The sequence below is a fragment of the Paenibacillus wynnii genome, assembly GCF_030812855.1.
Lineage (GTDB): Bacteria > Bacillota > Bacilli > Paenibacillales > Paenibacillaceae > Paenibacillus_AQ > Paenibacillus_AQ wynnii_A.
The window spans coordinates 1-222,089 of sequence record NZ_JAUSTK010000006.1 but is presented as its reverse complement, the minus strand read 5'-3'; the positions used below and the strand labels follow the sequence as shown (position 1 = coordinate 222,089).

Genomic DNA, 222,089 nt, shown 5'->3' with positions numbered 1-222,089 from the left:
CCGTCCCAAAGAGGTATATCCTCAAAATTAGCGGGTGAAATTCCCTCTAATTGCCCAAACGGGGTAGCGGGTGCAGAAATAGAGGGAGAAAACGCCTCTATTGGGCGGAATGGATTTCTGTCTTTCTGGTCACCTGTCAAGAACTGATATTAGTGTTGAGCCTTTATTATACATAGCAATTCAGAAATATTTCAACATATTGTTAACGGATTCATCTAACAACATCTTTTGTACTATTTGATTCGAGAGGAAAAAAACGATGATTGAGATTATGGCTACAAAATTGGCGGTAAGGATCAAGCTTATTGTTCCTGAACATCCTGCCTCGGAATCAGTACTGAAATTCGCATTAAGTCTGCTAATAAATGCAATCTCCATTATATTTTTTAGTTTGGTCATATCTTTGTTAACTGCGAAGACTCAAGAGACAGTAACCGTTCTGATTGCTTTCGCCATTTTGAGACAACTTACAGGCGGGTTTCACTTAAAGTCGGGTTTTTGGTGTGTAGTAGGGACTACATCCATAATATCAGTCATGTCCTTGCTGCAAACCAGTGCCCTTTGGATCCAAATCCTGAATATCACAGGAATTTTGTTAGTACTATTCTATGCACCTTCAGGAATCCAAAAACAATCCCGCATACCTTCGAAATATTATCCTTATTTGAAAATCGCAGCCGCTTTAATTGTAGCCTCTAACCTGCTAATTCAATCACCGATGTTGGCTCTATCTTTCTTCTTCCAAAGTGCAACGCTGATTAAGTTAAGGAGGTGAGATTTCATGTTCAAAAAAAGTATATATGCATTGGCTAGTGGTCTTTCATTGCTTGCGGTTATCATCGTCTCTACACCCAGCTTTCTGTTTGTTTATCAAGGTGAAACCCCGCGGGAGCTGCTTAAATAATTCCTTCCGACAGGGAGTTCAGGATACCACAGCTACTGCGAATTGAAAAAGGAGCCTTTCGGCTCCTTTTTTAGCTGTCTGGATATACTATTTTACAGTACATTAATAACTACAACGATATTACCGCGTGTAGCGCGGGAGTATGGGCATGCTCCATGAGCGGCTTCAGCGAGGGAAACGGCTGTTGCGTGATCTACTCCTTTTACAAGTACATCAAGCTTAACTGCAATCCCGAAGCCACCATCCTCCACTTTGCCAAAGCTTACCGTAGCAGTCACTTCACTACCCTCTATTTTCACTTTACCCATACGGGCAACCATATTCAGCGCACTATCGAAACAAGCGGAGTAACCGGCTGCGAACAATTGCTCAGGATTCGTACCTTCTCCGCCAGCACCGCCCATTTCGCGGGGGGTACTGATATCTAAACGCAGTTGAGGGCTGTCTGATTCGATAAAACCGTTTCGTCCTCCAATTGCTTTAACCGTAGTTTCGTACATTTTTTGTTGTATTACCATCATTAGTAATCTCTCCCGTTCCATCTAATGTATTGTACACAATATAATTTAACACAAAATTAATAATAGTCAATTTATTTTTTGCTATTAACATGAAGTTAATATCGTTTTATGATAAAATGAGGGCAAGAAGGCAGGTGAATAAGACATGGAAAAAAAGACAACAACTCCTGAACTGCTGCTTGAAAATCAACTTTGTTTTACGATATATGCCTGTTCACGCGAGATTACTAAACTGTATCAGCCTTATTTGGACAAGATCGGTGTGACCTATTCGCAGTATCTTGTAATGCTCGTCTTATGGGAGAAACAGCAATGCACTGTGAAGGAAATTGGAGAGGCGCTTTTCCTGGATTCAGGAACTTTAACTCCGTTGCTCAAGCGGTTGCAGGCTGCCGGTCTAATTATACGTGAGCGTTCCCTACAGGATGAGCGTAAGGTACTCATCTCTTTGACTGAACAAGGCTGGGCTTTACAGGCGGAAGCAGCATGTATTCCTAGCAAGATGATGGAGGGAACAATTATGTCCGGCAAGGAGTTCGAAGATCTGCTGGGACAGTTCAAAAGCTTGCTCAGTCGGGTCCATGAAGTGAATGTAAGCACACCTCGGAGATAGCCCAAAGTGATTTGTCAAGGTGATTGATCTCGTTACGGCATGAAACCGAGCGAAAATATGTGTATATATGATGATTATTTTTAAGGAAAGCGTTTTAAAAACATGTTACACTATTCTGGGTTTCATTATTAGACATATAAGAAAGTATAGTTGGAATTCATACTTTGCTTCATATGTCGCTCGGAGAAACAAAGCCGTCCCTGAAGGGACGGTCAACCGTTTCTACTAGTTCCGGGAAGTGTATATTGTACCGGCCTGGACCATACCCCGCGGCAATCAAAACGGAAAGCGGAGCTGCAGGCAGCCTGCAGGACACCGCAACACTTTAGGAGGCTTCCGGAATGAATATCCACGAGTATCAGGGAAAAGAAGTGTTGAAGAAGTACGGAGTCACAGTGCCTAATGGAAAAGTGGCTTATACAGTGGAGGAAGCAGTTCAAGCAGCTGAATCCCTGAAAAGTCCGGTAGTTGTGGTAAAAGCCCAGATCCATGCCGGTGGACGCGGTAAAGCTGGTGGGGTAAAAGTAGCCAAAAGTATCGACGAGGTACGGAGTTATGCAACTGAAATCCTAGGCAAAACATTGGTTACCCACCAGACAGGACCAGAAGGAAAAGTAGTCAAGCGGCTGCTTATTGAGGAAGGCTGTCAAATCGTTAAGGAGTATTACATCGGATTGGTTGTAGACCGCGGTTCCGGCCGGGTCGTTATGATGGCTTCCGAAGAAGGCGGAACAGAAATTGAGGAAGTTGCGGAAACGCATCCGGAGAAGATTTTCAAGGAAATTATTGATCCGGCTGTGGGTCTGCAGACATTCCAGGCTCGTAAGCTCGCCTACAGTATTGCTATTCCCAATGAGCTTGTCGGTAAAACGGTCAAGTTTATGCAAGCGTTATATTCAGCTTTCGTGGATAAAGATTGCTCAATCGCGGAGATCAATCCACTGGTTGTTACGGCTGATGGAGAGATTATTGCCTTGGATGCCAAGCTTAATTTTGACTCGAATGCATTGTTCCGTCATAAGGACATCTTGGAGCTTCGCGATTTCGATGAAGAGGACGAGAAGGAAATTGAAGCTTCGAAATATGATTTAAGCTACATAGCGCTAGACGGCAATATCGGCTGTATGGTGAATGGGGCAGGTCTGGCGATGGCTACAATGGATATTATTAAATATTACGGCGGAGAACCTGCTAACTTCCTGGATGTAGGGGGCGGAGCCACTACAGAAAAGGTTACAGAGGCTTTCAAGATCATTTTGTCGGATTCGAAGGTTAACGGAATTTTTGTTAATATATTTGGCGGTATTATGCGTTGTGACGTCATTGCTAATGGTGTAGTGGAAGCTGCCGGCCAACTTGGCTTAACGAAACCGCTTGTTGTGCGTCTCGAAGGAACAAATGTAGAACTTGGCAAGCAGATTCTGGCTGGATCGGGGCTGAATATCGTACCTGCAGATTCAATGGCAGATGGAGCCCGTAAGATCGTTGCTCTTGTACAGTGATAAAGGAAGTTTAATCTCGTTGATCGTATTGACCATTAAAGTAGGGATGTGACACGCATGAGCATTCTTGTAGATAAAAATACGAAAGTTATCACGCAAGGCATAACGGGTTCAACCGGGTTATTCCACACAAAGGGAGCATTGGATTACGGCACACAAATGGTCGGCGGAGTTACACCGGGTAAAGGCGGAACCTTTGTTAACATCCAATTGGAAAAGGGTGGAGAGGTAAGCCTTCCGGTCTTTGACACCGTAGTTGCAGCCAAAGCGGCAACAGGAGCGACTGCCAGTGTAATCTATGTACCTCCAGCATTTGCAGCCGATTCTATTATGGAAGCGGTCGATGCTGAGCTAGACCTGGTCATTTGTATTACAGAGGGCATTCCTGTGTTGGATATGGTCAAAGTTTCCCGTTATATGGAAGGAAAATCAACAGTACTGATTGGCCCGAACTGTCCAGGGGTTATAACTCCAGGGGAGTGTAAGATTGGTATTATGCCAGGTTATATTCATATGCCGGGTTATGTTGGAGTCATTTCACGCAGCGGTACACTGACTTACGAAGCTGTTCACCAGTTAACTACTCGTGGAATCGGGCAATCTTCTGCTGTGGGTATCGGTGGCGACCCTGTTAAGGGCTCGGAGTTTATAGACATACTGAAGATGTTTAATGAAGATCCGGGTACCAAAGCAGTTATCATGATCGGCGAAATTGGCGGAACTGCCGAAGAGGAAGCTGCGGTTTGGATACGTGATAACATGGTGAAACCCGTTGTTGGCTTCATAGGTGGCGCAACCGCACCTCCAGGCAAACGGATGGGTCATGCAGGAGCTATTATATCCGGCGGTAAAGGAACAGCGAGTGAAAAGATCGCTGTCTTGGAATCCTGTGGAATCAAAGTAGCACCAACACCTGCGGAAATGGGCTCCACGCTGGTAAGTGTGCTTGAAGAACGCGGTATTTTGGATGCTTGTACAACCCACTAAGGATAATGAGTGTTAGCCGCCTTCTTTAATATCTTTTGGATAAAATCTCCACAATATCTTGCGATTCAGTTATAATCATATCAAAGGTAAGCAACCTTTTGTTCCCACAAGGGAATGAAAGGTTGCTTTTTTTGCGTTTTTACGCACAAATGGCAATCTGAATTAAGGGTTATCGTGGTTCATAGGGGTTTATAGGTCTTCAGTTATACACAATAAGGAAGGGAACTCCTTCCATGACAGGGAGAGATTGCGGATGCTCGATCGTGATTTGTTATTCGGATTAAATGAAGTGGAAGGTATCGGCTGGAAAACCATTTATAAAATTAGTAAAGCAGGTAACTTGTCTAACAAGCTCTTCAAAGCTTCCAGTGAAGAATGGGAGAATTTCGGATTAAAAGAGAATATGTCGATAAAACTCGCCGCGAGCTTTACCGAAGCATGGATTTCTACACGTTACTCTTTAATGAAAGAAAGTGGTGTGGGGCTGCTTACGATTTTGGATGAGGAGTATCCTGAACTTCTTAAGGAAACGGCTCAGCCCCCTTGGGTCATCTATTACCGGGGGAGACTTGAGTTAATATCCCGTCCTTCGGTCGCCATGGTTGGAACCCGCATCCCTACGTCATATGGCCGTAAGGTTGGTTCGTTTTTGGCAGAAGAACTTAGTGAAGCCGGGTTAACCGTTGTGAGTGGACTTGCCCGAGGCATCGACAGCGTATGTCATGAAGCATCGCTACTGAAACGGGGAGGAACCATTGCTGTAATTGCTACAGGAATGGATAAGGTGTATCCTCCGGAAAATCGAGACTTGCTGCGGCAAATTGCGCAGGATGGTCTGGTTTTATCCGAATACCCTATTGGAACCAAAAGTCACCCGGGTTTGTTCCCACAACGTAATCGCATTATAGCGGGTATTAGCCTTGGTACTGTGGTGGTTGAAGCAGACACCCGCAGCGGATCGTTAATTACATCGGACGCAGCTTTAGAGGCTGGAAGGGATGTATTTGCTGTACCCGGACCTATCACCTCTCCCAAAAGCAGGGGAGCACTTGAACTCATTAAACAAGGGGCGAAACTAGTAACCAGTACGGCGGATATCCTTGAGGAATATACTCATTATTTGTCGAAGCCAGACCCCTCCCAGAAAGAAAACGCCTCCATAGTGTCTGATTCAAAAGACTCGATAATTGAAAAAAAATTGACAAGAGAGGAGTTCCAACTATACCATATACTGCATCAGGGCCCATTTACCCTTGATGAGCTGCTTGCACGGAGTCGGTGGGATTTTGGACATTTGCATTCAGTTCTGTTATCTTTAATCATAAAAAAAGCGGTATCACAATTACCAGGCGCTATTTATAAGGTAATTTAATATAGAAGCTTACGTAGTACACGAGGAGGACGAATTTGTGGCTGATGTATTAGTCATTGTCGAATCGCCAGCTAAGGCGAAAACAATCGGCAAATATTTGGGCAGTAAATATATCGTAAAGGCATCCATGGGTCATATTAGGGATCTACCTAAAAGCCAGATCGGTGTAGAAGTTGAGAATGATTTCAATCCAAAATATATAACTATACGCGGAAAAGGTTCCATTCTGAAAGAGTTAAAAGACGCCAGGAAGAAAGTAAAAAAAGTGTATCTCGCAGCTGACCCGGATCGTGAGGGAGAAGCGATTGCTTGGCACTTGGCGCATGCGCTGGATTTGGATCAAACTGAGGAGTGCAGAGTTGTTTTTAACGAAATAACGAAGCAAGCTGTGAAAGATGCATTCAAGACACCGCGTAAAATTAATATGGATCTGGTTAATGCTCAGCAGGCGCGGCGGATTCTAGATCGGCTGGTTGGATATAAGATTAGTCCACTATTATGGAAGAAAGTCAAAAAGGGACTGTCGGCTGGGCGAGTGCAATCAGTTGCTGTTAAAATTATTATGGACCGTGAGAATGAAATATCTGATTTCGAGCCTACTGAATATTGGAGTATTACAGCCAAACTCGGTATAAGGGATTCTGTCTTTGAGGCTAAATTCCACAAATTTAAAGGTGAGAAAAAAGAGCTTCATCAAGAAAGTGATGTTCTAGAAGTTCTGGAAGCTATTAAGGATTCTGCTTTTACAGTAAAAGAAGTCAAGGAAAAAGAAAGACAACGCCATCCTTCAGCACCGTTTACAACAAGTTCCCTTCAGCAAGAGGCAGCAAGAAAGCTTGGCTTCCGCGCAGCCAAGACAATGTCAGTTGCCCAACAATTATATGAAGGTGTTGAGTTAGGGAAAGAGGGTACCGTGGGTTTAATCACCTATATGCGTACTGACTCGACTCGGGTATCCACCACTGCACAAGATGAGGCTAAAGAGCTGATTACTGGAAAATACGGTGAAAAGTTTTTGCCGGAAACGCCACGACAATATTCTAAAAAAGCCGCAAATGCTCAAGATGCCCATGAAGCCATCCGACCAACCTCAGTACTTCGTGAGCCTGAGCTGGTGAAAGAATTTATGAGCCGGGATCAGTTCCGCTTGTATAAGCTGGTATGGGAACGTTTTGTATCGAGCCAGATGGCTTCAGCAGTTCTAGATACACTTTCTGTAGATATTACAGCAGGTACTGCTATTTTCCGGGCCGTGGGTTCCAAGGTTTCATTTGCAGGCTTCATGAAGATTTACGTTGAAGGTAATGATGATGGCACTACGGATGAAGAAAAGTACCTGCCTCCTTTGGCAGCCGGGGACGATCTGGTCAAGCAGAACATCGAGCCGAAGCAGCATTTTACCCAGCCGCCTCCGCGATATACGGAAGCAAGATTGGTAAAAACGTTGGAAGAGCTGGGTATTGGCCGTCCGAGTACGTATGCACCAACACTTGAAACGATCCAAAAACGCGGTTACGTTGCTATTGAAGAGAAGAAGTTCATGCCTACCGAACTCGGGGAACTTGTAATTGAGCAAATGGAGCAATTCTTCCCGGAGATTCTAAACGTTGAGTTTACGGCTAATATGGAAGATGATCTTGACCATGTGGGTGAAGGCGCAGAGGATTGGGTCAAAGTGTTGGCCGAATTCTACGAGTCTTTTGAAAAACGCCTTGTGTTTGCAGAAGAAGAAATGAAAGAAATTGAGATTGAAGATGAAGTTTCTGATGAGTTTTGTGAGAAATGCGGAAAATCGATGGTTTATAAGCTGGGCCGCTTTGGTAAATTTTTGGCTTGCTCGGGCTTTCCGGATTGCCGTAATACGAAGCCTATCGTGAAAGATATTGGAGTAACCTGTCCAAAATGTAATGAAGGTAAGGTTGTTGAACGGCGGAGTAAAAAAGGGCGAGTATTCTATGGCTGCGATCAATATCCCGGCTGTGATTTCGTGTCATGGGATAGACCGTCCCTTAAGCCTTGTCCGGAATGTGGATCATGGATGATAGAGAAACGCAATAAGCAGGGAACTAAGCTGCAATGTACGTCATGTGACCATACTGAGGCAGTGGAAGACAACGAAGAATTAGCAGAATAAGAGTCTTTACAGGAGGTAAGGGAAGTTGACGGAAACAGCAAAGGTAACAGTAATAGGTGCGGGTCTGGCCGGTAGTGAAGCTGCTTGGCAGATTGCCTCGCGCGGGGTACCGGTAAGACTTTACGAAATGCGGCCTGTCGTTAAGACACCGGCGCATCATACAGATCAATTTGCAGAGCTCGTATGCAGCAATTCACTGCGCGCCAACGGATTAGGGAATGCAGTGGGTGTTCTGAAGGAAGAAATGCGCCGTTTGGATTCTCTGGTGCTTGGTGCTGCTGACCGTCATGCAGTACCTGCCGGTGGTGCACTTGCCGTTGACCGGGATGGGTTTTCCGGTGAAATCACAGCAACCTTGCATAACCATCCTTTGGTAGAGGTTATAAATGAAGAACTTACGCATATACCGGAGGAAGGGATTGTTGTTATTGCAACTGGCCCGCTGACTTCTCCGGCATTGTCTGCTGAAATTAAGGGTTTGTTTGGGGAAGAGTATTTTTACTTCTACGATGCAGCAGCTCCTATTGTTGAGAAGGATTCCATTGATATGAGCAAGGTATATCTGGCCTCCCGCTACGATAAAGGTGAGGCGGCATACCTAAACTGTCCGATGACGGAAGAGGAATTCGATGTTTTCTATGATGCACTCATTACGGCAGAGGTAGCTGCACTTAAAGATTTTGAGAAGGAAATATACTTTGAGGGCTGTATGCCCATTGAAATTATGATGAAGCGTGGCAAGCAAACCGCCCTGTTCGGGCCGATGAAGCCGGTTGGATTGTTAAATCCGAATACAGGGAAACTACCGTATGCAGTGGTTCAGTTACGTCAGGATAATGCCGCAGGAACGCTTTATAATCTTGTTGGCTTCCAGACTCACCTGAAGTGGGGAGAGCAAAAGCGAGTGTTCTCTCTTATCCCTGGGCTTGAGAATGCGGAATATGTCCGTTATGGCGTTATGCATCGCAATACCTTTATCAATTCTCCGAAGCTGCTTCATCCAACCTATCAAATGAAAGGTAAGGAACGACTGTTCTTTGCCGGACAAATGACTGGGGTGGAGGGATATGTAGAATCTGCCGCTTCAGGATTAATTGCCGGAATCAATGCAGCACGGGCAGCACTGGGTCAAGAGGGTCTTGTATTTCCATCGGAATGTGTATTGGGAAGCATGCCGGCCTATATCACCACCGCTGATCCGGAGCATTTCCAACCCATGAATGCGAATTTTGGATTATTACCGAAACCTGAGAAGAAAATACGTAGTAAAAAAGAAAAAAATGAGCTTCTTGCTCACCGCGCATTGGAAGCATTATCAGCTTTTGCTTCTCAGACGGGTCTCCCGTATACTGAGCCTGTAACCGAGGAGCAAGGTCTATCTTAAGGAGGTTCTAGAGATATGGTTCCCAGTTTTCATGCAACGACAATATGCGCAGTACGGCATGGCGGCCAGGCTGCTATCGCCGGTGATGGTCAGGTAACCTTCGGAGAAAGTGTCATTATGAAGACGACTGCCAAAAAAGTGCGGAGATTATACCGAGGACAAGTGATCGCAGGATTTGCGGGATCGGTCGCTGATGCAATCACATTGTTTGAGAAGTTTGAAGGTAAGCTGGAGGAGCATCATGGAAATCTGCAGCGTGCGGCAGTAGAACTTGCCAAGGATTGGCGGCAGGATCGCATACTTCGTAAGCTGGAAGCACTGATGATCGTTATGGATAAAGAAGGGATGCTCCTTATATCCGGTAATGGTGAAATTATTGAACCTGACGATGATGTTTTAGCTATTGGCTCTGGAGGTAATTTTGCATTGGCTTCCGGACGTGCCCTCAAGCGCCATGCTCCAACTCTCAGTGCGGCTGAAATTGCCAGAGAGGCTCTTCAAATAGCTTCTGAAATATGCGTATACACCAATTCCAATATTATTGTGGAACAATTGTAGGCCTCAGTGCCATAGAGAGATGGAGGAAGTATAGATGATAAATCAATCGCTTACACCCCGCCAAATCGTAGCTGAGCTGGATAAGTATATAGTGGGTCAGAAGCAAGCTAAGAAATCCGTGGCGGTTGCACTTCGCAATCGTTACCGCCGTAGTCTTCTAGCTGAGGAGTTGCGTGATGAGGTTGTACCGAAGAACATTCTAATGATTGGTCCTACAGGTGTCGGGAAAACAGAGATCGCCAGAAGACTTGCAAAGCTGGTCAATGCTCCATTCATTAAAGTGGAAGCAACCAAATTTACTGAAGTGGGCTATGTTGGACGCGATGTAGAATCAATGGTTCGTGATCTGGTAGAAACTTCAATTCGTATGGTGAAGTTCGAACGCACAGAAAAGGTTAAGGATCGTGCCGAGGAATTAGCTAACGAAAGAATTGTGAACATCCTAGTCCCTTCCACTTCCAAGAATAAAGGGCAACGGAATCCTTTTGAAATGATATTCGGTGGTAATAGTGGTGGACAGGACGATTCCAAAGAAGAAGTGGAACAGGACGGAAGCCTAAGTGAACGCCGTCGTGGAGTTCGCTTCAAGCTGCTGGCCGGCCAACTGGAAGATGACATCATTGAGGTGGATGTTGAGGATACTGCACCGTCAATGCTGGACATGTTTGCGGGTCAAGGAAATGACCAGATGGGTATGAACATGCAGGAGATGTTCGGAAGCCTCCTCCCAAAACGGACTAAGAAGCGTAAGCTCCCAATACGGGAAGCTCGCAAAGTACTGACTCAGGATGAGGCTTCTAAGCTCATTGATATGGACGATGTTATTCAGGAATCAGTTACCCGGGCGGAGCAAACGGGGATTATCTTTATTGATGAGATTGACAAGGTTGCAAGCCAAGGTAAAGGAGCGGGTCCCGATGTATCCCGGGAGGGTGTGCAGCGCGATATTCTACCGATTGTCGAAGGGTCGACAGTAATGACGAAATATGGCCCTGTAAAGACGGATTATGTGCTTTTCATGGCTGCCGGTGCCTTTCATATTGCTAAACCCTCCGACCTCATACCGGAGCTCCAGGGGCGCTTTCCGATCCGTGTAGAACTGAGTAGTCTTACGCTGGAGGATTTCGTTTCGATTTTAACTGAGCCGGAGAATGCACTTACGAAGCAGTATGTAAACTTATTGGCTACAGAGAATATTGAGATCCAATTTCAAAAAGAGGCCATATACGAAATTGCCAAGATAGCTGCTACTGTTAATCAGAACATGGAGAACATTGGTGCACGTCGACTTCACACCATTTTGGAGAAGTTGCTTGAGGATCTTTCATTCGAAGCTCCTGAGTTGACTCTTGACACAATGGTTATAACCCCCGAATACGTGCGTGATAAATTGGCAAGTATTGCTCTTGATCGAGATTTAAGTCAATATATTCTTTAATTTACAAATTTCGAATGGCTATTTCCTCAATTCGCCAAAAAGCTATAAAATTCATGTCAAGATATTGGAATTTAAATCCAAGATTTTCATAACTGAGCATGTATCTTCCAGTTAAATGCTAGTATATAGAAAAAATAAGAAATAAGCCCTCTCTTTCTTGAAAAGATAGGGCTTATTTCTTATTGTAATAATATATATTTTCCACGAAAATTAAGGTATGTAAATATGACTGTTTCCCGATCTACGACAGTATTCGACTTAAATTGGGCAGATAGCTACTAATTGTAGCCTTTTTTGTCGAAAAAGAAGGATTACAGGTAGTGTTGTGGAATTCTTTTCAATATGGTAGTTTTGGAAGGGGGATATTAATGGGATTGCTGAATAATGTCAGTTTTCAAAGAATGCAGGGAGGCATGGAAGCTGCCAACAAACGACAAAGTGTTCTTTCCAATAATGTCGCTAATGTGGATACACCGAATTTTAAACGGTCTGATGTCTCGTTCGAGAGCTTTCTGCAGCAGCAAGATAAAGGGCTGAAACCCCAACTCAGCGCGAAAGTTTCTGATTCGCGTCATTTTGCATTCGGAAATCAATTAGTTGTTCCAGCCTCGGTGGTCACTACCGATGAAGTTTCTTCGATGAATAACAATGATAATAATGTTGATATCGATCGGGAGATGGCACTCAGTGCAGAAAATCAGCTTAGGTATAACTCTTATATCCAACAAATTAATAGTCAGATATCAATGATGCGAACAGTTGTTGAGGGGAGATAACCTAGTATGAATTTTGGTAGCAGTTTTGGGATTAGCGCCTCGGCATTAACTGCACAGCGGTTGCGTATGGACGTAATTTCTTCCAACATCGCTAACGCTGAGACGACAAGGGCCTCGATGGTTGATGGGAAAGCGGTTCCTTACCGCCGGAAATTGGTTGTCCTTGAAGCAGCAGAAAGTAATAAGTTTTCAGATATTTTAAACAATAAAATGAACGGCGGCCCTAAAGGCGTTAAGGTACAGGCAATTACAGAGGATGCATCACCGCTTAAGCCTGTGTATAATCCGAGTCATCCCGATGCGGATGAGAATGGTTATGTATATATGCCTAACGTTGACGTAACGAAAGAAATGGTTGATATGCTATCCGCTTCCCGTTCCTATGAGGCAAATGTTACGATGCTTAATGCAAGTAAAGCCATGGTTAGCAAAGCTCTAGAGATTGGACGGTAATCATAGATACGTAAAGGAGGGAACATATTGATACAGAATTTAGCAATAGGTGCCCAAGCTGTTCAGCAGCTTGCTATGAAAACTCCAACGGCACAGTCTTCATCCATTCCAACTGATTCATCACAAAGCTTTAGTTCATACCTTGAAGATGCTCTGAACCAGGTAGCTAATCAGGAGCAGCAAGCTAAAGTTATGAATAATAAATTTGTACTTGGTGAAGTAAATGTAGATGAAGCACTAATCTCTTCCCAGCAGGCATTGCTAAGTTTGCAGTTGACTACACAAGTCCGGAACAAAGTGATTGAAGCCTATCAGGAAATTATGAGAACTCAGATATAGATATCCTAGCTTAGTTTCGGATGGGGTGACACTGTGAATGAAAGATTTGCCCAGTACAGAGACAAGGGTGTTCAGTACTGGAATAGATTCAGCAGTAGACAAAAGATATTATTCTTTTCGACACTGTTTATCATTATTATCGTCATCGTTGTTATAACGATGCAGCTTTCAAAAACCGAGTATGAGGTAGCCTTTCAGGATTTGGATAGTACGGATTCGGCTGCAGTTATGACTTATTTAGACACGTCGGGTATTTCATACCAATTAAGCTCGGATGGGAAGAGCATTTCTGTACCTAGTACGGAGGCTGCTCGGATTAAAGTAGACATAGGTTCTCAGGGGATAGTTCAGGGAGGATCAATCGGGTATAAAGTATTTGATGAAAACTCTTCAATGATCGGAACGACAGACAATGAGTTTGATGTAAAGTATAATAATGCTCTTAACGGTGAAGTTGAACAGTTAATGAGAAGAATGCAAGGGATTAAAGATGCAAAGGTATTAATTAATTTGCCGAAAGAGACGGTATTTGCTTCGCAGGCAGATCAAGAGAAGGCCTCTGCTTCGGTAGTACTATCATTCAATCCAGGGTTCAGACCGAGTCAAGATAATATTGACGGCTATTTCAACCTTGTTAAGACAGCTGTACCGAATCTTCCGATTGAGAATATTACGATAGCTAACAATGAAGTTGAACTTAAGCCTACATCATTGGGTGGTCAAGCAGGGGTGTCGAGTCAGATTGAAGAGAACTTCACCATGCAAAAGAAATTCGAAGAAGAAGTCAAAAAGAATGTAAAACAATTTCTTAGTACCCTAACAGGTCCTAACAAAGTGGACGTGCTTGTATTTTCTAAGCTGAACTTTGATAAAGAGAGCCGCAAGGAAGATTTGGTATCGCCAGTGGATGCTGAAAATATGAAGGGAATAGAAATCAGTTCTCAAATTATCAGTAATTCATTTTCAGGACAAGGAAATACGAGTGGTGGTGTAGCGGGTACTGGTTCAGAGGATGTGGCAGGTTATCCTTCGGGTACCGATACTGGTACATCCTCTTCTGAGGAATCATCAGAGACCAGGAACTATGAAGTTAACCATATTACCAAGGATATTATAGCTAGCCCATACACTGTTAAAGATTTAACCATAAATGTTGCAGTTGAACCACCTACCGGTCAAACAACTTTGGATCAAACGACAAAAGACGCTATACAGAACATTTTAGTGAATATAGTGCGTGCTTCATTGGCTGATTCTGGTATTGATTATACAGACGCAGACTTGAGTAAAAAAGTTTCGGTGCACTCTCAACAGTTTGGTAGTAACGCTGCCGCAGCTGCTGCGAGCAAACTGGCAAACTGGATGATTTGGGCTATTGGCGCGGGAGCACTAGTTATTGGAGCAGGAGCAGGTTATCTCTTCTATCGTAGTCGCAGAAAGCAAGCGGAAGTGGAAGAAGAAGATGTACCGTTACAGGTTCCTACCGAGTTTCCATCCATCAATATGGATAGCATAACGAACGAAAGTCAAGTACGTAAACAGCTGGAAAGTCTGGCCAAGAAGAAGCCGGATGAATTCGTAAATCTTCTACGTACATGGCTTGCTGACGAACAGAGGTGAAGGAATGGCAAAAGCTAGCCAGCAGGGATTAAGCGGTCGACAAAAAGCCGCAATCCTGCTTATCACACTAGGACCTGAAGTATCTGCTCAAATATTCAAACATTTACGGGATGAAGAAATCGAACAGCTGACTCTTGAAATAGCCAATGTCCGCAAAGTAGACAGTGGTGAAAAAGAATCAATTATGTCGGAGTTTCACCAGATATGTCTTGCCCAGGAATATATATCACAAGGCGGTATTAACTACGCCAAAGAAATCCTGGAGAAGGCGCTCGGTCAGACAAAAGCGATGGAAGTCATTAATCGTCTGACAGCTACTTTGCAGGTTAGACCTTTTGACTTTGCGCGCAAAGCTGATCCGAATCAAATTCTCAACTTTATTCAGAACGAGAATGTTCAGACGATCGCACTGGTACTTTCGTATCTCCAGTTTGAACAGGCTGCAGCGATCCTCTCCTCTCTTCCTCAAGAGAAACAAGCCGAGGTGGCGAGACGGATTGCTATTATGGACAGCACTTCTCCGGAGGTCATCTCACAGATTGAGCGCGTTCTGGAACAGAAGCTGTCAGCAACGGTTACACAGGATTATACGAATGCTGGCGGTATCGAATCTATCGTACAAATTCTGAATGGAGTAGACCGGGGAACGGAGCGTACAATTCTGGATTCACTGGAAATACAGGATCCGGAACTTGCCGAAGAAATCAAAAAGCGGATGTTCGTATTCGAGGATATTGTCAATGTGGACAACCGTTCGATCCAAAGAATTATCAGAGATATCGAAAATGCGGATTTGCAGCTGGCATTGAAGGTCGCAAGCGAAGATGTGCGGGATGTTATTTTCCGAAATATGTCCAAGCGTATGGCTGAAACATTCAGGGAAGAAATGGAGTACATGGGACCCGTTCGGTTGCGTGATGTAGAAGAAGCACAGACCCGAATTGTAGGAACTATCCGCAGGTTGGAAGAGTCCGGTGAAATCATCATCGCACGTGGTGGAGGAGATGACATTATTGTCTAAGCTGATCAAACACTCCCAATACGTCCCTGTAGATGTTCTGAAAAGACTGGAACAAGCCCGGCATCACGCGGGCCTTTCCCATGAGCTTGGTTCAGAAGAACCTGCTGAGGAGATACACTATCATGACCCTTCACGGGAGGAAGCTGAACTTGCCCGCAAGCAGATGCTTCGAGATGCTCAAGAGTTTGCTGAGGGGCAAGTGAGAAATGCCTCGGAACAAGCTGAATTCATCAAGGAGTCAGCGCGGTTGGAAGTTGATCAATGGTGGCTTCAGCGTCGGGAACAGGATGAACATCTCATTGAGGTAGTGAAGTCTGAGGCTTATCAGCAAGGTTATCAGGAGGGTGTATCTCAGGCCGAGGAAGAAATGAAGCGGAAAGTTGCCGAGATGATGGAAGAAGCTAGGAATGTGCTAGCGGATGCTTACAGGGCAAGAGACGTCATCATTCAGGAAGCTGAACCCTTTTTGGTAGAACTTAGCTGCGGTATTGCCGAAAAAATTGTGGAGAAACAGCTTACGATAGAGCCCGAGTTCACAATGGATATAATAAAAAAGAATTTAGCGCGCAAACGTGAGCAGGGGTTGATATCCCTTTGTGTATCACCATCCCAGTTCATATTTGTAAACGCAGCCCGGGAAGAGCTATCGCTCGCCATTGATTCACAGGCTGAACTGCAAATTTTGCCTGATTCGACGGTTAAGGATCACGGTTGTGTAATCCGTTCTTCATTTGGCAGTATTGATGCACGAATCGACACCCAGCTAGCGGAGATCAAGAAAGAGCTTTTAAGAATCGCTCTGGATACCGAGGAAGGCAAAAATGGTGAAGAAAATGCTTGATAGTAAGCGTTATAAAGAACAGTTGCTTAATTTTGATCCCGTCAGAGTTAACGGTAAAGTCACTCAGGTTATCGGTCTCATGGTAGAATCCGAAGGTCCGGATGCTAGCATAGGCGATGTATGTTACATCTATCCCTCAAAAGGGACTAAACCACTTAAGGCTGAAGTTGTAGGATTTCGGGATAATAAAGTACTTCTGATGCCGTTGGGTGAACTGCAAGCTATTGGTCCCGGCTGTGATGTGGTGGGAACTGGCAAGCCGTTGAGTGTGCAAGTAGGTTCTGAGCTTCTTGGCAAGGTATTGGATGGTTTGGGACAACCTTTAGATGGTTCACTGATTCCGGCTCGTATGCCGCATAGCTCCACCTTCAACATCCCGTCTAATCCATTGAACCGACCAAGAGTGCAGGAGCCAATTAGTATAGGGGTTAGAGCAATAGATGGGCTGTTGACTATTGGCAAAGGACAGCGGGTTGGCATATTTGCAGGTTCAGGTGTAGGTAAAAGCACACTTATGGGTATGATCGCCCGAAATACATCGGCAGATGTCAACGTCATTGCATTAATAGGTGAGCGGGGCAGGGAAGTTTTGGATTTCATAGAACGTGATTTAGGGCCTGAGGGTCTACAGCGTTCTGTAGTAATCGTAGCTACCTCTGACCAGCCGGCACTCATAAGAATTAAAGGAGCATTAATCGCCACAACGATTGCTGAGTACTTCCGGGATCGTGGACTAAATGTCATGCTGATGATGGATTCTGTTACCCGGTACGCGATGGCACAACGTGAAGTGGGTCTTGCAGTCGGCGAGCCGCCAGCTATGCGAGGGTATACACCTTCTGTGTTTGCGAGCCTTCCTAAGCTCCTTGAAAGGGCTGGTACAGGCCCTCTAGGTTCAATAACTGCCTTTTATACCGTTCTGGTTGACGGAGATGATATGAACGAACCCATTGCGGATGCCGTTCGGGGGATTCTGGACGGTCATATTGTTCTAAACCGAAGTATTGCCAACAAAGGTCACTTTCCTGCAATTGATGTGCTTTCCAGTATTAGTCGGGTTATGAAAGATATAGCGACTGAAGAACAAATAGATGCTGCAGAGAATGTAAAAAGACTCATGGCGGTCTATAAGGATTCGGAAGATTTAATTAATATCGGGGCCTATCAGAGAGGCTCTAACGCGCAAATTGACGAGTCCATACAGTATATCGACAGCATTTGGAATTTCACCAAACAAAAGGTGAATGAAAAAGTGACGTTAGCCGAAGTTCAAGATTCCTTAATTTCTCAATTCTCAAGGAGCTGAATCTGAATTATGAAATTTCATTATCCTTTTCAAAAAGTTGTGGATTTGAAGGGCAATGAAAAGACACAGGCGGAGTGGATACTTTCAACCGCGCTTGGGGAACTGCAAGCCCAGGAAAAAAGTCTTAATGAATTGATGGTTCAGCGAAGTGAAGTCATTCGTTCTTTGCAAAGTTCAGTAGAACAAAAAACATCTATGATTAAAATTCGCGAATTACAGGACTATGTGGACTATCTGGATAAATGTATTGTCCGCAAGCATTCAGAGATCTTTAATGCACATCAGGAGGTCCAACATAAGCAAGATCAGCTAAGTACGAAGGTATTGGATGAAAAGGTGTGGCTGAAGGCTAAGGACAAGGCTCAGGTGCTGTTTCAGCACAGCATGAATTTACGGGAACAAAACGAATTGGATGAGATAGCTACGGTCCGGTTCGCGATGAAATCCCTCTAAACCCGGAGGTTTCCGCTAGTGGCGAAGAATGAAATGGAACTTGATAATGAAGAATCAGCTGGTAAATTTGAGCGGTTTCTATTTTTGATGATACCTATTATTTTTACACTTGTATTATTGGGAGTATTGCTGACTCTTTTTAATATGGATATCCGCAATAATGTGCTAACCCTTGCGAACAAAATACCGATAGTAGAAAAGTGGGTTCCCGATCCTGTAACAGATCCTGCTTTGGATGAGAAGCAGCAGGCTGAGGAACAGGCCGCCAGCTCAGAAACAACAATTAAAGAACTTAAAGCCAAGCTGGCTGAGCAGAGTGAAACCCTGAAGAAAGTTACTGAGGAAAAAGTGGCTCAGGAGACGCAGGTGCAGGCGCTTCAATCACAGATTAAAGGTATTGAGGAGTCAGCAGCCGCTACTAAGGAAGATACTGTTAGCGAAGAGGACGCCTACCAAAAGCAGGTTACCGACTTAGCCAAACTGTACGCAGGAATGAAGGCTTCCAAAGCTGCGCCGATTATGGAGAACTTAACGACAGAAGAAATGGTGCAGATCTTCAGCGTCATGAACAATGCGAGTAAAACTGCTATTCTGGAAAAAATGACCCCTGAAACGGCTGCTGAGGTGTCTGTAAAGTTAAAGGAAAATACAACTTCAACTGATTTGTCGATTGCGGCCCTTCAATCAAGATTGAAGAAAGAGTCCGGTACAACAGCATCCACATCAGGAAGCAGCACAAACCTTGATAAGGAAAAGCTTAACCAAACATTTACAACAATGCCGGCTGCTGAAGCAGCTAAGTTGTTGAGTGAGATGTACAAAATCAGTCCAGATAAAGTGGTTACGATTTTGAGCAGTGTTGGTGATAGTGTCAGATCCTCTATTTTGGGGGAAATGACCAAAAATGATAGTACACAAACAGCTACTATTGTAAACCGGTTAATGGGCGCTAAATAAGACTTGAAGGGAGGTGAAAAAATATGAGCTTAGTATTTCAAATGGTTTCTGCAGGGAATGGAACAACTGCTACTTCAACGGCAGGGTCGTCTACCACAGTAGCAAGTACAGATGGAACAGGATCATTGCTGCCTTTTGCACAAGCACTTATTCAAAAGATGACGGGCGTTCAGGATAGTAATAATGCTCCGGTTGCTGCAGGTGGGGATCCGCTCGCTTTATTGCAAGGTTTGCTGAAACAAATTCAGCCTTTTGGCGATGCAAAAGAAGAGGTTACTTCTCAAAATGGTGATTTGCTTAGTGAGTTGGCGCAGGATATAGAGAAACTTGATGATTCAATAGCCAACGATCCTTCATTACTGGCTTCACTGCAAGGCTGGCTTCTGCAAGTATCTGCACTTCTGACGAACAATGTTCCTCAGGATGACCAAACTGAGACTGCGACAGTATTGTCACCTTTAGCGCAAAATCCCGAGACCCTTCGCTTTGCTGTTCAGGATGATCTTAACCGATTAGTCTCTATTATTAAGGATGCTGCGGCTGGTGGTAATGAGGAATTAACAACCAAAGGGTTAACAGTCCTCAATAATTTTACTGAAATCATGAGTCAATCCTCTGTGAATACAGACAAGGCTAAAATGGCAGTGAGTCAGAATCAACAATCTTCAGATCAACTGTTGGTAAAGAGTGAAACACCTGTTGCTTCGATTCAAGGCGTTAATGCCGAGTCAGGAAGTAATGATACGGATCTCTCAGACGTATTTAAGACTAAGGTTATCGTAACTGCAGATGGTAAAAAGTCACTAACTGATGAGGAAGTAGCAACGGAATTCAATGTTCCTACCGAAAGCAATGAGATTGTTACTGCAGGACAGTTGTCTATACGAAACGGAATGACTGCACCGCTGAAGGCGGAGGCACCTCAGGTACCTGTTCATCAATTTGCTAAAGAAATGACAGGATTGATCACCAGTAAACTGGAGATTGTGAATAAAGGTGGAATTGCAGAAGCTACGATCTCACTGTTCCCTGAAAACCTTGGACAAGTAGATGTCAAAATCACCATGCAGAACGGTCATCTTATAGCCCAATTTGTAACCGAACATGTCGGTGCCAAAGAATTGTTGGAGCAGCAGATGGTTCAATTACGAACAGCGTTACAGTCTCAGGGGCTGCAGGTTGAGAAGTTGGAGGTAACGCAGAATAATACACCTCTTCAATCACAAATGCAGCAGGAAGGTCGACAGTCCGGCTCAGGGGGGCAATCCGATAAACGTTCGAACAATCGTAATGATGCTTCGACAGATGCCGTAACCGCAGCAGAATTAAGTGGAGAGTGGAAGGATTTACTCGAATCGGAAGATCCGAATCAAACCGCATCATTTTCTGCCAAGGCCTAATTAGTAAGACAGAGAGGAGAATAATATGGCTTCTTCAAATTTAATATCCACCCCTAATACTTGGCCCAACTATGCGACGGGCAATAGCGCAAACCCTGGAAGTGCAACAGGCAGCTCTGTTATGGGTAAAGATCAGTTCCTTAAAATTCTAATTACACAGCTTCAAAATCAGGATCCAATGCAGCCGATGGAAGATAAAGAGTTTATTGCACAGATGGCTCAATTCTCGTCTGTTGAGCAGCTGATGAATATTTCTACACAGCTAACATCCCTTAATCAGTCCCTAGGTTCTGCTTCCAATCTGATTGGCAAAAGTATTACTTGGACAGATAGTACGACACTTTTACCTGTATCTGGAATTGTAGATTCAATTGTCGTAAAAAGCGGTGTTAATTATGCGGTGGTTGGAGACAAAAAGATTGCACTTACAGATGTTACAGAAGTAAAAATTGTAGCTCCAGAAGTAAACGTTGACTCTAGTGGTACTAATTCAGGAGGCGGCGAGGAGAGCGGGGAGACGACATGAGTGAACGGCTGACGATCGGCCAAATGTATCCCAATGCAGTCCATCCATCAACCCTACAACGTCCCACAGCTCCCAAGAGCACAGGAGGACCGGAGGCTTCGTTCGAGAACGTGCTGCAGCGTAATATGCTTAAATTCAGCAATCATGCGGCTAAACGATTAGAACAAAGAGGAATAACGCTTGGAAGTCGTCAATTAGATCAGATATCATCTGCCGTTGATAAGGCAGCGGCCAAGGGCAGCAAGGAATCACTAATTCTGATGAAAGACATGGCATTAATCGTTAGCGTGGCCAACCGTACTGTTGTTACTGCAATGGACGGAAGCTCTATGAAAGATAATGTATTTACTCAAATTGATAGTGCAGTAATTATTTCATGAACTGGCTGGTCCTAACGGAAAGCCGGAGCGACCGCCGACCGACTGACGCGGTCCTTACTTCACAAGGAACAATTGAAGAAGTGACACAACTATATAATCCGGGAGATGATATTAAATGTTAAGATCTATGTACTCAGGAGTTTCAGGCATGCGCGGTTTTCAAACTAAATTGGATGTTATCGGGAATAATATCGCAAACGTTAATACAATCGGCTTCAAATCGGGCCGTGTAATGTTTAAAGATATCATGAGTCAGACGGTGTCCGGAGTTACTGCACCAACTGATGGTGCTCAAGGTGGTGTAAATGCCAAACAAATCGGTCTGGGTGTGAGCATTGGTTCTGTTGATACTTTACACTTGGCAGGTAGCGCAATGACCACTAATAACCCAACGGATCTGCGTCTTGATGGAGACGGTTTTTTCTTGGTTAAGCTTTCTGATGCACAAGAAACGCCTTTTCTTACCCGTGCAGGTGATTTTCATGTAGATTCGAGCCGCAACTTAGTTACCTCTGATGGCTTGCACGTATTAGACTCAGGTGGAGGCATTATTCAGTTAGATGAAGCCGTAACCGGTTTTTCGATCTCCAATGACGGTACGATTGTTCAAACCATGAGTGACGGTACTACACAGCCTGGTGTTCAGATTGGAGTTGGTAAAGTTTCCAACCCTCAAGGTCTGGAGAAAATTGGTGGAAATCTGTATCGTATGACTTTGAATGCTAACGCGGATGGTACATTGGAACCGACAACTGCCAATAATACCGAAACAGGAACAGGTGCAATTGTTGCCGGTCAACTAGAGATGTCCAATGTAGACTTAACTAATGAATTTACCGAGATGATTGTCGCACAACGTGGTTTTCAAGCGAACTCCCGTATTATCACTACTTCTGATGAAGTCCTGCAGGAAGTTGTTAACCTGAAACGTTAATAGTAGATCATTACTACTTTAATAAACGCTTTATAAAAGAAACTTACTTATCGCCAATTTTGGAAGTGTTATCGCTCAGACGGGGGGAGGGCTCCTTCCCCTATTTTTGGTTAGGAGGCCTGCTATGATCTCGGTAACACGTATAAATGGAACCCCAATGTGGCTGAATGCCCTTTTGGTGGAAATGGTGGAAGAAAGCCCGGATACATATATTACATTGATTACGGGCAAAAGATTGATCGTTCTTGAAAAAGTCGATGAGGTTATTGAAAAAATCCGTCAGTATAACAAGGATATTGGCTCGAACTTAGCTACCATTAAAGTGCAATCATTGGAGGACCTTTCATGAAAAAGATGCTGCCATGGCTCATAACCATTTTGCTGGCAATTACATTAATTGTATTAGCCGCATTTCTGTTAATGGGCAAGTTTTTTCCGAGTGACAAAAATGAAGTCAACGCGGCTGTAGAGAATGTAGAAGCCAAGCATTTAAGCGCCGATGAAATTGTCGAGCTGACCGCGGAAATAACTGACATCAAAACTAATCTTGCAGACCCCGATTATATCGTTTTAATAAATTTCGCGTTTCAATTGGATTCTACTAAATCTAAGGAAGAATTCGAAAAGATTAAAGATATTAAGATCAAACCTATCATCATCAAGACGCTTGCCGATACCAAACCAGAGCAATTAAACGGGGCGGAAGGTAAAGATCAGCTTAGCAGTAAACTAGTCAATTTGATCAACAAGACCTTGACTGAAGGCAAGCTGACACAGATTGACATTACCAACTTTATTTTGACTTCTTTGTAGTTTCAAGCCGGTTATTCTTGATAGGGGGGTGATTGAAATGGTTGATGTACTGTCACAAAACGAGATTGATGCTCTACTAGCTGCACTCTCATCCGGTGAAATGGATGCCGATGAATTAAAAAAAGAAGATACTCAGAAAAAAATCCGTCTTTATGACTTTAAACGGGCAGTGCGCTTTTCTAAGGACCATATCCGAAGTCTAACACGGATACATGATAACTTTGCCCGCTATCTAACGACGTACTTTTCAGCCCAATTACGCACCTTTGTGCAGATTAATGTCGTTCAGGTAGAGCAGCTCCCTTATGACGAGTTTATCCGCTCCATTCCTAAAATGACAATTTTAAATATCTTTGAAGCTGAACCTTTGGAAGGCAGAATGGTCATGGAGGTTCATCCTAATATTGCCTTCGCAATGCTCGATAGGCTTCTTGGCGGGTTCGGTACGGCACCAACCAAGATTGTTGCACTAACCGAGATTGAAACGACAATTATGGAACGGATTTTCAGCAGGTGTTTTGAGAGTCTACGGGAAGCATGGAAGACGGTGCTGGATATAGAACCCCGTATGGAAGCACTGGAAACTAATCCGCAATTTATGCAAATCGTTTCGCCAAATGAGACGATTGCTCTGATCTCACTCAGCACCAAAATCGGAGATACCACCGGTATGATTAATCTTTGCATTCCTCACGTTGTATTAGAGCCGATTATGTCTAGGCTATCTGTACATCAGTGGTTTGTGACCGAGAAGAAGGCGCGTGATGCAGATGAGCTTGAGATTATTAAGACAAGAGTTCACCGGGCACAGCTTCCTATTGTTGCCGAACTCGGAGAGTCCAATTTGTCTATATCTGAATTTCTTGGGCTAAATGTGGGTGATGTGATCTCACTTAACAAAACAGTAGATTCTGGATTGTCGATTAAGGTAGGAAATAAGCTGAAGTTTATCGGAAGTCCTGGAGTGATAAGAGAAAGGGTTGCCGTGCAAATAGACGAGATTGTCAGTGAAGGAGTTGAAGAATTTGACGAGTAAGGACTATTTATCCCAAGAGGAAATAGACGCTCTTTTAAGACAATCAGCAGAAGGATCGATCGCCCCTTCGATTAAAACTGTAAATGACTTCTTAACGGCGTTTGAACAAGATGCCCTTGGCGAAATTGGTAATATTACATTTGGCAGCGCAGCGACTGCACTCTCTACACTATTGGGGAAAAAGGTTGATATCACAACACCACAGGTTTCTATCATTACACGCGGTGAATTCGAGGAAGCTTTCCCAAGACCCCACGTTGCTGTACATGTGCAGTATGTGGACGGTTTTCAAGGTATAAATTCACTTGTTATTAAAATCAGAGATGCCCAAGTCATTGCAGATCTAATGTTAGGTGGTGAAGGGGATCCTAAGGATGAAGAACTGAATGAAATTCATGTCAGTGCGGTTCAAGAGGCAATGAACCAGATGATGGGATCTTCAGCGACCTCTATGTCAACCATATTCAATCGCTTTGTTAATATATCTCCACCGGGGATTGATATCCTTAATATGTCGAGTGGGGAAGGTGTTGGTAGCCTACCTGATGATGAGACGCTAATACGTATATCTTTCCGTCTCAAAATTGGGGATCTGATAGATTCTACGATTATGCAGCTTCTACCAGTTCCCTTCGCAAAAGATATGGTGACGATGCTGCTTGGTGATGTCAGTGTTGCAGATCAGGAAGCAGCAGTATCATCTACATCGGCTCCTTCTAAACCTGCTCCAGCGCCAGAAGTTGCACCGCCACCGGCACCTGTTGCGGAGCAACCGCCAATGCAGCAGCCGGGACAACCTCCACAGTATGCGCCACAACCGGGGATGCCGCCTTATCCAGGAATGCCAGAAGGAGGCTATTATTATCCTCCGGCAGGAATGCCGGCTTATGGAATGCCAGGGATGCCGCCATACGGAATGCCGCCTCAGGGAATGCCATATGGGCAGGGTCCGCCGCCAAATTCTGCACCAAATCGCAACATAAATGTTCAGCCTGTACAATTTGCGAATCTTAATGGTGGGACCTTTGCTAACTTTGACGAAAATAATTTGAATTTATTGATGGACATACCACTGAGAGTAACCGTAGAATTAGGAAGGACCCAGAAACAGATTAAAGATATTTTAGAAATGTCTCAAGGTTCGATTATCGAGCTGGACAAGCTGGCTGGTGAACCGGTAGATATTTTGGTCAATAACAAATTAATCGCCAAGGGTGAAGTCGTGGTTATCGACGAAAACTTTGGAGTGCGCGTTACAGATATTGTAAGCCAATGGGACCGAATTCAAAAACTACAATGATTATAACTTAGGGAGGATTTTGTAAAAATGGCTAATCGAATTCTAATCGTGGACGACGCAGCATTTATGAGAATGATGATCCGTGATATTTTGTCAAAAAACGGATTTGAAGTAGTAGGTGAAGCTCAGGATGGTTCTCAAGCAATAGAGAAATTTAAGGAGTTACGTCCGGACTTGATTACGATGGATATAACAATGCCTGAAATGGATGGAATTGCTGCCCTGAAAGAAATTAAAAAAGTGGATGCGAACGCAAAAGTTATTATGTGTTCAGCCATGGGCCAGCAGGCTATGGTTATCGATGCGATTCAAGCGGGGGCTAAAGACTTCATCGTGAAGCCTTTCCAAGCAGATCGTGTAATTGAAGCTATCAACAAAACTTTGGGTGTATAGGAAACAAATATGTCAGGCAATTCCGGGTCGATAGGACAAAGTAGCAACCTGCTGAATTTGCTTAATGTTATTCTTGTCCTCGCGGTAATTATTATTCTTATTGTGTTGTTAATTCGATTTTTGGGACGACGCAATCAATCATTGACAAGCGTCCGTTCCATGCGTACCTTAGGTGCAATGGGACTGGGTCCTAATAAGTCGATGCAGGTCATTGAAATCGGCAACAGCCTTTACTTGATTGGGGTAGGTGAAAGTATATCCCTTTTGGATAAAATCACCGACCCGGTTGAGGTTGCATTGATCATATCCTCATTTGAGGACTCTTCCTCAAACCAGAAGAATTTTCTCGTGCCGCTGATCTCCAAGATAACAAATAAGCTGCGCGGGGAAGTACCCTCTGAGGAAATCGACCTTAGTGATACTTCTTCTTTTTACGAGGTGCTACAATCCAAGCTTCGTTCTGCACCTGAACGCAAAGAGAAAATAGAAGAGCTGCTCTCGAAAGATTTCACTAAGGATGAGTCGAGGAAACTATGAAAAAAAAGTTCATCATTGCATTTCTACTAGTAGGGTTCATCAGCATCATTGCCTTAGGGCCAATCCATGCTGATCCCATTCCGAACATTGACATTAAGATTGGTGATAGTGACGGTTCAAGTGGGACTAGCTCGATATCTATATTACTTCTTGTTACGGTGCTGAGTATTGCTCCGGCATTTCTTATGCTTATGACCAGCTTTACGCGTATAGTTATCGTACTTGGTTTTGTAAGAAATGCTTTGGGTACTCAGCAAATGCCGCCTAACCAGGTTCTAGTGGGACTTGCTCTATTCCTTACCTTCTTTATAATGTCACCAACACTAGCTACAATTAATGAATCAGCATTACAACCTTATATAAAAGGTGAGATTACACAGTCTGTGGCTTTTGATAAGGCTGCTGATCCCTTAAAAGAATTTATGTATAAACAGACCGATTCCAAAGATTTATTGCTGTTCATGAAGTATAACGGTTACACAGGTAGCACTAAACCAGCTACATATTCCGATATACCTCTAACGGTTATGGTACCTGCGTTCGCTATCGGAGAAATGAAGAAAGCCTTTACCATGGGCTTTATGATCTTTATTCCTTTTTTAATTATTGATATTGTGGTTGCCAGTACGTTAATGGCGATGGGGATGATGATGTTACCTCCGGTAATGATCTCACTACCCTTTAAAATTTTGCTCTTTGTACTAGTAGACGGCTGGTACTTAGTCATCAAATCGCTACTAATAAGCTTTAACACCTGACTTAAGAGGAGGCTAGTGATATGAATACGGAGTTTATTATCGGTCTGGCAGGCCAAGCCGTATATATCGTGCTTCAAGTCAGTGCACCTATGCTAATCCTTGGTCTAGTGGTAGGGCTTATCGTTAGTATTTTTCAAGCTACGACACAGATTCAGGAACAAACGTTAGCGTTTGTTCCCAAAATCGTAGCGGTGTTGCTGGCACTATTAATATTTGGTCCATGGATATTAACGAAACTGATCGATTTTACCAGCCAGATTCTAGGCAATCTTGATCAGTATATTGGTAGATAAAAGCTATGGAGACTATTCTGCAAAGCTTTCCCGTCTTTCTGTTGTTTTTTTGTCGAATTACATCCTTTTTTGTAGTAGTACCTGTTTTTTCTTCCAAAGGTGTACCAACTTCATTTAAAATAGGGCTTTCTTTTTTTGTGGCTCTGGTCGTTTTTAGTGCCAATGGAAGTGGAGTTCATGTACCCCAAGATTTAAGTTATATTTTACTAATTATCAGAGAAGTTTTGATAGGGCTGCTGCTTGGTTTTATAGGATATTTAATGTTCATGACGATTCAAACGGCTGGGTCATTTATAGATATCCAAATTGGATTCGGTATTGCGAATGTCATTGATCCTATGACTGGTGCATCCTCACCTATACTCGGTAACTTCAAATATATGATTGCCCTCCTGATGTTTCTAGGTATGAACGGGCATCATTTTTTATTGGATGCCATTGTATACAGTTATAACTGGGTTCCTATCGATAATAATTTGTTGATTAGTATGATAAACGGCAGTCTTTCGGACTTTCTGATTCGGTCTTTTGCTCAATCTTTTGTATTGGCGTTTCAAATGGCGGCTCCTTTAGTAACCGCTTTGTTTCTAACGGATGTCGGTCTTGCCTTTTTGGCGAGGACAGCACCGCAATACAATGTATTTGTTATCGGTGTCCCATTGAAGATTTTTATCGGTCTTGGTCTGCTATTTTTACTAATGCCAAGTCTTGCTGTCCTTTTTCAAAACCTTTTTGACATAATGTTCGAATCGATGCGTAATTTACTGGGCGTGATGGGGAATAATCCTCAATCACCGTAAGGGGAGAATATCATGCCGCAGCCCCAACTTTACAAACTGAATCTTCAGCTTTTTGCAGGAGAAAAGACAGAAAAGGCCACCCCCAAAAAACGGCAGGATGCCCGTAAAAAGGGTCAAGTCCCTAAAAGCGCCGAGCTTTCGGGAGCGGTGGTTCTACTGTCGGCTGTACTAAGTCTGAGCATGTTCGGAGGATTTATTAAAGAGCGAGTAGTTTCGCTTTACACAGATGTTTTTCTTAACAGGTTGAACATGGAAGTTACACCAGACAATGTTACTCTTCTACTTAATGAGTACGGTGTGCAAATACTGATATTACTTGCTCCATTGCTAGGGATTACTTTCATTGTTGCTATAGTGGTGAACTTGGCTCAGGTGGGCTTTATGGCTACAGGGGAAGGGATTACTCCTAAGTTTAGTAAGATTAATCCTATTAAAGGCTTTAAGAATATTGTTTCAATGCGCTCATTTGTAGAGTTTCTAAAATCAATTTTTAAGCTTGTTATCATTTCTTATTTAGTGTACAGCACCATTTGGGCTCAAAAGAGTGACTTTGCTTCATTGTCTCATATTGGCTTGGATGGAATTTTTAAATTTGCTGCAGCTATGACAGTTAAATTAGGTATCAAAATCGGAGCGGCGCTGATGGTCATGGCTGCGCTCGATTATATGTATCAGCGTTACGAACACGAAAAAAGTCTGAAAATGTCCAAACAGGATATCAAGGATGAGTATAAAAAATCAGAAGGCGACCCTCTAATTAAAGGTAAAATTCGGGAGCGTCAACGTAGAATGGCTATGCAGCGGATGATGCAAGAGGTCCCCAATGCAGATGTTATTATCACAAACCCAACTCACTTCGCGGTTGCATTGAAATATGACGGATCTAAGATGGAAGCTCCGCAGATCGTGGCTAAAGGTCAGGATTTTGTTGCCTTACGTATTCGAGAGCTAGCTAAAGAACATGGCATTATGACTATGGAAAATAAACCTCTTGCACGAGCGCTGTTTCAAAGAGCAGAAATCGGGGATATTGTTCCAGCGGATCTGTTCCAGGCAGTGGCGGAAGTGCTGGCGTATGTATATAAACTTAAAGGCAAGTCCAGATAATACGGGGGAGGTAAAAACCATTGAAGGCTAAAGATCTAACCGTTCTAATAGGTATTATCGGCATCGTGCTTATGATGATTCTTCCAATCCCGGCTTGGCTTCTGGATGTACTTCTTGTTATCAATATATCTATAGCGCTGACTATTATATTAGTTGCGATGAATACAAAGGAAGCCTTGGAATTCTCTATTTTCCCATCACTTCTACTCATAACCACTTTGTTTCGATTAGCCCTAAATATTTCAACAACCAAGCTGATCCTTACTTACGGTGAAGCTGGTTCGGTTGTCGCTACGTTCGGCAGTTGGATTGCCGGAGGTCAAATCGCAGTAGGTTTCATTGTCTTTCTAATTCTGGTAGTTGTGCAATTTATCGTAATTACCAAAGGTTCAGAGCGTGTTGCTGAGGTAGGAGCACGGTTTACACTCGATGCAATGCCAGGTAAGCAGATGAGTATCGACGCTGATCTTAACGCCGGTATGATTAACGAGCAGCAAGCACGTGACCGTCGCCGCAACGTAGAACGTGAAGCGGACTTTTATGGTGCCATGGACGGTGCGAGTAAGTTTGTAAAGGGAGACGCAATTGCAAGTATTATCATTCTCTTAATTAATTTAATCGGCGGATTTATTATCGGAATGACCATTCAAGGCAAATCTTTCGGAGATTCACTGTCCACTTATTCCTTATTGACAATAGGGGACGGACTGGTCAGCCAAATACCAGCCCTGCTCATTTCAACCGCAGCTGGTTTGATAGTAACCCGGGCTTCTTCAGCAGGAAATCTTGCTGAGGATCTAACAGCGCAGCTGTTATCTTATCCTAAGTTGTTATATATCGTATCAGCAACCGTAGCATTTCTTGGATTTTTCACTCCGATACATATCATCACTACATTACCTTTAGCAGCAATTCTAGCTTTTTCCGCATATAGGATGGGACAAAACTTAAACCTCAAACAAATTGCCGCAGAGCAATTGGTGGAGGAGAAACAAATCGAAGAGGTGCGCAGCCCAGAAAGTGTTATCAACTTGCTGTCTGTTGATCCCATCGAATTCGAATTTGGGTATGGGCTTATCCCCTTGGCAGATACGGGGCAAGGCGGTGATTTGTTGGATCGTATCATCATGATTCGACGGCAATGTGCACTGGAAATGGGTCTTGTTGTGCCTGTTATTCGTATTCGCGACAATATTCAACTAAAACCGAATGAATATGTCATAAAAATTAAAGGAAATACTGTCGGCGGTGGTGAATTATTACTTAATCACTATCTTGCCATGAGTCCCGGATATGATGATGAATCTATTAACGGGATAGAAACTGTGGAGCCCTCATTTGGATTACCTGCACTATGGATTGATGAATCGGTAAAAGAACGGGCAGAATTGTCAGGTTATACAGTAGTTGATCCGCCATCAGTCGTAGCAACGCATCTAACAGAACTCATCAAACGGCATGGACATGAACTTCTCGGCCGGCAGGAAACCAAGATGCTTGTAGACAATCTTCGCGAGAATTATCCGGTGCTTGTGGATGAATTAATTCCGTCTCTGCTGGTAATCGGAGATGTTCAGAAAGTATTGGCCAAGCTGCTGCGTGAAAAAATTTCAATTCGGGATCTTGTTACGATTTTTGAAACCCTAGCTGATTATGGAACCTATTCTAAAGATCCTGATATTCTTACAGAATATGTACGTCAATCGTTGTCCAGACAAATTACCCAACAGTTCTCGCAAGCTGGAGAAACCATGAAGGTAATTACTGTAGGACCGACATTAGAGAAGAAAATTGCCGAAAGCGTTCAACAAACCGAGCAAGGAAGCTACTTGGCACTTGATCCTGTGTCGACACAGACTTTATATCAACGGTTCACGGAACAAGTCAATCGTCTTTTACAGTCAGGACATCAACCTATCGTATTGACTTCACCGACCATTCGCATGTACTTGAGACAGGTACTTGAGCGGACTATGCAGGATATCCCGGTATTGTCCTATAGTGAACTTGAACCGAATATTGAAATTCAAAGTGTTGGAGTGGTGAATTTATGAGAGTGAAGCGCTACGTAGTCGATACGATGCCGGACGCGATGCATTCCATCCGCAGTGATCTTGGAAGTGATGCAGTCATTTTAAGTACTAAGGAAATCAAAATCGGTGGTTTCTTAGGCTTTTTCAAAAAAAAGAAAATTGAGGTTGTTGCGGCAGTCGAAAAAGAGCAAAAACGAACAGTTACTGAAAAGTCCACTCCCTCTCTTAATGTACCGCGGAGTGCAGTTCCTCAAGCTTATATGAAGGCATCGGGGGCACCGCAGGCTTCTCCAACTTCCGGGATACAGAAAGCAGAGACTCGCACATATGCGGAGCTTGCAGCAGCTTTAACTGATGCAGTCGGAATTCAGGGTGGTAATGTCGCTGTTCTCCAAGAATCTATTGAACAAGACAAGAACAGCAACGATGCAGACATGGATCCTATTGTACTGAAGAAGGAAATGGATACTTCAACTTCTGCACTATATGAATCTATGGGCGTTAGGCAGACAGCCGCTGTTTCCTCAGTTCTAGATAATGAAGTGCTCGTTGAAATCAGAGAAATGAAGCAATGGATGGAACGATTTGCGAGACAAACGACTGCTTCCAAGGACATGCCAGACCCTCTTAATGATCTAAGAGAACGCCTAATTGAACAAGAAGTGGATATCGATTTGATTGAACTATGGGTTAATACCACCTTTGATCAATGGACTAATGACGGTCGTAATTGGACCTCATCTGAGTTTCAAGAGTCCTTGAAAGAGCAGGTAACCCAATTTCTATCCAAACGGATCGGTAAAGGCATTGCACGGGACACACGTATTTTATATATAGCGGGTCCGACCGGAGTTGGAAAGACCACAACTATCGCTAAGCTCGCGGCAGAGCAGTTGTTTCGACAAGGACGTAAAGTGGGGCTTATCACTTCGGATACCTATAGGATCTCAGCCGTTGAGCAACTTAGAACATACGCTGCAATTCTAAATGTTCCGCTTGAGGTTGTGCAGTCTCCTGGTGATATGCAGAGAGCGTTATCAAGACTGGAAAGCTGCGATCTAATTTTAATGGATACAGCCGGCCGTAATTATCGCAATGAGATGTTGGTCGCGGAATTGCAGAGTCTGCTGGCTAAGGAATTGAAGAGTGAGACTTACTTAGTTTTGAGTCTCACATCTAAGAGCCGTGATATGAAGATTATTACGGAGCACTTCAATAAGTATCAGCTGGATAAGGTTATTTTCACCAAGCTAGATGAAACAGAAAGTTATGGTCCTTTGTTCAATCTACTGAAGGATTTCCCGCTTGGATTGTCCTATTTGTCCAATGGACAAAATGTTCCTGATGATTTACTGATGGCCTCCGAAGAGAAACTCTATGGAATGCTGTTAGGAACAGGGGGCAGATGATGGACCAGGCTCAATCTTTAAGACAGCTTGTTTCAAGTCAGGATTCCAAACGGAGTAATGATGGAGAAGTCTCCGCCCGCATTATTACAGTATGCAGTGGCAAAGGCGGGGTCGGTAAATCGAATTTCACATTAAATTTTGCACTCTCTCTAAAGGCAATGGGCAAAAGGGTCTTGTTATTTGATGCCGATATTGGAATGGCCAACATTGATGTGTTGATGGGCGTGACAGCTAAGTACAATTTGTACCATTTGTTAAAGCGTGAAGCGGAAATAGAACAGATTATTCAATTGGGCCCGGGTTCACTCCCCTTTATCGCCGGAGGCTCGGGGATGGATGAATTATTTTCACTTTCCGAAGCCGATTTGAATTATTTCACCACTCAGATTGAACAAATCGCCGATCAAATGGATTTTATACTGTTTGATACAGGGGCTGGTCTTTCTAAAGAAACCATGAAATTTATTACTTCTGCTGATGATTGTCTGGTTGTAACTACACCGGAACCAACAGCGATTACAGATGCTTATGCTCTAATGAAGGTTGTGCATAAATCACATCCTGAGGTTTCCTTTAAACTGATTGTTAATCAGGCAGGAGACGAGAAGGAGGCCATATCGACAAGTGATAGAATCCGATTGGCTGCTGACCGCTTTTTGCAATTGGATCTTCCTTTTCTAGGATACATCAGCGCAGATACCCATGTGGTGCAAGCCGTAAAGAAGCAAATTCCTTTCTCAATGGCTTTTCCGAATAGTTCTGCATCTAAGGACATTCAGAGACTTGCCTATAGTTATTTGGCCGGTAGCCCAGAGGAAACTTCGAAACTTCAAGGTATAAAAGGTTTTATTAGCAAGTGGTTGAAACGTACGAAATAATTGTTCTTCATTTAAGAACAGAGGTGGAAATGATATGGAACCATATAAAGTTTTGGTTGTGGATGATTCAGCATTTATGCGAAAAATCATTTCCGATTTAATTGAAAACGACGCTAACTTCCAAGTGACGGCAACGGCTTCCAACGGCCGCGAGGCTATTGACAAGATTAAAGAGATCTCTCCCGATCTTGTTACCATGGACGTAGAGATGCCGGAAATGAATGGCTTGGAAGCGCTGAAAATAATCATGGTATCTAATCCGCTTCCGGTTATTATGCTGTCGGGCATTAATGAAGAGGGAATGAAGGAGACCATTTTGGCACTAGAATGGGGGGCTTTTGACTTTATTCGTAAGCCCTCCATCTCCAATTCGCAAGATATCATAGGAGTTGGAGAATCATTAAGGGAACAAATGAAAGAGGCGATGCTCGCCCGCAAGCAGAGAGAAGCGAGAATATCTGCTAATACAGCGACTAAATTTGAACCTTTAAGCGCAGTTTCGTTATCTGTTCCTGATTTGCCTAAGGTGCAGCCAGAGAAAGTCGTTATCAAGCAGAATGAGGCTGATGTGAAGTCTAAGCCTAACTTAGCCGGACAAAAGCTTCCACCTGCTCGAACTTCTTCTTTGGATACTAAAGCTGAAGGCAAGTTATCATCATATAGTGCTCCTTTGGATAAGGGAATTCCGAAAAACAACATGAAACCCGCAGCCCTACCTCCGAAGCCGGCCATTGAGAAATTAAGGGATCGGACTAAAGTGGAGAAGAAGCCTTCATCAACTCTCCCACAAGAGATTTCAGTAAGTAAAGCTGTCCCTGATACCCCTAAGGTTGGTGGAGACAGGAAAATAGTTGGTAAGGATGTCCTTAATAAGCTGGTTGCTGTGGGGTGTTCAACAGGTGGTCCACGCGCATTAAAGGCTTTGCTTGAGAATATCCCGGCCAACTTTCCAGCGCCTATTGTAATTGTGCAGCATATGCCGCCTAATTTTACAAAGTCGCTTGCCCAACGCTTAAATACGTTCAGCCCCCTCGAAGTGACTGAGGCTGAACACGGGATGATTTTGCGGCAAGGATCAGTGTATATTGCTCCAGGCGGGTATCATATGAAGATTTCTTCATCCGTCGGTGGGCAGTACATGGTATCACTGAACAAAGAGGAATCACGCAATGGGCATCGTCCTTCAGTGGATACGCTCTTTGAATCTTTACTCCCTTTGACTTCTCTTGAACGTCATGCGGTACTTATGACGGGTATGGGCAGTGATGGTGCCAAGATGATGAAATCTCTGTATGACTCAGGTGTAACATCTACCTTTGCTGAAAGCGAAGAGACCTGTGTTGTGTATGGAATGCCGCGTTCCGCGGTGGAATTGCAGTGTGTTAGACATATCTTGCCTTTGCAAGAGATTGCTCCAAGGCTGGTGCAAATTGTTAAGTAACGGAAAAGCGAACTCACGAGGAGGTGTCTCACAATGGACATGAACCAATATTTATCCATGTTTATTGATGAGTCAAATGATCATCTGCAGTCTTTGAACGAAAAAATGATGGAACTAGAAGCAAATCCTGAAGATCTCAGTATCGTACAGGTCATTTTTCGCTCTGCACATACCTTAAAAGGTATGGCGGCAACTATGGGCTACGAAGATTTAGCTTCACTTACTCACCAGATGGAAAATGTTCTTGATCTTGTCCGTAATAGTAAGCTGCGTATGCAGGATTTTATTTTTGATACCTTATTCAAAAGCTTGGATGCACTAGAGTCCATGGTTGAGAATATAACAGGAGGCGGTGACGGCAAGGCAGATGTGTCTACAATTGTCGCTTCTCTGCAAGCCATCGTGCGTGGTGATATCCCCTCAGCAGGTGGTACTTCTACAAATGATTCAATCTCCGCAGCTTCTGTAAAAGCTACCAATACACCTATTTTACTTGATGAGTTTCAATTCTCCGTCTTAGAGCAGTCTATTCAAGAAGGACACAAGGTAATGTACGTTGAAGTGACCATTCGCAAGGATTGTCAGCTTAAAGCTGTCAGAGCTTATATGGTGTTTGATCTGCTTGAACGTTCTGGTGAAGTTGTAAAATCATTTCCTTCGGTTCAAGACATTGAGCAGGAGAAATTTGATCAGAGTTTCTCTCTTTACTACATAACCCAAAAGGAAGCAGAAGAAATTCAATCGATGGTTCTAAACCTATCAGAAATTGAAAAAGTCAATGCAGTTGCGTTGGATAAGGAATCCCTTGAGCAATTGGGTCAAGAAACTGTTGCGGCTACCCTTGAAGCTCCTGCTCATGAAGCACCACCAGTATCCCCAACGCCTGTGCCTCCACTACAGTCGAAAGATGAAGCTGCAAAACCAGCCTCTAGAAGCGGGACAAACAGTGCTCCATCCAGAACCATTCGTGTAGATATTGAACGTTTGGATGTCTTGATGAACTTGTTCAGTGAACTTTTAATAGACCGTGTACGTCTTGAACAGCTAGCATCAGAAGTCCATAATCAAGATTTAACGGAGACGGTTGAGCATATGAGCCGAGTTAGTGCGGATCTGCAGAATATTGTTATGAAGTTACGGATGGTTCCTGTAGATACCGTATTTAACCGGTTCCCACGTATGGTTAGAGATCTTGCGAAGTCCCTCGATAAAAAGGTTGAACTTATTGTAACGGGTGCGGAAACAGAGCTTGACCGGACGGTTATAGATGAAATTGGTGATCCGCTAGTCCATTTACTTCGTAATGCGGTAGATCATGGAGTAGAGTCCATTGCCGATCGTATTGCTGCAGGAAAGCCGGAGACTGGAACCATTAATCTTCGTGCCTTCCACAGTGGTAACCATGTCTTTATTGAGATCGAGGAAGATGGAGCAGGTATTTCCCGTGATAAAGTCTTAAAGTCGGCTCTCAAAAAAGGTGTTGTTACATCAGAGCAGGCAGTTAACATGACGGATTCCGAAGTCTACCAGCTGTTATTCGCCCCTGGCTTTAGTACCGCTGCTGTGATCTCCGATATTTCGGGACGTGGTGTTGGTCTAGATGTCGTCAAATCAAAGATCTCCTCATTAGGCGGTCATGTGACCATTTACTCAACCCTGGGTAAAGGAACGAATTTCTCGGTACAGCTGCCGCTGACACTTTCAATTATCGCTGCGATGCTGATCCGCTTAGGCTCCGAAAAATTTGCCATTCCTCTTTCCTCAATTGTAGAGACAGGAATTGTGAAGCAATCCCAAATTCGTACGATACATGGCAACAAAATGCTGGAATTCCGGAATACACATATTCCGCTAGTCTCACTAAGTCGTATTTTCTCCATACCTGATTATGATGAAAGCACTGAAGAAGAAACCGAAATTGTGGTTGTTCGTAAGGGAGATCGTCTTGTGGCACTTGCGGTTCAAGATTTCATCGGACAGAACGAAATTGTGATTAAGAATCTGGGTAAATATTTGCCAGAGGTTCAGGGAATATCCGGTGCCACCATTTTGGGTGACGGACAAGTTGCGCTCATTATCGATCCCAACGCTTTTTTTATTAAATAACTTAGGATAGAACAGGGAGGTTCATTCCATGGCTGAAGATATTAAAGTTATAGTGTTCAAATTAGGTACTGAGGAATATGGCATTGAAGTAGAAAAGGTACAAACCATTGAGCGTATGATGCCGATTACACGTGTTCCTAAAACTTACTCTTTTATAAAAGGTGTTATTAATTTACGAGGTGTTGTTATTCCTGTTATCGATCTGCGTGGTCGTTTCGGTATTGAAGAGGCAGAGCACACGGATCAGACCCGTATTATTATTGTATCGGTTAATGATATTGAAGTAGGATTCATAGTTGATTCGGCCAATGATGTTATTGATTTGAACAAGGATTCAATCGATACTCCTCCAGATGTGATCGGCGGAATAAAAGCTAAATATTTGGATGGAGTGGCCAAAATCGGCGAAGATCGTTTGCTAATTATGTTAAACCTGTCTGAGGTGCTTAATAAGAGTGAAATTGTTCAGTTGGAAAGCATAGAGGAATAGTCTATGGAACTTTTCAAACATTTTAAAGATTTTAAAATGGACGTTCTAAAGGAAGTTGGTAATATTGGAGCCGGGAACGCTGCTACAGCGTTATCCCAGCTCTTGAATAAGCCCATAGATATGGCTGTTCCCAAAGTGCAGCTTTTGAGTTTTGAAGAAATCACCGAAAAAGTCGGCGGTGCGGAGAAGCTGGTATACGCAGTATTCTTACGGGTCGAAGGTGAAGCCCCAGGTAATTTATTTTTCATTCTGTCTCCGGAAGCCGCTACTAGCTTATTAAGTCGTATTGCAGGCATTGAAATTTCTGGGGGCGATGAATTAAGTGAAATGGAGCTTTCTGCCCTGAACGAAATCGGGAATATTTTAGCAGGCTCTTATTTATCTTCTTTGGCTGATTTTACTTCACTTTCTATGTATCCTACGGTTCCGGCGCTGGCAATGGATATGGCAGGGGCGATTTTGGGTTATGGACTGTTGCAGTTCGGTCAAATGGGAGATAACGCCCTACTGATTGATACAACTTTCCTTGAGGGGAATAATGAAATTGAAGGTCAATTCTTCCTCATTCCAGACCCGGAGTCATTCCCGAAAATCTTTAAATCATTGGGAGTTCCCTTCGAAGATGATTGAAGAACAAAGTATCATCAAGGTTGGTATGGCAGATCTCAATGTAGGTAGTCAAGACAGTTTGATCCGGACAACCGGCCTTGGCTCTTGTGTTGGTTTGACCCTCTATGATCCTGGGAAGAAGCTCGGCGGTATGGCTCATGTCATGCTGCCTTCCTCCGATATTGCCAGGGATGGCCAATTAAATATAGCGAAATTTGCAGATACGGCTGTGCCGGAGCTTCTATCACGATTAATAGAATTGGGAGCGATCAGAAGCAGGATTGTTGCTAAAATGGCTGGTGGATCCCAGATGTTTGCTTTCGCAGGAGGTAATGATACCATGAGAATTGGCCCTCGTAATGTAGAAGCCTGCAAGCTTGCGCTCGAAACGCTCAATATTCCGCTTATTGCAGAGGATACGGGCGGAAGTTATGGTCGTACAATAGAAATTGCCTGCAATACCGGAGTTTTGTTTATCCGAAGTGTGCAAAAAGGCTCTAAGGAAATATAATGATGATCGGAAACATTCTATTAAATGTGTTGTTTGGGTTAATAGGTTTTGTATTAACCTTCCTTGTTACTTTGGGGAATAATTTGCTGATGACTAGTTTAATACGCGGGTTTTTTGGATTTATCCTCTGGTTTATGCTTGCATTTGTCCTGAGATGGGTATTGGGTTTTATCTTTAAAGAATCATTGGATCCAAATGACTCGCAGTCTTCTTTGGAAGAGAATAGCGAAGCTTTAGGAAGCACACTGGATATTAGTACTCCAGATGAGGATGAAGAACTCAAGAACTTGTTGAAGCCACAGCCGGGCCAGGGAAGCGGTAGTGAGCTTGGATTTAAACCGCTGCAGCCCCCAAAACTGGTATCATTAAAAGATCCTGAAGAATTGGCCAAGGCCGTTCGTCACCTGAAAGAAGAATAAAGCGTGTGCTGTGGCGAAACTGATATTGCCTGAATGAAGGTGGGGTTTCGTCACACAAGTCCGCTGAATATACTTTGGGAGGTGAAAGCTATTGAACGAGCGTAGAGCTTCTCAATTGGAAACTGACGGGTTATGGGTAGAGTGGAAAGAACACGGTAATCCAGAAGCCAAAAAAAAGCTGATTGAGAGTTATCTTCATATTGTAGATTATGTATCGAGCCGCCTTGCGGTTGGGTTACCGAAAAATGTGTCTAAAGATGATTTAGCCAGCAATGGTGTCATGGGTCTGATAGATGCAATAGAGAAGTTTGATTATAAAAGGGGTCTTCAATTTCAGACCTATGCCTCCTGGCGTGTGAGGGGAGCTATCCTGGATTCCTTGCGCCAAAGTGATTGGGTTCCCCGTTCGGTAAGAGAAAAAGCTAAGAGGATTGAAGATGCTTATCAGCAGCTTGAGCAGAAATATTTAAGATCCGTTAGTGACGAAGAAATGAGCAAATACTTGAATATCAGCGAACAAGAATTTCAAACAATGCTGCAAGATGTTGCAGTAATGTCTCTGTGTTCATTGGAAGATCCAATTCGTGAAGAAGAATCAGAGACTCGAATGTCTTTATTGGTAGATGATAAAGCAAAAAATCCCGATATTAAGGTTAATGAGTTTTATTTACGAGAGACGCTCACCAAAGGAATTGAGAAATTAACGGTGAAAGAACGGACCGTAGTGTCCCTTTTATATTATGAAGATTTGTCATTAAGCGAGATTGCCGAGGTTATGTCATTATCACCCTCACGCATTTCTCAGCTTCATTCCAAAGCTATTTTACGTCTAAAAGGTACGCTTGAGAAAAATCGTGATCTTTTGATGCAAAACGATTGACAAAGATGCTAGCGAAGGGGGGACCAAAAATGATTGGCCAATATGCGTTGAATCACTATTTGAACATTACATTTTCAGATGATAAAGGGATTGCGTATCTTCAGTTTTCCAAAAAGGACGAGAATTTTTCATGTACTGTTGAAGATATTGAAGCATTTTTGAATAGCCATAACATTCGCTACGGCATACAACGTAACATTATTGAACGTCTTGCCAGCCATCCAGAGGAGTATTTTTTCAATAAAGTATCTATTGCCGTCGGTGATACGTCTATTCAGGGAACCGATGGAGAAGTGGTTATGGCTGTTTCTCTGGAAGAGGAAGTAGACCGGAAACCCCTGGAGAAAGCGGATGGCAAGGTCGATTATAAGGACTTAATCAGGCTGAGTAATGTTCGCAAAGGTCAATTAATAGCAAAAAATATTCCTCCTCAGCCAGGAACGCCAGGGAAAACGGTGACGGGTGAGGAAATACCGAGCAGAGTGGGTAAAGAAGCCCATTTTAAAATCGGTAAAAATGTACTGGTAGATAATAATCAAACCTCTTTATACGCGGCTATAGATGGACTTATCACGATAACGGAAAAGGGAAAGATTAATGTATTCCCTATTTATGAGATTAACGGGGATGTTGATTACAGCGTTGGCAATATTGATTTTGTAGGTACAGTTGTTGTTCGGGGTAACGTTCTCACCGGATTTACAGTGAAATCGGATGGAGATATTCGGGTTGTTGGTGGCGTAGAAGGGGCAGAGTTGATTGCCGGAGGATCCATTGAGATTACAGGCGGCATTATCGGGTACAACAAAGGTCACGTAAGTGCTAAGGGTAATGTAAAAGTTTCCTTTATTCAGGAAGGAAATGTTATGGCCGGTGATGATGTAATTGTGTCCCAAAGCATTATGCATTCCAACATTCGTGCTGGCCGTGATGTATTATGTAACGGTACGAAGGGATTGATAGTCGGCGGTATCATACAGGCCGGGGATAAAGTCGTAGCACGAACCATTGGCAATACGATGTCGACAACAACTGCTATTGAAGTTGGTGTTCTTCCTGAAATGAGGAATGAAATCAATGATCTTCGGCATCAATTGCGACTATTACTTGAGAATACAGATAAAACAGCCAAAGCTCTCTATCTATTAAATCAACTAGCTAATAACGGTCAACTTTCTCCTGATAAAATGGCACTGCGAGTAAAGCTTAATGCTACTAAACAGTCCCATGCACGAGAAGAAACAGCCATTAAAACCCGCATACTTGAAATTGAAAGAATGCTTGAAGATACAGGGAAAGCCAAGGTAGAAGTAATCAAGACTATTTATGGCGGCTCAAAAATAGTGATAGGCAGATATACTAGATTTATTAAAGATCCAACGGAAAGAGTTATCTTTACTTATAACGATGGAGATATAAGTATAATACCGTATATATAATTAGGTGGGCAGCTGCAGCAGCCGGCCACTAACTGCGAGAAGGGGATTGCCTTGAGTCTAAAGCCGGTGGAGTTGCAAATCGCTGTACCCCGTGCAACCGAGGCGGGAAAGCTTCAGAATGATCTTCAGCATCGTCCATCGCTGAATCAGCAGCAGTTGGCCGGACAAAATGTGAAGAGCAGTCATGAACTGACTCAACGAAGCAGCGGAGTGGACGAGACTGCTGAAACCTCTGTTCGGGATGATGGTCAGCATGATCACGGTTCCGGTGGGAATTCTTCACCGGGTAAAAAGGATGAATCTACTAAGTATCGTGATGCAGAACACCCTTACAAAGGTCATAGTATTGACCTGACTCTTTAATAAATTACGTAAGTCAAAGGAGACTGGACACTTGCAACCATGGGTGTATATTGTGCTGTTGGGCGTAGTTGCCATCGCTTACGCACTGAAGTTGCCAGCTCGCTCCCGAGAAGGAACTGCAGAGAAGCGGAGTCTGAAAGAGACAGAAGCAGCACTTGAACTGTATGTGGCGGATATCGAGCGTGAGAATGAAGAGATGATTATGTTGGTAAGCGGTATTAAGCAGCAGTCTCTGGAGAATCAGTCAGCTCTTCAGGAGCAACTTAACGAGTTAAGGGCTCAGTTAACTGAGCAGCAGCAAAAATCCGCGCATATAGAAGCACGAGTGGCGGCTGGTGAGACGGGAATGCTTCAGCTGGCTTTTTCACAAAAGAAGGACAATGCAGAGAATAAGCTCGAAACCAAAGAAGAGAATCTTCCTACCTCTCAGAATGCTAAGCCTGAAGTCCAGCCTGAGCCGATTAATTCCATTAAGACGCGGTATCCCAAATTATTTGAACTTGATGAGCAGGGGAAGTCAATTGATGCTATCGCCAAATTGTCCGGTCTTCAGCGGGGAGAGGTCCAACTTATTCTTCAACTGGCCAAACAGGAGGAATCGACGTGATCAAAAATCGTTCCTTTATGCTTGGTCTAGGTTTTGGACTCTTGTCAGGCGCAATCTTGCTTCAGCTTATGATTACAGCAGGTACAGCACAACCTACCAAGGAGCAGGTTATTAAGGAAGCTGCAAAACTTAATTTAAAAGTGATTGCGGAATCCGATAATCTTCTTACACAGGAAGAGTGGGCGGCGCTTGAGGAACAAGTTGTTGAACCTGGCGAAGATACTGAGAAGGCTAATGAAACGAGAAAATCTGACAAACCTGTCGGGAATTCCCCCTCTCCTTCTCCAGTAGTGGAACCACAGGCTGCAAACAGCCCTGATGATGCCGTTGCTCCTTCAGTACCTTCAAGCCCGAAACAGTCAGAAGTGATCCAGCCTGATACGAGTACTATACCTGTATCTACTATAGCTCCTGTCGAATCTAATTCATTCGGCAAGAGTGCTATTTCTGTGCGTATTCCTAATGGCATCAACTTAAGTGAAGTCGCGGACCTTTTGTCGAAGACCGGGGTAATACAAGATAAAAAAGAATTTTTACGTGCAGCCGACAAACGTGGGGCCACTAAAGTTATACAATATGGCAATTATACTTTTGATAAGAAAGAAAGCCTTGATACTATCATTGATAAGCTAATAACGGTAAAGTAGGGGCTCTTTCTCAAAATCAGTGCTAGACTTTTCGTTTGCTTCACTGTACCGGGGACGATTTCGATCTAACTTCGCCTGATGCTCACCGGGTTTGGGGAATTACGCCTTACAGTAGCCGATTCGGGGATGCGGACCAGTCCTTCGGCGAATTAGAGGGGGAAATGCCCGCTAATACCGACCGAAACGACTTTATTTTGAGATGAAAGGGAAAATATCCCTCTAATCCTTAGCCATGCTGCCCCAAAGAGGTATATCCTCAAAATTAGCGGGCGAAATCCCTTCTAAATTACCCAAACGGGGTGCCGGGCACAGAAATAGAGGGGGAAAATCCCTCTATTAGGATATAACGGCTTTCTGTCCTTCCCGTCACCTGTCAAGCACTGATTTTGGTGTTGAGCCAAAGTAGGAACACATTTATTTAATTTTTCCGTGTTTTACTTGATGATGGAAACAATTCGTTGCATCCATTCTTTTATTGTGATATAGTAATTGACGGTGTTAAAACACACGCCGGTTGATTTCGACAAGAGGTGCTTTCTTCTGAAGAAAGTCTTGCTGAAAGATGACGCGCGGCGGAGGAGACACACAAAAAACCATATTAGGAGGTGTGTGAAGATGGCAGTAATATCTATGAAACAGCTTCTAGAAGCTGGGGTACACTTCGGTCACCAGACTCGTCGTTGGAACCCAAAAATGGATCGTTATATCTTCACTGAAAGAAACGGAATTTACATCATTGACCTGCAAAAAACGGTCAAGAAGGTAGAAGAGGCTTACAACTTTGTAAAAAGCGTCGCTGCAGACAACGGCACAATCCTATTCGTAGGAACAAAGAAACAAGCACAAGATTCCGTAAAAGAAGAAGCTGAACGTTCGGGTATGTTCTTCATTAACCAACGTTGGCTGGGTGGTACCCTGACTAACTTCCAAACGATTCAAAAGCGTATTGATCGCCTGAAGAAATTGGAAGCTTGGGAAGAAGACGGTACCTTCGCAGTATTGCCTAAGAAAGAAGTCATCCTTCTCCGCAAAGAGAAAGATCGTCTTGAAAAATTCCTGGGCGGTATCAAAAACATGAGAGGTTTGCCAAGCGCGTTGTTCATCATTGATCCGCGTAAAGAGCGTATTGCTGTTGCAGAAGCTCGCAAATTGGGTATTCCTATCGTAGCTATCGTTGATACTAACTGTGATCCAGACGAAATCGATTATGTTATTCCAGGTAACGATGACGCTATCCGCGCTGTTAAATTGTTGACTGGTAAAATGGCTGATGCTGTTGTAGAAGCTCACCAAGGCGAAGAAACAACTACAGCTTAATAACTATCGATCTATAACATGAACTTAAATGAAAAGGGTGGTTGGCAGGTGGATAACCTCTCACTGCCCTTTTTTTAGGATATAAGATGTAACTACATTTCATTTGGAGGTAATAACAATGGCAGTAGATGCAAAAGCAGTAAAAGAACTTCGTGAAAGAACAGGCGCAGGTATGCTTGATTGTAAAAAGGCGCTTGAAGAAGCTAATAACGATATTACTAGAGCCGCTGAATTGCTTCGTGAAAAAGGTCTTTCCGCAGCTGCAAGCAAAGCAGGACGCATTGCAACCGAAGGTACTGTAGAATCTTACATTCATGCTGGAGGCCGCATTGGGGTTCTCGTAGAAATCAACTGTGAAACTGACTTTGTTGGTAAAACAGATCAATTCAAAGAATTTGCACGTGATATCGCTATGCAAATCGCTGCAGCTAATCCGCTTTATGTTCGTCGCGAAGAAGTGCCAACAGATGCTTTAGAAAAAGAAAAAGAAATTTTGAAGGCCCAAGCTCTTAACGAAGGCAAGCCTGAAAAAATTGTTGAAAAAATGGTTGAAGGCCGTATCAGCAAATACTACGAAGAATATTGCTTGCTTGAGCAAACCTTTGTTAAAAACCCAGACAAAACGATCTCCCAGCTGTTGAATGAAAAAATCAGCACGATCGGAGAAAACATCTCCATTCGTCGTTTTGTTCGTTACGAGCTTGGTGAAGGTCTGGAAAAGAAAGTCGACAACTTCGTTGAAGAAGTAATGGCACAAGTAAACCAATAAGATATCCTTGTAACTGTAAGGGATAACTAATGAATATGATTAAGAGAAGAACGGGACACGTACACGTAGTGTTCCGTCTTTTATAAACACAGGGTATAAGAACCGCCGTTTTCCTAGTACGTTATCTTGAAAGGTGCTAGGGAAATGGTTAACCTGGAGCCATAAAGCTCCATTGCAAAGTGAGGGTAAACATTTGGAACAGCCTGTATTTAAGAGAGTAGTCCTTAAGGTAAGTGGAGAGTCTTTGGCGGGACAAAATGGATACGGTATTGATGCCGAGACGATTATTTCCATCGCGGAGCAAGTCAAGGAAGTTGTGGAATTGGGTGTTCAGGTATCAATCGTTTGTGGCGGAGGCAACATCTGGCGTGGAATTGCAGGCAGTGCTAGTGGTATTGATCGTGCTACTGCAGACTATATGGGAATGTTGGCAACCGTTATGAACTCGTTGGCCCTGCAGGATGCATTGGAACAAATCGATGTGCCTACCCGGGTGCAATCCTCTATCTCCATGCAGCAAATTGCTGAGCCTTACATTCGTCGTCGGGCCATCAGACATTTGGAGAAAGGCCGTGTAGTTATTTTTGCGGCAGGTACGGGTAATCCGTTCTTTTCGACAGATACAACAGCGGCGCTCAGAGCGGCTGAGATTGAAGCGGAAGTCATCCTTATGGCTAAGAATAAAGTGGATGGTGTATACTCAGCTGATCCTTTCAAAGATAGTTCTGCCGAGAAGTTTGAACAGCTAACCTATATGGATATGCTAAACAAGAATCTGGGCGTTATGGATTCCACCGCATCCTCTCTCTGCATGGATAATAATATACCGCTCATCGTGTTTGCCATTACTGAACAAGGTAATATCAAACGCGTTGTCCTTGGTGAGAAGATCGGAACGATTATTAAAGGGAGTGTAGATTAATGCCACAATCGGTCAAGAAAAATACCGAAGAGCGCATGGAGAAAGCGATTTTATCGCTAAAGCGTGATTTGGCTTCTTTGCGGGCTGGACGCGCCACACCGTCACTTCTCGATCGCATTCAGGTTGAATATTACGGTTCTCCTACCCCAATTAATCAGCTAGCCAATATTAATACCCCGGATTCACGGACATTGTTGATCCAACCTTGGGATAAAACATCGGTTTCTGACATCGAACGTGCGATTATGAAGTCTGATCTTGGGCTAACCCCAGCTAATGATGGAACTACAATTCGTCTATCCATTCCTCCGCTTACGGAAGAGCGTCGTACCGAGCTTGTGAAATTCACGAAAAAATTCGGTGAAGAGGCGAAGGTAGCTATCCGAAATATTCGCCGTGATGCTAACGACGATATTAAGAAGATGGAGAAAAACGGTATTTCGGAAGATGAATCACGTGGACATCAAGAAGAAATTCAAAAGACAACGGATAAATTTATTGCCGAGGTCGACAAAGTGCTCTTAGCCAAAGAAAAAGAAATTATGGAAGTATAAAGAATTTAAGAGACTAAAAGCCCCTCCGTTTATTGGTGGGGTTTGTCTCTTTCTGATAAGAGCTTGGAGGAAACGGAAATGATCAAACGGGTTCAAGCTTGGCTGAACCGGGAAGACCGGCAGACGCCGGTCGAGATTTCACCGGATAATATTCCCCGGCATGTTGCGATCATTATGGACGGCAACGGCCGCTGGGCCAAACGTCGGGGATTACCGCGCATTGTCGGTCATCAGAACGGGATGAAGGCGGTAAAACGCGCTACGATCGCCGCGGATGAGCTAGGTATTCAGTACTTAACGATGTATGCATTCTCGACTGAGAATTGGAAACGTCCCAAAGAAGAAGTTGATTTTCTCATGCGTTTACCTGAGGAATTTTTGGCTCTTGAACTTGATGACTTGATTGCCAAGAACGTACAGGTAAAAGTGATGGGCGATGCGGAGGCTCTGCCTTCTTTTACCCGCAAAGCCATGGAGGAAGCGGTATCTAGGACGGAGCACAATACGGGTCTTATCTTAAATTTTGCTCTAAATTACGGTGCACGCAAAGAGCTTGAAGACTGCATGCGTGCTATGGGTGAGGATATTCAAGCAGGTCTGCTGTCCCCGGAACACATTACAGCTGATTTAATTGATAGCCGACTTTTATCGGGAGGCCTTCCAGACCCTGATCTGCTTATTCGGACAAGTGGAGAGATGCGGCTCAGCAATTTCATGCTTTGGCAGCTTGCCTATAGTGAGCTCTGGTTTACGGATGTGCTTTGGCCGGAATTCAACAAAGAGCATTTGCTGGAGGCTGTTGCTGAATACCAGCGCCGTTCACGCCGTTATGGTGGACTGAAGTAGCCTGATAGGAGATGGAATCCTTTGAAGCAACGATTAATAACCGGTATTGTGGCCGGAGTTTTGTTTTTAGGTTTATGCTTGCTCGGAGGCTGGTGGTATCAGCTTTTGCTGATTGGGATGGCATTAATCGGGTACTATGAGTTTGTGAAAATGACGGGTACGCTTTCTTTTAGCAAAACTGCTATTATAGGATATTTAGGCATCCTGTATTTCATGACTCCATGGAACTTGCTTGACCTAACCCCACCGGTTTCTTTGGAACGGGTAATATGGCTGTTGCTTTTCCTTTTTCTATTGATCACAGTGTTTACCAAGAATAAAATGGATATTCGCAGTATCTCGTTACTTTTCCTCGGTATTTTATACATCGGAATGGGTTTTTCTTATATGGCTTTGTCCCGTGCTTCCAATGATGGGTATGGTCTTATGTGGACGTTCTTATTATTGTCCTGTATTTGGGGCAGTGATGCCGGAGCTTATTTTGTAGGCAGGAAATTGGGGAAGAACAAGCTGTGGCCTGCTATCAGCCCTAACAAAACGGTTGAGGGAGCTGTTGGCGGAGTTCTTATATCTATGGTTATTTCCGTTATTTTTGCCATTATCGTTCCTGATCTGCTGACGGTTGGCCGGGCATTATTAATCGGTCTCTCGTGTGCCTGTGTGGGCCAGCTTGGAGATCTTGTTCAATCAGCCTATAAACGGATATACGGCATCAAAGACTCGGGATCACTCCTGCCCGGGCATGGCGGTATTCTGGATCGCTGTGACAGCTGGATTATCGTATTTCCGTTCGTACATATTATTATGCTCATGCCATACTATTAACGGAGGAAGTAGGTGCACCTGTGAAAAAGATCAGTGTTCTCGGCTCTACGGGTTCGATTGGCACACAGACACTGGATGTCGTGGCCATGCACCCCGATGCTTTTGAAGTTGACGGTTTGGCGGCGGGAAGCAACGTCAGATTACTGCTTGAGCAGGTCAAACGATTCAAACCCCGCCGTGTCTCAGTGGCTACACCTCATTTGGCTGACGAGATCAGATCCAGCCTGCCTGCTGGCATAGAGCTTTTCAGCGGGAACGAAGGTCTGGTAGAGGTTGCTGCGGGCGGTGACGCTAACACGGTTGTAACGGCAGTCATGGGTAGTATTGGGCTCCAATCTACACTGGCGGCTATTGAAGCTGGCAAGCATATTGGACTAGCTAATAAGGAGACACTTGTTACGGCTGGACATTTGGTAACGGAGCTTGCTGCCCGTAAGGGAGTTTCCCTACTGCCTATCGATAGCGAGCATTCAGCCATTTTTCAATGCTTGAATGGGGAAAATCGTGAGGATGTTGCAGGTATAACGCTTACGGCCTCCGGAGGGTCTTTTCGGGATTACAGCCGGGAGCAGTTGAAGAATGTAACGTTGGAGGATGCACTACGTCATCCTAATTGGACTATGGGGTCCAAAATTACGATCGATTCAGCTACAATGGTGAACAAAGGTCTTGAAGTGATTGAAGCCCACTGGCTGTTCGGTCTGTCTTATGATCAAATCAATGTACTTCTTCATCCCGAGAGTATTATCCATTCCTATGTTGAGTTTCGAGACAGCAGTATTATAGCTCAGTTGGGCAGCCCGGATATGAGAGTTCCCATCCAGTATGCACTGACCTACCCCGAACGTTGGAATTCACCGGCGCAGCGCCTATCACTGGCATCTGTAGGGAGCCTCACGTTCCGGGAGATGGATTATGTGCGGTTTCCGGCCCTAAGACTGGCAATTGAATGTGGCAGGGCTGGAGGGACAGCAACAACGGCATTCAATGCTGCTAACGAAATTGCTGTCAGCCGATTCCTTCGCTCTGAAATCTCTTTTCTACGGATTGAAGAAATCATAGCGGAAATACTCGATCGCCACATTAATGAGAGTAGTCCTGATCTGGAGCAGATACATCATTGTGATCGAACGGTCCGTGCACTTTCTGCCAAAATATAATAATTACGGTTAAAATTTCTGTTTTGCCCTAATAAATAGGTTTCGACTGTTGATTCTCTTGTGCCTGATCGGAGAATAATGATAAATTAAGAGGACATACTTCGGTCTTACACCTAAAGGGGGATGTTACACTTTGGAAATGGTTCAAGTTGTTTTTTTGACGGTGCTCATGTTTTTTGTCCTAGTGACTGTCCATGAATGGGGGCATTACTATTTTGCCAAACGCGCCGGAATATTGGTAAGAGAATTTGCTATCGGTTTCGGCCCGAAACTGTTTTCTTATAAACGCAATGAAACTCAGTTTACATTGCGACTGCTGCCTTTTGGCGGTTACGCTCGGATGGCCGGTGAAGATCCTGAAATTATCGAGATTGGAGCAGGACAGACCATAGCGGTAAGACTTGGTCAAGATAATAAAGTGAAGAACATCTATCTGGATGCTCTGGATACCCGCAGAAATGTTATTCGTGGAGAGGCGCAATATACAGACCTGGAGAATAACTTGCAAATCAGGCTTGATGTGGATGGAGATGTCACTACTTATGAGGTTCATCCTCAAGCGATGCTTATCCGGGGAGGGCAGCAAACACAGATTGCCCCCAAGGATCGTCAATTCGGCAGCAAAACGGTAGCTCAACGCTCGATTGCCATTTTTGCCGGACCCGTCATGAACTTCCTGCTTGCCTTTGTTTTGTTCGCGGTTCACTTGCAAATGGTTGGGGTTCCAGTGGAAGTTAGGATTGGTGATGTTTCTCCTAACATGCCTGCCCAGGAAGCCGGATTGCAAAAGGGAGATATTGTAGAATCTATAAATGGTGAGAAGATAGGTGCCGATTACCAAAAGATGATTACGATGACTTCTGAATCTAAAGGTGAAGCCATGAAGTGGTCCATTGTAAGAGATAATCAGACGATTGATTTCACTCTGACACCACGCAGCATGGAAGGACAGGAAGGCGGAAAGGTGGGAATTACACCTCAAATGCCAAGCCGTTCAGCAACAATAGGTGAGACCATAACTGGAGCGGGAACTGCTATGGTCAGCACGACTAAAGCTATTTTTATAGGCTTTAAGCAGCTGATTAACCAGTTCAATATGGATGATATCGGGGGGCCTGTACGAACCTTTGAAATGACCGGGCAGATTGCTAAGCAAGGTATTGAATATCTTACGTATTGGGCCGCAATTCTCAGCCTATATCTGGGTATCTTTAACCTGCTGCCGATTCCTGCACTTGATGGAAGCCGTTTGGTATTCCTCGGTGTTGAGGCACTGCGCGGTAAACCAGTAGATCCAGGTCGTGAAGGCATGGTGCATTTTGTAGGTTTCGCGATGCTGTTCCTGCTTATGATAGTTGTAACTTATAACGATATATTACGCCTTATTAGCGGTTAATTTTGCTTTTATTCACGGGAGGAATTCCATTACATGTCTAACAACAACAACAACAAACAGTTCGTTACAGAGATTACGCCTCAGGGCGAAGATTTCTCGCGTTGGTATATTGATGTCATCAAAAAAGCCGATCTGATGGATTATTCCCCGGTTCGGGGTTGTATTGTCTTCAAACCGGACGGCTTTGAAATCTGGGAGCATATCCAAGAGGAAATGAACCGTCGATTCAAAGCGACAGGACACAGAAACGCTTATTTCCCTTTGTTTATCCCGGAAAGCTTTTTCCAAAAGGAAAAGGATCATATTGAGGGCTTTAATCCGGAGCTGCCTTGGGTAACTGAAGCGGGTGGGGATAAGCTCGAGGAGCGTCTAGCGATTCGTCCGACTTCTGAAACTATGATCGGTCATATGTACTCCAAGTGGATTCAATCGTATCGCGATTTGCCTGTGCTTATTAATCAATGGGCTAACGTTGTCCGTTGGGAGAAGCGTACACTGCCTTTTATCCGTACCAGTGAATTCCTGTGGCAAGAAGGTCATACCGCACATGAGAATGAAACCGAAGCCCGTGAAGAAACGATGCAAATGTTGGAGACTTACCGTGATTTTGTAGAAGGGTATTTGGCAATTCCGGTAATTACCGGTCAGAAAACACCTTCCGAGAGATTCGCGGGAGCTGTAGATACCTACTCTATTGAAGCGATGATGAAGGACGGTAAAGCTGTTCAAGCTGGAACTTCCCATTATCTAGGGACTAAATTTGCAGTGGCTTTTGATATACAATATCTAAGTCGGGATAACGTACTTGAGTATGTACACACCACTTCTTGGGGGACGAGCACGCGCTTAATCGGTTCCCTGATCATGGTACATGGTGATGACCGCGGACTGGCCTTGCCGCCGAAGGTAGCACCAACTCAAGTGATTATGATTCCAATTGGCCCTCCTAAGACTCGCGAAGCGGTTATTGGCCGGACAGATGAACTGTTCAGCGAGTTGAAGAAAGCTGGTATCCGTGTGAAAGTGGATGATCGTGCGGATGTAACTCCAGGCTGGAAGTTCAATGAATATGAAATGCGTGGTGTACCGATTCGTCTTGAGCTTGGGCCTCGTGATATGGAGAACGGTGTCTGCGTTCTTGTGTCCCGTATTTCTGGCGAGAAGAAAATCGTGCAACAGGATAACCTTGTGGAAGAAGTACAAGCTATGCTGGAGCAGGTTCACAACGAAATGTTCGAACGTGCCCTTAAATTCCGTGAGGATCATTTCTATTCGGTAGATACTCTGGATGAGATGAAGGCTTCAATGGAAGAAAAGCGCGGCTTCGCTCTTGCAGGCTGGTGCGGATCTGAGGAATGCGAATCCAAGGTTAAGGAAGAGACTGGCGCAACAAGCCGGAATATCCCATTTAACCCGGCCGAAACCAAGGATATCTGTATTTGCTGCGGCAAGCCAGCACAGCATACCGTTGTTTTTGCTAAAGCTTATTAAGAGAGATTAGATCATTATTATTTGAACCTTATTTGTAAACTAAATGTAGCTTCTGGCAAAAAGGAGTCGGCGGGCCGAAAGAACCCAATGCTTTTTGACACCGGAAGCTTTTAGTTTTTAGATGAATAGTCTTTTGTATCGTAAGTCTAGTATTATACTAAGTTATAGATTCGGATAGGCCTTGCTATGTGAAGGATTAAAGGTGGGGGGAAGGCATGGAGCATAACGAGGAGAGAAGAAGAAGATTTGAGCTGCTGATGAAGCAGGGTGAGGTTCCGCCGGGGCTTATTGATCCTTATTTCTTGGATGGATATATAGACCGTGTAGAGATTAGCCGGGAGAACCGGGATTGGCATATTGCCATTGTAAAAGAAACTCTGGTTCCCGCCCAAGCCTACCGTACGTTTTGCCTGAGAATGCGGGAAAAGATGCAGCATATTGCTAAAATAAGCTTTTTGTTCACATATGATGAGAAAATAAGCAGAGCAGATATTATTCAGGAATATTGGGGTTTGTTTGTGGAGTGGGTACAGCGGGAAATCCCTTCGGTTAATGGTTGGCTGACACGCTCCACCCAAGAGCTGGAGGGCCATACACTGCTGTTAATCATGAGTGATTCTACTTCCCTGGAGCTTGCCCGCAAAAAAGGGATCGACAGCGCAATTATAAAATTTTATGAGAAGTTTTTCGGGATTGTTCTAAAGGTAAAGGTGCAAATTGCGGAAAAGGACAGCCACGTTGGAGTGGTTGAAGAGTTCCAGCAAGAGTTCCAGCAAAAGCTTCAGCAGGAGGAACGCGAGTTCATAGAGCAAATGATGACTTCTATAGAGTCGGAAGATTCTGCAGAAGAGAATGACGGCAATGAAGTTGTGAAACTGCAGGTGGGTTATGACATTAAAGAACCTCCGGTTCCTATTGTTGAGATTCAAGATGAAGAGAAGAAAATTACCATTCAAGGTACGATATTTGCCCTGGATCGCAAGGAGCTGCGAAATGGCAGCACGTTATTTACGTTTAGCTTGACGGATTTCACGGATTCCCTGCAAATGAAGATGTTTGCCAAGAATAAAGAAGATTTGAAAATAATGAGTCAGCTCGCCAACGGAAAATGGGTAAGAGCTCGCGGCCGGGTTGAAATGGACCGTTTTATGCAGATTCCTGAACTGATGATGATTCCTTCAGATCTGACAGAGGTACAAGCTCCCCCAACCCGTAAGGATAATGCCCCTAAGAAGCGGGTCGAGTTCCACCTTCATACTACGATGAGTTCAATGGATGCTGTTGCCTCCATCGATGCCTATATCAAAACGGCTGCCAAATGGGGCCATCCTGCCATCGCTGTTACGGATCATGGTGGAGTTCAATGTTATCCTGATGCGAATCATTCTGCTCACAAGAACAAGATCAAAATGTTGTATGGGGTTGAAGCCAACGTTGTGAATGACTCTGTGAACATCGTAGAGAATGCACAACCGCTTGATCTTAAGACCGCCACTTATGTTGTGTTCGATATCGAGACCACGGGTCTTTCTATTACCCGTAACAATATTACGGAGCTTGCAGCCATCAAAATGCGGGAAGGTCAGGAAATTGACCGATATTCCACCTTCGTCAATCCGCATGAGAAGATTCCGTATCATATTCAACAGCTTACGAATATTACGGACGAAATGGTCAGAGACGCTCCGGATTTGGAGCCTGTGCTGCATAAATTTGTGGAATTTATCGGTGAAGAGAGCATTCTAGTCGCTCACAACGCCCGTTTCGATATGGGATTCATACAGGCTTCGCTTATTAAGCTGGGATTGCCGCAACTAACTAATCCTTCCTTAGATACCTTGGAGTTAGCGCGGTTGCTGCATCCTTCTATGAAAAACCACAGATTGAACACCCTAGCTGACAAATATAAGGTTCTGCTGGAAAGCCATCACCGGGCGATTGATGACACGATTGCGCTTGGCGGGATTTTAACCGGATTGCTGGCCGATGCTGAGAAGCTGAAGGGCATGACCAGGCTTGAACGCTTGAACGACTACGTGGGGAACGATTTGTCAAATACACGGCCTTTTCATTGCGGGATTTATGCTCTTAATGCCATCGGCAAAAAAAATCTATACAAGCTAATTTCGCTTTCACATACCGAATACTTCAAACGTGTCCCCTGTATTCCTAAGTCAAAGCTGGTTGAGCTGAGGGATGGACTTTTAGTGATTTCGGGTTGTGAGCGTGGAGAGTTTTTCGAAGCCGTTCTTAATAAAACAACAGAGGAAGCCATGGAGGTTGCCCAGTTTTATGATATTTTGGAGATTCAGCCGATAACCATGTACATGCATTTGGTGGACAAGGGTTTTGTGGCAAGTCCTGAGGAAATAAGAGGTGCACTACGTAAAGTTTGTGAAATCGGCGAGCAGCTGAACAAACCTGTTATTGCTACGGGTAACGTGCATTATCTGGAGCCCCGCGACAAGCTGTTCCGTGATATCACCATCAACGGTATTACCGGATTTAGTCCGCTAAAAGACCAACGTAAACCGGATGCCCATTTCCGTACAACGGAGGAGATGTTGGCTGAGTTTGAATTCTTGGGTGCAGAAAAAGCCATGGAGGTTGTGGTAACCAACACTGTAGAGCTGGCCGAACGTTTTGAAGAGCTCGAACTATTTCCTGAAAAGCTGTTTACACCGATAATTGAAGGTGCAGATGAGGAGATCCGTGAGACCTGCTACAATACTGCCAAGTCGATCTACGGTGAGGAACTGCCTGAGGTTGTCATTGCCCGGTTAGAGAAAGAATTGGCGCCTATTATTAAATTTGGATTCTCTGCCAACTATCTGATTTCCGAACGACTGGTTAAAAAATCGAACCAGGACGGCTACCTTGTCGGGTCCCGGGGTTCTGTAGGATCCTCTGTGGTAGCGACCTTCCTCGGCATATCCGAAGTTAACCCGCTTCCGGCCCATTACATTTGCGCTAATCCTGAATGCAGGCACAGCGAATGGTTTCTGGACGGCAGTGTTCCAAGCGGCTTCGATTTACCGGACAAGACTTGTCCGGATTGCGGCGGTAAGTTACGAGGGGAAGGACAAGATATTCCTTTTGAGACCTTCCTTGGTTTTAAAGGAGATAAGGTTCCCGATATCGATCTAAACTTCTCCGGCGAATATCAACCGAATGCCCATAACTTTACGAAGACGATGTTTGGTCCAGATAACGTATTCCGTGCAGGTACCATCGGTACAGTTGCCGAGAAAACCGCTTTTGGTTTTACCAAGAAATATGAAGAGCTTCACCAGAAACGGTGGCGCGGTGCTGAGATCGGCCGTCTGGCGGCAGGTTGTACAGGGGTTAAGCGCAGCACGGGACAGCATCCCGGGGGTATTGTTGTTCTGCCGGATTATATGGAGATAGAGGATATCACACCTGTTCAGTATCCTGCGGATGATGTCAATTCCGAGTGGAAGACGACACATTTTGACTATCACGCCTTTGATGCCAATCTGTTGAAGCTAGATATACTCGGGCATGATGACCCTACCATGATGCGTATGCTTCAGGATTTGACGGGAGTCGATCCTACGACGATCCCGATGAACGACCCCAAAGTCATGAGTATGTTCAACTCTACCGAATCACTGGGTGTGAGACCTGAACAAATACGCACGCCTGTTGCTACCTACGGAGTACCGGAGATGGGAACACGTTTCGTACGTCAGATGCTTGTGGAAGCACAGCCGGCTACCTTTGCTGACTTACTGCAAATATCGGGATTGTCTCATGGTACGGGAGTTTGGCTCGGGAATGCCCAGGAACTTATTAAGAATAATACCTGTAATATCAAAACCGTTATCGGCTGCCGTGACGATATCATGCTATTCTTAATATACAAGGCTGGCATGGATGCAGGTTTGGCCTTTAAAATTACCGAGAGTGTGCGTAAAGGTAAAGGTTTGTCTGCCGAATGGATCGAAGAAATGAAGAAATGCAAGGTTCCGCAATGGTATATTGATTCTTGCCTTAAAATCCAGTACATGTTCCCAAAAGCCCATGCTGCGGCCTATGTCATTTCTGCCGTGCGTACCGCTTATTTTAAGCTGTATCATCCTATCGAATACTATGCGACTTATTTTTCGGTAAGAGCAGCGGACTTTGATATCGAGCTCTGCTGTCAGGGTTATGATGCCATTGCCCGGCAGATCGTGGACATTGAACAGAAGGGCTTTCAAGCCCTGCCCAAAGAAAAAGCTATGCTTCCTATTTTGGAAATGGCTCTTGAAATGACCGCACGCGGCTTTGCTTTTAAAAACATTGATCTATACCGCTCGGATGCTACACGGTTTACGGTTGACGGTGACAGTCTCATCCCGCCATTCTCTGCGTTACAGGGGATTGGGGATAATGCAGCTTACAATATCGCGGCCGCAAAAGATGCTGGAGAATTCCTTTCTATTGAAGATTTTCAGCAAAAATCGAAGGCAAGTAAGACCGTAATAGAACTGCTTACCAACATGGGGTGCTTCCGTGGTTTACCGGAAAGTAATCAATTATCACTGTTCTAGAAATAGGCAGTCAAGGGGTAGCACTTGTCAGTGCCCACTCACTATGGTATAATTTTTTTGGTAATAATGAGATAAGTCCGTTGTGTAAAGAGTGGGGAAACCCACTCTTTATCTTTGGTATATAGCAAAAGACAAGTTCGTGGAGGTTATTATCTTTTGAGCACACCCAAATCCCAAATTAAACAAACGGTAGAGCAAATGCTCGGGCCCTATCTCGACGACAATGGTTTCGAACTGGTGGACGTTGAATACGTGAAGGAAGGCTCCAATTGGTTTCTGCGCATATTCGTAGATAAAGAAGGCGGCATCGATATTGATGACTGCGGATCGATCAGCGAATATTTTAGCCAAAAGCTAGATGAGAATGATCCTTTCCCTGAGGCTTATTTCCTTGAGGTATCTTCGCCGGGGGCTGAACGACCGCTCAAAAAAGCTGCGGATGTTGCAAAAGCGGTAGGCAAGGACGTGTATGTGACAGTTTATGAACCGATTCAAGGACTCAAGGAATTCGAGGGTCGTTTGCTTTCGTTCGACAACGAGGAATTGCTCATCTCCGCGGGCAAAAAACAACATGTTGTACCGTATGCCAAAGTCGCCAGTGCGAGATTGGCCATTATTTTTTAACGTCTTGAAAGGGGGACCGGAATTTCATGAGTATGGAGTTTATTGAAGCTATGAATGAACTGGAAAGGGAGAAAGGCATAAGCAAGGATGTGCTGTTTGAAGCCATCGAAGCTGCGCTGATCTCCAGCTATAAACGTAATTTTAATGCGGCTCAGAATGTGCGTGTTGACATGAATCGCAATACAGGTGTTATCAAGGTTTTCGCCCGCAAGTTAATTGTGGATGAGGTTCTTGATACACGTACTGAGATTTCATTGCCGGCTGCCAGAGAGATCAATCCTCACTTTCAGCTTGAAGACATTGCTGAGCTTGAGGTAACGCCGCGTGATTTTGGGCGCATTGCCGCTCAGACAGCCAAACAGGTTGTGACACAGCGTATTCGTGAAGCAGAGCGTGGACTTATCTATAACGCCTTTATAGACAAGGAAGACGATATCGTTACGGGTCTTGTGCAACGTCAAGATATGCGTAATGTGTATGTTGATCTTGGCAAAATCGAGGCGGTTCTGCCATTGAACGAATTAATGCCTGGTGAAAAGTTCAAGCAAAGCGAGCGTATCAAGGCTTATATCACTAAAGTTGAGAATACGACCAAGGGGCCTCAAATTATGTTGTCCCGCAGTCATCCAGGATTATTGAAGCGTCTTTTCGAGCTTGAAGTTCCGGAGATTTTTGACGGAGTGGTTGAGATTCGTTCCGTAGCTCGTGAAGCTGGCTTCCGTTCCAAAATCGCAGTGTTCTCCCGTAACCCGGAAGTGGATCCGGTCGGTTCCTGCGTAGGACCGAGGGGGACTCGTGTTCAGACTATCGTGAATGAGCTTCGCGGTGAGAAAATCGATATCGTCCGTTATTCGGATTTGGTACAGGAATATGTGGCGAATGCCCTTAGTCCTTCCAAAGTACTCGAGGTTCAAATCTTTGAACCGGAAAAAATGGCGCGAGTCATTGTTCCTGATTATCAATTATCGCTGGCCATTGGTATTAAAGGTCAAAATGCACGTCTTGCCGCAAAGCTGACGGGCTGGAAAATTGATATTAAGAGTGAAACTCAAGCGGAGCAGGAATACGGCAGACCTAGAACATCAAACGATGAAATGCATCAGGATTCCGTCTCCATCGATTAATGAACAAGTTGGCGGGAGGTGCAGGTATGAAACAAAGAAAGGTGCCGTTGCGCAAATGTGTTGCTAGCCAGGAGATGATGCCTAAGAAAGAGCTGATTCGAGTCGTTAGGACGCCGGAGGGCGAAGTGCTGATTGATCTGACCGGCAAAAAGTCGGGACGAGGCGCTTATATTTGCGGCAAGCTGGAATACTTCAAGCTGGCACAAAAAACAAAAGCGCTTGACCGCGCGCTTAAATGTCAGGTCAGTCCGGAAATTTATGCTCAGTTAACCCGGGATTTCACATCCGTGGAAGAGCAGTTTTTGGCAACAAAGGATAGTGAGGATAATGAGTAAAGCACTTTCTTATTTGGGGCTTGCCATGCGTGCAGGAAAGCTTGTAACCGGTGACGAGGCTGTGCTGAAATCGGTGCGGTCTTCGGAGGCGAAGCTAGTTATTCTTGCAGGTGACGCTTCAGATAACACACAAAAGAAGTTCCGTGATAAATGCGGGACCTACGATATTCCACTAGTAATCGCATTTCATCGAGATGAACTCGGTGCAAGTATTGGTAAGGATCAGCGAGTTGTGCTGGCCATTACGGATAAAGGATTCGCGGAAATGATCTCCAAGCAACTCGGAGATACTGTCGGAGGTGGATTTATTGAGTAAAGAGGACAATAAGGATAAACTTCGTGTTTATGAGTACGCAAAGTCACTGAACATGAGCAGTAAAGAAATCATTACGATTCTGAAGCGTTTGGATGTCCCGGTGAACAATCATATGAGTGTCATGGAGAATGGTTCCGTGAACAAAGTAGAGCAGTTCTTCAAGGATGTTAAATCAAATGCAGCAGCTAAGAGGGATAGCGGTCCAAGCAGTCGTCCGGTAAATACCAGTGCGTCAGCAGCCGACTCCACAAAAGCTCAGAATGTTAACCAAAATCAACCGGAAAAGCAGGTAGGTATGAACAGTAACCAAAACAACAACCCATCGACGACGTCTCCTAGGCCCCAAAGCGGACAAGATTCCCGCAGCACACAAACAGCAGGTTCCACCCAGAACGCACGCCCGCAACAAAGCGGTGCACCGCGTCCAAGTAACACTGGTGGAAGCCGTCCGCAAGGTAGCAACAGCAGCACAGCTGGAAGCCGTCCGCAAGGTAGCAACAGCAGCAGTAACCGTCCGCAAAGCGGAACGGGTGGAAGCCGCCCTCAAGGCAGCACTGGAACACGTCCACAAAGCAGTACAGGCGGCAACCGTCCACAAGGCGGTACCAGCAGTACTGGTGGAAACCGTCCGCAAGGCAGCGCACCACGTACAGATAACCGTCCGCAAGGCGGAGCACCACGTACAGGATCACCAAGCACTCCTCGTCCGCAAGGTTCACAAGGAGGAGCACCACGTACTGGTGACCGTCCACAAGGAGCGGGTCAAGGCGGCGGAGATTTCTCGCGCGGCGCAGGTACTGGGGACAGAGGTCCTAAGAAGAATGCAACAGGTGGCAGACCGAATCCGAACCAAGGTGGTCAAAGACGTTTTGACGATGGTAAAGGCGGTAACTACCGTGGACGCGGTGGCAAAAATGGCCGTGGTAAGAATCAGCAAATGGAACGTCGCGAGAAGATTGATAACACTCCGAAGAAAATCATTGTTCGCGGTAGCATGACTGTTGGTGAAACAGCTAAGCTTCTGCACAAGGATGCTTCCGAAGTTATCAAGAAGTTAATTTCCATGGGTGTTATGGCTACCATTAATCAGGAGCTTGATATCGATACTATTCTACTATTGGCCGGCGAGTTCGGTGTAGAAGTAGAAGTGAAGATTCCTGTAGATGAAGATAGCTTCGAGACGGTAGAAGAGAATGATATGGATGAGGAATTGCAAACGCGTCCTCCGGTAGTAACTATTATGGGTCACGTTGACCATGGTAAAACAACATTGCTGGATGCGATTCGCTCTACCAATGTAACCGGCGGCGAAGCGGGCGGAATTACACAGCATATCGGTGCCTACCAAGTCGAAATTAACCATAAAAAAATCACGTTCCTCGATACACCGGGTCACGAAGCGTTTACCGCTATGCGTGCTCGTGGAGCGCAGGTTACGGATATGACAATTATCGTAGTAGCTGCTGATGATGGCGTTATGCCACAGACAGTAGAAGCTATTAGCCATGCCAAAGCAGCGGGACTGCCAATAATTGTAGCTGTCAACAAAATTGATAAGCCGGGCGCAGATCCTGACAAAGTTAAGCAAGAGCTTACTAAATATGAGCTGGTTCCTGAAGAGTGGGGCGGCGACACTATTTTCGTAAACTTATCTGCTAAGCAGCGTGTAGGTTTGGAAGATTTGCTCGAAATGATATTGCTCGTAGCCGAAGTTAATGAATACAAAGCGAACCCTGACAAACGGGCACGCGGTACAGTTATTGAAGCAGAGCTTGATAAGAATCGTGGACCTGTAGCGCGTATCCTTGTGCAGCACGGAACACTTAGAGTCGGAGATGCCTTTGTTGCAGGTAACTGCTTCGGACGTGTTCGGGCGATGGTGAATGATAAAGGCCGCAAGATTAAGGAAGCAGGACCTTCTACTCCAGTAGAAATTACTGGTTTGACTGAAGTGCCGCAAGCTGGAGATCCGTTTATGGCTTTCGAAGACGAGCGTAAAGCTCGTGCGATCGCTGACAGACGTTCAACCACTCAACGCCAATCTGAGCTGAACATCAACACCCGTGTAACCCTGGATGACCTGTTCAAGCATATTAAGGACGGCGAAATCAAGGATCTGAACGTTATCATTAAAGGGGACGTACAAGGTTCCGTTGAAGCGCTGAAGGGCTCCTTGGCCAAGATCGAAGTAGAAGGCGTACGCGTGAAAATTCTTCACAGCGGAGCGGGTGCTATTACCGAATCCGATATCGCGCTAGCAGCGGCCTCCAATGCGATTGTAATCGGCTTTAACGTTCGTCCGGATGCTCAGACTAAAGCAGCGGCTGACCAAGAGAAGGTCGATGTTCGTCTACACCGCATTATCTACAATGTTATTGAAGAAATTGAGCATGCTATGAAAGGGATGCTTGATCCTATCTTTAAAGAAAATGTTATCGGACACGCCGAAGTGCGTAATGTCTTTACAATCAGCAAGGTGGGTACCATCGCTGGCTGTATGGTTACTTCCGGTAAAATTGCCCGTAATGCCGAAATGCGCTTGATCCGCAGCGGAATCGTTGTATTCGAAGGTAAGATTGATACCTTGAAACGTTTCAAAGATGATGCAAAAGAAGTGGCGCAGGGTTATGAATGTGGTATTACTTTGGAACGCTATAATGATGTCAAAGAAGGCGACATTATCGAAGCGTTCATTATGGAAACTGTTGAGCGCTAAGCAAAGAGGTGAACAAAAATGTCTAAAATCAGAGCTGGTCGGGTAGGCGAACAAATCAAGAAAGAACTTAGTTTGCTTATTCAAAAAGAACTAAAGGACCCACGCATAGGTTTCGTAACTGTAACTGGCGTAGACGTTACCAACGATCTATCGCAGGCTAAAGTATACCTAAGTGTGTTGGGGGACGATGAACAAAAAGCTAACTCACTCAAGGCTATAGAGAAGGCCCATGGCTTTCTCCGCTCTGAGCTGGGTAAAGCGATCCGACTCCGGCATACACCGGAACTGATCTTCAAGACTGATGAGTCTGTTGCTTACGGCAGCCATATTGAGAAGCTGCTTGGACAAATCGGGAAGAACGAAGAAAGCTAGGCAACATAAAGGAGACGGCGAATGCAGAGCTATGAACAAAGTCTCCAGCAGACCCGTAAGTTTCTGCTGGAACACGACGATTATCTTGTAGTGTCGCATGTTCAGCCGGACGGAGATGCAGTCAGCTCCACCCTTGCGGTGGGCTGGCTTCTCTCATGTCTGGGCAAGAAATACACTATGATCAATGAAGGCCCGATCCCAACACGAATGGAATACCTATGGCATTCAAGTGACATTGTTAATATGTCCGCTGCCGAATCCTTAGGCCTATACAGTAATGTCATCTGTGTCGATTGTGCCGATTTTCAACGTGTAGGAATGACACAAAGATATTTTGCCGAAGATGCCCTTATCGTTAATATAGATCATCACCCAACAAACAATGGGTATGGTTTTGTAAACTTAATCAAACCGGATGCCGCTGCAACCGCGGAAATTCTGTTTGATCTGTTGAAGACGTTTGAGGTGGATTGGAATATTGATATTGCTACCGCAATCTATACCGGACTCCTCACAGATACAGGGGGGTTCCGGTATTCCAATACTTCTTCAAAGGTGATGTCTGCAGTCTCTGAGTTGTTGGCGCTAGGAGTTAACGGCCCGGAACTAGCTGAAACATTACTGGAGGAAATGACACTTCCACAGGTTAAAGTATTGAACCGAGCTCTGAATACATTGCAGTTATCTCTAGAAGGAGATATAGCCTGGGTTCACGTTACCCCACAGGATATGATGGATTGCGGTGCTGCTAATGAGGACTTGGAGGGGATCGTTAATTATCCCCGCAATATTCGTGGTGTGGAGGTTGGTATTCTTTTCAAGGTCATTCATGATCATGCTGTTAAGGTCAGTCTACGTTCAGCTGGAAAAGTGGATGTTGCTGCATTGGCCCAAATCTTCGGTGGAGGTGGTCATACCCGTGCTGCAGGCGCTCGTATAGAGGCAGCTTTAGAGCAGGTTATACCGCAAGTGCTGAAGGAGGTAAGACGGTATTTATGAGTGAATTAGAAGGTGTTTTGGCTGTCTTTAAGCCCGCAGGCTTTACTTCGCACGATGTGGTTGCAAAGGCACGCCGTATTCTCGGGATGAAACGGATCGGGCATACAGGAACGCTTGATCCACAGGTTACCGGCGTTTTACCGCTTTGCCTGGGACGGGCTACTCGTGTCGTTGAATATATCCAGGAACTCCCTAAGGAATATGTGGCTACCCTCCGCTTAGGAATGTCTAGCGATACGGAGGATCTAACGGGAACCATTACGGAATCTGTGGATGAGGTCCATGTAACTGAGGAAGAGATCCTTGCAGTTCTTCAACAATTTACCGGAGTAATCTCCCAGACGCCTCCTATGTATTCCGCTGTTAAGGTCGACGGTAAGCGTCTTTATGAGCTGGCCCGTGAAGGTAAAACCGTGGAGCGTAAGAGCCGCGAAGTGGAAATTTATGAAATAGAAATGCTCGGTATGGTCTGGAACGATACATATCCGGATATTACCTTTCGAGCGCTCTGTTCTAAAGGGACTTATATTCGTACACTTTGTGTTGATATAGGACGGGCATTAGGACTTCCTGGTGTAATGGTGAAGCTTACAAGAACAATGTCAGCAGGAATAAGAGCCGATCATTGTTTAACCTTAGAAGAAATTGCTGAGCACAGGGCAGCGGGAACGCTTCAAGACCATCTTATTCCGGCGGATCAATCGATTGCTCATATGCCTATGCATACGGTGATTGAAGAGAAGAAGAAGGCTGCCCTTCAGGGACAACGCCTCTCCACCCGCTTTGTATCTCCTGAAGTTAAGAATGCCGGACATTTTCGCCTGTATGATCTGCAAGGACTGTTCCTTGGGATTTATGAGCTCGACGAAAGCGGATCTATTGCACCGGTAAAAGTGTTTGCACAAATGTAAGACTGATTTTACAAAGTGAATTGCAGGTGAGAAACAGCGTGAGAACCGTAACGTTAACCTATCCTATATCGCCGGAGAGCGCTGCTGAGTGGGCTCAGCCCCAAGTGGCTGCTCTTGGCCAGTTTGACGGTTTGCACCGTGGACATGCCAGCGTGATTAAATCTGCTGTAGCTCTGGCACGCCAAAAGGGTGTTATTGCTGCAGTGATAACTTTTCATCCCCATCCTAAAGATGTTATGGGCAGGGGTGACTATGAGGGATATTTGACACCTCCATTAGACAAGCAGGAGCTTCTGGTTGAGATGGGTGTTGATATCCTTTATATTATTGAGTTTAATGAGCAGCTTTCCAGAGTGAGCCCCCAAAATTTTGTGTCAGGCATGTTGTTGCCTCTTCAACTTGTAACCGCAGTAATCGGTTTTGATTTTCGCTTCGGTTACAAAGGAGAGGGAGATGCTGATATGCTGCGCGAACTGGGACAAGGAATCATGGATGTTGAAACCGTCCCCCCGTTCCTGCTTAACGGACAGAAGGTGAGTAGCTCTGGAATTCGCAGAAGCCTGCAAAGCGGAGAATTGGAACTGGCTAACTACTGGTTTGGCCGTTGCTATCATCTGCGCGGAACAGTGGTGCATGGTGAGAAACGGGGACGTACCATTGGTTTCCCTACGGCGAATCTACAATTAGAGGACCGTTTTGTCATTCCTGCAAAAGGGGTTTATGCAGTGCGAGCATTCTATAATAATCAGGTTCTGCCTGGGGTTATGAATGTGGGTGTTAAGCCAACTTTTCATGAAGGTGAGACTAAGCCGAGCTTTGAGGTGCATTTATTCGATTTTAACGGGGATTTGTATGACCTGCAGTTGACAGTGGAATTGGTCTCATATATTCGGCCGGAGCGTAAATTCGACTCCATTCAGGCCTTAATACAGCAGATCGGCGCTGATGCTGAGACTGCCAAAAGGATCTTGTTAGATATACAATAAACTGCTCTGGACAGGAAGTTTACTTTTATCTTGTAAGGTGCTATACTGATTAACGTTGCTGGAACGGCAACAAACAGAACCTTAGCTTGGTTATTCGATCTCACCGACGGTGACGAGGCTATTGGCGATTATAATGAAGGAGGTGAACAGGATGGCATTGACTCAAGAACGTAAACACCAATTGATTGACGAGCACAAAACTCACGAATCCGATACTGGATCCCCTGAGGTGCAAGTTGCTATCCTTACGGAGAACATCGTTAATTTGACTGACCACTTGCGCACACACAAGAAGGATCATCATTCCCGCCGTGGATTGCTGAAGATGGTTGGACAACGTCGTAAATTGCTGGCGTATTTGAAGAATAAAGACATCAGACGCTACAGCGCTCTGATCGAAAGACTCGGATTGCGTCGTTAATAATCGATATGATTACCCTTAAAGCAGCCTGGTTGTTTACCGTATGTCCTTCTCGGAGCGACAACGGGGATAACCGGGTTGCTTTTTGAAAATTAGGGTATTATATTTCTTATGGGCCCTACAACTAACTTGGCATGTTTATATTATTCGCATAAAACGGCTACTACTTCAAATGAGGCCAGGCCGTTTTTGCTTGTATTGTATAATGAATCGGGTGTTAATTAAACAAGATGTGAACCTGCTTTATTAGAGAGCGGGTCTACTTACATTCAAGGAGGGAATTTATGGAACAACGTGTTGAAATGCAGCTGGGCGGAAGACGCCTTGTACTGGAAACAGGCCGCTTAGCTAAGCAGGCAAACGCAGCAGTTATGGTGCGTTATGGAGATACCTCAGTATTGTGTACGGTTACTGCTTCCAAAGAACCTAAGGATTTGGATTTCTTCCCGCTTACAGTTAACTATGAGGAAAGACTATATGCTGTAGGTAAAATCCCCGGCGGATTTATCAAACGGGAAGGTAGACCAAGTGAAAAGGCTATTCTATCGAGCCGTTTGACTGACCGTCCTATTCGTCCTCTGTTCCCGGAAGGCTTCCGTAATGATGTTCAGGTAATGAACATGGTTATGAGCGTAGACCAAGACTGCACACCGGAAATTGCAGCTATGATCGGTACTTCGGCTTCACTTAGTATTTCTGATGTTCCTTTTGACGGACCCATTGGCGGCGTGGCTGTGGGCCGGGTTAATGGCGAATTCGTGATCAACCCTGATATTGCTCAACAAGCGGTAAGCGACATGTATCTGGTAGTTGCCGGAACCAAAGAAGCTATCATGATGGTTGAAGCGGAAGCGAACGAATTAACAGAAGATGTCATGTTAGAAGCCATTATGTTTGGACATGATGAAATTCGCAAAATTGTAGCTATGATTGAAGAGCTGGTTAAACTTGCAGGTAAAGAAAAAATGGCTGTGAAGTTACATGCGGTAAACGCTGAAGTGAACGCTGATGTTCGCGCTATGGCAGAAAGCCGTCTTGTAGAAGCTGTCAAAATTGCTGAGAAGCATGCCCGTCAAGAAGCTATTGATGTCGTAAACAATGATACCGTTGCGTATTTCGTTGAGAAATACATAGAATCACCGGAACTTCTGAAGGATGTTAAGGAAGTTCTTCACGATATCGTAAAAGAAGAAGTAAGACGTCTTATTACGCATGACAAGGTGCGTCCGGATGGTCGTAAGCTTGATGAAATTCGTCCGATTGAATGTGATACAAGCCTTCTGCCGCGTACTCACGGCTCCGGTCTATTCACACGCGGTCAAACACAAGTGCTTAGCGTATGTACATTGGGTGCTCTTGGTGATGTGCAAATTCTAGATGGCATTGATCTTGCCGAGACGAAACGATTCATGCACCATTATAACTTCCCTCCGTTCAGCGTAGGGGAAGCCCGTCCGCTTCGTCCTCCGGGTCGTCGTGAAATCGGTCATGGAGCATTGGGTGAACGTGCTTTGTCCAAGGTTATTCCTAGTGAAACTGAATTCCCGTATACCATACGTCTCGTTTCCGAGGCTATTGAGTCTAACGGGTCTACTTCCCAAGCAAGTATCTGTGCCAGCATCTTGGCTATGATGGATGCCGGTGTGCCTATTAAAGCACCTGTTGCCGGTGTGGCTATGGGTCTCATCAAGGATGGGGAGCATGTATCCATCTTAACTGATATTCAAGGTATGGAAGATCACCTGGGTGATATGGACTTTAAGGTAGCAGGTACAGCAGAGGGTGTAACTGCCATTCAAATGGACATCAAAATTGCCGGTATCGACCGTCAAATCCTGCAGGATGCATTGCAGCAGGCAAAAGAGGGACGTATGTTCATCTTGGGCAAAATGCTGGAGTCCATCTCTGAGCCAAGACCTACTTTGTCCAAATATGCTCCGAAGATTATTATTATTAATATTAATCCCGACAAGATCCGTGATGTTATCGGTGCTGGCGGTAAGATTATCAATAAAATTATTGAAGAAACCGGCGTAAAAATTGATATCGAGCAGGATGGCCGTGTCTTCATTGGCTCCTCCAACGAAGAAATGATCCAAAAAGCCCGTAATATTATTGAAGGCATTGTACGTGAAGTACAAGTCGGCGAAATCTACGTAGGTACTGTAAGACGCATTGAGAAATTCGGTGCTTTTGTCGAACTGATCCCGGGTAAAGACGGATTGGTGCATATTTCTCAGCTCTCTACAGAGCGCGTAGCAAAAGTTGAGGACGTAGTTGCTATTGGCGATACGATTACTGTAAAAGTAACCGAAATCGACCCACAGGGCCGCGTCAACCTGTCCCGCAAAGCTGTGCTGACCTCCGAAAGCGGAGCTAAAGCGTAAAACTCCTACTGAAGTGAACAGCCTAGGGTTTTAGTTATCAAAAGAGACAGAAGCGATTACGCTCTGGCTCTTTTTTAAATACTAAGGAACTATAAGTCTCGTATGGATAAAGTATGCTGGTCGGGTTTGGCTTTATGCATGCATAATTCATCCGTTTGTATCATAGGTTGGGACAAAGCGTCCCCTCAACCAAAAAGGGACGGTATACCGTTTCTGTTGGGGAGGAAGCTGCGATGAAGTTGGAAAAAGCGGCGGTTGTGCTAGCCTGTATAGCTATAGTAATCGGGATTGGAAGCAGTAGCGGGCCAGTTAAGACTATGCTGGAGGAAATATTACCACAGTATGGAAATGTCGCTGTATTGAACATTAATTCAGAAACTCCAAACGAAAATATGCGCAGGGTTATTGAGGCCAAGGCAGTAGAGCTCAAAGCACCGCCGGTAAACGCTATCGTTGATAGGGTTTGGAAGGCGATCCCAGGCTACAACGGGTTGGAAGTAGATGTCGATGCTACATACCAGAAATCACTTTTAGTGTCATCAAATGCGGCAATCAAGTACGTATACAGGCAGATCAAATCTGAAGTTTCTCTAGATGATTTGGGAGCCCAGCCGATATATCGGGGAAATCCGGGCAAGCCCATGGTATCCTTAATGATTAATGTAGCGTGGGGAAATGAATATATTTTGCCTATGCTTGATATTTTGGATCAGGAACAGGTAAAAGTGACTTTTTTTCTGGATGGCAGCTGGTTAAGTCATAATCAGGAGCTTGCCGCAGAGATGCTTAAACGAGGGCATGAACTGGAGAACCACGCGTATACCCACCCGCAAATGAGTAATCTAAGCAGAGCCAGAGCAATTCTTGAAATCGATAAAACGCGAAAGTTATTGGAGAATCTGGGCGTAACTAATAAATGGTTTGCTCCGCCTTCGGGTGATTATGATCAGGAAACGGTCGAAATTGCGAGGGGCCTCGGACTAAAAACGGTGCTATGGACACTGGATACGGTAGATTGGCGCAATCCGACTCCTGAATCTGTGGTAGCCAAAATTACGACAAAAGTCGAACCTGGATTTCTTATATTGATGCACCCCACCTCATCCTCATCCCAAGCGCTTAGGGGCATGATTCAGGGGATTAAGGCAAAGGGATTGAGACTAGGAACGGTTAGCCAGACGCTGTCAGCGGAACGTATAATACCCTCTGAGGTTGAGTGAGGGGTCTAATTCTGTTATAACTGTAGGAAGAAACAGGGCTATGCCAGGAGGATTTTGAAGTGGAAAAAATAGTGCTATCCAACGGGTTGCGAGTAGTAATGGAGAAAATCCCAACTGGACGTTCCGTCTCCTTCGGAATTTGGGTCAGAACAGGGTCGAGAAACGAACGACTTGAGAATAATGGGATCTCCCATTTTGTAGAACATATGCTATTTAAGGGAACGGATCGCTTCAGTGCAAAGGATATTGCGGAGCAGTTTGATGCGATTGGCGGAAATGTTAATGCATTCACCTCTAAGGAATACACTTGCTATTATGCTAAAGTTCTGGATGAGCATTTGCCAATTGCCATTGATATGCTTTCGGATATGTTTTTCCGTTCACAGATGGATGCTGAAGAGCTTAAGAAGGAAAAGAATGTTATTCTCGAAGAAATTGCGATGTGCGAGGATACGCCTGATGATTTGGTGCATGATTTGATGTGTGCTGCTGCTTACGGAGATCATCCTTTGGCCTATACCATTTTAGGTTTGAAGGAACGGCTCATGGACATGACGCCAGACGATCTTCGTGCCTATATGAAGGAACAGTATACCATTGAGAATACAGTAATTAGTGTGGCGGGTAATATCAATGACGGACTTATCGAGCTGCTGGAGAAGCATTTTGGTTCTTTTGACAATCATGGTTCATCGGCTGCATTGACGCCTCCGGATTTTCGTGGTGATCTGAGATTTCACCGTAAAAAAACAGAACAAAATCATATTTGTCTTTCTCTTCCAGGGGTTCGTACGGGAGATCCTTTACAATATGCGATGGTCTTAATTAACAATGCTGTCGGTGGTGGAATGAGCTCGCGGATGTTCCAAGAAATACGTGAAAAGCGCGGGTTGGCCTATTCGGTCTTCTCTTATCACAGCTCCCAAGCGGATAGCGGCCTGTTTACGGTGTATGCGGGTACTGCTCCTAAGCAGACGAAGGATGTCATGGAACTAACCAAAGAGATGATGCAAGAGCTTGCTGAGAAGGGTTTAAGCGAGGATGAATTGAGAAAAGGGAAAGAACAGCTTAAAGGCAGCCTTATTCTCAGTTTGGAGAGCACAAGCAGCCGCATGAACCGGATCGGTAAAAATGAGCTGATGCTGGGTAGACATCATTCACTTGATGATATGATTTCCAAAATTGGGGAAGTCAGCATGGAGGATATAAATATGGTATTGAACCAAATGTTTGCTGAACCTTTGGCCATTGCGATGGTTGGATCATCAGATAAAGTTATGAATAAAGTTAGGAGAGATGATCTTGTCTTATTACGTACAAATTAATAAACTTCCGGGAAATGAAGAGGTATTTCTACCCCGTAAAATGTCTGGGCAGGCATCGGGGTATGACTTATTCGCAGCAGTAGATGGGGAGGTTACACTTGCTCCTGGTCAACGTGCACTAATTGCGACAGGTATAGCCTTAGCCATGCCGGATGGATTAGAAGCACAGATACGCCCACGCAGCGGATTGGCATTAAAACACGGTATAACTTGTCTGAATACACCGGGAACCATCGATGCCGACTACCGGGGAGAAATAAAGGTATTATTGATTAATCTGGGCCAGGAGCCCTTTGTTATTAGCCGCAATGAGCGGATTGCACAGATGGTATTTCAGGCTGTTCCCGCTGTAACATTGGTAGAGGTGGAGCAGCTTTCAGATACGGAGCGTGGCGCCGGAGGTTTCGGACATACCGGAAAATAATTCTCTTTGATATTAAGCTTGCGTAACGTGCCAAATTAGGCATGATTCGCAGGCTTTTTTTCTATTTTAACTGTGCTCACGATCCTTTTTCACCCATTCGCAGCCCATAGCATAAGATGCTTTATAGTCGAGAGTGTAATTGAAAGGAGCGTCATCCCTTATGCTTACTGGCGTCAGGATCGTCTTCCTGGGCGGGGACGCAAGACAGTTTGAAGTCATTCGAAAGTGTGTGGAATTGGATGCCACAGTAAGCGCTGCCGGGTTTGATAATTGGCTAACCCCCTTTGAAGGGGTTAACTTGGAACCGATGAATGCACAGTTATTGAGCAATGCTGATTTGTTAGTGCTTCCTACGGTAGGCTGCGATGATGAAGGAAATATTAAGTCCATGTTCTCCACTCAGCAGCTTCAATTACTGGATGAACATGCAGCGGCCTTGCCGGCCAACTGTACGATTTATACCGGTATGGCAAAAGAATACTTACGTCAGCTATGTTCCAAGTATAAGCTGAAGCTGGTGGAATTATTGGATCGTGATGATGTTGCTATTTACAATTCTATCCCGACGGCAGAAGGTGCACTGGTATTGGCTATTCAGAATACCGACTTTACCATTCATGGGTCCACTTCAATGGTGCTCGGGATGGGGAGAACGGGATTCACAATGGCTAGAAGCCTCCAGGGACTGGGTTCGAACGTTAAGGTTGGAGTTCGGCGCCAAGAGCACTATGCCCGAGCGGAGGAAATGGGTTGGAAGCCTTTTTTGACTGAAAACTTGCTTTCGCATGTGTCGGATACTGATTTAATATTCAATACGATTCCTAGCATGATCATAACCGCTCAGGTTCTCTCACGCATACCCCGACAATGTGTCATTATCGATCTTGCCTCTGCACCAGGTGGGTGTGATTTTCGTTATGCGGAAAAAAGAGGAATTAAGGCGATACTAGCACCGGGTCTTCCCGGAATAGTTGCTCCCAAGAGTGCTGGAATCATTATGGCAAATGCGCTGGTACAGTCGATTTCAGACGAGAGTTTTAATCAGGGGGGATGAATATGAACTGGCACGGAATAACAGTTGGATACGCAATTACAGGCTCCCACTGTACATTTGCAGAGGTAATGCCGCAGATTCGGCGCTTCATCGATGGGGGTGCGAACGTTGTCCCTATTGTCTCAGGATCCGTATTAGCAACGAATACCAGGTTCGGTACATCGGAAAATTGGCTAAAACAGTTGAAAGATATAACAGGGAATGATATCATTTCTACAATTGTTGAAGCAGAACCGTTAGGTCCTTCCAAGCTGCTAGATGTGCTTACGATAGCACCCTGTACTGGAAATAGCCTGAGCAAGCTGGCTAATGCAATGACGGACAGTCCGGTACTCATGGCGGCAAAGTCGCAAATGCGTAACGGTCGGCCGCTTGTATTAGCAATATCAACAAACGATGGCTTGGGTCTGAATGCTGCGAATATTGCAAAGTTGCTGGTGGCTAAGAATATTTATTTTGTACCGTTCGGTCAGGATAATCCGCAAGGGAAGCCAAATTCTTTGGTGGCCCGGATGGAACTGATTCCGGAGGCCTGCTATGCTGCACTTCAGGGAAGCCAGCTGCAACCGATGATCGTCGAACGATTTCATTCAGCATAATATTCGCCACAGTAGATCCAGCTGTAACTAATAGAAGGGGAGATGCACCAAATGAGCAATGTAAAGTTTAATGTAGCCGTTGTCGGAGCAACAGGAGCGGTAGGAGAACAAATTATAGGTCTCTTGGAAAAGCGGAATTTCCCAATTTCCAAGCTGAAGTTATTGTCTTCCCCGCGGTCGGCAGGCACAGTTATAAACTTTAAGGGCCAAGATATAGTAGTGGAAGTAGCTACCCCCGAAAGTTTTGAAGGTATTGATATTGCTTTGTTCAGCGCAGGTGGAGATGTCAGTAAGGATCTCGCACCTCATGCAGTCCGCCATGGAGCTGTTTGTATTGATAATACGAATGCGTTTCGCATGGACCCAGGTACACCATTAGTTGTACCGGAGGTTAACCCCGAGCAAATCAATAACCATAAAGGTATTATTGCTAATCCTAACTGTTCTACAATCCAAATGGTAGCAGCATTGAAGCCTCTGCAGGACAAATATGGCATCTCTCGAATTATTGTGTCCACCTATCAAGCGGTATCAGGTGCGGGTGCCCGAGCCATTGAAGAACTTATGCGTCAGAGCAAGGAAGTTCTGGATGGTGGAGAAACCAACCCGGATATTCTGCCGGTAGGTTCACTTCCCGTGAAACATCAAATTGCCTTCAATGCCATTCCGCAAATTGATAAATTTAATGAGAATGGCTATACCCTTGAAGAAATGAAAATGGTCAATGAAACGAAGAAGATTATGGGTGATGATTCTATTGAGGTGACAGCTACTTGTGTTCGTATTCCGGTAGTCTACGGTCACTCTGAATCGATCTACGTTGAATTGAAGTCTGATTATGAGCTTAACGAGGTACGTGAGCTTCTGTCTGAAGCACCCGGAATTACGTTACATGATGATCCGTCTTCTCAATCGTATCCTCTCGCAACCTATGCTGCTGGCAAACCCGATGTGTTCGTCGGACGGCTTCGCCGGGATCTAGGGGCCAAACGCGGTCTTAATATGTGGGTGGTCTCCGATAATTTGATGAAAGGCGCGGCTTGGAATGCTGTGCAGATTGCCGAGATCATCGCTTCGCAAAGATCATAATCTCACCAGCCACCGTCCTCTTTTTTTTTCGAGGGCGGTTCAATTATTTGACTTCATAATAGTATTGAAATACGCAGGTTCTAGCTCACTTTACGGGTTAACTCCTGCGTGTTTGTTGATGTGTTCGCATAGTAATGGAGGAATTATAAATGGGTATTTTAGTGCAAAAGTTCGGTGGAACCTCACTTTCCACCCCGCAAGCCAGAGAACATGTTATGGGACATGTTAAGCGTGAATTGGCTAATGGATACAATCTGGTTATTGTTGTTTCTGCAATGGGGCGGAAAGGGGAGCCTTATGCCACCGATACTTTGCTCGATTGGGCTGTACAGAACGGCAATGCGCTGCCGGATCGGGAGAAAGATCTGCTGCTATGCTGCGGTGAAATTATCTCAGCCACAACACTCTGCAGCTTGCTACAGATGGAGAATATCCCTTCTACAGTGCTTACAGGCGCGCAGGCTGGCTTTTTAACGGACAGCAGCTATGGCAATGCAAGAATTCTTGATGTGCGTCCTGAGCGTATTTTACGTGAGCTGAGAGAGCATAAGGTTGTTATAGTAACAGGGTTTCAGGGTCAAACTGAGGCGGGCGACTTTACAACCCTCGGTCGGGGAGGAAGCGACACCTCTGCGACAGCATTAGGTGCGGCACTCCGCGCAGATATGGTCGATATTTATACGGATGTGGATGGTATATTAACAGCAGATCCCCGTATTGTAGAAGATGCGAAGCCTTTGACTTATATGACTTATACCGAAATTTGCAATATGGCTTATCAGGGTGCGAAGGTAATCCATCCCCGTGCGGTTGAGATAGCGATGCAGGCACAAATTCCGGTGCGTGTACGATCGACGTTCTCAGAAGGGGAAGGAACGCTCGTTACCCTTCAGGAAGGGTTTAATGATATGCAGAACGGCGGTATAGTAGACCGTTTTGTTACGGGTATAGCCTATGTAAGCAACATTACACAAATCGCCGTAGATTGTCCCGATGGAAATGTGGGTGGCGTTCAACTGCAAATTTTCAAAAGTATGGCGGATAATGGCATCAGTGTTGATTTTATTAATGTAACTCCGACAGGAGCAGTGTACACGGTATTCGATAACACCTCGGAAAAAGCGATCTCTGCACTGCAAGAGCTTGGTCTACGTCCAAAGAGCTTATCGGGTTGTGCAAAGGTATCTGTAATTGGCGGTGGAATTAACGGGGTTCCGGGGATCATGGCTCATGTCGTAGAGGCATTAAGCTCTCAGAACATCCAGATCTTGCAGTCTGCAGATTCCAACACCACGATTTGGGTACTCGTAAAAAAAGAGGATATGGTGCAATCTCTGCGCTCGCTGCATTCCAAGTTTGAACTTCACCGTTAGGAGGAGGAATTCAAGTGGATTTCGGAAGATTAATTACGGCCATGGTCACCCCTTTTGACAAGGCAGGAGAAATCAACTGGGAAGAAGCTTCTCGGCTTGTAGATTATTTAGTTGAGGAACAGAAAACAGAGGGTCTGGTCGTCTGTGGTACGACTGGGGAATCTCCCACTCTGACTGATGATGAAAAACTCAAATTATTCGCTTTTGTAAAAGAAAAAGCACGGGGGCGCTGTAAAATTATCGCAGGAACGGGCAGTAACAGCACAAGGCACTCTATTCATCTCACGAAAGAAGCAGAGAAGCTGGGAGTGGACGGAGCGTTACTGGTTGTTCCTTATTACAACAAACCGAATCAGGAAGGTCTGTACCAGCATTTTGCGGGTATAGCGGCGGAGACCCGTCTTCCGCTCATTCTTTACAATGTTCCGGGCCGGACCAGTGTCTGCATGAGTGCCGCTACAACGATAAGGTTGGCACAAATTCCGAATATCGTTGCAACAAAGGAATGTGTGTCTGTAGATCAAGTTACCCTTATTGCTGCCGGCAGTCCTCAGGATTTTCGTGTTTACTCAGGTGATGATGCTGCTGCTTTGCCTACACTGGCTGTGGGAGGCCACGGGATCATCAGTGTAGCGAGCCATATTGTCGGAGCTCAAATGGCGGAAATGATCAGTGCCTTTATTTCCGGTGATGTTCGGCGGGCCGGAGAAATACACCGCAAGCTTTTCCCTATATTCAAAGGGTTGTTCGAATGTCCGCAGCCGCTGCCCAACCCCTCGGCTGTTAAATACGCCTTAGAGATGCGCGGCTTGAAGGTTGGTTCAGTAAGACTTCCCTTAATTTCACCAACCGAAGATGAGGCGGCATTTATAGAAGCACTTTTGAAATCATAGGATTGAGTGGTATACCTACAAAAAAACCGGTATCTCTTTATGGAGAAATCGGTTTTTTGTGTGTGAATGTTTACCTTTTTCAGAGTTATATTTTACATAAGTAAGAGTCCCTTAATAAAAGGAATAACTCCAATAAAATGATTAAATAACGATCAGCTTTTGGGGGAATAATAATGATATGGAGTGGACGACTTGTCTTTTGACAAAAAAATCATGTATAATATGGATAAGTGACTGGGTGCGGTTAAAATTAAATATGCGATAATCTTCCGTCAATGTGTTACATTGTGAGACAGGATAGGTCCCTGGATAAGTCTGCCTACTATATGCTATAGTTTCGCGCGAGGGGCGCGGCGGTGAAATTTGACGGCGTTTATGGCTTGAGAAGATATTACTGCCCGAAATCGGGAGCTTTAGAATTTCCCAGTATGCAGACTTTAGGAATTTCCTGTTGCTTCCGGAAGTTTTTAGCAGTTTGAAGAATGTGTTCAGCGCCGCTGAGATACGAAGTTCAATGTTTTAAATAATAGTATGACGTCCAACATCATAGGAGGGTTAGATTCATTTGTCCAAAAAAACCAACAACGATAAACTGACGATATTCGCTTTGGGCGGAGTCGGCGAAATCGGGAAGAACATGTATGTTATTCAATATGGAGCGGATATTGTAGTCGTGGATTCGGGACTCAAGTTCCCTGAAGAGGATATGCTCGGTATTGATATCGTTATTCCTGACATTTCGTATTTGACGGAAAATCGCGATAAGGTAAGAGGCATCGTGCTTACACATGGTCATGAAGACCATATTGGCGGTCTGCCTTACGTCTTGAAGAATCTGAATGTTCCGGTCTATGGAACAAGATTAACTTTAGGACTTGTGGAAAACAAGCTGAAGGAAGCGAATTTGCTTGGAGATACCAAACGGATTTTGATTCATGAGGATTCCGAAATTCAACTGGGGACTTCTCTAAAAGCAACTTTCTTCAGAACGAATCACAGTATTCCTGACTCTGTCGGAGTATGTATCGAAACACCTGAAGGCAATGTGGTTCATACGGGTGACTTCAAATTTGACCATACCCCAGTTAATGGCCAATTTGCAAACCTGCATCGCATGGCTGAAATCGGCACAAAAGGCGTACTCGCACTTTTGTCTGACAGCACGAATGCTGAGAAGCCGGGCTTCACACCTTCAGAAAAAAATGTGGGTATTGTCCTCGAGGATATCTTCCGCAAGGCTGAACAACGTGTCGTTGTAGCGACCTTCGCATCTAACGTACACCGTATTCAGCAAGTGGTAAATGCCGCTGAATCAACAGGTCGCAAGATTACAGTTATCGGCCGCAGCATGGTTAATGTTGTCTCCATCGCTTCCGAGCTGGGCTATTTGAACGTACCGGATGGTATGCTGATTGAGCCGGAGGAAATGAACAGAATGGCGGCAAACCGTGTAGTCGTTCTATGCACAGGTAGCCAAGGCGAGCCAATGTCCGCATTGACACGTATGGCACGATCCAGCCATCGCAAAGTTGACATTATGCCGGGCGACACTGTCATTATTGCAGCAACTCCAGTACCGGGTAACGAGAAATATGTAGGCCGTACGATTGATGAATTGTTCCGTTTGGGTGCCAACGTTATCTATAGTGGGTCCAATTCCGGCGTTCACGTCTCCGGTCATGGTAGCCAGGAAGAATTGAAACTGATGCTTAACCTGATGAAACCTAAATATTTCATTCCAATTCACGGTGAATACCGGATGCAACGCAAGCATGCATTATTGGCGGAATCCGTTGGTGTTGAACCAAGCAACATTTTCATTACTGAGCTTGGCGAAGTAGTTGAAATTTCAAATGGTGTAGCACGTAGAGCGGGTAAGGTAACGGCTGGTAATGTACTGATTGACGGCTTAGGCGTCGGTGATGTAGGTAACATCGTACTGCGTGACCGTAAACTTTTGTCCCAGGATGGTATTCTCGTTGTCGTGGTAACCTTAAGCAAGCAGAACGGAGCCATCGTTTCAGGGCCAGACATTATTTCTCGTGGATTTGTATATGTACGTGAGTCTGAAGGACTTCTAGACGAAGCTAACCGTATTGTCTCCGGTACACTTCAACGTCTTATGAGCGAGAAAGTGAACGAATGGGCATCCCTTAAAACAAGTGTAAAAGATTCACTGGGCCGTTTCTTGTATGAGCAAACTCGCCGCAGACCGATGATTTTGCCGATTATTATGGAAGTATAAGGAGAACTTCTCCTTAAATATATGGATTATACAAATAAGTCCCTTCTCCCGGAAATATTGGACGGTTTCCGCGGTGAAGGGGCTTTTTGTGTTGAGCTCTGGAAACATATTCTGCGTACCTTGAATAATGCTGCGCCCTCTGATGTCATACTAAGGAAAGTCAGCAAGCTGCAGCAGTATGGCTGTAAGCGGAAGGGAGAGCTTTTAACAATGAACAATAATGTGGGATCCCAATCTAATGAGCAAATGGGTGGAGAAACTATACCTGTTCCGGTGAGAACGGAGAACATCCCGAATGGGGAAATTGCAACATTAGGTGCAGTCAAAGAGCTTGGACAAAACGTAGTTCCCAATGGGGAACCGGATATTTTTTGCATGACTATAATAGGACAAATAGAAGGGCATCTTGTACTCCCTCCTCATAACAAAACAACGAAATATGAACATATTATTCCTCAGTTGGTGGCTGCAGAGCAGAGTAAAAACATCAAAGGACTGCTAATCATTTTGAATACGGTGGGAGGAGATGTGGAAGCGGGTCTCGCAATAGCCGAGATGATCGCATCCCTTTCGAAACCGACTGTAACGGTAGTTATCGGAGGAGGCCATAGTATAGGAGTGCCAATAGCTGTATCCTCCAATTATTCTATTATTGCTGAGAGTGCTACGATGACTATTCACCCCATCCGTATGAACGGTCTTGTGATTGGTGTTCCTCAGACCTTTGAATATATGGAGAAAATGCAGGATCGTGTAGTGAATTTTGTTACGAGTCATTCAAGGATCACTGAGGAAGCATTCAAGCATCTCATGTTCAAGACAGGTGAACTAAATCGTGATATCGGGACTGCCGTCGGAGGATATGATGCAGTTAAGTACGGACTAATGGATGAGGTGGGTGGGATTGGAGCTGCACTCTCACATTTGAACAGCATGATAGGAAATACAAATCCAACCCAGTCTATCAATGGAGGGTTAACTCAATGACACTTTATACGGTAATGCCAATGGAACAGGTCTGGGAAGGAGCGTGGAACGGTTCACCTCAGCTGATGGAACTGCAACAGGGAGAAATGCTAATGCAGGTAGAACCTCTTGAGCACGGGCGCGCTCGTATTGTCCGGCTTATACACTGCCCCTTAAATTGTTATTTGAATCCTGCACTATCCCCGGGAGCCATAATCCCTTATATATCAAGTTATTAATGGATGTTATGGGTCGGGAATTAGAGAGTACACAATAACGCATTTTGCGACAAAAGAGAACATAGGTACGCCACCCCATTATATGGTATAATGTTGTTCTTGGGGGTGGCTTTTGTGGCAAAAAGAAAAAAGAAAAAGAAAAAAGTGCTGCTTGGCAGCGTTTTAAAATATGAAATATACGGGATATTATTAATCACCATTTCTGTCATAGCGTTGTCCGGGGAAGCGGCGGTGGGTCGTTCTCTTTCAAGTCTGGCCGGATACCTACTTGGTCGATTTTATTTCATTCTGCCTCTTATAGGTATTTTTTACGGTCTAATGGTCATGATTCACCGCAAGTGGCCTTCCTCTTGGAATAGCCGCCAATCGGGCGTGGTTCTTCTTGTGCTGTCTATGTGTCTTATGAGCAGCATCTCTTCAATGGAGCAGAAGCTGGGTCCGTTATCCATGCTCCATCCGAATAATGTCTTATCACAAATACATAATGATCTTAATGGGGCGCTGTCACCAACCTCTAACGGCAGCGAAGTTTTTATGCTAGGCAAAGATATTAGCGGGGGTTATCTCGGAGCTCTTGAGTATGCAGCCCTCCTCTGGCTGTTCGGGAATCTGGGTGCAAAGCTCTTGATGATTGTAATGCTGGCAATCAGCTTTATGCTGATTACGAACCTTTCTTACGTTGAACTATTTGGACTGTTTCGTCAACGTGCGGTTAAGCTTATAGAAGGCATCCGACTTCGAACAGCCAATCGACCACAGGCCGTTCCTGTAACCAGCACACGCGCGGGTAAAGGCAAGAAAGAGCCAGTTATTCAGAATGATGATCTGGATGACGATGAGGATTACAATGAAAGTGGACAACCTTTGCCGAATCGCAAACAACCTCTTTTCTTTAAAAGGTTGGCACAGTGGACATCCGCTCCGCTTAATAGAAGGAATCACACGGATAATCTAGAGGATGACGAATCTGATCAGGAGGTATCGGGTCAGTCTGGCCCTATTATCACAGGATTATCTAATGGGGCAGCTCCAACTCACGGTGCTTATGGATTGAACAACGAAAATGAGCTTAATGACGATGATCTGGAACCGGTAACTCCAATCATCCGGGATTTCTTCGAGCATATTCGTTCGGAAGGGCTAAGTCAGGAGGACCGCGAGGAATGGAGTGAGTTCTCACCGACTGCACGAAGTGGATCGGTGGTTCATGAACCGGAAATCTCCTTAGAGGATTTAGCTGCTCTTAATAACTTAGAGGATCCATTAGGCAGCTCTGCAGTTGAAGAGGAGTTGGTTATTTCTCCACCGCTGCCACCGCCACCTAAACCTTATAAGCTTCCGCCTTTCCGTCTCTTGACCAAGCCGAGTAGTGCGGGTAAAGCCGGTGATCAGAATGATTATATGCAAACCGCTCGTAAGCTGGAAGCAACTCTTGAGAGCTTCGGTGTAAGGGCCAAAGTACTTGAAGTAGTTAGGGGACCTGCTGTTACCCGGTATGAGATTCAGCCGGATATCGGTGTGAAAGTAAGTCGCATCGTAAATCTCACGGATGATATCGCCCTCGCTCTGGCTGCCAAAGACATTCGTATGGAGGCCCCGATTCCCGGCAAGTCAGCCATTGGTATTGAGGTGCCTAATCCTGAGGTCTCCATTGTAACTATGCGCGAGGTTATGGAGACTCAGACCTTTCAGGATGCTGAATCAAAGCTGACAATCGCTTTCGGGCGGGATATTTCTGGGCAGACGATCATTGGTAATCTGGCAAGAATGCCCCATCTCTTGGTAGCAGGTGCTACGGGATCAGGGAAATCCGTATGTATTAACGGTATTATTACCAGTATTTTATATAAGGCTAAGCCTAACGAAGTGAAATTTCTGATGGTGGATCCAAAGATGGTGGAGCTTAACGTGTATAACGGAATTCCTCATTTGCTAGCACCCGTGGTCACGGATCCCAAGCGGGCCAGTCTAGCTCTTAAGAAGATCGTTGTAGAAATGGAGAAGAGATACGAGCTGTTCTCCAAATCAGGGACGCGGAATGTTGAAGGTTATAACACACTTATGAAGGATAATCCGGATGCGGTGCTACCCTACATCGTTGTCATAGTGGATGAGCTTGCGGACTTAATGATGGTTGCCGCTAACGATGTGGAAGATGCAATTTGCCGGCTTGCGCAAATGGCCCGCGCTGCGGGGATCCATTTGATTATTGCGACACAACGCCCTTCTGTAGATGTTATTACCGGGGTCATTAAGGCTAATATTCCTTCGCGAATAGCATTCGGTGTATCTTCTTCGGTGGATTCGCGAACCATTCTTGATATGGGTGGGGCAGAAAAGCTGCTTGGACGGGGGGATATGCTCTTCCTACCCATGGGCTCTTCAAAGCCGATCCGTGTGCAAGGCGCTTTTCTTAGTGACCAAGAGGTTGAAACCATCGTTCAGTATGTAAGTGGACAAGCTGAGGCTAATTACGATGATTCAATTGTTCCAGAGGTTGATGATTCCAACGCGGTGGATCAGGAGCCTCAGGACGAGCTTTATGAGCAAGCCGTACAAATAGTACTGGAGGCGAAGCAGGCTTCTGTATCACTGCTGCAGCGTCGCATGCGTGTAGGTTATACCCGTGCAGCCCGATTGATTGATTCGATGGAGGCCAGAGGCGTCATCGGCTCCTACGAAGGCAGTAAGCCGCGAGAGGTGCTCATTTCGTTGGAACAGTATCAGCATAATCGGATCAGTTCTTAACAGATTGATAATGTGAGAAGGCATTCCCAAGCCATTATTTATTGGCTTGGGGATGCTTTTTTCTTTTTTGACGAACTCTTCTTTCTAGATAGGTAGTGTATAGGATGTGCTGACAGTCGTCATAATAACTTTAGCCATTCATGCAGAACCTACAAAAGAAAGGTAGAGCGAATCCTATGAAGAAACAAAAGATGTGGCTACTTGCCGTATTGACCCTTGCATTGACTGCTGGACCGATTACTGTGCAATGGTATGGGGGACAGGACGAAGTTAAGAATAAGAAACAAACCGTGCCGGGGTCAATTACTTCACAACAAATCGCTTTTGAAGAGGCACTTCCAGCTTTTAGTACGACTCTGGTTAAATACGGAGCCAAAGGTCAAGATGTTTATGAACTTCAGGGAAGGCTGAAGCATTTAGGGTATTATGATGGGAAAATAGACAGTCAATATGGCCCTAAAACACTGAAATCCGTGAAGTGGTTTCAATGGAAGTTTGGTATGAAGGCAGATGGAGTTGTAGGAGCTAAAACGAAGCTGAAGCTATATAATGCCACTAAGAACTGGAGACCAACTGAGCCCAAAACGGCTGCGGGAGGTGGAGAGAAGAAGGCTAATACAGGAAATACAGGTAATCCAGCTAGTACAGCCAAATTATCCTCAGGTAATGCAATGGGACTATCTGAAAATGACCTGAAAATTATGGCGAATGCCGTGTATGGTGAGGCTAGAGGGGAGCCATTTGAAGGACAAGTTGCAGTTGCTGCTGTAATCCTGAATCGGGTAAAATCACCTAACTTTCCTAAGACGCCTTCAGGGGTTATTTTTCAGCCTGGAGCTTTCACAGCTGTTGCTGACGGCCAAATATACCTGGAACCCAACGAACAGGCGCGAAAAGCGGTTCAACAGGCCTTAAGCGGCTGGGACCCGTCAGGAGGATGCATCTATTACTTTAATCCTGTAACGGCTACATCCAAATGGATTTGGAGCCGCCCGCAGGTCAAAACCATTGGTGAGCATATTTTCTGTATGTAGAATATCACCTTCAACGGAGCAATCGGAACTGGACTTCCGGTTGCTTCCTTACTTTGGAATGGTTTAGAATGGATATTACTTCATAAAATGATCTATAGCACCTATTCACGCCGTAAAGGAGTTTTGGACTTGAATAATAATGGTTTTCAGCATGGTAACGCTGCAGGCATGCGCATTCACGTATTGCCAACTAAAGCGTTCAAAACCTTCGCCATCTCACTTTATGCCGGTGTTCCGCTTGAAGAGGAGACAGTAACCTCAACCGCGCTAATTCCCTTCGTACTTCGTAGAGGGACTGCCTCTTATCCGGAGACGACGCAGTTTCGCGAAAGGCTGGAGGAGCTTTACGGAGCCGGATTTGGTTTTGATGTCTACAAACGCGGTGACCACCAAATCGTTCAGTTCCGTATGGATACGATTAATGATTCTTTTGTGCAAAGCAAGGAAAGTCTGCTAGGTGAATCGTTTGCTTTTCTGGGAGAAGTATTAACCCGCCCTGCTCTGGAGAATGGACTTTTCCGCTCGTCCTATGTAGCTACAGAACGTGAAACAGTCCGTAAGAAACTGGAGTCTATTGTAAACGATAAGATCCGGTATGCTGCTGAACGATGTATCGAAGAGATGTGTAAGAATGAGCCTTATAGACTCCATCCCCTGGGGCAGAGAGTCGATTTGGATACATTGACACCTGAGAAGCTGTATCAATCCTACAATTCATGGTTGGATGGTGCCATTCTGGATCTGTATGTAGTCGGGGACACTACACCAGAGGAAGTGGAGAAGCTGGTGAAACGCCACTTCGGCCGTAATACAACAGAAACCAAGGACTACGCTTCACGCTTCGTTCCGGTAACAGTAACGGAGGTTCGAACCGTTGAAGAAAAACTTGATGTTAGCCAAGGTAAGCTGAATATGGGTTTGCGTACCTCTATCACATACAAAGATGATACGTATGCCACTGCGTTGATGCATAACGGAATTTTGGGTGGCTACCCTCATTCCAAGCTGTTTGTGAATGTCCGAGAGAAGGAGAGCCTTGCCTATTATGCATCCTCCCGCTATGACGGTCATAAAGGGATCGGAACGATACAATCCGGTATTGAAATGCAAAATTACGGTAAAGCGGTCGACATTATCACCAAACAGCTAGAAGAGATGAAGGCTGGCCGTATTAGTGATTTAGAACTCAGTCAGACCAAAGCGATGATTCGTAATCTGCTCTCTGAAATTCAGGATTCCGCATTTGAAATGATTTCGTTTGATTTCAACCGCCAGCTTTCCGGTAAAGATCGGTCTACTCAGGAGCTAATGGATCAGGTTGAAGGAACCGGAGCAGAGGATGTGAAGGCAGCCGCTGACACTTTTCAGCTGGACACGATTTATTTCCTGACAGGGCAGAAGGAGGAATAGCGGTGGAACAGATTTATTACGAAAGACTACAAGAAACCATTTATCACGAAGTGATGGAGAACGGACTGCGGGTATATGTATTGCCAAAGCAGGGTTTCCGTAAAACATATGCGACTTTTGCAACGAAATACGGTTCTGTAGACAATCATTTTCATGTTGCCGGAGGGGAAGAGACAAAGGTCCCTGACGGAATTGCCCATTTTCTTGAGCATAAAATGTTTGAAGAGCCGGAAGGCGATATTTTCGCCACCTTCGCCTCAAATGGTGCATCTGCGAACGCTTTTACGAGCTTTGACCAGACCGTCTATTTATTCTCTGCTACGGAGAATATTGAGACCAATCTGGAAACGCTGGTTGATTTTGTGCAGCGCCCCTATTTCACCGATGAGAACGTCGATAAGGAAAAGGGTATTATCGGCCAAGAAATCAACATGTATGCGGATAATCCAGATTGGCGTGTCTATTTCGGCCTAATTGAAGCGATGTATTCCAAGCACCCGGTTCACATTGATATCGCCGGAACGATTGAATCCATCGGCACAATTACAAAGGAAACACTGTATTCCTGCTACAATGCGTTTTATCATCCGAGTAATATGCTTCTCTTTGTGGTCGGAGGGGTCGAACCGGAGAAAGTCATTTCACTTATCCGCAGCAACCAAAGCGCGAAGTCTTACGGAATTCAAGGTGATATCGAACGTATTTTTGAAGAAGAACCACAAGCAGTGGATCAAAAAGTCCGTGAGTGCAAGCTGGCCGTATCCATGCCTAAATGCTTGTTCGGCTTCAAGGAAAAGGTGGAGGGGCTATCAGGCGAGGCAGCTATTCGTCGTGACCTTACAACCAAATTGATGCTCGATCTGTTATTTGGCAGCAGTACCACGCTGTATCAGAAGCTTTATGACGAAGGGCTGATTTCAGATAGCTTTGGACATGAATTCAACAGTTCCCCTGAATATGCATTTTCTGCAATAGGCGGGGACACCAAAGATCCTGATCTGCTCCTGAAGCGTATCCGGGAAGAGGTAGATGCTATTCTTAAGTCCGGCTTTGCGGAGAGTGACTTTGAACGGGCTCGCAAAAAGAAAATTGGCGGCTACTTACGGATGCTGAATTCACCGGAAAGTATTGCTCATGAATTTACACGCTATCAGTTCCGCGGCGGCAATTTATTCGAGGTTCTCCCTGTATATGAATCCCTCACACTTGATGAGGTTAATGAACGTCTGCGTAGTCATGTGGATTGGGAACAGCTGGCGGTATCCTTGGTGGTGAGTCCTTAATGGCTGGTGTGGGAGAGAACAGCAAACCATTAGGGGAAATGACTGTGCTTGTTACCGGCGGTGGTGGCGGTATCGGAGGGGCTATTGCAGAGCGTTTTGCTTCAGTGGGGATGAATGTGATCATTCACTACATGACATCACATGAGGCAGCAAATGACGTAGCCAGGCGTTGTATGGCGCTGGGGTCTAAGGTTATGACTGTAATGGCTGATATTAGAGACCGCAGCCAGCTGCTGCGTATGGCCGAGAGGCTTGAGAGCAGCGGCATGATGCCGGATATTCTTGTTAACAATGCAGGGAAAGCTCATTACGGCATGTTAGCAGATTTAAGTGAAGAGGAATGGGATGATATTATGGCTGTGAATCTGAAGGGCAGCTTCCTTTGCAGCCAAATTTTCATGCCTTATATGGTTTCTCAACGCTATGGTCGAATTGTTAATGTTTCTTCAGTGTGGGGGATTTCAGGAGCGTCCTGTGAGGTGGCTTATTCCGCTAGCAAAGGTGGCGTTAACGCCTTCACCAAAGCGCTGGCCAAAGAATTAGCTCCTTCAGGTGTAACGGTTAATGCTGTTGCACCTGGAGCGGTAAATACGTCAATGCTGTCCACGTTGCAAGAGGATGAACTGCGCATGCTAGAGGATGAAATTCCCGCAGGGCGGTTGGCGTCCCCTGAAGAAATATCATCTCTGGTTTATTTTCTGTCATTGCCTGAGTCTGGATATATTACCGGTCAGATTATCAGTCCGAATGGTGGCTGGATTACCTGATCGTATGGAGAAATACTCCAGCATAACGACCTTTGACCCGGGACATATTATAACTGTTGCTTTTAAATCTCAGTAAATATGAAGGAGGATTTAAGATGTCAACAGGATCCAATGGGCCAACTGTTATCAAAAATTTCGACACTTGGAAAAAGTTTCTGGGTGAACGTGTCGTACAGGCGGAGAAAATTGGAATGAGCGATGAGACGATCTCAAAGCTGGCTTTTGAAATCGGGGAATTCCTCGATAAAAAAGTCGATCCACAAAATTCTTCGAACCGGGCGATCAAAGAGCTGTGGGATGTCGGTAATGCAGCAGAGAAGCATACGATTGCTACTCTGATGGTAAAGCTGGCGAAAAACAACGCATAGCGGTGGAAAAAGCTCCCTTCCTGGGAGCTTTTCTGCAATTATACAGTATGACCTTGCCTTTCAAATTTTTTTTATATATCATTAACATGACCCATGCAATAAAGTGCTTTGTCGATTTATCGTTTTTGTTGACAGGTGACAAATGCAGGGAAAAGGAATCTATGAGGTGTACAAGTGGAATATAAACAATGGTATATGGAATATAAGATACATAAAAACAGACCAGGTCTGTTGGGGGATATTGCTTCCATGCTGGGTATGTTAGAGGTCAATATTTTGACTATTAACGGTGTAGAGGGTAAAACCCGAGGTATGCTGCTGGAAACCAATGATGACCAGAAAATTATGCTTATGGGCGAAATGCTCAAGAAAGTTGATAATATTACAGTAACGGCTCTGCGGACACCTCGGTTAGTAGACAAGCTGGCTGTGCGTCACGGCCGTTATATCGACAGGGATTCGGATGACCGCAAGACTTTCAGGTTTACCAGGGATGAATTAGGTCTTCTGGTAGATTTTTTGGGTGAGGTGTTTAAGAAGGAAGGGAATCAGGTTATCGGATTAAGGGGCATGCCTCGTGTCGGAAAGACGGAATCTATTATTGCCGGCAGTGTGTGTGCCATGAAACGTTGGACTTTTGTTTCCTCTACGCTGCTTCGTCAAACGGTTCGCAGCCAGCTTGCGGAGGATGAACTAAACCCAAACAATGTGTTTATTATTGACGGTATTGTAAGCACAATACGCTCAAATGAGAAACACTATAACCTGTTGCAGACGATTATGGCTATGCCAAGCACGAAGGTTATTGAGCATCCTGATATTTTTGTGCGGGAATCAGAGTACACTTATGATGATTTTGATATCATTATTGAGCTGCGAAACACTCCCAATGAAGAGATTCTGTATGAATCGTTTACAACGAGCTACAGTGATGATCTATAAAACAAACTAACGAGGAGGTGATGGTATGTCGGAACTGGGCCGGCATTTGAAGGAGGCACGTCTGCAAAAAGGGATGAGTCTTGACGATGTCCAGGAAGTAACGAAGATACGCAAAAAATATTTGGAAGCCATCGAAACAGGGGATTATAAAGTTCTCCCGGGGGATTTTTATGTTAGGGCATTTATCAAAACCTATGCGGAAGCTGTAGGTGTGAACCCTGACGAATTAATGCAGGAGCACGGTAATGTTGCTGTGACACCTAAAGAGCCTACAATGGAAAGTGTAATCCAAAAACGTAGCCGCAGGCCTGAAACGGAACGGAATGCCAAGTGGCTGCCCACTTTGCTTATGTGGACTTTTCCAGTCCTCATTATTGTTGTCATTTATATGTACGCTATTAAGTCTGGTTCCGATGGAAATCAGACCGTGGATCCTACTAAGGTAACAGATGCGACGCAGGATCCCAAAACAGCTCAGACATCCTCTCCAGCGCCCGGTGGAGGGGTAGCGCAACCGACTGCCTCTCCAACAACCGGGAATGATGGGGATTCCGTACAGACTACACCAGAACCGTCACCAAGCCTATCGCCTTCACCTGAATCGATTACTGTGGGTGCAGGCCGTAAATCAGGTAAAACCACCATCTTTGATGTATCCGCTTCGGCAGGAAGTCCTGTCGAAGTAATCATCAGTGCAACTGGGGTAAGTTGGCTTGAGGTGTATAAAGGCGGAAACTCAACGGGAGAGAAGCTTTCATATGGTAATACGGCCGCAGGAGACAATATGGTCTTTACACTAGGTAGTGAAGGGATTTATATTAAATCTGGCAACTCGCGAGCTACCGTAATTACCGTTAACGGACAGACAGTAACAGACGGAAAATCCACTTCTCGAATTCTTTTTGAATTGGCTGATGGTACAGCTGGTACAACAGATGGAACCGGTGCAACCGAGGGAACTCAAGGATCTGAGGGTTCTGAGCCCACTGCTACGGAAGAAAGCATCACTAGTGAGTAAAACCTGGAATAGGCTTTCACTTTATGGATAACCTAAGAATGACTTACAGTTCTTACAGCCAAAGTGAGGTGTATTCCCATGACCGTCAGTTGGATCGTAACAGGCCTAGGTGTTATCGTCAGTTTGCTAGGTTATTATTTAACTCCAAGTGCTTGGGGCTATGGAATTCTAGGCTTCGGACTAGCACATATCGTGCTTGGGCTCTTAGATATGTTCAGGAACCCTGCCCGCAGCAGATAAGCAGCTTCAGCAAAAGCGTCTCCTGGAAGGCTCAGGAGGCGTGTTTTTGTGCTCTTTTTCCCTTTGAAACTGAAATCACTCTTAAAAAAATGAGGAAAATAAGCTTGGATTTCTTGCATTATTAGACTTGCGGGCTGGTTTCTCATATAATAGGAAAAGAATAAATGTTGGTAAAGGACGTGGAGTAATGAGTTCGGAAAGTTCATTCGACATCGTATCCAAAATGGATATGCAGGAGTTAACCAATGCGGTTCATCAAACCGAGAGGGAATTAGAGAACCGGTTTGATTTTAAAGGAAGTAAAAGTAGTCTAAAGCTGGAAAAAGACGCGCTTATTATTGCTTCTGAGGATGAATATAAGTTAAATGCAGTGATTGATATTCTGCAAACTAAGATGGTTAAGAGAGGGATTACCCTCAAAAATTTGGATTATGGCAAAATAGAACCAGCTTCAGTAGGTGTACGCCAGCGTTTAGGCCTGAAACAAGGGGTCGATCAGGAGAATGCTAAGAAAATCAATATTCTCATTCGTGATTCCAAGTTGAAAGTGAAAAGCCAAATCCAAGGCGATCAAATACGCGTAACCGGTAAAAGCAGGGATGATCTACAACAAATCATCCAACTTTTGCGAAATGCCGATTTACCGCTGGATCTACAGTTTAACAATTTAAAGTAAAGCAAGAATTCGTGCCCCGCAGTGCTTAGACGCACAACCACTTGCGGGGTGCTTTCTGTTCTGAATAATTTTGTCAGGGAGGAACTTCTGTGAATTTGCCTAACCGTATCACTCTTGCCCGTATTTGTCTTATACCGATCATGATGTTTTTCCTTCTGGGGAATTTCGACTTTTACCCTGAGCCTATTCATTGGGGTTCTTTCCAACTTTCCGTTAATCATTTATTTGCGGCGGTTATCTTTCTCCTAGCAGCCAGTACAGATGGGATAGATGGCTATATTGCACGTAAATACAATATGGTGACTAACCTTGGCAAACTGCTAGATCCTCTTGCAGATAAGCTTCTAGTGTCGGCTGTATTGATTTCATTGGTTGAAATGGGAAGATGTGATTCCTGGATTGCAGTTGTTATCATTAGCCGTGAGTTTGCCGTAACCGGACTTCGCCAAGTTGCCTTGCTTGAAGGAAAGGTTGTTGCCGCCAGTAAATGGGGCAAGATTAAAACCATTATTCAGATTGTAGCCATCTCACTGTTGCTGCTGAATAATTTCCCATTCCAGTTTATTCAGATTCCTGTGGATGATATTGCTATATGGGCCGCAGCTCTAATCACTATTTATTCAGGTGTGGATTACTTCGTGAAGAACAAGGATCTACTACAGCTTCATAAGGCATAGGGAGGCGAGAACCAGCTATGAAAGCGGAAATTATAGCCGTCGGTACAGAACTATTACTCGGACAAATAGTTAACAGCAACGCCCAGTTTTTGTCGGTAGAACTTGCCGCGCTAGGAATTGATGTGTATTTTCAGACTGTGGTTGGTGATAATCTCAATCGTCTGAAGCAGGCTATTGAGATCGCCCAGAGCCGTGCCGATGTAATTTTGTTCACAGGTGGCATAGGTCCAACCGAAGACGATCTTACAAAAGATGGATTGGCTGCTGCCCTAGGCCGCAACTTACATATTGACACCCTTGCAATGGAGCATGTTCAACGTTTTTTTGATGAACGCAACATCTTTATGACGGAGAATAACCGCAAACAAGCACTCATGGTAGAGGGTACTACGCCGCTTCCGAATGAGGTGGGTCTTGCTGTCGGACTTGCTCACGCACATGAAGGTAAATTTTATATCGTTCTCCCAGGACCTCCCCGGGAAATGAAGCCAATGTTCACGGATAAGGCCAAGCCATGGCTTCTGCAGCACGCTTTGACGCATGAGATGCCTATCTACTCCAGAATGCTTAAATTTGCCGGTATTGGTGAATCTCTTCTCGAGGATAAGTTAATTGACTTGATCCGAAATCAAACCGATCCGACCATTGCACCTTATGCTAAGGAAGGGGAAGTAACCGTTCGTATTTCTACTAAGGCCCCTTCCGAGCAGGAAGCTTCCGAGAAGCTTAGTGTATTAGAGGAGCAGATACGAGGAATTCTTCCTGAGCATATGTATGCGAACATAGACATCCCGCTGGAGAAGCTCCTTGTTGACCGGATGATTAATACCGGTCTGACTTTGAGCGCTGCTGAGAGCTGTACGGGCGGGTTGTTAATGGAGAGTATTACCAGTATTCCCGGAAGTTCAGGCATGTTCCTGGGAGGCATAGTATGTTACTCCAATGAAATGAAGATGAAACTGCTGAATGTACCGGAAGCATTATTGGAGGGTAAAGACGCCCCAGGTGCTGTGAGCCGTGAAGTGGCTGAAGTTTTGGCGGATCAGGTCAGATTAATTGCGGATAGTGATTTTGGGTTATCGGTAACAGGAGTTGCCGGACCGGGCTCGTCTGAACGTAAACCCGTCGGGCTTGTGTATATTGGAATAGCTGAACGTGGCCACCAGACTGAAGTCTTTGAGCTTAATCTTAAGGGAACAAGAGACAACATCAGGCTTAGGACTGTGAAGGCTCTGCTGTATCGCCTCTGGCGAAGACTCGAATAACGTTAACGCAGGAAAAGTAGAGAATAGATATTATAGAGGATCAGACTTGAAATAAATCCCACTAGGGGTATATAATCAGGACACACGGAAGAACCGTGGCATTGAGTATTCTTTGCCACGGTTCTTCCGTTTTTTTTTGGGTAACAGAAAGTATACCCTGAACAAGTTTTCTTTAATTAAGTTAAATGTATGGTGGCTTACAATAAAAGGGATACAGAAGGGAGAGAACAAAAAAAACGAATGTATGTTCGAAAAAAGTCTTGGCAAGACCTCAAAAACACGTTATTATAATACTATTAACAGTGAAGGAAGTGGTCTGATTGTCAGATCGTCGTGCAGCGCTGGAGATGGCGCTTCGTCAAATAGAGAAACAATATGGTAAAGGTTCTATCATGAAACTGGGAGAATCCGCTCATATGCAAGTGGAGGTTGTACCTAGTGGATCTATCGCATTAGATATAGCATTAGGTATTGGCGGACTCCCAAAAGGTCGTATTATTGAAGTGTATGGACCGGAATCTTCCGGTAAAACAACGGTTGCTCTTCATGCGATTGCAGAAGTGCAAAAGGCTGGCGGACAAGCTGCATTTATTGATGCCGAGCACGCATTGGATCCTAAATATGCAAATGCCCTAGGCGTAAATATTGATGAGCTTCTGCTTTCACAGCCTGATACCGGTGAGCAAGCGCTTGAAATTGCAGAAGCACTCGTTCGTAGTGGTGCTGTAGACATTATTGTTATCGACTCTGTGGCAGCATTGGTTCCGAAAGCGGAAATTGAAGGTGATATGGGAGATTCCCACGTGGGTCTGCAGGCACGTTTGATGTCACAGGCTTTGCGGAAATTGTCTGGTGCGATTAACAAATCCAATACAATTGCTATCTTCATTAACCAGCTTCGTGAGAAGATTGGTGTGATGTTCGGTAACCCTGAGACTACTCCGGGTGGACGGGCACTGAAATTCTACTCCTCAGTACGCTTGGATGTGCGTCGTGTAGAGAGTATTAAGATGGGTAACGATGTGGTGGGTAACCGCACCAAGATAAAAGTTGTTAAGAACAAGGTAGCTCCTCCGTTTAAGCAGGCAGATGTAGATATCATGTACGGTGAAGGGATTTCCAAAGAAGGAAGTCTTGTTGATATTGGTACAGAGATGGATATTGTGAACAAGAGTGGTGCATGGTATTCCTATGAGGGTGAGCGTCTGGGTCAAGGCCGTGAGAACGCGAAGCTGTTTCTGAAGGAACATAAGGATATTGCCCTTGAAATTGAGAACAAAATTCGTGCAGCAAGTAATCTAACCACCCTAGTAGCTCCACCAAGTGAAAAAGAAGTGGAAGCGGAGCAGCTAGAAGAAAAAGCATTACTTGAAATCGAATAATTTCGAACTATTGGGCGCCCTGTGAACGACTGTAACAGGGCGTCTTTTAATAGTGTAAACATAGCTGTACTTGACATCAGATGACGGGGTGAATAACATACATGGTTATACAACTTGATCCTGAATTTGAAGAAAAGCAGGATAAAGAGGAACATATTCTCTCGGGCTTTCCGGACAATGAACTTCTTGAGATTACAAGGGTAGAACGGCAGAAGAAATCAGATCACCGTTATATCATTCATTTTGGAGCCTATAACATGACTGTTCATGAAGATGTCATGATTAAATATCGTATGATAACAGACAGCCACTTTATGAAGTCTGATCTGGAAGAAATTGTTCTGGCAGATGAGCGCCAGCGAGCTTATGTTGAAGGGCTTCGCTATCTGGGTCACAAACCCAGAACTGCTCTAGAAATGACCCGCCGTTTACGGCAGAAGGAAATCGGAGAGACTATTATAGCAGAAACTTTGCAGCGACTGCAGCGTGAACAATATATCGATGATCCCCTATACGCCAAGCAGTGGGCTGAACAGCGGATTACCAATCAGCGTAAAGGGAAGATGTGGATACGTCAGGAGTTGCGGGAGAAGGGGATTGATAAATCCCTCATCGCAGAAGCGCTGGATGATATCACCCCAGAACAAGAGCAGCAGAGTGCACTTCTATCGGCTCGCAAGAAGTGGAATTTGATTCGTGGGGAAGTTCCGGATAAGAGGCGGAAGACTGGGGCTTATTTAATGAGACGCGGATTTTCGGGTGAAATGGTGCGTCAGGTGCTGCAGATTTTGGTGCAGGAAGAGAATTTTCAAGGCGAAGATGATGAAATATACTACCCTGAGTAAGTCTCTTGACTTTCCTGTCTATATCGACTCTCTTGACAAGGTCTTTTTATAAATAATAAAATATAACATGAATCGGCATAAAGTTTGAATCCTTTTACCTTCCCAAAAAGGTTCCTACTCCGGTTCACGTATCAACTCATATGAAATGTAATCGCCAGATAAGGCGGGCAGTGTGCATGTACATCATGTGCAGGAAAACAATTGGTGAGATTACCGGTTTTTTGTATGGTGATGAACGGTAGTTTGACAACTGCACAATTCCCAAGGTAACCCTTGGAGGAACTAGACAATCAACGAGGAGGTGAACAGATGCCAACTTTGGTCTGGATCATTATCGTTCTCGTTGTAGCGACATTATTCTTTGGGTTCGGTTATTTTATTCGGAAGTCCCTTGCAGAAGCTAAAATTTCCAGCGCTGAAAAAGAAGCCGTAGTCATCGTGGAGAACGCGAAGAAAGAGGCGGAAGCGCAGAAGAAGGAAACGGTATTGGAGGCTAAGGACGAAGTCCATAGAATCCGTAGCGAAGCTGAGAAAGAAACGCGTGAACGTCGTAATGAAATACAACGGCAAGAAAGACGTTTGCTGCAAAAGGAAGAATCGCTGGATAAAAAGATGGAATCGCTTGAGCGAAAAGAAGAACAAGTGTCTAACAAAGAGAAACGAATTGATGAAACCCAACAGCAAATTGACGTCATTTACAAAAATCAAGTGACTGAATTGGAACGCATCTCTAATTTAAGTATTGAAGATGCAAGAAGTATTATTTTAAGTAACGTGGAGCAGGAAGTTCGCCATGAAACTGCACAGATGATTAAGGAAATCGAGCAGCAGGCGAAGGAAGAAGCGGACAAAAAAGCCCGTGAAATCATAACTCTCGCTATTCAACGCTGCGCGGCAGATCATGTAGCAGAAACAACGGTATCTGTTGTAACGTTGCCGAATGAAGAAATGAAGGGACGGATTATCGGTCGTGAAGGCCGCAACATCCGGGCACTGGAGACTCTCACAGGTATTGACCTTATTATTGATGATACGCCTGAAGCGGTTATTTTGTCGGGATTTGATCCTATCCGTCGTGAAGTTGCCCGTACAGCACTGGAGAAACTGGTAGCTGATGGACGAATTCACCCAGCACGCATTGAAGAAATGGTCGAGAAATCCCGTAAGGAAGTAGACGAAAGAATTCGGGAATACGGTGAGCAAGCTACCTTCGAGGTAGGTGTTCACGGGTTGCATCCGGATTTAATCAAAATTCTGGGTCGTCTGAAATTCCGTACGAGCTACGGTCAAAATGTGTTGAAGCACTCCATGGAGGTTGCTTATTTGACTGGACTTATGGCCGGTGAGCTTGGGGAAGACATCGTGCTTGCAAAACGTGCCGGATTACTGCATGATATCGGCAAAGCGCTGGATCATGAAGTAGAAGGTTCACACGTAGAGATTGGTGCCGAACTGGCAAGGAAATACAAGGAGCATCCGGTTGTTCTTAACAGTATCGCTTCTCACCATGGTGACTGCGAAGCTACCTCGGTTATTGCTATGCTGGTTGGAGCAGCTGACGCATTGTCGGCAGCAAGACCTGGCGCTCGCCGAGAAACACTGGAAACCTATATCAAGCGTTTGGAAAAGCTGGAGGAAATCTCCGAATCATTCGAAGGTGTCGAGAAATCGTATGCTATTCAAGCGGGCCGCGAGGTACGCGTGATGGTTCAACCTGAGAAGATCGATGATGCTGAAGCTTTCCGTCTGGCTCGTGACATTACTAAGATGATTGAGAATGAACTGGATTATCCAGGTCATATCAAAGTTACCGTTATTCGCGAGACACGGGCGGTTGAATACGCTAAATAGGCAATAATGAAAAGTGGCGCCTTAATAGGGGCCACTTTTCATTATGTATTGCTTATTATTACCTATTACCTTTAAGGAGGAGAACAATATTAAAGTTTTGTTTATTGGTGATATTTGTGGCAACACCGGAAGAAAAGCATTGCGTGAAATGCTTCCTTCCCTAAAAAGTAAATATCAGCCGCATATCATTATTGTCAACGGAGAGAATTCAGCAGGTGGAAGAGGGATTACTGCCTCCATTGCGAATGAATTTTTTAATTGGGGCGTGCACGGAATAACGATGGGAAACCACACATGGGATAATAGAGACATCTTCGAATTTATCGATGACGAGCCGCGTATCATTCGCCCGGCCAATTTTCCTCCGGATACTCCGGGACGGGGTTATACAGTTGTCAAAGCTAACGGCAAAGAATTGGCGATAGTTAATTTACAGGGACGTACCTTTTTACCGGCGATTGACTGCCCTTTCCGGGTGGGAGACGACATTATGGAAGAACTGCTGGCTAAGCATAAATGTATTCTTGTAGATTTTCATGCGGAGGCAACTTCTGAGAAAATTGCTATGGGTTATTTCATGGATGGACGTGCTTCGATCGTGGTCGGCACACATACTCATGTGCAAAGTAATGACGATGTGATTCTCCCCGGGGGAACCGCTTATCTAACCGATGCAGGAATGGTTGGTTCAAGAGAAGGCGTATTGGGTATGGAGAAGGATGCAGTTCTATATAAATTCACAACCCAGCTTCCCGCAAGATTTGTCGTGGATGAAGGAAAGTGGCAGCTAAACGGTTTATTTGTAGAGTTAGATGAGTCAAACGGGTCCGCAAAGCGCATGGAGAAGATTCGTTTGCGTGAAGATGAATGGATTATGGACTAAAAAGGCTGAATAAAAAGTGGACAAATCGGGAAAAACGGACAAACCTGGGTAAAATGTGATATTTATTATATCGAAAAAAAGTATCTTTTGAATTAATTTCTGCAGAATGCTTCGTAAAAAGAAGGAATTATTTCTTCTCTCTCGAATAACATCTACAGTAGTGGAAGAACACCATCATTTTTCCCAGGGGAGGTACTTACAATGGATGTATTAAAAGTATCAGCTAAATCCAATCCGAATTCCGTCGCCGGTGCATTAGCAGGTGTTCTTCGTGAACGTGGTACGGCCGAGCTTCAAGCGATTGGAGCGGGAGCACTGAACCAAGCAGTTAAAGCTGTCGCAATTGCCCGGGGGTTTGTCGCACCAAGCGGCGTTGATTTGATCTGCATCCCAGCCTTTACCGATATTGTCATTGATGGAGAAGACCGTACGGCTATAAAACTGATTGTCGAGCCCAGATAATATAATTTTAGAGATTAAACTGTCTTGCTAGAGCAGGACAGTTTTTTTGAAATATAAGTAAGAATAAGTGAAGTCTTATCCTTTTTTATATTTCTGAAGAGAAACGGGGGTCGTCCTACGGGACGGCGCAGCCGTTTCTTTTTGCATGCAGAGAAAGGGAGGCCAAGCTAATGAGAGTCGGAGAACGGAAAATAGTCGATTTTCACTGTGATGCCCTGAGCAAAATGCAGGAAATGCCGGATATTGTCTTCAAGGATGATCATCGCTTGGATGTTACTGCCAAACGTATGGCTGAAGGGGATGTGGCGCTTCAATGTTTCGCCATTTATCTGTCTTCGAAAAGAGGTCGACCGCGCTTTGGGGATGTGCTTGGACAAATTGACCACTATAGAAGTAGTATAACGGGTTTAGGAGGCCTTCAGTGGCTTCGCTGGAAAGAAGATACGACAAACATAGGTAAAGACGCCTTGAGGTGGGGAATGCTCTCCTTGGAGGGTGTAGATGGTCTGGAGGGCAATCTGTTTTATGCGCAACTTTGCTTCGAGCTAGGGGTGCGTTTTATGGGAGTGACCTGGAACTATGCGAATTGGGCAGCGGACGGTGTTCTGGAGCAGAGGAATGGGGGATTTACCGAAAAAGGTCGAAAATTAGTGGAATGGTGCAATGGAAGCGGAATGCTGATGGACGTGTCGCATTTGTCCCCGGCAGGGTTCTGGGAACTGGCGGAGCTAAGCAATCGCCCTTTTATTGCATCGCATTCTAATGCTGCTGCGATTTGCAACCATCCACGAAATTTAACGGATGAGCAGATTTCTGCACTGATTGCTATGGATGGAAGAATAGGGTTGACCTTTGTTCCTTGGTTTGTTCGCGAGGGAGGAGAGGCTACCTCAGAGGAATTATTCAGACATATTGAGCATATATGTAGTCTCGGCGGTGAGAAGCAGATTATGTTTGGCTCGGACTTTGATGGGATTGATGCTTGGGTAAAGGGTTTGGAGCACTCCGGAAAATATTCAGATTTTGCAGAGCTGCTGCTTCGCCATTTTCCTGAGGATTCTGTGAAGAGTTGGCTCTTTGACAATGCAATGACATATTTAGGGTGTCATTTACCCTCTAAACCGATTCAATCGTGACAATTCGGTTCCGAAATTGCAAAGTGTCACAAAAAAGAGCCTTTAATTGATGAGGCTCCTTTTTAATTTCAAGGAATAAGTTGTATAATGTACAGTGGCTTGTACAGATACTAGAGAAAATACAAGGAGTGACTTTACAATGAGCAAGACTGTACCCGTAGGTGTGTCGGCCCGACATATTCACCTAACGCAGGAGCATGTGGAAGTGTTGTTTGGAGCAGGTTACCAACTAACTGAGTTCAAACCGCTTTCCCAACCAGGACAATTTGCAGCAAATGAGCAAGTAGCAGTAATTGGTACCAAAGGTAAATTCGACAAGGTTAGAATTCTTGGGCCTGCCCGCCCAGCATCGCAACTGGAAGTATCTCGTACAGATGCATTCAGTCTTGGTGTGAAAGCTCCCGTTCGCGAATCCGGCAGCATAGAAGGAACTCCAGGCATTACGCTTAAGGGTCCCGCAGGTGAGGTTGAATTGGACAAAGGAGTTATTGTTGCAGCCCGCCATATTCACTTTCATACATCTGAAGCTGAAGCTTGGGGAATTTCTGACAAGCAAATGCTGAAAGTACGTCTTGGAGGCGAACGCGGCCTCGTATTGGAGAACGTCCTAGCACGTGTATCCGACAGTTTTGCATTGGATATGCATATTGACACCGATGAAGCTAATGCTGCAGGTGCCAACAATGGCGATAGTGCTGAAATTCTAGACTAATTACTTAACTCCATAAATGATGTTTATCGAGAAAATGGGCAATGCAAAGTGTAAAAGTCGCTTTGTGTTGCTCCATTTTTTACAAGAAGGATCAAAATTTATTCTTAAACCTTCTAGAAGTATTATCAGTCCCGTCAAGGTCAATAATACTTAGATAAAGAAGATCTCGTGCGTATTTTCCTATAATAATCTACAAATAACTAACAATGGAACATATTTCCTCACATTTTTATTCACATATACGCAAAATGGACTCCTTTTATTGTTAATTTGGACTTTCGGGTGTAACTAAGCCTTCAATTATAGTATGATAAGAGTAGGTAGAGAATAAGGACCTTTTCGTTTAGAGAACCATATTCAAATCAATCCGCTCATATTAATGGTTAAAAAAAGAAAAGGGGAATAAATACATTGGAAATTAACTTAAATTTTACGCCAAAAGGTAAAGTAGCTATTGAGAATTTTTCGAACGAGGAATTAATTGAAATCTTCACCAGATACTCCAACACATTAACTAAGAAGTATAGTGTTGATGTCACTGTGCCTACGGATGCGAACCAAGGTATTGTGGCTGACGGCGCATTGAAAGTCATATTAAGTAATGTTAAATGTGATGTGGATATCTTTTTTAGAGAGCTTGGCCGCGATGTTAAAGTTCCTTTGAAGAAGAGACTTGCCGGTGGAAACTTGGACAACGTATTTAAAATTGTTACTGTGCAAGAATAAGTCCCCTTCCAGGGGCAGCGATTAACCTAGAGAGATACAGGATGGGAAGGACTGATACAGTTCCTTCTTTTTTGTCGTTCCCAGAATTAGACATGCGGTGCGGATATTAATACATGAGGGAGGGAGAATAGGACAAGGAGGTGGAAATTATTCGGAAGCAGATTTTTTTAACAGTAGTCCTTCTAATAGGGGGATTGCAGCAGCCGGGTTATTGCAGTGCAGTGAGCACGGACAAGTCTGATCTTAGAAACAGCCTCTTTGCTCTCTTATACCCCTATGTGAATGCTGCGATTACTGAATACTATGGCCGGCCCAAGCAGTATATGAATGAGAAAATTACGAAGGTTCGTCACGTAGGGGGAGATCGAACCAGATATCACTACTTGGTAGTGGTGAAGCTGGAAACATTCGATCATGCTCATAATCCTCCTTATGGTCAAGATTTGTTAACCTTTGAGGTCAAACTAGGAACAGCGGATTTGGTTGCATATAATCATAAAGGTAATGCGTGGGAAGAGAAAATCGAAAATTTTAAAAAGACGGTCCTTCAGGATATAGAACAAACATTTGCGTTGGACTTCACGCCCTACCGTAAATATGAATATGGTTCATTGTTTCACGAAGTGCAGAATAATGCGGAATTGCAACCTCTTTTAGACATCAGCGACAGCATAATGAACACTAGTCTCAGAGTCAAAGGTACAAATGTAAATGTAATCGCCCCCTTTGTTTTGCTTAGAAACAACGAGGGGTATATTGTATATAAAAAGAGTGACGGTATGAACGTAGTGATCCGTGTAGTCAAAAAAGCCGGGGTATGGTCGGTAACAGGTGAGGTCTCAAAACAAGGTGTGCAAATGAAGCCAGAGCTGCTATGGTATATGCAGGCCTTATAGTAGGATGAATGGAGGGATAAAAGTGAAATACGAGAGTAACACTCCTGAAGAATATTTGAGTCAATTACCGCAAGAAAGAAGAGAAGTACTGGAGAAATTAAGAAAGACTATTCAGGATAACCTTCCCGTCGGTTTTGAGGAAAGCATAGAATACGGAATGATTTGTTATGTCGTTCCTCATCGAATTTATCCGTCAGGATATCATGTGGATCCCAAAGTTCCTCTCCCCTTTTTAAGTATAGCCTCCCAAAAGAACTTTATAGCGCTTTACCATATGGGGATGTATGCGAATCCTGAGGTTTTGGCATGGTTTCAGGAAGAATACCCTAAGCATGTGACAACTAAGCTTGATATGGGAAAGAGTTGTGTCCGGTTCAAGAATATGAATAACATTCCATATGAACTAATAGCAGAATTGTGCAGGAAGATAACACCGGATGATTACATACAGACTTATGAGCTGCAATTGAAAAAGATATGAGGGTGGATTTGGAAGGCTTGGCTTCCCCATGCTACAATAGCACTCAAAAGGAGTGATTTATTAATGGCTATAGAAATCAACGTTCAAGAGACACCCAATCCGAACTCCATCAAGATCAGTACAAATCAGACTATATTTGAGGGTCCTAGAAGTACATCTTTGAAGAAGGGCGATGCAACAGAGCATCCCTTAGCCAGCGCACTTTTGGGTATAGAAGGTATTGATAATATTTTTGGGATTAAAGATTTCGTGACGGTCAGTAAAATAGAGGATGCGGAGTGGGATACGATACTACCCCAAGTGGAAGCAGCTTTTCAATCCGTTTATGCCTGAGAAAATGAATTCATGAACGTCGCCTTATGCATCAAAAGCCGCCTGTATACAGTCCTCGACTGCGTACGGCGGCTTTTTTAAAAATATCAGAAAGTATAAGTTTTCAGTATACTTTGCTTATATTTCTACGAGAAACGGATACCTGAAAGCGATACGGAGTATCGCAGCTTCGGAAGCATAGGCTCCCATTAAGGACGGCAAAGCCGTTTCTTCTTGTATGATTAGGCTTCTAAAGCCAAGGGATTCGAGTGCAAATGTAATCTTAACTCTTCCTGAAGTGATTGACTTATGGATGTCAAGGGAAGTCGAAGCATATCCGATGCAATTGTGCCGCTTTCGCTGAGGAACCATTTAATAGGTGCAGGGTTAGATTCCTTGAACAAGAGGCGGATTAGCGGAACAAGATTATCGAACGCTTGCTTAGCCAAATCCAATTGGCCTGATCTGAAATACTCATAAATTTGGATGAACTCAGCAGGTTGAACATTAGCGGAAGCGAGCATACCTCCTGCGGCACCGTGACCAAGCATATCGAGAAAATGGATATCATCCCCGCACAATACGGGTTTTGATCCATATCGGGAAAGCTCAGTTACTAGTTTAGGGCTACCGGAGCAGTCTTTTAAACCTACAACGTTATTCATTTCTAGAATGGTACGGGCCGTTTCCACTGTTAAGCCAACACCGGTTCGACCTGGGATATCATAAGCCATCACGGGGATGCCCACCTCGGCAGCCTTGCGGAAGTGAGCAATAATGCCTTCTTGAGAAGGGCGGCTATAATAAGGAACTACTACTAGTACGGCATCAGCCCCCAAATTTGCAGCAAGTTCGGTTCTTGCAACGGTAGATCTTGTATCATTCGTTCCCGTTCCAACGACTAAGGGAATCGTGGTTGATTTTAAAAGCTCACGAGAAGCATTTACCAGAAGCTGAAGCTCATTTATGTCTACAGTTGGTGATTCTCCAGTTGTTCCGTTTACGACCAAACCTTGAATGCTGTTGTTAAGAATGTCTTTGACATATCGCTGATACGAATCCAAGTCAACTTCACCGGCAGCATTAAACGGGGTTACTACAGGGACGTACACTCCACAAATCTGTTTTTCTGTAAGCATAATATCGGCCTCCAACGTATTTAATTCCTTTAATGCTACTTTAGCATGGATTATTGCATCGGTGTTATCTATAATAAATGATATGTGTCATCATTATTATTGATGTTGGGGTGAGAATATGGATTTAACCTACTTACGAACTTTCCGCGAGGTTGCGAAACGGCAGAGCTTTACACGTGCAGCCGAAGAGCTTGGGTATGCTCAGTCCAGTGTTACTATGCAGATCCAAAAAATAGAGAAGGAATACGGTGTAACGTTAATTGAAAGGCATGGACGCCAACTGCGCCTTACACCACCTGGTGAAGAGCTTCTGAAGCTGTTTGTGGAAATACTCGATTTATATGACCGTTCCAAAGAGACGATCGCGCAACAAATAGGGGGTACTTTAACCATAGGTACGATTGATTCTTTGGCCGCTTTTTACTTGCCGTCTTTTTTACAGCAGCTTAGAACACGTTTTCCAGGGCTGAATATACATTTGCAGACGGACAAGGAAGCCAATCTGGTATCCAAAATAAAAGAGGGAGAAGTAGATATCGGATTATTGCTGGACCGTAACACTGCTGATTCCTTCCTGCACCGGAGGATCATTCGAGAGGAACCGTTAGTCTTAATCGCTCCTCCTAACCACGCGCTGACCAGGCTGGACATGGTGACTGTGCAGGATCTTAATAACTATGAGTTCATTGTTTCCGAGGAAAGCTGCATTTATCGAAGTTTATTTGAGAATTTGTTAAAAGAGAATGGAATTATCTTCCGAATAGGTTTTGAGCTTTCGAATTTGGAAGCCATCAAACGATGTGTAATGAATGGCCTTGGAATCGCACTTCTCCCAAAAATTGTTGCACAGGAAGAGATTGCAAGGGGGTATCTCGTAGAGCTTCCTTTTGTTCATCCCGAAATTCACTTTGATTTACAGCTTCTGCTCCATCCGAAGAAGTGGATCTCCCAACCCTTGCAGCATTTCATTCAAATGCTGATGTCTGAAGCTAAAGCAGAAGCAGAAGCTGCAAGCAGCTAAAGAGCAGATGTTAAGCTTGCGGAGTTCCACCGTCTGATTGATGAAGTTGCTTTCTCATTACACCGGGCGTACATCCGTATGTCTTACGGAAGACCCGTATGAAATAATTGGTCTCCATCCCCAGATGAAGAGCAATGTCCTGAACGGGGATTTCTGCGTCCTCCATGATCATTTGCACCGCACGCTGCAGGCGCAGATTCTGTAGATATTGATGAGGAGTGACACCGTATTCCTGCATGAACAGGCGCTGGAAATGCTGGACGGAATAACCGACTACTCCCGCAAGATTGGAGATTAGCAGCGGCTCGGTAAAATGCTCGTTAATGAGGCCTATAGCTTTTTGCAGGGCATCGTTACGAACGGTCTCGAACTCCTGACGGCCTACAACCCCATAGAGGGATTCAGATGGGCGCAGCATTAAAAGCAGCCTGTACAGCGTCACTGAGAGCTCCTGCATGGATTGCTCATCTTGACGATTGACAGTTTGCGTGTTCACTGTCTGCCAGATCCGGCCGATTTCCTCCCAACATTCATCAAAGCGGTCGGGACGGAAAGGGGTAGAAGTTTGTCTTCCGATGTCTTCCAAAAAGTGGTGAGCCTGTCTTCCATGGTAACCAATAAAAGCCACATGCCAGGGTTCATGGGAGAGTGGGTGGTATTCATGACCCCGGTCCTGTGGATAAGCAAAGGCCATTCCCGGTTCCAACGTTATTTCGGTACCGCTCTCCAAATCACGGAACATACCCATTCCACTACGAATCAGAAAAATCTGGTTCACGGGAAAGCCGGTTGGACGTACATGATGATATTGGATATGTCTCCCCACGGAATAAGGGAATAAAGGAAAGCGATCAAGGTTACGTGGCATTTCTATTAAGGAGAAGGGAAGAATACTTCATCACCTCATATTCATTTTGTACTATTCAGTCGCTAATATCATCCTACTTCATGACATGAAAAATCTTATATTATAAATAGTATAAATGATGATTCATGAAATGGACAGGGAGCTCTCTGAATATTCATCAGAGAATAATCCCATTCTCACATGGTCACGAAAATGAGAGGATGAATGAGACGTATGAGTATGAAATTCCCACCGATCAGTAGCAAGGCTCCAGTCATGCTGCATGGTGCTGATTATAACCCCGAGCAATGGCTCCGATACCCTGAAGTACTTCAGGAGGATCTGCGGCTGATGAAGCTTGCAGGCTGCAATGTGATGTCAGTCGGTATTTTTTCATGGGTATCGCTTGAGCCGGAAGAGGGTGTCTTTACCTTTGGTTGGCTAGATCAATTACTGGATTCTTTTGCATTGAACGGTATTTACGCCTTTTTGGCCACTCCTAGCGGAGCGCGTCCAGCCTGGATGTCAGAGAAATATCCTGAGGTGCTAAGAGTCGAACGCAACCGTGTCCGTAATCTGCACGGGGTTCGTCATAATCACTGCTATACATCTCCCGTATACCGGGAAAAAACAGCAACTTTGAATGGGAAGCTGGCTGAGCGTTACGCGCATCATCCTGCTGTCATCGGCTGGCATATCTCGAATGAGTTCGGGGGCGAATGCCACTGTGACCTATGTCAGGCTGAATTCCGTGGTTGGCTGAAGAATAAGTATAAAGACAGCCTAGACGAGTTAAACCATGCTTGGTGGGCCACGTTCTGGAGTCACACCTACACCTCATGGGAGCAGGTTGAATCACCGGCCCCTCACGGGGAGAATCAGGTACACGGCTTGAATCTCGATTGGCGGAGATTTGTCAGTGAACGAACCATTAATTTTTGTCAACATGAGATCGATTCCGTTCGCAGTTTCAATCTTGAACTGCCCGTGACTACCAACATGCACAACATAGACGGTGTTGATTACCGCAAGCTGGCTGAGATTCTGGATGTAATCTCTTGGGATGCCTACCCGGCCTGGGGGTATACCGACGATGGAGATAATGCCCGGTTAGCGGCATGGACTGCCATGCATCATGATTTGTTCCGCACCCTGAAGCAGAAACCATTCCTGCTCATGGAGAGTACTCCATCACTTACGAACTGGCAATCGGTCAGCAAACTGAAGCGGCCAGGAATGCATATGCTGTCCTCCCTTCAAGCGGTAGCGCACGGATCAGACTCGGTACAGTACTTCCAGTGGCGTAAAAGCCGCGGTTCCAGTGAGAAGTTCCACGGCGCTGTCGTTGATCACAGCGGACACGAGGAGACCAGAGTGTTTAAAGATGTAGCAGAGGTAGGGAAGACTCTGGCGGGGCTGGCAGATGTCGTAGGAACTTCTACACCGGTACAAACAGCCATAATCTATGATTGGGATAATCGCTGGGCGATCAAGGATGCCCAAGGGATTCGTAATTCCGGATTGCATTATGAGGAGACGGTATTGCAGCATTATCGTGCATTATGGGAGCAAGGGATTGCAGTGGATATGATCGGAATTGAGGATGATCTATCAGCCTACAAGCTGGTGATTGCTCCGATGCTTTATCTTATCAGTGAAGAGAATGGTAAACGTATCGAGAAATATGTCGAGAATGGCGGAACCTTCCTGGCAACTTACTGGTCAGGCGTTGTCGGTGAGACGGATCTTTGTCATTTGGGTGGGTTTCCGGGTCCGCTACGGAGAACACTTGGCATTTGGGCTGAGGAGACAGAGGGCTTACACAGCCGTGATTTGAACGGACTTGTGATGAAGGACGGCAATGCGCTTACATTAACTGGAGATTATGATGCTCATGAGATCGCGGAGCTGATTCATCTTGAAGGTGCGGAGGCTCTTGCACATTACCGTAGTGATTTCTATGCGGGGCAGCCAGCGCTAACCATGAACCGCTTGGGTGAGGGACGGGCGTACCATCTAGCCACCCGGGTGAAGGATACTGCTTTCTATGTGGAGTTATACTCCGCAGTTACGAGAAAGGCTGGTATTAGCCGGACACTGGATACCAATCTTCCAACGGGCGTAACCGTACAGCTACGTACGGACGGAGAGCATGATTATCTGTTCGTGCAGAACTTCAGCGATATGGAGCAGGCTGTGGAGCTGGACGGCAGGGAATACAGCGATCTGAGAACTGGTACTGAGGCTCCGCATGTATTGAATCTGCCAGTCAATGGTCTGGTGATGTTGAAGCGCAAACATTAGGAGCATATTTATCAAGGGCAGGACCTGTAGATCAGGTTCTGTCCTTTTTTGTGTTTTATTAGCTCAGTTTAAATTTAGAAGAAATTTTTCCAACTAATTTAGGGATCGAACTACTTAGCTAGTTATTTAGTTATATTTCTCTCTAAACTTTCTTCCCCACGGTTGAACACCTGATAATTTTCGTATGCCTGTTCTCGGACGAAGTTTTAACATTCACCGTTTTTACTACACAATCCCAAAGAGAAAATATAAGTAGAATCTATATAGATTCTACTTGAGTCAGTTTCATAAATATTTTTACAAGATATAAACCATATAAACATCTGTGCATGTGGGTGGTTAGTCTGAAAATCTGCTGATTTCCGAACATTATCCGTTGTTGACTACAATTTTGATGTGGAATTATGCGGCTTTTCGCATTATGAAATTGACTCCTTTATACAGGATCTCAGGTGCAAACGGTGCTTCAGAAGCGGAATTGTTGTACTATGTGCAGGATTTCGAGTATAAAAGGTGCCTAGGGAGCGGAAATGTTGTATTTTGTGTAGGATTTCGAGCGCAAAGGGTGCTTCAGAGGCGAAATTGTTGTACTATGTGCAGGACTTCGAGTATAAAAGGTGCCTAGGGAGCGGAATTGTTGTACTATGTGCAGGAATTCGAGTATAAAAGGTGCCTAGGGAGCGGAAATGTTGTATTTTGTGCAGGAATTCGAGCACAAAGGGTGCTTCAGAAGCGGAAATGTTGTATTTTGTGCAGGATTTCGAGTATAAAAGGTGCCTAGGGAGCGGAAATGTTGTATTTTGTGCAGGATTTCGAGCGCAAAGGGTGCTTCAGAAGCGGAATTGTTGTACTATGTGCAGGATTTCGAGCACAAAGGGTGCCTAGGGAAATTGACTTACTTATGAAAAAAAGGTGCCCGATGGGCACCTTTTAATAACAACAAAGCCGGATTATCTAGCCAACCATCCGCCGTCTACGTTCAAAATATGACCGTTTAGGTAATCGGAAGCAGCAGATGCCAAGAAGACAGCTGGTCCTTTAAGATCTTCAGGTGTTCCCCAACGTGCTGCAGGGATACGATCCAAAATTGAATCGGAACGCTTTTGATCCGCGCGGATAGGTGCAGTGTTTTCTGTAGCCATGTAACCCGGTGCGATCGCGTTGATGTTCAGACCGGAACCTGCCCATTCGTTAGCGAAAGCTTTGGTCAGACCTGCTACAGCATGCTTACTAGCTGTGTAGCCCGGTACGTTGATGCCGCCTTGGTAGGAGAGCATAGAGCAGATGTTGATGATTTTACCATTTCCTCTTTCCAACATGTGTCTACCCGCAATTTGTGACAGCAAGAAAACGGTATTCTGATTCAGGTTGATTACATCGAACCAGTCTTTTTCGCTGTGGTCTTTAGCTGGTGTACGACGGATCATTCCTGCGCAGTTCACGAGGATGTCAACGTGGCCAGTAAATTCAAGAGCTTTGTCAAACATACCTTGAAGGGTAGTGTGGTTACTCAGGTCGCACTCCAGGCTAAGAGCCTTAACGCCAAAGGCTTCAGCTGCTGCTACTGTTTCTTCACTTGAGTTAAGGGAAGCAGAGATAACATCTGCGCCCGCTTCTGCGAAAGCAAGTGCGATGCCTTGTCCAAGACCTTGGGCTGCGCCTGTTACAATTGCTGTTTTTCCTGCTAGGCTAAATAATGACATAATATTTTTTTCGCTCCTTTAATTGCTTGAATGTGTAAGTGGATTGTGCCCACATTCGATGGTAACGCCTGCGCTACGGAACAGTTCCGCTGTTTCCAGGGCGAGCCCTTTGTCTGTCAGAAGTACATCCACTTCTTGTAAAGAAGCGAAGGTACGCAGCGCGGTATTGCCGAATTTATGATGATCGACAACGGCGTAAACCTTATGGGCTGTAGATACAAGTGCTTGTTTATACTCTATGAAATCCCCCGTGTAAATGGAGAGTCCTTGTTCTATATTTACCGCCGTAGCCGACAAAAATGCTTTTTGTATGTTTAAGCTTTTTACATAAGTAACAGCTTCCTGACCGGCAAGCATGTTACGAACACGGTAGCCCCCGGGTACTACGAGACGAATGTTATCTTTAAGAACAAGTTCGCTGATGATGTATACATCATTGGTAATGACAGTCAGGGACATATTATCCAGACGCCGCGCTATTTCGAGCGTCGTACTTCCGCCGTCCAGAGCTATGATATCGTCTTGATTAATATGACGAAGCGCGCTTAGTGCAATCTCCGTTTTTTCTTCGGAATACTTATCCAGTGGCGCCTTGGAGGGCAGAATACCGAATTGATCGCTTTGTGCTAACACAGCTCCACCATGAACACGAACGAGTAAACCTTGTTCCTCCAGTTTGCTTAAATCTTCGCGGATCGTTTTTCCGGTCACCTGGAGCTTATCGCTAAGCTCATTAACAGTTACATCCTTCTGGTTCAGCATAACTTCCATGATCATTTCGTGTCTTCGTATCGGGTTCATAACCGTCCTCATCTTTCCGTAAGAGAAATTTCCCTCTATTGTAATTCTTTTATGGAGACGGCGTCCATATCATCATAACGTTTGTTGTCGCCAGCCATACTCCAAATGAATGTATAGTTGTGTGTACCAACACCGCTGTGGATGGACCAGCTTGGAGAAATTACAGCTTGTTCGTTATGCATTACGATGTGACGGGTTTCCGTTGGCTCACCCATAAGATGGAAAACCGCTTGATCTTCAGGAAGATCGAAATAGAAATACGCTTCCATGCGGCGTGGATGTGTATGGGAAGGCATTGTATTCCACATGCTGCCAGGCTTAAGCTGCGTCATACCCATAACGAGTTGTGCACTTTGAACTCCGTTGGTATGGATGAAGCGGTGAATGGTGCGCTCGTTGGCATTTTCCATGCCGCCCATTGCTCCGGATTCAGATTCAGCCAAGTTAGTTTTTGTAGTAGGGTAAGAATGGTGTGCAGGAGCGGAATTCAGGTAGAATTTAGCTGGCTTTGCAGCATCTACGCTCTTGAATATTACATCCTTAGAGCCTTGACCCACGTACAAACATTCTTTGGTGTCTACTTCATATTCTGTTCCGTCAACGAATACTGTACCTTTACCGCCTACATTAATAATTCCGAGTTCGCGGCGTTCCAGGAAATAAGTAACACCCAGTTCTTTAAGGTCAGTTGTCAGAACAACATCCTTAGTTACAGGGTTAGCGCCGCCGACAATCATGCGGTCTTCGTGAGTTAGAACAAGCTTGAGCTCATCTGGAGCAAAAATTACAGGGATGTGAAATTCCTTGCGCAAACGCTCAGTATCAAATTGTTTAACTTCATTTGGATGGGAGGCGAAACGTCTTTCCATGGGTTATTCAATCTCCTTCTCAGTGAGAAATGGTTTGTATAAGTACAATTTACTCCATATAGGTTCATATTACAAGTAGTAATCTTTTTTAGTAGGTTTGTTTTAGTTCATTTGGCGATTTACACAATTGCTATGTGAACGGGAAAGGTGCAGAATTAAGCTGTTATTTATTAACCAGATGAACATAATCACATCCAGTATCAAACGCATTGTATAAACGTAGTAACAAATCGCAATGTAACCATTGTACGAATGAAAGGGTGGTCTTACGGTGATTGATCTGAATAGTTCTAAAGGTCCTTATAAGGAAAGGCAAATTGAAATTATTTACAAAGTAGCCCTTGAAGCGGAACGCAGGCCTTTACTGGATAGCGGATTATGGTTCCATGATGATGTTCGAAATAACTTTTATTATGCTTCGTATCTGTTCGCTGCCGCAGCTAACGCATCCCTTCAGCTTCCCTTTGATCGAGATGAGGCAAAACACAAAGCGGAACATGTGCTGATGGAGACGCTTATGCTGCAGAACCGGAAACCGGGCACCGTATTATACGGACATTGGCCGCTGGGATTGAATCCGATTCCAAGAGATGCTGCGCCGCATGAGCTTCCAGTGGAGATTATGGGCAGTCTTATCGCCTACTTTAGCAGGGAGTACGGAGGATTGATGAGTGCCCGGCTGCGGATAGCGTTCAATACAGCATTAGGACATATTTACCGAAGTAAGTTCTATCTCAAGCCGGTAGTGACGTTTGGTCATCATGAAGCCAAACATACAGCTGCAAAACTTATTTTCGGAAAAATGTTCGAGGACGATGAGTTAGTGGAGGATGGCCGTCAGAGCCTGAAGGATACCTTGTTACATATCCAGTCCAAAGGAATGCCTGAGTACGGCTGCCTTCCTTGGTTTTGGAACTGGGTACAGGCCTTTACTTGTGCTTTGGAACTGGGTGCCGGTGAAGATAAAGATTTGCACACCATGCTTAGGGAAATGCTGAATTATTTGTGGAGTGAGCGGGCTCAATTTTATCTGCAGGGGGCTTGGGTTGGAGCCCGTTCCCGGGGATGGCCGCATGATGTACCAGGTGATGCGAATGTATTGCATGATTATGTGCAGTTTGGTGATTTCGAGCTGCCTGAAAGTATGCCGCGTACTGAATATGCCGGATTTTTGTTCTATGAAGCGCCGGAGCAGATTCGTACAGCTGCACTTGACCGTAGCCTGCCCGTAGAAATAACCAAAATTACTGAAAAAGTTACAGTAGGTGATCCATATCGTCAGCCACCGTTGCACTCCTATGCTTATATTACTGAAGAATATGCAGCAGGAGGTTTGTGGGAGCGAGTAGAGGAGTTCGATAATGAACAGCTTCGCTGGGCTTATTCGTTGCCCCTTCGTGGACGTGAGGATGCCAACCAGTTGTATTTTTTCCATCCCGGACCAGGGTATAAGGAAGGCGATCCCCGTCACCAGAGCCGATACGCCGAAGTGCTGTACCATCAAAACGTAATCATGACCTTATACCCCGTCCCGGCGGGAGTAGCAAATGCGATAATAGGTGTTCTACCCAAAGGGCATTGGCTGCAGCAGTCCTCTGCTTTATTCGGATTAGTGGATCAAGTATATTTTGCTATCTTCTTGTCGCATTCGTATTCTTTAAAACAACAGGCGAGATACCTTGAGGTAACTGTTGAAGGCACGCCGGGTGGAGTCACTGTAGAGGCTGTAAGTGTAGGAAAAGCGGTCGAACTTGGTATAAGCGGACTTGATGAATTTGCAGCTGCAATGGATTCGAAGGCGCCTTTCTTCAGCGTTAGTGATTCTGACTGTTTACAAGTGGATTATAACAGCACTGCGGGCGACAGCTTGCAACTTCTAACCGAAGGAATCCAAACCGCAAAAGCAATTATTAACGGTTCCCCGGTATCATTTGAAGGATATAGAGTATAAATCGAAAGAGCTGACCGGAATCCGGTTGGCTTTTTTTTGCTGCATGACCTTGAAAATGTAGTTTCGTTTTCTTGCTTTTCCATTCGAAAATTGCTCCAATACCGCCTAACAAAGGGTATACTGTGTTTGGAGGTGACCCTAGTGACGGAGGAACAGTGGCAGGCTATTCTACAGAATGATGCTGGCTTTGATGATCATTTTTTCTACGCAGTGAGAACGACAGGGATTTATTGCAGGCCGTCCTGTAAGTCCAAAGCGCCAAATAAAGAAAATGTGCGCATCTACCTAACAATGGAACAAGCCTCATCTGCCGGATTTCGCCCCTGCAAAAGATGCAAGCCTACCGGAGAGCGGTTGCCAGATAGCGAGTGGGTATCCGTAATTACACAGTACATCGACAACAACTACGCGGAACCTATTCATCTGGATGTTTTGGCGGAAGAATGCCATGGCAGCCCCTATCATCTACAACGCACTTTTAAAAAGGTTCTGGGCATTACCCCGGTAGAATACGTTCAGCAGGTGAGAATACAGAAGGCGATAGAGCAGTTGATTCATTCAGATCGAGCCATTGCGAACATTGCCATGAGTGTCGGGATGTCCAATGTGCCTTATTTTATAACGTTATTCAAGAAAAAGACGGGGCATACCCCTACAGAGTACCGTCTTACCTATAAACATAATTCGGAGGTGCTCCATAGTGGAAAAGTTAACGAATGAAGTCATTTATTGGACCTTTTTGAAGCATGAGGATTGGAATATATATATCGCTGCAACCTCTAAAGGTCTTTGTTATATAGGCTCACAGGACAAACCCTTTGAGGAATTGGCGGCTTGGGTAACTGCACGTTTTCCCGGAGGTAAACTCGAAGAAGAGGATGGGAAATTGCAATTGTATGCTGGAGAATTGGCTGAATTTTTGCAAGGCGTACGCAAAAGCTTTACCTTTCCTATGGACTTCCGTGGCACCCCGTTTCAGTTGGCGGTATGGCATGCGTTATGTGAAATTCCTTATGGACAAACCTGGTCTTATTCAGACGTAGCGGCGCATATCCAAAAGCCATCATCTGTGCGTGCTGTGGGAACGGCGATCGGGGCGAATCCTATTTTAATCACAGTACCCTGCCACCGGGTTATCGGGAAAAATGGCGCACTCACCGGCTATCGGGGAGGCCTGGATATGAAGCTGCAGCTGCTTGATCTGGAACGGACAAGTTCGTTGGTTATTGCTCCGTAAAGTCATGCTATAATAGAATGAAGCATTCGTACTTTAGTATTCTCTTAATCTTGTAATGACTTATTGGAGGAATAGCGTGGCAAAGGCAAAGGTAGCAAAACGTCCGACCCGGGATGAATTTGTTCTGGAGGAGATAGGTAATCAATTGACAGAGGCAAAGCAGGAAGATTCCGAGATTTTATTGACCGTGTGGGGAAAAGAAGAGCAGGTGCGTGGACGTATAGTGGAAATGGATCCGCGAACCGGAAGGGTGCATGTCAGCCTGAATGAAGAGATCAATAAGGTTCCTTTCATGGATATCATGCGAGTGGATTATCCCAGAGACTAATAGGAACGACTGAAAACCCCATTTCAATATGAAGTGGGGTTTATATTTTTTTTAATACAGAAATCTCCACAAATAAAAGGTGGCATAAGACTCCCAATCGGTCCAAGTCGCAGACAGCTGCAGAATTTCTTCTTTGGTAGGTTTGCGGTCCGATCCTAGCAGATATTTAATGGAATTATGTAGTCCCACATCATCTATAGGAAAAGCCGAAGTCAACCTCAGACAGCGCATCAACACATAATTGGCCGTCCAAGGACCAATTCCGCGGATGGTTACCAACATTTTCTCTGCTTTTTTAAAATCACCTGTCTCCAGCAGCAGCTCCTTCGTTAGCCTTCCTTCCGTAATTAACTGGGCAACTGCAATTAGATACTCACATTTCTTAACAGTCATTCTTACAGGGGCTAAGTCCTGCACCGTCATACACGCGATATCTTCAGCTCTTGGGAATATCCAGTAATCCTCGCCTTCACATACTACATGACGACCAAAGTTTTCTACGAGCTCTCTTTTTAAAGTATAGGCAAAAGTTAGATTGATTTGTTGACCGAGAATCCCCCAGCAGAGCGCCTCGAATAAATTAGGAATGCCGATACATCGCAAGCCGTAAAAAGATTCAACAGCTCTGTGCAGCAGACTGTCATCCTTCGCCATCTCATAAAAGGGAACGAGGTCTCTATCTAAATCGAACCAGTCTCTTACATAATCGACTACGGCTTCTTTAGTGGAGGTTAGAGTGGGGGTGGTATCTCCCAGAAAGCGGAGGGTAATCCTACCGGGGGCATCGCCACTTAATTCAAAGACGGGAGTTTCCTCTCCAACCGTGATAGCTTTATAGATTTTTTGATCTTGCAGACGATACAGGCACTCATTAGGGGCATTATAGAAATAGTTCAAATTCTCTGCAAAGCTGAATTCTTTCGGAACAGCCAATGTAATTACATGTCCATGGTCTTCCCAATCGGATTGAGTCCGTATAAAATAATTCATAACCAGCCTCCAAGATTAGACTCTGAATACACTCTTAGTTGTATCACAAACCGACGTTTTGTGTTGTCGTTATCTTGCTGTTTCATTCTAGCTGCTAGATTGTAGGGATGAATTCGAGGCGAGCGTGTGCGGTGCGCAAGCTGTGGGAGTTGTGCCAAGCTGTCCATTCTGTGCATGCGGACTCCAGCGCTGCTATTGCGATGCAAACACCCTAAATGAGAGACATACGGACTGAGAATCCACTATTTGAGGTTTTAGTGCCTGATTTAGTCAATAATTTGCTCAATAGCGTCTTCTGTGTCCATATAAATCGTTTGTATATTAAAATAACTATGGATCCACATTTACAGCCAGAAAGGTTGATGTATCATGCAAGTTAGTAAAACGAATGCCATGCGAATTCTTGATACGAAGAAAATCTGCTATGAAGTTCTTTCTTATGACAATGAGGATGGAAAAATCCATGGTACAGCTGTAGCTGAGAAGATTGGAAGAGCTCCGGAGTCAGTTTTTAAGACATTGGTCTCCCATAGTGGATCGAACCTATATGTATTTGTAATTCCGGTTGCTGAAGAGCTCGATCTCAAAAAGGCGGCCAGAGCCGCCGGTGAAAAGAAGATCGAAATGCTGCCTGTAAAGGATCTGCTCAAATGGACAGGTTATATCCGTGGCGGCTGTTCGCCGGTGGGCATGAAGAAGCTGTATCCAACCTTTATTGACAGCAGTGCAGAGCCCTTGGACAAGATGGCAGTCAGCGCTGGAAGGATCGGCTTGCAGATGGAGGTAGCGCCGCTGCTACTGGCAGATACGGTTACCGCCAAATTTATAGAGTTGATTAAATAAACGACGACTCAATTTCCCGCTACAGTGATGACGACTTTTCCTAAGGCGTGCCCTTCCTCAAGATACCGCATCGCCTCAGGGACTTTACTTAACGGGAATTTTCTATCAATCACAGGGACGATTGTACCGGCTTCGAGAAGTTCTTTTATAAAAGTTAAATCCTTTTGGTTTGGTTTCGCCATCACATTATGCATTTTCTTGCTTCCGGTCATTGAAATCCATGGTCCTAGGAGCATAGCTTGAAAGATTTGAGCCATCGTACCACCGGTCATGATATAAATCCCCTTGGGGCTTAATGCACGCTTATACTCTAAAATCGAATGATATCCATTAGCGGCAATAATCAAGTCATACCGTTGCCCATTCTTGGTGAAATCCTCTTGCGTGTAATCAATGACATGGTCTGCACCAATCGCACGCACCATGTCCATTTTCCCCGTGCTGCATACGGCAGTAACTTCAGCCCCGAACGATTTGGCAATCTGGACGGCAAAGGTGCCCACACCACCGGACGCGCCATTAATCAGAACTTTTTGCCCTGCCTGTATCAGTCCTTTAACTCGGATACCCTGAAGGGCGGTGACTGCCGCCATCGGTACTGCGGCTGCTTGCTCGAATGTAATATGGGCCGGCTTCAACACCAATACATGTTCAGGAACAGATACATACTCTGCAAAACCACCCCAACCACATCCGGAAATATCCCCGAATACCTCATCGCCTGGCTGAAATTCCTTTACGTTTCTGCCAACCGCTTCAACCCGTCCCGCTATGTCAGAACCGAGTATGGTATGTTTAGGTTTTAGAAGTCCAGACATTAGACGGGTCAAGAAGGGATCCGCTCGGAGGAGATGCAAGTCAGCTGCATTGGCCGACACCGCATGAATTTTTATCAAGACTTCATTATCCTTGGGGGCAGGTTTTTCAACCTCTTTCAGTTGGAGAACATCCGGCGGTCCGTATGTTGTGTATACAACTGCTTTCATTTGAGCGGCCTCCTAATGGGTTACTTTTGTTTATCGTCCACCCTGATGACAACCTTTCCTCGGGCGCGTCCTTCCTCAAGATATCGGATTGCTTCAGGGACTTCACTTAACGAGTAATATTTATCAATAATAGGTACGACCTTGCCGGCTTCAAAAAGGTCTTTCAACAAATCCAGATCTTCTTTTTTGTTTGGTCTCCACATCACGATGCCCATTTTTTGAGTGCCCATCATTGAAATCAAGGGTCCCAGTATTAAAGCTTGAACTACTACAGCTGTGGAACCTCCAACGAAGACACAAATTCCATGCACCAATTGATCGCAGTAAGTCCAATTTACCAGCATTGTCTACGCCAGTTACTTCAGCCCCAAAGTGCTTGGCAAGCTGCACCGCAAATGTCCCCACACCACCACCCGCACCATTGATCAAAACCTTTTGTCCTGGCTGAATGGGTCTTTTACCGCAAAGATTCTGCAAGGCAACGATTGCCGAAGTAGGTATGGCTGCCGCTTCTTCGAATGTCATACTGGCAGGTTTTAACCTCAATGCCTGTTCGGGAATGCATACATACTCAGCAAAGGCGCCACAATTATGCGGAAAGGATAAATCCCCCCAGATTTCATCTCCTGACTGAAACTGCATTACCTTACTGCCAACCGCTTCAACCCGCCCGGCTATGTCTGTTCCGAGTATCTTGTGCTTAGGTCTTAGCAGACCCCCGAACCGGGACATCGGCGTGCCTCTCAGAGTTTCCAGGTCAGCCGCATTTAATGATGTAGCATAAACTTTTACCAATGCTTCATTTTCTTTTGGGGTAGGTGTATTTACCTCTTTGAACTGGAGAATATCGGGTGAACCATATTTGTGACTGACTATAGCTTTCATTTTCATCAGCGCATCCTTTCTTGTTATAGAGAGTGGCTAATAATGAATAGGTGGATTTGAGGGGAAAGGTACTCGATTAGAAAGGTATGCGCGTGGTCAATTGATTTGGTATCTATAACGTGGTAGTTAAATCAGCAAAGAGGCGAGTCAGAATAGTTCAACTATAGCACGGAAATGAACGGTTATCACAAACCATTTTTGGTGATTTATTAAGGATGTAGAGTAGAGGGTGTATTTTCCGGTGCGTGATTCTGGTCAGGTACAGCGCTGTGATGGCTCAACCGTCGGTAACCCATTGGAGGCAGACCCGTCCAACGTTTGAATTGCTTGCTGAAATGGGAGACGTCACGATACCCGAGGCGATGAGCAATCGTATCTACAGACAGAGTGTTGTCCATTAACAGCAGCTTAGCGTGGCGGATGATCAGGCCGGATAAATATTGCCTCGGCGATATCCCATAAATTTGACGAAAAGCCCGATTGCAGTGGGTAGGGCTGTAGCCTAGACGAGCGGCAATACTCTCAATACTACCGCCCCGTTCGCCTGTAAGTGCGGCGTTTGAAACGGATTCCTGAAGCAATCTTTCGATAGCATTCGCAAGAGCAACGGTATTTTCAGTGGCTTCGGTATTTGTTCCTCGGACCGTCTGCGGCATTTCTGCCAGCACCCAGCCGCTGAGCGCAGTAAAAAGCTGCAGGGAAGCATGTAGTGTAACTAGGCGGTTTCTATGTGAATCATCCGATTCGGATAAAATAGTAGAACTGATAATCACGTCCAGCGCTGAACGAATTCCCCGAAGCTCAGGGGTATTCCCGCTCAGGCTGACAGAATCAACCGTCAACAAAGCACGGCGTAAGGTTAGATCATCAATATCGAAATGCAAGCAGTAGTAGGTCATCTCATGTCCTGTACCCGAGCCGAAGCTGGCATGGGGAGCACCGGGGCGAATAAACAGAATATCACCACTTTGCTGTAAATAGGACTGACCATTTACAGACATTTGTTGCTGGCCCTGTAGTACAACATTGATCTCGAACATGGGGTGTGTATGCACAGGATATTGCCATTCTGCATTTACTTTTCGCCAGTGAGCGGCAAAGATATGAAAAGCTGCCTGGATGTCTGGTGACATCTGGCCGTCGATGGAATTATGTATGCCAGGTTCGGTCGGGTTCATCGCAATCCTCTTTTACACTAGAATAGGACTCCATTATATCATAGCTCTTTAGTTACGTTTGATTTGCCCAAATAATAGACTGCTTTAACCCTGTTGCACCTTCTGCAAAGCCGATAACATGGAGACATAGCCCGGCAATGCCGGGAACCATGCTGGAGGGAGTGCATTTACAATATGTCTCACAATCAATTTTTCAATGCGCATCATTCGCCGATTGGCGCTTTTGCAAGTTTTACCTTAGGATTTCCCGGTGCAGGTGGTGGATTTGATCTCGAGTTGGGCAAATCACCTAAACAGAATATATTCATAGGTCTGGAACGCAAGGATGGAGAGGGATTTGATACACTGCCGTTCCATGAGCAAGGCGGGGATGATGAGAGCAAACGCTACGACATCGAGAACCCTGATCCAAATCCTAATAAACCGCATATTCTGCATCCTTTTTCCAAGGAGCAAATCACAAGAAATTTTCAGCTTGCTACAGATACATGGAGTGCAGGCGATCTAACCTTCCGCATTCTGTCACCGGTTCGTCCGGTACCAGATCCTGAGCTTGCCACCGAAGAAGAACTGAAGAATGTACTACTTCCGGCGGTTCTTGTAGAGATTGAAGTGGACAACTTGTCTTCAACTACTGCACGGCGTGCTTTTTTTGGATTTCAGGGAACAGATGCTTATAGCGCAATGAGAAGCTTAGACACATCTCCTAAACTTACAGGTGTGGGTCAAGGAAGATTCTTGGCTATTGCTGCTGAACAGGGGACTGTGGAATCTGCTTTGCACTTCACGATGGAGGATATCCTAACTGCTGAGCTTAAGGAGAATTGGACCTTTGGACTCGGTCAGGTTGGGGCTTTGATTATGGATGTGCCAGCGGGTGAGCGGAAGACGTATCGTTTTGCAGTGTGCTTCCACCGTTCCGGCTTTGTTACCTCCGGTATGGATGCTTCCTATTATTACAATCGGTATTTCAGCAATGTGGAGTCTGTAGCGGAGTATGCATTGTCCCAATTCGATACTTTGGTACAGGAAGCAGAGAAGGCGAACCAAATGTTCGTGGGCAAAGGTCTCTCTGAGGATCAGTCCTTCATGCTGGCTCATGCTATTCGCAGCTATTATGGCTCAACACAACTTTTGGATTATAAGGGTAAGCCGTTCTGGATCGTCAATGAAGGCGAATACCGGATGATGAATACCTTCGATCTTACGGTCGATCAGCTGTTCTATGAATTACGGATGAACCCTTGGGCAGTTCGTAATGAGCTGGATATGTTTGTGGAAAGATTCAGCTATGAGGATACGGTTCGCTTCCCGGGAGATAAGACTGAATATCCGGGCGGCATCAGCTTTACGCATGACATGGGTGTGGCTAACGCGGTGTCCCGTCCAGGTTATTCTTCTTATGAGCTCTACGGTATTGATGGTTGTTTTTCTCACATGACGCATGAACAACTGGTCAATTGGTTGTTGACCGCAGCAACTTATGTTGAGCATACCGGAGACAGCACTTGGATGAAGAGCAACCTGAGTGTAATGGAGCGTTGTCTCGAAAGTATGGTGAACCGGGATCATCCCGATCCGGCTCAAAGAAACGGTGTAATGGGACTTGATAGCTCCCGGACCATGGGTGGAGCAGAAATTACAACCTATGACAGTCTGGATGTCTCTCTGGGTCAAGCGCGGAACAATATCTATTTGGCGGGCAAATGCTGGGCAGCTTATCTGGCCATGGAAAAAATCTTCAACGACAACGGCCGTGCTGACTTGGCAGCAACCGCAGGTGTTCAGGCGGATCGCTGTGCAGCAACGATTGTGGCTAACGTTACAGAGGATGGTTATATTCCAGCTGTAATCGGCGAAGGCAACGACTCCAAAATCATTCCAGCCATCGAAGGTTTGGTATTCCCGTACTTTACGGGCTGCAAGGAAGCACTTGATCGCAATGGTCGGTTCGCCGCTTATATCAGTGCACTCGACAAACATCTGCACGCGGTTCTTCGAAAAGGAGTCTGCCTGTTCGATGACGGAGGTTGGAAAATCTCCTCCACCAGCAACAACAGCTGGTTAAGTAAGGTGTATCTATGTCAGTTCATTGCCAGAGAGATTTTGGGATTGGAATGGGGAGCGGAAGGGCAAGCAGCTGATCATGCACATGCGGTTTGGCTGACACATCCCGAGCTCTCGATATGGAGCTGGAGCGACCAAATTATCTCTGGGGAAATTACGGGAAGTAAGTATTATCCGCGGGGTGTTACGGCGATTTTGTGGTTGGAAGAGAATAAGGAGTAGTGATGCGGGTCGATCAAGATTAAATCTTGAATCGATCCTTTTTTTTGGATCTGACAATTTATATATTGGCGATGCGTCATTAAGCTATACGAACGGGAAGGATAGTTTAATCATTCGCCGAATACCTTAGACAGGGCAAATTTACGAAGTTAGGAAAAATTGGAAACTTCGCTGTTTCTTTTCCTCAAACTATCTAATTATGATTTTAAAAGGAGATTTATAATGAAGCATCTTTGGTGGAAAATTTCATTTTATTTCGTCTTGTTCGTGGTGGTCTTATTCATGGCAATCAATGACTATTCACCAGTCTTGATAGTAGGAACTGCTGTGATGGCTACCCTGATTTTTTTTATAATCCAATTCATTTATCCGTTAGCTTTGGAAAAGCGTGTGGATCGCGTGGAATCCTTTTTACGCAGCCAGAAAAACACGCCTGGACTCTATATTAATTATGTTTTTGCTAACAGACTTGAGGATGAAGCAAGAACGATTATGGAGCAGCTTATGAGAAAATATAAGCAGGCAGCAGCACAGGCATCGTACAAGGCGGCATACGGCGTTTATCGCAAAGATATGACTGCAGTTCAAGAAGCCGTACCGTACATTCGCTATTCTGATTACCGAGCATATTACGAAACGATTCTACTGTCGGAGGACGGGGAGAGTGCTCAGGCGCGAAAACATCTTGAATCCATCAAGAAGCCTTGGATGAGATCAGCACTGCTCGCGGAAATTGAACTCAAAGCTGGCTGCATCGAAACTGCGGTCAAGCACGCCAGGGAAGCCCTTAATTCTTCGAGAGGCGTCCAGCATTATGTGTTACATAAGGAATACGAAAGGATATTACCACAGGCTGTTGAACTCGTATCGTAAATTCGGAATGTGAAGGTAGCGTTAGGCTTGAATTTAGCGTAGTCCTGGTTCAAAAGGATATTCATATTTTTTTAGAGAGGTTTTAATTTGAAAAAAACATTCACAATCCTTTTATTGACTACAGTAGTTGCTCTTGTTTTAACAGTCATATCCACTCCATTTATTAACAATCATATTGCAAATTCCATAAAAAAAGATCTAGTAAAAGTATCGCTGCCAGACAAAACCGAATGGATAGATGATATATCATCAGCTGGAAAATTAATTGGGAATGGAAACGGAATGCAATTTTTTGGCGCTATTCTAATTAAATCGGAACTAACTTTGGAAGAATTAAATAATTATTATTCAAAATATCGCGAGAATGAATGGAGTTACATTGTTGAACAGCAAGTGAGTGATACAATTGATTTTCTTAATGGTCACTTGAAATTCAAAGCATTGAAAGCAGATGAAGAACTAATTAACTATTATATTGTTTATACTTGGGGCAGCAGTGACTATCCATTAAGTGAGCTTGACATACGAGGACATTGACACTCTGCACAAGCAAGATCACGTGCTACGCCGCCCCACTAAGTAGAACTGTACCATAGATGACAGATCCTCATTCCGCTAACGGGGAACGATAGCGCAAAGAGCAGACTGCTAATGCAATATGCTTTTTATATTGAAGTAACGGGTAGATTAACATAATGATTTCGCGAATACTTTACATATGGAGTTATTTACAAAGTTCGTAAATATGACGTTAGACGAAATCTCACAAGACACAATCCAAGGAGTATTCTCAAAGATGGACACTAAAGAGTTCAGATCTTTAATCAAGACAGAATTGAAACCCGTACTCAATGAGCTTGGTTTTATTGGAACAAATCATCATTTTATTAAGCGGACGAATGATCATTATATTTTTACTTTGGTTATCCAAGCTAATAAATATGGTGGTTCTTGTATTATGGAGTTGGGTGTTCATTTGGATTTTCTTCTTGATGAGAAGAATTCTAATATAACAGTTTATGATTGCGAATTCAGACAAAGAATTCAACCCAAAAAGTCGTTCATCAGTAAATTGTTTAAGAACAATGCAGAAATATGGCATGAATATGGAGAAGATGAAGAACAAGCTAAGCAATCAATTGCTTCAATGAAATCTCTTTTTGTAAGCCAAGGCATGGATTACTTCAATCAATTTAAAAACTTTCCCAATCCACTATTAACAATTGATATAGAAGAAATAAAAAAACGAAGTAAACGGTTGGAACAATTAGGGGCACCATTGGATCTTAGATTGGTTCTATTAATTTCTAAAACTCATTTGTACTTAGGTAATAAGAAAGATGCTAAAAAGTATGCTGATTGGGGATTAAAGAATATTGGAAGAGCGACATTACTAATAAAGGAATTTGAGGGTGTACTTCAAGAAGTGTGAGACTTCATCTAACACCATATTCACGCTTCGAGCCATTCGGCTCTCGGTCCGGCAGAAGTTAGAAGAGGATTCAGGGATGAAATTTGCAGTAGCAGGAAGCGGAATCAGCCGGACACACCCGCACCACCCAACCGCATCGCGGCCGGTCACTTCGTGACCTTAAGGTGGTGGGGCGTCGTGAATACAAGAACGTTATGTGAAATACTGGCAAATAATTAATGGAGGGAAATTCAGTGATGAATAATAATGAAATAACTATTCCTGTTCAGACTACTTCAGAAATGTTGAAAAATACTATCTTTAATTTAGTTGAAGGAATAACTGGCATCGCTACTTCAGAAAAAAACGAATTGATTCTTTCCGCAGGACATTTAGTCCAAAGATTACGTTCTACTAGTTTATTGAACGCTTTACGAGAAGAGTGGAATTTGTTTAGAGAACGTGGAAAAATTGCTGATGATTATCAATATACGGAACAACATATAAATTGTTTACAAGAAACATTAGAATTTTTAGATAAAGATATACCAGATGAAATCAGATTTTCAATGTTGAAGAAATTACTATTAGTAGCCGCTCAGGAAATATTAACAGACAGGAATAGTCACTTACCTATTCAAATGATTAAAATGTGTAAAACTATGAGTTCTGGAGAATCTCTTGTATTGCTTACTACATATAGCATTGCTAAAAGCGGTGGTTTAAATAATGAAAGATTTGGAGCAATAAAGTGGTTAGAGTATGTTGCTGATCATTCAGGACTAGTTTTTCCTGAATTAGTAGAAACATATGAACAAGAATTAGTAAAGAAACACTTACTAACTGATCGTGTACATCCAGATAATAGCGGAGTGAACTTAGGGGAAAATTTTAGACTTACTGGATTTGGGCATATGTTATGTTCCTATATTGAGAAATATGATGAAGAGAATAAACAATTTGGAAGTATTTCATAGGCGGCCCAAGCTTAACATAACATAATATTCGCGCTGCGGGCCATTCGGCCCTTGATCTTCATAGGCAGATACAACCATTCCCCTAAGATTAGATATCTAAGGGGAATGGTTGTCGTGAATACAGGAGCGTTATGTGAAAGCAGCATAAATAAAAGATTGAAAGAGTGATATGAATGACTGGATGCAGATATTTATTAATTTCTTCTAATGGAGATAAGATTATAAAGATCTCTCAACCCAAAGATCACAAATATAAGTCTGTACCTCAATTAGCAAATCAGAATGTACTTGAGGTCATTTTATTTTACAAAAATAAAGACAGGAAGCCATATCAATTGCTTACGTTCGAATTTGACCGATTCCGATTAGATTCCAATGGTGATTATGAAGAAAAAGAAGTAGATAGGAAAAGAGCATTTCATAATTTCTTTGCTTTTGTAATGCCTAGTTTACTCGAAGAAGTAGAAGATAAACCAATATCTATACCTGTCGCTCCAATAGTTCCAACCGATAGTGAAAAAAGATTATTATACAATTACATAAATGAGATGATACCTAACTTAGCAACTGATGCCCCGTATGTAGTTGAGAGTAAAATTAAAGCATCGAGAGAGAAATATGAAGAGATTAAAAACATGGCAAAGAAATCAAAGAACCGACTTAAGTAGTTCGAAGAAGATGCTGACATCACATAACATTATATTCACGTATCGGGCATACGCCTTTGGTCGGCAGAGGGATTTCGGGGAAGCAGAAACAGCCCGACACACCCAGCATTCGCTGGGCGTCGTGAATACGGGAACATTATGTGAAAGTCTTGCAAAAATCTATAAAAAAGCGAGAGATCAAACACATGAAAACAACCTTGGGAATTACATGGGAAGATCTCGATAATTACATTGATTTTAGTGAATCAAGGATATTTTTTAACTCATCATTTGATCACATGGAGTCCTTTAATGTTTGGGGAATTACAATATTAAAAGCCGCAGAATGCTATAAATTAATCAAGGAGCCAAGTAATCTAGTAGAAGAACAGGATATATTTGTTGCCGGTTTATCCGAAGTACGACTGAGTAAGGTACACTCAGGAAGTTTAGAAGTGGCCCTTTATGATCAAAGCGGGCATGGATTTATTAGAGATGTTAATAACAACATAGTAAGTATAAGTAGTAAATGGGGATCTAAAGAAATGAGAACAACCAAATCCCTTACGTTAAATAGCGTGATAGATTGGCCATTTGGATTTGGTGATCTAAAGCTTAATCTAATGGGGGATATACAAATCACAATAGAAACCGATTATATCGTTTCCGTTAACGATTATATAATGGATACTTCAAGATTTGGGTACAAGAAGAATAGCTAGAATTATTTATTGTTGTTCAAGATGGCAAGTCCTTCACATAACAGAGTTTTCACACTGCGGGCCATACGGCCCTAGGATCGCAGAAGATAATTAGCCAGGAAGCGGATTCAGGAGATCAACCTTGCGAGTTAAGTCTGTCGGACCAGACACTTTCGCCCTAAGCCTCTCGGGTTCACCGAATACACCAACGTTATAAGAAATCCCCATAATGACATATACATACTACATTATCAAGCATAAATCTTTTTAAATGAAGGTGGTATCAAAAGTGGGAGAAGAGTTGAAGATGGAGCTTGCTTTTAAGGTCAAAGATATTTTCAATCCTGATGATAAGCTTGCAAGATGGGTATTGAAACTCGCAATAGCTAGAAATGATATGTTACATGTTCATAAACAACTATTAGAGGCATTCGATGCAAATTCGGATAATAATATTGGCGAAAGCGTATATTTATTCAGAATAGCAGTCTCTCATTTAAGAGAAATAATAAAATTGACAACGTTTGGTTACGAGAATCAAAATATTAATAGTTTTATTCGAAAAATGGATTTAGAGACTCAAAAACACTATGAGATGCTTATATTTACAAAGAACGATTTATTTTTGAATGAAGTATTAATCCCTATAAGAAATAACCTCTTTCATTATTATGATAAGGATAAAGATAAGGAATTCAATGAAAAACTTAATCAAATGGATGATATAGAAGGGAAAATCAAAATTACTGGGAATTTCATTAAAGATGTAGATTATGTTTTTGCAGATGAAGTTTCTTTCAACATTAGTCTTGGGAATATATCTTATGAAGATTTTGTAGTTAGGGTTAAAGAAATAAGCAGTTACATGGTTTCATTTATATCTGCAGCAGATACAATTACAGGGAAGTACTTAGATACAAAGCGAGAACATATTAGAATAATTTAAAAATTTATGAAAATATGTGATCAGAAGAGTTATTTATGTATTTCCAGGAAGTAGGGCGACATTTTATTATAACAATGTGTTTACGCATCGGGGCATACGCCCCTCGCTCCCGGAATATAGGTCGGAGATGTAGATGCCAGTCACATCCATTCCACAAACCGCATTGCGGCCACCCTTAGAGGGGGCTTGAGTTAATGAACGTCGTGAACACGGAAATGTTATGTGAAACCGTCACAAATGTTAAATTTATAAAACAGGAGGTATATCAATGCTAGGTCTAATTTTATTACAAGAAAAGCCATAGTTGAAGATCAATAAAGTAATTGGAGAGCAAAAAAGATTCTATATAAAGGTGAATTCTGGAAAGCAACTTTATAATCCCTCCCCAAATGTTAAAAAGCTTAAATGAGGTCTAATCGTCTTTAGCTTAATACTTTTCTTCGTGCTTGTACTTAAATTCAGGATCAACACCCCTTAAGGGCGCACAACTATATTGATAAATTCGTCCGTTCTCTTTACGGTAGAAGTATCTAGCATTTACTTCATCTTGGAAAATTACTGTCGTACTAACAAGTGGTAGTTTTCCGAATTCTGTGTACACTTTTAAAATTTCTTTTTGACTATAACCCTTATCGGCCAAATATTTACCAATTTCTTTATTTGAATTATTCTTGTATGAGTGGATAGTCAACAAACCTATTCCTAAAATTATAAAAACTACAATTAAAACCTTCTTATTAATCATTTAAGTACCGCTCCTATCTACGTAATCCCGGTTATCTCTGTCTTCAAATATTCAATGATATTTTTACAAATAAAACGGAAAAAAACCAGTCAAAAGTGCCGTGTGACTGGTTGTATGATCGTGTTGCGGTTATTTAATTTTATCAATTTTAAATATAAATTTCCATGAAGCAGAATTGCCAGAGTATCTACCCCGATTTTCAACAACCTGCACCGTCATAGATTTATTTTGGGATGATTTAAGTGAGGAGACCTTTAGAGTTGTGGTTGCTTCACCATCATCAGGAATACTATCCTGCTCTTGTGCTTCAGCGTGCAATTTTATTGTACCAGTTGAACTCACGTTTAATGTAATGGATTCTCCATCTGCAAGTTCTGTGCCGTTTACAAATCCCCCCCACCACCATTCGTTACCTACATGATTATTCTCCACTAAATCTGCACTCACAAAGGTAACTTTTACTTTCTCAGTTTTTCCAGCAGCTAATAAAGGTTGGGTATTGAAGATGAATACAAAAATCAATAATGCACCTAATTTAAAATAGTTCGATTTCATTAAAATGCCTCACTATTAATCGATTTTTTACCAATTATAGCAGCAAGGGCGATGTAGTTCTATAGTCTCGCTAATTGTCTATATATATATTGTCAAGATGCGTAAAGTTGCGAAATACGAATTGTAATGTCTGTACCTATTGCCTCGGTTACATTGTTGCTTACATTGAAAGCAGTGGACTTCCTTCAATGACATGGGGGGTACTCGGAAGCATGTAAGAAAAACGGTCGCCTAACTAGTCTCGCGACTTGTTAGACGGCCGTTTTATGTTTCGGAGACTCATATCCCCCAATATGTCAAATGAAAAATGAAAGAAGAAATAGGTCTCTAATCGAAAAAAAAGGAATGCGTCGATGAAAAAAGCGGCGTCTTGGAAAAAATCCTGGATGGAATCCGAATTGTCTATAAGTAGATTCTTGCGCTGGCATTCCGTTCATTCCATCAACCATTTCATTGGTTGGAATAGCAAGGGTGACATAGTCCTTATCGACGTGAGCAATAAACCCGTCAAATGATTGACCGTCAGTCGTTGTAATACCAACATATTTATTCATGCAACTCCAACTGATCTGTTGATATTGGTTTGCGTCCATAAATAACCTCCTAAGGTATCAAGTAAATGTACTCGACATCAGTCTATGGACTTTAACCTATAACGTTCACGGCGTTTGCCTATAAGGAAAGATCTTTGGATGAATTTTACACTAACTTGGTTACGAATATTAGCCACAAGGAGCTGGCGAAAGAATCAAAAGGAAAATGATGCTTAATAGCAATTAAACAAGGCTTTTGCCTAACACATCTATATTTTGAGATTAATAAGATACTTATGTTCAACCAACTCAGAGGAGGTATGGTTAGAAATGAGTAAACAATTATCAACATATAGTTACAAATCAAGTTATCCCTGTAGGTAACAGTCATGTTCACGAGATTGATCTTACGCATACCGATTTCTTAAATCATTTTCATAATCTGAAAAAAATAAGAACAGGACCCGCAATCTCTGTTGGTAACGGCAAACACGTACACTTCGTACAAGGTGTAACCACGCTAAATGACGGTCATAAACATCAATTCAATTTTGCTACATTAATTCAACAGCCTCTAGTATAATGATGTGTCCCGAATTATGAGCGTTAAGAAGGTCAGAAAAATTTTCCTGCCTTCTTTTATTTTCTTATGGACCCTATCTCCCTAATCCCCGAATCCACAAACTCCGGCACTGTCTTTCCCGTATTTGCCGAAAGCAAGGTATTGATAATGCTTTCGCCCCAGTGATCTTCGTTCTGTGAAATGACGGACGTCAGTTGGCCGTTTCGAAGGGCTTCTTTTACGGTGGGTGTCATTCCCAGGGTCAGCGCATACCGTTTCAATCCCTTGGCTTTCCAGATTAGGGTGGAGGTTGAGCCGGAAACGAAATCTAAGCCGATAAAAGCGTTAAAGTGGGGATGAGCATCAATCATTTCTTCCAGTTCCGTTGTGGCCCGTGTCTCACTGCCCTCGTTGAAGCGAACCTCAAGTACATCAATGGTAGTCTCGGTGTTCAAATAATGAAGGAGGCCTTCCAGCCTTTGGCTGAGTCCGTACATTTGGGACATACCGGCTTCCACAAGGATCATACCTCTACCTTTTAAAAGACGGCTTACTGCTTTGCCCATGGTTACACCCGTCTCGTAGTTGTCCGCTCCAATGAAGCTAAGTCGATTGCTGCCGGGAGCGTCGGATTCAAAACAGACCACAGGGATGCCGCTGGCAACCGCTTTATTAATCACGGGAATAAGCGCTTTAGCATCTACGGGATCGATAGCGATTCCATTCAGCTTTTGCTTAATCATGGTTTCCATGATCCGAATCTGCTGTTCCAGATTGGCTTCGTCAGGAGCTTGCACCATTAGTCTAATATTATGGTCTTTCGCTGCTTCCTCTGCATTCTGTGTAATAACCTCGTAGGTGGGGTTCACCATAGGATATATAATGCCGTAAGTACGAGGGGGTTCATTTTGCTGATCGGACGCCTTCTGCACGTTGCTATCCTGCGCCGCTATGTTCTGATCCCCAGCTGAAGGCGCTGATTGGCAGCCTGAGAGGAGCATTCCAACAGTCAACAGTAAGCAGAATAAACGGTTACGCTTTTTGACGTTCATGATTCTTCCTCCCGTGCCGTTCCTGATCTATGAGGCCTTTCTCGTCGGCAGTCCCTTGTTTGCGATATTCCATCGGAGTCATGCCGGTCACTTTTTTGAACTGATTCGAGAAGTAATGCTGATCGTTGTATCCTACCTCGAAGGCAATCTCGAATGTTTTATGGCGAGTGGTTTTTAGTAGTTCCATCGCTTTGCGGATTCGGGTCCCCGTGAGATATTCGGTCATGGTCTGGCCTGTTACCTGGCTAAATACCTTGCTCATATGGCTTGGACTCACGCCGATTTGTCTGGAGATATCTTGCAGGGACAGCTGATCATCGTTGTAGCATTCGGAGATATATTGCTTGACCTTGCCAATCAGATCGCCATATTTGTCAGAGCCTTCGGAGCGCCATTTCCACAGTTTGTCGAGCAGGAATGTCAAATAATTCAGGCAACCCTCAAAGTCAGCAATGTTCTTAATAGACTGCTGAAGCTCCTCAATTAGTTCAGTGGGGTCCTGTGACGTTTGAAAGCTTTGTTTGGCGGTATGAATCATCTCAAGCGACAGGTCATTCAGCAGATAATAACCGTACATGGAGCTTTTCCAATTCATCTGAACCAGACCCGCAGCAAATTCGCTTATAAAAGTCGGAGCCTCCGATGGGGTGCCTATTTTTAAAAACTCAATAAATCGGTTACGGTCAAGCAGTACACTGTCCACAACTGCGTCAAATGAAGCACTACTCAAGGATGTCTGGTTTAAGCTCGAAATCCGTTGTCCATTCTTGTCTTCTTCGGCTTCAAGATATGAGGTATGTATACCCTGAAGGCGTTCATGGACATTACCGATACCGACCGGGATGTCAAACTGGAAATTCTGTTCAATGCTTTCATGAATGGTGTTGACCGATTGGACCACTTTTTCCCGGAGTGTTTCAGCTTGGTTTCCTTTATGTATCCATACGGTCTCTGTACGGCTTCGTTTGAAGATAAAGCTGTCCGCTGACTGCGCCAACTGGTCGTTTAAGAAGGAGTCTATTTTTGTTATCGGAAGGCTATCCTCTCCCACTTGGGCTGCATTAGGGAACCGAAGGTCAAAGACAACTACCGAATAATAATTGGCAGACAGATTAAGATTCATATAACTTGCGGCTTCTATCGCTTGGGCTGTACTGATTAACCCCCCGCATAGATCGGAGAGAAGCTTCTCTCCTGTATAAGAGAATTTCTTCTTAGCCCGCTGCTCTTGGTCAATTCGTTCACTGACTCCTTGCAAAAGCTGGATCAGATCGGCTGAACTGACAGGCTTTAAGCAGTAATCTTCAACACCGAGGCGAAGCGCAGATTGGGCGTAATGAAATTCGTCATGGCCGCTTAAAATAATAATTTTGATATCCGGCATTTGCTGCCTGACAATGGAGCTGAGTTCCAGCCCGTTCATAAAAGGCATTTTGATATCTGTAATTAGAATATCCGGCATCCACTGCTCAATAAGAGGAAGGGCCACCTCACCGTCTGAAGCGTCTCCGCAATAGGTAAAGCCTTCTTTTTCCCAGTCCACACAAGCACGAATATTTTCACGGATTAGAATTTCATCATCTACGAGCATGACTTTCTTCATGGGTTAACCCCCTTACTTTTTAGGTATCCGGATTGAAATTTGCGTACCTTCTCCGTCTGTGCTCTCCAGATGAACACCGAAGCCTTCTCCAAAATAGAGGCGAAGCCGCTGATGAACATTCTGCAGACCAAAGCCGCCTTCCATACTGTCTTCCTTAGCACCTGCATCAATTTCGATGGGTGTGTTCAAATGCTGACGAAGGAATTCAAGCTGCTGCGGCTTTATTCCAATTCCGTTATCCGTCACCGTTAGGACGATTACAGTGTAGTCTTCTATATGGCCTTCTATGGTAATCAGACCTTTTCCCCGCTTGTTTTTAATCCCGTGATAGATCGCATTCTCAATCAACGGCTGGAGGGTCATTTTTAAAATAGGGTAGACCTGAAGCTCCGGCGGCACTCTCATTTCATAGTCAAGGATATCCCGGTATCGCATCTGTTGGATGACCAGGTAACTTTCCGCATGCTCCAGTTCAGTTTTGATGGAAATCCAATCCCGGCCTTTGTTCAAGCTGATCCGGAAAAAACGGGATAATGCCTTTACCATATTGACTACGCTGTCACTTTTCCCGGCTTCACTCATCCAAATGATGGAATCGAGGGTGTTATATAAAAAATGAGGGTTGATTTGCGCCTGTAGAGTACGCAGTTCCGCTTTTTGTACCTGTTCCTGCTCTCGGATACTCTTTTCAAGCAACATCTTAATCTTCTCTAGCATGATGTTAAAGCTCTTGCCGAGATCTGCAATTTCATCCTGTCCCGTAGGCTTCACCTTTGCTTCCAGATATCCGCTTGCCGCTAAACGCATCTTGTTCTGCAGCAACTGCATGGGCCGAGTGATTCGCTGCGTAAGGAAGAAGTAGAGGGTAAGAGCAAATATGGCGCTAAGTATAACACTGACGATAATCAACTGCCGGATTCGATTGGCTTCAGCCACAATTTCCTGCAGAGGGGCCATCCCGATGATTTTCCAACCCGTAGACTGAGAGGTCGTATATACTACAAACTTGGGTTTGCTATCTGTAGGTAGAACAAAGCTGTCACGATTCGATTTCTGCCACTGCGGCAAATTCGTCTGATGGACGAGTTCACTGTCTTTAGGGCTAATCTTAGGTACAAAAATGGGCAAATCCTTCTGATCTAAAATATAAAAGAAACCCGTCTTGCCAATCGTAACCTTGTCGCAGAATTGTTCTATGAAGGAATCGTCCAGATCAATAATTATGAATCCAATGACTTCGTGCGTAATTCGCTGTTTCACCGCAGCCATAATTGAAATGACGTTTCGATCCGGATAAGTGAATCCGTCCAGGCGGTCATAATCAGAAGCCCCTGAAGGCGGGATTTTCAGCACAAGATCCGGGTTATTGGTTAAGTCTTGAAAATGCGGGTTTCGCAGCGGATTGCGGCTTTGCTGGAAGACACCCTTGCGTTCACTGATGCCTTTCCCGTAGAGATTAATCAATGTGATGTTGAGGACATTCTCGTATTTGTACGTTTCCCGGTAGAGCTCGAAGGTTTGCAGTATTTCTTTGGCTTCATTATAGGTCTCCGATTGAGAGAAGAGAAAATGGATAACTTCAGGGTTCTTGCTTAACTCCAGCAGCCGCTCCGTATCATCGAACAAAAAGTCAATGTTACGAACGAGCAAATCTGCCGCCAGCATACTGGACGCTTTGCTATGGTCCGAAATGGAGTGATACGACTTCTGGTAAGATACTAGACCTACTGCGATGAGCGGAATAGAGGTCAGAATTATAAACATGGTTAGAAGCTTCGCCCGCAGGCTGGAGGAGATCCAGCGAGTCAATCTCATAGTATCGGTCCCCTCATTGGTTAATCAGGTATTACTTATCCATCATAACTCAAAATAGTGGAAAAGAGAGGCATAAAAGAAAGCGCAATCATAAAGTACACCTTTTGAATAAAAAATTACACAATTATAAGTTCAATCCTTCCCTTGCACAAAAAAACGAAAATTATACCAAAATAGGGCCGTATAAACGGATTTTGTAAGCGGTTTATAATGAGGCCAACACCAAATGAATGGTGATCTTGAAGGGGGAGAAACAATACATGAAAAAAATAGGCAAAATAGGCGCAGCCCTTACACTATCGTTGATGATGATTATGATCTCAGCCTGTGGGAACGGCAATGGCAACAATGGGAATGCAGCAGCCGGAAATAACAAAGCTGAAGCTACGGCAGCAGCAGAGACCGATACAACTGGCAACGATAAAGAAGCGGGCAAACCTCTAGTATTGGGATTCTCCCAGGTGGGGGCGGAGAGCGGCTGGCGCAGTGCTAATACGAAATCCATTCAGGAATCTGCAAAAGAGGCAGGATATGACCTTAAATTCTCAGATGCACAGCAGAAGCAGGAGAATCAAATCAAAGCCCTTCGTTCATTTATCCAGCAAAAGGTGGACGTAATTGCCTTTTCTCCTGTGGTTGAATCCGGATGGGATACCGTCCTTAAAGAAGCAAAAGATGCAGGCATCCCAGTCGTGTTGACCGACCGTGCAGTAGATTCCAAGGATAAGTCGTTATATGTAACCTTTATCGGTTCAGACTTTGTGGAAGAGGGACGTAAAGCGGGTCAATGGTTGAGTGATCAATACAAGGATGCGGCGGAAGATGTAAATATTGTTGAACTTCAAGGAACTACGGGATCCGCACCAGCCAATGATCGTAAGTCCGGCTTCGCGGAAGTGATCGCCAGCAATCCGCACCTCAAGGTCATCGCTTCCCAGACCGGTGACTTCACTCGTGCTAAGGGAAAAGAAGTTATGCAGGCCTTCCTTAAAGCCAACAAAGACATAGATGTACTGTATGCCCATAACGATGACATGGCCCTTGGTGCCATTCAAGCTATTGAAGCTGCAGGTCTTAAACCGGGTGTCGATATCAAAATCATTTCGGTGGATGCAGTCAAGGACGGTATGCAAGCTGCCAGTGAAGGTAAAATCAACTTCATCGTAGAGTGTAACCCATTGCTGGGACCTCAATTGATGGAAGCCGCACAGAGCATCGTAGATGGTAAAACTCTTGAACCGCGGATCGTTACCATTGAATCCACATTCACTTCCGAGCAAGCTAAGGAAGTCCTTGCGAGTCGTCAATATTAATAGACACCTATAACGATAGAAAAGTGAGAAAGTCACTCCATCCGGCTAATTATCGCCACCGGAGTGGCTTTTTCGCTCCAAAAGGAGTGGGGAAAAGTGAGCGATCAAGACCCGATTCTTCAGATGAGGGGGATCCATAAAAGATTTCCAGGAGTCAAGGCTTTATCCAATGTAGATTTTCGCCTATTCCCGGGTGAGGTTCATGCTCTAATGGGTGAGAATGGAGCCGGCAAATCAACCCTAATTAAGGTTCTGACCGGTGTGTACTCCATTGATGAAGGTACCGTTGATATGGAGGGCAGCCCTATTTCAGTTACTAGTCCCCAGGAATCACAGACTGCGGGCATTAGTACCGTATATCAGGAAGTGAACCTGTGCCCCAATCTGACGGTTGCGGAGAATATCTATATCGGCAGGGAGCCGAGGAAGTTCGGACGGATTTTATGGAAGGAAATGAACCGGAATGCTGCCGTTTTGTTGAAGGAGCGCCTTAACCTGGACATAGATGTCACTCTGCCGCTTCAATACTATTCGGTTGCCATTCAGCAGCTTGTAGCCATTGCTCGGGCGCTTAATATTTCCGCAAAAGTGCTGATCCTCGATGAGCCGACTTCCAGTCTTGATCGAAATGAAGTTCAGCAATTATTCGGGATTATGCGGAAGCTGAAAAGCGATGGTCTGGCGATTCTGTTTGTTACGCATTTTCTAGATCAGGTATATGAAATATCTGATCGGATCACTATTCTTCGAAACGGAGAATTTGTCGGTGAATATAGGGTGAACGAGTTGAGTCGCATTGATCTTGTGCTCAAAATGATCGGTAAAGAGCTGAATCTGTTAGAAGAACTGCCGCAATTGTCTCAGGAGTATAAAGACTCCTCCGGGGAAGTATTGCTTACTGCATCTGGTCTCGGACGTAAGGGCTCTATCGAACCCTTTGACTTGACTCTTCATAAAGGAGAAGTGGTCGGCTTGGCAGGTCTGCTCGGATCGGGAAGAACCGAGGTTGCCCGTCTGTTCTTTGGTGCAGATAAGCCTGATCAAGGAGGGATCACGAGCCCGGGGATTGAGGGAGGGATACATTCTCCGAGAGACGCCATTAAGCGAAAGATCGCCTTTTGCTCCGAGAATCGGAAGGCGGAAGGGATTATTGACGACTTGACGGTAAGAGAGAATATTATCCTTGCTCTCCAGGCGTCACGGGGCTGGTTCAGAACTATCTCCCGTAAACGTCAGGATGAATTGGCCGATGAGTATATCCAATTAATGAATATCAATCCGCCTAATCCTGAGCATTTAATTAAAAACCTGAGCGGAGGCAACCAGCAGAAGGTTCTGCTCGCCCGTTGGCTGCTCACAGAGCCGAGACTGCTGATCCTGGACGAACCCACGCGCGGCATTGACGTTGGAGCAAAGGCGGAGATTCAAAAGCTGGTGCTGTCGCTTTCCCGCCAAGGAATGTCCTTCCTCTTTATCTCATCCGAGCTTGAAGAAGTGCTGCGCGTCAGTGACCGTATCGCTGTACTCCGCGACCGGAACAAGGTGAAGGAAATCTCAGGTGAAGAAATGAACCCGCATGAAATCATGCAGGCGATAGCGGGAGGTTGAACTTAAATGAATCGAATGATGAAACATTATCTTTTTTGGCCCTTATGCGTACTTGGAGCACTGCTGCTCTTTAACTTACTCTATTCACCGGACTTCTTTTCCATTGTTCTGAGAGACGGCCATCTGTATGGAAGTCTAATCGATATCCTGAACTTTGGCGCACCCTTAGTTCTGGTTGCTATAGGGATGACACTGGTTATTGCTACAAAAGGAATAGATTTATCAGTGGGCTCCATCGTGGCTATCTCCGGTGCGATCGCTTGCCTGTCTATCAGTAAAGGTTCGGATCAGAGCTCACTGGGTCTGGTCATGACAGCGATCCTGTCCTCGCTCGCCTTGTCGTTGGTGCTCGGACTTTGGAACGGATTCTTAGTTGCCGGAGCAGGCATTCAACCTATTATTGCTACCCTAATCTTAATGGTCGCGGGACGGGGAATTGCTCAGCTTGTGACCAGCGGACAGATTATTACTGTGGATAGCTCAACCTATGAATATATTGGAGCAGGTTCACTTGCGACATTACCCTTTTCGATCTTCATTGTTACTGCAATGCTGATTGTTGCGCTGCTGCTGACACGAAAGACGGCACTAGGTTTATTCATTGAATCGGTTGGAAGCAACCCTACTGCCAGTCGGCTGACAGGGATACGTTCCAATATGGTCATTATATCTGTCTATATATTCTGCGGATTATGTGCAGGTATTGCCGGACTTCTGCTCAGCTCCAATGTATCCAGCGCCGACGGCAATAACGCCGGTCTATGGTATGAGCTGGATGCCATCCTTGCGGTGGTCATCGGTGGCACCTCCTTGAACGGCGGGCGCTTTTATCTGATGGGCACTGTGATCGGAGCACTTATTATTCAAACGTTGACGACTACGATCTACATGATTGGCGTACCGCCTGAGATTACGCTCGTTGTGAAGTCAGTAGTGGTGCTGGCTGTATGTCTGATCCAGTCGGAAACCTTCCGCAGCACGATCATGACCCGTTGGAAGACCCGGAATTATCCCGGAGAGAAGGAGGTTGTCCGTCATGTCCGTTAACCGCAAATTCATTCCAATATTGGTTACGTTCGGTTTGTTCGTTGTCATGTTTGCAGCGGGTTCTTTCCGTTACACCGGATTTTTCTCCCTGCAGGTGCTGATGAATCTGCTGGTCGATAACGCTTTTCTACTAATTACTGCTGTCGGCATGTCCTTCGTTATCCTCTCAGGCGGCATTGATCTATCGGTAGGGTCCATCATAGCCCTGACTACAATGGTTTCTGCAAGCCTGGTTCAACAGCAAGGGTGGCCACCGGCGGTGGTTATTCCGTTGGTGCTTGTTATGGGTTCTGTTTTTGGATATGGGATGGGTGCGATTATACACTATTTCAAAATCCAGCCGTTTATCGTCACGTTAGCAGGCATGTTTCTGGCTAGAGGACTTTGTTATGTGATCAGTATTGATACGATAACTATTGATAATGCCTTTTACACAAGCGTAGCCCAGACTAAAATTCATTTGCCTGGAGGAAGCTTTGTATCCATTAGTGTTATCATTGCCCTCGTTGTTATCGCGGCGGCCATCTATATTGCGCATTACACTCGCTTTGGTCGCAATGTGTATGCACTTGGTGGAAGTGAACAGTCAGCGCTGCTCATGGGACTGCCGGTCGCAAAAACCAAAATTCTGGTCTATACGCTCAGCGGTTTCTGTTCAGCACTCGCCGGTGTAGTTTTCACCTTCTATATGCTGTCAGGTTATGGACTGCACGCAGTGGGTCTGGAGTTAGATACAATCGCCGCGGTAGTCATCGGAGGAACGTTGTTAACCGGAGGAGTAGGGTATGTAATCGGAACCTTTTTCGGAGTGATGATTCAGGGGATTATTCAGACCATCATCAGTTTTGAAGGAACGCTGAGCTCATGGTGGACCAAAATCGTTATCGGATTGCTGCTATTCTTCTTTATTCTCCTCCAGCGATTGCTGATTGCAAGGCGTTCGACCCTAAAGCTATAATGAGGTTAACATCACATCGACATTGGAAGACAAAGCTTTTGTCCTCCAATGTTTTGTTTTGCTATTAACGCGTAATGTTAGTATCACGTAATACTAGTATCGCATAACTTGTAATCTGGCTTTTTAGAGGGCGTTCGGGATACCATAATATGGGGTTAATAAAGAATGTGGGATGGTTCATTGGTTTTCATTCCTTTATTTTACTTTAGTTGCACTTTGTACACTTAAAAAGCCGTCTTTTCTTCCTTTAGCATATATAGATGTATTTTCTGCAACTATTAGGGCCAAATGTCCCGAAACCTTCTACTTTCTCGGTTTTTAATTGTATTTAGTACAACTAAACCAAATTAGTGGTGGGGAATTCTTAAAATAAGTGCATAAAGTGCAATTAAAGTTAATTGTAGTTGTTATATTCTCAAATCACAATCTAATCACATTCAACTCAGCCCATACTTCAAACGCTCTAACACAGACCGTCCGTCAGATCATACTTGAGAACATGTAAGCGATACCAATGCAGATACAGGGGGAGATTATGGGGAAACTGACAAAAGTGATGTTGGTTTTGGTAATGATGCTGCTCCTGGCTGGCTGTATGAGAAGTGGTTCCGGCTCAGGCCAAGCTACTGTTGAACCTGCTTCAGCGGATGAGACTCAGCAGTTGAGTTGGATTCCACCGCTTGATGATGCACCGACCGACCCCATAGTACTCGGCTTCTCTCAGCTTGGATCGGAGAGTAATTGGCGGAATGCGAATACCACCTCCATTGTAGATGCAGCCAAGGAATCAGGGATTACCCTGATTATTGAGAACGCAGAGCAGTCGCAGGAGAAACAATTTGAAGCCATCCGCTCCTTCATCCGCAAGAAGGTTGATGTTATTGCCATAGCTCCTGTAGTGCAAAAAGGTTGGGAGCCCATCCTGCAGGAGGTCAAAAAAGCGGGGATTCCGGTCATCATTCTGGATCGATCTGTTAATGTGGATGATGGCTCGCTATATGTAACCTTTATCGGCTCTGATTTTTATGAAGAAGGGGTAAAGGCCGCCAAATATATGTTAGATAAAATGCGTCATCTTCCCGGTCCTGTAACCATTGCTGAGCTAGAGGGAACTATTGGATCCACACCCTCAATTGATCGCGGGCGAGGTTTTCGAGATACGATTAAGGCCAATTCCCGGTTTCAAATCACTCAAATTCTGCCTGCCAATTTCACCGAAGTGCAGGGACGTAAGGTTATGAAGGCCTTTTTAGAGAAACCAAGGGAAGAGTGGCCTCAGGTTCTCTATTCCCATAATGATGATATGGCACTTGGAGCGGTTGAAGCCATCGAAGAAGCCGGCCTTAAGCCTGGGCAGGATATCATTATCATCTCGATAGACGGCACTCGGCGGGCAGTCGACAGTATGATTCAGGGAAAAATCAATGCAGTTGTAGAATGCAATCCGTTGCTCGGACCACTGCTTATGCAAGCTACCAAAGAAATCATGTCCGGCCGGACACTTCCCAAGCGGATGGTTCCGCCTGAGGACATCTTTACACAAGAAACAGCCGCTGTAGAAGCGCAGGATCGCAAATATTAGAGGGTACATCAAAGGCTCAAGTGAAAGGGGACAGACCCCTACGCTTGGGTCTTTTTTTAGACATATCGACAACTATAATATATCATGATATATTATTATGTATAAACTGAAATAATATAGAGTCAGGAGATAGATGGTTATGAGTGAGTCAACTTCTTCTAAGCCCATGTATGAAAAAATATTTGACGAACTGAAGCAGCGTATTGTTACCAAGGACTATCAGCTTGGGGAGCGGGTTCCCTCCGAGAAAGAGCTGGCTGATGCTTATAGTGTAAGCCGTATCACCAGCAAGAAAGCCCTTGAGATGCTCGCAGCAGAGCAATTAATCGTTCGAAAACCGGGAAGAGGCTCATTTGTGGCCGATCCTGTAATTGATTATTTGGAATCAGGGGCTAATGTAGCCGCGGGCTCTGAGGGATATGCTTCAAATGCAATCAATCATGATGAGAAGACGATTGGTCTGATTATTACCGACTTTGGTAACAGCTATGGGACGGGTTTGATTTATGGGATGGAGCAGGCTGCCCGTGATAATGACTGCTTTCTGGTGTTGAGAAGAACCTTTGGTGACCCTGATAATGAGGAACAATCCATTCAAAAACTGCTCAACCTCGGGGTGGATGGTCTGATCGTATTCCCGGCTCAAGGCGAATATTTCAGTGCGGAAATCTTGAAACTGGTTATTGGGAAATTTCCTCTTGTTCTTGTAGACCGGCATTTGAAGGGAGTCGCAGCGGCTTCGATCAGCACCGATAATATGCAGGCAGCACTTAAGGGTACAGAGTACTTATTCGATCTAGGACATAAGCATATATCCTTTCTTTCACCGCCTCCAGTCGATACGACTGCGGTTGAGGACCGTATTGAAGGCTTTATTCAGGCTCATGCCCAGCGGGGAATTGTGGTTGATAAAGGTCTTTGGGTCAGTGATCTGACCTCTACGCTTCCGAACTCCTTCAATGAGGAGAATATTGAGCGTGATATCTCACGACTGGTGTCCCACTTGAAGAGCAATCCAGCTATAACGGCCCTGTTTGCTATTGAATACAACATTGCATTGCTTGCCAAAACAGCGGTGGAACGGGTGGGTCTGCGAATTCCGGAGGATATCTCCATCATTTGCTTCGACAGTCCGCCGACTCATCTCGGGGGTGGGTATTCCTTTACCCATATGCAGCAGAATGAAGAAGAGATGGGTCGGATTGCCGTGGAGAATGTACTTAGTATAATGGGCGGGCATACCGTTCCTAACAAAGTGATGCTGGAAGCCCGACTGATTCCCGGAGAATCAACAGGATCTGCTAAGCTGTCATAGCTTTCTCATCCATTGGTTAGTGTAAATTCCCTTGATAAGCAGGACGCAATCGTTCATCAACAAGAAAACCTGTCCCCACCGATAGGTTTTTTCTGTTTCTTTGGTGAGTTCTAAACCGCTAATTGTTGCATAATAGTATATCATTATTTATTAATAAACATATTGACATGTGAATAATATACCAATATACTAATCTCATGAAAGCGCTTTAGAATAAGCGAAAAAAGGGGAGGTGTACCTCAGCTGAATTCAATTAGAGAGATACCTGTTTCTATGAATGCGCTGATGGCTCATGTTCAAGAAAAGATGGCGGATCGACCGAAATTGGCTAGGATGTTTGAGAAGTGCTTATCGAATACATGGAATACGACTATAAAACGCAAGGCAGATGGCAGAACTTTTGTAATTACCGGAGATATACCGGCGATGTGGCTTCGGGATTCAACGGCACAGGTCAGACCTTACTTATTGTTAGCCTCAGAGGATGAACAGATCGCGGATATGATACACGGTCTTGTGGAGCGCCAGTTTGCTTATATTGAGCTGGATCCTTATGCCAACGCTTTCAATGATACAGCGAACGGACAGGGGCATCAGGAGGATCAGACGGAAATGAACCCCTGGATATGGGAACGTAAATATGAGATTGATTCCCTTTGTTATCCCATTCAGTTAAGCTATCTCCTTTGGAAAAACACGGGCCGCACCAGTCATTTTAATGAGGATTTCGTTCGAGGAGTAAATAAAATTATTGATTTATGGAAGCTGGAACAAAATCACGAAAGTCAATCCAACTATCGTTTCCAAAGGGTCAATTGTCCTCCTTCAGATACGTTGGACCGCAATGGTAAAGGGACTCTGACCGCTTACACGGGAATGACGTGGTCTGGTTTCCGTCCGAGCGACGATGCCTGTGAATACGGTTATCTAATACCAAGTAATATGTTTGCAGTAGTTGTCTTAAGGTATGTATGTGAAATCGCAAGCTTGATTCTTAGGGATACGGAGTTGGAGGCGTCGGCGAAGCGGCTTGCGGATCAGATTGATGAAGGGATTCGCAGATTCGGTATCATGGATCATCCCGAATTCGGTCCGGTATACGTATATGAGACAAATGGACTGGGACAATTCAATATCATGGATGATGCCAACGTCCCTAGTCTACTCTCAATTCCTTATCTGGACTATGTCGGAGCTGATGACCCTGTTTATGCGAATACCCGCAGGCTTATTTTAAGCAGCACGAATCCTTATTTTTATGAAGGAAAAGCAGCTTCAGGAATCGGCAGTCCTCATACACCCAGCAGGTACATTTGGCACATTGCCTTAGCGGTTCAAGGAATGACTTCTATTAATGAGGAAGAGCAGGAGTATCTGCTTTCCTTAATGGAACGGACAAATGCGGGGACTGACTTTATGCATGAAGGTTTTCATGTGGATGATCCGGGAGAATATACAAGACCTTGGTTCTCCTGGGCAAATATGATGTTCTGTGAGTTCATGTTGATGCATTGCGGTATTCAAGTGAAGAGAGGCTGAGGTTCGCAAAACCATTCCAAAGGGGATAGAAAAATGAGAAAATGGTTGGCTACAGTGATTTCGCTGATTCTGGTTACTGTTCTTGCAGCGGGCTGCGGGGGCAATAATGACCCTGCAAATAAAGGGACGGCCGGAGATGCAGGAAGCGGCAACAGCGGAAAAAAGACGGAGCTCATCTTCTGGGGTGATTGGGGTGGAGAAGGACAAAAGCAGTTCGAGACCATGGTCGATGCTTTTAATAAATCACAGGATAAAATACATGTTAAATATGTGCTTCAACAGGACATGATTACAAAGTTCTTAACGGCAGCCACGAATGGAGGCTCTCCGGATGTGCTGTTCTGGGATCGCTGGCGGACTTCGCTTTACGCACCCAAGAACGTCCTTCACCCTGTGGATGAATATTTAACCCGGGACGGAATTTCAAAGGATGACTTCTATAGTGAATCGCTGACTGAGCTATCTTATGATGATAAATTATACGGATTACCGCTGACTGTTGACGCTCGGGCTCTTTTTTACAATAAAAAGTTATTGGATGAAGCCGGACTCCAGCCCCCGACAACCTGGGATGAGCTTGAGGCCGCAGCTGCGAAGCTGACTAAGTGGAACGGCAATAAACTCGAGGTAGCAGGGTTCTCTATAGGTGATCTCGGTTTGTTCAATATGTACCTTCAACAGGCAGGCGGTTCGATGCTGACTGAGGACGGTAAGACTAACTTTAATAATGACCAAGGTAAGCAGGTACTGGAGTTCTGGGATCGTCTGATGAATAAGGATAAGGTGTATAAGGTTGGTTTTGAGCTGGGACTTGGCGAAGGTCAGGATGCTTTTGTAACAGGTAAGGTTGCCATGCTGTACTCCGGCCCTTGGATGCTCAGTACCTATAATAAATACGGCAAGGACTTGGATTATGGTATTGTTCCTCCTCCAGCAGGTCCAAATGGCGATAAAGGCAGCGTGATGGGCGGTTTCGGGCTGGTCATTCCAGAAGGCTCCAAGCATCAGGATGAAGCGTGGGAATTCATTAAATGGTGGACGGCTAACAAAGATAATGCTCTGTTGTGGGCAAAAACAAGTCTTAACCTGCCGGGCTACAAGCCTTCCCTGGAAGATCCATTCTTCAAGGATGATCCGAAGTGGAAGCCGTTTATGGATACGTTAGAATTCGCAAAAATACGTCCTGCCCACCCTGGTTATTCCGTAATGGAAACTGATGCTCTTGCACCGAATCTACAACTCAACCAACAAAATAAACAAAGTATTGAAGAAACGCTGAAAAAAGCTCAAACAGAGGGCGACAAAATGCTCAAGGATAATGAAGTTGTAAAATAACACAGTGGCAGCGAAAAGGGAGGGTAACCTCCCTTTTATAAGTAATTGAAGATAAAAAGGGGGAGTTGGATGGCTTCCGTCAGAAGGATAGAGAAACATCAGGCCAGAACGGCTTATTTATTCATTACACCCACGGTGCTGCTGTTCGTTGTATTTACGGTCATCCCCGTTGTCATGGCTTTATATTTAAGCTTTACCAATTATGATGTCCTGAGTAAAAACGATTGGATCGGCTTCGATAATTACCGTCGTCTAATCGAAGATAGTCTGCTCTGGAAAACGTTCCGTAATGTGTTTCTGTATGCGGTTATTTTTGTTCCGCTTAATATTCTGATTTCGCTTCTCTTGGCCATATTACTAAGCCGTACGTGGCGCGGTGTAAAGCTGTTCCGAACGCTAAATTATCTCCCGACACTAACATCTGCCGTTGCCGCGGCTACCGTATGGATTTGGCTGCTCCACCCGGAATTCGGCTTGGTCAATGGATTGCTGTCCTATGTCGGAATCACAGGCCCAGCTTGGCTTTCCCAGACCAATACGGCGATGCTGTCCATAATTATGCTTACCCTCTGGCAGTCTGTCGGATCCAATATGATCATTTATTTGGCCGGACTGCAGGGAGTACCTGATTATCTCTATGAATCTGCACGGCTCGACGGCGCAAATAAGCTGGACTGTTTTCGGTATATTACATGGCCTCAGCTTCGCCCGACTACCTTTCTGGTCAGTACAATGTCTATTATCGGTGCGCTGCAGCTGTTTGATCAGGCTTTTGTGCTAACACAGGGCGGTCCGGCTAATATGACCAAAACCCCTGTATACCTGATCTATCAGCAGGGCTTTAACCAGCTTCAAATGGGCTATGCTTCCGCACAGGCATTTGTGCTTGCTATGGCCATTCTGATCTTCTCGCTGATCAATATGCGGATATCGAAGGCGGAAGAGCCGATCGTATAAAGGGCTGCCCATGGAGAAGGAGGCAAAGTTAGAATGAATACTAATGGGAATTCCGCTCTGAAGCGGGGGCTTGGCAAAACTGTTTATTATTTGGCTTGTACTGTAATCGCTATTGTTATGTTTTTGCCCTTTTACTGGAGTGTACTTACGTCCTTGAAGCCGGACGAGGATATATTCGCGATGCCGATTCAATGGTTTCCGTCCCATATCACATTTGAACATTACCATACGGCGTTTACGACCGTTCCTTTCGGTTTGTTTTTTTGGAACTCGCTTGTATTAGCTGTTGCCGGTGTATTAGCAAACTTATTTTTTGGTTCGCTCAGCGGATACGCCTTTGCAAAATTGAAATTCAAAATGAATAAACCGATTTTTCGTATCCTGCTGGCGGCAATGATGATTCCCGGCATTGTTACGATGATCCCGACTGTTTTTGTTCTGCGTCATATTCCGCTTGCAGGAGGCAATGATCTCTTAGGCGGCGGAGGCATGGGACTGATGAATTCGTTCTGGGGCATTATTTTGCCGGGAGCTTCAGGGACATTTGCCGTATTCTTCATGCGTCAGTTTTTCCTGACTCTGCCCAGCGACATGATGGAAATGGCCCGGATTGAAGGCTGCGGAGAATTTATGATTTTCTGGCGAATTTATTTGCCGCTGACGAAACCCGCACTTGCAACGCTCAGTATCTTTACTTTTCAAGCCGGCTGGAACAGCTTTTTATGGCCGATGATTGTGCTTAATGATCCTGAAAAGGCAACGATCCAGATGGGTCTTCAAGCATTCTCTTACAATTTTCAGACGGATTATGGTCCGATGATGGCGGGAGCACTTGTGGCAATTCTGCCGATTCTAGTGTTATTTCTGGCTTTACAACGTTACTTTGTGCAGGGAATTGCATTCAGCGGGATTAAAGGATAGATACCTTATTTTACAAAACTAGGAGAGAAATCATATGAACCCATATAAGCTTGGTATTTGGGAGGAAAGGGCAGACCAAGCCCAGGTTGCGTTGGACGCTTTATTTTGGAATGAATCTATCCGAATGTATAACATCGAAACCCCTTGTCCAAACGGAGAGTGTAACACAATCTTTCATTATTGGTGGATGGCTCATGCGGTGGATGTTCTTGTGGACGGGTTGCTGCGTACGGGGGATGATCGTTATACTACACGCCTGAATGCACTTCACAAAGGCCTCCTGCAACGAAATGGGGGCGTGTGGCCGAACGAATTGTATGATGACATGGAATGGATGGCTCTTGCTTGGCTTCGTGCGTATCAGGCAACGAAAGAGGAAGTCTATAAAGAAACGGCGCTTGTTCTATGGAAGGATATCCAGACAGGTTGGAATACACATATGGACGGTGGAATCGCTTGGCAAAAGTCACAACTGGATTATAAGAATACACCCGCTAATGCTCCGGCTGTTATTTTGGCAGCCCGTCTGTATCAGGCGTTTGCGAACCCCGTGGATTTGGAGTGGGCAGATCGAATATACCTTTGGTTAAAGGAACATCTAGTAGACGCCGAGACAGGATTTGTATGGGATGGAATGAACCGCACCGGAGATGGCTCTATCGATAAGGACTGGAAATACACCTATACCCAAGGGGTGTTTATTGGAGCAGCTGTGGAGCTCTATCGAATTACGAAGGACCCGATCTATCTGGATGATGCTGGCCGGACCTTTACTGCGGCTGTAAAAGAGTTGGCTGACACCCGTACGGGCGTATTGCCGGATGAAGGAAATGGAGATGGAGGACTGTTTAAGGGAATTCTTATTCGTTACTTAGGAGAGTTAGTGAGTGTAGATCCGGAAGCAACTGAGGTAGCTACATTTCTTCGTAACAATGCCGAGCTTCTCTGGGAGAAAGGGAGGTCCGTGGATGAGGTGCTGTTCGGAACCCGTTGGACCGAGAGTCCATTAGGTGTCGTATCCTTAAGTTCCCAATTAAGCGGGATAAAGCTGCTGGAGATGATGACTAAATTGGGTTAATTGGAGGTTATCATTCTGACAGACACTATAAAAACAATCGAAATGAAAAGCTGGTGTGAGCGGGCAGAATGGTTCCAGCAATGTTTGCAGGACAACTTTTATAATCAGACAACCGGTATTATGAATCAATGGTATCCTCGGGAGAACAACCAAGCTGAAGATAACTTCTATTACTGGTGGCAGGCCCATGTCATTGATACTTTGGTAGATGCTTATGAGCGAACCGGTGAATCGGTATATGCTATGAGAATTGAGGAACTCAGCCGCAGTCTTCGGGTCTATAACGGGGGAACGTTTTCACATAATTATTATGATGACATGGAGTGGACCGCACTTGCGCTGCTGCGAGCTTATGTAGCTACAGACAATGATGAATATATGAGAGCTGTGCTAGAATTGTGGGCTGACATCAAGACGGCCTGGAATGATCATTTCGGGGGCGGAATGGCTTGGAAGAAGGACCAGCTAGATTATAAAAACACCCCGGCAAACGCACCCGCTGCTATCCTTGCCGCTCGGTTATATGGAGTTACACATGATCAAGAATATTTGGATTGGGCGATACGCATTTATGAATGGAATAAATCCTATTTAGTAGATCCTGCTACCGGCTTTGTATGGGACGGAATGAACAGACTCGGCGATGGTCAAATTGATTACGACTGGGAATTCACGTATTGCCAAGGGGTATTTTTAGGTGCGGGTGTGGAGCTTAATCTAATTACGGGTAACCGTAAGTACATGGAAGATGCACTTCGAACCGCCGAAGTCTGTATAGATCGCCTTTGCGATCCGGATACATTGATGCTTCCCGATGAAGGCATTGATGACACCGGTTTATTCAAAGGAATCCTGATTCGGTATTTGGTGCAACTGTATCGGCATGTCCCCGATAATGTACGGATGCGCGAGGTGATTATGATCAATGCTCAGCGACTTTGGGAGGCGGGCTTGGATAAGCAGTTGGGTCTGTGCGGCCCATTATGGGAGAATGAACCGCAATTGCCGGTTCAATTGAGTGTCCAGCTCAGTGGACTTATGCTGCTGGAGGGGGCTGCGTTACTGCAAGATCATGAGTAGTGAATGGACGTGGGTTGGCAAATTAAATCAACAGGGGGATTATGCAATTAAAAGGCTGTCCATTTCGCATTTAGCGGATTGGACAGTTACTACTGGGTAGAAACTATCGTTCAACGATTATCGTCCAAAAACTACCCACAATGATGTGACTATAATCTTTACTTGGCGTGGTTCGAGTGAAGGGATGGTCATCTCGTCCTCTCCAAGTCGTGCGGCCTGCCGGCTATAGATCTGTTATTCTCGGGTGTTACTTCGTTTTGTATTCTTTGCGGACCACAGATCCCTTATTGGCATGAATATTCCTCATAATCGGGTGTTTTTGGGGAAATAGGGCTTCTACAGTCCGTATAGTTATAAAATGCCAATCATACTTCGAAATAGCGACTTCTCAGTCCGCATGAGGATAACAAAAGTGCTATTCGGAGCGGAAACAGAGAATTAGGCCATGAAACATTGGTTACTCTAGAAGATCCGATGCTTCCAGTCGTTCAATTTGATGATAAAAACCGATGATTTCAGTTTGTTTGCTCAAATTGAATCGTTTATCTAACATCACATGTAATAATCGACTATAAAGCACATTTTTCTTCTATTCCGTACATATTTATGTTATCATTATTCGTTATGACGTAAAAGTTAACTGATTAATAATATATGTATTTGAAATTAAGGAGACAAAATGACATTTCAAGAATTAAATATTATACCCCCGATTTTAAAAGCATTAAGCAAAGAGGGCTATACTTCACCGACACCTATTCAAGAGCAATCGATTCCGGGAGTGCTTGCTGGCAGAGATTTGCTGGGCTGTGCTCAGACTGGAACAGGTAAAACGGCTGCATTTTCACTGCCAATTATTCAGCTCTTAAGCGAGCAAACAAGCAGCGTCAGCACAGGCCGCCGGATTCGCTCTTTGATACTTACACCTACAAGAGAGCTTGCGCTTCAGATTGATGAAAATATTAAAGCGTACAGCCAATTCACGAATATTCGTTGCACGGCTATCGTTGGCGGTGTGTCCCAAAAAGCACAGGAGCGTGCTTTGCATCAGGGTGCAGATATTTTAATAGCCACTCCGGGCCGACTGTTGGACCTATTGAACCAAAAACGTGTAGATCTGCAGTTTGTCAAAATCTTAGTACTGGATGAAGCCGACAGAATGCTTGATATGGGCTTTATTCATGATGTGAAAAGAATCATTACTAAGATGCCAGCCAAAAAACAAACGCTATTCTTCTCGGCAACAATGCCGCCAGAAATAGATAAAATGGTCAAATCTTTGCTGGTTAATCCAGTAAAAGTAGAGATTACTCCTGTTTCCTCTACCGTGGATCGAATAGAACAATCCGTTTACTTGTTAGAAATGGGTAACAAGCAAAACCAATTGAATCTTCTTTTAGAGGATAAATCCATAGTGTCAGCCCTGGTATTCACACGTACCAAACGTGGTGCGGACCGTGTAACTAAAGATCTGGCTAAAATTAATGTTTCGGCGCAGGCCATTCATGGGAACAAGTCCCAAAATGATCGGCAGAACGCTTTGAGAAATTTCAAGAGCGGGGCAACACGGGTACTGGTAGCTACAGATATCGCGGCTAGAGGGATCGATATTGATGAGCTTTCACACGTTATCAACTTCAACCTGCCGAATATTCCTGAAACTTATGTTCACCGCATTGGACGTACCGGCAGAGCAGGGCTTAGCGGAACGGCGATCTCTTTTTGTGAAGTGGATGAGCTTCCATTCCTTAAGGATATTGAGAAGTTAATCGGTAAGACGATTCCCGAAGTAAAGGATCATCCTTATCCGATGAAGAGAATTCCTCAATCATTTAAGTCCGGACAACCATCGAAATCATCCAACTCAAAGCCGGCAAGCTCAAGACCTGCAGGTTCAAGACCTGCAAGCTCCAATGCTGCTGCAAGCACAAAATCAGCAAGCGCAAGATCAGCAAGCGCAAGATCTGAACAGCCGAAGCCTAAGCTCCAGACTAAAGCAAAGGCTAACCCGCCTCGGAAGCCTAAGTCCGAGTGGTTCAAGAAAGAAAGCAAAGCAAGCAGATAACATTAGCTGCAAATGAGAACATTTATAAAGGTCTGTCTCTGAAGTTTATCTTCGGAAACAGACCTTTTGTCATTTTAATGTTGTTTATTCACTTTGCCGGCGGATTTTTGGCTGATGGGAGGAATGCTAGTGCCCAAAGGCAAGTAACCTTTCAACGACTGTGTTAATGGTACAATTGTAATATTCAGTTCACCTGGAGTTCAAATTAAGAGAATATAATAATCGGATATCCTAAGCAATTTTGACAATGAAGTGGGGCGGTATGGATGACAACGATAATGGTTGTAGATGATGAAGCTCATATTCGTGAGTTGGTGAGGTTGTTTTTGGAAGATGAGGGCATGGAGATTATAGAGAAAAGTAATGGTACGGATGCTTGGGAGTACTACGAGAATAATCTGGTAGATCTGGTTATTATCGATATCATGATGCCGGGAATGGATGGCTGGGAGCTTTGTAGGAGACTTAGGGAGTCAGGGGATAAGCCCATATTGATGATTACGGCAAAAGGTGAACCTGCGGACAAAATCAAAGGTTTTCGGCTAGGGACGGATGATTATTTGGTTAAGCCCTTTGATCCGATGGAGCTGGTCATGCGGGTGAAGGCGCTTCTCAAACGCTACGGAATATCGACTTCCCATACGATTAAGCTTGGAGTGGTAACGCTGGACAAGAAAAGTTATCAGGTCTTATATACGGATTCAGGCACGTCGGCAACACTTCCGCTTAAGGAATTTGAACTTCTATGCAAGTTAGCTAGCTATCCTGGCCAAATCTTTACCCGTGATATGCTGATTCGCGAGATCTGGGGCTATGAATATGACGGAGATGAGCGAACGGTGGATACCCATATCAAACGGCTGCGTGAGCGGTTCCAGAATTATAGCGATCATTTTAAAATAGTTACACTAAGAGGTATGGGCTATCGGCTGGAGGTTCTCCATGATTAAATCGCTGTATGTCCGAGTGGTCCTAACTTTCCTGGGAGCTATTTTTATCAGTGGTGCTATAGCCGCTTTGTTGATCAATAGTTTATATATTGGGCAGATAAAGACCATGGTTCAGAACGATATGATTGAAAGTGGTAAGATTATAATCAAGGCGTATCAAGATGAAAAAGGCCAAAATCTCGATTCACTGATGAAAGGAGTTTCTTCGCTGCCCTTATATTCTGTGCGGTTGTATGACAATGAGGGTAAGCAGCTCTATACCAGCCGTAAGGAGATCAGTGAACAGGAAAGCAGAGATGAAGCGAACATTCAATCCGTCCTGCAGGGGGGAGTTTTTCGCAGCCAACTGAACAAGGGGAAAAAAGAAGGGTTGACTGTGGGCATTCCTTTTTCAATCGACGGTTCGCCTAGAGCGCTATTCATATCTCCTGAAATCAGTGAATTGCTTAATAAGGTTGGGAATTTCATGAGGTCCCAGTTGCTTATTGTTCTGGGCTGCGGAAGTATTCTAATTCTTTTGGCAGCAAGGTATATCGTACTTCCCCTACAGCAGTTGACGCGGGCGACTCGAAGAATGGCAAAAGGTGATTTCAGCGTTAGTCTGCATACGAAACGAAATGATGAAATCGGACAGCTGACACGAAGCTTTAATGTAATGGCGCAGGAGCTAGGAACCCTTGAGGGAATCCGTAAGCAGTTTGTCTCCGATGTCTCTCATGAATTTCAGTCTCCACTAACCTCGATCAAAGGTTTTACTCAAGCCTTGAAGCGTAAAGATATGGACGAGGCTAGCCGGCTGAGGTTATTGAATATTATTGAGGAAGAGAGTGACCGTCTCTCAAGGTTATGCGGTGATTTATTGCAATTGTCTACGCTTGAGTACGAGCATCTTCAACTGGTCCCAGAGAGCTTTTCTTTGGATGAGCAGCTTCGTAAAATTGTAATTGCTCTGGAACCGCAGTGGTCAGCAAAAAAGGTTAACCTAGAGCTTGAACTGCCTTCAATAACCATCGTAGCCGATGAGGATCGACTGAGTCAGATATGGAGCAACCTTCTAAGTAACAGCATCAAGTTCACGGGTGAGGACGGATTGATCTCTATAACAGCCATTGAACAAGAAGATCAAGTGCGGATTCAGATTGCAGATACCGGGGTGGGGATGCCTGAAGAGGAGATCAGGAATATATTCAAGCCTTTTTATAAAGTGGATAAAGCCAGAAGCCGTGAGGTCGGCGGTAGTGGAATAGGTTTGTCAATTGTTAAACGAGTTGTTGATTTACATCACGGTCATATTGAAGTTACAAGCGCATTGCGAAAAGGAACAACCGTAACAGTTCAACTTCCTCTTAATTATTCCACGCCTGAATCATAATACTCAGTTCACACTGAGTACAAATTCAGGTTTTATACTGTGGGTAGATAGAGGAGGGAGAATTGTATATGAGCTTTCTTAGTAAAATAAGTTTAAAAAATTCAGTCGCTGTGTTTATTTTATTTACCCTGGTGCTTGGCTATGGTGTTTTCTCGGCTACACAGATTAAGCAGCAAACGTTTCCGGATGTCGAATTTCCGGCTATCTTTATTCAAGCGGTTAACCCCGGTGCTTCTACGGAAGAGATTGAAACGGAGATTACAAAGCCGATCGAAGAAAGTCTCCAAAGCTTGTCTGGTTATGATTCTCTTACCAGTACTTCATCTGAGAATATGGCCAGTATTTCGATTCAATTTCCTTTTGGATCAGATATGGACAAGAAATCAACCGATATTGAAACGGTAATGGCGAAGTTGAATTTCCCGGAGAATGCGAAAGTAAACGTTATGCGTTTGTCTGCTGGAGCGAGCCCAATTTATCAGGCGGCTTTATTTTCCACGAATAATGATTCCGAGGCATTGGGTAAGAAGCTGGAAGATGAAATCGTTCCTGCTATGCAAAAATTGGAGGGTGTAAGCTCCGTAACATTGAAGGGTGCAGCCTCAAGTGAATTGCAGATTATCGTCGATAAGGAGAAAGCAGCCAGTCTTGGAATCTCTCTCAGTTCTATCCAAACTGCTTTGCAAGGCCTGAATTATGCGCTCCCTTTAGGGACAGTTAATAAGGATGATACAAGCATTCCAATCCGGCTTACCGGCACAGCGTCAACTCTTCAGCAAATTCAGGATTTAGTGATAAGCCCCGTTAATGCCACTAAATTATCAGACTTGGCAGCTATAACTAACGTATCCGAAGTCAAAGAAATAACTCGTTTTAATGGCGAGCAAAGTTATGTCATTGAAGTGATTAAGAATCAAGAAGCCAATACCGCTGACGTCGCAGATGCTGTTCAAGGATTATTGGATTCCTATAAAGATGATAACGTAGATGTTCATACCATTATGAACCAAGGAGAGGAAATCAAAGAGTCGGTATCTTCACTTGTTAGAGAAGGATTGTACGGAGCTTTGTTCTGCATCCTCATCATATTCCTATTCCTACGTAACATTCGCGCGACATTAATATCAATTCTTTCCTTGCCGATTTCTATCTTTGCCACTATGGCTGTAATGAATCAAATGGGTTATACCTTGAACATTATGACCTTGGGCGGGATTGCTGTATCTATAGGTCGTATAGTAGATGACAGTATCGTCGTTATCGAGAATATATTCAGATGGCGACAAGAGAAAGGGAATACCTTAAAGGGGAAAGAACTAGCCTATAAAGCGACAAAAGAGGTTATTAGCCCAGTATTTTCTTCGACCGTAGCAACTGTAGTTGTGTTTGCACCACTGGCCTTTGTCAGCGGTATTATCGGGGAGTTCTTTAGACCTTTTGCCTTGGCAGTCGTTATCTCCATTATAGTTAGCCTTTTGGTAGCTGTGATGCTTATTCCGGTGCTAGGTGCTTCATTCTTTAAGAACGTAAAGGCGCATGAGGGTGAAAGCAAACTTACGGGTTACTATAAGGGAATTCTTCAAGTTGCTTTAAAGCGTAAATGGATGGTTATAATCACTGCTGTTATACTCTTGGTTGGCTCACTGAGTACCATACCTATTCTGGGTGTAGCATTCATTCCGGCTGGTTCTGTACCCGCTGCTACTATTAATCTAGTACTGCCAGCAGGCAGCAGTAAGGAAGAGAGCAATAAAGTCAGTCAGGAGGTAGAAGGTTATTTAGAGACTATTGAGGGTGTGAGTAATTACCAAGTATCCATAGGAGGTACTCCCGCGAATCCATTCATGTCGGTTGGAGGCAATAACGAAGCAACGATTACAGTCCAGTTTATAGATGGAACCGACGTGAACAAGCTAATGGTAAAGGCCAAAGCCGACCTACCTGCGCTTGTGTCCAAACAGGTTCCCGGTACTACCTTTGATATTAAAGAGGGGGAAGAGCAGGGCGTTCCTTCAGGCAATAATATCGAAGTTAGTCTGTATTCGAATAATATAGAAGATCTATCGAAGGCATCGAAACAGGTCGAAGCCTTAATGAAGGAAAGCAGTGAGCTTAAGCAAGTTACCAATAACTTGAACGATGTGACCCCAAAGTGGGAACTGACGCTCAATCAACAAGGTATTGACGCTAAGCTCAGTCCTTATGTTATTATGCAGGCTGTAACAGAGCAATTGAAGCCGGTTAACGCTGGGACTTACTTGTTAGATAAGCAAGAAAGAACAATTACCCTATCCTATGATCAACAGATTACTTCACTCGATGAGCTGAAAAATATTAAGTTATCTACACCCTCAGGAATAAAGAACCTGGGTGATGTAGCAGATATAGACGTCCTAGATGCATTGGTTAAGGTTAATCACAACGATGGGAAGACCTATGCACTGGTTGCGGGCACGATTAATGGAGGAGATACAGCTACCGTAACAAAGTCAGTGAAAGCAGACATTCAAAGCCTCGTCTTACCCGATGGTGTAGAAGTTAGCTTCGGCGGAGGATTGGAGATGATTACGGAGGGCTTTACCAATCTTGGAATTGCCATGGTTGTGGCAGTTGGACTCGTTTTTCTAGTCATGACCGCTACCTTCGGGGGCATCGCTACACCGCTGATAATATTATCTTCCCTAATATTCATCCCGGTTGGCTCACTTTCCGCGTTGCTGGTAACCGGGCAGGCTTTATCCATGAGTGCAATGATCGGTATGCTGATGCTGGTCGGTATCGTCGTTACCAACGCCGTAGTACTCCTCGATCGAGTGGAGAGAAACCGTATAGCGGGGCAGCCTATTCGTGAAGCTATTGTGGAGGCAAGCACAACCCGTCTCAGACCGATCTTGATGACCGCACTGGCTACTATGCTTGCGCTATTGCCGTTAGCATTGTCCGGTTCCTCTACGAGTCTGATTTCTGGCGGTTTAGCTGTGACTGTAATTGGCGGACTGTTCAGCTCCACGCTCTTAACCTTGGTTGTAGTGCCGGTTGTTTATGAACTTGTCTGGAAAAACAGGAAAACCAAAGTAGTGGAAAACTTCTAAAGTAAGCTAATCTTATTCATTCTTATACAATAAAGGCCGTTCCTCATAAAAATGAGGGACGGCCTTTTAATGTTATCTACTAGCAGCGATTCTAAACTCAAACTCAAACTCAAACTCAAACTCAAACTCAAACTCAAACTCAAACTCTAATTCTAATTGCACTTTGTACAATTAAAACAGCTAGTATTGCCATCTTTAATCGCTTAATTGTATTCTCTGCAACTAAAATTCCGTTTTTTGGGCTGCAAACCGAGTTTTGGAGGATTTAATTGCAGAAACTACAACTAAAGTCCTCCGCAGGTCTCGAAGAAGCTATTTAGTTGTAGAAAGTACAATTAAACTGTACTCCTACCATAGAAGTGTCGAGATCCCGCAATAAGAGGGTCCATGTTGAGTTCACAGAGGTCAAATAGTTAGTCTATCCAACTTTTCTAGTACATTACCTCGATATTAGCCTCACTCAGTCGTTGCAACCATGCCTCAGAAGGCTTGCGGTCTGTTATCAAATAGTCAATTCGGTTTAACTCCACCAGCTTTGTGAGGGCTGTCGGCTCCGAACGGGTACGACTTAAATTCTTCCACAAGTGCTGCTCTCTTCGATACCGCTCATTATCCCTGGTTGGGCCAGTAGCCCATGACACAATTTAGCGCTACAATGTGGACGGCAGTGATCAGTTGCAAAGGAGTAGATGCGGAATGGCGTCACGGATTCCAATAAACCGGAGTGTGAGCTGAAGAAATACATGCTACGGCAGGCTAATAAAGTCATATTGCTCGCCGATCATACCAAGTTTGATAAATCAATCAGTACCCAGCCCAAATACTGGTTTCATTTCATAAAGGTTTCCCTATAATCTTCAATGTAAGTTTTAATTCCTGTTGGTTGCTCATTTGTGATTTTATGATAAATATCAGTTATCCCCTTTGCCAGCATATAAGCTTTGAACTCTTTGGTAGTGGGATTGCTATACTGGATGGGACGGCCTAACTCGGAAGTCATCAATCGGGCAACCTCGTAGAAGTCAATGGCCTGATTTCCGGTGAGGGGATACTTTTTACCGAAATGAGATTCTTGCTCTGTTAGAGAGCGGGCTGCAATCTCAGCGATATCTCTCATGTCTGTGAAGCTGGTTTTTCCACCGCCAGCAGGTACATAAATGCGATCGTTATGGAGGATTTCATCCAATAGAAACAAATTTAAGTTCTGCATAAAGTAACCGGCTCGTAGAAAAGTATACGTTATACCGCATTTGATAATTTCTTTCTCATTTTTATAATGAGGGATGAACGGCATAAATTGCACGTCCTTTACCGAAAGGTACGCAATATGGCGGATATTTTTTTCTTTAGCTTTACGGATAAAGGCATGGAAGTCTGAAAACTGTGTTTCTGTCGGAAATATCAGGAAGATACGCTCGATCCTCTCCAAGGCAGTATCAAAGGTTTCGTGACGGGTGAAATCCAGTTCTACATAATTGTAGTCAGCACCGAATAGACTCTTTGCTTTTTCCGGGTTGCGCACCGCACATACAATAGATGCCCCTTTACTAACCAGCTTTTTGGCCACCTCTTGGCCGGTATTTCCGGTAAAACCCGTAACTAATATGCTCATTTGGATAATCCCCCGTTTTGCTGATATGAGGCAATTGATCCAGAAAGCCGGTTCAAGGTCTTGATGGCAGCCTCTAATTCTTCTGGACTATAATCCTGCAAAATATCTTGGAATTAGGTGATATGCTCCTTCTTTCTTTGTTCAACATACTTCAATCCGTTTTCGGTCAGTTCAATATGAATTATAGTCATTGAAGTAAATTCACAACCGTAATTTTTACATTTCTCATCTATTTCCTATAAGTTGCAATTTGAAAGTAGAAGGCTCATAATAATGCTTACAAAAAGTAATCAAATAATTAAACGGAGGTTACATATGACAACAGATTCATTATTTAAACCTTTTGAAGCAGGAAATCTTAAGCTTTCCAATCGCGTCGTTATGGCTCCAATGACTCGTGCATTTTCTCCGAATGGTATTCCAGGAAGCGATGTGGCTGCCTATTACCGCCGCCGTGCAGAGGGTGGAGTAGGGCTGATTATTACAGAAGGTACGGCCATTAACCATCCATCCGCGGTAAGCCATCCTAATATACCTAATTTTCATGGTGAAGAGTCGCTCAAGGGTTGGGAGCAGGTAGTTAATGAGGTTCATACTGGAGGAGGTAAAATAATGCCGCAACTGTGGCATGTCGGTATGGCTCGTTCAAAAGGCGATCTACCCAATGCCGAGGCTCTCCCTATTGGGCCTTCCGGTCTGAATCTTGCCGGTGAGCCCGTTACAGAGCCAATGACACAAAGCGAAATTGACGGAATTGTCGCTGCATTTGCCCAAGCCGCTGCAGACGCTAAGCGCATCGGTTTTGATGGTATAGAGCTGCATGGCGCTCATGGTTACCTTATCGACCAGTTTTTCTGGGAAAAAACCAATAAACGCACGGATCGTTACGGTGGAGATTTCGTAGCTCGTACTACCTTTGCCGTGGAGATTATCGAGGCGTGCCGCCGCGCAGTCGGACCTGAATTTCCGATAGTACTTCGCTTCTCGCAGTGGAAATCGGGGGATTATAACGGTAAGCTGGCGAAGAATCCTGAAGAACTGGCTCAGTTCCTGGCTCCACTCAGCGAAGCCGGGGTTGATATCTTTCATTGTTCGACTCGCCGCTTCTGGCTGCCTGAATTCGAAGGCTCCGAGCTGAATCTGGCGGGCTGGACCAAGAAAATAACCGGCAAACCAAGCATCACAGTGGGTTCGGTGGGTCTGAACAGTGATTTTGTCGGAGGAGAAGTCGAGAAGAATGATGAGGATAATATCGGACGTTTGCTGGAGAAGCTGGAGAAAGAGGAATTTGATCTCGTAGCCGTAGGCAGAGCGCTCATCGTTGACCCGGCGTGGCCGGCAAAAGTTCAAAGCGGTAGAACGGATGATATTATTCCTTTTACTCCTGCGGCGACTAAGACTCTGAGCTAGACATGTGAATAACGCTGAATGATTGGCCGAAGCTGAACAGTGAAATTTATTAATGTTAATTTGGTTATTAAGGTTGCTCAAGAACAAAGAAACGTACGGCTGAATAGCCGTGCGGTTTTTTTGTTGTTGATGACTCTTTAACTTCATATATTGTGGAAAAGTGGCAGCGTTTGGAACAACGATCCGTTCGCGTAGCGCCTCACCTTTAACAGGATAGAAGTCCATCCGATATAGAATATTGATTAATTTGGATGTTTACCCTACAATATTAGTGATAATAGTTCTCAATCGAGGAGGCACAGGCGGCTATGAACGATACCCGGAAACTTCCGGATCTATTGAAAGAGCAGTTGGAGACAAGGTACGATATCAGCCTGGTCCCTTCGGAGAACAGGTCCTACTATACACCGGTAACGGAGCTTCTGCATGAAGAAGGGATGACGTCATTCCTCAACAAGTACACCGTATTGATCCGCGGGGTAGACCGTACGGCAGCAGCCACATTTCTTGCCGGATGGTTCGGAAGCGTGGGTCTTGCGCTGCAGTACGCTATCTCAGTCCATGAGACGGAACCAGATTTCTCACTGGACAATTTATTCCTGGACTTAGTCACGAAGGACAATAAAACGCGTCTTTTATTTAGGCCGCTCCGTTGGAGCGAAACGGCATGCCCGGGAGGAGAAACGCAAAGGCTGCCATGGCGTGCAGCGGCCATTTCCGGATTTTACAGCGGGCAAGCTAGACCTTTGCTGGAGAGTTTGTCTTTTGTAAGTGGTATACCCATCGGACAGCTATGGGGTCAGTGGCCAACCCGATTCTACCGTGAGATTAGCGGTTTGATTTCTGAGGAACGGAATGAACAGACGAAACACCGCCTTCTCCAAGATTATCAATATCTTCGGGAGGGGCTGGAGCCGTCCGCCATATTCGGCCGTGCTAATAATCCGTTTGCAGTCAAGATCCGCCAAGTGGAACCGCTGTCTGATCCTAACCGCCTTACGGCGATCAAATCGGCCTGCTGCCTGAATTACCGTACAGAAGGAAGCGACTTCTGTTATACCTGCCCGCGGTTAAGTGAAGAGCAGCGTGCGGTGAAGCGGGAGGAATACCAGTGCCAGACAGGGAAGGGTTGAACAAATATTTGTCATGAGGCACTCAGGGTTTTTCCCTGAGTGTCTTTTAAATTTGTAATGCATGGATTGCAGCAAAAGCTTATGCTATAATTTTTACTTGAGTAATAAATAATTCTATTAAACAGCAAAGCTTAATTGATGCTTCATTATAAAGGATGTGTACAGCATGACTAAGGGGAACAATAACTCACCGGACTTAAAATCCGGCAAGGGTGCGAAAAATTATGCCAAGTATTTCGATTTTTCGGATGCCAAAGTGATTTCCGAAGAAGAAGGCAAAACTACTTACCGTATTAAAGGTAGAAATGTTCAAATTAATAGCCAACCGGATTATAAAGATGGTAAACGGCGCGGCAAGGAAGACATAGAAGTTCACTATGATTTTAACATTCCAGAGGATATGATGAGCTTTGGAGTGGATAAGTTCTACCATATCACCACATATGGATGCCAAATGAATGAGCATGATACGGAAACCATGAAGGGCATGCTCGAACAAATGGGATACCGCAGCGTGGATGATCGCAATGAGGCCGATATTATTCTACTGAATACCTGTGCCATTCGGGAGAACGCAGAGGATAAGGTATTTGGGGAATTAGGTCACCTGAAGAATCTCAAGATTGAGAAGCCGGGACTTCTACTGGGAATCTGCGGTTGTATGTCTCAGGAAGAAGGTGTTGTGAACCGGATCATGTCTAAGCACAGTTTCGTTGATATGATATTCGGCACTCACAATATTCACCGTCTGCCTCACTTAATTAAGGAAGCCATGTTCAGCAAGGAACTAGTCATAGAGGTTTGGTCTAAGGAAGGCGACATTATAGAGAACCTGCCTAAAAAGCGTGAGGGAATGCGTGCTTGGGTTAATATTATGTACGGCTGTGATAAGTTCTGTACGTATTGCATTGTTCCTTTCACACGAGGTAAGGAAAGAAGCCGTCGACCGGAGGATGTTATTGCGGAGGTTCGTGATCTAGCGCGGCAGGGCTTCAAGGAAGTGACTCTGCTTGGACAGAATGTGAACGCTTATGGCAAGGATTTTACGGATATTAACTATACCTTCGGGGATTTAATGGATGATATGAGATTGATAGATATTCCGCGTATTCGTTTCATGACCTCCCACCCGCGTGATTTTGATGACCGTTTGATCGAAGTACTGGGCAAAGGCGGCAACCTTTCAGAGCATATCCATTTGCCGGTACAATCAGGCAGCACTGAAGTACTCAAGAAGATGAGTCGAAAATATACGCGTGAGCGCTATTTGGAGCTTGTGGACAAAATTAAGGCAGCTGTGAAGAATCCGGTCCTAACCACCGACATAATTGTTGGTTTCCCCGGTGAAACCGAGGAGCAGTTCGAAGATACGTTGTCCTTGGTTCGAGAAGTAGGCTTCGATATGGCCTATACATTCATTTATTCTCCGCGTGAAGGTACACCGGCCGCAAGCATGGAGGATAATGTGCCGATGGAGGTTAAGAGTGCGCGACTGCAACGGTTAAATGATCTCATTAAAGAGAACAGCCGTATTAGTAATGACCGTATGCTAGGTGAAGTAGTAGAAGTGTTGGTAGAAGGCGAGAGCAAGAATAACACAGAAATGCTTTCTGGACGTTCCAGCAGCAACAAGCTGGTCCATTTCGAAGGTTCGAAGGAGTTAATCGGCACCTTAGTTCACGTCAGAATTACAGATACAAAAACATGGTATATCAAAGGTGATTACGTCAATGAAGCTGCCGTAGTCGTTTAAATCATATAGAATGGGGAGATTCAAGTGGCAATGGAAGAAGGACGTTTGAACAAATACGGAATGCCGACCTACAACAGCCGTGATTTAATCGTACGCGATGACATTATGGGAAAAGCCAAAGAACTCGCCACACTCATCTCAACCAGTGATGAAGTAAGGCATTTTCAACAGGCCGAACAAAAAATCCTGGCGCATGAACGGGTACAGGGACTTATTGCAACGATTAAAAAGAAGCAGAAAGAGATTGTTGCTTTCGAGAGCTTTAAGAATAAAGACATGGTTCTCAAGATTGAGCGTGAAATCGAAGAGCTGCAAGATGAGATCGATGGAATACCTGTCGTGAATGAATTTCAGCAAAGCCAGACAGACATCAATTACCTGTTGCAGCTCGTAATTTCCGTGATCCGAGATACCGTCTCCGAAAAAATCAATGTAGAGGCGGGTACAGAAGCACCACCTTCCACATGCGGAGATTAAACGTATAAGCCAAGGGCGGATATTCATCCGCCCTTTATTTAAATATTAGAATGCATAAGTTCCACATTATACTATATCCTTTTATTTCTCGGAGAAACGGGTGCCTTCTCTATTAGGACGGGACGGCTGCTCCGTTTCTTCTTGTTGTGAAAGGTTGATTTTAGAAGTTCAGGTTTGGTACATTAAAAGGTACGATAGCAAATTATAGCTGCGGCAAAGGATGGATTAAGAGTGAGCGACAACGGGGAACAAACCTATAACGTCAAAAAGTACCGTACACCGGACGGTGTACCGGCTGACATTGTGATGTTTACATTGACGAAACGTGAACGGAAGACAGTGACTAAGACACTTCCACTGCGCGAACTAAAAGTAATGCTGATCAGACGCAAAAAGTGGCCTTATGCAGGAATGTGGGCCTTACCGGGCGGCTTCTGCCAGGAGGATGAGTCTATCTATGATGCAGCCACACGGGAGCTCAAAGAGGAAACAGGTGTAGATGGCGGGCATCTGGAGTATCTTGGTGTCTACAGCACACCGGGGCGTGATCCGCGTGGATGGATTATCAGCCATGCCTTTTTCGCCTTGGTGGAAGAGTGGATGCTGGAGCACAGACAGGCTTCGGATGATGCAGGAGAGGTCGGCTTATTCACCCTACAGGAAGCATTGGAAGAGCTTGAACTCGCTTTTGACCATCATAAGATTATCAGAGATGCGTATCTACGTATTCAGCAGCAGATGCTGCAGACGACAATTGCCAGACAATTTCTACCGAACCATTTTACATTAAGTGAGTTATATCAAGTCATCCAGACGGTAGTTCCTGAGTTTAAGGAGCCCAATTTTATTCGTAAAATAACTTCGACTCGCAGCCGCCAAGGTATTTTACAGGATGTGCGAGATGAGGCGGGAAATACACTCAGCTCCAATCAATATTCGCAACGCCCGGCGCAACTGTATATGTTTACCGATCACGAGCCGCTTTTGTCTATTTATACTTAGTCTTCCCGAGGAGGTCATTTTCTCATGAAAGCCTTGATCGTAATTGATTTTACGAATGATTTTGTAGTTGGCAGTTTGCCGGTGGGTCAACCGGGAATCGATATTGAATCCAAAGTCTGTCAATTGACGAAACAGTTTGTAGATAATAAGGATTTTGTAATTATGGCAGTGGATCTTCATGAGAAGAATGATGCGTATCACCCCGAAAGCAAGCTATTTCCACCCCATAACCTGCGGGGTACCGAGGGACGGGAGCTATACGGACAACTTAACGATGTATATGAAAATAACTACGAGGATATATATTGGATGGATAAAACCCGTTACAGTGCTTTTTCCGGAACGGATCTGGAGTTGAAGCTGCGGGAACGCGGAATCACGGAAGTTCATCTTATTGGCGTATGCACAGATATATGTGTGTTACATACTGCGGTGGATGCTTATAATAAAAACTTTACGATATTCGTGCATGAAGATGCCGTGGCCAGCTTCAACCCCGAGGGACACATCTGGGCGCTTGGACATTTTCAAGGCAGCCTGGGTGCAAAGGTTGTGAAGGGACAATAAGAGGCACGCCGGTGCTTACAGATACAGCTTGACAGGAGATGAGGACTTGAAGAGGGAGCTTGCTTTACATACAGATAAATATCAAATCAACATGATGTATGCTCACTGGGTCAATGGAAGTCATAAACGTAAGGCCGTATTTGAAGCCTATTTCCGGAAGCTGCCTTTCGGAAACGGTTTTGCCGTATTTGCAGGACTGGAGCGAATTGCCGGATATATTGAGAGCCTGCGTTTTACTGAGGAAGATATCCGTTATTTATCGGAGCAGGAAGAGAATTATTCGCCGGCCTTTTTGGAAGAACTGTTGCAGTTTCATTTCCAAGGCAGTATTCACTCCATGAAGGAGGGCGCCTTAGTATTCCCTGATGAACCGTTAGTGCGCGTGGAAGCAACCATCATGGAAGCGCAGCTTGTAGAAACGGCTATTCTGAACTTTATGAATTTCCAGACTCTGATTGCGACAAAGGCGTCGAGAATCAAGCAAGTAGCAGGCAACGATGTCCTCTTGGAGTTCGGTACACGACGGGCACAGGAAGCGGATGCAGCGGTATGGGGCGCACGGGCGGCTTATATCGGTGGTTTCGATGCTACCTCTAATATGCTTGCAGGAAAGTTATTCGGTATCCCTACGAAAGGAACACATGCCCATTCCTGGGTGCAGAGCTTTGCCAGCGAGCAGGAGGCCTTTGATGCCTATGCCAAGGTGATGCCGGACGGGGTGACTCTATTGGTTGATACCTTTGATACGCTGCGCAGCGGTGTGCCGAATGCCATCCGTACTGCAAAGAAGATGGAAGCGCAGGGCAAGCAGATGAATGGAATTCGTCTCGACAGCGGTGACCTTACTTATTTATCCGTACAGGCGCGCAAGATGTTGGACGCGGCGGGTCTGCAGTATGTCAAGATTGTTGCTTCCAACGATTTGGATGAAAATACAATCATGAACTTAAAGTCACAAGGTGCAGCTATCGATACGTGGGGTGTGGGAACTCAGCTTATTACAGCGTCCGATCAGCCCTCTCTGGGCGGTGTTTACAAACTGGTGGAGATTGAGTCTGCCACCGGTGAAATGGTACCTACGATCAAAATCTCCTCCAACCCCGAAAAGGTATCCACCCCGGGTAAAAAGGATGTATACCGTATTATTGGCACCAACGGCAAGGCTTTGGCTGATTACATTAGCTTCCCGGAAGAAGAGGCCCCTCGCAGCGGTAAAAAACTGAAGCTGTTCAATCCACTTCACCCCTATATGCAAAAGCATGTAGACCGTTATGATGCCTTACCGATGCTGGAGCCCATTTATGTGAACGGGTTCCGTACCTATACGTTACCGGACCTGAATGAAATTCGGCGCTACCATCAGGAACAGCTGGATCTATTCTGGCCTGAATACTTGCGTAAGCTAAATCCTGAGGTGTTCAGAGTGAATCTGAGCCAACAGGTATGGACTCGCAAACAGGAATTGATCGCGGAGCATATGCATCCGGATTCGGATTCGGAGTAAATTCTTCTTATTTTAAAATCTCGTAAAAAGAAAGCAGAGCAGCGATTCTCCCATTACTGGAGAATCGTTGCTCTGCTTTTTTGGTTCTTAGCGGCTTGCCTCTGCCATTATTCCGTTCCCCCAAAACAGCGAAGGTGGCTTAAAGCATTTAATACTTTCTAACCTGCAGCCGATCAATACCCCGCCCTAGTAGCTCGATTCTAGCCAATCAAATGTAAAAATACACTTGATTCAGCGCTAGTAGGCCGATTTCAGCCAATCAAATGTAAAAATACACTTGATTCCGCACCAGTAGCTCGATTCCAGCCAATCAAATGTAAAAATACACTTGATTCCGCACCAGTAGCTCGATTTCAGCCAATCAAATGTATAAATACACTTGATTCCGCACCAGTAGCTCGATTTCAGCCATTCAAATGTAAAAATACACTTGATTCCGCGCTAGTAGGTTATGGCTTTTGGGACACCCTCTTGGTGTGATTTTTATCATGATTAATGTGATAAATTTAACATCTTAATTTTTAATTTTATTGCTAAATTAAGGTTATAGGACAAGCAAAAAATTATAAAAGACGCGAAATACACATATCAGACACAAATAGTTACTTTGATGGCAGACATTCTTTCATCGAGGTAACGCAACTCTGTAGTGTATAAACAGATCAATAGAATTCAATAAATAATTGTGATTCGTAAAGAGCCGAAAATGCAAGATTTGTCACTTCGCGTCCGTCAAAATCAAGATACAATCGTGAAAAAGTCAGTATGGATGTTATTCTAGTTGACATTATGAAAGGGGCTATGTCGGTGGTACAGTTGCCAAAAGTGAACGAACTCGGTTTTTTTGAGATTCGTCTAGAGTCTATTGGAGGTCTGGGTGCTAACCTGGCTGGTAAGATGCTCGCAGAAGCGGGTGTCGTTGGTGCAGGGATGAATGGTGTAAGCTTCTCATCCTATGGTTCAGAGAAAAAAGGTTCACCAGTTAAAGCTCATATCCGGTTTTGTGATTTGAACACTCCTATACGGGATACCTCTCCTGTTGAACGACCGCATGTGGTTGGGGTTTTTCATGAATCATTAGCGAAGACCGTTAACGTGATTAGCGGTATCTATGAACACAGTACCGTGCTTATTAATTCGACCAAGTCATCTGAAGAACTAAAAGAAGTATTGGGTATGAAAGCCGGTATGATTGCTGTAATTGATGCATCGAGCATCGCGCTAAAGGAGAAGAACCGGGTAAACATGGCGATGTTGGGTGCGATGTTCCGGCTCTGTGATTTCCTTGACCCTGAAATTATGAAAGGTGTTATCGAGCAATCACTGGGTAAAAAATATCCGCAAGCCGTACAATCGGCCCTTACTACTTTTGATCGTGGTTATAATGAAGTGAAGTTCCTGCATTATGAGCTTCCGGCAGGTGAAAGCATGCCGCAGTATGTCCGTTCCGATATTTCGTCTCTAGGATATGATACGCAACCAATCGGCGGCGTCATTACTAATCCAGGTAACAGTTTCCTAAAGAATTTGAGTATCTCCCGTTCCGGAATGCTGCCTGCCTTTGAGAAAGAGTCATGCATTAACTGCGCACAGTGCGACACGGTTTGTCCGGATCTGTGTTTTGTATGGGAAGAGCGGATTGATAAGAAGGGCCGTTCGCAAATGTATTTAGAAGGCATTGATTACCAATATTGCAAGGGCTGCCTGAAATGCATAGAAGCTTGCCCGACATCAGCTCTATCCAGTCAGCGTGAAACGGAAGGTTATGCCGATAGCCACACCGTTCACCATCTATTTGATTTGATTACACAGTCTTAATATTGGGAGAAAGGTGGAACACACATGGCTATCGATTATGAAAAAGAAGTAGGCTCTGCCAAGGTAGAGCAGAAATTTCTATATGAATCCGGTAATGAAATGGCAGCCTATGCTGCGCATCAGATCAATTATCATGTTATGGGATACTTTCCGATTTCTCCATCGACGGAAGTCGCCCAGTTTCTCGATACAATGAAAGCTAACGGACAGCATGATATTATGCTGATTCCATCGGACGGCGAGCATAGCTCAGCAGGTATTTGTTATGGAGCTTCTACTGCGGGCGGACGAGTATTCAATGCGACAAGCGCACAAGGTTATATGTTCATGTTGGAGCAAATGCCGGTACAATCAGGAACACGTATGCCAATGGTTATGAATCTGATCTGTCGTGCTGTATCCGGACCGCTTAACATTCACGGTGACCATTCCGATTTATATTATGCACTAAATACAGGCTGGCCGATTCTGATGTGTCGTGATCCTCAGTCCGTGTATGATATGAACCTGATGGCTTTGAAGCTTGCTGAGCATGCCAAGGTCCGTCTTCCGGTAATGGTAGCTTCGGACGGATATTTTACCTCTCACCAAAAACGCCGGGTACAAGCTTTCGCGAACCGTGCAGATGTGCAGAAATTTGTTGGAGAACAACCTCCAACAGGTTTTACAGATACCTTGGACCGCAATAACCCTGTTTCTGTAGGTGCTTATATGAATGAGCCGGATACCATTAACAACCGGTATCAACAATCGGTAGCGATGTATAATGCCGGTGATGTCTTTGAAGAAATCGCCAAGGAGTTCGGTGAAATGACCGGGCGTCATTATCCGATGGTTGAAGAATACCGCATGGAGGATGCCGATGTAGCTGTATTCCTAATGAATTCCTCTTCGGAAATTATTAAGGATGTAGTAGACCAGCTTCGTCTTCAAGGTGTAAAGGCAGGTTCCATCTCGCCTAATATGATTCGTCCTTTTCCACAGAGACAAATAGCTGAAGCATTGAGGAATGTCAAAGCCATCACTGTAGGTGATCGTGCGGATTCTGTAGGCGGACACGGCGGTAATATGGTAAATGAAATAAAAGCTGCATTGTTCACCTACGGAAATACTACGACAAAAGTTATCAGCCGTATCTACGGACTAGGCGGTAAGGACTTTTACGCAGAAGATGGACATAACTTCTTCCAGTTAGCTCTGGATGCTGTTGCCGCAGACCGGGTTGAGGTACCGTTCGATTATTACGGACATAATGTAGGTGCTCTGGAAAAAGCGCCTCAGCGAGTACTTAAGCCGATGGACTTTGAATCTCTCAAAACCGGTCTGATTACCGTGAAGCAGGATGAGATTACAGGTAAGCTGAGCGTGAAGATTCCACCGCTTCGAAGCTTGACGAAGAAGCCTAAGCGTATATCGCCAGGACATGGCGCATGCCCAGGCTGCGGAATATTCTCGGGACTGGAGATCTTTTTCAAAGGCATTGAAGGTGATGTCGTAACCTTGTACCATACGGGTTGCGCAATGGTAACTACTACCGGATATCCGTACTCCTCACATAAGTCAACGTTTATCCATAATCTGTTTCAGAACGGTGCAGCTACACTTTCCGGTGTGGTCGAAATGTTCTGGGAGCGTAAACGTCGCGGTGAGCTAGATGATCTTGGATTACAAGAAGACTTTACGTTTGTAATGGTTACCGGAGATGGCGGTATGGACATTGGTATGGGTCCTGCTATCGGTGCTGCGCTGCGCGGTCACAAAATGATCATCATTGAGTACGATAATGAAGGATATATGAATACTGGTGCCCAGCAGACGTATTCTACGCCTCTCGGCCACCGTACAACAACCTCCAGCATTGGTAAACATCAGCAAGGTAAAACAACACAGCACAAGGATACTGCGCAAATTATGGCAGCTACGAATATTTCTTATGTCTTCACAGGTTCTGAAGCCTTTCCACAGGATCTTGTGAAGAAAGCGGCTAAAGCACAGTGGTATGCTCAAAATGAGGGTCTGGTGTATGGTAAAATCTTAACCGCCTGTCCGCTTAACTGGATGTCTGATGACAAAGAAGGCACTAACATTGTATCTCTGGCTGTAGAAACCTGCTTCTTCCCGCTGTATGAAGTTGAACAGGGCATTACAACTATTACTTACAATCCGGAAGACAAAGATAAACGTGTAGATCTATCCAATTGGCTCAAGACCATGGGCAAAACCCGCCATTTATTGAAGCCTGAGAATGAACCGGCTCTGCGCAGTTTTGAGGATGAGGTTCAACGCCGTTGGAACCGTCTGAAAGCAAAACATGAGCATCCAGATCTGTAAGACACATTAGAATTTGCAATTATCAATTGTAATTTGTAAAAGAAAACCCGGCAGGAATCTTCTGTCGGGTTTTTTTGCGTTCTCCTTCTATGCCTCGGGAAGCTGCACTGCATAGTTTTTCTAATCTCAGACATGCTATACCTATCTGGATCAAAACCTTGAGAAAGAAGGGGTGGCAGGCATGAAACGCCGTATAGCAGGTTTGTTGGCTGCTGCAATAACATTAGGATTAATGATGACAGGCTGTAGTAATGAACAAATGCAGAAGGAAGCCGGAAGGTATAACATGCAATCTTACCAAGATGGTGTATTACGGGCACAGTCACAAGGGAAAGGTCTGAACGGACGTTTTTTGAAGCAAATACGTCTCGCTTTTGCACGTGAGCAGGTTAATCTAACCCATGAACGTTATTCAGAAGATGCAAGAGGAAATATTAGTTATCAGTATCTCATTAACAGCGAGCCTACACAGTTGATTACAATTCATGTGTTTTCAAGCGAATATGAGCTCCTAAATCGGGTGCCGCACTGGTATGGAAACAATCGGGTTGCGGAAACCTCAACGACATTGACAGAAATCTATAATAAACATAATGCAACATTGGTTTATACTTCTATGGGGAAAAATAAGGGGAAATATTCAGAAAAGGTAAAGGTTTTATTCACCAGAATTTTAGATCGCTTGGATTTTCCTCAGGGTTCTGGGTTTAGAGGTCCCCAATATAAATAATTGCGAATCGCTTATAAGTTAATCTAAATAGTGTAGCTAATAAAATCGTTTTTTTTAAGGGTTGTTTGACACTTCCTTTAATAAAAAAACGATTTTTTGGTGTTGGAAAGCAAATTATTGACAATAATTTATCCTAATAATATAATATTTATAGGTTATTTAAATTTAAGATAAATAATAATAGGATAAAAACCATGAGAAGTACGTTGTACATAATTCTGAATTCATCTCTCAGAAGCCAATTGGGTTCTCTGGAGAAGGATCGGTAATTACTAGATTGGGGTCTTTATTCTATTGGGCGTGGGCTCATGCAGAGACAAAGACAGAACTTGGGCTGCACCCGCATCAAGGATTTGAGATCATGACCTATGGGATAGCTGGCCGAAGCATGCATAAGGATACACTTGGTACAGAAAGTATTCTAGAGGCAGGAGACATCCAACTTATGCAGACCGGTTCAGGAGTTTCTCATGCAGAGGGTATTGACGGAGGTTTTGAGGGCTTTCAAATTTGGTTTGAACCCTACTTGAATGATGCCGTTAAACGATCACCGGCCTATAATTTGTTCAAGGATAAGGAATTCCCCATTACTGAACTTCAGGGAGCCAAGGTAAAAACAATACTAGGTAACAACTCTCCAGTAAATATCGTTACCGATGCACAAATGATTGATCTGGAGGTGGACCCTCAATCCTCTTATACTTATCGTTTGTTGCCTGGCCGTACTTTGGCTGGACTGGTGATTAGAGGTGATGGAATGTACGCTTTAATTGGGCAAAAGGCTGCTTCATTCAGTCATAAAGATTTTCTGATTTTCCAAACGGAGGATGAGGATGAAATCACCTTTCAAGCAGGTGGTGAGAAGCTCAGAATTGCTCTTATAGAACTGCCAACCAACATTGATTATCCTTTGTATCAGAAGCGTAGATAAGGGGGAAAGCATAATATGTTAGAAAGTGAGCCTAATCGTCAGGAGTTAGATTTGAGACTTTTTCGTGTGATACGAAATATGTCTACAGCCCTGTTTGAAAATATTAAACGTGACGTTGACAGTCATGGACTCGGTGTAGAAACCTTCCAAATTCTCGAGCTAATTTATAGTACAGGCGCACAACCTATTCAAAAAATTAGCGAGAGACTTTCTATTCCGAGCGGCAGTATTACCTATGTGGTAGATAAGCTTGAGAATAAAAATCTTGTAAAAAGAACTCCGGCTCCGGGAGATCGGCGGAAGACGAATGTAACGTTAACCGACGAGGGGTGCGCTTATTTCGATGAAATATTTCCGAAGCATGCCCAAACCATATCCAATAATTTATCCTCGGTAACCGATGCGGAGAAGTTTCTCCTTATTGATTTGTTGAAGAAGATAGGTTATGGCGCACTGGAAAATCGACCATAATTCAAAAGGAGAGGGGTGTCCCGAGGCCAGTTTGTATGGCTTCTGGGATCCCCCTTTTCTGTGACTACATAAGGTCACCTGTATTTACATGGTTTTAAGTCCGTTTATATATCTCCCTCATTACGTGGCGCAGTTCGGGAATAATGATCCGGCTCATCGCTAATTGAACAGCTCCCGTTGATCCCGGCATGGAAAATACAGCGGTGTTTCCGATTGTCCCTGCTATTGCACGGCTAAGGATCGCAGCGGAGCCGATATCTTCTGTGAAGCTCAGAAAACGAAAGATCTCGCCAAAGCCTGGTAATGACTTATCCAGCAATGATGCAACGGCTTCATAAGTCGTATCTCGAGGAGAAATGCCTGTGCCGCCGGTAAGCAGAACAGCCTCGATATCAGAATGAACGGAGTTTTTATAAACAAGCTCACGAATCTCTTCATAATCATCCTTTACAATCGTCCGCCCTTTAATAATATAGCCAGCTTCATCAAGTAAAGTTTGGACAAGATCACCACCGGAATCGGTCTCGGGCGTTCGGGTATCAGACACGGTAATAATATAACAGGAAACGGATTTTGGCGCTTCCCGTCGATGCTCTTCGACAGATGACAATTCAATCAGCTCCTTGGCAGGGATTAGGTCTTCGGTAATTCTCATGATAGGCTATGACTTAGGCAAAGACAAGTTATGACGGTTGTTAGCTGACAGGTATGACGTTAGCAATGAGGTTGCATCCGCATGACTTGTTGTAGTACACTCGCTAGCATAAAGGTTTTTGTTAGGGAGAGATGAGGAATGGAACAGGTTGTACCTGTGTATATATTATCTGGATTTTTGGGGAGCGGCAAAACAACACTGCTGCAGCATTTGCTTGAATATTGGAAAGGACAAGGACTGCGCCCGGCAGTCGTTATGAATGAGCTGGGTGAAGTGAATCTGGATGGATTGCTGGTTGAGCAATCAGTACCGATGGCTGAATTACTCGGGGGTTGCATATGTTGTTCCATTCGCGGGGATCTCAGTACTGAATTGGCTACCCTTGTGAAGAAGGAGTCACCAGATGTAGTGATTATCGAAGCAACAGGTGCAGCGAATCCATTGGAGATTGTGGATGGCGTGACCGAAACATCTCTATATCTTAGAGTAGAGCTGAAAAGCCTAATAACGGTCGTAGATGCTGCCCATATTCTGGAGCTTCACCGTTCACAGCAAGGCAAGACCTACAGGTTGATGCAAGAGCAGATCCGTTGCGCTTCGGTGCTGATCCTGAACAAGACCGATCGCGTGACTGAGGATGAAGTGACTGAAGTTTCTGCAGTGCTGCGGAAATGGAATGCTTTTGCACCCATTATGTCTACCGTTCGCTGTGAGGTGGATCCTGAGGAACTTCTCAGCAACTCTGGGGGGATTCTAAGAGAAGATGAAGCTGATACGCAGCAGGAGACTGGCTTATTGCATACCACACATGATCATGTCATGGCATACACCCATTATTTCAAACGTTCGGTGGACAGTATGGAATTTGAGGAATTTGTAAAGGAACTGCCGCGGGATGTATATAGAGCCAAGGGAATTCTAACCTTCAGCGACACGTCAAGTCGGTTTCTATTCCAATATGCCTACCGTGAAGCCGATTATATGAAAATCACTCCGCAAGGAGAGGTGCCTGATGTTGCCGTTTTTATCGGGGAGCATTTCTCATCCCGTGAGCTTCGAGATAAACTGCTTCATTTGGAAAAAAGGATTTTGGTCCGACCGGGTACGGTAAAAAGAAGTTTATAAATATTCCAAAGGTATTATTCAACAAGTTAAAATCTTAAATGCTGACAATTAACATCATTAATTGGTTGGTTCGTTGCTATTCTAACAGGTTAATACAAAGACATACCCATCAAAAAGCAGGAGGTTAAGGCTATGACCCCAATTCAATATCAGGAGTGCATTGAAGCATGCATCAAGTGTATGAACGCCTGTAATTATAGTTATGTCTCAAGCCTGAAAGAGTACGACCTTGCATTACTGCGGGATACGATTCGTATGGATCGGGAATGTGCTGATATTTGTGGATACGCTATACAGGCTATGACTCGCCAAAGTCCTTTCGTTGCTGAGATTTGCCGCTTGTGCGCTGAAATATGTGAAGCCTGTGCGGAGGTATGCAGTAGAAATGTACATATACAATGCAAGGACTGTATCCAAGCATGCCTAGACTGTGCGGAAGCTTGCCGCCAGATTAGTGAAGTTTTTGCGGTATACGCATAAAGGTCTGAAGGATTAGCATTTCTGATATAAGGACCAAGCTGGAGCAGGAGTTACTGCTCTCCGGCATGGTCCTATTTTTAAATATAAGAAAATTATAAGTTTTCAGTTTACTTTGCTTATATTTCTACGAGAAACGGATACCTGAAAGCGATACGGAGTATCGCTGCTTCAGAAGCATAGACTCCCATTGAGGACGGTAAAAGCCGTTTCTTCTTGTTGAATAACTTTAATAATTTCTGTTAACAGGAAAATGAGGTTTTCCCGGCGAATAATCTGGATGTAGGTTTGTACGATAAGTACATTGTTAGCTGACAGGAGTGTATATGAAGCCTAATAGAAGCGTCATCCAATCCCCCTTAATTGAACTGGAACGAGTGGGGAAGATATATCACGGTGTAACGGTGCTTGATGAGGTCTCTATGAACATTGAGTCCGGTTCAGCAACGGCAATTATCGGACGTAACGGCTCTGGTAAAAGCACACTGTTATCCATACTCGGTGGGTTAATTCAGATTTCAAACGGAAGTTTACTCCGCAAAGACAAGAGAATGCAGATCGGGTATGCACCCGAATTCTTCCCCCCGTTAAAGTTTACACCTGAAGAATTTTTGAGGAGTGTTGGGCGTTTTCAGGGTCTTGCACCGAAAGAGATCGACCATCGGATAACGGAACTGTTAGTTTGTTTTCGCCTGGAAAGCTTTCGAGCGCGGTCTATGGAAAGTTTCTCCAAGGGAATGCTGCAAAAGGTGAATCTCATGCAAAGCATGCTGAATCGGCCTCCATTGCTGTTGCTTGATGAGCCTATGTCAGGCCTGGATGCTCCCGCACAAGATTCCTTGCTTGAATTCGTACATGAGATGAAGCGGCAAGGGACGGCTTTGGTCTTTTCTGCTCATGAATCGCAATGGATCGAAGCATTGGCCGATGATGTACATGTGCTGCACGCAGGGCGAACAATCCGAACGGTAAACCGAACAGAATTACATAGCTCAACTTATTCTAGAATTGTCTTCAAAGGAATCTCGCAACGTCCTGATACTCCCTTGGAACAGATGCCTGGCATTTTATCTATGGCCTTATCTAAAGAGCAGCAAGACGCTGATTGTCTAGTGATATCAGTTCAAGCTGCAGAGTGTGATACCTTCCTTCGGACAATACTGGATGCTGGAGGCTCTATCATCTCAGTGGAGCGAAAGGGAGGGCTTTCTGGACTGGAAGTATGGATGAACCCTCAAGAAGAAGCTTTCAAGAGGGGGTCTGAGTCGTGATATCTTTGATGGCTTATCTGATGAGAAGTTATACCCGTTCACAGCGGTATTTCGCTCCGTTGTCCGGTATGGTTATAGCAGTATTGGTGTTGTATTCTTACAAGCCAAATCCTGTAATGAACAGTTATGCTGCAACGGCTGTGATTTTGTTTATCGGGTGTGCAGCCATGGGTCTTAGCTTTTTGAATCATGAGCATGCGGTACAAAGGCAAGTGGTTATTGTACATCTGAGGAGCGCTAGAATCTATAGCATAGGTGGAATCCTTAGCTTGACCCTCCTTGCACTACTATTAGATGTTATGATAGTGGTGTATCCAATGATTACAGGACGATTTTCCGAGCCGGTTGGCATCTATCGATTTCTGCTGGCTTTGATAGGACATGGTTTGCTGGGTCTACTTGGAATCTCTATTTCATTGTTCCTGCAATCGTCATGGGTAGCTAAGAGGAGTCATGCAGTCGGGCTCATGCTGGCGATTATCATTTTATCAATCGGTGGAACTCAGATCAGCAGTCTATTAAAGGGGCCTCTCATTCCCTTACGGCTTATTCTGCCGCCGGTTGCCCCGGTAATGAATGCCTTGATGAACGGGGACACCTTGCCGGGTTCAAGTATGTTGTTATCTTTTGTTCATGTATCACTGTACATATTTCTATTAATAGGTATTTATTTGTTTAGATCTGGCACTAAGGATTATTCGAGAATATAAGGTATTCTTAACATTCATTAAAAAATTTCAGTGGGAGGAAAGATGAAGGACACACAATTACCGGAGAGTGAACATTCCAAAGAGTTATTCGCTTATTTCGGACTGGCTGTTTATTATGGTCAAGCGCTGGAACAGCAGCTTACCAACCTGTTACTGCTCACGAAGCTGTCTCAGGGGAAAACACCGTCGGAAGCAGATCTTGCGGATCTGTATCAGCGTAAACTTGGCAATTCACTCGGCCAGCTCATCAAAGAAATCCAGCATCATTTTCCTTTCTCTGAGGCAGAGACTGCGCAGTTGCAAGAGATTTGGAAGCAGCGCAATTATATTGTGCATGATTATTTCAAGGAGCGTATTCAGGATACGTTCACCCCTGCCGGGAGAGCCCATATTATCCGTGAGTTAAAGAGATTCAAGAATAAAGCCAGCAGGCTGGAAATCAAATTACAGGGATACTGTACAGAGATGTATACCAAGCTGGGTCTAGAGAGTTCTGACGATGAGGTCCAAGACTTGAATGGAAAGCAGCTTATACTTAGAGGTATGCCTACATATCCGTTTGAACGAGATTCCTCCTATTGGAAGAAGCAGAAGAAATAGAGGTGTGTTCCGTATGGTAGATATATTCAAACAGACTCCCTTATACAGGTACTTGATGTACTGCAATGAAACCGAAATGGACAAGCACATCTTAGATTGCGGAGCCGGAGGAGACACTCCGCCATTAGCCTTATTTGCACAATACGGTTACATAACGCATGGCATTGATTGTGATATGAAACAAATAAACTTGGCGAATACATATGGACAAGAGCATAGAGTTTATTTGGATATTCGTCAGGGAGATATGCGCCAGCTGGCCTTTGATGATGAATCGATTCCTTTTGTGTATTCCTATAATTCCGTATTTCATATGAGAAAAAGTGAAGTCATACAATCTGTTGAAGAGATGAAACGCGTATTGAAGCCCAATGGATTGATGTTTGTGAACTTCTTAACGGTTAATGACTTCCGTTGTGGTGAGGGACCGGATCTAGGTGAGAATCAATATGAACAATTTGATGATGATCAGCCTGTTATTCACTCTTATTATAGATCCGATGAACCGGATTCTTTATTCAGTGACATGGAGGTATTGTACAAGGAAGACAGGGTTTTGGAGCGGATATTTAATGGGGAACGGATACGGCAAGGCTTTGTAGATTATATCGTAAAGAAAATATAACTCCAATAAAAAAAGCGAACGGCTCCCTTAGTGGAAGCCGTTTTTTTGTCATTCACTCTTATCATCTTTTTTCCTCTTAATCTTTATTCAGATTCACTTAATCCATTGAGAATCTGGGCTTCGATGATGCTGAGAATATCCTCTGAGTTATAAATGTCATTATTAACCTTCCAGACATCATCTTCTCTTAAAAGCGTCATTGTTCCATCCAAAAATAATTTATCTTCTTTGCTATCTCCAAAACGGAGAGTGCCTGTATAGGTAAGTTCTATGGATTCCTCTGTTACACTTTTCTCTGTAAAAGAGATATAGGTTACTTTAAGCTCGTTATTCTTAATTCGTGCGACTCTTAAAGCGCGCGCATACGTACGGCTGGCAGATTGAATCTCAAAAAAGGTTTTTGTGGTTAAAGGTTTTATTAATGCTTCCTTTTTTGTTATGTCTTCCAGTGTAACCTCATTCGAATGATTGGGTGGAACGGCTTCAAGCTCTTGTTTCTTGTAGGCGATAGCTACACTCATGGCTTTTGAAAGGCCCGACTCCTGCACAATACTTTCTTTACTCGAACAAGCCGTTATAGCTACGGAACATAAAGCGGTTATTACAATAATCATGCCTATTTTTTTATTCACTTTACTCCCCCAATCCAAAACTACACTCTTCTACTGTTATTTCCATTATTATACACTACAAAGTGAAAAGACGCCCATATGGACGTCTCTGCAAGAGCATTTATTTATCCTGGATACTCTTCACGAGCTCCTGTAATCCTGCTTTAGTTACGACTTCGGGCAGGAACTGTACGGAGTTTGCTCTCACACAGCGTGCCAGTGAAATAAGAGCCTCCTTGAGGGCGGCGGTCAGCTCCGGTGTTAAGAATTCCTCCGGCTCCCACCACCAGTTAATGATAGTTAAGATCCCGCTTTTCTTATCCATGACCGGCTCAAATCTGGCTACGAATCGATCACCATATAGTAGCGGGAGAACATAATACCCAAATTTCCGCTCCGCTGCAGGCTTATATACCTCCCATCGATACTCAAAATTAAAGAGCTGTTTAATGAGCTCACGGTCCCACAGCAAGTTATCCAAGGGAGCGAGTGCAGAGGCAGAGGAGGTGTTTATATAATCTTCACCTTGATCATGTGTAACTTGTATAACTTCTTCGAGGGCAGGGGTATCCATGCTTCTGATATAGAAGGGGAGTTTAATTCCTTCTACGTTAACCTCTCTAATCTTGTCTGTATGCAGCAACCGCTGAATGGCCGCGGTTCTTTCCTTACTCTTCAATCCGGTAATCCCCAGCCAACCATCACCGGATCTATTCCACTGAAGTCCAATACTGCCGATACGGCGAAGCACATACCAGTCATAATACTGATCTTCATTTTGATTTGGGTCTTCTTGATTAAGGATAGACTCCGGCAGCAATCTTACTGTGAAGTCATAATAACGGCGGGTATGTACTCGATGATGGACGACGATTTCTCCCCAGAAATACATGCTTTCCAGCGCTGCCCGGGAGAGCCTTGCCGGGGCCCAGGCCCAGTTAATTTTGTCTTTACCCTCCAAATCCAGGGAGGAGAGCGGACCACGTTCCATAAGCTCTTGGCGAACACGATCAACGGTTGCCATGATTTCACTGTTTCCTTCGAATCGTGTAGACGCCAGTTCGCGGTACCGCCGGAAATAAGGCCAATCCTCTGTGCAATAAATAGACATGTTCTTATCCCAGCCATCGACTAAAAGTCGATCCTGGTACAGGAGTTCCTGTACCAGATCTGGTGTGAAACCGGGGATACGCGCCTGCAGTACAAGCTCATGATTATGACCTGTAATACTAAGCGGGTCATACTGGATACACCCTACATGCCTGATATAGTCGTAAATGCTTTGCTTTGACCCTTGTAAGGTGGAAGGACTCAGATGTTGATGTCGCAACAGAAATAATCTAGCCTGTTGTTTGGAGATTAAATAGTTGATCAATGTTTGATCACTCCGCTCATATGTATTAATTTACATTATACAGAACGAATGTTCCTCTTACAATAACAACAAAAAACCCTGACACCGTATCGCTAGTCGGGTCAGGGTTTTCACTCCATTAATGTTCTTTAAAAGCTGCCTTCCGGGGAATGACGGAGAGTTGTAGAATGCTTGTCATTAGCTCCGCTGCTTGCAGTTATGGCACCCACCTGAAGCTGATACATACGGAAGTATCTGCCGCCAAGGGCCATTAGCTCATCATGGTTGCCGCGCTCTACAATTTCTCCGTGATGGAGCACTAGAATCTGATCAGCACTGCGAATCGTGGATAGACGGTGAGCAATGATAAAGGTTGTGCGTCCCTTTTTCAGCACCTCAAGCGCCTCTTGAATAATACTCTCCGTCTCCGTATCGATATTAGAGGTAGCTTCATCGAGAATAAGGATTGCAGGATCGAAGGAAAGGGCGCGTGCAAAGGAAATGAGCTGGCGCTGCCCCGCAGAAAGGGTGCTTCCTTTTTCTACAACAGGTTCATCGAACCCAAGCGGTAGATGAGACAGCAATTTATCTGCGCCTACCTCGCGTAAAGCCCGTTCCACTCTTTCACGTGAAATACGTTCATCGCCGAGACTCACATTGGAAGCAATCGTACCCGTGAAGAGATATGGGTCCTGCAGAACAATTCCCATATGACTGCGCAGCCACTGCTTCGGAATATCCTTGACCTCTTGACCATCAATGGAGATTGACCCTTGCTGAGGATCATAGAAACGGAACAGCAGATTGATGATCGAGCTTTTGCCGGAGCCTGTATGCCCCACAAGTGCGACCGTTTGGCCTGGACGGGCTTCGAATGAAATGTCACGCAATACGAAGTCTTTTTTGTAAGCAAAGGATACATCCTTAAAAACCACATTTCCCTTGTAGCGTGGCATGGAGCCATCTGTTACGGGTTCTCCGGGTTCATCCATGAGTGTAAACAAGCGCCCCGCAGATACCATGGAGGTATCCAGATTGGCTAACTGATTGACCATCCCTGTAATGGGGTGAAACATCCGTCCGAGCACATCTACGAAGGCGTAGAGTACACCCAAGGAAACAAAGGTATTGCCGCCCAGACTGCCAAAACCGAAATACCATAACACTAGCACAAAAGAAAGACTGCGTAAGGAATTCACCAGATTATGGGAGGTGAAGGCATTCAGGTTAAGCATTTTATTTTGATACTTCAAATAATCATCGTTAAGGTTTTCGAATTCTTCACGACGCTGCTTCTGGCGGCGGAAAATACGGATGATCGACATCCCTTGAATGGATTCATTGATGATTGCATTGATCTCACTAAGACGTGAGCGAATAATTGTATTGTATTTGGTAGCCACTTTGCGGTAGAAGATAATCCATAGCACCAGAATCGGTATAATGAACAAGCTGATCAGACCCAATCGGATATCGAGTAGAAACAAGGCAATATATACACCGATCAGATTGATAATACCCGTACTGAAATTAGATAGAACCGCAATGAACAGGTCCTTGATGGCTTCGGTATCATTGGTTACCCGGGAAACGACCTTACCCGCAGGCAGATTGTCAAAAAAGTAAACAGGAAGACGCTGAATATGCGCGTAGACATCGGTTCGCAGCTTGCGAATAACCTGATTGGCTGAAGATTGCAGCCAGTAGGTTTTGCCGAATTCAGCAAAGATGGATATGACTAGAAACAGCGCGTACAATCCAACCAGTTCATAAATACCCGGAAGTTCCGGTTTATAGAAGGCAAATAGTTCATCCGCCGATAGTTTGACTGCGGGATAAGTAACCTCAGTCTCACCGCGTACAATATGCAATTCTCCGTCACGGTAAGTTCGCTCACCCTCAGGTTGTTCTACAGGTTCGTTGATAAAGTAAAAGCTGCGTCCCTCCTGAAGCAGACGGATTTCCTGGCCTTTGCTCTCACCCGGCTCGAATCGATCGGCCCGTTTATATAACTTGTCGTTGTAAACTGCCGCTTCGTCTGGCGAGTTTGTCTGGTAGTAGGGTTTTTCGATGGCCAACATGTGATTGTCGATCATATTTTTGGCGATAAAAGGGCCTGCAAGCTCTGCTCCTACACCGATGGAGAGCAGCAGAAGGGCCGAAATAAATGTTTTTTTAGCTGTTAATGCGTATTGAAGCAGGCGTTTGCCTGTACTTTGTGTCAACAGTGACACCTCCTAAAAGTTTGCATGATTAGTCATTTGATAAGTTATTCTCCACCTGCTGACGATCATATTGCTCACGATACCAGCCATTTAGATCTAACAGCTCTTGGTGGGTACCTCGTTCCGTAATATAACCATTGTCCAACACAACAATTTGATCGGCATGCTCAATGGCAGAAAGTCGGTGGGTGGAGATCAGAGTTGTCTTTCCGGCCCGTTGGCTGCGGATGTTCTCAATGATTCGGGCTTCTGTACGTGCATCGACAGCTGAAAGCGCATCGTCAAGGATCAGAATATCAGGATTTGAGATAAAGGCCCGCGAGAGGGAGACACGTTGTTTTTGTCCGCCGGAGAGAGAAACACCCCGTTCTCCAACTAAAGTGTCCAATCCATCCGATAATGTACCGAGATCACTTTGAAAGGCCGCTGTGGTGATGGCTTCCATAATCCGATCATCATTGGCATCTTCATAACCAAACTGAATATTCTGACGGACGGTTTTGGAGAAAAGGATCTGCTCCTGAGGCACGTAACCCATCCAGCTATGCAATCGGTCAAGGGTAATATGTTCAATTGGCACACCGGAAATCAGTATATCGCCGGATCCTGTCGGATATTCATGAAGCAGCTGCTTCAATAGCGTTGATTTTCCGCTACCGGTGCGGCCTACAATCCCAAGCGTCTCACCCTGGGAGAGGGACAAGCTAACCTTACTTAGATTATCAACGGTTGAGGTCGGGTATCGGAAGGTGACCTGGTTCATCTCAATACGGGTCGGGCTAGCAACTTCAGTTGGATGTGCTACATCCATCACGTCGGGTTTGGTATTTGTGGTTTCATCAATACGTTCGAGTGAAGCACCGCCGCGTTGCATTATATTAATCAACTCTCCAATGGCGAACATAGGCCATACAATCATTCCGAGATACATATTAAAGGAAACTAGATCGCCTAATGTAATCTGATTGCGAAAGACGAGGTAGATCCCGTAGGTGAGTCCGATGATGTAACTCATCCCGACACATAAGCGAATGGTGGGTTCGAAAAAGGCATCAACACGGGCCACGGCCATATTTTTACGATATACATCTTCAGTAATGTCCGAGAATCGCTTCTCATCCAATCGTTCCTGCACATACGCGCGGATAACACGCACACCGGATACGGACTCGAGTACCTGATCATTCATATCTCCAAAGGCGTCCTGTGCAAGACTATAACGATCATGAATAGCTCTGCCATAGAAAATCATAGCTACTGCGATTAGCGGAAGAGGCAATACTGCCGCGAGTGTCAGCTTCCAGCTAACGAGAAAACCCATAGCCAGAAGTACAACTGAGAGAAATATGGTGGAATCCACCAGTGTTAACATACCGAAACCTACGGTAGCTGAGACTGCACGAATATCATTCGTTGCCCGGGCCATTAGATCACCGGTACGGTTGCGCTCGAAGAAGGAAGGGGTCATCGACATCAAATGATTCATAAACCGGGAGCGCAGCAGGCGTTCCACGAGATTGGAGCCGCCGAACAGTTTATGCATCCATATGTACGTGATCCAATAGATCGTGAGCAGCATGACAACGATCATGACAATATACTTGGTTAACGAAACAGCTGTAATCGAACCGCTCACAATTTCGTCAATGGCATTACCCAAGAGACGGGGAGGGAGAAGCTCCAGCACACCGGCTGCAATAAGTAAGACAAGACCAATGACATAACGTCTTTTTTCCCGGTGAAAAAACCAACCGAGATTTTTGAGAACAGAGAACAAAGTAAATCCCTTCTTTCGGAATAATTTTTAGTGTGGTGCTTTGCTCTAAGGCATACAAAAAGGCATATCATCCGAAAACGGACGATATGCCTATAATTAGAGACTATCATGCGCACGGCGCTAAGCAGCACCTGGCATGGAATAAACTTTCATGTTCTAAAGTGATGCGATTAAAGTAAATCGCAATTGCTTCAGGAAGGTTTCACCACATGGGCTGCTTCGGTATTTGGTTGTGTGTAGTTGAGGACAATAGTAAAGTAATGGTTCATTACTGGATTAAACACCGCGCTCACCCTTTCGTTAATTTGGTAATAACTTGAAGACCTAAGTTATGTTCAGAGTTTATCACTCAGTCTGAGATCTTGTCAAATGGAATTTTAGGATTTTCTAATTTGGTAAAATTCATTTTTTTAAGTATGATGTAGGGACACAAAGGAGTGGAGAGCCATGAGTATCGTTATCAGTAAAGAAGCTGCCTCCTGGTTTAAAAGGGAGCTTGGAGTTACAGAAGGAGGTTATATTCGATTATTTCCCCGTTATAGTTCGGGCGGTGGATTGCATCCTGGATTCTCGCTCGGTATAGCCATAGAACCACCGGCACGTCCGAGAATTGAGACTACGCAAGAAGGAATTATATTCTATATAGAGGAACAGGACCTCTGGTATATGGAGGGTTACGGACTGTCTGTGGTATACTCTGAGGCCGAGGATGATATAGAGTACAAATATGAGGCCAAGACAGCAGCCGGCGATTGATTGGAATCACTGCAGCAATAAAAGCCCTTGCGATAAGCATGGGCTTTCCTAATGTACAGCGGTGATCAGACCACAGTTGTAGTTTCTAATTATCGGTGAGAGAGCTGCGTGTACCTTCTTCCATGGCAAAATCAAAATCATCAATATCATACACTTGGACGGGAACCCCACCTTCGATAATCCGCTGAATAAGTTCGAATTGATCCGTTAAAATAGGCGTTTTCTCACGCTGAGAGGTCAGTAGAAGCTCGGTTTCAATGGGATCGAACGTTTCGCCGTATTGCGCCGAATCCATGCTGTTGATGATGACCATTTGTGCCTGCCCGCCAAGCAGAATTGTTGAGCTTTTTGCCCAGGGCATTGCTAGACAACGATTGATCTTTTTCTTATTCAAGGGGGCTTCGAAGTAGTTGATTAGTTCTTTGATTTTACCTTTGACATGCGTATCATCTTCCGGGAAATTCATCAGCGGTTCTTCGCTGTCTTGCAGTTCGTACAGTTCGAGCACACTCGTATATGGCACAATATATTCTACAGGGCCTCGCGGTACAAGAAGCTGGCCGTAAATCGCCATCATGACGGCTTCCGTCACAAATTGTCTGGACATCGTTATCCTCCTGAGGTTACGGTACTACTATAGTCCTAAAGGACTTAAAATTATAAAAACACTGTATAGAGCAAAAGTCAATAATTGTTGTGTGCATGGTACTAGGAAAGGATAGAATAAAACTGTGAAACAATGGAAATCATATTTTACTTTCGTACGCCCTTACATGAAATTAATTATACTGACGCTGTTCATTGGTATGATTAAATTCAGCATTCCGTTAACGCTGCCCATGATTATGAAATATGTGGTGGACGATCTTTTATTGAACCCACAAATGACCGCCCAGGACCGTGTGTCTCAGCTGATGCTCATTTTGGGTGGAGCCCTTATTTTATTTGTAGTCATCAGAGGACCGGTAGAGTATTACCGTCAGTATTTTGCCCAGCTTATCACAAGCAGAGTATTATTCGATATGCGAAATAAGCTTTATGGGCATATGCAGCGGTTGTCGCTACGTTACTACCAGAACACCAAAGTGGGGGAGGCCATCTCCCGGTTTATAAATGACGTTGAACAGACCAAGAATCTGGTAGAAGTCGGTATGATGAACGTATGGCTGGATATGTTCACTCTTCTTTTCGCGCTGGCATTTATGGTTTATCTGAATCCGGTGCTGGCACTCGTATCCATTGCCATTCTACCTCTGTATGGTATTGCAGTAAACACTCTGTATAAGCGGCTTAAAATACTCACCAAAGACCGTTCGGCAGCACTAGCCGGTATTCAGGGTTATCTGCATGAGCGGATCCAAGGGATATCCATCATCCGAAGTTTCACCATGGAGCGATTTGACCAGAAGAAATTTGAAGGCATCAACGGTAACTTTCTGGATAAAGCTATGGCCCAGACACGCTGGAATGCGTTCACCTTCGCGATTATTAACACCCTGACGGATATTGCTCCTTTGCTGGTTATCGGTTACGGGGGTTATCAGGTTATCCACGGTAATTTAACTTTGGGTACGTTCGTTGCCTTCTTTGGTTACCTGGATAGAATGTATGCGCCTCTGCGCCGTTTAATTAACTCTTCAACGGTGTTAACGCAGGCCTCTGCATCGCTGGAACGAGTGCTGGAGTTGTTAGAGGAGCCTTACGATATCGTTGATGAACCCGGGGCAAAACCGCTAACAGGAGCGACTGGATCCATCGAATTTGATCATGTTTGGTTCAAATATAACGATGAGAACGAATGGGTGCTGAAGAATATTTCTTTGAAAATTCTGCCAGGGCAGACCGTTGCATTTGTGGGCATGAGCGGCGGGGGAAAGTCGTCTCTAATTAGTTTGATTCCGCGTTTTTATGACATTCAGGAAGGAAGTCTTAAAATGGATGGGCAAGATATCAAAGGCCTAACCCAGGAGAGTCTGCGGAAAGTTGTCGGAATGGTGCTGCAGGATAACTTTTTGTTCAGCGGGTCGGTACGTGATAATATACTATTCGGGAATCCGCACGCTTCAGAGCAGGAGATCATTTCCGCAGCACTAGCCGCCAACGCCCATGACTTTATTGAGATGCTTCCACAAGGTTATGACACCGAAGTGGGTGAGCGCGGGGTGAAGCTGTCAGGGGGTCAGAAGCAGCGCGTGGCCATTGCCCGTGTATTCCTAAAAGATCCGAAGGTGCTTATCTTGGACGAAGCTACTTCAGCGTTGGATCTGGAATCGGAGCATTTGATCCAACAATCGCTGCAATCCCTTTCCTCACAGCGTACTACGCTTATTGTAGCTCATCGATTATCAACGATAACGCATGCAGACCAGATTATTGTCATCGAGAACGGGGAAATAACTGAACAGGGTACACATGATGAATTAATGTTGTTAAAAGAAGGAAGCTATGCTCGATTGTTCAATGTTCAGCGGCTGGATGGATAGTTTAGTGAAAATAGCTTTACTTCATACACTTATTTGACGGGAACAGCTGCTTGGCTGGACTTTAATTGCACTTATTACAACTAAAAAGCAGCCTGGTTGGGATTTATAGCCTTTGTTGCAAAAATAACTGCACAAAGTGCAGTTATAGGGTCATTGCATCTCATTTCGGTGATTTTAGTTGCACAAAGTACACTTAAACATAACAATGCCATTGATTTTAGTGAAATAGAAGAACGAAAAGGGATTTATCTCATCGGAGATGATCCCTTTTCGTCGTTCACAGTCTGCCAATCAGCAGCGAAAGGATACCGGCGGCGATCAGTGGACCTACAGGTACTCCTTTGAAAAAAGCGACTCCGATAACAGTGCCGATCAGGAGACCTGCCACAATCGTTGGTTGGCTACCCATCAACACAGCTCCACGACCACCGAGATAAGCCACAAGGATGCCGATCCCGATAGCCAAAAGGGATTTCCAGTGTAGGAAGGATTGCCCTACGGTTTGCAGAGAAATTTTGCCGCTGGCCAGCGGGGTCATTACCCCGATCGTGAGGATGATAATACCAAGGGTCAGGCCGTTCTTTTCGAGCCAAGGAAAAGCCTGATGAAATCCCAATACACGCAATAGGAGCAGGAACACCATGGCTATCGTTACTGGTGAATTCCTGCTAATAACACCAAGGGCGGCGAGTCCGAGCAAAAGTAATGATGTCACATCCATCTTAGTGCCCCATCTCCCTTACCCCGGCCATCTGTTTAGACACAATATGATCTGCTATCAACTTCCCGTGACCACGACCGGATTCGATAAACACCTCGTTTGCATTTCGACCGGAAGCAATAACTCCAGCCACATAGATACCCGGAATGTCGCTCTCCATGGTTTCGGGATGAAACGTAGGTTTGTCCATATCATCGTCCATGGCGACCCCTGCTGAAGTGAGTAGAACCCTACTCGGGCGGAAGCCGGTTAAGGCGAGCACAAAATCATTGTCCAGTGTAGTCTTTGAACCATCCTTTGAGGTGATAATTACAGAGTCCACCGTAATTTCTGTGACCCGTGACTGAAGATGCAAAGTGATTTTATCTTTCTTAACCATACTTTCGAATATAGGGCGTACCCAAGGCTTGATATTGTCAGAAATACTATCTCCCCGGTACACCATATCTACAGAGGCCCCCACACGCATAAGCTCCAATGCCGCATCAACTGCAGAGTTGCTACCTCCGATTACAGTAACCTTCATACCTGTATATGGATGGGCCTCGCCGAAATAGTGGGTCACTTTGGGCAGTTCCTCACCGGGAATTCCGATTAGATTAGGCTGGTCAAAATACCCCGTAGCGATAACGACATTCGCTGCAGAGTGGACCTGTTGTTCTCCCCGTAAGTTCGAGGTATGTACAGAAAAGCTTCCGTCCTCCTGAGGCTCTACCTTTAACGCTTCCTCATAGGCTGCAATTTCCAGACCATACTGCTGGGCTGCACGGCGATAATAGACTAGCGCTTCGTGACGGAAAGGCTTCTCATTAGGAGAGGTAAAAGGAACATTGCCAATTTCAAGCAATTCTGTGGTGCTAAAGAACTGCATGTTTGTTGGATACAAAAAAATAGAGTGTACAATAAAGTTCTTTTCTATAATGAGGCTGGATAAGCCCTGTCGCTGGCATTCTATAGCTGCAGATAGTCCGCAGGGTCCGGCTCCGATAATGATTACATCCTTCATATGGCTGCAAACCTCCCAGTTAAATTATGTCACTTCTTAATTTGTTGTCCTAAAGGCGTTAAACTAAATCCTACTCCAATTTCGGTTTTTTTTCCAGAATGACCATTTTTGCCGCTGAAGCGGTTGTTGAACTATATTAACTATGATAAAATTAGATACATATCTAAACTGTTTTGATGTTTCTGCTCAACCCCTACTGAAGGAGTGTTCCCCATTGCAGCTTGATAAAATTGTTAACTACCACAAAGCGTTGGCTGACCCTACACGGTTGCGTCTCCTATTGCTTCTTTCCAAAGGAGAGATGCATGGTCAGGCGCTTGCTGAACGATTGAATTTATCCCAGCCAACAGTAACTCACCATGCATCGAAGTTAAGGGAAGCAGCGCTGATTAAGGAGCGGCGCGACAAAAATACGGTGTATTTTATGCTGAATCCAGAATTTATCAAGCAAAACGCAGAGGCATCGCTGCAGTTTATTTTTGCTAAAGGAGAAGAGATTATGGAAGAAAAGACTGCAGAAAACAGTCTGAAGGAAACGGTAATTCGCAATTTTTTCTCGAAGGATGGGAGACTGCGGCAGATTCCGGCACAGTACAAAAAAAAGCTGATTGCTCTACAGTATATCGTCGAAAAGCTTGAACCCGGTGTGGTGTACACCGAGAAAGAAATCAATGAATTCATAAAGCTTTTCCATGACGATTTTGCGACCATTCGCCGGGAATTCATCATGCATCAATTTATGTACCGTGAGAATGAAAAATATGAGCTTAACCCTCGTGAGGTGTGGACTCACTGGCAATATGTCAAATAATGGACTTGAAAATAGGGAGTATTTGTGACGTTCCGATTAGTACTGATTAAAAACTCAGAAAACGAATAAACTGGAATTGTAAGCGTTATCTGAACATACTTCGAAAGGAGACCTTCAGTATGATATTCAAACGTGCCAAAAAGGATCCCGCTCCACAAAATGTAACGGTCACACTGCTGCAGATTAAGCAGGCCATCAGGAAGTTCGAGGAAGAGATGCCTTCGCCCATAAATCGTACGGTGCTCATGCTTGAAGACAAAAGTATAGATCTTAACCGTCTGAAACGTTATCTCGGCGGGGTTTCAGATCAGAAATTCTATATGTCGCGGGAAACCTATGAGATTTTTGCCGAAGAAGACAAGCTTGTTCCTTATTATCTAGACATGGTTCAATCCGCCGTGGATAACTATATAAATGATACTGGCAAGCTGCCTTTACTCGAAGATGCGTGGCTTCCTGAGGTCCATTATCGTCTATTATCCACGGAACGCTATCTGAAGGAGACCCCACCTTTTCCGCTTTATATAACGGATGAGGAAATGATGCTGACGCATAGAAGTGATCATTTTCAGTAAGAAAACCATTAGCATAATAATGTCGTTAAAGACTGTCCTGTAAAAGGGGAAGGTAATTTCCTTTTTCCAGAACGGTCTTTTCTTTGTTCCAAAAGGCATAGTACAATAAGCACTGAGGTTCAAATTACAGTTCGCATTTAAGGGGAATCAAGGTATGAAGGAAGTACAAGCCATAATATTTGATCTTGATAATACGTTAATGGATCGGGATTATACCTTTCGCAGCTTCAGCACGCAATTTGTGCAGGATTTATTGGGGCATTTAGAGCCTGAGGCGGCAGAGCAAGTTGTAGAAGAAATGATTCTAAGAGATGCTGACGGTTATCGGGATAAGGATGGCTTCTTCGAGGAGTTAAGTCAGGTCTTGCCTTGGCAGACCCATGTAACTGCGGCAGATATACGTGCTTATTACGATGAGAAATACGCGGGACACGGAGCTGTAATGAAACACGCTGAGACTATTCTGAATTACTGCAGGGATAGAGGCTATATTCTCGGACTCCTCACGAACGGTAAAAAAGATATTCAGCACGCTAAAATAGATCTGTTGAGTCTACGTCACCACTTTAAGGATATCGTGATCTCGGCGGAGGTTGGAATCAGCAAACCAGACCCGGAGATTTATCAACTGGCACTGGAACGTCTTGGCGTTGATGCGGCACACACCCTCTTCATCGGGGATCATCCGGTTAATGATATTTGGGGGGCCGGAAAGGCCGGAATGAAAGGGATATGGCTTCGCAGGAATCATATCTGGGATGATCATCTGGATATTTGCCCTTGGAAAATTATTAACGAGCTGGACGAGCTTAAGGAAATTTTGTAATGGGATAAAATACATTTGCAGTTGACATCATTCTGTGATCCGTTTATGATGGCAACATAATATTCTGGAAGGAGACGATGTGATATGACAGTTTATACAGGAGCGACCTTATCGGTAATAACTGTTATTAATACGTGTCTTCCGGGGAACAGCGGCTGTAGGGTTTAAGGAACGCAGCTTAGCAGGTATGCTCATTTATGCCTTTTAGAGCCGCCGGGGACCGTAGGGTTCCGGCGGCTTTTTTGCATTCATAGATATTCTGCAGTCCATACTGTAGTTTAATCGATGTATGTCTATATCACTATGGGTTCTGATGAAATTTTCAGGACACCAAGGTGTTATTTGCCGCCGGAGCTTGAACTCCGGCGGTTTTTTTGTGCCCGGAATACGCAGATGCAGGGAATGGATGGAATTGAAAGATGAATGAAACAACATTTTAGGAGGGTAATCATTGAGTATAGAACAATATGGCTGGAACCAAAGCTGGTCCAGCAAGTGGAATGAAATAGAATGTAATAATAATGCTGATAAAGGGTTGGTGCCCGGGCGGATTGTCGGTGATTTCGGTAGCAAATACCGTGTCATGACCGAAGCCGGAGAGATTTGGGGTGAGTTGGCAGGTAAACTGCGATTTGAGTTAGGTCATTCAGGAGATTATCCCGCGATTGGCGATTGGGTTGCGCTAACCCTTCTGGATGCGGGCGATCATGCTATCGTCCACAGTGTCGTTCCAAGGCATAGTGTCATTTCCAGGCAAGCCGCAGGGAATGTGACAGCCGAACAGATCATTGCCGCGAATGTGGATACCTTATTTCTAGTCAGCGCCTTGAATGACGATTTCAATGTCAGAAGAATGGAAAGATACCTGATCATGGCTTGGAACAGCGGGGCGAGTCCGGTAATACTTCTGACTAAAGCGGATTTATGTCTCGATTCAGAGTATAAAATTGCTGAAATGGAACGGGTTGCACCCGGTGTAGCCGTTCACGCTGTAAGCGCCTTGGAGGATAATGGACGTGACTCGCTCCTGCCATATATCGGCAAGGGTCAGACTGTAGCTTTAACTGGTTCATCAGGCTGCGGCAAGTCTACGCTGGTGAACTGGCTCTGCGGTAAGCCGGTGCAGCGTACTCAAGATGTTAGAGAGGGTGACAGCCGCGGACGTCATACAACAACACATCGTGAACTGTTTGTTATGCCGGCCGGAGGCATTATTGTAGATACGCCCGGGATGCGGGAGTTGCAGTTGTGGAATGATGACGGGGGGCTCGATCTGGCTTTTGGAGATATCATACTCTTGGCTTCAGGATGCCGGTTCAGTGACTGTCGTCACGAGCAAGAGGAGGGATGTGCCGTACTGGAAGCTGTGCGAACAGGGGAACTGGAGGAAAAACGCATATTGAACTACCGCAGAACGCAGCGTGAATTGTTGTACCATAGTGTAAAAGAGGAAAAGGCAAAGCGTAAAAACGTGTCCGCCCAATCCAAGGTAACAGCTTCTCGTTCAGGCAGAAAAGGGTGGCGCAAGGAAATAGAAGAGTTCTAATGGCCATTAGAACTTAAAATCAACAAGACCTCCTGATTCCAATAAGAACGGGAGGTCTTGTTTTTTTGTTATATAAACAGGTTTTTAAATTTAAAATTAGAAGGAGGCAGCAGCTGCTTTGGCACGTTGCAATCCGTTCTCCACAATCTCTCCGGCTTGTTGCGGCAGCTGATTATGGCCTTCAATGATGACTTGAGTAATATCTTCAAAGCCCCAGAACCCTAACATGCCAAGTACGAAATTTACAGCCATTTCTGCACTGGCGGCTGGACCTTCAGAGTAAATACCGCCTCTGGCGTTTAATACCGCTGCTTTTTTGCCTGTAAGCAAGCCTACCGGGCCTTCAGCAGTATATTTGAACGATTTACCTGCCTGATTCAGGTAATCGATATAGGTGTGTAATACTGCAGGAACCGTCAAGTTCCAAAGCGGGAAGGCCAATACAACTTTGTCAGCCGCAACAAATTGTTCGAAATACTTGTTCACTAGAGCCGCTCCGGCTGCCTCTTCAGCCGTGGTCTCAAATCCTTGGGACTCTTTATACATCCCTGTAATTAGGGTGTTGTCGTAATAAGGAAGAGTTTCAGAGAATAGGTCAAGCTCAGTGATCACATCTTCGGGATGACTTTGTTTGTAGCTATCTAAAAATTCATGGTAGAGCTTTACGCTCACGGATTGTTCGATAGGGCGGTTATTTGCTTTGATAAATAGGACATTAGACATAACGATTTCTCCTTTAATATTCATTTATTATTAACTATATATAATATAGTACTGGAGTTTTAGTTTGTCAATTCCCTAACCATAAATTTATTGTTTTTAATTCACGTTTAGACGTTTAAAAGAGAAAGAACCCGGTTAATAGGGGATACATGGAAATAGGAAATCATTTCCTGTAAAAGCCAGTACTAAAAAGGAGCGATTGATATGTCTATTGACCGGTTTATTATCAAGAAGCTGGATAACTGTCATGAGGAACATACGCGGCTGAATTTAGTGAAGCTTTTCAAACTACGGATTCAAAAGGCGGAAAAAGCGGAGAAGAGCAATCCTAAAACAGGTTAATATAAACAAAAAAAAGCTACCCCTCTTAATAGAGGGATAGCGCTAATGAATCATTTTCACTATAACTGTGCAATATAGCTTCCGAGCCTTTAATTTCGATACTAATCAGAGAATTCAAACATTTCTTCAGGGCGCTTTTGCCCTTTTGAATTTTGAGATCTAAGGTGCTAGTAAGCAATCGAAGTACTTTTTGAGTGGGCTGTTTATTTTCTGTTGTAAAATACACAGGTACAGACTTGTTCTGAAAGGTTATGACCATTCTCATTGAAATCACCTCGCTAAAAGTATTTCATATTCAAATAGTACCCCTCATTTCTTAATTTTACCTTAAAATTAGCTTATGATAACATAAAGATTGCTAGATTAAGGCTGAAGAATAACCGTAGAATAGGGCGGAAGTGTGATTTCTTCTCCATTTAGAGCTGCTGATTTAGATAAATCCTTCAAGATAGCCGTGTAATTTCCGTCACTTCCTTTAGTAGTAAGCTTCATATGCTGCTCTTGACCGCTAAGGTTGTGAACCACTAATACTCGTTCCTTAGTCGTTAACCGTTCAAATGCTGTAATACTGGTATTCCCCGAGGTATACTCCCGGATGGTTCCATTCTGCAGAGCAGGCACTTCATTCCGGACGGCAATCAGGTCCCGATAATTTTGCAGTAGTGATGTTCCTTTACTATTCTGACTGTCCACACTGCTTGAATCTGAACCCTCGTTGTTGCTTCTATTTTCCCAAGTGGTTTGCCCCTTACCGGAACCTTCTGCATACCAACCCATAGGCTCTCGAATGCCTTCATCCGGCTTCATACCCAGCATCCCGATTTCTTCTCCATAATATATGAAAGGATTTCCAGGTAAAGTCAGCAGCAGTGCCGCCGCCATTTTGGCATGGTTTGGATCGTCGTCCAGCTGGCTCATCACCCGATTCTGATCATGATTCGTCAGGAATATAGCATCGGTAAAAGCACCGGCTGAAATTTTGGAATACAGCTTGTAGGTTCGCTCCAAGGTGTATGCGATACCGCTGTCCTTTTCACTTTTGGCGGATTGGATCAGCGATTCTGCCAGTCCAAAGTTGAAGCCGGAATCAAACGCCTGATTCAAATACGCTCCTACAGACACGGCTGAATTTTCCCATACCTCGCCTACAATATAAGCTTCCGGGTTAACGTCACTCATTGCTTTACGGAAATCCTGCCACCAGGCCACATTTTTGGAGGTTGTTGCTTCACTTTTGTCGCTCGATAGATCTTCATAAATATGCTTGGCTGCATCCAGCCGGAAACCGTCAATGCCCTTTTCCAGCCAAAAACGACCGATATCCTTCATTTCGCTGCGTACTTCTGGATTGTCGAAGTTAAGATCGGGCATACCGTCCCAAAATATTCCTAGATAATGGTCCCCCAACAGGGAGTGCCATGGATCTCCACTCCCTGTTGCACTGGTTCCCTTTACCGGGCGGTTCTGGTCCTCTGCCCAAACGTACCATTCTCGGTAATCTCCATCCTTGTTTTTGGCAGAGTCTATAAACCATGGATGGGACTTACTCGTATGATTAACCACGAGGTCCATAATGACCTTAATCCCCCGCTTATGTGCTTCTTCAACAAGCATCTGCAAATCTTCAAGCGTTCCGTAATCAGGGTTCACTGCGCGATAATCCGTAACATCATATCCGTGATAGCTGGGAGAAGGGTTAATGGGCATCAGCCAAATCCCGCCTACGCCAAGATCATTCTTAGTATCAGGATTTCCGTCATTTAAATAATCCAGCTTCTCGGTAATTCCTCGCAGATCACCGATTCCATCTCCATTCGAGTCATAGAAGGAACGGACGAATATTTCATAAAAAACGGTCGACGGCTGTTCATCTATTTCACTATAAGCGGTCTTGGTTGGTGACGTAAATGTCTCCGCTGGACTTGGTGCAGGAGAGGCACTTTGTAACGGCATCGGTGAGGGACTTGTTGTTGTAGCTGCAGAGTCTGATGAGCAGCCGCTGAGAATACTTAAAGTTAAGGCGACCGCCGTTAAGGACTGCAGAGGGCGGCATTTATGTATATTGGATAAGTTAGGCTTCATGCGGTGTTTCCCCCTAAGTTTATGGAATGAAGTAAGCGTTTTATTATTAATCTTACAGGAAAAGAACCCTTTTGTTAAAACGTTTGCACAACTTAAAAAAAAGCAAAATAGACGATAATATACGAATTGGAGAGACTTATAAGTATATTTACATTTGTATTCTTCTAATTACTCTGAAATACTAACAATTTCACAAACTGTATATAAAAATTAACTCCAAAACGAATGAAAATGGTTTTTGATTTCGCTAAGTATGGGACAAAACCAAGTGCAAACGATTCACTTCTCTCACCTTAACCTTTCTATAGACGTTAGCATATGATTTATAGAAGGTATTGAAAGCTGATGAGAAAGGAGAATGAAAGATGAATAGAAGTAAAAAAGCTGCGGTATTTTTCCTGATGATCGGAATGTGTTTTTCAATTCTTGCGGGCTGCGGTGGAGATTCTAAAGTAAAAGTGAAAATCGGTGAGGTTACTCGTTCTGTATTTTATGCACCTGAATATGTTGCTCTGTCACAGGGCTTCTTCAAGGATGAGGGGCTGGAGGTGGAGCTTCAGACAATTCCGGGCGGAGATAAGACTATGACCGCACTGCTGTCAGGTGCAATTGATGTTGCATTGGTAGGCTCCGAAACCTCTATTTATGTATATCAACAAGGAGCGGATGATCCTGTCATCAATTTTGCGCAGCTGACCCAAAGAGACGGGACATTCTTGTTCGCCCGAAAAGCGGACGGGGAATTCAACTGGGACCAAGTGAAAGAGTCTAGCTTCCTCGGACAAAGAAAAGGCGGTATGCCACAGATGGCCGGTGCTTTTACCTTGCTCAAAAAAGGGATAGATCCTGCGAAGGATATAACGCTGATTCAGAATATTGACTTTGCTAATATCGCAGGAGCGTATGCTTCGGGAACAGGCGATTACGTTCAGCTTTTCGAGCCACAGGCTTCGATCTTCGAACGTGAAGGCAGGGGGACAGTCGTAGCTTCCTTCGGGGTAGAGAGCGGATATTTACCGTACACAGTATTCATGTCTAAGAACAGCTATATCTCCAAGAACGGGGATACGGTACAAAAGTTCACCAATGCGATTCAACGGGCTCAGCTATGGGTCAAAGGCCATAGTCCCGAGGAGATTGCTACAGCGATAATGCCATACTTCGAAAAAACAGATAAGGATATTGTTGTGTCGGCTGTAAAACGGTATAAGGAACAGGATACCTATGCTACTAATCCGATAGTGGATGACAAGGAATGGAACAATTTATTGGATGTAATGGATAACGCAGGGGAGTTGAAGGCACGCGTTCCGTCCGAAAAAATCGTCAACAACACCTTCGCGGAAAAAGCTCAGAAGGATATCAAGGACGATACTGCAAAATAAATCGAACACTAAATAAGTCAATCGCGATTTAAGTATGCTCGCAATTTTAAGAGAGGAGGAGATGATATGCTTCCAGTAGTCCAATTGAAGGGTATAACTCATGCTTATCTTGGTGATCGGGAAGCTTCTCTGGCCCTGGAAGATCTCAATCTCAGTATTGGCCAAGGGGAGTTCGTCAGCTTGGTTGGACCGAGCGGATGCGGGAAAACCACGCTGTTATCAATCATATCTGGTCTGCTCCAACCCACACGCGGGGAGGTTCTGCTTAACGGACACAGGGTAGAGGGCCCTTCTCCGGAGGTAGGATATATGCTGCAGCAGGATTATCTCTTTCCTTGGCGCAGCATACTGGATAATGCAGTACTGGGGCTTGAATTGACCGGACGATTAAATGTAGATACAAGGGAGAAGACCTTAAGTCTGTTGGAGGATATGGGGCTTGCAGGTAAGGGTGACCAGTATCCCTCTCAGTTATCAGGGGGGATGCGGCAGCGGGTCGCCCTGGTCAGAACATTAGCTACGGACCCCAGTTTACTGCTGCTCGATGAACCTTTTTCTGCATTGGATTATCAGATTAAGCTCCAGTTGGAAGATCTTGTATCCGAAACATTCCGGCGCCGAGGTACCACTGCTATCCTGGTCACACATGATTTGTCGGAAGCGATCGCGGTAAGCAGCACCGTAATTTTACTGGAGCGGAATCCGGGGAAGATTCGCAAAGTATTCCCTATACCGATGGGAATCCGCGAGGCTCCGCCTCTCTATGCGCGCAACCAAAAGGGGTTTGTAGAACTTTTTAATGAAATATGGAGGGAAATGGAGCTGGCAGGAGGGAAGGCGAATGAATAAAACGGAGCCATCCGAGATTGCAGCTTCCCGTATACAATGGCTGCAAGACATGCATCAGGATTATACTTGTGGAATGAAGCAGCGAAAGAGAAATGTAATGGCTGTAAGAACAGTTATCATGCTGTTATTTTTTGCGGCTTGGGAAGCAGGGGCCAGATTAGGGTGGATTGACGAACTACTGTTTAGCTACCCTACAAAGGTATTCAAGCAGATATTAGGCGATATGGCCAGCGGCAGCTTGTGGCCGCATTTAGGTATGACTGTAGGGGAGACTGCCGTAGGCTTTGTCTTGGGAACACTGCTAGGAACGCTTATAGCGGTGCTCATCTGGTGGTCTCCTTTTTTATCCGCTGTGCTTGATCCTTATATGGTTGTCTTCAACAGTATGCCTAAGGTCGCGCTTGGGCCGATATTCATTGTGATGTTTGGGGCAGGATTTACGTCAATTGTCGTGACCACTTTATCTATCACAGTCATTGTTACTACGTTGGTAGTCTACAACAGCTTTTGCGGTGTGGATCCCAATCTTGTTAAGGTAGTTAAATCTTTTGGGGCATCACGGGTTCAGGTGTTTACCAAAGTAATCCTGCCGGCTTCTTTTCCAACGGTGGTCTCCACGCTTAAAGTGAATGTAGGGATGTCTTGGGTGGGCGTAATCGTCGGAGAGTTTCTGGTGGCAAAGTCGGGCTTGGGTTATCTGATTATTTACGGGTTTCAGGTGTTCAATTTCACGTTGGTGATGTCGAGCCTGCTTATTATTGCCGCTGTGGCTACTGCGATGTACCAAGTAGTTGTATATGTAGAAAAGCTTCTGCTGTCACATAGGTAAAAAAGATGTCATATTGTGCCTGTTACGAAAATAAAGTACCATGATTATACTGTATGAATAATGATGGAAATGTTTTAAGGAGAGGTAATTCAATGGGTTTTCGTATTATTAAAACAGCGGCTGCAACGTTAATGTCCATATTGATTGCGGCTGCTGTAGGTATACCCAATGCGCAGAGCGCTGGGCTTTTAGCTATTTTGGGTGTGGAAGTCACCCGCAAAAGGAGTCTCCGGACGATAACTGCACGATTTTTAGCATCGGTTGTGGGTCTCCTTTTCGGGTGCATTCTATTCTGGTTTTTTGGTTTCAACTATTGGGTACTTGGGGTATTTGTATTATTTGGGTTCCCGCTTATTGTCCGATCCGGTTTCAAAGAAGGAATTGTTACAAGCTCGGTTATCGTCTTTCGCGTATTTGGACAAGCTGAGATCTCCATTCATGTACTACTGCAGCAGGTGGAGCTGTTAATTATCGGACTCGGTTCAGCGGGACTAATTAATTTGATCTACATGCCAAAGACCGAAGGAACAATGTATCGAATTCGCAAAGAGGTAGATGGAGCGTTTTCCGTTATATTCAGTCAGATGGCCCGTACGCTGCACGATCCTCATTATCTATGGGACGGTAAAGAGTTGATTACGGCAAATACGGCTGTGCAGCAGGGATTAATGGCAGCGGAGAGAGAAATGGAAAATCACGTTATCCATCCGGATGAGGCGTGGAATGTATATTTTTATATGCGAAAAGAGCAGTTGGAATCCATTCAAGTCATGATGCAGCTGTTGTCCCAGGTATATCAATGTTTTCCGCACGGGGAAATGGTGGCCGATTTATTCGACCAGCTTAGCGGGGATGTACTGGCAGAGGAATATACAGGGCGGACAGAACATCTACTCGAAGCGCTCGAAATAGAGTTCCAAAGGATGGATCTGCCTTCCTCCCGCGAGGAGTTTGAGGTTAGATCTGCAATTCTGCAGCTTGTCCGTGAGTTGGAACTCTATCTGAAAATCGCCAAACGTTATAAAATGCCCGTTGCGTATAAGACTGCGAATCGAGGCTGGGTTAAGAGAAAAGGTTCTATATAAAGTGATAGTAGGTGAGAGGGTATGGAAAATAGCAATAGGACGTATATCGGCAAGCAGCTTGGATTGGATCTATTCAATGATAACGGAGTATTTGTTTTACCTGCTATGACCCTGTTAAATACAGAGCATATCCGCTTGCTTGATCAACATCGTATTTTTTTGGACAACCATGATATTATCGAAATAGAAAGTGCAGCCTTCTTTCATATCGCTGTAGATGACTGTACGACTGCCATGGAAATGATCTTTGATCAGATTAGATTCACTAAAAAAGTTCCTATTAATGAGCTTCGGTCAGAGGTCATTCCTTTCATTAATAAGGTCTCGGAAAAAAATGATTTTTACGGAATGTTATCTGCTCTGCAATCCAAAGATGATTATACATACAGGCACAATATAGCGGTTGGCATATTATCTACTCTCCTTGGTAAATGGCTCAAAATGGATCCCGAAGAGCTGGGGATGCTGACCATAGCCGCAACGCTGCATGATATCGGAAAGATTATGATTCCGGCTGAAATTTTGACCAAACCAGGTCCGTTGTCGGATGAAGAATTTGAACATATGAAGAAGCATACAACAATAGGTTATGAATTAATCAGGGATACTGTGGGGACTGACCATATGCAGGCTCTGGTAGCCCTTCAGCATCATGAAAGAATGGATGGAAGCGGGTATCCGTTCGGAGTGCTTGGACATCGAATTACAGATTATAGCAAAATCGTAGCTGTCGCAGATGTGTTCCATGCAATGACCTCTGACCGTTTATATCGTAAAGCATCACCGCTGTATGAGGTACTTAAGCAGATGGGAGATAGTGCCTTCGGCAAGCTTGACCCTTATATTTGCCGTGTCTTTATGGATAAGCTGATGCAGTCGATGATAGGGAATGAGGTAGAGCTGACAGACGGCAGGATAGGCCGAATCATCATGATTTTCCCGCATGATCCCATTCGTCCCCTTGTAAATATCGAAGATGATTTTATTGATTTAAGTAAAGAGAGAAAGCTCGGAATCGTTAAAGTATTCCCGAAATAGACTTCCGAAGGCTTACCCAAATTTTTTTATACTCTAACAATCAACAAACGCCCATGTCCTGCATACACTTGATAGTGAATGATTGTATGGAGGAGGTTTAAAGATGTCATTGAACCATAAACGTCAAACAAGGGAGATCATTACGAAGGCGATTTGCGGCAAAGGTCGTAAGTTCTCTACCGCAACCCATACCGTAACTCCGCCGCATCATCCTACTAGTATCTTGGGGGCCTGGATTATCAACCACCAGTACGAGGCGGTTGCTGCGGGGAACGGAATCGAAGTCATCGGTACTTATGATGTAAACATCTGGTACTCGTACGACAAAAACAAGCAGACCGAAGTAGCGAAAGAAACGGTCTCCTATGTAGAACTTATCCCTCTTTCGTATTTGGACCCTAGACACCGTGCTTCCACGGTCGAGGTTTCTGCGGATGCAACGCAGGAGCCGAACTGTGTGGAAGCAGGCGTATCTCCCGGCGGAGGCAGTGTTACCCTCCGGGTAGAGCGGGAATTCGAGGCGGAACTGGTGGCTGAGACCAAGGTCCGCGTGTACGTCAGCGATCAAAGCGATGATCCGGAGGATAAGGATTACGACTTTGACGGTGAGAGCTTCGATTATGAGGATTTGGACCCTGATGCGCTGGATGATGAGCTGTAAGGAAGGTACGCCGCTGGTAACTGATCCTCAATGGGTATGAAACCATTATATGATCAGGGGGCAGCGGCGTAGAGGGCGGATGCCCTCTTTTTTTAAATTTATTTTTGGTCTTGCGTGTGTAGGTTTTTATTCTGATGATCCGCAGGAAACGGTGCCGTCCAATGGGATGGAAAACCGTTTTTTGCTTTCTAAATCTTTATAAGAACATGCGGCGTTCTGGAGGTGGGGCGGAAATGAATGAAGGGCACCGGGTGTTTGACACTTTGTCGCTGGAGCAAAGAGAACAGCGGCTGCTTCGCAGCGGGGTTGAAGCTGCATTAACTCAGCAGAGCAAGCTGATGTTAAGGAACATTAGGGTAATGAATGACAGGGTAATGAATGACGGGGAAATGAACAATAGTGCAAGGAACGGCATGGAAGGTGATATCGGGTTATCGGGCTCGGTTCCTCCGAATGATACCCATAGGAAGGTAAGGCATAGGTTGCGTTATAAAGTATACATATACAATCTGGGGGTACTTAAAATCCTTCCGTTCCGGGCGGGAGAGGGAATGAAGGGGCTGTCTTTAACTCACGGCTCAGGTGATTCGGTTGAACCTCCCGAACGCCGCGGGTTGAACAAGCTGCTCGAGGGGATAGCTGTCCGTGCTTTGTACAGCGTAGGTCTCGACAGCGGAGAGGTTCTGCTGCTATGCAAGGGGGACCGCAGGTATGTGGTGGAGGAGATTGCTCCGCTTAAGGAGCAATCGGGTGAACCCTTGCCTGAGCCCTACCGCACGGCGGAGCTGGCCCTGGATCGGATTCTGGCCCAGGAGCTCCCCGGCCGTCCGGGGATGATGATGGGCATGGATCCGGAGTTCCTGCTCCAGCGGGGCGCCGCCGGCCGAGTCGTGCCGGCGTCCCTGTACTTGCCGACGGACGGCGTCGCCGGCTGCGACGCCGGACCCCCGGGAACGCGCGGCACGTTCCCGGTAGCGGAGCTGCGCCCTCGGCCGCGCGGTTCCCCGCGCGCGCTGCTGGCGCAGCTGATGTCCGCCGCAGCCACGGCGGACCGGCTCATCGCCGACCGCTCGCTGGCTTGGCGGGCGGGAGGCATGCCGCTGCGGGGCTGGGCCCTCGGCGGTCACCTGCACTTCAGCGGCGTGTCGCTGACGGCGCCGCTGCTGCGCGCGCTCGACAACTACCTCGCGCTGCCCATGATGCTGCTGGAGGACTCCCGGGCAGCGGCCCGGCGTCCGCGTTACGGCGTTCTCGGCGATTTCCGGCACCAGCCGCATGGCGGCTTCGAGTACCGGACCCTGCCGAGCTTCCTGGTGTCTCCGGTCGTCGCCAAGGGGGCAGTCTATCTGGCTCACCTGATTGTGAGCCGTTATGAAGACCTGCCCCTCCGCCCGCTCGACAGGGAAGACCTGCATGCCGCCTACTATCGCGGCGACAAACCCCCGCTCCGCGAGGCCTTTGCTCCGCTCAGAGGCCAACTGCGTGCTTTAGGCGGCTATGAACTCGCCGCCCGCTACATAGAACCTCTTTTCCGCTATATCGACGTAGGTAAAACATGGAACGAAGCCCGTGATATCCGCGGGCTCTGGTGTGCCAAAGAAGCGCCGTGAACAGGCGCTTCTTTGTATTTTTGTTCCATGATTCCATTTCGAACTCTAGCGAATCCAACGATTATCCTATGCGCAGGGATAACCTTGAACGTCTACTTTCTGCTATAATGGACGATAGCAAAGAAATAGGCATGGAGGTTGACCATGGCACAATATACGCCGATGATACAGCAATATTTACGAGTAAAGGAAGGGGCTAAGGATGCCTTTCTCTTTTTCCGTTTAGGAGATTTCTATGAAATGTTCTTTGATGATGCGATATTGGCATCCAAAGAGCTTGAAATTACATTGACTGGCCGCGAAGGCGGAACTGAAGACAAGATCCCCATGTGCGGAGTACCGCACCATGCTGCCGAGGGATATATTCAGCGCCTGATTGAAAAAGGGTACAAAGTAGCTATCTGCGAGCAACTTGAAGATGCTGCGACCACCAAAGGAATGGTGCGGCGGGACATCGTACGTGTGGTTACTCCAGGTACAGTGATGGACGGCAAGATTCTTTCTGAGAAATCCAATAATTATCTGGTATGTGTTACTGAAAATGATGGCATGATGGCGCTGGCAGCCTGCGATTTGACCACAGGTGAGCTATATGTAACATCAGTACTCTCGGGAGCAGAATGGCTCCGCGATGAGATTGGCATTTATGAGCCTGCAGAGATTATCGGGGATGCAGCTTTGTTGGACAGTATTCGCGGTGAAGCTCTTTTTGGAGCAAAGCCCGTTGTATATACACCTTGGGAGAAACGGGATGAGGAGTCGGCACGGCGTCAATTTGGAGAAGCGGCTTGGGTACGGCTAGAGAAAGAGCGGGGCCAATGTCTGGCAATCTTAATCTCCTATTTGGGTGAAACGCAGCGCCGATCACTTGGACAATTAAGCCAGATTTCTCCTTATGAGCCTGGGAACTACATGATTCTCGATCCGTTTACCCGCCGAAATTTGGAGCTTACTGAAACCGTTCGTGAACGTTCCAAAAAAGGTTCACTGCTCTGGCTTCTAGATCGCACAGAAACCTCAATGGGAGCCCGCCTGCTCCGCCGGAGAATCGATAAGCCTTTGCTGCAGCGATCTCCAATTGAACGGCGGCTGGAAGCTGTTGACTATTTATATAACCAATTTATCGTTCGTGAAGATCTTCGTCTCGCACTGAAGGAAATTTATGATTTGGAACGACTAACCGGACGTATTGCCTTCGGCAGTGCCAATGGACGGGATATGAATGCCCTGAAGTTGTCCCTGGCACAGATTCCAACCCTGAAAGAGATGTGTCTGAGCTCGGGTTCAACAACTCTGAAAGAGATCGGTTCATCCATGGATGAATGTGCCGACCTTCGTGAGGATATAGAGCGGGCTATCGTTGATGAAGCTCCAGTTTCTATACGTGACGGCGGGATCATTCGGGCTGGTTACCATGCACGGTTGGACGAGCTTAGAGAAGCGAGCAGCAACGGCAAACGCTGGATTGCCGAGCTTGAAGCAAAGGAACGTCTGGCAACCGGCATCAAGTCCCTAAAAATCGGTTACAACAAAATATTCGGATATTATATAGAAATAACCCGTTCTCATCTCGCTTCTTTACCGGAAGGCAGGTATGAACGCAAGCAGACGTTGGCGAATGCCGAGCGGTTTGTTACCCCTGAGCTGAAGGAGAAGGAAGCTCTTATTCTGGAAGCGCAGGATAAAATGACGGATCTGGAATATTCACTTTTTACAGAGCTCAGAGATCGTTTGAGTGCTCAAATTCCACGCTTGCAGAATCTAGCCGAAAAAGTAGCTGAAATCGATGTTTACCAATGCCTTGCAGCTGTAAGTGCCGAGTATCGATTTGTGAAACCCAAGCTGTCGGACGGTTACGATTTGACCATTGAAAATGGACGCCATCCCGTTGTTGAGGCCGTCCTTAAGGACTCCGCCTTCATAGCGAATGGAAGTACCCTTAGTAAAGGGGAAGGGAATATTCTACTGATTACCGGTCCTAACATGGCTGGTAAAAGCACTTATATGCGGCAGGTTGCGCTAATTACCATCTTGGCACAAATCGGCTGCTTTGTTCCTGCGGCTAGTGCGGAGATCCCGCTGATTGACCGGATTTTCACCCGGATCGGGGCGGCGGATGATCTCATCGGCGGACAAAGTACCTTCATGGTGGAGATGGCTGACATACAGGTCATGACTGAAAAAGCAACTCCGCGAAGCCTTATCATTATTGATGAGCTGGGACGGGGCACCTCAACAAGCGAGGGTATGGCTATCGCTCAGGCTGTCATTGAATACGTTCATGATACGATTGCTTGCAAAGCGCTCGTATCGACCCATTTTCATGAGTTGGCTCATCTGGAAGAAAGTCTAGCTGGATTGCGCAATTATTCGATGGCCGTACAAGAGAGCGGCGACAAGGTGAATTTCCTGCGTAAGCTTGTACCCGGGGCCGCAGACAGCAGCTATGGGATCTACTGTGCCCGTCTGGCAGGGCTGCCTGAAGGGATTATTGATCGGGCCTACGGCCTCCTTCAGGAAATCGAACATGCATCTCCTGTTGGTGCTGGACCTCGAGTTTATGCTGAAGGACAAGAGCGAACTTCAGTGATGGAAGAAACATTGCCATCCGTTCCAACCGTTCTATCCGGTCAGTCTGTTCAGCAAAGTGCAGGTTCCTCAACAGGTCTACCTTCAACTTTATTGATAAACGACGAAGTAAATACGATAGCGGAGTCCGCAGCAAAAGCGGCTTATGCAGAAGCAGCGGCAGCTTCGCTTCAGCCCTCTATAGAGAATGAGGGACTCCGTGTGGTTCAGCTCTCTATTTTTGGTGAAGAGGAGCCGCGCAGAAACCGCAAAGGCGGTGCAACTACACCTGCTTCTACCAATGCACACGAGTCCGCTGTTGTTGTTCAGGAGAATCCATTCATGAAACAGATCATCGCCGCTGTAAAAGACGCGGATCTTATGAATATGACACCTCTTCAGGCTATGGGATTGCTGAACGACCTCAAGATGAAAGCCAGAGATTTATAAGGTTAATTGCTATTGCAGGTTATTGCTAAGTACCATTAATTTTGCTCAAATTGCTCGTAATGGTGAATTCAAATGTAAAAGTACACTTGATTGCGCCCTAATAGCTCAGAATGGTGAATTCAAATGTAAAAGTACACTTGATTGCGCCCTAATAGCTCAGAATGGTGAATTCAAATGTAAAAGTACACTTGATTGCGCCTCAATAGCCAGAATGGTGAATTCAAATGTAAAAGTACACTTGATTGCGCCTCAATAGCTCAGAATGGTGAATTCAAAGGTATACGTACACTTGATTGCGCCTTAATAGCTCAGAATGGTGAATTCAAATGTATAACTACACTTGATTGCGCCCCAATAACTCAGAATGGTGAATTCAAATGTATAAATACACTTGATTGCGCCTCAATAGCTCAGAATGGTGAATTCAAATGTATACGTACACTTGATTGCGCCTTAATAGCTCAGAATGGTGAATTCAAATGTAAAAGTACACTTGATTGCGCCTCAATAGCCAGAATGGTGAATTCAAATGTAAAAGTACACTTGATTGCGCCTCAATAGCTCAGAATGGTGAATTCAAAGGTATACGTACACTTGATTGCGCCTTAATAGCTCAGAATGGTGAATTCAAATGTATAACTACACTTGATTGCGCCTCAATAGCTCAGAATGGTGAATTCAAAGGTATACGTACACTTGATTGCGCCCCAATAGCTCAGAATGGTGAATTCAAATGTAAAAGTACACTTGAATGCGCCCCAATAACCCTACAGGTTATTTCTATCTAAATTGTCAAACAGCGAGGTGAATGACATGGCTAAAATTCATATATTGGACGAGCATATTGCGAACCAGATTGCGGCTGGTGAAGTGGTCGAGCGTCCAGCTTCGGTCGTAAAGGAATTAGTGGAGAATGCGATTGATGCCAAGAGTACTGTAATCGAGGTCTCTGTGGAGGAAGGCGGCCTGCAGAGTATCCGTGTGAAGGATAATGGTTCGGGGATAGAGGGGGATGATTGCGAGACGGCTTTTTATCGACATGCCACAAGTAAAATCGCGAATGGACGCGATCTGTTCCTGATAACAAGCCTGGGCTTCCGCGGGGAAGCATTACCCAGTATTGCCGCCGTATCCAAGGTCTCGCTGCTGACGGCTAGTGCAGATGATGGAAAAGGCAGGTTAATCAAGATTGAGGGCGGCAAGCTGATTTGTAATGAAGATGCTCCTTCCGGGCAAGGAACTGATTTTGAGGTTCGGGAGTTATTCTTCAATACACCGGCAAGACTGAAATATATGAAAAGCGTTCAGACGGAGCTGGGGCATATTTCGGATGCCATGTACCGCATGGCTCTGGCACATCCAGACATCTCCTTCAGGTTCCAGCATAACGGCAACCAGCTCCTCCATACTTTGGGTAATGGTGATTTGCTGCAGGTGATTGCCGCTGTATACGGGACTTCAGCAGCAAAGGCCATGCTGCCGATCACAGCCGAAGATCCCGACTATCGGATTTCCGGCTATATCAGCCGTCCCGATTGGACGCGTTCGAATCGTAACGCAGTAACAACAATAGTAGGCGGACGTTATATCCGGAGCAACGGATTGAACGCAGCGGTGATGCGTGCATATCATACTTTATTGCCGATTAACCGCTATCCATTACTTGTAATGAAGCTGTACATGCATCCTTCCCTAGTTGACGTTAACGTTCATCCAGCCAAACTGGAGGTCCGATTCAGCAAGGAAGTGGAACTGTACAAGTTCGTTGAAGAGGAGACCCGAAAGGTATTATTGGGTCAGACACTTATCCCCAGACCGGGCAGAGAAACGATCGGGCCCAAGGGGAGCTCCTCTATTATACAGGAGCAATTCGCTTTTCAGAAGGGTTCAAAAGAGGGTTTGAAAGAGAGCCCAATACAGCGCCCTGACCGAGCGGAATACTCAGACTCGAACGTTAACAACGGGCTCATCACAGGGACACCAACTTTTTCACAACAGGATAAACAAAGTGAAACAGAGCCCTACAAATCAGAACCATACAAAACAGAATCCTTTAAAACCGGCAATGCATCCCAAGCGGCTCCACAAATTCGCGAAGCAGGGAAAAATAACAGCTATCGTGCACCACAGCCTACTTACAATCCGCGAGAACAGGCTGCGGGGCTTGAAGAGCTTTTAGCACCTCCTGCCGGTGGAGGTACGGGTCTTCCGGTATTTCCAGAACTGAATTATATCGGACAGCATCACGGGACCTATATTATCGCTCAGAATGAGGAAGGCTTATATTTAATAGATCAGCATGCCGCTCATGAACGAATCAATTATGAATTTTATTATGAGCAATTTGGACGGCCCGCAGATGCATCTCAAGAGCTTTTATTGCCCATAACACTTGAGTTCACTCCATCCGAAAGCCGACAGCTAGGAGAACGTTTGCATTGGTTCGAGCAGGCCGGTGTGTATCTGGAGCATTTCGGGGGTCAGACTTTTCTTGTCCGTTCCTTGCCCTATTGGTTCCCTCAAGGGGAGGAAAAGGCGATTATCGAGGAAATGGCAGAGTGGGTGCTGAGTGAGAAATCCATCGATCTGGCTAAGTTACGTGAAAAGTCTTCTATTCTATGTTCCTGTAAAGCATCCATTAAAGCGAATCATAAACTCACAGAACAGGAAGTGGACAGCCTGTTAACTCGATTATCTGCTTGCAAACAGCCATATACCTGTCCGCACGGCCGTCCGATTCTGATTTCTTTTTCTGTCTATGATCTGGAAAAATTATTCAAACGGGTTATGTAATCTATGAAGTGAAAGTGTATACCGAAACTAGTCAGGAGGCATCATGATTATAACTACGGGCAATAGCCCGATTCCGGAAATTGTGCAGCGTGCGCAGTCACTCGCGGATCGGTTAAAGGTTGATTATAAACCGCGCGGAACCCTTTCTTTAACCAAGCTGGTAGAATATTATCAGGACCAAGAAGTGCTGGTTGTGCTGCAAGAGGCTGTACGGCTTCTGCGGCCTGGGATGCCACCTATGCAATTTCACCCGAGTATGGGTTTTGTTCGGGCAAAACGGGTATTAAAAGGCGAAACTGACCCCATGCTAGAAGCTGCCGGTATGGTACCGGGAGATAGTGTACTGGACTGCACGGCAGGCCTCGGAACAGACTCTCTTCTGTTTGCTGTTTATGGCGGTGAAGCTTCAGAGGTTACCGCTATCGAGAGTTCACTACCGCTGTATGGACTCTTGTTAGAAGGGATGAGCCATTATATTACCGGGAATGAGAAAGTAAATGCTGCTTTGCGGCGGATTAAGGTTGTACATAATGATCATTTGGATTATTTGAGAGCACAGCCTGATAAAAGTGTGGACATTGTCTATTTTGATCCGATGTTCCGCCAGCCTTTAACGGATTCAGCGGCCATATCTCCTTTACGCCAGTTTGCAAATGGTGCTGCTTTGTCCCCTGAGAGTGTGTCTGAAGCCGTAAGAATTGCCCGCAAAGCAGTGCTGTTGAAGGAAAAAAGTCTTAGCGGTGAATTTGCAAGGCTGGGTTTTTCCGAGCTGCTGCGCAGTAATTCCAAAACTTCGTACGGGGTGATACAAATTGACAACTGAAGCAAAACCTAAGCTGTTGGTCCTTTTGGGTCCCACTGCTGTAGGTAAGACGAGACTGAGCTTGGAGCTTGCAGCCGCATACGATGCTGAAATTATCTCAGGTGATTCGATGCAGGTGTACCGTGAGATGGATATAGGAACAGCCAAAATCACTCCCGAGGAGATGCAAGGCATTCCCCATCATTTAATTGATATTCATGATCCGCAGGATTCCTACTCGGCAGCTGAATTTCAGGAGCACGCAACCAAAGCTATTGAAGATATCCGCGCAAGAGGGAAGCTCCCCTTTATTGTTGGAGGCACCGGACTTTATATTGAGTCCTTATGTTACGGCTTTCGCTTCTCGGAAGCTGTGGCAGATGAGGCCTTTCGTAAGGAGCAGGATGAATACGCGGAGGAGCACGGAGCTCTTGCTTTGCACGCCAGATTAGAGGCTGTTGACCCGATCAGTGCAGCCCGTCTGCACCCTAATGACCGCCGTAGAATCATACGGGCTCTAGAGATTCACCATCAGACAGATACGACACTTTCATCCTCTCATGCTGCCCAAAAGAAGGAGTCTCCGTACGAGCTGTGCATCATCGGTTTGACAATGGACCGGAAAATACTATATCAACGTATTGAAGACCGAATTGATCAAATGCTGGCAGATGGCCTTGTAGATGAAGTTAGAACTCTATTGGAGCGCGGCTACGTCAGGGGGCTTGTGTCCATGCAGGGACTAGGCTACAAGGAAATTGCGGCATACCTCGCGGGCGAAACTACTTACGAGGAGGCGGTGACACTTCTTAAACGCGATACCCGCCGATTCGCCAAAAGACAGCTGTCATGGTTTCGTCACATGAAGGAAATTGAGTGGATCGATGTTGATGAAGAGCAAAACTTCTCTGTGTATTTTGAAAAAATACGTGACATTATTACAAATAAATTCAGTGAAGGCAAGTAAAATCACATTGCTTGCAAAACTGAAGGTATAGGATGTTTCCTAAGAGATTTTTCACTTTCTCGGAAGCATCCTTTTTTAATTTTTTGGAAGACCTTCAAAAATGTACTGGAGCACGAAATATAAGAATGTATGAGATATCGATACGAAAGTCCGTTATTAAATGCTAATCATAATGTCGGTCATCTTCATTTAAATAAGCGGATTCTTATTTCGATCTTCACTAAAAGCAGAAGTTGTCAAGATTGACGGGAAGGGTGCTAAGATTTAACATATATAATGAGAGGAGCCAAAATATAGCGAATTGACCAACAAACATAAAATAAAAGGAGCTATCTAAAAACACGTAAAAAGTAACATAATCGTTTAACTCGATTTAAGTACGATTCGAAAAAAGGATCATTACTCCCATGAACAAGCAAACAATATCTGAAATTTGCCTCTGTTTTAGTTCATTGATGTAAGTACATATTACGTGATATAATAGCAGGAAAGTTTCTCTCAGGTCTTGAATATACTTCTGAACAATCTAATTGAACCATTGGGGGTACGGCATATGAACAAGTCCATTAACATCCAAGATACGTTCTTGAACCAACTGCGTAAAGAGAATATCCCTGCTACAGTATATTTAACCAACGGCTTCCAGATCCGGGGGATTATTAAAGCGTTCGATAATTTTACAATTGTTATTGATAGTGACGGACGCCAGCAAATGGTGTACAAGCATGCCATTTCAACATTTACTCCGCAACGCAGTGTATCTTTGATGCAGGACAGCGGCAATAACGAGTAATTGGCGTCAGCCATTTGGAGAGAAATCTTTTAACCTGGAAGATAAACATGCTTGAAGTGAAACCTTTTTGTTTATAATGCGTTTGAATAGAATGAAAGAGAGCAACCTGAGAAGGTTGTTCTTTTCATTCCGGGGTAGACTATAATTTATTTTTTTCCACAAGGGAGTCAGGAGGCACCATGTCTAGAGACGATAGTACAAGATCAAACCGAAACAGAGACAGAGACAGAGACAGAGAGCAGCCCAAACCTAAAAAGAAAAAGAAAAAACTATTAACCAAAAAACGTGTATTATGGACTTTATTTTTTGCCACGGCGCTGGCTATTTTTTGCGCCCTAGGCGGTTATCTGTTCATTATGCTGAACGGTGAGAAGCTGCTTAAGGAAAATGCAGGGAAGTTGACTGTTAACCCCACTACTAAGGTTTATGATCGGAATGCAAACTTAATTGGAGAGTTGTCGCTTGAAAAAAGTGATCCAGTCGAACATGACAAAATCCCGGAGCTGCTTATTAACGCTTTTGTAGCCACCGAGGACAAACGCTTTTTTGAACACAAAGGAGTTGATTTCTGGTCAATCGGGCGTGCCGCTGTCAAGGACATTGCAGCTCGCAGTATGGTTGAGGGTGGGAGTACCATAACTCAGCAGCTGGCCAAAAACATATTTTTAACGCGAGATAAAACCTTTTTCCGGAAAGCAACGGAAGTATCCATAGCCATAGCTTTGGAGAATGATAATACTAAAGACGAAATTATTACGATGTATTTAAATAGAATTAACTTTGGCGGCACGGTTTACGGTATTAAGGCTGCCTCTGAACGTTATTTTGGCAAAAGCAATCTTGAGGGTCTTAAGATTTGGGAAATGGCGACACTGGCTGCTATGCCGAAGGGACCTTCCCGCTATAATCCACTTCGTAATCCTGAGCTTTCGAAGGAGCGCCGTGCAGTTGTGCTGACACTTATGCATGAGCAGGGCTTCATTACGGAGCAAGAGATGATTGATGCCAAGGCTGTTGATTACACGTATAAACCGCCTGCAAGCAAGCAGCGGTATCAAGCATTCATAGACTATGCTGTAGATGAGGCTGAGGAGAAGTTCGGGCTCTCAGAGGATGACTTGAACATTGGTGGATACAAAATCTACACCACGATGGATAAACACGCTCAGCAAACGGTGGAGGATGCATTCGCAGATGCGGATAATTTTGAGAAAAGTGCCGATGATGAACTGGTCCAAGGATCTATGGTCATTATGAACCAAGAGAACGGCAGTATTATGGCTTTACTGGGTGGACGTAATTATGAGAAAAAAGGCTACAGCCGCGTATCGGCAAGCCGCCGTTCACCGGGATCGGCCTTTAAGCCCATCGTATCTTATGCTCCCGCGTTGGAGTCTGGAAAGTTCACGGTGGATTCTCAGTTGAGTAACGAGAAACAATGCTTCGGCAAATATTGCCCGAATAACCTTCATGGATATTCCTCGTCCATCAATATGAGTGACGCATTGCAGAAGTCAGAAAATATACCTGCAGTGTGGCTGCTGAACGAAATTGGTGTGAACACAGGGTTCCAATTTGCTAAGAAAATGGGCATCTCCCTTGCCGATGAAGATAAGAATTTATCGCTGGCACTTGGGGGGATGAGTAAAGGTACCAATACCTTAGAAATGGCTCAGGCTTACAGCGCTTTTGCGAATGGTGGAGAATTGAGAGAGGCTTATGCCATCAAATCCATTACAGATAGCGATGACAAGACCGTTTTCAAAGCCGATACATCATCGGAACGAGTCATGTCAGAAACCACAGCCTATCAGATGACGCAAATGATGCAGAAGGTAGTAGAAAGTGGTACAGGTAAAAAAGCCCGAATTAACCGACCAGTAGCCGGTAAGACGGGTACTACACAGAGTGGATACTCTGGAATAAGCTCAAATAGGGATGTATGGTTTGTAGGTTATACACCAGAATGGACAGCAGCGGTTTGGATGGGCTACGATGAGCCTGATAAAAAACATTTGCTTAAGAACAGCAGTCCGCTGGCTGCTGCGTTCTGGGGTAAAGTTATGGAGGAAGCTCTGAAGGATTATCCAGTCAAGCCATTCTCAGATTCCGGTAACATTGACCTTCCTGAGGCTACTGAGGATCCTGCTGCCAATCAGACGATCACTGATTTGTCGGCTCAATATGATCCTTCAACCATGACGGTCAATATGAGCTGGACGGGACTTCCTACTGAGGGTGTAGAGTACCGTATTTATCGCAGAGAAACTTCAGAAGCGGACTTTACTCCATTGTTGAGCTCACTGTCTTCAAGTGCGGCAGATATTAGTGCGATGCCAGGCTTGATTTATGAATACTATGTAACAGCTTACTATTCCGACAGGGGTATAGAGAGCGAGCCTTCTAATCTAGTTAACGTTTCTGTTCAAGATACTCCACCTATAGATGAACCTATTCCTACACTGGATCCAGCACTTCCTACGGATTCACCAGGGAATGGATCTAACAATGGTTCAAACCAAGGTGGTAACGGCAATGGAAACGGTAATGGAAATGGGAATGATGAGGGTGGAGTCTCTCCGGGGGCGACAGCAACACCTGCTCCTCCTACAGAAACTCCCGTGCCTACAGATTCGCCAATCGTAGATCCGGGCACCGGAGGAGGAACGGGTACCGAAGCTACGGCTAGTCCAAATCCTGATATCGGGTTTACGGAGAAGGAATTCTCCAAAGATAAGCTTGAGAAAAGATAACCTCCTGCCCTGATCACTCTAAGGATCCGTATAGATCGGATATTAGGGGATCAGGGTTTCTTTTTGAGTGTAAACCCTAAATGTGGTAAGCTGAAGTCACCATACTGGAGAGGGTTATTTATATGAAACGTAAATTCGGAGACCGGGCCAACTGGCGCCGGATTACGCGCCGCCATTTTGCCTGCCGCTATGTGGAAAGCCGGGAATTCAATGGTTTCATCACACTTTACACAATCTATGGGCTTAAAGAACCGTTGTGGAAGAGCTATGGCAGGCATACATACCGCATTGCAGACAAAGGGTATTCATGGCTGCAGTATTTCCCTAAAGACAGTCATTATATTGTGACTGCTATGTTCGATGATAAGCAAAATATTATTCAGTGGTACATTGATACCTGTAAGGTACAGGGGGTTACAGATCAAGGTGTTCCTTGGTTTGATGATCTATACCTTGATGTGGTGGTACTATGGAATGGAGAGGTATTTCTGCTGGACGAGGATGAGCTGGACGAGGCGCTTGAGCATAGCGACATTACAGATGATGAGTACAATCTTGCCTGGGCTACTGCTAACACCCTGTTACGAAGCATCGATGCTCATGCCTTTCCTTATTTCTCTCTTTCCTTAAAGCACCGAGCCGAGTTGTTCCATAATGGAGATTTCAGGAGGAAATGAAAATGGAGTGGCAGGGTGGCAGCGGATCTTCACCGATCCGGATAATGTCTAGAAAACGAAGATTTAGATCCATGCGTGGAATAAAAATTACATTCGTTGCTTTGCTGATTGTTGGACTTCTCTGGTGTGCATTCGCTTTTTGGAATATCAACCGTACGGTGACTACTACTCCCATGACAGGTGGTGATGTCGGTATCGTACTTGGAATGTCGATGTGGGGAGATGAGCCGAGTCCCGGATTGAAAGAAAGGCTGGATTACGGTCTGAAGCTTTATAAAGAAGGTGAATTTTCTCGGTTTATAGTTACTGGGGGATTAGATAAACCGGATCTTAAGTATACTGAAGCTCAAGGAATGCGAAATTACCTCGTTCAACAGGGAGTGCCGGAAGATCGTATTTATGTGGAGAACAAGGCCACCAGTACTTATGAAAACTTATTATTCGGTAAAGAAATTATGGTTCGTGAAGGCTGGTCTAGTGCTGTGATCATTACGCATACGTATCATGGTCGGCGCTCTCAGGAGATTGCAGCAGAACTCGGATATGCCAAAACGGAGCTAGGATTGACTGATTCAAAAATCATGTCAATGGCTTGGCATAAATCCCGGGAGATTCTGGCCTACACCAAATGGAAGGGTAAGCAGTTTACCTTGCAATTTGGCAGTTAAAATCTCGAATCTGCTAATAACACCTTATCTATAGGAATAGACTTGAGTAGAGTAGTCAGCCCTGTATAGATGAGGTGAATTCATGAACGGACGTTTAGCTGCGGCAAGCGGGCGGGAGGAAAGCAGACCGTCAAGACAAATAAATATTGTATTGCGGAACCAAGAGCCTCCAATCGTGAGCAGTCCATCAGGAGATAATGAGACTGTACCGCCCAAGGGACATAGTCACAGCGGACTTTTTCAGGAGATTAGCCAAGAACTGGACGCCCTGGTAGGACTGGATAATATCAAGGAATTGGTCTTTGAAATTTACGCCTTGCTGCAAATTGCTCAAATGCGTAGTGAAGCCGGTCTTGCCAGTGGCGGGCAGGCGTATCATATGGTGTTCAAAGGAAACCCAGGAACAGGGAAGACAACTGTGGCCCGAATTGTCGCCAAGCTGTTTCAGAGAATGGGAGTACTGTCCAAGGGACATTTAATTGAAGTGGAAAGAGCGGATCTTGTAGGGGAATACATTGGTCATACTGCACAGAAGACTCGTGATCTTGTCAAGAAAGCGCTTGGTGGGATTCTTTTTATCGATGAAGCTTACAGTCTTGCGCGTGGCGGAGAAAAGGACTTCGGTAAAGAAGCGATAGATACTCTTGTTAAATCTATGGAAGACCATCGCAGTCAATTTGTACTCATACTGGCTGGTTACTCAGGAGAGATTGATTATTTTTTGATGAGCAATCCGGGTCTTCCTTCACGCTTTCCGATTCAGGTTGAATTTCCCGATTACACGATCGATCAGCTGCTGCAAATTGCCGAACTGATGGCTAAGGAACGGGATTATATTTTGATGCCTCAGGCTATACTCAAACTAAAGCAATACTTATTGTTGGAGAAAACTGAGAGTATTCACGCATTCAGTAATGCCCGCTACGTGCGAAATTCAATTGAGAAGGCCGTTCGTAACCAGGCTGTGCGTATTCTGACCCAGTTTGAGAACAGCAGTCCTGGTAAGCAGGAGCTGATGTCGTTGCGTACAGAGGACTTTAAGCTGTAAGGCATCATGGCTAGAATAACAATATTACCGGCATAAGGAGCATGTCATAAATGGCAATAACAACACATAATACAACTACAGAAATACAGGATAGAGCGATACTGGTCAGTCTGGTTACAGATAAAATTAAGCGGACTGGTATTGATCCTGAGCTTTCTCTACAGGAATTAGTTCAATTGGCCGAAACAGCAGGTGTAGAGGTGCTTGATGTATTGCGCCAAAACAAAGAAACACCGGATTCAAAATGGTTTATCGGCAAAGGTAAGGTTGAGGAGCTGCGAATGGCCGCTGATGGATTAGGAGCCACCACCGCAATATTTGATCAGGAGCTATCGGGTGCTCAAGTACGGAATCTGGAGGAAACCCTTGATCTGAAAATCATCGACCGTACGCAATTAATCCTGGACATCTTTGCAGGCCGCGCGAAAACCCGTGAAGGTATTATTCAGGTGGAACTGGCCCAGCTGTCTTATTTGCTGCCCCGGCTTTCGGGACAGGGTAAGAACCTATCGAGACTTGGCGGCGGAATCGGTACTAGAGGTCCTGGTGAAAGTAAGCTTGAAACCGATCGACGTCATATCCGTGACCGGATTACTGAACTGAAACGCCAGCTTGATGAGGTTATTAAGACCCGTGAATTGCATCGTGAACGCCGCCGTAAGAGTGGGGCAATTCAAGTTGCCCTGGTTGGTTACACCAATGCCGGCAAATCGACACTCTTGAAGCAGTTAACTGATGCGGACGTATATATCGAGAATCAGCTGTTCGCAACTTTGGATCCTACATCACGGGTTCTTGCACTTCCTGGCGGTAAAGATGTAGTCCTTACGGATACTGTTGGTTTTATTCAGAATCTCCCGCATCATCTGGTAGCTGCTTTCCGATCGACGCTGGAGGAAGTTAATGAGGCGAATCTGGTGCTGCATGTGGTGGATTCCTCTTCACCGATGCGTGCGGAACAGATGGATGTTGTTCAATCCATCCTACAGGATCTGGGAGCCGCTGGTAAACCGCAAATTACATTGTTTAATAAAATAGACCTCTGTCAGCCTGAAGAGAAGGAAATGCTGCCATCGGACACCCGCCATTTAAAGGTCAGCGCTTTTAATCCGGAGGATTTAGAACGGATTAACAATGTGATACAGGATGAGCTCGCCGGTGACACATTGATCTTTAGAATTCCGGGAGATCGTGGAGATCTTGCTTCACTGCTCTATAGAGTAGGGGAAGTATTGGAACAAACCTATGATGAGAACGATGTTCTTTACAATGTCCGTTTAAATAAAGAGGATTATGTAAAATGGGGTTATATGCTTACTGATTTTGTGGATCAACCAGAAGAAGCTGGTTCCAATGAGAGTGAAACGGAGTTTTAGAAGGTTGAAAGATATTTTATAAGCTGTATAAGTGACGGGGAGCTTACGCTTCCTGTCACTATTATGAGAAGTGGATGTTAGGAGAGATATTAAAGGCATGGCAGTATTTGCAGAAGATCTACTACAAGCAGCTGAGGCTGCGGAAATTGAAATTGAAAGTGCTGTAAACCAACTGAACCGAATAGTTGATCGGAATCAGTGGAAGGTTATTGAAGCCTTTCAAAAGCATCAAGTCAGTGACTTCCATTTTGCCGGCTCTACAGGTTATGCCTACAATGACCGTGGGCGTGAGGTGCTTGAGCTTGTGTATGCGGATGTATTTGGGGCTGAGGCGGCTTTGGTGCGCCCTCATTTCGCTTCAGGCACGCATACAATCTGCACAGCTTTATTTGGTGTGCTGCGGCCCGGGGATGAGCTGCTATATATTACAGGACGGCCCTATGATACCCTGCACAAAGTGGTGGGTAAGCCGGGGGATGGGACAGGTTCACTCGCCGATTTCGGAATTTCATATCGTGAGGTTGCTCTAACTGATGATGGCAAAGTGGACTGGGATGAAGTGTCCCTTGCTGTTAATTCAAAAACCAAAGTGATTGCGATCCAACGCTCGCGTGGATACGACTGGCGCTCGTCTTTTACAGTTTCTGAAATTGGAGAAATGACGAAAAAAGTCAAGGCACTAAAAGCAGATGTTATCGTATTTGTAGACAATTGCTATGGTGAATTTACTGAGGAACTGGAGCCGCCGCAGGTAGGCGCTGATCTGGTAGCTGGTTCGTTGATTAAGAATCCAGGAGGCGGAATTGCGGAGACGGGCGGTTATATCTGCGGGAAGAAGGAACTAGTGGAATTGGCTGCTTACCGCTTGACCGCACCGGGTATAGGTGGAGAAGTAGGTGCGATGCTGGGTACCACTCGAGGTATTTACCAAGGGCTGTTCATGGCTCCGCATACAGTAGGACAGGCAGTCAAAGGAAGTATTTTTGCGGCATCTGTATTCGAACGCTGTGGATTCCAGACGAAGCCGGCTTGGAATGACATGCGTACAGATTTGATACAAGCGGTTTCCTTTGACGGTCCTGAACATCTCATAGCATTCGTACAAGGTATTCAACGAGCAGCTGCCGTCGATAGTCATGTAGTACCTGAGCCGTGGGATATGCCCGGATATGAGCATCCTGTCATAATGGCGGCAGGAACGTTTATTCAAGGTGGAAGCTTGGAGTTATCTGCTGACGCGCCTATTCGTGCGCCATATATCGGATATATGCAAGGTGGATTGACCTATTCTCACGTTAAGTACGGGGTACTTAAGGCGCTGCAAACTATGCGGGATCGTAATTTATTGTAAGAATATCTTACACACCATTGACACGCCAAATTAGGAAATGTACAATGAGATGAGAAAAAGATCATTGGAAGGTTGGATGAGTCATGGGTGATGAAATCCGCAGAAATATGGCATTATTTCCTATAGGTATCGTAATGAAGCTTACTGATTTATCGGCAAGACAAATTCGTTATTATGAGCAACACAGCCTGATCGTACCAGCCCGTACTTCGGGGAATCAGCGTTTATTTTCATTCAATGATGTTGAACGTCTGCTAGAGATCAAAGCATTGATAGAGAAGGGTGTTAACATTGCCGGCATTAAGCAGGTCATGAACCCTGTCACCAAGGAATCTGAGGAAGCTACAGTAATTACCCCGGATACAGAGGTAAGGCGTAGAGAGTTGTCCGATTCCCAGCTTCACCGTTTATTGAAGCAGGAACTGGTCTCAGGTAAAAGACCGGGCCAAGTATCGCTCATTCAAGGAGAATTATCCCGGTTTTTTAATAAATAATATAAAGAGCGTAAGGGAGAGGGTAAAGTGAGCTTTTCTAAAGATGATATTTTAAGAATTGCCAAGGAAGAGAATGTCCGTTTTATTCGTCTGCAATTTACCGATCTGCTGGGTACGATCAAGAATGTAGAAATTCCTTTCAGCCAATTGGAAAAGGCACTTGATAACAAGATGATGTTCGATGGATCTTCTATCGAAGGTTATGTTCGTATTGAAGAGTCTGATATGTATCTGTATCCTGATCTAAGCACATGGGTTATTTTTCCATGGGTGACTGACAGCCGTGTGGCACGTCTGATCTGTGATGTATACATGCCTGATGGCACACCGTTTGCTGGAGACCCGCGCGGTATCCTCAAACGTTGTCTGAAGGAAGCAGAAGATATGGGTTTTACAGCCATGAATGTTGGACCGGAACCTGAGTTTTTCTTGTTCAGAACGGACGAGAAGGGTAATCCTACAACAGAATTGAACGATCAGGGTGGATATTTTGATTTGGCGCCGATGGATCTTGGGGAGAACTGCCGTCGCGAAATCGTATTGACACTTGAAGAAATGGGCTTTGAAGTTGAAGCGTCTCACCATGAAGTGGCTTCTGGCCAGCATGAGATTGACTTCAAATATGCTAACGCGATCAAAGCAGCTGATCAGATCCAAACCTTCAAGCTCGTTGTGAAGACGGTTGCCCGTCAACATGGCCTGCATGCAACTTTTATGCCTAAACCGCTATTTGGTATGAACGGATCCGGTATGCACGCTCACCAATCCTTGTTCAAAGACAGTGAAAACATGTTCTACGATGAAAGTGACAAGCTGGGACTTAGCAAAACAGCACGTTACTACATGGCTGGTATTTTGAAGCATGCACGTGCTTTTGCGGCGATTACCAATCCGACAGTGAACTCTTATAAACGTCTCGTACCTGGTTATGAAGCACCTTGCTATGTAGCCTGGTCTGCAAGTAACCGTAGCCCGATGATCCGTATCCCGGCATCCAGAGGTTTAAGTACACGCGTTGAGGTTCGTAACCCGGATCCGGCAGCTAACCCGTACCTTGCACTAGCTGTAATGTTGAAGGCCGGACTCGACGGTATCAAGCGTCAGCTTGAGCTTCCTGCTCCAATTGACCGCAACATCTACATCATGTCCGAGGAAGAGCGTATCGAAGAAGGCATCCCAAGCTTGCCATCCGACTTGAAGGAAGCGCTAAGTGAAATGATCCGCAGCCAGGTAATCACGGACGCTCTCGGTGAACATGCACTTGCTCACTTCTACGAGTTGAAAGAAATTGAATGGGATATCTACCGGACCCAAGTCCACGAGTGGGAACGTAATCAGTACATGACTCTTTACTAGAACCCAGAACCCTTGACGCTCTATGCGTTGAGGGTTTTTTGTTTATGGGCAAAGGTAAGTTGTTTGGTCGCTTTAAATAAAGTGCCCACAAATAATTATTTGAGGATTTTATTCTGATTTTGATAATTAACGTGATACTTCAATTCATTCGTAAGTGTCTTACTAATTTGGCTCAAAGCCGTAATCAGTACTTGACGAAGTAATCGAAGAGTAAACATGGAAAAACATCTGCTAATCCTGTAGTGTTGTAAGTCCTACCAAACAACCCACAAAGGATAGAGCAGATGCAGAACCAGTATATCAAGGAAATGCTCGACATACCAGAGCTACAAATTCAACACATTTGGTCTATCGTTACCGAAGAACTTCATATCGAAGCTATTCCACTTCGCTACAAGCAATGCTGCCCCTGTGCAAGTCCGATCAAAATGTCATTCGTAAAGGTAATAACGGCATGCGGACGGTAAGGCATTTGCCAGTGTTTGCGAAAAAAACCTTTCTGCATGTGCCTTCCATCCGTTTGTCCTGCACCACTTGTGAAGCCGGATTTGGATGGTCCTACGAATTTGTTGGTTCCAAGCAACGCTACAGCTGGCTTTTTCGTTCTCATACCGTCGAACAAGCGCTAGGGTCAACGGCTGCACATAGCGCCCGCATGCAGCAACTACCTGCAAGCACCGTACAGCGCATGCATAACGAGGCGGTTTCGGCGGAATGTCAGCGCATCGAGGAGCACGTATGGAATGAAGCGAAAGAAATGTCCAATCTGGTTTTAGGTGTCGATGATTTTGCTGTCAAAAAAGGACATACATATAATACCGGCATCCACAATCCCAAAGGCGAGAGCATGCTGGACCTGCTTCCGGGTCGCAAACTAGAAGATTTACGGACGTATGCCCATCTTCATCCAAGCCATGCGATTCGCATAGCGGATCGGTTTCATGTTCACGGTTATGTGATCGAAAGCGTGCAGGAGGTTCGAAAAACCATCCAGTATACGCTGTCACCACGGGCAAAGGCTCACTTAAAAGCCCTTCATCGCTTGCTCAACCCTCCTTCGGAGTCGCTGGACGAGGAAAGCAGAAAGCGGTTGGAGGTGCTGCTAACTTTTTCCCCGCTACTTCACAGCGTGTGGGAGTGGAAAGAAGCATTCTCGACTTGGTATGACTGCTCGCCGAACTTTGCCGTTGCCAAACTGGGATTTGAGCGTTGGTGTGAGAAAGGCGGGAAGATTGACCATCCAGCTGTCCGCAGCGCCTTAAAGACGATGCGCAATTGGAACGTGGAAATTGTAAACTACCATCAATGCCGATGGACAAACGTGACGGTAGAAGGTCGTCACAATCGTATTAAAGCCTTTCAGCGCCGTCATTATTTCACACGAAATCGCAGCCGTTATAAAGCAGGCATTCTCATTGAATGTAACCGCCATCGGATGTTGGCTGGATAGTCAAGAACTGATTTTGAGATTGAGCCTTAATGGCTCAACACTAAAATCAGTTCTTGACAGGTGACGAGAAAGACAGAAATCCGTTACGCCGAATAGAGGAATTTTCTCCCTCTATTTCTGCTCCCGGTACCCCGTTTGGGCAATTAGAGGAAATTTCGCCCGCTAATTTTGAGGATATACCTCTTTG

209 protein-coding genes and 2 pseudogenes are annotated in these 222,089 nt (G+C 44.7%); 181 read left to right on the top strand and 30 right to left on the bottom strand.

Annotation, left to right across the window (positions count from 1 at the left end; translation table 11 throughout):
- Positions 1 to 259: 259 nt before the first annotated feature.
- Positions 260 to 775 (top strand): accessory gene regulator ArgB-like protein, encoded by a 516-nt coding sequence (locus J2T20_RS09020; protein WP_307587594.1) that lies wholly within the window; start codon positions 260 to 262, stop codon positions 773 to 775.
- 6 nt (positions 776 to 781) lie between these two features.
- Positions 782 to 904 (top strand): cyclic lactone autoinducer peptide, encoded by a 123-nt coding sequence (locus J2T20_RS09015; RefSeq protein WP_307587592.1) that lies wholly within the window; start codon positions 782 to 784, stop codon positions 902 to 904.
- Between the two features lie 92 nt (positions 905 to 996).
- Here the strand turns inward: J2T20_RS09015 and J2T20_RS09010 are convergent, their stop codons facing one another.
- On the bottom strand, positions 997 to 1,425 hold the full coding sequence (locus tag J2T20_RS09010) for an organic hydroperoxide resistance protein (protein WP_307587591.1): 429 nt from the start codon (positions 1,423 to 1,425) through the stop codon (positions 997 to 999).
- 145 nt (positions 1,426 to 1,570) lie between these two features.
- Between J2T20_RS09010 and J2T20_RS09005 the strand changes: the two genes are divergently transcribed.
- From J2T20_RS09005 to J2T20_RS08510, 100 genes are all read left to right on the top strand, one after another.
- Complete coding sequence (locus J2T20_RS09005) at positions 1,571 to 2,038, top strand: MarR family winged helix-turn-helix transcriptional regulator (RefSeq protein WP_307587590.1); 468 nt, start codon at positions 1,571 to 1,573, stop codon at positions 2,036 to 2,038.
- A gap of 341 nt (positions 2,039 to 2,379) precedes the next feature.
- On the top strand, positions 2,380 to 3,540 hold the full coding sequence (gene sucC / locus J2T20_RS09000; protein WP_307587589.1) for an ADP-forming succinate--CoA ligase subunit beta: 1,161 nt from the start codon (positions 2,380 to 2,382) through the stop codon (positions 3,538 to 3,540).
- A 57-nt stretch (positions 3,541 to 3,597) separates the two neighbouring features.
- Positions 3,598 to 4,527: a succinate--CoA ligase subunit alpha gene (sucD, locus tag J2T20_RS08995; RefSeq protein ID WP_307587588.1), complete on the top strand. Its 930-nt coding sequence runs from the start codon at positions 3,598 to 3,600 to the stop codon at positions 4,525 to 4,527.
- A gap of 253 nt (positions 4,528 to 4,780) precedes the next feature.
- Positions 4,781 to 5,899: a DNA-processing protein DprA gene (gene dprA / locus J2T20_RS08990; RefSeq protein WP_307587587.1), complete on the top strand. Its 1,119-nt coding sequence runs from the start codon at positions 4,781 to 4,783 to the stop codon at positions 5,897 to 5,899.
- Positions 5,900 to 5,936: 37 nt separating this feature from the next.
- The gene (gene topA / locus J2T20_RS08985) at positions 5,937 to 8,033 is read left to right on the top strand and encodes a type I DNA topoisomerase (RefSeq protein ID WP_307587585.1); all 2,097 of its coding nucleotides are present in this window, start codon (positions 5,937 to 5,939) and stop codon (positions 8,031 to 8,033) included.
- A 25-nt stretch (positions 8,034 to 8,058) separates the two neighbouring features.
- On the top strand, positions 8,059 to 9,417 hold the full coding sequence (trmFO, locus tag J2T20_RS08980) for an FADH(2)-oxidizing methylenetetrahydrofolate--tRNA-(uracil(54)-C(5))-methyltransferase TrmFO (RefSeq protein WP_307587584.1): 1,359 nt from the start codon (positions 8,059 to 8,061) through the stop codon (positions 9,415 to 9,417).
- A gap of 15 nt (positions 9,418 to 9,432) precedes the next feature.
- Positions 9,433 to 9,975 carry an ATP-dependent protease subunit HslV gene (hslV, locus tag J2T20_RS08975; protein ID WP_307587583.1) on the top strand — a complete coding sequence of 181 codons (543 nt, stop codon included), beginning with the start codon at positions 9,433 to 9,435 and terminating at the stop codon, positions 9,973 to 9,975.
- Between the two features lie 34 nt (positions 9,976 to 10,009).
- A complete protein-coding gene (gene hslU, locus J2T20_RS08970) occupies positions 10,010 to 11,413 on the top strand; it encodes an ATP-dependent protease ATPase subunit HslU (RefSeq protein ID WP_307587582.1) in 1,404 nt (467 codons plus the stop codon).
- A gap of 368 nt (positions 11,414 to 11,781) precedes the next feature.
- Entirely contained in the window at positions 11,782 to 12,189 is a 408-nt protein-coding gene (flgB, locus tag J2T20_RS08965) for a flagellar basal body rod protein FlgB (RefSeq protein WP_307587580.1), read from the top strand.
- A gap of 6 nt (positions 12,190 to 12,195) precedes the next feature.
- Positions 12,196 to 12,642, top strand: a complete 447-nt coding sequence (flgC, locus tag J2T20_RS08960) for a flagellar basal body rod protein FlgC (RefSeq protein ID WP_307587578.1) — start codon at positions 12,196 to 12,198, stop codon at positions 12,640 to 12,642.
- 27 nt (positions 12,643 to 12,669) lie between these two features.
- The gene (fliE, locus tag J2T20_RS08955) at positions 12,670 to 12,981 is read left to right on the top strand and encodes a flagellar hook-basal body complex protein FliE (protein ID WP_307587576.1); all 312 of its coding nucleotides are present in this window, start codon (positions 12,670 to 12,672) and stop codon (positions 12,979 to 12,981) included.
- Between the two features lie 33 nt (positions 12,982 to 13,014).
- The gene (gene fliF / locus J2T20_RS08950) at positions 13,015 to 14,601 is read left to right on the top strand and encodes a flagellar basal-body MS-ring/collar protein FliF (RefSeq protein WP_307587574.1); all 1,587 of its coding nucleotides are present in this window, start codon (positions 13,015 to 13,017) and stop codon (positions 14,599 to 14,601) included.
- Positions 14,602 to 14,605: 4 nt separating this feature from the next.
- Positions 14,606 to 15,622 (top strand): flagellar motor switch protein FliG, encoded by a 1,017-nt coding sequence (gene fliG, locus J2T20_RS08945; protein ID WP_307587572.1) that lies wholly within the window; start codon positions 14,606 to 14,608, stop codon positions 15,620 to 15,622.
- Complete coding sequence (locus tag J2T20_RS08940) at positions 15,615 to 16,463, top strand: FliH/SctL family protein (RefSeq protein WP_307587570.1); 849 nt, start codon at positions 15,615 to 15,617, stop codon at positions 16,461 to 16,463. The genes fliG and J2T20_RS08940 overlap by 8 nt, the downstream gene beginning before the upstream one ends.
- Entirely contained in the window at positions 16,444 to 17,769 is a 1,326-nt protein-coding gene (fliI, locus tag J2T20_RS08935) for a flagellar protein export ATPase FliI (RefSeq protein WP_307587568.1), read from the top strand. Before J2T20_RS08940 ends, fliI begins: the two co-directional genes overlap by 20 nt.
- A 9-nt stretch (positions 17,770 to 17,778) precedes the next feature.
- Positions 17,779 to 18,222 (top strand): flagellar export protein FliJ, encoded by a 444-nt coding sequence (gene fliJ / locus J2T20_RS08930; RefSeq protein WP_307587566.1) that lies wholly within the window; start codon positions 17,779 to 17,781, stop codon positions 18,220 to 18,222.
- An 18-nt stretch (positions 18,223 to 18,240) separates the two neighbouring features.
- Entirely contained in the window at positions 18,241 to 19,179 is a 939-nt protein-coding gene (locus J2T20_RS08925) for a MotE family protein (protein WP_307587564.1), read from the top strand.
- Positions 19,180 to 19,202: 23 nt separating this feature from the next.
- Complete coding sequence (locus tag J2T20_RS08920; protein ID WP_307587562.1) at positions 19,203 to 20,579, top strand: flagellar hook-length control protein FliK; 1,377 nt, start codon at positions 19,203 to 19,205, stop codon at positions 20,577 to 20,579.
- Positions 20,580 to 20,604: 25 nt separating this feature from the next.
- A complete protein-coding gene (flgD, locus tag J2T20_RS08915) occupies positions 20,605 to 21,105 on the top strand; it encodes a flagellar hook assembly protein FlgD (protein ID WP_307587560.1) in 501 nt (166 codons plus the stop codon).
- Positions 21,102 to 21,485 (top strand): TIGR02530 family flagellar biosynthesis protein, encoded by a 384-nt coding sequence (locus J2T20_RS08910; protein ID WP_307587558.1) that lies wholly within the window; start codon positions 21,102 to 21,104, stop codon positions 21,483 to 21,485. The genes flgD and J2T20_RS08910 overlap by 4 nt, the downstream gene beginning before the upstream one ends.
- 115 nt (positions 21,486 to 21,600) lie before the next feature.
- A complete protein-coding gene (gene flgG / locus J2T20_RS08905; protein ID WP_307587557.1) occupies positions 21,601 to 22,419 on the top strand; it encodes a flagellar basal body rod protein FlgG in 819 nt (272 codons plus the stop codon).
- A gap of 124 nt (positions 22,420 to 22,543) precedes the next feature.
- On the top strand, positions 22,544 to 22,768 hold the full coding sequence (locus tag J2T20_RS08900) for a flagellar FlbD family protein (protein WP_307587556.1): 225 nt from the start codon (positions 22,544 to 22,546) through the stop codon (positions 22,766 to 22,768).
- Positions 22,765 to 23,232 carry a flagellar basal body-associated FliL family protein gene (locus J2T20_RS08895; RefSeq protein ID WP_307587554.1) on the top strand — a complete coding sequence of 156 codons (468 nt, stop codon included), beginning with the start codon at positions 22,765 to 22,767 and terminating at the stop codon, positions 23,230 to 23,232. The genes J2T20_RS08900 and J2T20_RS08895 overlap by 4 nt, the downstream gene beginning before the upstream one ends.
- 37 nt (positions 23,233 to 23,269) lie before the next feature.
- The gene (fliM, locus tag J2T20_RS08890; protein WP_307587552.1) at positions 23,270 to 24,268 is read left to right on the top strand and encodes a flagellar motor switch protein FliM; all 999 of its coding nucleotides are present in this window, start codon (positions 23,270 to 23,272) and stop codon (positions 24,266 to 24,268) included.
- Positions 24,258 to 25,568 carry a flagellar motor switch phosphatase FliY gene (gene fliY / locus J2T20_RS08885; RefSeq protein WP_307587550.1) on the top strand — a complete coding sequence of 437 codons (1,311 nt, stop codon included), beginning with the start codon at positions 24,258 to 24,260 and terminating at the stop codon, positions 25,566 to 25,568. The genes fliM and fliY overlap by 11 nt, the downstream gene beginning before the upstream one ends.
- A gap of 27 nt (positions 25,569 to 25,595) precedes the next feature.
- Complete coding sequence (locus tag J2T20_RS08880) at positions 25,596 to 25,961, top strand: response regulator (protein WP_019910416.1); 366 nt, start codon at positions 25,596 to 25,598, stop codon at positions 25,959 to 25,961.
- 9 nt (positions 25,962 to 25,970) lie between these two features.
- Entirely contained in the window at positions 25,971 to 26,498 is a 528-nt protein-coding gene (locus tag J2T20_RS08875) for a flagellar biosynthetic protein FliO (protein WP_307587545.1), read from the top strand.
- A complete protein-coding gene (gene fliP, locus J2T20_RS08870) occupies positions 26,495 to 27,256 on the top strand; it encodes a flagellar type III secretion system pore protein FliP (protein ID WP_307587544.1) in 762 nt (253 codons plus the stop codon). The genes J2T20_RS08875 and fliP overlap by 4 nt, the downstream gene beginning before the upstream one ends.
- Positions 27,257 to 27,276: 20 nt before the next feature.
- Positions 27,277 to 27,549 (top strand): flagellar biosynthesis protein FliQ, encoded by a 273-nt coding sequence (gene fliQ, locus J2T20_RS08865; RefSeq protein WP_036656466.1) that lies wholly within the window; start codon positions 27,277 to 27,279, stop codon positions 27,547 to 27,549.
- A gap of 5 nt (positions 27,550 to 27,554) precedes the next feature.
- Complete coding sequence (gene fliR / locus J2T20_RS08860; RefSeq protein WP_307587541.1) at positions 27,555 to 28,349, top strand: flagellar biosynthetic protein FliR; 795 nt, start codon at positions 27,555 to 27,557, stop codon at positions 28,347 to 28,349.
- 12 nt (positions 28,350 to 28,361) lie between these two features.
- Entirely contained in the window at positions 28,362 to 29,456 is a 1,095-nt protein-coding gene (flhB, locus tag J2T20_RS08855) for a flagellar biosynthesis protein FlhB (protein WP_307587539.1), read from the top strand.
- A gap of 20 nt (positions 29,457 to 29,476) precedes the next feature.
- Positions 29,477 to 31,510 carry a flagellar biosynthesis protein FlhA gene (gene flhA / locus J2T20_RS08850; protein WP_307587537.1) on the top strand — a complete coding sequence of 678 codons (2,034 nt, stop codon included), beginning with the start codon at positions 29,477 to 29,479 and terminating at the stop codon, positions 31,508 to 31,510.
- Positions 31,507 to 32,898 carry a flagellar biosynthesis protein FlhF gene (gene flhF, locus J2T20_RS08845; RefSeq protein WP_307587535.1) on the top strand — a complete coding sequence of 464 codons (1,392 nt, stop codon included), beginning with the start codon at positions 31,507 to 31,509 and terminating at the stop codon, positions 32,896 to 32,898. The genes flhA and flhF overlap by 4 nt, the downstream gene beginning before the upstream one ends.
- On the top strand, positions 32,895 to 33,776 hold the full coding sequence (locus tag J2T20_RS08840) for a MinD/ParA family protein (RefSeq protein ID WP_307587533.1): 882 nt from the start codon (positions 32,895 to 32,897) through the stop codon (positions 33,774 to 33,776). The genes flhF and J2T20_RS08840 overlap by 4 nt, the downstream gene beginning before the upstream one ends.
- Before the next feature lie 34 nt (positions 33,777 to 33,810).
- On the top strand, positions 33,811 to 35,217 hold the full coding sequence (locus tag J2T20_RS08835) for a protein-glutamate methylesterase/protein-glutamine glutaminase (protein ID WP_307587530.1): 1,407 nt from the start codon (positions 33,811 to 33,813) through the stop codon (positions 35,215 to 35,217).
- A 33-nt stretch (positions 35,218 to 35,250) separates the two neighbouring features.
- A complete protein-coding gene (locus tag J2T20_RS08830) occupies positions 35,251 to 37,323 on the top strand; it encodes a chemotaxis protein CheA (protein WP_307587529.1) in 2,073 nt (690 codons plus the stop codon).
- 28 nt (positions 37,324 to 37,351) lie between these two features.
- Positions 37,352 to 37,813 carry a chemotaxis protein CheW gene (locus tag J2T20_RS08825; protein ID WP_307587527.1) on the top strand — a complete coding sequence of 154 codons (462 nt, stop codon included), beginning with the start codon at positions 37,352 to 37,354 and terminating at the stop codon, positions 37,811 to 37,813.
- Positions 37,814 to 37,816: 3 nt separating this feature from the next.
- A complete protein-coding gene (locus J2T20_RS08820; protein WP_307587525.1) occupies positions 37,817 to 38,443 on the top strand; it encodes a chemotaxis protein CheC in 627 nt (208 codons plus the stop codon).
- Positions 38,436 to 38,933, top strand: a complete 498-nt coding sequence (locus tag J2T20_RS08815; RefSeq protein ID WP_307587523.1) for a chemotaxis protein CheD — start codon at positions 38,436 to 38,438, stop codon at positions 38,931 to 38,933. Before J2T20_RS08820 ends, J2T20_RS08815 begins: the two co-directional genes overlap by 8 nt.
- Positions 38,933 to 39,352 (top strand): hypothetical protein, encoded by a 420-nt coding sequence (locus tag J2T20_RS08810; protein WP_307587521.1) that lies wholly within the window; start codon positions 38,933 to 38,935, stop codon positions 39,350 to 39,352. Before J2T20_RS08815 ends, J2T20_RS08810 begins: the two co-directional genes overlap by 1 nt.
- Before the next feature lie 91 nt (positions 39,353 to 39,443).
- Positions 39,444 to 40,232 (top strand): FliA/WhiG family RNA polymerase sigma factor, encoded by a 789-nt coding sequence (locus J2T20_RS08805; protein WP_307587519.1) that lies wholly within the window; start codon positions 39,444 to 39,446, stop codon positions 40,230 to 40,232.
- A 29-nt stretch (positions 40,233 to 40,261) separates the two neighbouring features.
- Positions 40,262 to 41,671: a DUF342 domain-containing protein gene (locus tag J2T20_RS08800; RefSeq protein WP_307587518.1), complete on the top strand. Its 1,410-nt coding sequence runs from the start codon at positions 40,262 to 40,264 to the stop codon at positions 41,669 to 41,671.
- Between the two features lie 51 nt (positions 41,672 to 41,722).
- Positions 41,723 to 42,034 carry a hypothetical protein gene (locus tag J2T20_RS08795; RefSeq protein WP_307587516.1) on the top strand — a complete coding sequence of 104 codons (312 nt, stop codon included), beginning with the start codon at positions 41,723 to 41,725 and terminating at the stop codon, positions 42,032 to 42,034.
- Between the two features lie 31 nt (positions 42,035 to 42,065).
- Positions 42,066 to 42,641, top strand: a complete 576-nt coding sequence (locus J2T20_RS08790; RefSeq protein WP_307587514.1) for a hypothetical protein — start codon at positions 42,066 to 42,068, stop codon at positions 42,639 to 42,641.
- On the top strand, positions 42,638 to 43,288 hold the full coding sequence (locus tag J2T20_RS08785) for a hypothetical protein (protein WP_307587513.1): 651 nt from the start codon (positions 42,638 to 42,640) through the stop codon (positions 43,286 to 43,288). The genes J2T20_RS08790 and J2T20_RS08785 overlap by 4 nt, the downstream gene beginning before the upstream one ends.
- A 615-nt stretch (positions 43,289 to 43,903) precedes the next feature.
- Positions 43,904 to 44,605 (top strand): 30S ribosomal protein S2, encoded by a 702-nt coding sequence (rpsB, locus tag J2T20_RS08780; protein ID WP_307587511.1) that lies wholly within the window; start codon positions 43,904 to 43,906, stop codon positions 44,603 to 44,605.
- 118 nt (positions 44,606 to 44,723) lie between these two features.
- Positions 44,724 to 45,374, top strand: coding sequence for a translation elongation factor Ts (gene tsf / locus J2T20_RS08775; RefSeq protein WP_307587509.1), 651 nt, complete (start codon positions 44,724 to 44,726; stop codon positions 45,372 to 45,374).
- A 193-nt stretch (positions 45,375 to 45,567) separates the two neighbouring features.
- On the top strand, positions 45,568 to 46,296 hold the full coding sequence (pyrH, locus tag J2T20_RS08770; protein WP_307587507.1) for a UMP kinase: 729 nt from the start codon (positions 45,568 to 45,570) through the stop codon (positions 46,294 to 46,296).
- A complete protein-coding gene (frr, locus tag J2T20_RS08765) occupies positions 46,296 to 46,850 on the top strand; it encodes a ribosome recycling factor (protein WP_307587506.1) in 555 nt (184 codons plus the stop codon). The genes pyrH and frr overlap by 1 nt, the downstream gene beginning before the upstream one ends.
- 78 nt (positions 46,851 to 46,928) lie before the next feature.
- Positions 46,929 to 47,696, top strand: a complete 768-nt coding sequence (locus tag J2T20_RS08760; RefSeq protein WP_307587504.1) for an isoprenyl transferase — start codon at positions 46,929 to 46,931, stop codon at positions 47,694 to 47,696.
- A 21-nt stretch (positions 47,697 to 47,717) separates the two neighbouring features.
- Complete coding sequence (locus J2T20_RS08755; protein WP_307587503.1) at positions 47,718 to 48,521, top strand: phosphatidate cytidylyltransferase; 804 nt, start codon at positions 47,718 to 47,720, stop codon at positions 48,519 to 48,521.
- A 20-nt stretch (positions 48,522 to 48,541) separates the two neighbouring features.
- The gene (locus J2T20_RS08750) at positions 48,542 to 49,681 is read left to right on the top strand and encodes a 1-deoxy-D-xylulose-5-phosphate reductoisomerase (protein ID WP_307587502.1); all 1,140 of its coding nucleotides are present in this window, start codon (positions 48,542 to 48,544) and stop codon (positions 49,679 to 49,681) included.
- A 133-nt stretch (positions 49,682 to 49,814) separates the two neighbouring features.
- Positions 49,815 to 51,077 carry an RIP metalloprotease RseP gene (gene rseP / locus J2T20_RS08745; protein WP_307587500.1) on the top strand — a complete coding sequence of 421 codons (1,263 nt, stop codon included), beginning with the start codon at positions 49,815 to 49,817 and terminating at the stop codon, positions 51,075 to 51,077.
- A 33-nt stretch (positions 51,078 to 51,110) separates the two neighbouring features.
- Positions 51,111 to 52,568: a proline--tRNA ligase gene (gene proS / locus J2T20_RS08740; protein ID WP_307587498.1), complete on the top strand. Its 1,458-nt coding sequence runs from the start codon at positions 51,111 to 51,113 to the stop codon at positions 52,566 to 52,568.
- A gap of 215 nt (positions 52,569 to 52,783) precedes the next feature.
- Complete coding sequence (locus J2T20_RS08735) at positions 52,784 to 57,124, top strand: PolC-type DNA polymerase III (RefSeq protein ID WP_307587496.1); 4,341 nt, start codon at positions 52,784 to 52,786, stop codon at positions 57,122 to 57,124.
- A gap of 156 nt (positions 57,125 to 57,280) precedes the next feature.
- Positions 57,281 to 57,748 (top strand): ribosome maturation factor RimP, encoded by a 468-nt coding sequence (rimP, locus tag J2T20_RS08730; RefSeq protein WP_307587493.1) that lies wholly within the window; start codon positions 57,281 to 57,283, stop codon positions 57,746 to 57,748.
- 26 nt (positions 57,749 to 57,774) lie between these two features.
- On the top strand, positions 57,775 to 58,872 hold the full coding sequence (nusA, locus tag J2T20_RS08725; protein ID WP_307587492.1) for a transcription termination factor NusA: 1,098 nt from the start codon (positions 57,775 to 57,777) through the stop codon (positions 58,870 to 58,872).
- A gap of 26 nt (positions 58,873 to 58,898) precedes the next feature.
- On the top strand, positions 58,899 to 59,207 hold the full coding sequence (gene rnpM, locus J2T20_RS08720) for an RNase P modulator RnpM (protein ID WP_036656403.1): 309 nt from the start codon (positions 58,899 to 58,901) through the stop codon (positions 59,205 to 59,207).
- The gene (locus tag J2T20_RS08715; RefSeq protein WP_307587489.1) at positions 59,200 to 59,523 is read left to right on the top strand and encodes a YlxQ family RNA-binding protein; all 324 of its coding nucleotides are present in this window, start codon (positions 59,200 to 59,202) and stop codon (positions 59,521 to 59,523) included. The genes rnpM and J2T20_RS08715 overlap by 8 nt, the downstream gene beginning before the upstream one ends.
- Positions 59,516 to 62,239: a translation initiation factor IF-2 gene (infB, locus tag J2T20_RS08710; protein WP_307587487.1), complete on the top strand. Its 2,724-nt coding sequence runs from the start codon at positions 59,516 to 59,518 to the stop codon at positions 62,237 to 62,239. Before J2T20_RS08715 ends, infB begins: the two co-directional genes overlap by 8 nt.
- Before the next feature lie 18 nt (positions 62,240 to 62,257).
- Entirely contained in the window at positions 62,258 to 62,611 is a 354-nt protein-coding gene (gene rbfA, locus J2T20_RS08705) for a 30S ribosome-binding factor RbfA (protein WP_307587485.1), read from the top strand.
- Between the two features lie 21 nt (positions 62,612 to 62,632).
- Positions 62,633 to 63,610 (top strand): DHH family phosphoesterase, encoded by a 978-nt coding sequence (locus tag J2T20_RS08700; protein WP_307587482.1) that lies wholly within the window; start codon positions 62,633 to 62,635, stop codon positions 63,608 to 63,610.
- Positions 63,607 to 64,521 carry a tRNA pseudouridine(55) synthase TruB gene (gene truB / locus J2T20_RS08695; protein ID WP_307587480.1) on the top strand — a complete coding sequence of 305 codons (915 nt, stop codon included), beginning with the start codon at positions 63,607 to 63,609 and terminating at the stop codon, positions 64,519 to 64,521. Before J2T20_RS08700 ends, truB begins: the two co-directional genes overlap by 4 nt.
- Positions 64,522 to 64,559: 38 nt before the next feature.
- Positions 64,560 to 65,507 (top strand): bifunctional riboflavin kinase/FAD synthetase, encoded by a 948-nt coding sequence (locus tag J2T20_RS08690; RefSeq protein ID WP_307587478.1) that lies wholly within the window; start codon positions 64,560 to 64,562, stop codon positions 65,505 to 65,507.
- A 151-nt stretch (positions 65,508 to 65,658) separates the two neighbouring features.
- Positions 65,659 to 65,928: a 30S ribosomal protein S15 gene (rpsO, locus tag J2T20_RS08685; protein WP_036656390.1), complete on the top strand. Its 270-nt coding sequence runs from the start codon at positions 65,659 to 65,661 to the stop codon at positions 65,926 to 65,928.
- Positions 65,929 to 66,212: 284 nt separating this feature from the next.
- Positions 66,213 to 68,315 (top strand): polyribonucleotide nucleotidyltransferase, encoded by a 2,103-nt coding sequence (gene pnp / locus J2T20_RS08680; protein WP_307587470.1) that lies wholly within the window; start codon positions 66,213 to 66,215, stop codon positions 68,313 to 68,315.
- A gap of 233 nt (positions 68,316 to 68,548) precedes the next feature.
- A complete protein-coding gene (locus J2T20_RS08675; protein ID WP_307587468.1) occupies positions 68,549 to 69,535 on the top strand; it encodes a polysaccharide deacetylase family protein in 987 nt (328 codons plus the stop codon).
- A 59-nt stretch (positions 69,536 to 69,594) separates the two neighbouring features.
- Positions 69,595 to 70,860, top strand: coding sequence for a M16 family metallopeptidase (locus J2T20_RS08670; RefSeq protein WP_307587466.1), 1,266 nt, complete (start codon positions 69,595 to 69,597; stop codon positions 70,858 to 70,860).
- Positions 70,838 to 71,284, top strand: coding sequence for a dUTP diphosphatase (gene dut, locus J2T20_RS08665; RefSeq protein WP_307587464.1), 447 nt, complete (start codon positions 70,838 to 70,840; stop codon positions 71,282 to 71,284). The genes J2T20_RS08670 and dut overlap by 23 nt, the downstream gene beginning before the upstream one ends.
- Before the next feature lie 160 nt (positions 71,285 to 71,444).
- Positions 71,445 to 72,338, top strand: a complete 894-nt coding sequence (gene dpsA, locus J2T20_RS08660) for a dipicolinate synthase subunit DpsA (RefSeq protein ID WP_307587462.1) — start codon at positions 71,445 to 71,447, stop codon at positions 72,336 to 72,338.
- 2 nt (positions 72,339 to 72,340) lie between these two features.
- Positions 72,341 to 72,937, top strand: a complete 597-nt coding sequence (locus J2T20_RS08655; protein WP_307587460.1) for a dipicolinate synthase subunit B — start codon at positions 72,341 to 72,343, stop codon at positions 72,935 to 72,937.
- A gap of 51 nt (positions 72,938 to 72,988) precedes the next feature.
- The gene (locus J2T20_RS08650) at positions 72,989 to 74,026 is read left to right on the top strand and encodes an aspartate-semialdehyde dehydrogenase (protein WP_307587458.1); all 1,038 of its coding nucleotides are present in this window, start codon (positions 72,989 to 72,991) and stop codon (positions 74,024 to 74,026) included.
- 149 nt (positions 74,027 to 74,175) lie between these two features.
- Positions 74,176 to 75,399: an aspartate kinase gene (gene dapG, locus J2T20_RS08645; RefSeq protein ID WP_307587456.1), complete on the top strand. Its 1,224-nt coding sequence runs from the start codon at positions 74,176 to 74,178 to the stop codon at positions 75,397 to 75,399.
- Between the two features lie 14 nt (positions 75,400 to 75,413).
- Positions 75,414 to 76,292 (top strand): 4-hydroxy-tetrahydrodipicolinate synthase, encoded by an 879-nt coding sequence (gene dapA / locus J2T20_RS08640; protein WP_307587454.1) that lies wholly within the window; start codon positions 75,414 to 75,416, stop codon positions 76,290 to 76,292.
- Between the two features lie 565 nt (positions 76,293 to 76,857).
- Positions 76,858 to 78,537 (top strand): ribonuclease J, encoded by a 1,680-nt coding sequence (locus J2T20_RS08635; protein ID WP_307587452.1) that lies wholly within the window; start codon positions 76,858 to 76,860, stop codon positions 78,535 to 78,537.
- A 210-nt stretch (positions 78,538 to 78,747) separates the two neighbouring features.
- Positions 78,748 to 79,524 (top strand): ClpP family protease, encoded by a 777-nt coding sequence (locus tag J2T20_RS08630; RefSeq protein WP_307587450.1) that lies wholly within the window; start codon positions 78,748 to 78,750, stop codon positions 79,522 to 79,524.
- Positions 79,521 to 79,742 (top strand): YlzJ-like family protein, encoded by a 222-nt coding sequence (locus J2T20_RS08625; RefSeq protein WP_307587448.1) that lies wholly within the window; start codon positions 79,521 to 79,523, stop codon positions 79,740 to 79,742. Before J2T20_RS08630 ends, J2T20_RS08625 begins: the two co-directional genes overlap by 4 nt.
- Positions 79,743 to 79,856: 114 nt before the next feature.
- The gene (locus J2T20_RS08620; RefSeq protein WP_307587446.1) at positions 79,857 to 82,490 is read left to right on the top strand and encodes an FtsK/SpoIIIE family DNA translocase; all 2,634 of its coding nucleotides are present in this window, start codon (positions 79,857 to 79,859) and stop codon (positions 82,488 to 82,490) included.
- A 176-nt stretch (positions 82,491 to 82,666) separates the two neighbouring features.
- The gene (gene sleB, locus J2T20_RS08615; protein ID WP_307587445.1) at positions 82,667 to 83,524 is read left to right on the top strand and encodes a spore cortex-lytic enzyme; all 858 of its coding nucleotides are present in this window, start codon (positions 82,667 to 82,669) and stop codon (positions 83,522 to 83,524) included.
- Between the two features lie 129 nt (positions 83,525 to 83,653).
- Complete coding sequence (yfmF, locus tag J2T20_RS08610; RefSeq protein WP_373457777.1) at positions 83,654 to 84,934, top strand: EF-P 5-aminopentanol modification-associated protein YfmF; 1,281 nt, start codon at positions 83,654 to 83,656, stop codon at positions 84,932 to 84,934.
- A gap of 2 nt (positions 84,935 to 84,936) precedes the next feature.
- The gene (gene yfmH, locus J2T20_RS08605) at positions 84,937 to 86,217 is read left to right on the top strand and encodes an EF-P 5-aminopentanol modification-associated protein YfmH (RefSeq protein ID WP_307587443.1); all 1,281 of its coding nucleotides are present in this window, start codon (positions 84,937 to 84,939) and stop codon (positions 86,215 to 86,217) included.
- Positions 86,217 to 86,984: an elongation factor P 5-aminopentanone reductase gene (ymfI, locus tag J2T20_RS08600; protein WP_307587441.1), complete on the top strand. Its 768-nt coding sequence runs from the start codon at positions 86,217 to 86,219 to the stop codon at positions 86,982 to 86,984. The genes yfmH and ymfI overlap by 1 nt, the downstream gene beginning before the upstream one ends.
- A gap of 95 nt (positions 86,985 to 87,079) precedes the next feature.
- On the top strand, positions 87,080 to 87,352 hold the full coding sequence (locus tag J2T20_RS08595; protein WP_307587440.1) for a DUF3243 domain-containing protein: 273 nt from the start codon (positions 87,080 to 87,082) through the stop codon (positions 87,350 to 87,352).
- A gap of 174 nt (positions 87,353 to 87,526) precedes the next feature.
- Entirely contained in the window at positions 87,527 to 88,294 is a 768-nt protein-coding gene (locus J2T20_RS08590; RefSeq protein WP_307587439.1) for a DUF3388 domain-containing protein, read from the top strand.
- A 25-nt stretch (positions 88,295 to 88,319) separates the two neighbouring features.
- The gene (locus J2T20_RS08585; protein WP_307587437.1) at positions 88,320 to 89,312 is read left to right on the top strand and encodes a helix-turn-helix domain-containing protein; all 993 of its coding nucleotides are present in this window, start codon (positions 88,320 to 88,322) and stop codon (positions 89,310 to 89,312) included.
- A 78-nt stretch (positions 89,313 to 89,390) separates the two neighbouring features.
- Positions 89,391 to 89,552, top strand: a complete 162-nt coding sequence (locus J2T20_RS08580) for a hypothetical protein (protein WP_307587435.1) — start codon at positions 89,391 to 89,393, stop codon at positions 89,550 to 89,552.
- Between the two features lie 187 nt (positions 89,553 to 89,739).
- A complete protein-coding gene (locus tag J2T20_RS08575; RefSeq protein ID WP_307587434.1) occupies positions 89,740 to 90,228 on the top strand; it encodes a YajQ family cyclic di-GMP-binding protein in 489 nt (162 codons plus the stop codon).
- Positions 90,229 to 90,317: 89 nt separating this feature from the next.
- A complete protein-coding gene (gene pgsA / locus J2T20_RS08570) occupies positions 90,318 to 90,905 on the top strand; it encodes a CDP-diacylglycerol--glycerol-3-phosphate 3-phosphatidyltransferase (RefSeq protein ID WP_307587432.1) in 588 nt (195 codons plus the stop codon).
- A 17-nt stretch (positions 90,906 to 90,922) separates the two neighbouring features.
- Entirely contained in the window at positions 90,923 to 92,170 is a 1,248-nt protein-coding gene (locus J2T20_RS08565) for a competence/damage-inducible protein A (protein ID WP_307587431.1), read from the top strand.
- Positions 92,171 to 92,490: 320 nt separating this feature from the next.
- The gene (recA, locus tag J2T20_RS08560) at positions 92,491 to 93,552 is read left to right on the top strand and encodes a recombinase RecA (RefSeq protein WP_307587429.1); all 1,062 of its coding nucleotides are present in this window, start codon (positions 92,491 to 92,493) and stop codon (positions 93,550 to 93,552) included.
- Between the two features lie 101 nt (positions 93,553 to 93,653).
- Positions 93,654 to 94,397 carry a regulatory protein RecX gene (locus J2T20_RS08555; protein WP_307587427.1) on the top strand — a complete coding sequence of 248 codons (744 nt, stop codon included), beginning with the start codon at positions 93,654 to 93,656 and terminating at the stop codon, positions 94,395 to 94,397.
- 309 nt (positions 94,398 to 94,706) lie between these two features.
- A complete protein-coding gene (rny, locus tag J2T20_RS08550) occupies positions 94,707 to 96,248 on the top strand; it encodes a ribonuclease Y (protein WP_307587425.1) in 1,542 nt (513 codons plus the stop codon).
- Between the two features lie 43 nt (positions 96,249 to 96,291).
- Positions 96,292 to 97,131, top strand: a complete 840-nt coding sequence (locus J2T20_RS08545) for a TIGR00282 family metallophosphoesterase (protein ID WP_307587423.1) — start codon at positions 96,292 to 96,294, stop codon at positions 97,129 to 97,131.
- Between the two features lie 201 nt (positions 97,132 to 97,332).
- Complete coding sequence (locus J2T20_RS08540) at positions 97,333 to 97,593, top strand: stage V sporulation protein S (protein WP_036656334.1); 261 nt, start codon at positions 97,333 to 97,335, stop codon at positions 97,591 to 97,593.
- 170 nt (positions 97,594 to 97,763) lie between these two features.
- Entirely contained in the window at positions 97,764 to 98,729 is a 966-nt protein-coding gene (locus tag J2T20_RS08535) for a dipeptidase (RefSeq protein WP_307587419.1), read from the top strand.
- Positions 98,730 to 98,868: 139 nt separating this feature from the next.
- The gene (pduL, locus tag J2T20_RS08530) at positions 98,869 to 99,441 is read left to right on the top strand and encodes a phosphate propanoyltransferase (protein ID WP_036656331.1); all 573 of its coding nucleotides are present in this window, start codon (positions 98,869 to 98,871) and stop codon (positions 99,439 to 99,441) included.
- A 411-nt stretch (positions 99,442 to 99,852) separates the two neighbouring features.
- Positions 99,853 to 100,167 carry a hypothetical protein gene (locus tag J2T20_RS08525; protein ID WP_307587418.1) on the top strand — a complete coding sequence of 105 codons (315 nt, stop codon included), beginning with the start codon at positions 99,853 to 99,855 and terminating at the stop codon, positions 100,165 to 100,167.
- Between the two features lie 140 nt (positions 100,168 to 100,307).
- Positions 100,308 to 101,063 (top strand): DUF3888 domain-containing protein, encoded by a 756-nt coding sequence (locus tag J2T20_RS08520; RefSeq protein WP_307587416.1) that lies wholly within the window; start codon positions 100,308 to 100,310, stop codon positions 101,061 to 101,063.
- Between the two features lie 22 nt (positions 101,064 to 101,085).
- Positions 101,086 to 101,544, top strand: coding sequence for a DUF1801 domain-containing protein (locus J2T20_RS08515; protein ID WP_307587415.1), 459 nt, complete (start codon positions 101,086 to 101,088; stop codon positions 101,542 to 101,544).
- Positions 101,545 to 101,607: 63 nt separating this feature from the next.
- The gene (locus J2T20_RS08510; RefSeq protein WP_036656320.1) at positions 101,608 to 101,877 is read left to right on the top strand and encodes a NifU N-terminal domain-containing protein; all 270 of its coding nucleotides are present in this window, start codon (positions 101,608 to 101,610) and stop codon (positions 101,875 to 101,877) included.
- Between the two features lie 221 nt (positions 101,878 to 102,098).
- Here J2T20_RS08510 and dapA (J2T20_RS08505) read toward each other — a convergent pair whose 3' ends face one another.
- Complete coding sequence (gene dapA, locus J2T20_RS08505) at positions 102,099 to 102,995, bottom strand: 4-hydroxy-tetrahydrodipicolinate synthase (RefSeq protein ID WP_307587413.1); 897 nt, start codon at positions 102,993 to 102,995, stop codon at positions 102,099 to 102,101.
- Positions 102,996 to 103,113: 118 nt separating this feature from the next.
- On the opposite strand from dapA (J2T20_RS08505), the gene J2T20_RS08500 reads away from it, so the two are divergent.
- Positions 103,114 to 104,016: a LysR family transcriptional regulator gene (locus tag J2T20_RS08500; RefSeq protein ID WP_307587412.1), complete on the top strand. Its 903-nt coding sequence runs from the start codon at positions 103,114 to 103,116 to the stop codon at positions 104,014 to 104,016.
- A 10-nt stretch (positions 104,017 to 104,026) separates the two neighbouring features.
- Here the strand turns inward: J2T20_RS08500 and J2T20_RS08495 are convergent, their stop codons facing one another.
- Positions 104,027 to 104,884 carry an AraC family transcriptional regulator gene (locus J2T20_RS08495; RefSeq protein WP_307587410.1) on the bottom strand — a complete coding sequence of 286 codons (858 nt, stop codon included), beginning with the start codon at positions 104,882 to 104,884 and terminating at the stop codon, positions 104,027 to 104,029.
- Between the two features lie 213 nt (positions 104,885 to 105,097).
- On the opposite strand from J2T20_RS08495, the gene J2T20_RS08490 reads away from it, so the two are divergent.
- On the top strand, positions 105,098 to 107,167 hold the full coding sequence (locus tag J2T20_RS08490) for a beta-galactosidase (protein WP_307587409.1): 2,070 nt from the start codon (positions 105,098 to 105,100) through the stop codon (positions 107,165 to 107,167).
- Between the two features lie 950 nt (positions 107,168 to 108,117).
- On the opposite strand, the gene kduD is transcribed toward J2T20_RS08490, so the two are convergent.
- From kduD to kduI, 3 genes are read right to left on the bottom strand one after another with little or no spacing between them, the layout of a single operon-like run.
- Positions 108,118 to 108,870, bottom strand: coding sequence for a 2-dehydro-3-deoxy-D-gluconate 5-dehydrogenase KduD (gene kduD, locus J2T20_RS08485; RefSeq protein WP_307587407.1), 753 nt, complete (start codon positions 108,868 to 108,870; stop codon positions 108,118 to 108,120).
- Between the two features lie 18 nt (positions 108,871 to 108,888).
- Positions 108,889 to 109,671: a DeoR/GlpR family DNA-binding transcription regulator gene (locus J2T20_RS08480; RefSeq protein ID WP_307587405.1), complete on the bottom strand. Its 783-nt coding sequence runs from the start codon at positions 109,669 to 109,671 to the stop codon at positions 108,889 to 108,891.
- Between the two features lie 35 nt (positions 109,672 to 109,706).
- The gene (gene kduI, locus J2T20_RS08475) at positions 109,707 to 110,540 is read right to left on the bottom strand and encodes a 5-dehydro-4-deoxy-D-glucuronate isomerase (RefSeq protein ID WP_307587403.1); all 834 of its coding nucleotides are present in this window, start codon (positions 110,538 to 110,540) and stop codon (positions 109,707 to 109,709) included.
- Positions 110,541 to 110,811: 271 nt separating this feature from the next.
- On the opposite strand from kduI, the gene J2T20_RS08470 reads away from it, so the two are divergent.
- The 4 genes from J2T20_RS08470 (at position 110,812) to J2T20_RS08455 (ending at position 114,056) form a co-directional block, all read left to right on the top strand.
- Positions 110,812 to 112,491 (top strand): hypothetical protein, encoded by a 1,680-nt coding sequence (locus J2T20_RS08470; protein ID WP_307587401.1) that lies wholly within the window; start codon positions 110,812 to 110,814, stop codon positions 112,489 to 112,491.
- Positions 112,492 to 112,581: 90 nt separating this feature from the next.
- On the top strand, positions 112,582 to 113,211 hold the full coding sequence (locus J2T20_RS08465; RefSeq protein WP_307587601.1) for a bifunctional transcriptional activator/DNA repair enzyme AdaA: 630 nt from the start codon (positions 112,582 to 112,584) through the stop codon (positions 113,209 to 113,211).
- Entirely contained in the window at positions 113,192 to 113,728 is a 537-nt protein-coding gene (locus tag J2T20_RS08460) for a methylated-DNA--[protein]-cysteine S-methyltransferase (protein ID WP_373457776.1), read from the top strand. Before J2T20_RS08465 ends, J2T20_RS08460 begins: the two co-directional genes overlap by 20 nt.
- Before the next feature lie 76 nt (positions 113,729 to 113,804).
- Positions 113,805 to 114,056, top strand: a complete 252-nt coding sequence (locus J2T20_RS08455; protein ID WP_036656303.1) for a YolD-like family protein — start codon at positions 113,805 to 113,807, stop codon at positions 114,054 to 114,056.
- A gap of 51 nt (positions 114,057 to 114,107) precedes the next feature.
- Here the strand turns inward: J2T20_RS08455 and J2T20_RS08450 are convergent, their stop codons facing one another.
- Positions 114,108 to 115,046: a DNA-3-methyladenine glycosylase family protein gene (locus tag J2T20_RS08450; protein ID WP_307587399.1), complete on the bottom strand. Its 939-nt coding sequence runs from the start codon at positions 115,044 to 115,046 to the stop codon at positions 114,108 to 114,110.
- Between the two features lie 369 nt (positions 115,047 to 115,415).
- Here J2T20_RS08450 and ybaK point away from each other — a divergent pair, with 369 nt between their 5' ends.
- Complete coding sequence (ybaK, locus tag J2T20_RS08445; protein ID WP_307587397.1) at positions 115,416 to 115,889, top strand: Cys-tRNA(Pro) deacylase; 474 nt, start codon at positions 115,416 to 115,418, stop codon at positions 115,887 to 115,889.
- A gap of 8 nt (positions 115,890 to 115,897) precedes the next feature.
- Here the strand turns inward: ybaK and J2T20_RS08440 are convergent, their stop codons facing one another.
- From J2T20_RS08440 to J2T20_RS08425, 4 genes are all read right to left on the bottom strand, one after another.
- Positions 115,898 to 116,875: an NAD(P)-dependent alcohol dehydrogenase gene (locus J2T20_RS08440; RefSeq protein WP_307587395.1), complete on the bottom strand. Its 978-nt coding sequence runs from the start codon at positions 116,873 to 116,875 to the stop codon at positions 115,898 to 115,900.
- A gap of 20 nt (positions 116,876 to 116,895) precedes the next feature.
- Positions 116,896 to 117,126 (bottom strand): zinc-binding dehydrogenase, encoded by a 231-nt coding sequence (locus tag J2T20_RS08435; protein WP_307587598.1) that lies wholly within the window; start codon positions 117,124 to 117,126, stop codon positions 116,896 to 116,898.
- Complete coding sequence (locus J2T20_RS08430) at positions 117,026 to 117,766, bottom strand: NAD(P)-dependent alcohol dehydrogenase (RefSeq protein WP_307587394.1); 741 nt, start codon at positions 117,764 to 117,766, stop codon at positions 117,026 to 117,028. Before J2T20_RS08430 ends, J2T20_RS08435 begins: the two co-directional genes overlap by 101 nt.
- Positions 117,767 to 117,969: 203 nt before the next feature.
- Complete coding sequence (locus tag J2T20_RS08425; RefSeq protein ID WP_307587393.1) at positions 117,970 to 118,938, bottom strand: helix-turn-helix domain-containing protein; 969 nt, start codon at positions 118,936 to 118,938, stop codon at positions 117,970 to 117,972.
- Positions 118,939 to 119,112: 174 nt separating this feature from the next.
- Here J2T20_RS08425 and J2T20_RS08420 point away from each other — a divergent pair, with 174 nt between their 5' ends.
- From J2T20_RS08420 to J2T20_RS08385, 8 genes are all read left to right on the top strand, one after another.
- Positions 119,113 to 121,227, top strand: coding sequence for a glycoside hydrolase family 52 protein (locus J2T20_RS08420; RefSeq protein WP_307587391.1), 2,115 nt, complete (start codon positions 119,113 to 119,115; stop codon positions 121,225 to 121,227).
- 222 nt (positions 121,228 to 121,449) lie between these two features.
- A complete protein-coding gene (locus J2T20_RS08415; protein WP_307587389.1) occupies positions 121,450 to 122,100 on the top strand; it encodes a hypothetical protein in 651 nt (216 codons plus the stop codon).
- Positions 122,101 to 122,187: 87 nt separating this feature from the next.
- Entirely contained in the window at positions 122,188 to 122,637 is a 450-nt protein-coding gene (locus J2T20_RS08410) for a hypothetical protein (RefSeq protein WP_307587387.1), read from the top strand.
- A gap of 259 nt (positions 122,638 to 122,896) precedes the next feature.
- On the top strand, positions 122,897 to 123,532 hold the full coding sequence (locus tag J2T20_RS08405; RefSeq protein ID WP_307587385.1) for a DUF4304 domain-containing protein: 636 nt from the start codon (positions 122,897 to 122,899) through the stop codon (positions 123,530 to 123,532).
- Positions 123,533 to 123,768: 236 nt separating this feature from the next.
- Positions 123,769 to 124,488, top strand: coding sequence for a hypothetical protein (locus tag J2T20_RS08400; protein ID WP_307587383.1), 720 nt, complete (start codon positions 123,769 to 123,771; stop codon positions 124,486 to 124,488).
- Positions 124,489 to 124,661: 173 nt separating this feature from the next.
- On the top strand, positions 124,662 to 125,156 hold the full coding sequence (locus J2T20_RS08395; protein WP_307587382.1) for a hypothetical protein: 495 nt from the start codon (positions 124,662 to 124,664) through the stop codon (positions 125,154 to 125,156).
- Positions 125,157 to 125,341: 185 nt separating this feature from the next.
- Entirely contained in the window at positions 125,342 to 125,857 is a 516-nt protein-coding gene (locus tag J2T20_RS08390; RefSeq protein ID WP_307587381.1) for a hypothetical protein, read from the top strand.
- Between the two features lie 268 nt (positions 125,858 to 126,125).
- Positions 126,126 to 126,782: a hypothetical protein gene (locus J2T20_RS08385; RefSeq protein WP_307587380.1), complete on the top strand. Its 657-nt coding sequence runs from the start codon at positions 126,126 to 126,128 to the stop codon at positions 126,780 to 126,782.
- Positions 126,783 to 127,209: 427 nt separating this feature from the next.
- Here the strand turns inward: J2T20_RS08385 and J2T20_RS08380 are convergent, their stop codons facing one another.
- The 3 genes from J2T20_RS08380 to J2T20_RS08370 all read right to left on the bottom strand — a co-directional run bounded on the left by J2T20_RS08380 (position 127,210) and on the right by J2T20_RS08370 (position 128,675).
- Entirely contained in the window at positions 127,210 to 127,527 is a 318-nt protein-coding gene (locus J2T20_RS08380) for a DUF3139 domain-containing protein (protein WP_307587378.1), read from the bottom strand.
- Between the two features lie 129 nt (positions 127,528 to 127,656).
- Complete coding sequence (locus J2T20_RS08375; protein ID WP_307587376.1) at positions 127,657 to 128,082, bottom strand: hypothetical protein; 426 nt, start codon at positions 128,080 to 128,082, stop codon at positions 127,657 to 127,659.
- Between the two features lie 296 nt (positions 128,083 to 128,378).
- Entirely contained in the window at positions 128,379 to 128,675 is a 297-nt protein-coding gene (locus J2T20_RS08370; protein ID WP_307587375.1) for a phosphatidylinositol kinase, read from the bottom strand.
- Positions 128,676 to 128,970: 295 nt separating this feature from the next.
- Here J2T20_RS08370 and J2T20_RS08365 point away from each other — a divergent pair.
- Positions 128,971 to 129,198: pseudogene (locus tag J2T20_RS08365) on the top strand (YmaF family protein); the annotation flags it as partial.
- Positions 129,199 to 129,254: 56 nt separating this feature from the next.
- Here J2T20_RS08365 and J2T20_RS08360 read toward each other — a convergent pair.
- Genes J2T20_RS08360 through J2T20_RS08350 form a run of 3 tightly spaced genes read right to left on the bottom strand, consistent with a single transcriptional unit; the run spans position 129,255 to position 133,647 of the window.
- Positions 129,255 to 130,229 carry a sugar ABC transporter substrate-binding protein gene (locus tag J2T20_RS08360; protein WP_307587374.1) on the bottom strand — a complete coding sequence of 325 codons (975 nt, stop codon included), beginning with the start codon at positions 130,227 to 130,229 and terminating at the stop codon, positions 129,255 to 129,257.
- Positions 130,210 to 131,832 (bottom strand): response regulator, encoded by a 1,623-nt coding sequence (locus tag J2T20_RS08355; protein WP_307587372.1) that lies wholly within the window; start codon positions 131,830 to 131,832, stop codon positions 130,210 to 130,212. The genes J2T20_RS08360 and J2T20_RS08355 overlap by 20 nt, the downstream gene beginning before the upstream one ends.
- A 12-nt stretch (positions 131,833 to 131,844) precedes the next feature.
- Positions 131,845 to 133,647, bottom strand: coding sequence for a sensor histidine kinase (locus J2T20_RS08350; RefSeq protein WP_307587370.1), 1,803 nt, complete (start codon positions 133,645 to 133,647; stop codon positions 131,845 to 131,847).
- A gap of 260 nt (positions 133,648 to 133,907) precedes the next feature.
- On the opposite strand from J2T20_RS08350, the gene J2T20_RS08345 reads away from it, so the two are divergent.
- The 16 genes from J2T20_RS08345 (at position 133,908) to J2T20_RS08270 (ending at position 155,859) form a co-directional block, all read left to right on the top strand.
- Complete coding sequence (locus J2T20_RS08345; RefSeq protein ID WP_307587369.1) at positions 133,908 to 134,960, top strand: ABC transporter substrate-binding protein; 1,053 nt, start codon at positions 133,908 to 133,910, stop codon at positions 134,958 to 134,960.
- A 96-nt stretch (positions 134,961 to 135,056) separates the two neighbouring features.
- Positions 135,057 to 136,568 (top strand): sugar ABC transporter ATP-binding protein, encoded by a 1,512-nt coding sequence (locus J2T20_RS08340; RefSeq protein ID WP_307587366.1) that lies wholly within the window; start codon positions 135,057 to 135,059, stop codon positions 136,566 to 136,568.
- A 6-nt stretch (positions 136,569 to 136,574) separates the two neighbouring features.
- Positions 136,575 to 137,615 (top strand): ABC transporter permease, encoded by a 1,041-nt coding sequence (locus J2T20_RS08335; RefSeq protein ID WP_307587364.1) that lies wholly within the window; start codon positions 136,575 to 136,577, stop codon positions 137,613 to 137,615.
- Positions 137,605 to 138,573, top strand: a complete 969-nt coding sequence (gene yjfF, locus J2T20_RS08330) for a galactofuranose ABC transporter, permease protein YjfF (protein WP_307587362.1) — start codon at positions 137,605 to 137,607, stop codon at positions 138,571 to 138,573. The genes J2T20_RS08335 and yjfF overlap by 11 nt, the downstream gene beginning before the upstream one ends.
- Before the next feature lie 535 nt (positions 138,574 to 139,108).
- Positions 139,109 to 140,155, top strand: a complete 1,047-nt coding sequence (locus tag J2T20_RS08325) for an ABC transporter substrate-binding protein (RefSeq protein WP_307587361.1) — start codon at positions 139,109 to 139,111, stop codon at positions 140,153 to 140,155.
- Positions 140,156 to 140,294: 139 nt separating this feature from the next.
- Positions 140,295 to 141,470, top strand: a complete 1,176-nt coding sequence (locus J2T20_RS08320) for a GntR family transcriptional regulator (protein WP_307587360.1) — start codon at positions 140,295 to 140,297, stop codon at positions 141,468 to 141,470.
- 273 nt (positions 141,471 to 141,743) lie between these two features.
- A complete protein-coding gene (locus J2T20_RS08315; RefSeq protein WP_307587359.1) occupies positions 141,744 to 143,009 on the top strand; it encodes a glycoside hydrolase family 125 protein in 1,266 nt (421 codons plus the stop codon).
- 33 nt (positions 143,010 to 143,042) lie between these two features.
- Positions 143,043 to 144,344, top strand: coding sequence for an ABC transporter substrate-binding protein (locus tag J2T20_RS08310; RefSeq protein WP_307587358.1), 1,302 nt, complete (start codon positions 143,043 to 143,045; stop codon positions 144,342 to 144,344).
- Positions 144,345 to 144,413: 69 nt separating this feature from the next.
- Positions 144,414 to 145,301 carry a carbohydrate ABC transporter permease gene (locus J2T20_RS08305; protein WP_307587356.1) on the top strand — a complete coding sequence of 296 codons (888 nt, stop codon included), beginning with the start codon at positions 144,414 to 144,416 and terminating at the stop codon, positions 145,299 to 145,301.
- A gap of 33 nt (positions 145,302 to 145,334) precedes the next feature.
- Positions 145,335 to 146,222: a carbohydrate ABC transporter permease gene (locus tag J2T20_RS08300; protein WP_307587354.1), complete on the top strand. Its 888-nt coding sequence runs from the start codon at positions 145,335 to 145,337 to the stop codon at positions 146,220 to 146,222.
- A 34-nt stretch (positions 146,223 to 146,256) separates the two neighbouring features.
- Positions 146,257 to 147,300 carry a glycoside hydrolase family 76 protein gene (locus J2T20_RS08295; protein ID WP_307587352.1) on the top strand — a complete coding sequence of 348 codons (1,044 nt, stop codon included), beginning with the start codon at positions 146,257 to 146,259 and terminating at the stop codon, positions 147,298 to 147,300.
- A 42-nt stretch (positions 147,301 to 147,342) separates the two neighbouring features.
- A complete protein-coding gene (locus J2T20_RS08290) occupies positions 147,343 to 148,380 on the top strand; it encodes a glycoside hydrolase family 76 protein (protein ID WP_307587350.1) in 1,038 nt (345 codons plus the stop codon).
- A gap of 679 nt (positions 148,381 to 149,059) precedes the next feature.
- The gene (locus tag J2T20_RS08285) at positions 149,060 to 150,445 is read left to right on the top strand and encodes a DEAD/DEAH box helicase (protein ID WP_307587349.1); all 1,386 of its coding nucleotides are present in this window, start codon (positions 149,060 to 149,062) and stop codon (positions 150,443 to 150,445) included.
- Between the two features lie 266 nt (positions 150,446 to 150,711).
- Complete coding sequence (locus J2T20_RS08280) at positions 150,712 to 151,395, top strand: response regulator transcription factor (protein WP_307587347.1); 684 nt, start codon at positions 150,712 to 150,714, stop codon at positions 151,393 to 151,395.
- Complete coding sequence (locus J2T20_RS08275; protein WP_307587345.1) at positions 151,388 to 152,767, top strand: sensor histidine kinase; 1,380 nt, start codon at positions 151,388 to 151,390, stop codon at positions 152,765 to 152,767. Before J2T20_RS08280 ends, J2T20_RS08275 begins: the two co-directional genes overlap by 8 nt.
- 68 nt (positions 152,768 to 152,835) lie before the next feature.
- The gene (locus J2T20_RS08270; RefSeq protein WP_307587343.1) at positions 152,836 to 155,859 is read left to right on the top strand and encodes an efflux RND transporter permease subunit; all 3,024 of its coding nucleotides are present in this window, start codon (positions 152,836 to 152,838) and stop codon (positions 155,857 to 155,859) included.
- Between the two features lie 431 nt (positions 155,860 to 156,290).
- Here the strand turns inward: J2T20_RS08270 and J2T20_RS08265 are convergent, their stop codons facing one another.
- Positions 156,291 to 156,443, bottom strand: a complete 153-nt coding sequence (locus tag J2T20_RS08265) for a hypothetical protein (RefSeq protein ID WP_307587342.1) — start codon at positions 156,441 to 156,443, stop codon at positions 156,291 to 156,293.
- Positions 156,444 to 156,548: 105 nt separating this feature from the next.
- On the opposite strand from J2T20_RS08265, the gene J2T20_RS25740 reads away from it, so the two are divergent.
- On the top strand, positions 156,549 to 156,713 hold the full coding sequence (locus J2T20_RS25740; RefSeq protein WP_373457775.1) for a hypothetical protein: 165 nt from the start codon (positions 156,549 to 156,551) through the stop codon (positions 156,711 to 156,713).
- Here J2T20_RS25740 and J2T20_RS08260 read toward each other — a convergent pair.
- Complete coding sequence (locus J2T20_RS08260; RefSeq protein WP_307587341.1) at positions 156,689 to 157,471, bottom strand: SDR family oxidoreductase; 783 nt, start codon at positions 157,469 to 157,471, stop codon at positions 156,689 to 156,691. The two genes, J2T20_RS25740 and J2T20_RS08260, sit on opposite strands and share 25 nt — an antisense overlap.
- Positions 157,472 to 157,786: 315 nt before the next feature.
- On the opposite strand from J2T20_RS08260, the gene J2T20_RS08255 reads away from it, so the two are divergent.
- The 12 genes from J2T20_RS08255 to J2T20_RS08200 all read left to right on the top strand — a co-directional run bounded on the left by J2T20_RS08255 (position 157,787) and on the right by J2T20_RS08200 (position 171,598).
- Complete coding sequence (locus tag J2T20_RS08255) at positions 157,787 to 158,881, top strand: NADH:flavin oxidoreductase (RefSeq protein WP_307587339.1); 1,095 nt, start codon at positions 157,787 to 157,789, stop codon at positions 158,879 to 158,881.
- Between the two features lie 308 nt (positions 158,882 to 159,189).
- Entirely contained in the window at positions 159,190 to 160,014 is an 825-nt protein-coding gene (locus J2T20_RS08250; protein ID WP_307587338.1) for a (2Fe-2S)-binding protein, read from the top strand.
- A gap of 166 nt (positions 160,015 to 160,180) precedes the next feature.
- On the top strand, positions 160,181 to 161,767 hold the full coding sequence (gene miaB / locus J2T20_RS08245; protein ID WP_307587336.1) for a tRNA (N6-isopentenyl adenosine(37)-C2)-methylthiotransferase MiaB: 1,587 nt from the start codon (positions 160,181 to 160,183) through the stop codon (positions 161,765 to 161,767).
- Positions 161,768 to 161,797: 30 nt separating this feature from the next.
- The gene (locus J2T20_RS08240; protein ID WP_373457779.1) at positions 161,798 to 162,244 is read left to right on the top strand and encodes a RicAFT regulatory complex protein RicA family protein; all 447 of its coding nucleotides are present in this window, start codon (positions 161,798 to 161,800) and stop codon (positions 162,242 to 162,244) included.
- A gap of 231 nt (positions 162,245 to 162,475) precedes the next feature.
- Positions 162,476 to 163,246, top strand: coding sequence for an NUDIX domain-containing protein (locus tag J2T20_RS08235; RefSeq protein WP_307587333.1), 771 nt, complete (start codon positions 162,476 to 162,478; stop codon positions 163,244 to 163,246).
- Between the two features lie 24 nt (positions 163,247 to 163,270).
- Positions 163,271 to 163,813, top strand: coding sequence for a cysteine hydrolase family protein (locus J2T20_RS08230; RefSeq protein ID WP_307587331.1), 543 nt, complete (start codon positions 163,271 to 163,273; stop codon positions 163,811 to 163,813).
- Between the two features lie 46 nt (positions 163,814 to 163,859).
- On the top strand, positions 163,860 to 165,317 hold the full coding sequence (locus J2T20_RS08225; RefSeq protein ID WP_307587329.1) for a nicotinate phosphoribosyltransferase: 1,458 nt from the start codon (positions 163,860 to 163,862) through the stop codon (positions 165,315 to 165,317).
- An 807-nt stretch (positions 165,318 to 166,124) separates the two neighbouring features.
- Entirely contained in the window at positions 166,125 to 167,135 is a 1,011-nt protein-coding gene (locus tag J2T20_RS08220) for a 2-oxoacid:acceptor oxidoreductase family protein (RefSeq protein WP_307587327.1), read from the top strand.
- Between the two features lie 24 nt (positions 167,136 to 167,159).
- Positions 167,160 to 169,466 (top strand): thiamine pyrophosphate-dependent enzyme, encoded by a 2,307-nt coding sequence (locus J2T20_RS08215; protein ID WP_307587325.1) that lies wholly within the window; start codon positions 167,160 to 167,162, stop codon positions 169,464 to 169,466.
- A 181-nt stretch (positions 169,467 to 169,647) separates the two neighbouring features.
- Positions 169,648 to 170,196, top strand: a complete 549-nt coding sequence (locus J2T20_RS08210) for a hypothetical protein (protein ID WP_307587323.1) — start codon at positions 169,648 to 169,650, stop codon at positions 170,194 to 170,196.
- A 277-nt stretch (positions 170,197 to 170,473) separates the two neighbouring features.
- The gene (locus tag J2T20_RS08205) at positions 170,474 to 171,127 is read left to right on the top strand and encodes a pirin family protein (RefSeq protein WP_307587321.1); all 654 of its coding nucleotides are present in this window, start codon (positions 170,474 to 170,476) and stop codon (positions 171,125 to 171,127) included.
- A gap of 15 nt (positions 171,128 to 171,142) precedes the next feature.
- On the top strand, positions 171,143 to 171,598 hold the full coding sequence (locus J2T20_RS08200) for a MarR family winged helix-turn-helix transcriptional regulator (RefSeq protein ID WP_307587320.1): 456 nt from the start codon (positions 171,143 to 171,145) through the stop codon (positions 171,596 to 171,598).
- A 94-nt stretch (positions 171,599 to 171,692) separates the two neighbouring features.
- On the opposite strand, the gene J2T20_RS08195 is transcribed toward J2T20_RS08200, so the two are convergent.
- Positions 171,693 to 172,214, bottom strand: a complete 522-nt coding sequence (locus tag J2T20_RS08195; RefSeq protein ID WP_307587596.1) for a MogA/MoaB family molybdenum cofactor biosynthesis protein — start codon at positions 172,212 to 172,214, stop codon at positions 171,693 to 171,695.
- A 177-nt stretch (positions 172,215 to 172,391) separates the two neighbouring features.
- Between J2T20_RS08195 and J2T20_RS08190 the strand changes: the two genes are divergently transcribed.
- The 6 genes from J2T20_RS08190 (at position 172,392) to J2T20_RS08165 (ending at position 177,061) form a co-directional block, all read left to right on the top strand.
- Positions 172,392 to 173,378, top strand: a complete 987-nt coding sequence (locus J2T20_RS08190; protein ID WP_307587319.1) for a CobW family GTP-binding protein — start codon at positions 172,392 to 172,394, stop codon at positions 173,376 to 173,378.
- A gap of 132 nt (positions 173,379 to 173,510) precedes the next feature.
- Positions 173,511 to 173,858, top strand: coding sequence for a four-helix bundle copper-binding protein (locus tag J2T20_RS08185; protein ID WP_307587318.1), 348 nt, complete (start codon positions 173,511 to 173,513; stop codon positions 173,856 to 173,858).
- A gap of 323 nt (positions 173,859 to 174,181) precedes the next feature.
- Positions 174,182 to 175,126, top strand: coding sequence for an ABC transporter ATP-binding protein (locus tag J2T20_RS08180; protein ID WP_307587316.1), 945 nt, complete (start codon positions 174,182 to 174,184; stop codon positions 175,124 to 175,126).
- Positions 175,123 to 175,836, top strand: coding sequence for a hypothetical protein (locus J2T20_RS08175; RefSeq protein ID WP_307587314.1), 714 nt, complete (start codon positions 175,123 to 175,125; stop codon positions 175,834 to 175,836). Before J2T20_RS08180 ends, J2T20_RS08175 begins: the two co-directional genes overlap by 4 nt.
- A gap of 42 nt (positions 175,837 to 175,878) precedes the next feature.
- On the top strand, positions 175,879 to 176,436 hold the full coding sequence (locus J2T20_RS08170) for a hypothetical protein (RefSeq protein ID WP_307587312.1): 558 nt from the start codon (positions 175,879 to 175,881) through the stop codon (positions 176,434 to 176,436).
- Positions 176,437 to 176,449: 13 nt separating this feature from the next.
- On the top strand, positions 176,450 to 177,061 hold the full coding sequence (locus J2T20_RS08165; RefSeq protein ID WP_307587310.1) for a class I SAM-dependent methyltransferase: 612 nt from the start codon (positions 176,450 to 176,452) through the stop codon (positions 177,059 to 177,061).
- Between the two features lie 83 nt (positions 177,062 to 177,144).
- Here J2T20_RS08165 and J2T20_RS08160 read toward each other — a convergent pair whose 3' ends face one another.
- The 4 genes from J2T20_RS08160 to J2T20_RS08145 all read right to left on the bottom strand — a co-directional run bounded on the left by J2T20_RS08160 (position 177,145) and on the right by J2T20_RS08145 (position 183,028).
- A complete protein-coding gene (locus J2T20_RS08160) occupies positions 177,145 to 177,693 on the bottom strand; it encodes a hypothetical protein (protein ID WP_307587308.1) in 549 nt (182 codons plus the stop codon).
- Between the two features lie 100 nt (positions 177,694 to 177,793).
- Entirely contained in the window at positions 177,794 to 179,047 is a 1,254-nt protein-coding gene (locus J2T20_RS08155; RefSeq protein ID WP_307587306.1) for a winged helix-turn-helix domain-containing protein, read from the bottom strand.
- Between the two features lie 128 nt (positions 179,048 to 179,175).
- Entirely contained in the window at positions 179,176 to 181,251 is a 2,076-nt protein-coding gene (locus J2T20_RS08150; protein ID WP_307587304.1) for an ABC transporter ATP-binding protein, read from the bottom strand.
- 28 nt (positions 181,252 to 181,279) lie between these two features.
- Entirely contained in the window at positions 181,280 to 183,028 is a 1,749-nt protein-coding gene (locus J2T20_RS08145; protein WP_307587302.1) for an ABC transporter ATP-binding protein, read from the bottom strand.
- Positions 183,029 to 183,475: 447 nt separating this feature from the next.
- On the opposite strand from J2T20_RS08145, the gene J2T20_RS08140 reads away from it, so the two are divergent.
- Positions 183,476 to 183,784, top strand: coding sequence for a HesB/YadR/YfhF family protein (locus tag J2T20_RS08140; RefSeq protein ID WP_307587301.1), 309 nt, complete (start codon positions 183,476 to 183,478; stop codon positions 183,782 to 183,784).
- An 85-nt stretch (positions 183,785 to 183,869) separates the two neighbouring features.
- Here the strand turns inward: J2T20_RS08140 and J2T20_RS08135 are convergent, their stop codons facing one another.
- Complete coding sequence (locus J2T20_RS08135; protein ID WP_307587300.1) at positions 183,870 to 184,391, bottom strand: ADP-heptose synthase; 522 nt, start codon at positions 184,389 to 184,391, stop codon at positions 183,870 to 183,872.
- Between the two features lie 124 nt (positions 184,392 to 184,515).
- On the opposite strand from J2T20_RS08135, the gene J2T20_RS08130 reads away from it, so the two are divergent.
- Positions 184,516 to 186,267, top strand: coding sequence for an ABC transporter ATP-binding protein (locus J2T20_RS08130; RefSeq protein ID WP_307587298.1), 1,752 nt, complete (start codon positions 184,516 to 184,518; stop codon positions 186,265 to 186,267).
- 277 nt (positions 186,268 to 186,544) lie between these two features.
- Here the strand turns inward: J2T20_RS08130 and J2T20_RS08125 are convergent, their stop codons facing one another.
- Positions 186,545 to 186,988 (bottom strand): DUF441 domain-containing protein, encoded by a 444-nt coding sequence (locus J2T20_RS08125; RefSeq protein WP_307587296.1) that lies wholly within the window; start codon positions 186,986 to 186,988, stop codon positions 186,545 to 186,547.
- A 1-nt stretch (position 186,989) separates the two neighbouring features.
- Positions 186,990 to 187,994: a YpdA family putative bacillithiol disulfide reductase gene (locus J2T20_RS08120; protein WP_307587294.1), complete on the bottom strand. Its 1,005-nt coding sequence runs from the start codon at positions 187,992 to 187,994 to the stop codon at positions 186,990 to 186,992.
- A gap of 214 nt (positions 187,995 to 188,208) precedes the next feature.
- Between J2T20_RS08120 and J2T20_RS08115 the strand changes: the two genes are divergently transcribed.
- The 4 genes from J2T20_RS08115 (at position 188,209) to rsgA (ending at position 191,752) form a co-directional block, all read left to right on the top strand.
- Complete coding sequence (locus tag J2T20_RS08115) at positions 188,209 to 188,805, top strand: DUF2087 domain-containing protein (protein ID WP_307587292.1); 597 nt, start codon at positions 188,209 to 188,211, stop codon at positions 188,803 to 188,805.
- Positions 188,806 to 188,924: 119 nt separating this feature from the next.
- Complete coding sequence (locus tag J2T20_RS08110) at positions 188,925 to 189,380, top strand: DUF3939 domain-containing protein (RefSeq protein WP_307587290.1); 456 nt, start codon at positions 188,925 to 188,927, stop codon at positions 189,378 to 189,380.
- 154 nt (positions 189,381 to 189,534) lie between these two features.
- Positions 189,535 to 190,206, top strand: coding sequence for an HAD family hydrolase (locus J2T20_RS08105; RefSeq protein ID WP_307587287.1), 672 nt, complete (start codon positions 189,535 to 189,537; stop codon positions 190,204 to 190,206).
- Between the two features lie 451 nt (positions 190,207 to 190,657).
- Positions 190,658 to 191,752 (top strand): ribosome small subunit-dependent GTPase A, encoded by a 1,095-nt coding sequence (rsgA, locus tag J2T20_RS08100; protein WP_307587285.1) that lies wholly within the window; start codon positions 190,658 to 190,660, stop codon positions 191,750 to 191,752.
- Positions 191,753 to 191,848: 96 nt separating this feature from the next.
- Here the strand turns inward: rsgA and J2T20_RS08095 are convergent, their stop codons facing one another.
- Positions 191,849 to 192,475, bottom strand: a complete 627-nt coding sequence (locus tag J2T20_RS08095) for an FMN-dependent NADH-azoreductase (protein ID WP_307587283.1) — start codon at positions 192,473 to 192,475, stop codon at positions 191,849 to 191,851.
- Positions 192,476 to 192,679: 204 nt separating this feature from the next.
- Between J2T20_RS08095 and J2T20_RS08090 the strand changes: the two genes are divergently transcribed.
- On the top strand, positions 192,680 to 192,817 hold the full coding sequence (locus J2T20_RS08090; RefSeq protein WP_169744142.1) for a hypothetical protein: 138 nt from the start codon (positions 192,680 to 192,682) through the stop codon (positions 192,815 to 192,817).
- A 25-nt stretch (positions 192,818 to 192,842) separates the two neighbouring features.
- Here the strand turns inward: J2T20_RS08090 and J2T20_RS08085 are convergent, their stop codons facing one another.
- A complete protein-coding gene (locus J2T20_RS08085) occupies positions 192,843 to 193,082 on the bottom strand; it encodes a hypothetical protein (protein ID WP_036656131.1) in 240 nt (79 codons plus the stop codon).
- A gap of 98 nt (positions 193,083 to 193,180) precedes the next feature.
- On the bottom strand, positions 193,181 to 194,899 hold the full coding sequence (locus J2T20_RS08080; RefSeq protein WP_307587281.1) for an alpha-amylase family glycosyl hydrolase: 1,719 nt from the start codon (positions 194,897 to 194,899) through the stop codon (positions 193,181 to 193,183).
- Between the two features lie 365 nt (positions 194,900 to 195,264).
- Between J2T20_RS08080 and J2T20_RS08075 the strand changes: the two genes are divergently transcribed.
- The 21 genes and pseudogenes from J2T20_RS08075 to J2T20_RS25910 all read left to right on the top strand — a co-directional run bounded on the left by J2T20_RS08075 (position 195,265) and on the right by J2T20_RS25910 (position 221,902).
- Positions 195,265 to 196,284, top strand: a complete 1,020-nt coding sequence (locus tag J2T20_RS08075) for an ABC transporter substrate-binding protein (protein ID WP_307587279.1) — start codon at positions 195,265 to 195,267, stop codon at positions 196,282 to 196,284.
- Positions 196,285 to 196,350: 66 nt separating this feature from the next.
- Positions 196,351 to 197,133 (top strand): ABC transporter ATP-binding protein, encoded by a 783-nt coding sequence (locus J2T20_RS08070; protein WP_307587277.1) that lies wholly within the window; start codon positions 196,351 to 196,353, stop codon positions 197,131 to 197,133.
- Positions 197,126 to 197,962 carry an ABC transporter permease gene (locus J2T20_RS08065; protein WP_307587275.1) on the top strand — a complete coding sequence of 279 codons (837 nt, stop codon included), beginning with the start codon at positions 197,126 to 197,128 and terminating at the stop codon, positions 197,960 to 197,962. Before J2T20_RS08070 ends, J2T20_RS08065 begins: the two co-directional genes overlap by 8 nt.
- Before the next feature lie 92 nt (positions 197,963 to 198,054).
- Complete coding sequence (locus tag J2T20_RS08060) at positions 198,055 to 199,047, top strand: aromatic acid exporter family protein (RefSeq protein WP_307587273.1); 993 nt, start codon at positions 198,055 to 198,057, stop codon at positions 199,045 to 199,047.
- Between the two features lie 21 nt (positions 199,048 to 199,068).
- Positions 199,069 to 200,085: an HD-GYP domain-containing protein gene (locus J2T20_RS08055; RefSeq protein WP_307587271.1), complete on the top strand. Its 1,017-nt coding sequence runs from the start codon at positions 199,069 to 199,071 to the stop codon at positions 200,083 to 200,085.
- Positions 200,086 to 200,188: 103 nt separating this feature from the next.
- Positions 200,189 to 200,746 (top strand): outer spore coat protein CotE, encoded by a 558-nt coding sequence (locus J2T20_RS08050; RefSeq protein ID WP_307587270.1) that lies wholly within the window; start codon positions 200,189 to 200,191, stop codon positions 200,744 to 200,746.
- Between the two features lie 233 nt (positions 200,747 to 200,979).
- Entirely contained in the window at positions 200,980 to 202,356 is a 1,377-nt protein-coding gene (locus J2T20_RS08045; RefSeq protein ID WP_307587268.1) for a putative amidoligase domain-containing protein, read from the top strand.
- Positions 202,357 to 202,500: 144 nt separating this feature from the next.
- Positions 202,501 to 205,374 carry a DNA mismatch repair protein MutS gene (mutS, locus tag J2T20_RS08040; protein WP_307587266.1) on the top strand — a complete coding sequence of 958 codons (2,874 nt, stop codon included), beginning with the start codon at positions 202,501 to 202,503 and terminating at the stop codon, positions 205,372 to 205,374.
- An 813-nt stretch (positions 205,375 to 206,187) separates the two neighbouring features.
- Positions 206,188 to 208,167: a DNA mismatch repair endonuclease MutL gene (mutL, locus tag J2T20_RS08035; RefSeq protein ID WP_307587264.1), complete on the top strand. Its 1,980-nt coding sequence runs from the start codon at positions 206,188 to 206,190 to the stop codon at positions 208,165 to 208,167.
- Positions 208,168 to 208,210: 43 nt separating this feature from the next.
- Complete coding sequence (locus J2T20_RS08030; protein WP_307587263.1) at positions 208,211 to 208,990, top strand: class I SAM-dependent methyltransferase; 780 nt, start codon at positions 208,211 to 208,213, stop codon at positions 208,988 to 208,990.
- Positions 208,980 to 209,936, top strand: coding sequence for a tRNA (adenosine(37)-N6)-dimethylallyltransferase MiaA (gene miaA / locus J2T20_RS08025; RefSeq protein ID WP_307587261.1), 957 nt, complete (start codon positions 208,980 to 208,982; stop codon positions 209,934 to 209,936). Before J2T20_RS08030 ends, miaA begins: the two co-directional genes overlap by 11 nt.
- Positions 209,937 to 210,489: 553 nt before the next feature.
- Positions 210,490 to 210,729 carry an RNA chaperone Hfq gene (gene hfq / locus J2T20_RS08020; protein WP_036656093.1) on the top strand — a complete coding sequence of 80 codons (240 nt, stop codon included), beginning with the start codon at positions 210,490 to 210,492 and terminating at the stop codon, positions 210,727 to 210,729.
- Positions 210,730 to 210,908: 179 nt separating this feature from the next.
- A complete protein-coding gene (locus tag J2T20_RS08015) occupies positions 210,909 to 213,482 on the top strand; it encodes a PBP1A family penicillin-binding protein (RefSeq protein ID WP_307587259.1) in 2,574 nt (857 codons plus the stop codon).
- 122 nt (positions 213,483 to 213,604) lie between these two features.
- Complete coding sequence (locus J2T20_RS08010) at positions 213,605 to 214,159, top strand: DUF402 domain-containing protein (protein WP_307587258.1); 555 nt, start codon at positions 213,605 to 213,607, stop codon at positions 214,157 to 214,159.
- Positions 214,160 to 214,161: 2 nt separating this feature from the next.
- Positions 214,162 to 214,827 (top strand): YdcF family protein, encoded by a 666-nt coding sequence (locus J2T20_RS08005; protein WP_307587256.1) that lies wholly within the window; start codon positions 214,162 to 214,164, stop codon positions 214,825 to 214,827.
- An 82-nt stretch (positions 214,828 to 214,909) separates the two neighbouring features.
- Positions 214,910 to 215,875: an AAA family ATPase gene (locus tag J2T20_RS08000; RefSeq protein ID WP_307587255.1), complete on the top strand. Its 966-nt coding sequence runs from the start codon at positions 214,910 to 214,912 to the stop codon at positions 215,873 to 215,875.
- Positions 215,876 to 215,925: 50 nt separating this feature from the next.
- Positions 215,926 to 217,251 (top strand): GTPase HflX, encoded by a 1,326-nt coding sequence (hflX, locus tag J2T20_RS07995; RefSeq protein WP_307587253.1) that lies wholly within the window; start codon positions 215,926 to 215,928, stop codon positions 217,249 to 217,251.
- 97 nt (positions 217,252 to 217,348) lie between these two features.
- A complete protein-coding gene (locus tag J2T20_RS07990; RefSeq protein WP_307587251.1) occupies positions 217,349 to 218,602 on the top strand; it encodes a methionine gamma-lyase family protein in 1,254 nt (417 codons plus the stop codon).
- 83 nt (positions 218,603 to 218,685) lie between these two features.
- A complete protein-coding gene (locus J2T20_RS07985) occupies positions 218,686 to 219,096 on the top strand; it encodes a MerR family transcriptional regulator (protein WP_036656080.1) in 411 nt (136 codons plus the stop codon).
- Positions 219,097 to 219,123: 27 nt separating this feature from the next.
- Positions 219,124 to 220,452, top strand: a complete 1,329-nt coding sequence (gene glnA, locus J2T20_RS07980; protein ID WP_307587248.1) for a type I glutamate--ammonia ligase — start codon at positions 219,124 to 219,126, stop codon at positions 220,450 to 220,452.
- A gap of 284 nt (positions 220,453 to 220,736) precedes the next feature.
- Positions 220,737 to 221,902: pseudogene (locus tag J2T20_RS25910) on the top strand (ISL3 family transposase).
- The last annotated feature ends 187 nt before the right edge of the window (positions 221,903 to 222,089 follow it).

What these genes read in the sequence shown, in the direction of transcription:
- J2T20_RS09020 (WP_307587594.1), top strand. Translation starts at nt 260, where the DNA reads ATGATTGAGATTATGGCTACAAAATTGGCGGTAAGGATCAAGCTTATT.
- J2T20_RS09015 (WP_307587592.1), top strand. Translation starts at nt 782, where the DNA reads ATGTTCAAAAAAAGTATATATGCATTGGCTAGTGGTCTTTCATTGCTT.
- J2T20_RS09010 (WP_307587591.1), bottom strand. Translation starts at nt 1,425, where the DNA reads ATGATGGTAATACAACAAAAAATGTACGAAACTACGGTTAAAGCAATT.
- J2T20_RS09005 (WP_307587590.1), top strand. Translation starts at nt 1,571, where the DNA reads ATGGAAAAAAAGACAACAACTCCTGAACTGCTGCTTGAAAATCAACTT.
- sucC (WP_307587589.1), top strand. Translation starts at nt 2,380, where the DNA reads ATGAATATCCACGAGTATCAGGGAAAAGAAGTGTTGAAGAAGTACGGA.
- sucD (WP_307587588.1), top strand. Translation starts at nt 3,598, where the DNA reads ATGAGCATTCTTGTAGATAAAAATACGAAAGTTATCACGCAAGGCATA.
- dprA (WP_307587587.1), top strand. Translation starts at nt 4,781, where the DNA reads ATGCTCGATCGTGATTTGTTATTCGGATTAAATGAAGTGGAAGGTATC.
- hslV (WP_307587583.1), top strand. Translation starts at nt 9,433, where the DNA reads ATGGTTCCCAGTTTTCATGCAACGACAATATGCGCAGTACGGCATGGC.
- hslU (WP_307587582.1), top strand. Translation starts at nt 10,010, where the DNA reads ATGATAAATCAATCGCTTACACCCCGCCAAATCGTAGCTGAGCTGGAT.
- flgB (WP_307587580.1), top strand. Translation starts at nt 11,782, where the DNA reads ATGGGATTGCTGAATAATGTCAGTTTTCAAAGAATGCAGGGAGGCATG.
- flgC (WP_307587578.1), top strand. Translation starts at nt 12,196, where the DNA reads ATGAATTTTGGTAGCAGTTTTGGGATTAGCGCCTCGGCATTAACTGCA.
- fliG (WP_307587572.1), top strand. Translation starts at nt 14,606, where the DNA reads ATGGCAAAAGCTAGCCAGCAGGGATTAAGCGGTCGACAAAAAGCCGCA.
- fliI (WP_307587568.1), top strand. Translation starts at nt 16,444, where the DNA reads ATGGTGAAGAAAATGCTTGATAGTAAGCGTTATAAAGAACAGTTGCTT.
- fliJ (WP_307587566.1), top strand. Translation starts at nt 17,779, where the DNA reads ATGAAATTTCATTATCCTTTTCAAAAAGTTGTGGATTTGAAGGGCAAT.
- J2T20_RS08920 (WP_307587562.1), top strand. Translation starts at nt 19,203, where the DNA reads ATGAGCTTAGTATTTCAAATGGTTTCTGCAGGGAATGGAACAACTGCT.
- flgD (WP_307587560.1), top strand. Translation starts at nt 20,605, where the DNA reads ATGGCTTCTTCAAATTTAATATCCACCCCTAATACTTGGCCCAACTAT.
- J2T20_RS08910 (WP_307587558.1), top strand. Translation starts at nt 21,102, where the DNA reads ATGAGTGAACGGCTGACGATCGGCCAAATGTATCCCAATGCAGTCCAT.
- flgG (WP_307587557.1), top strand. Translation starts at nt 21,601, where the DNA reads ATGTTAAGATCTATGTACTCAGGAGTTTCAGGCATGCGCGGTTTTCAA.
- J2T20_RS08900 (WP_307587556.1), top strand. Translation starts at nt 22,544, where the DNA reads ATGATCTCGGTAACACGTATAAATGGAACCCCAATGTGGCTGAATGCC.
- J2T20_RS08895 (WP_307587554.1), top strand. Translation starts at nt 22,765, where the DNA reads ATGAAAAAGATGCTGCCATGGCTCATAACCATTTTGCTGGCAATTACA.
- fliM (WP_307587552.1), top strand. Translation starts at nt 23,270, where the DNA reads ATGGTTGATGTACTGTCACAAAACGAGATTGATGCTCTACTAGCTGCA.
- J2T20_RS08880 (WP_019910416.1), top strand. Translation starts at nt 25,596, where the DNA reads ATGGCTAATCGAATTCTAATCGTGGACGACGCAGCATTTATGAGAATG.
- J2T20_RS08875 (WP_307587545.1), top strand. Translation starts at nt 25,971, where the DNA reads ATGTCAGGCAATTCCGGGTCGATAGGACAAAGTAGCAACCTGCTGAAT.
- fliP (WP_307587544.1), top strand. Translation starts at nt 26,495, where the DNA reads ATGAAAAAAAAGTTCATCATTGCATTTCTACTAGTAGGGTTCATCAGC.
- fliQ (WP_036656466.1), top strand. Translation starts at nt 27,277, where the DNA reads ATGAATACGGAGTTTATTATCGGTCTGGCAGGCCAAGCCGTATATATC.
- fliR (WP_307587541.1), top strand. Translation starts at nt 27,555, where the DNA reads ATGGAGACTATTCTGCAAAGCTTTCCCGTCTTTCTGTTGTTTTTTTGT.
- flhB (WP_307587539.1), top strand. Translation starts at nt 28,362, where the DNA reads ATGCCGCAGCCCCAACTTTACAAACTGAATCTTCAGCTTTTTGCAGGA.
- flhF (WP_307587535.1), top strand. Translation starts at nt 31,507, where the DNA reads ATGAGAGTGAAGCGCTACGTAGTCGATACGATGCCGGACGCGATGCAT.
- J2T20_RS08840 (WP_307587533.1), top strand. Translation starts at nt 32,895, where the DNA reads ATGATGGACCAGGCTCAATCTTTAAGACAGCTTGTTTCAAGTCAGGAT.
- J2T20_RS08835 (WP_307587530.1), top strand. Translation starts at nt 33,811, where the DNA reads ATGGAACCATATAAAGTTTTGGTTGTGGATGATTCAGCATTTATGCGA.
- J2T20_RS08830 (WP_307587529.1), top strand. Translation starts at nt 35,251, where the DNA reads ATGGACATGAACCAATATTTATCCATGTTTATTGATGAGTCAAATGAT.
- J2T20_RS08825 (WP_307587527.1), top strand. Translation starts at nt 37,352, where the DNA reads ATGGCTGAAGATATTAAAGTTATAGTGTTCAAATTAGGTACTGAGGAA.
- J2T20_RS08820 (WP_307587525.1), top strand. Translation starts at nt 37,817, where the DNA reads ATGGAACTTTTCAAACATTTTAAAGATTTTAAAATGGACGTTCTAAAG.
- J2T20_RS08815 (WP_307587523.1), top strand. Translation starts at nt 38,436, where the DNA reads ATGATTGAAGAACAAAGTATCATCAAGGTTGGTATGGCAGATCTCAAT.
- J2T20_RS08810 (WP_307587521.1), top strand. Translation starts at nt 38,933, where the DNA reads ATGATGATCGGAAACATTCTATTAAATGTGTTGTTTGGGTTAATAGGT.
- J2T20_RS08800 (WP_307587518.1), top strand. Translation starts at nt 40,262, where the DNA reads ATGATTGGCCAATATGCGTTGAATCACTATTTGAACATTACATTTTCA.
- rpsB (WP_307587511.1), top strand. Translation starts at nt 43,904, where the DNA reads ATGGCAGTAATATCTATGAAACAGCTTCTAGAAGCTGGGGTACACTTC.
- tsf (WP_307587509.1), top strand. Translation starts at nt 44,724, where the DNA reads ATGGCAGTAGATGCAAAAGCAGTAAAAGAACTTCGTGAAAGAACAGGC.
- frr (WP_307587506.1), top strand. Translation starts at nt 46,296, where the DNA reads ATGCCACAATCGGTCAAGAAAAATACCGAAGAGCGCATGGAGAAAGCG.
- J2T20_RS08760 (WP_307587504.1), top strand. Translation starts at nt 46,929, where the DNA reads ATGATCAAACGGGTTCAAGCTTGGCTGAACCGGGAAGACCGGCAGACG.
- proS (WP_307587498.1), top strand. Translation starts at nt 51,111, where the DNA reads ATGTCTAACAACAACAACAACAAACAGTTCGTTACAGAGATTACGCCT.
- J2T20_RS08735 (WP_307587496.1), top strand. Translation starts at nt 52,784, where the DNA reads ATGGAGCATAACGAGGAGAGAAGAAGAAGATTTGAGCTGCTGATGAAG.
- nusA (WP_307587492.1), top strand. Translation starts at nt 57,775, where the DNA reads ATGAGTATGGAGTTTATTGAAGCTATGAATGAACTGGAAAGGGAGAAA.
- rnpM (WP_036656403.1), top strand. Translation starts at nt 58,899, where the DNA reads ATGAAACAAAGAAAGGTGCCGTTGCGCAAATGTGTTGCTAGCCAGGAG.
- J2T20_RS08715 (WP_307587489.1), top strand. Translation starts at nt 59,200, where the DNA reads ATGAGTAAAGCACTTTCTTATTTGGGGCTTGCCATGCGTGCAGGAAAG.
- rbfA (WP_307587485.1), top strand. Translation starts at nt 62,258, where the DNA reads ATGTCTAAAATCAGAGCTGGTCGGGTAGGCGAACAAATCAAGAAAGAA.
- J2T20_RS08700 (WP_307587482.1), top strand. Translation starts at nt 62,633, where the DNA reads ATGCAGAGCTATGAACAAAGTCTCCAGCAGACCCGTAAGTTTCTGCTG.
- truB (WP_307587480.1), top strand. Translation starts at nt 63,607, where the DNA reads ATGAGTGAATTAGAAGGTGTTTTGGCTGTCTTTAAGCCCGCAGGCTTT.
- rpsO (WP_036656390.1), top strand. Translation starts at nt 65,659, where the DNA reads ATGGCATTGACTCAAGAACGTAAACACCAATTGATTGACGAGCACAAA.
- pnp (WP_307587470.1), top strand. Translation starts at nt 66,213, where the DNA reads ATGGAACAACGTGTTGAAATGCAGCTGGGCGGAAGACGCCTTGTACTG.
- J2T20_RS08675 (WP_307587468.1), top strand. Translation starts at nt 68,549, where the DNA reads ATGAAGTTGGAAAAAGCGGCGGTTGTGCTAGCCTGTATAGCTATAGTA.
- dpsA (WP_307587462.1), top strand. Translation starts at nt 71,445, where the DNA reads ATGCTTACTGGCGTCAGGATCGTCTTCCTGGGCGGGGACGCAAGACAG.
- J2T20_RS08655 (WP_307587460.1), top strand. Translation starts at nt 72,341, where the DNA reads ATGAACTGGCACGGAATAACAGTTGGATACGCAATTACAGGCTCCCAC.
- J2T20_RS08650 (WP_307587458.1), top strand. Translation starts at nt 72,989, where the DNA reads ATGAGCAATGTAAAGTTTAATGTAGCCGTTGTCGGAGCAACAGGAGCG.
- dapG (WP_307587456.1), top strand. Translation starts at nt 74,176, where the DNA reads ATGGGTATTTTAGTGCAAAAGTTCGGTGGAACCTCACTTTCCACCCCG.
- J2T20_RS08630 (WP_307587450.1), top strand. Translation starts at nt 78,748, where the DNA reads ATGAACAATAATGTGGGATCCCAATCTAATGAGCAAATGGGTGGAGAA.
- J2T20_RS08625 (WP_307587448.1), top strand. Translation starts at nt 79,521, where the DNA reads ATGACACTTTATACGGTAATGCCAATGGAACAGGTCTGGGAAGGAGCG.
- sleB (WP_307587445.1), top strand. Translation starts at nt 82,667, where the DNA reads ATGAAGAAACAAAAGATGTGGCTACTTGCCGTATTGACCCTTGCATTG.
- ymfI (WP_307587441.1), top strand. Translation starts at nt 86,217, where the DNA reads ATGGCTGGTGTGGGAGAGAACAGCAAACCATTAGGGGAAATGACTGTG.
- J2T20_RS08595 (WP_307587440.1), top strand. Translation starts at nt 87,080, where the DNA reads ATGTCAACAGGATCCAATGGGCCAACTGTTATCAAAAATTTCGACACT.
- J2T20_RS08585 (WP_307587437.1), top strand. Translation starts at nt 88,320, where the DNA reads ATGTCGGAACTGGGCCGGCATTTGAAGGAGGCACGTCTGCAAAAAGGG.
- J2T20_RS08580 (WP_307587435.1), top strand. Translation starts at nt 89,391, where the DNA reads ATGACCGTCAGTTGGATCGTAACAGGCCTAGGTGTTATCGTCAGTTTG.
- J2T20_RS08575 (WP_307587434.1), top strand. Translation starts at nt 89,740, where the DNA reads ATGAGTTCGGAAAGTTCATTCGACATCGTATCCAAAATGGATATGCAG.
- J2T20_RS08565 (WP_307587431.1), top strand. Translation starts at nt 90,923, where the DNA reads ATGAAAGCGGAAATTATAGCCGTCGGTACAGAACTATTACTCGGACAA.
- J2T20_RS08555 (WP_307587427.1), top strand. Translation starts at nt 93,654, where the DNA reads ATGGTTATACAACTTGATCCTGAATTTGAAGAAAAGCAGGATAAAGAG.
- rny (WP_307587425.1), top strand. Translation starts at nt 94,707, where the DNA reads ATGCCAACTTTGGTCTGGATCATTATCGTTCTCGTTGTAGCGACATTA.
- J2T20_RS08545 (WP_307587423.1), top strand. Translation starts at nt 96,292, where the DNA reads ATGTATTGCTTATTATTACCTATTACCTTTAAGGAGGAGAACAATATT.
- J2T20_RS08540 (WP_036656334.1), top strand. Translation starts at nt 97,333, where the DNA reads ATGGATGTATTAAAAGTATCAGCTAAATCCAATCCGAATTCCGTCGCC.
- J2T20_RS08535 (WP_307587419.1), top strand. Translation starts at nt 97,764, where the DNA reads ATGAGAGTCGGAGAACGGAAAATAGTCGATTTTCACTGTGATGCCCTG.
- pduL (WP_036656331.1), top strand. Translation starts at nt 98,869, where the DNA reads ATGAGCAAGACTGTACCCGTAGGTGTGTCGGCCCGACATATTCACCTA.
- J2T20_RS08510 (WP_036656320.1), top strand. Translation starts at nt 101,608, where the DNA reads ATGGCTATAGAAATCAACGTTCAAGAGACACCCAATCCGAACTCCATC.
- dapA (WP_307587413.1), bottom strand. Translation starts at nt 102,995, where the DNA reads ATGCTTACAGAAAAACAGATTTGTGGAGTGTACGTCCCTGTAGTAACC.
- J2T20_RS08500 (WP_307587412.1), top strand. Translation starts at nt 103,114, where the DNA reads ATGGATTTAACCTACTTACGAACTTTCCGCGAGGTTGCGAAACGGCAG.
- J2T20_RS08495 (WP_307587410.1), bottom strand. Translation starts at nt 104,884, where the DNA reads ATGCCACGTAACCTTGATCGCTTTCCTTTATTCCCTTATTCCGTGGGG.
- J2T20_RS08490 (WP_307587409.1), top strand. Translation starts at nt 105,098, where the DNA reads ATGAGTATGAAATTCCCACCGATCAGTAGCAAGGCTCCAGTCATGCTG.
- kduD (WP_307587407.1), bottom strand. Translation starts at nt 108,870, where the DNA reads ATGTCATTATTTAGCCTAGCAGGAAAAACAGCAATTGTAACAGGCGCA.
- J2T20_RS08480 (WP_307587405.1), bottom strand. Translation starts at nt 109,671, where the DNA reads ATGAACCCGATACGAAGACACGAAATGATCATGGAAGTTATGCTGAAC.
- kduI (WP_307587403.1), bottom strand. Translation starts at nt 110,540, where the DNA reads ATGGAAAGACGTTTCGCCTCCCATCCAAATGAAGTTAAACAATTTGAT.
- J2T20_RS08450 (WP_307587399.1), bottom strand. Translation starts at nt 115,046, where the DNA reads ATGAATTATTTTATACGGACTCAATCCGATTGGGAAGACCATGGACAT.
- ybaK (WP_307587397.1), top strand. Translation starts at nt 115,416, where the DNA reads ATGCAAGTTAGTAAAACGAATGCCATGCGAATTCTTGATACGAAGAAA.
- J2T20_RS08440 (WP_307587395.1), bottom strand. Translation starts at nt 116,875, where the DNA reads ATGAAAGCAGTTGTATACACAACATACGGACCGCCGGATGTTCTCCAA.
- J2T20_RS08430 (WP_307587394.1), bottom strand. Translation starts at nt 117,766, where the DNA reads ATGAAAATGAAAGCTATAGTCAGTCACAAATATGGTTCACCCGATATT.
- J2T20_RS08425 (WP_307587393.1), bottom strand. Translation starts at nt 118,938, where the DNA reads ATGAACCCGACCGAACCTGGCATACATAATTCCATCGACGGCCAGATG.
- J2T20_RS08420 (WP_307587391.1), top strand. Translation starts at nt 119,113, where the DNA reads ATGTCTCACAATCAATTTTTCAATGCGCATCATTCGCCGATTGGCGCT.
- J2T20_RS08415 (WP_307587389.1), top strand. Translation starts at nt 121,450, where the DNA reads ATGAAGCATCTTTGGTGGAAAATTTCATTTTATTTCGTCTTGTTCGTG.
- J2T20_RS08405 (WP_307587385.1), top strand. Translation starts at nt 122,897, where the DNA reads ATGGACACTAAAGAGTTCAGATCTTTAATCAAGACAGAATTGAAACCC.
- J2T20_RS08400 (WP_307587383.1), top strand. Translation starts at nt 123,769, where the DNA reads ATGAATAATAATGAAATAACTATTCCTGTTCAGACTACTTCAGAAATG.
- J2T20_RS08395 (WP_307587382.1), top strand. Translation starts at nt 124,662, where the DNA reads ATGACTGGATGCAGATATTTATTAATTTCTTCTAATGGAGATAAGATT.
- J2T20_RS08390 (WP_307587381.1), top strand. Translation starts at nt 125,342, where the DNA reads ATGAAAACAACCTTGGGAATTACATGGGAAGATCTCGATAATTACATT.
- J2T20_RS08380 (WP_307587378.1), bottom strand. Translation starts at nt 127,527, where the DNA reads ATGATTAATAAGAAGGTTTTAATTGTAGTTTTTATAATTTTAGGAATA.
- J2T20_RS08375 (WP_307587376.1), bottom strand. Translation starts at nt 128,082, where the DNA reads ATGAAATCGAACTATTTTAAATTAGGTGCATTATTGATTTTTGTATTC.
- J2T20_RS08370 (WP_307587375.1), bottom strand. Translation starts at nt 128,675, where the DNA reads ATGGACGCAAACCAATATCAACAGATCAGTTGGAGTTGCATGAATAAA.
- J2T20_RS08360 (WP_307587374.1), bottom strand. Translation starts at nt 130,229, where the DNA reads ATGAACGTCAAAAAGCGTAACCGTTTATTCTGCTTACTGTTGACTGTT.
- J2T20_RS08355 (WP_307587372.1), bottom strand. Translation starts at nt 131,832, where the DNA reads ATGAAGAAAGTCATGCTCGTAGATGATGAAATTCTAATCCGTGAAAAT.
- J2T20_RS08350 (WP_307587370.1), bottom strand. Translation starts at nt 133,647, where the DNA reads ATGAGATTGACTCGCTGGATCTCCTCCAGCCTGCGGGCGAAGCTTCTA.
- J2T20_RS08345 (WP_307587369.1), top strand. Translation starts at nt 133,908, where the DNA reads ATGAAAAAAATAGGCAAAATAGGCGCAGCCCTTACACTATCGTTGATG.
- J2T20_RS08335 (WP_307587364.1), top strand. Translation starts at nt 136,575, where the DNA reads ATGAATCGAATGATGAAACATTATCTTTTTTGGCCCTTATGCGTACTT.
- yjfF (WP_307587362.1), top strand. Translation starts at nt 137,605, where the DNA reads ATGTCCGTTAACCGCAAATTCATTCCAATATTGGTTACGTTCGGTTTG.
- J2T20_RS08325 (WP_307587361.1), top strand. Translation starts at nt 139,109, where the DNA reads ATGGGGAAACTGACAAAAGTGATGTTGGTTTTGGTAATGATGCTGCTC.
- J2T20_RS08320 (WP_307587360.1), top strand. Translation starts at nt 140,295, where the DNA reads ATGAGTGAGTCAACTTCTTCTAAGCCCATGTATGAAAAAATATTTGAC.
- J2T20_RS08315 (WP_307587359.1), top strand. Translation starts at nt 141,744, where the DNA reads ATGAATGCGCTGATGGCTCATGTTCAAGAAAAGATGGCGGATCGACCG.
- J2T20_RS08310 (WP_307587358.1), top strand. Translation starts at nt 143,043, where the DNA reads ATGAGAAAATGGTTGGCTACAGTGATTTCGCTGATTCTGGTTACTGTT.
- J2T20_RS08305 (WP_307587356.1), top strand. Translation starts at nt 144,414, where the DNA reads ATGGCTTCCGTCAGAAGGATAGAGAAACATCAGGCCAGAACGGCTTAT.
- J2T20_RS08300 (WP_307587354.1), top strand. Translation starts at nt 145,335, where the DNA reads ATGAATACTAATGGGAATTCCGCTCTGAAGCGGGGGCTTGGCAAAACT.
- J2T20_RS08295 (WP_307587352.1), top strand. Translation starts at nt 146,257, where the DNA reads ATGAACCCATATAAGCTTGGTATTTGGGAGGAAAGGGCAGACCAAGCC.
- J2T20_RS08290 (WP_307587350.1), top strand. Translation starts at nt 147,343, where the DNA reads ATGAAAAGCTGGTGTGAGCGGGCAGAATGGTTCCAGCAATGTTTGCAG.
- J2T20_RS08285 (WP_307587349.1), top strand. Translation starts at nt 149,060, where the DNA reads ATGACATTTCAAGAATTAAATATTATACCCCCGATTTTAAAAGCATTA.
- J2T20_RS08280 (WP_307587347.1), top strand. Translation starts at nt 150,712, where the DNA reads ATGACAACGATAATGGTTGTAGATGATGAAGCTCATATTCGTGAGTTG.
- J2T20_RS08275 (WP_307587345.1), top strand. Translation starts at nt 151,388, where the DNA reads ATGATTAAATCGCTGTATGTCCGAGTGGTCCTAACTTTCCTGGGAGCT.
- J2T20_RS08270 (WP_307587343.1), top strand. Translation starts at nt 152,836, where the DNA reads ATGAGCTTTCTTAGTAAAATAAGTTTAAAAAATTCAGTCGCTGTGTTT.
- J2T20_RS25740 (WP_373457775.1), top strand. Translation starts at nt 156,549, where the DNA reads ATGCGGAATGGCGTCACGGATTCCAATAAACCGGAGTGTGAGCTGAAG.
- J2T20_RS08260 (WP_307587341.1), bottom strand. Translation starts at nt 157,471, where the DNA reads ATGAGCATATTAGTTACGGGTTTTACCGGAAATACCGGCCAAGAGGTG.
- J2T20_RS08255 (WP_307587339.1), top strand. Translation starts at nt 157,787, where the DNA reads ATGACAACAGATTCATTATTTAAACCTTTTGAAGCAGGAAATCTTAAG.
- J2T20_RS08250 (WP_307587338.1), top strand. Translation starts at nt 159,190, where the DNA reads ATGAACGATACCCGGAAACTTCCGGATCTATTGAAAGAGCAGTTGGAG.
- miaB (WP_307587336.1), top strand. Translation starts at nt 160,181, where the DNA reads ATGACTAAGGGGAACAATAACTCACCGGACTTAAAATCCGGCAAGGGT.
- J2T20_RS08240 (WP_373457779.1), top strand. Translation starts at nt 161,798, where the DNA reads ATGGAAGAAGGACGTTTGAACAAATACGGAATGCCGACCTACAACAGC.
- J2T20_RS08230 (WP_307587331.1), top strand. Translation starts at nt 163,271, where the DNA reads ATGAAAGCCTTGATCGTAATTGATTTTACGAATGATTTTGTAGTTGGC.
- J2T20_RS08215 (WP_307587325.1), top strand. Translation starts at nt 167,160, where the DNA reads ATGGCTATCGATTATGAAAAAGAAGTAGGCTCTGCCAAGGTAGAGCAG.
- J2T20_RS08210 (WP_307587323.1), top strand. Translation starts at nt 169,648, where the DNA reads ATGAAACGCCGTATAGCAGGTTTGTTGGCTGCTGCAATAACATTAGGA.
- J2T20_RS08200 (WP_307587320.1), top strand. Translation starts at nt 171,143, where the DNA reads ATGTTAGAAAGTGAGCCTAATCGTCAGGAGTTAGATTTGAGACTTTTT.
- J2T20_RS08190 (WP_307587319.1), top strand. Translation starts at nt 172,392, where the DNA reads ATGGAACAGGTTGTACCTGTGTATATATTATCTGGATTTTTGGGGAGC.
- J2T20_RS08185 (WP_307587318.1), top strand. Translation starts at nt 173,511, where the DNA reads ATGACCCCAATTCAATATCAGGAGTGCATTGAAGCATGCATCAAGTGT.
- J2T20_RS08180 (WP_307587316.1), top strand. Translation starts at nt 174,182, where the DNA reads ATGAAGCCTAATAGAAGCGTCATCCAATCCCCCTTAATTGAACTGGAA.
- J2T20_RS08170 (WP_307587312.1), top strand. Translation starts at nt 175,879, where the DNA reads ATGAAGGACACACAATTACCGGAGAGTGAACATTCCAAAGAGTTATTC.
- J2T20_RS08165 (WP_307587310.1), top strand. Translation starts at nt 176,450, where the DNA reads ATGGTAGATATATTCAAACAGACTCCCTTATACAGGTACTTGATGTAC.
- J2T20_RS08140 (WP_307587301.1), top strand. Translation starts at nt 183,476, where the DNA reads ATGAGTATCGTTATCAGTAAAGAAGCTGCCTCCTGGTTTAAAAGGGAG.
- J2T20_RS08135 (WP_307587300.1), bottom strand. Translation starts at nt 184,391, where the DNA reads ATGTCCAGACAATTTGTGACGGAAGCCGTCATGATGGCGATTTACGGC.
- J2T20_RS08125 (WP_307587296.1), bottom strand. Translation starts at nt 186,988, where the DNA reads ATGGATGTGACATCATTACTTTTGCTCGGACTCGCCGCCCTTGGTGTT.
- J2T20_RS08120 (WP_307587294.1), bottom strand. Translation starts at nt 187,994, where the DNA reads ATGAAGGATGTAATCATTATCGGAGCCGGACCCTGCGGACTATCTGCA.
- J2T20_RS08110 (WP_307587290.1), top strand. Translation starts at nt 188,925, where the DNA reads ATGATATTCAAACGTGCCAAAAAGGATCCCGCTCCACAAAATGTAACG.
- J2T20_RS08105 (WP_307587287.1), top strand. Translation starts at nt 189,535, where the DNA reads ATGAAGGAAGTACAAGCCATAATATTTGATCTTGATAATACGTTAATG.
- J2T20_RS08095 (WP_307587283.1), bottom strand. Translation starts at nt 192,475, where the DNA reads ATGTCTAATGTCCTATTTATCAAAGCAAATAACCGCCCTATCGAACAA.
- J2T20_RS08090 (WP_169744142.1), top strand. Translation starts at nt 192,680, where the DNA reads ATGTCTATTGACCGGTTTATTATCAAGAAGCTGGATAACTGTCATGAG.
- J2T20_RS08085 (WP_036656131.1), bottom strand. Translation starts at nt 193,082, where the DNA reads ATGAGAATGGTCATAACCTTTCAGAACAAGTCTGTACCTGTGTATTTT.
- J2T20_RS08080 (WP_307587281.1), bottom strand. Translation starts at nt 194,899, where the DNA reads ATGAAGCCTAACTTATCCAATATACATAAATGCCGCCCTCTGCAGTCC.
- J2T20_RS08075 (WP_307587279.1), top strand. Translation starts at nt 195,265, where the DNA reads ATGAATAGAAGTAAAAAAGCTGCGGTATTTTTCCTGATGATCGGAATG.
- J2T20_RS08070 (WP_307587277.1), top strand. Translation starts at nt 196,351, where the DNA reads ATGCTTCCAGTAGTCCAATTGAAGGGTATAACTCATGCTTATCTTGGT.
- J2T20_RS08065 (WP_307587275.1), top strand. Translation starts at nt 197,126, where the DNA reads ATGAATAAAACGGAGCCATCCGAGATTGCAGCTTCCCGTATACAATGG.
- J2T20_RS08060 (WP_307587273.1), top strand. Translation starts at nt 198,055, where the DNA reads ATGGGTTTTCGTATTATTAAAACAGCGGCTGCAACGTTAATGTCCATA.
- J2T20_RS08055 (WP_307587271.1), top strand. Translation starts at nt 199,069, where the DNA reads ATGGAAAATAGCAATAGGACGTATATCGGCAAGCAGCTTGGATTGGAT.
- J2T20_RS08050 (WP_307587270.1), top strand. Translation starts at nt 200,189, where the DNA reads ATGTCATTGAACCATAAACGTCAAACAAGGGAGATCATTACGAAGGCG.
- J2T20_RS08045 (WP_307587268.1), top strand. Translation starts at nt 200,980, where the DNA reads ATGAATGAAGGGCACCGGGTGTTTGACACTTTGTCGCTGGAGCAAAGA.
- mutS (WP_307587266.1), top strand. Translation starts at nt 202,501, where the DNA reads ATGGCACAATATACGCCGATGATACAGCAATATTTACGAGTAAAGGAA.
- mutL (WP_307587264.1), top strand. Translation starts at nt 206,188, where the DNA reads ATGGCTAAAATTCATATATTGGACGAGCATATTGCGAACCAGATTGCG.
- J2T20_RS08030 (WP_307587263.1), top strand. Translation starts at nt 208,211, where the DNA reads ATGATTATAACTACGGGCAATAGCCCGATTCCGGAAATTGTGCAGCGT.
- hfq (WP_036656093.1), top strand. Translation starts at nt 210,490, where the DNA reads ATGAACAAGTCCATTAACATCCAAGATACGTTCTTGAACCAACTGCGT.
- J2T20_RS08015 (WP_307587259.1), top strand. Translation starts at nt 210,909, where the DNA reads ATGTCTAGAGACGATAGTACAAGATCAAACCGAAACAGAGACAGAGAC.
- J2T20_RS08010 (WP_307587258.1), top strand. Translation starts at nt 213,605, where the DNA reads ATGAAACGTAAATTCGGAGACCGGGCCAACTGGCGCCGGATTACGCGC.
- J2T20_RS08005 (WP_307587256.1), top strand. Translation starts at nt 214,162, where the DNA reads ATGGAGTGGCAGGGTGGCAGCGGATCTTCACCGATCCGGATAATGTCT.
- J2T20_RS08000 (WP_307587255.1), top strand. Translation starts at nt 214,910, where the DNA reads ATGAACGGACGTTTAGCTGCGGCAAGCGGGCGGGAGGAAAGCAGACCG.
- hflX (WP_307587253.1), top strand. Translation starts at nt 215,926, where the DNA reads ATGGCAATAACAACACATAATACAACTACAGAAATACAGGATAGAGCG.
- J2T20_RS07990 (WP_307587251.1), top strand. Translation starts at nt 217,349, where the DNA reads ATGGCAGTATTTGCAGAAGATCTACTACAAGCAGCTGAGGCTGCGGAA.
- J2T20_RS07985 (WP_036656080.1), top strand. Translation starts at nt 218,686, where the DNA reads ATGGGTGATGAAATCCGCAGAAATATGGCATTATTTCCTATAGGTATC.